We start from the raw sequence: 225,040 nt of genomic DNA, 5'->3' as shown, positions 1-225,040 counted from the left end.
AGATCACCTCGGTCGCCATCGGCAGCAGCGGCGCCGCCAGACGGCTCACGACCTCGAGCACCGTGTGCAGGGTGTCGATCGCGTCCCGGTCCTCGTCCCAGAACCGGTTGCGCGAGCGTCGCACATACCAGTTGGTGAGCGCATCGCAGAACGTGCGCAGCTCGTCGCACGCGCCGGCGATGTCGGTCGCCTCGAGCGCATCGGTGATCGCGTCCCGCGTCGCGGCGAGCTTGGCGAGGATGTACCGGTCGAGCACATTCGGCGAGTCGGTCCGCCACTGGCCGGGCTTGGACGCGTACAGCTGCAGGAAGCTCCAGGCGTTCCACATCGGCAGCAGCGCCTGTCGGACACCCTCGCGGATGCCCTGCTCGGTGACCACCAGGTTGCCGCCGCGCAGGATCGGCGACGACATCAGGAACCACCGCATGGCGTCGGAGCCGTCGCGGTCGAAGACCTCCTTGACGTCCGGGTAGTTGCCCTTGGACTTGCTCATCTTCAGGCCGTCGTCGCCCAGAACGATGCCGTGTGCGGCAACGGTTCTGAACGCAGGGCGGTCGAAGAGAGCGGTCGCGAGCACGTGCAGGTTGTAGAACCAGCCGCGGGTCTGCCCGTTGTACTCGACGATGAAGTCGCCCGGGTAGTGCGTCTCGAACCAATCCTGGTTCTCGAACGGGTAGTGGACCTGAGCGAACGGCATCGACCCCGACTCGAACCAGCAGTCCAGCACCTCGGGAACGCGACGCATCATCGACTTGCCGGTCGGGTCGTCCGGGTTGGGACGGACCAGCTCGTCGATCATCGGCCGATGCAGGTCGGACGGACGGGCACCGAAATCGGCCTCGAGCTGGTCGAGCGAGCCGTAGACGTCCACGCGCGGGTAGGCCGGGTCGTCCGAGATCCACACCGGGATCGGGCTGCCCCAGTAGCGGTTACGGCTGATGTTCCAGTCGTGGGCGCCGGCGAGCCACTTGCCGAACTGCCCGTCCTTGATGTGCTCGGGCACCCAGGTGATCTCCTGGTTGAGCTCGACCATGCGATCACGGAACTTGGTCACCGCAACGAACCACGACGGCACGGCCATGTAGATCAGCGGCTGGCCCGAACGCCAGCTGTGCGGGTACGAGTGCTCGATCGTCTCGTGCCGCAACAGCTTTCCGGCAGCCTTGAGGTCCTTGATGATGACCGGGTTGGCATCGAACACCTGCAGGCCCTCGTACGGCGGCACCATCGAGGTGAACTTGCCACCCGGATCGAGCGGTTGGACGATCTCGATGCCGTTCGCCGTCGCGCACTCCATGTCCTCCTCACCGAAAGCCGGTGCGAGGTGGACGATTCCGGTACCGGAGTCGGTGGTGACGTAGTCGGCCGACAGCACGCGGTGCGCGTTGGCGTGCCCCTTGTCGGGGCCGTGGAAGAAGTCGAACGGAGGCGTGTAGGTGAGGCCGAGGAGCTCGGCGCCCTTGTACTCGCCGAGGACCTCGGGCGACTCGCCGAGCTCACGCGCGTAGTGGCCGACACGGGCGGCGGCGAGCACATAGCGCTTGCCGTCGGCGCCGAGCACCTGCACGTAGTCGACGTCGGGGTGCACCGCGATCGCCAGGTTCGACGGCAGCGTCCACGGCGTCGTCGTCCAGATCAGGGCATTCGCACCGTCGAGCGGCGAGCCCGGGGCAGTCAGCACCATGTCGACGGTGACGGCCGGGTCCTGCCGCATCTTGTACGCGTCGTCGAGGCGAGTCTCCTGGTTCGACAGCGGCGTCTGCTCGTACCAGCTGTACGGGAGCACCCGGAAGCCCTGGTAGATCAGGCCCTTGTCGTAGAGCTCCTTGAACGCCCACATCACGGACTCCATGAAGTCCAGATCCAGGGTCTTGTAGTCGTTGTCGAAGTCGACCCAGCGCGCCTGACGGGTGACGTAGTCGCGCCACTCGTCGGTGTAGCGCAGCACCGACTGCTTGCAGTACGCGTTGAACTCCGCCAGACCCATCGAGTCGATCTGCGACTTGTCCTTGATGCCGAGCTGCTTCTCGGCCTCGAGTTCCGCGGGCAGACCGTGGCAGTCCCAGCCGAAGCGCCGGTCGACCTTCTTGCCGCGCATCGTCTGGAAACGTGGCACCAGATCCTTGACGTAGCCGGTGAGGAGGTGGCCGTAGTGAGGCAGACCGTTCGCGAAGGGCGGGCCGTCGTAGAAGACGAACTCCTCGGCACCGTCACGGTTCGCGATACTCGCCCGGAACGTGTCGTCCGCATCCCACGCTGCGAGCACCTTCTGCTCGAGCGCCGGGAAGGACACACTTCCAGTGGCGCGTTCACCGACGAGATCGACGCGCGGGTACGCGTCGTTCGTCTGGGGAGGGGTGGATTCGTTACTTGTCACCGCGCGGCTCCTCGTGCCCAACTACCGGCACGGGGACGACGACGGCGCCCTGTGCGCCGCTACCGCGGTACCACCCCGCTTGCTCGTCGCCACGTTCGCGAGACGAGCCACTCGATCAAGGCTGTGACGGGCCCACCCGTTCGGTTCTACTGAGCCGGATCCGGGTTACGCGATCAACGCGAATCCCGAATCTCGACCGTTCTTCCGAAGGCTCCCCGGTGATCGCCGGATCTCAGCCGTATGTGCGTTCAGTCTAACCCTGAGCCGAATTCCCGTCGGAATCACCGTGGTCGGACTCGACGTCACCGTTCTTCGTGTCGGCCGGCGCAACGGCCGGTCCCGCCTTCCTGCTCGCCAGCGCACTGACGAGCAGGAGGACGGCACCCGCGACACAGACTGCGATGCATCCCCAGGCCCAGAGGACGGAACCCGTCATCAAGGCGATCACCAGCAGGGTAAAACCCACTGCCGCGAGGACCAGCGTCATGACCAGCACGATTCACCCTCTACTCGAGAGCCGGCCGGGCGTCGGCTCAGTCAGTTGTTTCCCTTGGCGAACGACTGGCTGAAGCCGGACTGGTTGAAAGCGTCCTGGCCACCGTCGACCGGCACGGCCGAGCCGCGCTGCTCCAGCTCCTCGAGCTGCGACTCGAGGTACGACTTGAGCCGCACCCGGTACTCGCGCTCGAACGTCTTCAGCTGCTCGATCCGACCCTCGAGGACGGAACGCTGCTGATTGATCGTCGCCATGATCTCGGTGTGCTTCTTCTCGGCGTCGGCCTGCAGCGCATCGGCCTTCTCCTTGGCCTGCCGCAGCTGGGTCTCCGAGCGAGTCTGGGCGTCCGAGAGGAGCGACTCCGACTTCTGCTTGGCGTCCGAGACCATGGTCTCCGACTTCTGCTTGGCGTCGGAGACCATGGTCTCCGACTTGGTGCGCGCATCGGTGACGAGGCGCTCCGAGTTGGTGCGGGCGTCGCTGAGGAGCTGCTCCGCCTCGACCTTGGCGTCGCCCGTCAGGCGGTCGGCCATCTCCTGCGCGAGGCCGAGGACCTTCGCGGCCTGCATATTGGCGTCCTCCGACGGACGCGGCGCTGCCGCGGGAACCGGAGCAGGCTTGGGCTGTTCGACGACTCGAACCGGTTCCGGCGCGGGAGCCGGAGCGGGCGCCGGCGCGGCGGCCGAACGCGGAGCCTTCTTCGCCTCGGCCAACTCCTGGTCGAGCTCGCCTACGCGCTGACGGAGATCTGCATTCTCCTCGATGAGCCGGGACAGCTCCTGCTCGACCAGATCGAGGAAGGCGTCGACCTCGTCCTCGTTGTAGCCACGCTTCCCGATCGGAGGCTTGCTGAACGCGACGTTGTGCACATCAGCTGGAGTCAGCGGCATGGAAGGATCCCTTCACGCGTCAATTGGCGGTCTAGCACGCATTGAGTTCTAGGGCATTGCGCGTACTCGTTAACCATTTCGTTACCCGTCACACTGTAACTGCGGGTCATTCTGTCACACCAAACCCGTAGGTGAAGCTAGTCCCGAGACCACCTGCATGAGGATGAACAGCAGGAACAGCAGCACCATGATCGACAGGTCGAGCCGGACCCCACCGAGCGAAATCGGTGGAATGAGCCGGCGAAGAAGCTTCACCGGCGGGTCTGTGACCGTGAAGATCGCCTCGAGCACGATCACGACGAAACCCGTCGGTCTCCAGTCACGGGCGAACACCCGGATGAACTCGACGATGATCCGTCCGATGAGCAACAACCAGAAGATGAACAGGATCACGTAGATCACCGAGAACACGGCCACACCTTCACTCTGCCTGACAACGACCGGTCGATCAAAACGATCTCGCTACCCGAGTCGCGCATCACACTCGCGCGCAGTCGACGACTCGGTCACATCGGCGGATCGCCCGTTCGGACCGCGGACTACTTCTGGTTGTAGAACCCGGTCTCCGCGATGCGGCGACGCTCCTCGGCGGAAACGTCGATGTCGGCGGGTGAGAGCAGGAACACCTTGGTCGCGACCTTGTCGAACGACCCGCGGAGCGCGAAGGCGAGCCCGGCAGCGAAGTCGACGAGCCGCTTGGCATCGGCGTTGCTCATCTCGACGAGATCCATGATCACCGGCGTGCCGTCCCGGAAGCGCTCGCCGATGGTGCGGGCCTCGCCGTAGTCCCGGGGACGCAGCGTGGTGATCTTGGACAGCGGCCCGCCCTCGTCGACCACCGACCGGCGGCTCTCGTGCCGCTCCATCCGCGGGTCGACGGCGAGTGCGCCGCGGGTGGCGCCGCGCGGTGCAGCACCTCGTGGCGCGATGGGCTCGACCCGCGCCGACGAACGGGGAGCGGACTCGTAGCGGTCGAAATCACTCTCGACCTCGTCACGGCGGGACGCCGCGTAACCGGGCTCGGCGTACTCGCGGCGGCCCTGCCCGGGCTCGTCGATGTAGTCGTCCTCGAAATCCTCGAGGGGAACCATGCCGAAGTAAGCCTTGAACTTGTGCAGGCTGCTCATTGATCGACCTTCCTGGGCGCGGCGGACTGGTTCTGACGAATCCTGCGGTCGACCGCAGAGATCTTCTTGGTGTTACTGGTGTGACTGGTGATCATTTCGAGACTATCGGTCGGCGGCCGAGGAGGGCGGTTCCGACACGCACACAGGTCGACCCGTGGCGGACCGCGGCCTCGAGATCACCGGTCATCCCGGCAGACAACGTCGTCGCCTCGGGATGCGTGCGCAGAAGGTTCGCGTGGAGCGTCGAGAGTCGCGCGAATGCAGCGTCGGGGTCGACGCCCAACGGCGGCACACCCATGATTCCGCCGAGCACGAGGTTCGACGACCCCGCGACGCGATCGGCCAGTTCGCCGAGGTCCCCGGCCGGTACCCCACCACGGTCCGGATCGGCATCCAGGCTCACCTGGAGGAGAACCTCGAGCGGATCCGATCGAGCGCCCTCGTCGAGCGCACCCGCGGCCGCGCGGTCGAGCGCATCGGCGAGCCTGACGCTGTCGAGCGAGTGGACCGTGTCGGCCCAGCGCACGACCGACTTGACCTTGTTTCGCTGCAGGCGACCGATCATGTGCCAGCGCACCGACTCGTCGGCGCCCGGAGTCGACCGGAAGTCGGCCACCTTGGTGCCGGCCTCGGGTTCGCGCGACTCCCCGAACGCCCGGCAACCGAGATCGTAGAGAATCCGGACATCCGTCACCGGGTAGAACTTCGTCACCGGTAGCAGCGCCACCTCGGTGAGAGGGCGCCCGGCTTCCCGGCAGGCCGCGTCGAGTCTGGCGCGGACCGCCGTCAGCGCCGATGCGATTTCGTCGTGCCTACTCATCGGCCGTCAACTCGATCCCGTCACTCTTCCCCGGGTGGGTCCATCCAGATCACCGCTGCCAGGCGGCCCGTGGGCGCTCCCCGGCGGTGGCTGAACAATGTTGCATCCTCGATCGTGCACCGCGGATCCTCGGCGACACCCGAGACCCCGGCGGCCAGCAACTGCCGCCGCAAACCGGCTCGCAGATCGAGCCCCGGCGTGCCCTTGACCGTGCGAGTGGCGGTGCCGGGCAGGAACTTCTCGACATCGGCCTGCATCGCGGCCGGAACCTCGTACTGACGACCGCTCGCCGCGGGCCCGAGGAACGCGCCGATCCGCTCGGGCCGCGCGCCCTGCTCGATCATCGCGCCGATCACCTTGGGCACGATGCCGATCCGGGCTCCGATCCGACCGGCGTGCACGGCGGCGATGACACCGGCCTCGTCGTCGGACAGCAGGATCGGCACGCAGTCGGCGCTCAGCGTGACCAGGGCCAGACCGGGCACCGTGGTCACCAGCGCGTCGGTGGCGGGAACGGGACCGTCGACAGGACCGTCGACGACCGTGACGTTCCGGCTGTGGATCTGTTCCATCCACACCAAGCGCTCGAACGGCAGCCCGATGCCGTCGGCGAGCCGGCGGCGGTTCGTATCCACCGCAGCCGGATCGTCGCCGACGTGATCACCGAGATTGAACGACTCGTACGGCGCCGCGGACACACCACCGGCTCGGGTCGTCACGACCCGCCGGACCCGGACACCCGTCACGGAAACCCCGCTCAACGGCGCATGAAGGAAGGCACATCGACGTCGTCGTCTTCGCCTTCCTCGTTGCTGACCGGTACTGCACGGGAAGCACTGCCACCCAGCGGCGGCAGGGTCGACCCCGTGGGCGCGCCGACCGGCTCACGCGGAGCCGCCGGTGCCGCCGGTGCGGGCTCGGCGGGTGCCGCCGCGGCGCGCTCGGACTGCCCGACCTCGCCGGCCCGTCCTGCGCCGATGTTCCCGCGGCCGATGGCCGACTGGACCTCGAGCGGCCGCTTGGCCGGCGCTCCGCCGTCGAAACCCGCGGCGATCACGGTGACGCGAACCTCGTCGCCGAGCGAATCGTCGATCACCGTTCCGAAGATGATGTTCGCGTCGATGTGCGCGGCCTCCTGGACCAGCGACGCCGCCTCGTTGATCTCGAACAGACCCAGGTCCGAACCGCCGGCGATCGACAGCAGCACTCCGCGCGCGCCCTCCATCGACGCTTCCAGCAGCGGCGAGTTGATCGCGGTCTCGGCGGCCTTGATCGACCGGCCCTCCCCACGGGAGGAGCCGATGCCCATGAGCGCGCTTCCGGCGCCGGACATGACGCTCTTGACGTCGGCGAAGTCGACGTTGATCAGACCCGGCGTGGTGATCAGGTCGGTGATGCCCTGGACACCGTTGAGGAGTACCTCGTCGGCGCTGCGGAACGCGTCCATGAGGCTGACGGCGGCATCGCCCAGCTGCAGCAGCCGATCGTTGGGGATCACGATCAGGGTGTCGCAGGACTCACGCAGAGCGGAGATCCCGGACTCGGCCTGCGAACCGCGGCGCTTGCCCTCGAAGGAGAACGGCCGCGTGACGACACCGATGGTGAGGGCGCCGAGCTTGCGGGCGATGCTCGCGACGACCGGGGCACCACCGGTACCGGTGCCACCACCCTCGCCCGCGGTGACGAACACCATGTCGGCCCCCTTGAGGACCTCCTCGATCTCGTCCTTGTGATCCTCGGCGGCCTTGCGGCCGACCTCCGGGTCGGCGCCGGCGCCGAGACCACGGGTCAGTTCGCGACCCACGTCGAGCTTGACGTCGGCGTCGGACATGAGCAGCGCCTGCGCGTCGGTGTTGACCGCGATGAACTCGACTCCCTTGAGTCCCTGCTCGATCATGCGGTTGACCGCGTTGACGCCGCCGCCGCCGATACCGACGACCTTGATTACGGCGAGGTAGTTGTGCGGGGGCGTCATGGGCTCTCGCCTTCCGTGAGTGGATTTCGCGCTCGTACTAGGGGTGAGTATGGAAAACCCTCAACCTCAACCACAGGGTTAAGGTTATGTCAAGTAGTCCCTTGGGGCGAAACGCTATGCAGTGCCACAGCGATCCGCCAGCAGGCGCGCCGACACGCGCCAAGTTTTTGCGGGGCACGGAGCCCCCGATCCGCTCGTGGCGTGAGCCTCCGGATCGCCCATCACTTTACTGTGGGCAGTTCGGGACTCGACACATCGAAGATCCGACCGGGCTGTGTCAACAGTGCGGAGACCACTGCCGACTTCCTCTCGGAATCGTCGACACCGCCCCACACCACGACACGGCCGTCCACCAGAGTAACCGAGACACTCGAAATCGTCGGTGCGGCAACCTCGGACACCTGGACCCGGACCGCCTCCGGCAGCGACCCGAGCACCTCCAGCGCAGCCTGGGTGGCGTGGTCGGCCTCGGTCGGTGTCGGCGTGACGAGTCGCACCACACCGAACGGCGGCGGCTCGACGGCGTAGTCCACCCCGGTGGCGTCCATCAGATGCGTTCCGTCCGGGGAATCGAAGAACACCACCGGAATCCGTTCGCGGACGGTCACCCGCACGGTCGACGGATATTCGCGCTGCACCCGCGCTTCCGCGACCCGGGGTATCCCCGCGACACGCTTGGCCGCTGCCGCGGTGTCGACCCGCAGCAGTGGAGTCCCGTCCGCGATCCTCGCGACCGGCAGGACCTCCTCCGCGGTGAGGAACCCGTCACCGACGTACTCGACCTGACGGACCGACATCATCGGGCTGAACCACAGCGCGGCGCCGAGGCCGCCGAGCACGACCACCACGGCGGTCGCGATCAGGAAAACCTTGCGCCGCAACGACCGGGCGCGCGCCCGCTCCTCCGAACCGCGAGCGGTCTTCGCCTCCGACTCCGGTCCGTTCCCGTCGCGCCGACCGGACGACGTCGCCTGGCGCGGCGAACTCCGGCGCGTGCGATCGCCGCGCGACCGGCGCGCATCGGGCCGGCCGCTGCGGGGTCGACCCCGACGATCGGCCGTCACTGCGGCTCCGAACCCGATCCCGCCGAACGACCACCGTGGTTGGGCCGCGACCGCAGTGCATCGAGTATCGGCCCACCGAGCATCGTCACGTCGCCCGCACCCATCGTGATCAGGACGTCGCCGGGCTCGACGAGTCCGGCGACCTGACGCGGCACCTGGGACCGATCGGGCTGATAGTGAACAGGTTTCGTGAGCGCCTGCGCGACCAGCGCGCCGCTCACTCCGGGGATCGGCTCCTCGCGCGCGCCGTACACGTCGAGCACCACGACCTCGTCCGCCAGGTCGAGCGCCTCGCCGAACTCCTGCGCGAACGTCACTGTCCGCGAGTACAGATGCGGCTGGAACACCACGACGACACGGCCCTGCCGGCCGTCGTTGTCGACGAGTTCCCGCGCGGCGCCGAGCACCGCCCGGACCTCGGTCGGATGATGCGCGTAGTCGTCGAACACCCGGACCCCGCGCTCGCGGCCGGTGAGCTGGAACCGGCGGTGGACCCCACCGAACCCGGCCAGCCCCTCGAGCAGTTCGTCCACCGACGCGCCGGCGTCCACGCCCGCGAGCAACGCGGCAAGCGCGTTGAGCGCCATGTGCTTTCCGGGCACGCCCAACCGCAACGTGCGCGGCTCGACCTCGCCGGCGAAGCGGATGTGCGCCACTCCCCCGACGTCACGCGCCTCCCAGGACAGCAACTCCACACCCACCGGAACCGGACCGGCGGACGCGGCGGCCTCCGCCGTGCCGTAGCCGACGACCCGTACCGCGCTGCCGGACTCCACCGTTCGCCGCGCGAGCGCAGCCGACCCCGGATCGTCGAGGCACGCCACGAGCAGGCCGTCCGGAGCGATCCGCGCGACGAAGTCGTCGAAGACCTGGACGTACGCCTCACTGCTACCGAAGAAGTCGAGATGGTCCGCCTCGATGTTGGTGACCACCACGACGTCCGGGTCGTACTGGAGCAGCGAGCCGTCGCTCTCGTCGGCCTCCGCGACGAAGACCTCACCCGAGCCGTGATGGGCGTTGGTACCGGCCTCGTTCAGTTCGCCGCCGACCGCGAAGGACGGGTCGAATCCACAGTGCTGCAACGCGACCACGAGCATCGAGGTCGTCGAGGTCTTGCCGTGCGTGCCCGACACCAGGAGCGTGCGATGCCCGCGCATCAGCGACGCCAGGACCGCGGGGCGCAGGATCACCGGAATGCCGCGCTTCGCGGCCTCGACGAGCTCCGGATTGTCCTTCGGGATCGCGGCGTGCGTGGTGACGACGGCCGTCGGGCCACCCGGCAGCAGATCGAGGGCGCTCGCATCGTGGCCGATGCGGACGACAGCGCCGCGAGCACGCAGCGCGAGCACGCCGCGGCTCTCCTTGGCGTCCGAGCCGGACACCTGCCCACCCCGGGAGAGCAGGATCCGCGCGATGCCGGACATTCCGGCACCTCCGATGCCGACCATGTGTACCCGCTCGAGACCCGCGGGTAGCTGCTCGTTCATCGGTTTCCCCTTGCTACATCGACAACGATCTGTGCGACGGTCGCCGCCGCACTGCGGTGGCCGGCACCGGCCGCGCTGCGGCCCATCTCCTCGAGCCGTGCGCGGTCGGCGAGCAACGGCACCACGGTCTCCGACACGTAGTGCGGCGTCAACTCCGCATCCGGAACGATCATCCCACCTCCGGCAGCGACGACGGGCCGGGCATTGAGTTCCTGCTCGCCGTTTCCATGTGGCAACGGCACGTACACGGCGGGGAGGCCGACGGCCGAGACCTCGGCGACGGTCATGGCGCCCGAACGACAGATCACCGCGTCGGCGGCGGAGTACGCCAGGTCCATGCGCGTCAGGTACGGCACCGCCACGTACGGCGCCTCCGGATGCGACTCGACTTCCACGGAGTTCTTGGGGCCGTAGGCGTGCAACACGGAGATACCGGCCGCCGCGAGCTGCGGGGCGGCACCGGCGACGGCCTCGTTGAGCGACCGGGCGCCCTGCGATCCGCCGAACACCAACAGCACCGGACCGTCCGCCGGCAGACCGAAGTGCTCACGCGCCTGCGCGCGCAGGGCCGCCCGATCGAGTCCGGTGATGGACGAGCGAACCGGGATTCCGACGATCTCGGCATCCGCGGTGCCGCGCGCGGCCACCCCGGAACCGGCGACCGCGGCCAGGACGCGACGGGCACGACGGGCACCGATCTTGTTCGCGATACCCGCACTGGCGTTGGCCTCGTGGATCACGATCGGGATCTTCCGGCGGCGGCGCAGCAGACCCGAACCGGCAGCAAGATACGCGGGCAGCGCGACATAGCCGCCGAAGCCCACGACGACGTCCGCGTCGGTACGGTCGAGCACCGCGCGCGTGGCGGCCACCGACCGCCGAATCCGGCCGGGTAGCCGGAACAAATCCATCGTGGGCTTGCGGGGCAACGGAACCGGCGGGATCAGCTCGAGCGGATACCCCCGATCGGGGACCAGGGTGGTCTCGAGGCCTCGCTCGGTCCCGAGCGCCGTCACCACGGCGGACGGATCGAGCGCACGGATCGCGTCCGCGACAGCCATTGCCGGCTCGATGTGCCCGGCCGTCCCGCCGCCGGCCACCACCACGGACAGGCCTGTCTTGTCGCCGCTCACCTACGCGTTCCTCGCTCTCCTGGACGGGGATCGCGCGAAGTGCCCGCGCGGTCCCGATCCCTCATGGGGCCGTGGCCCCGCTTCTCGTTGTTCCGTCGACCGTCGTCGGTCGGCCGGCGTCGGGGTTGGTCGTGCCGAAGAGCACGGGTGTCCTTGGCGCCCGGGCGTTCTCCGCGGGCGGGCTGCACCTTCCGGTTCTCCGTGCGGCGCACGACGGCCGCCCCGCGCGGGCGCGGCGGGATGTACGCCGCCGGCTTGGGCAGCCGCAGCAGTCGAGACATCCGTCCGTCCTGCCCGCTGTGCAGCGCGGCGACCGCCTCCGGCTCGTGTCTCGCCGCGTTCGCGACCAGACCGAACATCAACAGTGTCGTCGCCGTCGAGGTGCCACCCGCCGACACCAGCGGCAACTGCAGACCGGTGACCGGCAGGATGCCGACGACGTAACCGATGTTGATGAACGCCTGACCGGTGATCCACGCGGTCGCGGTCGCGCTCAGCAACTGCAGGAACGGGTCCGCCGAGCGCCGCGCGATGCGCAGACCGGTGTACACGAACAGCGCGAACAACCCGATCACCGCGCCCGCCCCGATGAATCCCAGTTCCTCGCCGATGATCGCGAAGATGAAGTCGTTGTGGGCGTTGGGCAGATAACTCCACTTGGCCCGGCTCTGGCCGAGCCCCTCACCGAACAGGCCACCGTCCGCGAGCGCATACTTCGCCTGCCGCGCCTGGTAACCCGCGCCCTGAGCGTCGTCACCCGGGTTCAGGAACGACTGGACGCGCGCGGACCGGTATCCCGCAGTCAGCGCGAGGGTTACGGCCGCCGCACCGCCCGCCAGGAGCACGGTGAGGAAGATCTTCAGCGGAAGGCCCGAGAACCAGAGCAGCGCCAGCAGGATGATCGCGAGCGAGATGGTGGTTCCGAGGTCGGGCTGCAGCACGATCAGGACGAAGACCAGCAGCGCCGCGGGCACCAGCGGGATCAACATCTCCTTGAGCGATGCACCCTCCCGCCGCCGCGTGGCGAGCAGGTGCGCGCCCCACACCGCGAACGCGATCTTCGCGAGTTCGGAGGGCTGCAACGAGATCGGACCGATCACGAACCAACCGCGGGTTCCCTGCGACTTCGTACCGATGCCGGGAATCAACACCAGCACCAGCATCGCGACCGTCACACCGAACGCCGGCAGCGACCACGTACGCATCACCCGGATCGGGATCAGCAGCGCGATGTAGAAGATCACCAGACCCAGCGTCGCGAAGATCAGCTGTGAGACGAACTTTCCGTACGCGGACCCGTCCCGCGCCACCGACTCGACACTCGACGACGACAGCACCATCACCAGCCCGAGCACCGTCAACAGGACCGCGATGGTGACGACGAGATGAAACGACGTCAGCGGACGAGCCAGCCACGCCCCGATCCGGGTGCGCGGCGCGCGCTCGGGGGCTCCTGTCATCCGCTGGTCCCGGACTCCGGCTCGATGTCGGCCAACGCCGTGACCGCTGCGGCGAAGCTGCGCCCGCGGTGTCCGTACGAGTCGAACATGTCGAGCGACGCGGCAGCAGGTGCCAGCAGCACGGTGTCGCCGGGAGCAGCCAGGGCCGTGGCGGCGCGCACGGCCTCCGCCATCACGGTGTCCGCGTCGGCCGCGGGAAGATCGAGGTGGAGCACGTCCGCTCCGGCGATCGGTTCGACCACGGACCCATCGTCTCCCGCGCGCACGTGAACGACCGGGACCTCGGGGGCGTGTCGCGCGAGCGCCTCGGCGATCTGATCGGCGTCACGGCCGATGAGCACCGCACCGGCCAGTCGGTCCGCGACGTCGGCGACCAGGTCGTCGATGCGAGCCCCCTTGAGCAGGCCGCCGGCGATCCACACCACCGAGTCGTGCGCGACGATCGACGACCGCGCCGCATGCGGATTGGTCGCCTTGGAATCGTCGATGAACGTGATGTCGGTGAGCCGACGGACGACCTCCGCCCGGTGCGGTCCCACCCGATGAGCCCGCAGCCCCGCATCCACCGCTGCCGGGGAGACGCCGATCGCGCGGGCCAGCGCGGCCGCCGCCAGCGCGTCGCACAGTCCGGCCGGCCCCGGCGGGCTGATCTCGTCGGCCGCGACGAGGGGAACCGAATCCGCGAACGCCCGGTCGATCAGCATCCCGCCGCGAACGCCCAACTCCCCGACGTCGGGCGCATCGAGCCGGAAGCCGACGGTGTGCCCGTCACGCGGCCGCTCGACCAGCGTGGCGGCGACCGCGTCGTCGAGGCCGACGACGGCGACGCCACCGGTGAGGGCCTGCGCCTTGGCGTCCGCGTAGCCCTCCATGCCGCCGTGCCAGTCGAGATGATCCTCGGCGATGTTGAGTACGACGCCGGCTGTCGGGCGCACGGACGGCGCCCAGTGCAGCTGGAACGACGACAGCTCGACGGCGAGGACGTCGACGCGGGGCTCCTGCGCACGCAGTGCGTCGAGCACCGGCAGGCCGATGTTGCCGCACGCCGCCGACGACATGTCCGCGGCCTCGAGGATCGAGTGCAGCATCGACGTCGTCGTGGTCTTGCCGTTGGTGCCGGTCACGACCAGCCACTGTCGCGGCGGACCGTACACCCCGGCCCGGTCGACATGCCACGTGAACTCGATGTCGCCCCAGATCGGGATGCCGGCGGCCGTGGCCGCCGCGAGAACCGGCGCGTCCGGCCGGAACCCCGGACTGGTGACGACGAGGACGAACTCGGCGACGCGCGCCGGGTCGGCGACCAGGTCGTCGAGCGGCACCGTCTCGGCACCGAGCTCGGCGCAACGGGCGAGGGCGTCCACGTTGGTGTCGGTCACCGTCACCCGGGCACCGAGGTCGTGCAGCGGAGCTATCACCGCGCGGCCGGAGATGCCGGCGCCGGTCACGAGGACGCTCGCGCCGCGCAGTCGGTCCAGATCTCCCGCGTCGACTCCCGCGCCGTGTCCGGTCCCGTCGAGCTGCATCCGTCAGTCCCCGATCGCCGCGAGATATTCGCTGTAGAACAGTGCGAGGCCGATCGCGGACGCGATCGCGGCCAGCAACCAGAATCTGATGATCACCTGGGTCTCGGCCCAGCCGCCCAGTTCGAAGTGGTGGTGGAACGGCGCCATCCGGAACACCCGCCGTCGGCTCGATCGGAACACCGCCACCTGGATGACCACCGACGCCGCCTCGGCCACGAACAGGGCGCCGATGACGACCATGAGCAGCTCGGTGCGGGTGGTGATGGACAGGCCGGCCAGCATGCCGCCCAGCGCGAGCGAACCGGTGTCGCCCATGAAGATCTTCGCCGGCGCCGCGTTCCACCACAGGAAGCCGATGCATGCCGCGGCTCCGGCGGCACACAGCAACGCCAGGTCCAGCGGATCACGGACGTCGTAGCAGCCCTTCGACGGACCGAGGCTGCCCGGCCCGTCGACGCAGGCGTTCCGGTACTGCCAGAACGTGATGATCACGTACGCGCCGAGCACGAGGCTCATCGAACCGGCCGCCAGACCGTCGAGGCCGTCGGTGAGGTTCACCGCGTTCGACCACGCGCTCACCAGCAGGTAGCAGAACAGGATGAAGACGATCGATCCCATGCTGACAGTGGCGATGTCGCGCACGTACGACAGGTGCACGCTGCCCGGGGTCAGACCGCTGCCGCCGCGGAACTGCAGCGCCAGGATGCCGAACACGACCGCCGCCACCAACTGGCCGACGAGCTTGGCCGTCTTGTTCAGACCGAGGTTGCGCTGCTTGCGGATCTTGATGAAGTCGTCGAGGAACCCGACGCCACCGAGCGCGGTGGTCAGACCGAGCACCAACAGGCCCGACGCGGTCGGCCCCTCAGCGTCGTAGCCGATGCCGATGAGATGCGAGCCCCAGTAGCCGGCCCAGATTCCCGCGAGGATCGCGACGCCGCCCATCGTGGGGGTACCACGCTTGGCCTGATGGCTCGCCGGGCCTTCGACCCGGATCTCCTGCCCGAAGCCCTGCCGCGAGAAGACCTTGATCAGGACCGGCGTCAGCAGGATGGACACCGCGAGGGCGATGCCCGCGGCGAAGAGGATCTGCCTCACTGCGGCGCCTCCGAATCGGTGATCTGCGCGGCGTCGGTGGTCGGCGCGTCGAGAACCGCGTCCGCGACCTCCCACAGTCCGATCGACTGCGAAGCCTTCACCAGTACGAGATCACCGGCCTCCAGTTCCTGCTCCAGCAGCGCGATCGCACTCGCACCGTCGGGCACGTGGACCGCCTCGTCACCCCAAGAACCTTCCATCACCGCTCCCTGGTACATCGCGCGGACGGGCCGACCGGCTCCGACGAGGATCAGCTTGGTCACGTCCAGGCGCACCGCGAACCGTCCGATCGCGTCGTGCTCGACCACTGATTCTGGTCCGAGTTCCGCCATTTCGCCGAGGACTGCCCAACTCCGGCGTGCCGGACCACGACCGGACCGGGCCATCGACACGAGCGCCTTGATCGCCGCACGCATCGAATCCGGGTTCGCGTTGTACGAGTCGTTGACGACGGTGACGCCGTCGGCCCGATCGCGGACCTCCATCCGACGCGCCGAGACCGGCCCGGCGGAACCGAGCGCCGCCGCGACCTGGTCGAGCGTCGCCCCGCACTCGAGCGCGACGGCGGCCGCCGCGAGCGCGTTGCCGACCTGGTGTTCGCCGTGCACCGCGAGCGTGACCGGGATGCTGCCGGCCGGGGCGGTCAGGGTGAAACTGGCGCGCGCCTGATCGTCGAGGCGGACGTCGGTCGCGCGGACATCGGCGGTGCCGGACTGGCCCACCAGCACGACGCGTGCCCGGGTCCGCTGCGCCATCGCCGCGACCAGCGGATCGTCGGCGTTGAGCACCGCGACACCCCCCTCGGCGGCGGTCGGCAGCGACGCCGGCAGCTCGCCCTTGGTGTCGGCGATCGCCTCGCGGGAACCGAACTCGCCGAGGTGCGCCGTGCCCACATTGAGGACCACACCGATGCGCGGCGGGGCGGACTTCGCGAGCGCCGCGATGTGCCCGCGTCCGCGGGCGGACATCTCCAGGACCAGGAAACGGGTGTCGGCGTCGGCCCGCAGCGCCGTCCAGGGATGCCCGAGCTCGTTGTTGAACGAACCGGGCGGGGCCACGACGGACCCGAGCGGCGAGAGAACTGCCGCCAGCAGGTCCTTCGTGGAGGTCTTGCCGGACGAACCGGTCACCCCGACGACGGTCAGGTCCGAGTCGGCGGTGAGCCGGTCGATGCTCGCGCGCGCCAGCTTCGCGAGCGCCTCGAGCACCGCCGCGCCGGAGCCGTCGGTGTCGTGTTCGAGGGCCAACGCGCCGTTGTCCGACGCGCCGAGCGGCTCGACCACGATCGCCGGGACACCGACCGGGCGGGCCGCGAGCACGGCCGCCGCGCCCGCCGCCACCGCAGCGGCCGCGTGGTCGTGCCCGTCGGTCGTCGCGCCCGGCAGCGCCAGGAACAGCCCACCCGGTGTGACCTTGCGGGAATCGAACTCCACCGTTCCCGAAACGGTGGCCGACGGATCGTCGACATCGTGGAGCGTCCCGCCGACCGCCTGTGCGATCTGGGCGAGCGTCATCGGGATCATGCGTTTCCTCCGTGTGCGGGGTCTTCGGAGGCGATCCGATCGATCGCCTCTCCCAGAACCTCGCGGTCGTCGAATGGGTACTTCACCCCGTGGATCTCCTGGCCGATCTCGTGGCCCTTGCCGGCCACGAGGACCACGTCGCCGGAGCGGGCCCAGCGGACCGCGGCGGCGATGGCCTCACCGCGGTCTCCGATCTCGAGCACCTCACCCCGCTCGGCCGCCGGAACCGACAGCGCGCCCTCCGTCAGCGCGGCCCGGATGGTGGCCGGATCCTCGGTGCGCGGATTGTCGTCGGTGATCACCAACAGGTCCGCGCCGCGGGCCCCGGCCTCGCCCATCAAGGCCCGCTTGCCGGTGTCGCGGTCGCCGCCGGCGCCGACGACGACCGCGATCCGGCCGTCGGTCTGCCCCCGCAATGTCGCGATCACGGCCTCGACCGCAGCGGGCTTGTGGGCGTAGTCGACGACGGCCAGGAAGTCCTGCCCGCGCTCGACCCGCTGCACACGGCCGGGCACGTCGACCCCGCCGATTCCGGCGATCGCCGCGTCGACGTCCGCGCCCGCCGCCGCGCAGACCGCCACGGCTAGCACCGCGTTCGCGACGTTGTACTGCCCGGGCAGACGCAGCGACACCGAGTGCGTCGTCCCGTCCGGCCCGGTGAGCGTGAAGACCTGGCTACCCGACGGCACCGCCTCGGCCTGCCCCGCGGTCCAGTCACCTGGTCCGCTGGTGGCGACCGTGGCGACGGCGCCGGGAAGGTTCGGGTGCGCGCGGCGGGCGATGTCCGCCATCCGCGCCCCCCACTCGTCGTCGGTGCAGATCACCGCGCGCTCCGCACGGACCGTCGAATCCGCCGCGAAGAGGCGGCTCTTCGCCGTGAAGTAGTCGTCGAAGTCGCGGTGGAAGTCGAGATGGTCCTGGGACAGGTTGGTGAACGCACCGATCGAGAACCGAACGCCGTCGACCCGGCCGAGAGCCAGCGCATGACTCGACACCTCCATCACCACGGTGTCGATCCCCCGCTCGAGCATCGCCGCGAACAGGGCGTGCAACTGCGGCGCCTCCGGCGTGGTGAGCGCGCTCGGCACCCGGTCCCCCGCGACACGGGTCTCGATCGTGCCGACCAACCCGATGCTGCGACCGGCCGCCGCGAGGCCCGACTCGATCAGATATGCCGTCGTCGTCTTGCCCGAGGTTCCGGTGATCCCGACGACCTGCATCTGCTCCGACGGATGGCCGTAGATCGTGGCCGAGACCTCGCCGAGCACCCGCCGTGGTTCGGGGTGCACCAGCACCGGCAACGCGGGGACGTCGGTGGACTCATGGAACTGTCGGGCAACGAGCGTGAGACCGGCGTCGTCGGTGAACACCGCCACCGCGCCGGCCTCGACGGCCGACCCCACGAACTCGGCGCCGTGAGCACGCGCCCCCGGGAGCGCGGCGAACAGATCGCCCGCCAGCACCGACTGCGCCCGCAACTCGACGCCGGTGACCGTGGTCGGCACAGCCGCGTCCCGGTCCACTCGATCGGATCCGAGCCATTCGATCCGGGCACCGACCTTGTCGGCCAGGTCTTCCAGGTCGGTCCGGGGCGGGTTCGTCGGGCGAAGACCGCTCCCCGGCGCCGCACCCGGCATGGATGGCTGCGGACTCGGATGCACAGGCAGTGGGTCCTCTCGGAATCGAATTTCGGTTCGGGGTTCGTTCGGTCGTGTCCATCCTTGCGGACGGAGACCGACGTGTCAGATTACCGGCGGCGGCGCCACGGGCACGACCCACCATGTTCGGTACACACCGGTTACGTGGGAATCGTCACCCCGACGGGCGGGACGCGGCCCGGACGGTGTCAATCGGCCTGCAACACCAGCCGCCGACCCGGGTCCGGTGACAGCGGAACGCTGTCCCGCTGCAGGAGCCACGACGCGATGTTGTGGAACAGCGGCGCGGCCGACTGTCCCCCGCCGCCGTCGATACCGCGGACGGGCGCGTCGAGCATGATCCCGATGACATAACGCGGATCATCCGAGGGCGCGATGCCCGCGAAGGTGATCCAGTAGTTGGAGTTCGAGTAGCACCCGCAGGCAGGGTCGACCTGCTGCGCGGTACCGGTCTTGCCACTGATCTGGTAGCCGTCGACGCCCGCCTGCGGCCCGGTGCCCTGCTGGTAGCCCATCGGGTCCTTCTGGGTGACCGACCGGAACATGTCACGAGTGGTACGCGCAGTCTGCTCACTTACCACCCGCACCGGTTCGGGGCGTTCGGTCTCGATCCGGGAGCCGTCCGGCGCGAGGGTCGACTTGACGATCCGTGGAGCGATCCGCTCGCCGTCGTTGGCGATCGCCTGGTACATGCCGGTCATCTGCAGAAGCGTCATCGACAGCCCCTGGCCGATCGGCAGGTTGGCGAACGTACCGCCGGACCAGTCGTCGAGGTCCGGGACGTTGCCGGCGCTCTCGCCCGGCAAGCCGACGTCGGTGCGCTGGCCGAGTCCGAACTTGTGCAGCATCTCGGCGTAGCGCTCCTCCCCGACCCGCTCGGCGAGCATCAGCGTGCCCACGTTCGACGACTTACCGAAGACGCCGGTCGAGGTGTAGGGCGCGACGCCGTGCGCCCACGCGTCCTTGACCGAGACACCGGCCATCTGGATCGAACCGGGGACCTGGAGCACTTCCTCGGGGGTGGTCAGCCCGTACTCGATCGCCGCGGCCGCGGTCACGATCTTGTTGACCGATCCCGGCTCGAACGGCGAACTCACGGGCAGGTTGCCCATCTGGGCGGTGCGCGGGTTGTTCCCGACGCCGATGGCCGGGTTGAACGTGCCGTCGTTGGTCATCGCGAGGACTTCGGACGTCTTCGCGTCGAGCACCACCACGGATGCGTTCTTCGCACCCGACAGGTCCTTGGCCTGCTGCGTCTGCTGCTGCACGTAGTACTGCAGGTCGGAGTCGATGGTGAGTTCCACGTTGGATCCGTCCACCGCGGGCTGCAGATCTCGTCGACTGCCGGGGATGACCGCACCGTCGGACCCGCGGTCGTGCGTCTCGGAACCGTCGTTGCCGGCAAGCGTCGAATCCATCGACTCCTCGAGCCCGAGCAGTCCGTGTCCGTCCCACCCGGTTGCACCGACGATGTTCGCCGCTAGCGAACCACCCGGGTACTCGCGAATGTCCTGCCGCTCGAGTCCCACTTCCTCGAACTCGTCGGCGATGTCCGCCGCCACCGCGGGATCGACACTGCGGGCCAGGTAGACGAACGTCTCGTTGCTGCGCAGCTTGTCGAGCAGTTCGCTCTCCGAGACCGTGTCGCCGAGCCGCTCGTGAATCCCCTTCGCGATCTCCTTCAGCCGGGTGTCCGGATCGGGAGCGGTCTCGCCGGTCTCGTCCTTGGCACGCTCCTCCTCCATCCGCTTGCGCTCACGCACCGGCTGGAACGTCAGCGCCTTGGCATCGAGGGTGTAGGCCAGCTTGTTGCCGTTCCGGTCGAGGATCGCACCCCGAACCGCCGGGAGGGTGACGGTCGTCGTGCGCTGATTCGCGGCCTCCGCCGACAACCGGGGCGCGTCGATCCCCTGGACCCACAGCAACTGCACCGCCACGACCCCGAGTGCAATGAGCATCGTCGCGCGGCCGTACTTGAGACGGAACCCGAAGGAATCGGTGCGCCTCGCGGCGGGCTTACGCCCCCGCGATCTCCGCGGCGGTGCGGGCCGACGCGGACGTGAGGCGGGAGTGCGTCCACCCACCGACGTCACTGCCGAGCACCCGCCGGGGGTTGAGTGATCACCGTCACAGGCGTCAATTGTTCACCGCGAGCCTGGATCCGGCCGTCGTTGACGGGCGGCGGCGTGGCGGCGGGAGGCGCGGTCGTGGGGGCAGGCGGCGTCGCCCGAGGCGCCGCCGGCTCGGCCACGGGCGGCGGCGTCCGGTCCAGCGGAGCGACCGGCTTACCCTCGGCGGGCTTCGGAGTGCCGATCACCTCGACACTGCCGTCGGTGGACACGACCAGTCGCGCTGGATCCTTCACCGGGATCAGCCCCTGCTCGGCAGCCTTCTCCGCGAGCACCGGCGCCGAGTTGCCCGCCGCGACGTCACGCTGGAGCGCCGCCGTCCGCTCGCGCAGGCCCTGGTTGTGAGCGCGCGCGTCCGCGAGCTGGTACGAATCCTCGGCGGACCGTGTCGTCAACAGCAGAGTCGTCGCGAGACCGAGACACAGCAGGCCGATGATGGTGGCCACGAACGGGATCCGGGCCACGATCGCGCGCGGCGACGACGGAGTCGACGCCGTCGAGGTCGGCCGGGCACCGCCCACGACGGATGCCCGCTGCTGCCGGCGCTCGTATGCCTTCTGCGCCGCACTGGACCGCCGGACACGCGCGGACCCGATACCGGTGGACGTCATCCGAACCGTCATGTCAGTCACGCTCCAGCCCTCCTGGCGATTCGTTCCGCTGCCCGCAGACGCACGGGCGCTGCTCTCGGGTTGTCTTCGATCTCCTGTTCGGACGCACGTTCCGCTCCTCGCGTGAGGATCCGGAACTCCGGCCCCATACCCGGCAGTTCCACCGGGAGGCCTTCAGGCGTCTTCGACTTCGACAGTGGCGTCAGCTCCTGCTTGACCACTCGGTCCTCGAGCGACTGGTACGACATGAACACGACCCGACCGCCGACCGCCAACGCGTCGAGGGCAGCGGGGATCGCGGCTCGCAGCGAATCGAGCTCGCCGTTGACCTCTACCCGAAGTGCCTGGAAGGTGCGCTTCGCGGGATGGCCACCCGTGCGGCGCGTAGCTGCCGGGATGGCGTCGTAGATGAGCTCGACCAGCGCGGCGCTGGTGGTGAACGGCTGCTTCTGACGACGGCGTACCACCTCGGAGGCGATCCGCCCCGCGAAGCGCTCCTCGCCGTACGTGCTCAGGATGCGCGCCAGCTCGCCGTGACTGTAGGTATTGAGCACCTCGGCCGCGGTGATCCCCGTCGTGGGGTTCATCCGCATGTCCAACGGCGCGTCGACCGAGTAGGCGAATCCGCGCTCGGCCTCGTCCAACTGCATCGACGAGACACCCAGATCGAACAGGATGCCGTGCACCGTGCCGATCGGGTCCAGGCCGGCCTCCTCGAGCGCGTGGACGATGCCGTCGTAGCGCGTGTGCACGAAGGTGGTGCGGCCCGCATAGGGGGCCAGGCGCTCGGACGCGATACGGAGCGCCTCGGGGTCACGATCGAGCCCGATGAGATGCAGGCCGGGATAGGTCCGCAGGAAATGCTCGGAGTGCCCACCCAGACCGAGTGTCGCGTCGATCATGACCGCGCCCTCGCCGAGGGGGTTGTGGGCTGTGAGTGCCGGCCCGAGAAGGTCGTCCGCGCGGTGCAGCAGCACCGGGACATGACCGAACTCGCCGGGGACGGACCGGGTGTCGTCCTCGCCGTCGACCATGGTTCCTCCGGCTCCTGCTCGATGCTGTGGGGCTTGCACGTGGTTGGGGGTCCGAAGAGGTGGTTCGGCGGGCTGTCGTCGACTGATGCGCTGCAACGAAACTCGCGAACGTCACTCTCCGGGAGAGCGAATGCCTCGAGGTCCCTGTCCGATCGAGGAACCTGGCGCTGGGGAAGTGCGTCAGGGTCCCGGCGGTGAACCTGGCGCTGGGGAAGTGCGTCAGGGTCACACTCGGGCAGAGGCCTCGCGGCACTCGCCTGTGGCGTCGGTGGGCTAGAAGATCCCCTCGAGCGCCTCGTCTCTGGCTTGTGAGTAGCTTTCCTCGTGCTCCGCGACGTAGGACTCCCATGCCTGGGCGTCCCAAATCTCGAGGAAGTCGACCGATCCGATCACCACGCAGTCCTTCGACAACCCCGCATAGCGACGATGGTCGGAAGACAACGTGATCCGTCCCTGGGCATCGGGATGCTGCTCGTCGGTTCCCGATGCAAGCGCACGCACGAATGCGCGAGCCTGCGGATTGCTTCGGGAAGCCGCTGACGCACGACGCGCAAGCGCGGTGAACTCCTCACGGGGGTACACCGCAAGGCTGTGGTCCTGCCCTTTAGTGACCATCAACCCTCCCGCCAACGCGTCCCGGAACTTCGCAGGCAACGTGAGTCGCCCCTTGTCGTCGAGCTTCGGCGTATAGGTACCGAGAAACATCTCGACACCTCCCGCCGGGGCCCTGTGGCGAACGTGTGGTCGATACCGGCCGGTATCGCCCTGCATTCTGGCGGGTCACTCACGCGATCCGCTGCGCACCACATTACCCCACTTTCCTCCACTTTCAATCCGATCGGGGGGCCGATTTGACATCTGCGCGCGAATAACCGCAGATCACCGGGCATGGCTCGAAGTGGGGCGTTTCCGCCCACGTGATCGCAAACACGAGAGCCTCCCCGGCCCCGACGGAGGGCCCGCACTCGGCCGGCCGAGAAAACCCCAGTTCAACGCTCCGCCTCCCTGCGATAGCAGAACCTCGGATCGAACCCACCGGCGGCAGGAGCAGGCAGTGGGGACATGTGGGGGCAACGTGTGGGGAACTGTGGGTGAGGCGGGAGGGATCGGCCACGGACCCACACGGACCGACACGGCCACCGCGGACGCGCCGACCGCACGAAAAACGGCGATGGCGCGACCTTTGCGGTCGCGCCATCGCCGTTTCGAGAGCCTGGGCGTTTCTGACGCCGGAAGCTACTCCTGTTCGAATCTCCTGCGGAAGCGATCCTCCATCCGGGACGAGAATCCGCCGCCGGACTTCTTGCCTCCATGAGGCTTACGCGGATGCGATCCTCGCGCACCCGGCCCTTCACCGGACGGGTCGTCCCCGTCGGGTACCGCTGCCAGATGCCCCTTCCCTCCACCGAACAGGAAGAGCACACCGGCACCGAACATAACGACGAACCCGATCACACTGACGATCGGGAATCCGCCCAACCACAACACATCCAGAGCCACGCCCGCGATGAGCAGGACGAGACCCAACGCAAAGAGGGCCACCGCCTGCAATCGACGTTTTCCAGCGGGGGCACGCATTCGCCCGCCCCTCACCGTGGACGCGAACTTGGGATCCTCGGCGTAGAGAGCGCTCTCGATCTGATCGAGCATGCGCTGCTCGTGCTCGGAGAGTGGCACGGTACCTCCCCCGGCACTAAGAGTTGGCACCTCGCCGCGGTGCGGAGAGGTGGGTAACGGACTAGCGGTTACCTGAATTCAATAATACGAGGAGAGTCCTCCTCTGACCACCTACTCCGTCGACGAGTTCCCACCGAATCGGCGACAATCCGGTATGCCCCACCAGAAGGGCCCGTGAACGTGTCCGGAATCACCGCATCCACGCTACGCCGAGAGCCCGGAAACAGCGCCCCGATTCGTCGCCCCGAGGCGATCCTCGACCGCAGTGAGGAACCTCCCCACCTCGAAATAGAACGCATCCGCATCCACATCCGTCACGGTTCGCGTCACACCGGCTTCGATCGAGGCCCGGAGCGCGGAATGCTGGGCGAAGTAGTCGGCCCACTCCACGAAATCCGGTGCCGCCCGCGCCATGAGGACCCAAGCGCTCCGGGACCGAGGCCGCCTCGCCCGACCGGAGTTCGCCGCCCCTTCCACCCCGGCGAGGACCGCAGCAGCACCACGGAGTGCCCCGAGGTACGCACAACGGAATCGTTCCGCAGCCTGGACCGCACCCGCCGCCTCCGACAGCAGACCGTCCGCGCGACGCAACAACGCGACCGCAGACATCGGAGCCGACACCGGCCCCGCCGGCCCGACCGGTGAACCCGACACGGCAGGACGCCCGGACGATCCACAACCGGTCGTCGCGATCCTCGACCGCCCGGACATCGACCGCCGCTTCGGCACCGCCTCGCGCTCGACCACCTCTTCGGCATCCGCAGCTCCGACAGCACCGACAGCACCGACACCCCGCGCAACTTCAGGCACGACCTTCGACATGACTTCGAGCACCTCCCAACGCTCCGAAGTTCGGGACCGCCGATCCGGTGATGTTCGCTTCCCTCGAACATCACCGGATCGGCCATATCGAACATGCGTTCGACCTATTCAATATAACTGGCCCCACCGACATGTCGTCAAGAGAGAAGGGTGAGCCCGCGCATGGATGCGAGCACCGGCGAGAGCCCCGACACGAATCCGGAGTCCGCTCCGGTCGTCGTGGACCTGTCGGTATCCGACATGCGTGCCCGGCTTCCCGAGGCGCTGTCGATCTATGTGGCGGCCATGGGATACCCCCGCGGAACCGAGTACCACCGCGCACCCATGTGGACCGAGCACATGCAGCGAGCCGGATGGCGCGCGGTCGGCGCGGTACAGGCCGATCCCGAACTCCCCGACCGCCCGGCACCGTTGGTCGCGATCGCCTACGGCTATCGCGGCGCCCCCGATCAGTGGTGGCAGCAGCAGGTGCGGCACGGGATGCAGGCGACCGGGTGGAGCCGGGAGCAGATCTCGTACGTTCTCGGTAGCTACTTCGAGCTGACCGAACTGCACGTCCATCCGGACGCGCAGGGACACCGCCTGGGCGAGCGACTGCTCCGACGCCTGCTCGCCGACCGCCCGGAGCGTGGCGTACTGCTCTCCACCCCGGAGGTGGACGACGAGGACAACCGGGCCTGGCGCCTGTACCGGCGCACCGGGTTCCGCGACGTCGTCCGCCACTTCACCTTCGCGGGCGATCGCCGACCGTTCGCTGTTCTCGGACGGGGGTTGCCGCTGTGATACCGGAGTTCACGAGAGCCGCTGACGCTCGACTCGACGCGGTGGTGGTCGGTTCGGGCCACAATGCCCTGGTCTCGGCCTGCTATCTGGCCCGATCGGGATGGTCGGTGGAGGTTCTCGAACGGGACACCGTCGTCGGTGGCGCCGTCTCGACGGTCGAGCGGTTCCCGGGACACAAGGTGGATCGCGGGTCGTCGGCGCACATCATGATCCGGCACACCGGGATCATCGAAGAGCTCGACCTCGCCGCGCACGGACTGCGCTACATCGACTGCGACCCGTGGGCGTTCGCCCCGGCGCCGGCGGGATCGGACCGACCGGGAATCGTCTTCCACCGCAGCCTCGATCGGACATGCCGATCCATCGAGGAATCGTGCGGTGCGGCCGATGCGGACGCCTACCGACGTTTCGTCCGGACGTGGGGGCCGCGGACCGAGCGCGTGATGCGGGCCTTCGCGGCGCCGCCCACCGGAGGACACCTGCTGCGGTCGTTCTGGGGCCTCGACACGTCCGGGGGCGGCAGCGAGATCTCCCGCGAGTTCCTGACGTCGGGCGATGCGCTGCTCGACGAGTACTTCGACAGCGAACCGCTCAAGGCGGCACTCGCGTGGTTCGGTGCGCAGTCGGGTCCGCCGATGTCGGAGCCGGGAACCGCGCCGATGGTCGGGTTCGCGGCGCTGATGCACACGCTGCCACCCGGTCGAGCGGTCGGCGGCAGCGGCGCGCTGACGGCGGCGCTCGCCGCGCGGCTCGCCTCGGACGGTGGAACGGTCACGCTCGGTGACGGCGTGACCGAACTACGCAAGGACTCCGACGGCTGGACCGTGGTGACGGAGTCCGGACGTCGGATCCGTGCCCGCCGAGTCGTCGCCGGCTGCCACGTGCTGACCACTCTCGATCTGCTCGAACGCGGCGGCTACGACCGCGCCACACTCGACCGCTGGCGTCGCCGGATCCGGGTGGGGCCCGGCATCGGCATGGTGCTGCGTCTAGGGACCGACGCGCTGCCGTCGTACCCGAGCGCGCCCTCCGATGCGACGGACGCGACCGCGACATCGGGCCTGCAACTCCTCGTCTCCGACCGGGCCCAGCTGCGGACGGCGCACGGAGCCGCCCTCGCCGGCGAGTTGCCCCCCGAACCGGCGGTGCTCGCGATGAGCTTCAGCGGCATCGACCCGACGATCGCCCCCGCCGGCGAGCACCAGGTGACACTGTGGTCGCAGTGGCATCCTTACGCGTTGTCCGGCGGCCGCAACTGGGCGGATCTCGGCGAGAGCGAGGCCGATCGCATCGTCGCGAGTGTCGACGCCCTCGCACCCGGCTTCGCCGACAGCGTGCGTCACCGACACATCCAGACACCTGCGGACATCGAACGCGAGATGGGTCTGATCGGCGGCAACGTGATGCATGTGGAGATGTCACTGGACCAGATGTTCATGTGGCGTCCGATCCCCGAGCTGTCCGCGCACCGGGTACCGGACGCGGAGAACCTGTACCTCACCGGAGCGTCGACCCATCCCGGCGGTGGCGTGTCCGGCTCGAGCGGACGCAGCGCGGCGCGGGTCGCCCTGTCCGACGCGCGCGGTGGTCGACTGCGACAGGCGCTCCGCAAGCCCTTCCGATGAGCCCCCCGAACACAGTCATGCTGCGCGCCTCGGTGGCGCTCGCCGTCGCCGCGGTCGCCGCGCAGATCGTCTATCCGCTGGTGGACGGCCGATCCCGGGACGTGGTGACGGTCGCCGTGGTCGCGCTGCTGGCCGCCGCTTCGATCGTGCACGCCGTGGCCGTGCGCGGCGGACGGTGGGCCGCCGGGATGGTCCTGGCGACGGCCGGGGTCGGTCTGCTGTCCGAGGTGGTCGGAACCGCGACAGGCATCCCGTACGGCTGCTACGAGTACGCCACCGGACGGCTCGGCTGGGCCGTCGCCGACGTGCCGCTGGTGGTCCCGTTCGCGTGGACGGCGGGCTTCTACCCGGTGTGGTGCGTCGCGTCGCGACTGACCCGCGCGCGGCTCCCCCGCATCGTCCTCGCGACGATCGGCGTCGTCGGCTGGGACCTGTATCTGGACCCGCAGATGGTCGCCGACGGCCAGTGGCGCTGGTGCGTCACCGATGCCGGGCTGCCCGGTGTCGAACACATTCCGCTCACCAACTACGCGGGCTGGGTCGTCGTCGCCCTCGCGATGGCGGTTCTCGTCACCCTCCTGGACGTGCTCGACCGTCGTCCCCGAACGACGCCGCTCCGGCACGACGCGGTGCCCACCGCACTGTTCCTGTGGACGTGGCTGGGCTCGGCGCTGGCCCACGCGGTGTTCCTCGACGCACCCGAACTGCGGTACTCGGCCGTCTACGGCGCGGTCGCGATGGGCGTACTGGGGGTGCCACTGCTCGTGGTTCTGGCGCGCACACGCCGGAACGAGCTGGACAACACCCCTACCGCCTGACACGAATACCCGTGCCTGGCACGATGAGCCCTGTGCAGCCGTCCACGCCATCGCCATCACGTACCCGGTTCCGTCGCCTGTTCTCGACCGCGGCACTCGCACTGATCACGGTGCCGCTGCTGGCGGGGTGCCTGCGTGTGCAGGTGTCGATGGGCGTGTCGGCCGACGACAAGGTCTCGGGGCAGATCGTGGCAGCCACCGTCCCCAAGGACCAGAACGACAAGGGTCCACAGCTGACCCCGCCCCCGTCGCTCGCCAACCGGATCCGGGTGCAGGAGTACCAGAAGGACGGGTACGTCGGAACCGAGGCGTTCTTCAGCGGACTGTCGTTCGGCGACGTCCAGGATCTCGGTGGCATGTCGGGGCAGACCGACGGGGCCCTGCAGTTGTCGCTGCAGCGGGCCGGCGATCTGGTGAACCTCAGCGGTCGGATCGATCTCGAGAACGTTCCGGCCCAGGGCACCGACGTACAGTTCACGATCGCCTTCCCGGCCCGGGTCGCCACGACCAACGGCACTCGCGAGGGCGATTCGACCATCACGTGGAAGCTCCCGGCCGGCGAGGTCAGCACGCTGCGCGCCGAGGTTCGCTACGCCGATCCCAAGACCCGCAGTTTCGCCGGATGGGCGGGTATGGCGGCCGGCGTCACGATCGCCGTCGCGGCGATCGTCGGTGTGATGGCGTGGGCCACCCGCAACCGCAGAACACCGTCCGGGCCTCGCCGCGAGGAGCCTCTCGAGACGTCGACACGGTGAGCCTTCGATAGTGGCTCCACCGTTCGAACCGCTCGCCGTCGCGACCCGCGCGGGTACCGGGCTCGCGCTCGCGGCGGCCGCCGTCACGGCCGCGAACGTCGCCGGGTTGCCCCGACTGCACGCCGAACCGGTGACCGAACCCGTGACGGTCCTGGTGCCGGCCCGGAACGAGGCACACCGGATCGCCGGTCTCCTCGAGGATCTACGCGGCCAGACCCTCCTCGGCACGCTGCGCGTGATCGTCCTCGACGACGACTCCACCGATGCGACGGCACTGGTCGCCGAACGCGCCTTCGACGGCGACAGCCGCTTCGCGCTGATCCGAACCACGCAGGCCCCGCCACCCGGATGGTTGGGCAAGACCGCTGCCTGCCGGACCGCCGCCGAGCACGCGGCCCGACTGGTCGATCCGCGACGGCCGGGTGTGCTGGTCTTCCTCGACGCCGACGTGCGACTGGCCCCCGATGCCCTCGCGGCCGCCGTGACGGAGTTACGCCGCACCGGCGCCGACCTCGTCTCCCCGTGGCCCCGTCAGGAGGCCGTCACGGCCACCGAACGCATCATCCAGCCGCTGCTGTGCTGGTCGTGGTTCTCGATGGTGCCGGTGCGCGTCGCCAACGACAGCCGCCGCCCGTCGACGGCGGTGGCCTGCGGGCAGTTCCTCGTGTTCGACGCCGCGGCCTACTTCCGGATGGGCGGGCATGCCGTCGTCGCCGACAGCCTCACCGAGGATCTCGACATCGCCCGGGCGCTGCGCCGGCGGGGCGGACGGACCGTGGTCGTGGCCGCGCAGGACAAGGCGACGTGCCGGATGTATGTCGGCCCCGCCGCGCTGCGTGCCGGATACACCCGCTGGTTGTGGACGGCGTACGGCTCGGCCGCCGGATCGACGGCGGTTGCCGCCGCGGCCGCACTGACCTATCTGGTGCCGCCGGCCGCGATGCTGTTCGGGCGCGGCAACACCCGCCGGTGGGGCGCTGTGGGCTACGCCGCAGCCGCCGCCTCGAGACTTGCTGCGCGCACGGTCGAGACCGGACGACGACCCCGGGTGGGCGACCTCCTGGACGCGGCCGCCCACCCGGTGTCGATCGTCGGCCTGATCGGCCTCACCGTCGCCTCCCACCGGGACCGCCGACGTGGCGGACTGCGGTGGAAGGGCCGGGCGATCGGCTAGCCCCGTACCGTGGCAGCACTCGGCGTTCGCTAGCCGTTCGCGATCACCGCGGCGACCTCCCTCGCGAGGGCGCGTTCGCCGTCTGCATTCGGATGCACCGGCACCGGCTGCGCGGAGTAGACCAGCGGCTCGATCCACCGCTCCCCCACCGGCTTACAGCCGTCGCGCCCTTCCGATACCCGGGCCATGTCGACGAACGACGTACCCGTCTCGGCGGCCGCTCGCGCGATCGCGTCGTTGAGCGTCGCCTGGAGATCACGCAGATACGGGACGTCGCCCTGCGCGATCGGGAACTGCGGAAAGCAGCCTCCGGTCGCCGGCAGCAACCACGGGTACCCGACAACGACGACATGGGCTCGCGGGGCGCGGGCATGTACGTCCTCGAGCGCTTTGACGAGCGCCGGGTAGGTCTGGCTGGTGATCGGTTCGAACAGGCCCGCGCCGTATCGCGACTTGCACGGGTCGAAGGCGCCGGGACTGACCGCCCAGGCACCGATACAGGTCGCCATGGCGCCGGCAAAGGTGTCGTTGTTGTTTCCGCCGATCATGACGGTCACGAGCTCGGTCGACGGGGACAGCGCGTCGAGTTGGGCCCGGGTCCCCGGATACTGTGGTTGGTAGAAGTCCCCGGTCTTGGCGCCGCCGCAGCTGACGTCGGTGAGCCGATAACCCGATTCGGCTGCCACGATGTGTGCGAAGTTCTGTTCGGACTGCCAGCACTGCGGCAGCTGTCCGGACGCGATCGGAGCGACGCCCGATCCCGCACTGAAACTGTCGCCGAGATTCACATACTCGGTACCGCCGGGCAGCGCGGCGGCCGGCGACGCCAGGGCGACGGCGTGAGCCGCCATCCCTGACGCGGCCGCCAGCACGGCCGCCATCGCCTTCCATCGTCTGCCCGTGATTCTTGTTGCCATAATGTGTCTCCCCCAACTCGGATGCGATCGGCCGGAAGAACCGATCGGGTGGACTCGCGCGCACCGGCTGCCGCCCCAGATGATGGCCGCATACGGCATACAAACGTTCTGATCGCAACGCCTGGCAAGGAACTGGTGGAGCTGGACCGGACGGCTACTCCATCGTCTCGATCCGCAGAGTGACGGGGCAATCCCCGGACGACCGGCCGACCTGAAGGTCGTACGCCCCGGGTTGGTAGGCCCACGAGCGGCTTTCCTCGTCCCAGATCTCGAACGCCCGGCGGGGCAGGGTGATCGTCGCGGTGACGGCGTCGCCGGGCGATGCCTCGACGGTCGCGAAGCCCGCGAGCGCCCGGGCCGGCCGGTCTGCGTGCGCCTCGACCGGCGCGAGATAGACCTGCACGACCTCGCGTCCGCGCCGGGATCCGGTGTTGCGGACGGTCACGGTGACGGTGTCCGCGTCCCGCTCGACGCCCTCGTACGCCCAGGTCGTGTAGCCGAGGCCGTGCCCGAAGGGATACGCGGGGTCGACGTCGGACCGATCCCACGCGTGGTAACCGATGAACAGGCCCTCGGCGTAGGCGAGCTTGCCGTCGACAGGGGTGACGTCGGTGACCGGGCAGTCGGCGAGCGTGGCGGGCCAGGTGGTCGGCAGCCGGCCGCCGGGCTCGGCCACACCGGCCAGCACGTCGGCCAGTGCGGCGCCGGCCTCCTGCCCGGGGAACCAGCTCAGCAGCACCGCCGCGACCTCGTCGCGCCACGGCATCTCCACCGGCGAACCGGCATTGACGACGACGACGGTTCTCGGGTTGGCCGCGGCCACACGGGCCACCAACTCGTCTTGACGACCCGGCAGTTTCAGCGTGGTGCGGTCGAAGCCTTCCGACTCCACCTTGTCGGTGGTGGCGACGACGACGACGGCCACTTCCGCCTCGGTGGCGGCGGCCACGGCCTCGGCCATGAGCTCCTCGGGGTCACGCTGCGGCTCGAGGTGTCCGAGACTGAAGCTGACGATGGCGATGGGAGAACCCTCCATCTTCATCGGGGTGTACCGCAGGACCACCTTGACCGTCCGGCCCGCCTCGAGCTCCACGACGCCGCGGTCCTTCGGCGAGCCGAAGAGCATCTCGAACGGGTCGAAGCTCTCCAGCGCCTGGTCGCCCTCGAACAGCGTCTCGCCGTCGACGGTCAGGGTGAACTGGCCGATGCCCTTGGTGCCGAAGCGGTGTGGGCCGGACTGCTCGGGCGTGAAGGCGCCGATGATCTCGATAGTCTGCAGCGCCTCGTAGTCGATGCCCTCGGGGAGGTCGCCCATCCACATGATGTTGCCGTTCGCCAGCGGGAGCTCGCGCTGCAGCGAGCCGTCGGCGGCGTAGCAGCGGGCGCGCAGCTCGAATCCGTGGTCGGCGACGCCCATCTCGTCGCTCAGCGCCGTGCCGACGCTGTAGCTCAGCTTGCCGTCGGGCAGCGCAGCGGTCAGCCCGGCGAGGGGGGAGACGACAGCCTCGGGGAAGACCATGGCGGATCCTCCGCCGAGCACGCGGGCGTCCCGCGCGGCCAGGCCGATCAGCGCGACGGTGGTCTCGGCAGGGTCGATCGGCAGCACCGGGGCGGCGTCGACCTCGGCGTTGCGGGCAAGCACGAAGGAGCGCCGGGCGACCTCGCGCGCGATCTCGCGGCCGTCGACCGCGGCGGGGAACTCGGCGACCGCGGCCGGGGCGCCCTCGAGCAGCCCGACACGCGCCGCGAGCAACAGGACGTGACGCACGGCCTCGTCGACGACGGACTCGTCGACCTCCCCGTCCCGGACCGCTTTGACGAGGAGCTCGCCGTAGACGGACACCGGGCCGGGCATCGCGACGTCCAGGCCGCCGAGGATCGCGCCCACCGTCGAGCGGGTGCCCATCCAGTCGGAGACCACGATCCCGTCGAAGCCCCACTCGTCGCGGAGGACGCCCCTGAGTAGTTCGGTGTGTTCGCTCATCGTGGTGCCGTTGACGCCGTTGTAGGCGGACATGATCGCCCACGGTCGGGCATCCTCGACGATCGCCTCGAACGGCGCGAGGTAGAGCTCGCGGAGGGCCTCCGGGGAGACGATGTTGTCGACACTCATCCGGTCGGTCTCGGCGTCGTTGGCCACGAAGTGCTTGACGGTGGCTCCGACGCCGCCGGACTGCACGCCGCGGACGAAGCCGGAGCCGATCGCGCCGGTGAGCAGCGGATCCTCGGAATACGCCTCGAAGTGCCGGCCACCGACGGGGGTGCGGTGCATGTTCACGGTGGGAGCGAGCAGCAGGTGCACGCCCTTGCGGCGCGCCTCCTGCGCGAGCAGCGTCCCCGCCCGGGCGATCAGCTCGGGATCCCAGGTCGCGGCCATCGCGGTCGGCGAGGGCAGCAGGACGGACGGGTCCTCCGGACCCCAGCTGGCCCCGCGCACGCCGACAGGGCCGTCGGACATCACGACGGAGCCGAGACCGATCTCGGGGAGCGGCGGCAGGGTCCAGATGTCCTGCCCCTGAAGCAGTCGCGCCTTCGCGTCCAGATCCAGCTTGGCGAGCGCCGATTCGACGGCCTCGCGTACGGCTTCGTTCTCCATCGTGAATTCCTTTGTCATCGAACGGTTTCAGCAACCAGCGAACCGCGTCCACCAGAATGAAACCGGTTGGCGAACAAGTCGATTCGCCGATCCCGGCGAGGATGCGGCCGACTGGGCAGCTGGGTGGCGCCACAGCGGTTCGATACTGACACGATCACCTAATGAGTGATAGGCGTTGATATGAAAACGTTATATTTAGCATCGACGGGGGCCGTGGTGCCGATGAGCAACCGCGCGAGAGGTTCGCGTCAGCGTCGGCCGGTGCCGTCCTCGGAACGATCACCCAGGGCGAGCAGCGCGACGAAGTTACGGAAGGCAGCGGGCATGTCGACATCCTCAGGAGCCAGGAGCCACTGGATCTGCATGCCGTCCAAGACCGCGATCAACAACGGCGACGCCTGTTCCGGCGTGAGACCACCGGGCAGTCGATCGCCGAACTCCCGCCGCAGCAACTCGGCGAAAACCTCACGCGCACCGGCATAACGCTCAGTGAAGAACTCCCGTGCCGGATGCTGGCCGATCGCACTCTCCGCCGCCAACGCGGTGAAGGTCTGGACGACACCGGGACGTTCGGCGTTGAACTCGACAACCTGCTCGAGGTGCGACAGGCGCGCATCCGTGGCCCCTGCGAGGAACGCAGCGACATCCCACCGGTCGCGAGCCTCGAGCACGCCGACCAGGAGGTGTTCCTTACTGGGGAAGTAATGCAGAAGACCGGGCTGGGTCAGCCCGACGCGTTCCGCCACGGCAGCGAGCGTCGTTGCCCGATAGCCACGCTCGGCGATCACCGTCATCGCCGCGTCGAGGATGGCCTCACGCCGCGCTTCCGCCCTGGCCGCCCGCCCGCCCCGCTGTCGCTCCGTCACGGTACGAGCCTAACGACGGCGGCGTTCGACTCACTGGGCGGCCGCGAATGACGGCAGGATTGTAACGATACCGTCACAAAGCCTAATTCCCGCTAGGCGCGATGCCTACCCTCTCGACCTATGACACGTCGCTTGCGGAAAAGTCTCGTCGTCCTCGTCACCGCGATCACGGCAGTGGTCGCCGCCGGCACCACCGCACAAGCGGGTGGGATTCCCACGTCGGCCGCCGGGCCCACGAAGGCCGTCGAATCCACGTACTCCGACCGCGGGCCGTGGGAGCTGACCACGCAGAAGGGCTTCGGCTGCTGCGACTCCACCGGCGCCGCGTTCGATGTCTGGTACCCCACCGACCTCGGCGCGAACGGGGAGCGCCACCCGATCATCACCTGGGGCAACGGCACCTTCGCCCACCCGCACCAGTACGACTATCTGCTCTCGCACCTGGCGTCCTGGGGCTTCGTGGTGATCGCGGCCGACAACACCAACACGGGCTCCGGCCGGGAGATGCTGGAGGCGGTGGACTTCCTCCGGCGCCAGGACGGTGATCCGTCCAGCGTCTTCCATCAGAAGCTGGACACCGACGCCGTCGGCGCGATGGGGCACTCCCAGGGCGCGGTCGGCACCCTCAACGCGACCGCGCACTCCGGCGGCACCGTCAGGACCGCGGTCCCCATCGAGCTCCCCGGCCAGTACATGTGCACGCTCGGGTTACCGAAACCGGAGGGGATGACGACTTGCACGGACCCCCGGGAGCTCACCACCGGCTCGGTCTTCTACGTCAACGGCTCCGACAGCCCGATCTCGGCGTCCACCCAGCCGCTGCCGTGGCAGATGATCGGCATCCAGTCCGCACAGGCCTACTACGAGGCGACTCCGGAATCGTTGACCAAGGTGCGGGCAACCCTGAACGGCCCCAACCACAACGACATTCAGGGCCAGCCGGGCTGCACCCCGGACAACCTTGGCTGCGTGAACGGCGTGACCGGCTTCCTCGGCTACCTCACGGCCTGGGTCATGGACCGACTGCAGGGTGACACCCGGGCGCACAGCGCCTTCGTCTCGGGAACCGGCGAACTGTTCGGCGACCCCGACTGGAGCAATCAGACGAGCAACATCACCGGATGAACCGACGAGTGAGTGCCGGGCGACTCCGCGGCCGGCACTCACCCAATGGGCGGACGCGTCGAGCCCGTCACACCGACGTCGAGGCAGACATACCCAGGTTCGCCAGCACCTCACCGGTGGCCCGCGCGAAGTTGAGCGTGATGAAGTGCAGGCACGGCGCGCCCTCGGCGATCAACCGCTCGCTCATCTCGGTCGCGACCTCGATACCGATCTCACGCACCGCGGCACGGTTCTCCTCCGGACCGTCACCCGCAGCCCGGGTGAGCCGCTCCTCCAGCGCGGCCGGCAGCTTCGAACCGGACAGCTCCAGGCTGCGACGGGCCGAGCGCAGCGACGTGATCGGCATGATCTCGGGGATGATCGGCTTCTCGCCCTGCTCGGGGTCGTACGCCACGACGCGGTCGCGCAGTCGCAGATAATCGTCGACGTCGAAGAACATCTGGGTGATCGAGTACTCGGCGCCGGCCCGCAGCTTGGACACGAGGTACTTCGTGTCGTATTCGAGGTCGGGCGCCCGGTAGTGGCCTTCCGGGAACGAGGCCACACCCACATGGAAGTCGCCCATGTCGCGGACCAGACGGACCAGTTCCTCGGCGTACTCGACGCCGTCGGGATGCTTGACCCACTCACCTAGCGGATCACCGGGCGGGTCGCCCCGGAGCACGAGGATGTTGCTGATACCGCGATCGGCGTAGGCGCCGCACATCGCACGCAGTTCGTCGATGCTGTGCCCCACCGCGGTCAAGTGCGCCACGGGGAGCAGCGTGGTGTCCTCCGCGAGCCGGCCGGTGACCCGGACGGTGCGATCGCGTGTCGAGCCGCCCGCGCCGTACGTCATGGACACGAACGCCGGTCCGAGTCGCTCGAACTCGCGGACCGCGCGCCACAGACGCGCCTCGGCGTCCGCGTCACGCGGGGGCGAGAACTCGACTGAGAAGGGGATCCGACCACTCTTGGAAGCTTCCGACGAGCTGATCCGGTCCACGATCGATGGGGTCTGGGTCTCCCAACCCGCGCTGTTGCGCCCCCGAACGGCATCGAATGTCACCGATCCAGCATAGGTTGGCCTCCCTGTTTCACCCGCATCGAGTGGGGTCCGTACCGGCAGCCTCGGCATCCGAGCGACCACTATGGTGGTGTCGAGGCTTTGCGCCACGGTCGCCGCCGCGCGCCGGTCCGTACTCAACTTGGAGGCTGTCCTGTCCGCTGGAGCCGGCGAGTCCACTCGCCCTTCCCGGTCCACCCCACCGCTCACCGATCTCGTCGAGGGTGCGCTCCGCGATTTCTTCGCGTCGCGGGCCGACACGATCCGTTCGGTCGGCGGCGGCTACGAGAACGCTGTCGCGACCCTCGAGAGCTTCGTGCTGCGCGGCGGCAAGCGGGTGCGTCCGGTCTTCGCGTGGACGGGCTGGCTCGCAGCCGGTGGCGACCCCGAGGGCGCGCAGGCGGACGCGGTACTGCGGAGTGCGTCGGCGCTGGAACTGGTGCAGGCGTGCGCACTGGTCCACGACGACATCATCGACGCGTCCACCACGCGTCGGGGGTTCCCCACCGTGCACGTCGAGTTTGCCGATCAGCACAGCGCGCAGCAGTGGAGCGGCGGCAGCGCGGAATTCGGCCGGGCCGTCGCGATCCTGTTGGGCGATCTGGCACTGGCCTGGGCCGACGACATGGTCCGCGAGGCCGGGCTCGCGCCGGAGACCCTCGCCCGCATCTCCCCCGTGTGGTCGGCGATGCGGACCGAGGTCCTGGGTGGTCAGTTCCTCGACATCAGCGGCGAGGTGCGCGCGGACGAATCGATCGAGGCCGCGCTGCGCGTCAACCGCTTCAAGACGGCCGCGTACACGATCGAACGCCCGCTACACCTGGGTGCGGCACTGGCGGGGGCCGACGACGCCCTGGTCGAGGCTTACCGCCGGTTCGGCACCGACATCGGCATCGCGTTCCAGCTCCGCGACGATCTGCTCGGGGTCTTCGGCGATCCCGAGGTCACCGGCAAGCCCTCCGGCGACGACCTGCGCGCGGGCAAGCGCACCGTGTTGTTCGCGGAGGCCCTGCAGCGCGCCGACGCCACCGATCCGGCGGCCGCGGCGCTGCTGCGTGAGTCGATCGGCACCGACCTGTCCGATACGCAGGTCGCGCGGCTGCGCACCGTGATCACCGACCTGGGCGCCGTCGACGACGCCGAACGTCGCATCTCCGAACTCACCGCCGACGCACTCGCGGCGCTCGACGGCAGCACGGCCACCGACGAGGGCAAGCGGCGACTGCGGGAGATGGCGATCGCCGTCACCCGCCGGGACGCCTGATCGCCGTGGGTGTGCGCACCGTTCCGGGCGCCACCGACCGGGTCGTGGTGGTCGGCGCCGGGCTGGCCGGGCTGGCCGCCGCGCTGCATCTGCGGGGGCGCGGCCGGGACGTGACGCTGCTCGAGCGTGACGACCGTCCGGGCGGGCGCGTCGGAACGTACCGGGGCCCCGGGTACGTGATCGACAGCGGCGCCACCGTGCTGACGATGCCCGAACTGGTGCGCGACGCGCTCGCCGCCGTCGGCGCGGACTTCGACACGACGACGCCGCCGCTGCGGTTGCATCGGTTGGCTCCCGCGTACCACGCGCGTTTCGCGGACGGCTCGACGATCGACGTGCACTCCGACCCCGAGCGGATGGTCGCCGAGGTCGCCCGGGTCTGCGGACCGGACGAGGCACGCCGCTATCTGGATCTGCGCCGGTGGCTGGCCCGGGTGTTCGACGCCGAGTTCGACACGTTCATCGACGCCAACTTCGACTCACCGCTGGATCTGTTCTCCACCCGGAAGTCGGCGACCGATCTGGCGCGCCTGCTCGCAGCAGGCGGCTTCGGCCGGCTCGGCGGTCAGGTTGCCCGGCGGGTCACTGATCCACGGCTGCAGCGGATCTTCACGTTCCAGGCCCTGTACGCGGGTGTGGCGCCGGCGAAGGCGCTCGCGGTGTACGGCGCGATCGCGCACATGGACACTTCGCTCGGGGTGTCGTTCCCCGAGGGCGGGATGTGCACCATCGCCGAGTCGATGGCCGACGCCTTCACCTCGGCCGGCGGCACCCTGCACCTGGGCACCGAGGTGACCCGCATCGAGCGGTCCGGTGACCGGGTGCGCACCGTGCACACCGCCGACGGTCGTTCGTTTCCGTGCGATGCGCTCGTCCTCACCCCCGACCTGCCGATCGTGGACGACCTGCTGGCGACCCGACGCGTCCGTCGTCAGCGGATCTCGCCGTCGGCCGTCGTGCTGCACGGCACGGTCCCCCGCGTCACCAGCACGCGGTGGGGTGCGCCACACCACCACACGATCGACTTCGGCGCGGAGTGGGCGCGCACGTTCGCCGAGATCGCGGCGCGGCCCGGACGCGGCCGCCTGATGAGCGATCCGTCCCTGCTGATCACCCGCCCCGCGGTGACCGATCCCGGGCTGATCCTCAACCGTGACGGCGTCGAACACGAACCACTGTCGGTGCTGGCGCCGTGCCCGAACCTCGACAGCGCCCCGCTCGACTGGTCGGCATTGACCGACGCGTACGCGAGCGAGCTCCTGCAGACCCTGGAACAGCGCGGATACCACGACATCGGCACCGACTATGCCGTTGATCACATCGATACGCCTGCCACGTGGGCCCGTCAGGGGATGGCGGCCGGGAGCCCGTTCGCTCCGGCCCACATCTTCCGGCAGACCGGGCCGTTCCGGCGCCGCAACCTGGTCAGACGGCCGGCGAACGTCGTTCTGGCGGGATCCGGAACGACACCCGGCGTCGGCGTCCCGACGGTTTTGATCTCGGGCAAACTCGCCGCCGAGCGCGTGTGCGGACGGCCGAAGCCGGTGCTTGCCCGATAATTGCCGCCGACGCACTAAACTGACTACCCGTCCCATGCTGTCCGACCGTCACGACGCGGCCGGATATCACTGAACGATCCTTCCGGGGAGGAACCTGCACCGATGTCGGCCTCTTCCGGAATCCACGACGCTGCCGTTACCGAGCGGTCCTGGCTGCGTTCGAGCGCCGATTATCTGCGCACCCCCGAGGGACATTCGACGGTTCTCGGTTTCGTCGGCGCCCTGATGATCACGTTCGGCGGCTTCGGCGCCGGCAGCGTCCGTCGGCACGATCCGCTGCTCGAGGATATGAGCCTGTCGTGGCTGCGCTTCGGTCACGGCTACGTCCTGTCGACGATCGTCATCTGGGGCGGCGTCCTGGCGATGATCACCGCGTGGGTGCGCCTCGGCCGAGCCACGATCAAGGGCAGTGTCGGCCTCCGAGCGCTGACGTGGACGGTCCCGGTGTGGACCGCGCCGATGCTGCTCGCGGTCCCGATGTTCAGCCGGGACGCGTACTCCTACCTGGCGCAGGGAGCCCTTCTGCGGGACGGCTTCGATCCGTACGCGGTGGGACCCGTCGTCAACCCGGGCATCCTGCTCGACAACGTCAGCAACGTGTGGACCACCACCACCGCACCGTACGGTCCGATCTCACTACTGCTCGGCCAGGGCATCACGACCATCACCGGTGACAACGTCGTCGCGGGCACGATGATGCTGCGTCTGACGATGCTTCCGGGTCTGGCGCTGATGGTGTGGGCGCTGCCCCGGCTGGCCCGTCAGCTCGGCGGCAACCCGGCGATCGCGCTGTGGCTCGCTGTCCTCAACCCGCTGGTGCTGATCCATCTCATCGGTGGCGTCCACAACGAGCTTCTGATGGTCGGCCTGATGGTCGCCGGCATCACTCTCGCGCTGGATCGCAAGCATGTCGCGGCTGTCGCGATCATCGCACTCGGCGTCGCGGTGAAGGCCATGGCAGGGATCGCGCTGCCGTTCATCGTGTGGATCTGGATGATCCACGAGCGCGACAAGGCGCTGGCCGAGGGCCGTGAACCCGCGACACCCCTGGCGGCCTTCTTCAAGACCGCGGGCACCGGGTTCGCGGTGTTCGTCGCGATCTTCACCGCGGCCTCGGCGGCCGCCGGTGTCGGGATCGGGTGGCTCACCGCGCTGTCCGGCTCCGCGAAGATCATCAACTGGCTGTCGCTGCCGACGTTCCTGGCGCACATCGTCACGGTGAGCAGCGAGCTGCACGCCGGTCAACCGGCCCTCGAGATCACCCGCATGATCTGTGCGGTCGCGCTCGTCGCAATCCTCGTCGCGGTGTGGTGGCGGTTCCGCAAGACCGAGCGCGACGCAGTCATGGGCATCCTCGTCGCCCTCGTCGCGATCGTCGTCCTCTCCCCCGCCGCACTGCCCTGGTACTACTCGTGGCCGCTCTCGATCGCCGCCGGCTTTGCAATGTCGACCCGAACGCTGCAGATCCTCGTCGGTCTGTCGACGTGGCTCATGCTGGTGTTCCAGCCGGACGGGTCGATCGGGCTCTACACGTTCTTCCACGTCGCGCTGGCCACCTTCGCCGCTGTCGTGGCTGCGGTGTCCCTCAGGACCGTCGACCCGCTGCGTCTGCGGTCGGTGTCCGACAAACCCCGTGCCGCGGCCGCGGCGGCCGCGGTGGCGGTCGACGAGATGACCGACGCCGCCGAGCAGCGCTCGTCGGTGACCCGACCAGCAGTGTGACCCGACCAGCGCTGTGATCCGAGCAACCCCCACGGACGACCTCGCCGCGGCGTACCGGCACTGCCGTCGGCTCGCCGCCGAGCACGGCCGCACCTACTACCTCGCGACCCGCCTGCTGCCGCCGGAGCGACGGCCCGCCGTCCACGCCCTGTACGGGTTCGCGCGCACGGTCGACGACGTCGTCGACGTCGACTGCGCCGGCCGGCCACCGGCCGAGCGCGCGGCAGCGGTCGACCTCGTCGAGTCTCGTCTCGACGATGCACTCGCCGGACGCCCCGTGGACGATCCCCGCACCGGTGCGGTCGTCACGGCCCTCGCCGACACGATCCGCCGCTACGACATCCCGGTCGCCCACTTCCGCTCGTTCCTCGACTCGATGCGGATGGACATCCCGGGCACGCCGACGTACCGCGCGAACTATCCCGACATGGACGCGCTGCGGCAGTACATGCACGGATCGGCCGCGGTGATCGGCCTGCAGATGCTGCCCGTCCTGGGCACCACGACATCCCTCGCGGAGGCCTCGCCCCGGGCGGTGGCGCTGGGCGAGGCCTTCCAGATGACCAATTTCATCCGCGACGTCGGCGAGGACCTCGACCGTGGGCGGGTGTACCTACCCGCCGACACCTGGACCACGTTCGGGGTGGACGAGGAACTGTTGCATCGCTGTCGGCGCACCGGGACGGTCGACCCGTGGCTGCGGCGGGCGCTGGCCCACTTCACTGCCCTGACGCGAGCGCTCTACCGGCAGGCGGAGCCGGGACTGGACATGCTCGAGCCCCGTGTCCGTCCGGGGATGCGCGCCGCCTTCGTGCTGTACTCCGAGATCCTCGACGAGGTGGAGGACAGCGGGTTCCGAGTCCTCGACCGGCGCGCGACGGTTCCTCGGCACCGACGGCTGGCGGTTGCGTTGCCGCTGCTCGCGCGAACGCTGACCGTGCGGGACCGCTGACGACACAGCGCACCGGGTCCGGGCCGCGGACCTACCCGCGACCCGACCCGGCCGGAAACTCAGAACGCCATCGACTGTGCGCGGCGGACGACCTCACGCGCCAGGTCACCGTGCATCGCATCGATGGGCGTACCGGGCAGCGAATCGTCCTCGGCGAACAGCCACCGCATGATTTCCTCGTCCTCGTAACCGCCGTCCTTGAGCACGCGGATCAGTCCCGGCAGCAGACGGACGGGCTGTCCGTCGTCGCCGAAGAACGCCTCCGGAACGCCGAGGACGCTGTCACGGCGAACCGCGATCAGCTCGTGGTCGCGCAGCAACTGGTGCACGTGGGTGACGACGAGACCCATCTGCTTCGACACGTCTGCCAACTGCAGCAGAGAGATCGATCGGTCCAACACGTCATCGCAGTAAGGGATAGCACTCACTCCCGTAACGTTATCGGGTCCGCACCGCGGCTTCGACCACGGTCCCTTCGTCGGGACGGGGACGGTGACGCGGGCTGACTACGATCGAACTGAATCTGTGGAAGGAACGAGGGGGCGCGAGCTTGAATCCCGGAGGTCGACGACTGATCGGTGTGGTGCTCGATCGGCGCTACCGCATCGATGCACCCATCGCGCGCGGCGGCATGTCCACCGTGTACCGCGGCATGGACCTGCGTTTGGACCGACCGGTCGCGATCAAGGTGATGGACCCACAGTTCGCCGCCGATCCGCAGTTCCTCGCGCGCTTCGAGTTCGAGGCCCGCGCGGTAGCCCGGCTCAACCATCCCGGGCTGGTCGGCGTCCACGACCAGGGCAGCGACGGCGAGCACGCCTTCCTGGTCATGGAGCTCGTCGAGGGCGGCACGCTGCGCGAGCTGTTGCGCGAACGCGGCCCGATGCCCCCGCACGCCGCCGCTGCCGTCGCCCGACCTGTTCTCGAGGCCCTCGCCGTCGCGCACCGCGCAGGCCTGGTCCACCGGGACATCAAGCCCGAGAACGTGCTCATCTCGCACTCGGGGGACGTCAAGATCGCCGACTTCGGTCTGGTGCGGGCGATCGCCGCGTCGAACACGACGTCGCGCAGCGTCATCCTCGGAACCGCCGCCTACCTGTCCCCCGAGCAGGTCACCACCGGCACCGCGGACGCCCGCAGCGACGTCTACGCGGCCGGGGTGCTGATGTTCGAGATGCTGACGGGTACGACGCCGTTCACGGGCGACACGTCGCTGTCGATCGCCTACCAGCGCATCGACAACGACGTTCCCGAACCCGGCAGTGTCATCGACGGCGTTCCGGCGGAATTCGACGACCTCGTGGTCCGCGCCACCGAGCGCGATCCCGAGGAACGTTTCGCCGACGCCGGTGCGATGGCGGCCGAGTTGCGCTCGGTGTGCACACAGCTGCAGTTGCCGTCGTACCGGGTTCCGGCTCCGCGTCGGACGGCACAGCAGTCCGGCTTCCCCACCGCCGCCACCACGCGCACCCCGCACGATGCCGCGGGGCCGCCCGCACCGGCACCCGCGCCGTCCGAGAATGCGACGACCGTGATGTCCGCGCCGACGGAGGGTCCGCAGTCGGGCATCCAGCACACCAAGGTCGTCACCACCGCGACGCCGCGGCTGCCGGAGAGCCCGCCCGAGAGCGAACCACCGGCCGAACACGGCTTCGGGGACATCGACGCGCAACGGCGCCGGTCCCGCCGCACGGTACTGGTGTGGCTGCTGGTGATCCTGCTGGTCGCCGCCGGGCTGGGGTTCGGCGGCTGGTGGCTGGGCTCGGGTCGCTACGCCGCGATACCGGCGATCGACGGCCTCGACACCGCGGGCGCCACAACCGCGATCGAGGCCGCGGGGCTCTCCACGCAGACGCGGGGCGAGTACTCGAACACCGTCGCGGTCGATGCCCTGGTCGGCACCGATCCGGCCGCGGGCGCCAAGGTGCCGCGCGGGTCCGACGTGACGCTGTTGGTGTCGCTGGGCCGTCCCACGGTTCCCGAGGTCAGCGGTCGCGGCGATGTCGCCGCGGTCGAGACGTCACTGCGTGAGCGCACGTTCGCCCCCGTCGACGGCGGCGAGGCGTTCAGCGCGCGCGTTCCGGTCGGTGGCATCGCCGCGCTCGAACCGGCCCCCGGCACGATGCTCGACGTCGGCTCCCAGGTCCGGATGATCCGGAGCAAGGGCGCGCCGCCGGTGGACGTCCCGAACGTCTCCGGGATGTCGGAGGACGCCGCCCGCCAGGCCCTGGACTCGGTGGGCATCACTGTCCGCGACGTGCAGCAGGTGTTCGACGCGAATGTCGACGCCGGAGACGCGATCGGCACCGACCCCGCGGTGGGCACGAGCGTCAAGGCTGGGTCGAGCGTCACGCTGCGCGTCTCCAACGCGGTGAAGGTGCCGTCGATGCTCGGACGCACCGTCGGTTCCGCGAAGTCGGAACTGGCCCGCCTGGGCCTGCAGTACGAGGTCCGTCAGGTGGCCGGGTCGGACCGCTCGCTGGTGATCTCGCAGAACCCGGGTTCGGGTGACCGGGTGGCCCCCGGCGGCACCGTCACGCTGATCTCCTTCCCCTGACCCGTCCCCCTGTATCCCCCGAGAACGGCTGAAGGGTCCCCTCGTGCGCTGCGGGCGCAGTTCAAGGAAGGGACCCTTCAGGACGGGCGGTGGGTGTCAGCCGCGGAGCATCTCCGCCACGAGGAACGCCAGCTCCAACGACTGCTGGGTGTTCAGGCGCGGGTCGCACGCGGTCTCGTAGCGTCCGGACAGGTCCAGGTCGGAGATGTCCTGGGCGCCGCCGAGGCACTCGGTGACGTTCTCACCGGTGAGTTCGACGTGGATGCCGCCCGGATGGGTGCCGAGACCGTTGTGCACCTCGAAGAAGCCCTGCACCTCGTCGACGATCCGGTCGAAGTGGCGGGTCTTGTAGCCGGTGGATGCCTCGTGGGTGTTGCCGTGCATCGGATCGCACTGCCAGATCACCTGGTGACCGGTGGCCTGCACCTTCTCGATGATCGCCGGCAGCAGGTCGCGTACCTTGCCGTTGCCCATCCGCGAGATCAGCGTCAGCCGGCCGGGCTTGTTCGTCGGGTCCAGCCGCTCGACGTATTCGACCGCCATCTCGGGGGTCGTGCTCGGGCCGATCTTGAGGCCGATCGGGTTCGCGAGCAGTTCGGCGAACGCGATGTGCGCGCCGTCGAGTTGGCGGGTCCGGTCGCCGATCCACAGGAAGTGCGCCGACAGGTCGTACAGCTTCGGGTGATCGTCGTCGTTGTCGAGGCGCAACATCGCGCGCTCGTAGTCGAGGACGAGCGCCTCGTGGCTGGCGAAGATCTGTGCGTGGTGCAGGCTGGGGTCGGTGACACCGCACGCGTTCATGAACTGCAGGCCGCGGTCGATCTCGGCGGCGAGGGCCTCGTAGCGGGCACCGGCCGGCGACGACGTCACGAACTCGCGGTTCCAGTCGTGGACCTTGTGCAGATCGGCCATCCCGGCGCCGGTGAGCGCACGCACGAGGTTCATCGCCGCGCTGGCGTTCGCGTACGCACGGACCAGACGGGACGGGTCGTGGACCCGGACCGACTCGTCGGCGACGATCGAGTTGACCATGTCTCCGCGGTACGACGGCAGGCCCAGCGCGTCGGTGTTCGACGAGCGCGGCTTGGCGTACTGCCCGGCGATGCGCGCGACCTTGACGACGGGCAGGCTCGCACCGTAGGTGAGCACGACGGCCATCTGCAGCAGCGTGCGGATGTTGCCCTTGATGTGCGGTTCGGTGTTGTCCGCGAAGGTCTCCGCGCAGTCACCGCCCTGCAGCAGGAAGGCCTCACCGCGTGCCACCTCTGCGAGCTTCGCCGACAGCGCCTCGACCTCGCTGGCCACCGTGATCGGCGGCACGCTCTCGAGGACGGTGCGCATGGCCGACGCCTGGTCGGCGGGCCACTGCGGCTGCTGCGCGGCCGGCTTGGCGAGCGCGGCGTCGAGCTGCTCACGCATACCCGCGGGCAGCGGCGGAAGTTCGGGCAAGCGGTCGATCGGAACGTCGACAGTCCAGTTCACCACTACAGGATATTCGCCCCGTCGACCCCGGGTAACCGAAGGCCCCCATTCGACAAGATCAACCTGTGACCCGATCACCGCCGGGAGGCGGTGATCCTCGTCACCGAACCGAGCGGAAAGCCTCGATCGCATCGAACTTCGCGAGGTTGTGCCGGGCGTCCGCGAGCGCGTCGTGCGCATCGTCGGGAACCGGTGGCAGCGGCGGGCAGCCGTTCATCTCCCAGTGCTGACGCAGCTCACGCGTGTAGCGCGGCATGTTCGACGGCAGCTCGGTCATCGCACCCCACAGCTGGCAGAGCGCGACGTGGTCGTATGCCGCGACCCACGCCCACAGTTCGGGTTCGATGCCCGGCCGCGGCACGAGGAACTTCATCAGATCGTCACGGATGCGCGAACGGCTCTTCCACAGCGGCGACGACGGCGGCGGCAGCTTGGGCAGCACGTTCCGGCGCACCCATTTGCCGGCACGCTCGGGATCGAACTCGGTGGACACCGCGTAGAACTCGCGGCCGTCCTCGCAAACCACACCGATCGAGACGAGCTCGATTGTGCGACCATCCTCGATGAACTCACAGTCGTAGAAGTAGCGCACCGGGGGAGCTTATGCCCCCCGCGCCGGGGCACTCGACACCACGCCCCCCGTTCGTAGAAGGATGGCTTGGTGCACACCCCCACCCCCGACTCCGCCGACCGGTCCCCCGCTGCCGCCGCGGACTCGCCATCGGCGACGTCCCGACGGCGCTCGCCGGTCGTCGTCCTCTCGCGCGTCGCAATCGTGCTCGCGTGCGCGGTCGGCGCGGTGTACCACCTGTTCGGGATCCCCGGGCTGCGTGACGTCGGCTTCTACTACCGGATCGACCTCGACGTCTACCGGCTCGGCGGGTCGGTGTTCGCCGCCGGTGGCCCGCTGTACGGCTCGATGCCCCCGACCCAGTCGGGAATCGGACTGCCGTTCACGTATCCGCCGCTCGCGGCCGTGGTGTTCAGTCCGATGTCGGCGATCTCACTCGAGGCGGCGGGCGTGGTGCTCACGGCGCTGTCGCTGGTGGCCCTGTTCGCGACGCTGGTGCTCACCCTCGCGTCCATCGGGATCTCGCCTCGCTCGACTCTGGTGTGGACGGCACTGGCCGCCGCTGCAGCGGCCCTGACGTTGGAGCCGGTCTACTCGACGCTCGACTACGGCCAGGTGAACATCCTGCTGATGGTGTTCGTCGCGGCCGACTGTCTGTTGAAGAAGACGCCGTGGCCGCGGGGCATGCTCATCGGGTTCGTCGCGGCCGTCAAGCTGACGCCCGCCGTCTTCGTCCTGTTCTTCCTGCTCCGCAAGGACTTCCGGGCGGCGGTGACGACCGGGCTGAGTTTCGTCGGGTTCGGCGCGATCGGCTTCGTCGTGGCGCGGGCCGACTCGTGGCAGTACTGGACCGACACGCTGCTCGATTCGGGCCGGATCGGCGGACCCGCCTACCCCGCGAATCAGAGCATCACCGGTGTCCTCGCCCGGCTCGGTCTCGACCCGTCCGTCCGCAGCGTGCTGTGGCTGCTGCTGAGCGCTGCCGCACTCGTGCTCGCAGGGGTCGCGATGTGGCGGGCCTTCGCTGCGGGCGCGGCGGCGCTGGCGTTGTTCGTCAACGCGCTGCTGGGACTGCTGGTCTCGCCCGTCTCGTGGTCACACCACTGGGTCTGGGTGGCCCCGCTGCTGCTGCTCGTCGGCGTCGAGGCGTACCGGCGGCGCAGCCTGGTCCTCGGCGCCGGCGTGGTCGCCAGCGGGGCGATATTCGTGATCGCCCCGCACTGGCGCCTCGGTCACGGACGTTGGGAGGGAACCGGCTGGCCCGTGTGGGATCAGTTCCTCGCCTCGTCCTACGTGTGGTGGGCGATCGCCGTCATCGCGGCCGTCGCCGTCCACCTCGGGCGTCGTCGCGTCGGCGAGGCCGGCTCGGTGGCGGGCACCACGCATCTGACCACCGTCCCCTGACGCTCCCCTCGAGGATTCCGCGGCGGTATCGCGCCACCAGCAGAGCACGTACACCGTCAGCGAACCGACCAGCGTCACCACGACCCACATGGTCAGTGCGATGTCGACCCACGAGCCGATCGGCGGGTTGCCCGGCAGGATGCCGCGCAGCGGAATGACCGCGAACAGCATCGCGGCCATCCAGCTGAGCATGTCGGTGTGCACCCGTCGGCGGCGTCGCGCGGTCTGCACGGCGACGAAGGCGGCCAGTGCCGCGAGCACGGCCATCATCAGCAGCAGAATCGCCGAGTACACGAGGGTGCCCACGCCCCTGGCGAGATGGACCGTCGTGCTCGAGGCGAACTCCTCGTCGACGCCCACCGCGTCCGACCGGACCGTCCAGCCTTCGACATTGTCGTCGAGGTAGACGCTGCTGCGGTGGATCTCGACGCCGTCGCCCGTGCCGGTGTATGCGGCGACCACCATAGGGGCGACGTCGAACCGGTCGAGCGGCCACCGCCCGGCCTGTCCTTGCACCATCAGCTGAGCATCGAACGTGGTCGGCACCGCGCCGGCCGGGAACACCAGCTCGGTGCGCGACGTGCTGGGCGCGAGATGCAGGCTGATCGGTACGGCGAGCGTCTCCCCGTCCGGTCCGGAGAAATCGGAACCCGGCCCGATGGTGACTTCCACGTCGAGTCGGCCCGAGGCGGGGTGCAGCGACGTCGGGGTGACGATCACGGCCACCTCGTCGTGGTCGGTGTGGATCGCCACGACCTCGTCGCGGTCGTCGGTGCTCGACGCGTACACGGCGAGGGAACCGAGGTAGAACACGGCCATCACGGAGACGACGAGCCCCCAGAACAACCGGGGCCGGTTTCGCCGGAACGATGCGAGGGGCACGAGTGGGAAGATACCGCGATCGGAAACCCGGACGGATTTATCGGGCGAGCGCGTCGGCCACCGAATCGACCGGCGGAGAGGACACTTTCGGCTCCCGGCCGGTCAGGACATCGCGCGCCGCCTTCGGATAGGCGAGCATCTCCCGGACCGTGTTCTTCACCAGCGTCGACCGTCGCCCGCCGGCCCGACCCGCGCGGACACCGTCGACATCGATCCCGGCGGCACGCCCCAACGCGACGGTGCGCGGGAGGTGGAAACGCTGGGTGACGACGAGAGCACGCCGGATGCCGAACGTGCGGGCGGCGCGGACGCAGGTGTCGTAGGTGTCCAGTCCGTACGGGTCCTCGACGATCCTCGCGGGGTCGACCCCGGCCGCGACGAGATATCCGGTCATGGCCGCGACCTCGTCACCGGACTTCCCGTGGGCGTCGCCGGAGACCAGCACGACGGACGCGCTGCCGTCCGCGAGCAACCGCGCCGTCGCGTCCAGCCTGCCCCGGAGGAACTTCATCGGCCGACCGGCTCGCACCCGCGCGCCCAGCACGATCACGACCGGCGCGTACGGCGCATCGGACGGATCGTGCATTCGTCCGGCCGCGGCCGCGCCGATCCACACGAACGGCAGGCCCACCACCGCGACCGCACCCGCCCCTGCGAGACAGGCGCCGCGCAACACGGCTCGAGGAATCAGGGTTGTGGAGTTTCGAGGTTCGGGCACACCCGGCGGCGACTATCCGGCGCGGGTGTCGGGCACACGTGCGGCGTCGGCCGCCGATTCGGCCGGGTGCGCTCCCGGGGCCGGGTTCTTCAGCGTCGCGGCGTAGATGTCGACGTACTCCTGACCCGACAGGCGCATCAACTTGTACATGACCTCGTCGGTGACGGCCCGCTCGACGAAGCGGTTGCCGCCCATGCCCTCGAAGCGCGAGAAGTCGATCGGCTCCCCGATGCGGACGGTGACCTTCGCCGGCTTCCACATGCGCGAGCCGATCGGGTTGACCTTCGCGGTGTCGATCATCGCGACCGGGATGACCTTGACCCCGGACTCGAGCGCGAGGCGGGCCATGCCGGTCTTGCCCTTGTAGAGGCGACCGTCGGGCGAGCGGGTGCCCTCGGGGTAGATGCCGAGGAGCTTGCCGTCCCCGAGGACGCGCAGGCCCGCGTTGAGCGCGTCCTGCGCGGCGGAGGCACCGGTTCGATCGATCGGGACCTGGCCGACGGCGGAGAAGAACCACCGCTGGAAGCGGCCCTTGAGCCCGGTGCCGGTGAAGTACTCGCTCTTCGCGAGGAAGGTGATGCGGCGGTTGACTCGTAGCGGAAGGAAGAACGAGTCGAGCACCGCCTGGTGGTTGCTGGCGAGGATTGCCGGGCCGTCGGTCGGAATATTCTCGGCGCCTTCGAGTTTCGGCCGCCCGAGGAGCAACAGCACCGGACCCAACAACACGTACTTAAACAGCCAGTACCACATGGCGTCCTTCCGTCCGAGCTCGATTCCCCCAGGTCTACCCAGGCCTCCACCTAGGGAATGACTGTACTCAGCAGTCCGGACCGCTGCCACACGCCGCCGCGCGGGCCAGATCCGCCGCACCGATCATCGCGGCCGCCTCGCCGAGCAGGGTGTGCCGGATCCGCGCCAACGGCCGGTGGCCCGCACCGGTTGTCAGGCGCGCATAGTGCTCGCGGGCGTCGTCCAGGAAGAGCGGCGCCGACATGCCGACGCCGCCGCAGATCACGATGAGGTCGGGGTCGAAGACGTCCGAGACCGTCGCCAGCCCCACGCCGAGCCAGCGGGCAAAGTCCGCGAACACCGCGAGCGCCAGCGGATCTCCGTCCGAGGCCGCTGCCGCGATCCGTCGTCCGGTCAGCGACCCGGGATCGACCGCGACGGCGCGGGCCAGGACGGTCGACGCCGACGGGTCGGCCGCGAGCAGTTCGAGTGCGGTGTCCACCAGCGCGGTGCCACTGCAGTAGCGCTCCCAGCATCCCCGTTTCCCGCACGCGCACGGGCGGCCCTCGGGAACGACCTGCATGTGCCCGAGTTCGGGGGCCACGCCGAAGCTGCCCCGGTACAGCCTGCCGTCGATCAGCAGGGCGGCGCCGATGCCGGTGCCGATCGCCACGATGACGACATTGCGCCCGCCGGCGGCGGCACCGAACCGGCATTCCGCCCACGCGGCCGCGTTCGCGTCGTGCTCGAGGACGACGGGCAGACCGAGGCGCTGACCCAGCGTGCGGGCCACCGGCGCATCGACCCACGGCAGGTGCGGCGCGAATCGGACCGTGGTGCGGTCGGAATCGACGAAACCGGCGACGGCGAGACCCACCGCCGCGATGCGGTGCCGATCGGCCAGTTCGCGGACGGCCCGCTCGATCCCCCGCTCGAGTGCATCCGCAGCGTGCGGCGTCGGCGCCTGCGCCGTATCGAGCACGTCACCGCTCGCATCGACGACCGCGGCCCGGATGCTGGTACCCCCGACGTCCACGCCGACGGTGAGAAGTTCGGTGCTCTCCACCCCGCCGATTGTGCCGACCGCGCCCGGCGGTGCGTGCGGCGGGTACCGCGTGTCTAGTGCTTGATCGTGACGTCGATCGGCACGAACTTGTGCGACGTGAACGGCCCAGACGGCGCAGTGGCAGTCGGCGCATCGGCGGTACCGGTGGCGGCACGGTCGTGATCGTCGAGGACCTCACGCAGCACGGCGAGCAGCACGGCGCCCTGACCTGCCAGCAGCGTGACGAGGTCGTGCTGTTCACCGCGCACCAGCGCGGCCAGCGCGCACAGCGGGCACCACGAGCAACTGCTGCAGGCGGGCTGGGCGCCGGTGCCCGCGCCGGCCGTGTCGGCGACTGCAGCGGCGGCATCGGCTGCGCCCTCCCCGGAGCGGGCCGCCGCGGCCTTCTGCAGGATCGGCTCGAGCCGGTCGAGAACAGCCTCGGCGAGCGCCTTGAGTTCGGCGGCCAGTTCGGCGTGGTCGCCGGTCACCGGGGCCACACTGCGGGATCGGGGACGAACCGCACGACCAGGTCGGATCCGTCGAAGTCGGCGTCGCGCACGACGCAGCGGCGCAGCACCGACGCCAGGCGCACGCGACGACGTCTGCCGTCGGCTCCCACCAGCAAGTCGTCCTCCACTCGTCCCAGCGTCAACGTCCCGGGATCGACGAGCGGCAAGTGCATGCGCATCGCGTACACCGATTCGACGTCGCCCGAACCCGATTCGAGGGCGACGCGCACCGGCGCACAGTCTGCCCCGAGCACCTCGGACGGATCTGCCACGTCCGTGTAGACCGTGCGTGCCACACCACCGAGGGCATCCCACCCTATCGGCTCGTTCGCGAGGTGGTCGGCAGACAGCACCGTCACCTCACCCGTCGTGGCCGTCAACTCGGCCAGGATCTTCCGCTCCGCGGTGCGGCGGGTGTCGCACCAACTCGCGAGCTCCTCCGGCATGTCGCCCGAATCCATCTGGGGCAGAGTCTTGTTCACGACAATCGCATCGACGCGGAGCCCGGCGAGCGCCAGCGCGGACAGGACCCGGCGGGTCTCCGCGAGCGCGACTCGCTCGGCGCAGGTCACCACCCGCACCGACGTCCGGTCGCGGTCCTGCAGCAGGTCCCCCACCGCGGCAGTCGCGTCGAGCACCCGATCGAGCATCGCGACGACGAAGGCCAGCCGGGCATCGGTCGAGGTCGCGGCGGCGATACGCCGGTGCTGCGGCCACACGCGCTCCACGTATCCGGAGACGGATCCGGGAATTGCCAACGTGCGCAGCGCGTCCGCGGTCGGCGGGCAGTCCACGACGATGACGTCCCAGCGCGCCTGTTCGGCCAGTCGCACCACTTCGTTGAGCCCGAGGGCCTCCTCGACGCCGGGCAGCCCCGTCAATTCCTCTGGTGCCAGATCGGCGAACTGGGCGCCGTGATCGTGGACACCACCCAGGGCCAGCAGCGCGACGAGTCCGCGGTAGCGCTCCTCGAGCAGTGCCTGCGTGTCGATCTCGCGAGCGTGGAGGCCCGGTCCGACGCGCGACTCCTCGCTCCGCCCGACCGGGCGGTCGAGCACATCCGACAGCGAGTGCGCCTGGTCGAGGGACAGCAGCAGGACCCGACGTCCCGCCTCGGCGAGCGCGACCGCCGTCGCCGCCGCCACCGTCGTCCTGCCGACACCGCCCTTGCCGACGAACAGTCGGACCTGGGTGACCCGGGTGGAACCGGCGGCGCTCAGCCCTCCACCCGCTTCTTCAGTTCCTTGAGCGCGGTGTCGGTGATGACCTTCTCCGCCTTGCGCTTGAACAGACCGATCATCGGGATCGTCAGATCCACCGTCAGTTCGTAGGTGACACTGGTGCCGCCGCCGGGTTCGCGTTCGAGCGTGTAGGACCCGAACTGCGCCTTCTGGATCTCGCCGGACACCAGCTCCCAGCTCACCGACATCCCGTCGGGCGCCCAGCGGTACCGGAGCACGTAGGTGTCCTTGACCATCCCGGCGTCCAGCACGAATCGGACCTGTTCGGCGCGGCCGTCGGGCCCCGTCGAGAGCACCTCGACCGACTTCGCGGCCTCCACCCATGCCGGGTAGTCGTCGAAGTCGGCGATCACACCCATCACCCGCTCGGCGGGTGCGTCGACGGTGATCGACCTCTTGGTCTTCTCGGCCATGCCTCGGACGCTTCCTTTCAGAACGGCGCGACGTGCGCGTCACCGCACGTCCATCTCACACGATTTCCGACAGGACTCACAATCTCACTACTGCGGGGGTTCACCCGCGGCGCGTCCCGCCTCGAGCTGTTGCTTGAGCTCGAACGTCATCACCTTGCCCGCGAGCCGTCGGGCGTGGTTCATTCCGGCCAGGTCGAGGGACGCCAGCGCCTGCGGGCTCACGCCGGTCGGCTCCGCATGCAGGAAGTAGTGGACGACGGTGCCGTCCATGACCTGCTCGAGCCACACCTCCATCGTGCCGGTCAGCGGACCCGCCACCGTCCAGCGAATCCCCTTCTCCGCCCGATTCTCACGGACGTCGAGAACGAGGTCGGGCCACCACGCACGCCAGCGCGCGGGCACGGATACGCGGGCAGCCACCTTCTCCGGGGCTGCGGCGACAAAAGTCTGGTCGGCGACCTGAATGCTGCTCACTCCCACAGCTTCACACACCGCCCTCACGCCCCGTGATCTGGACTACACCTGGGTGGGAGAAGATCCACCAAGCCGCAGGTAGGTAGCCTTGCCGCGTGCTGTCCTCGGTCGGTCTATCGTGAGGACCAGCAAACCCTACTCGTCAGTATCTGCAGTGTCGGAGGTTGTCGTGCCCGAGTTCAGCGTTCCTGCCACGTTCACAATCCCGGAGGACGCATCCGCGGTCGACTCCGTCTTCGAGTACTCGACGACCAAGCCCGGACACGTCGTCTACCGGCGACAGGTCGGCGGGTCCTGGGTGGACGTCACCGCCCGCGAGTTCGCCGATCAGGTGACCGCCGTCGCGAAGGGACTGATCGCCCGCGGCGTCCAGCCCGGCGACCGCGTCGCGCTGATGTCCGCGACCCGCTACGAGTGGTCCCTGTTCGACTACGCGATCTGGAGCGCGGGCGGCGTCACGGTGCCGATCTACGAGACCTCCTCCGCCGACCAGGTCAAGTGGATCCTCGAGGACTCCGGCGCGATCGGCCTCATCGTCGAGACCGCCAAGCACTCCACGGCCATCGCGGAGGTTGCCGCCGCCGCACCCGATCTGCGGGCCGTGCTCCAGATCGAGCCGTCCGGTACCGACGAGGGCGCGGTTGCGGTCCTGACGGCGCAGGGCGCCGACATCCCGGACGACGAGGTACGGGCCCGCGCCAAGGCCCTGAAGGCCAGCGATCCGGCGACCCTCATCTACACCTCCGGCACCACCGGACGCCCCAAGGGCTGCCAGCTCACCCACTCGAACCTCATCGCCGAGTCCAAGGGCATCATCGATTCGAGTCTCGGCAAGCTGCTGACGACGCCGGGCGTGAGCACCCTGATGTTCCTGCCGCTCGCGCACGTCCTCGCGCGCGCAGTCAGCATCGCGGCCTTCGACGCCGGCGCCTCCCTCGGCCACACCAGTGACATCCCGAACCTGGTACCGACGTTCGCCACCTTCAAGCCCGATTTCATCCTGTCCGTCCCGCGCGTGTTCGAGAAGGTCTACAACACCGCCCGCCAGAAGGCGCACTCGGAGGGCAAGGGCAAGATCTTCGACCTGGCGGCCACCACCGCGGTCGAGTGGAGCGAGGCCAAGGACAACGGCGGCCCGGGCCTGATCCTCAACATCAAGCACGCCGTGTTCGACAAGCTGGTCTACGCCAAGCTGCGGGCGGCGCTCGGCGGCAAGTGCCAGCTCGCGATCTCCGGAGGCGCTCCCCTGGGCGCGCGCCTCGGCCACTTCTTCCGCGGCATCGGCGTCACGATCTACGAGGGCTACGGCCTCACCGAGACCACCGCCGCGTTCGCCGTCAACACGATCGGCAACCAGAAGGTCGGTACGGTCGGAAAGCCGTTGGCCGGCAACTCGGTTCGCATCGCCGAGGACGGCGAGATCCTGCTGTCCGGCCCGGTGGTGTTCTCCGGCTACTGGCGCAACGAGGCCGCGACGAAGGACGCCATCGAGGACGGCTGGTTCCACACCGGCGACCTGGGCACCGTCGACTCCGCCGGCTACATCACCATCACCGGCCGCAAGAAGGAGATCATCGTCACCGCCGGCGGCAAGAACGTCGCCCCCGCGCAGCTCGAGGATCACCTGCGGGCCCACCCGCTGATCAGCCAGGCGATCGTCGTCGGCGACCAGAAGCCGTTCATCGGCGCGCTGATCACCATCGACGCCGAGGCGCTGCCCGGATGGAACGAGCGCAACGGGAAGACCGCAGGAACCACGGTCGCCGAACTGCTGAGCGATCCCGATCTGACCGCCGAGATCGACGAGGCCATCGCGGAGGCCAACAAGCTCGTCTCGCATGCCGAGGCCATCAAGAAGTACCGCATCCTGCCGGTCGACTTCACCGAGGAGACCGGTGAGCTCACCCCCACCCTGAAGCTCAAGCGCAACGTCGTCCACGAGAGCTTCGCCGACGACATCGAGCGGATCTACAGCAAGTAGTTCCACCGCGACCTGGTCCGGCGCCCACCCTCCTCTTCGGACGGTGGGCGCCCGACTTTTCCGTGCGCGGCTCTTGCCCGCGTCAGCCCAGCAGGCGACGCAGCTTGCCCCCCAGCACATCCCAGCGCCAGTTCGCCTTCACCCATTCACGCCCGGCCGCGCCCATCGCGGCGGCCCGGTCCCGATCCTCGAGCACCGAGATCACCGACTGCGCGACGTCGTCCACGGACGTGCCGTCGACGACGAGCCCGGTCTCGTGCTCGACGACCGTCTCCGGCGCACCACCGGAACGGCCGGCGATCACCGGCACGCCGGTGGCCGACGCCTCGAGGTAGACGATGCCGAGTCCCTCCACGTCCAGCCCGGCACCGCGGGTCCGGCACGGCATCGCGAAGACGTCCGCGATGGTGTGGTGCGCCGCCAGCTCCGCGGCCGGGACGCCGCCGGTGAACACGACGTGCTCGGCGACGCCGCACTCGTGGGCGAGCGCCCGCAACCGCTCGGCGTCGGGCCCCCCGCCGACGATCACCAGGACCGCGCCGTCGATGCGCCGCCGGATCGCGGGCAGCGCGCGGATCAGCTGGTCCTGCCCCTTGCGCGGAACCAACCGCGACAGGCACAGGACCGTCGGCCGATCCCCCAGCCCGTAGCGTGCGCGCAGTTCCGCGCGCGCCGCCGGGTCGGGACGGAACAGGTCGGTGTCGACGCCCGACGGCAGGTGCTCGAGCGCGGCGTGCGACCCGAATGCCGCCGCGAACCTGCCCCGCGTGTACTTGCTGACATAGGTGACGGCGTCGGTGTGGTCCCCGATCCGGCGCAGGGCCTGTCGCGCGCCGGGCAGCATGGACCAGCCCACCTCGTGGCCGTGGGTGGACGCGATCACCCGCTGCGCACCGGCGCGGCGGACCGTCGGCGCCAGCAGGGCCAGCGGGGCCGCCGCCCCGAACCACACACTGGTGCACTCGTACTTCTCGACGAGCTTGGCCGCACGCCGCGCCACGAACGGCGTGGGCACCATCAGCGTCGTCGGGTGCCGCACCACCGCGTAGGGTTGCTCGGCGTCGAAACGAATGTGGCTGTCCCCGCGCCATCTCGGGGCGTAGACGACCAGTTCGTCCGCGGGAAGCTGGGCCGCAAAGGCATGCAGGTACGACTGGATTCCACCAGGTCGCGGAGGAAAGTCATTCGTCACCAACAGGGTTCGACGCATGCGTCCACCGTAGGTGCCGGCGACCCGGCACCGGGCGTCAGGGTCGGGACAGCTGCCCCTTGATCCAGCCGGCCCACGAATCGACCAACCCGTCCGTCCCGGTGCCCAGGATGCCGCGGATCCGGCTGTCGAGATCGGTCGCGGTGACCGGCCCCCGGGCCAGCTGCCGGTACAGCTCGTCCAGACGCGGCTCGCCGTACTCGGCGGCGATGAAAGCCGCGAGGGACCAGGACGATTCGTAGGCCGCGCGGGCGGTGTCACCGCCGGCCCGGAAGTCCTCGTTCGCCGGCAGCGCCGTCGGCGGACCGGTCCGCGCCACCTCCGCCGCCAGGGTGGGCGCGAGGTCCCCGAATCGCGCCTCGATCCCGTGGTAGCCGACGTAGTCCGCGTAGCCCTCGAGCATCCACATGGGGGATCCGTCCTCGGTTGCCGGACGGGCCGCGACATGGGTGAGTTCGTGCCGCAGGACCGAGACCCGGGTCAGGTCGGTGAGGCGTCCCGCCGCCTCCGGACTGAACACGATCCGCTGCCCCGACGCCGTCCCCGAACGATGATCCACGGCATCGGACACCGCGACCGCGGCGATGTCGGCTCCGCTGTGGTCCGAGCCCACCAGCGAGGAGAACTCCTCCTGCGAGCCGGCCACCATGACGACGGCCCTTCGCGACCAGTCCTCGCCCCACACGTCGGTCACGTGGGCGACGGCGTCCCCGAGGTCCGCCGCGATCAAATCGATCATCGCCGACTGCTCGGGGTGACCGAGCACGATCGACGGGCGCCCCTCTTCACCGGCCACCGTCCGTGTCGTGACGGGTCCGAAATCCCAAGGACCGCGCCACGTTTCACGATTCGATCCAGGCAGTGGCGAATCGTCCACCAGCTTCCAATCGTCACCATGCCGAGCCAACAGAAGCGAGACCGGCTTGCGGGTGGACTGGGCATCCGCGCCGGCGATCCCGTAGCGCAGGTACACCGCCGGGGCCCACACGTCGGAGGCACCGAGCGCGTCCGCCAACCCGGACGGGACCGGCGTCTCCGGTTCGAGCCCGATGTCGTAGGCGAACTCGGAGAAGGGAACCTGCGCAGCATTGTCGGCCCGCCGGACCTCCGAGTCGAGAAAACCCGGTATCGCCTGCGGATCGAACAACGCCGGCAGCGCCGCCGTGTCTCCTGTCCGCACCGCACGCGCCCACTCGTCCAGCACTGCCTGTGCACCCGTTCGGCGACCGTCGTCGTACGGGTTCCCGACCGGCGCTGCGGGGCCCGGCGCCTCCGGTTCGTCACCGCCCCGGTCGAACGTCGTCAGGGAGAGGACCAGCGCCACCGCGATACCCAGCCCGGCCAGACCTACCCACTCCCACCGACGCACACGCCGCCGCGGCGCGGGACTCGGTGAGTGATCATCATCGGGCACGTCCGAGAGTCTAGGAGCCGCGGACACGGATGGACCCGATACCCCTGGGTATCGGGTCCATCCGGTGTCGGTGTATCGAGCGTTGGGGCGGCGTTCTCAGTAGCGGCGAGCGCCGTAGAAGGGCATCGACGCCATGGAGTCGACCTTCACCGGCGTGCCGTACGTCGAGGCGTGCAGCACGTTGCCGTCACCGGCGTACAGGCCGACGTGCGAGGCGTCGCTGTAGAACAACACCACGTCGCCGGGCTGCAGCTGACTCTTGTCGACCGGCGTACCGCCATCGGCCTGCGCCTGACTCGAGCGCGGCAGAACCTTGCCGATCTGCTTGTACGCCCACACCACGAGCCCGGAGCAGTCGTACGCGTCAGGACCGGTCGCGCCCCAGCTGTAGGGCTTCCCCACCTGGGTCAGTCCGGCCTGCAACGCGGCCGATCCGGTACCCGAGCCGAGGTTCGCCAGGATGCTCCCGGCGTCGACGCCGGCCGGGAACGGCGAGCCTGCCAGCTGTGCACGCTCGGCACCGGTGAGCTGGTCGAATGCCTTGGTGACCGAGTCGATCTGCTTCTGCAGCTCGCTCTGCTTGTTCTGGAGCTCGTCGCTGACCTGCTTGGCCTGCTCGGTCGCGGCGCGCGCCGCATCGGCCGAAGCCTGCGAGGCCTCCGCCGCGGCGGTCGCGTCGGCGGTCGCCTGCTTGAATCCGGAGACGGCCTTCGAGGTCTCGTTCGAGATCGCGTCGAGCGCCGACATCTGATCGAGCAGCTGCTGCGGCGAGTCGCTCACCATCAGCGCGAACAACCGGTTGGTGCGGGCGCCCTGGTAGCTGGCGGCGGCGAGCTTGCCGACCGTGGGACGGAACTGGTCGATCCGGGACTCGGCGGCGGCAAGCAGGTCACGATCTCCGGCCAGGCGCGCCTCCGCGTCCCGCTGGGCCGCCTGCTTGCCGTCGAGGTCGATCTGCGCGTTGTGCAGCGCCTCGGTGGTCTGTTCGGATTCGCGCGACAGGTCCGCGAGCCGCTCCAGCGCCTCGGTCGGGTTGCTCACCAACGGATCCGCGCCGGCCGAACCGGCGGGCAGTCCCACGAGGGTCAGGGAGAGCACTCCCGTCGCCAGAGCGGCACACATCGAACGCTTCATCTTCTGCGAGGACTTCTGGGAGGGCACAGCGGCGCGACTCTCCGTTTCTGGATTCGTCTCCACCAGACGGCGGTGGGGCCTGCAAGGGGGTCCGTAAGGTCTCGAACAGGTTACGGAATGGCATATGTCCGTGTCTACCCGGGAGTAGGACAATTCGTACATCGTCGCGAAAGCCACAAAAGGCCCGGGACGGACACGTGTCGAAAGACGTGCAGGGCGGGTCCGACCGGAGTCGGACCCGCCCTGCACACGTCGAACGTCTAGCGCGTCACGCGTAGCGGCGTGCGCCGTCGAACGGCATCGACGACACGGGCGCCAGCTTGACCGGCTGACCCGCGGTCGAGGCGTGGATGACATTGCCGTCGCCCGCGTAGATGCCCGAGTGGCTTCCGCCGTAGAACGAGATCACGTCGCCGACCCGCAGGTCGGACTGGGCCACGGCGAAACCGGCGGCGGCCTGGTCGTAGCTGGTGCGCGGGAGGTTCAGACCGGCCTGCTTGTAGGCCCACTGGACCAGACCCGAGCAGTCGAACGCGTCCGGGCCGGCAGCGCCGTACACGTACGGGGCACCGAGCTTGGCCCTGGCGGCCTCGACGGCCTTCTCACCTGCGGTGACGATGGGGGCGAGCGGGGCCGGGACCGCAGCCGCGCTGCCGGTCGCGACGCCGGGCACGATGCCCTCGGGAATGCTCGGGGTGATGCTCGCGATCGCGGCGTCGACCTGCTGCTGCGTCACACCGGGGACCTCGACGGTGCCGACACCCGGGATGTTGATCGGATCGGCAAGGGCGGGGGCGGCGGAAACCGTGACGGCTCCGACGGCAAGTGCGCCGGCAACGGCGGCGCGACGCGCGGAACGCGTGAAAGTAGATGACGCCACGAGAAAGGGGACTCCGTTTCTTCCGTTCGTCCGCCGACCGAGTTAGCTGACGGGTTCGGGCTGGGAAGATCAGCCCTACCCGACGACACCGCAGCGCGGCTTCGACGGGATTCACCCCAGAAGAACTTGGGTTCCCGGCTCGTCCCCTCCGGAGAGGTTCCGATTAGGCGGTCCCAGCGATGCCGTCCCGGGTGGGGCGGCAAGACTCCGCTAGGTCTCGAGAAGATTACGAAAGCGCATCCCTCGTGTCGACTTGGACGCGCGGAAATCGCTCCGTTTTCCCGATTTGCCGGGTTTGAACCCGCTTCGATCGACACATGATCACGACGAGATAACGAGCGGTCCCTTTCCCTCGCACCCGCGACCGGCACCCCGCGCCCCGCCGGGGACCGACCACACCCCGACAGGAGCCCGTGTATCCGGCGTCACCACTGGTCAACGCCGATCGACACCGCGCCGGGCCGAGGGACGCAGCGCCCCCGCCGACAACGGCACACGACCCACACGCGGCCACCGAAACCGCAGTCCCGCAACGAAGATCACGCGCCACACATTCGACGAGCCCGCCGGGCCAGTGTGATCCTCGTCTCTCCAGGCCGAATCGCCACCCGATCCACCGACTTCCGGTGCGTGCCCCCGCGTGCCGCGGGCACTGTCGGTGCCGGTCTCTAGTGTCCCGAGGCGTGAGTGCGCCGCGATCCGCCCGTTCGACCGACGGAACCCAACTGACGTTCGACGAGCTGGACACACCGCTGCACGAGATCACCTTCGTCGTCGTCGACCTCGAAACCACCGGCGGCAGCGCCGATACCGATGCCATCACCGAGATCGGCGCCGTGAAGGTGCGTGGCGGCGAGATCGTCGGTGAGCTCGGAACTCTCATCGACCCGGGACGCGCGATCCCGCCGTACATCGTCGAGATCACCGGAATCACGACCGCGATGGTGCGCGGTGCACCCCGCATCGACGCCGTCCTGCCCGCGTTCCTCGAGTTCGCCCGCGGTGCCGTGCTGGTCGCCCACAACGCGGGATTCGACGTCGGGTTCCTCAAGGCCGCCGCGGCCCGCCAGGACATCCCCTGGCCCAAGTTCCAGGTGTTGTGCACCGTGAAGCTCGCCCGCCGTGTCCTGAGCCGCGACGAGGCGCCGTCGGTGAAGCTCTCGGCGCTCGCGACCCTGTTCGGGGCCGAGACCACCCCGACGCACCGCGCACTCGACGACGCCAAGGCCACGGTCGACGTCCTGCACGCCCTCATCGGCCGGGTCGGCAATCAGGGTGTGCACAGCCTCCCCGAGCTTCTCGACTACCTGCCGCGGGTGTCGTCCGAACAGCGCGCCAAGCGCACACTCGCGAGCCACCTCCCCCGCACCCCCGGGGTCTACCTGTTCCGCGGCCCGTCCGACGAGGTCCTCTACGTCGGCACCGCGACCGATCTCCGCAGCCGGGTCCGTACCTACTTCACCGGGTCGGAGACGCGGGGGCGGATGAAGGAGATGGTCGCGCTCGCCACACGGATCGATCACGTCGAATGCGCGCATCCACTCGAGGCCGGGGTACGCGAGCTCCGACTGCTCAGCGCCCACGTGCCCCCGTACAACCGCCGATCCAAGTTCCCGATGCGCGGCTGGTGGGTCACCCTCACCGACGAGGCCTTCCCGCGCCTCTCGGTGGTCCGTACAGCGACGATCGACGCGCTGGGGCCGTTCCGGTCCCGCACCGACGCCGCCGACGCCGCACAGACCGTCGCCGAGTTCTGCGGCCTGCGGACGTGCACCACGCGCATCCGCCGGGGCCAGCCGCACGGACCCAAGTGCCCTCCCCGCGATCTCGGCGGCTGTCCCGCGATCTCCGACGACGAGGACGGCTACGCCGTCGCGCCCGAGCTGGCGCGGGCATTGTTCCGCGGCACCGACGACGCGCCACTGCACCGAATGCGCGACCGGATCGAGGAGTTGGCGGCCGCCGAGCTGTTCGAGAGCGCCGCACGACTGCGTGACCGCACCGCGGCGCTCGGGCTGGCCCTTCGGCGCATGCAACGGCTCGGGTCGCTGACCGCCGTCGACGAGCTGATCGCGGCCCGGCGGGCGGCCGACGGCGGGTGGGAGTTCGCGATGGTCCGCTCCGGGCGCCTGGCCGCCGCCGGCGTCGCACTGCGCGGGGTTCCACCGATGCCGGTGGTCGAGGCGCTGGTGGCGTCGGCGGAGACCGTCCTGCCCGATGCGACTCCGCTCCGCGGCGCCTCGCCCGAGGAAGTGGGGCTCGTCGCACGATGGCTGTACGCCGACGGCACCCGCATCGTCCGAACCAGTGCGGGATACGGCGAACCGGCCCACGGAGCGGGTTCGTGGGAGGACTGGTGCACGCTGGCGCGGGGCGCGGCACCGCCTACTGTGTTGGACGAACGACAGCACCGTGCCGCACCAGAGCACTGAAGGAGCACCATGATCAACGCCATCGTCATGATCCACGCCGAGGCCGACCGGATCCCCGAGACCGCGCAGGCGGTGGCCGATCTCGCCGGAGTGTCCGAGGTCTATTCGTGCGCGGGCGACATCGACCTGATCGCGATCGTCAAGGTCCGCGACCACGCACAGATCGCCGAGGTCGTGACCGAGCGGATCAACAAGGTGCCCGGCGTGCTCAAGACCGCGACGCACATCGCTTTCCAGTCGTACTCGAGCGCCGACGTCGAGGCGGCCTTCTCGCTCGGCGAGTAGACCGCTGGGTCCCGGGGCGTGGGAGCCCCGGGACCATCGAACGTGTCCGCCTCAGCGTTTGGCGGCCAACCCCACGGTCAAGGCGGCCCAACGCTCCAGCAGGGCCGCTGCCGCACCGGAATCGATCGCCCGAGCGGCCTTCTCCATGCCCGCCGCCAGCGACTCCTCGAGGCTGCCGGACAGCCCGTCGTACGCGGCGATCGCGCCCGCCGCGTTCAGCAGCACCGCGTCCCGCACGGCGCCCTCGTCGCCGGCGAAGATTCCCCGCGCCACCCGCGCATTGTCGACCGCATCGCCACCGCGCAGCGCGTCGAGCGGAACGCGGGCGATCCCGAGGTCCGTCGGATCCAGCTTCTGGGTCCGCACGGTACCGCCGGACACGACGTACACCTCCGACGTCGTCGAGGTGGTGATCTCGTCGAGTCCGTCGTCACCGCGCACGACCAGCGCCGAGTTCCCGCGTTCCGCGAGCACCCCGGCGACGACCGGGATGAGGTCCTGGAACGCGCACCCGATCAGACCGGCCCGCGGACGCGCCGGGTTGGTGAGCGGTCCGAGCACGTTGAAGACGGTGGGAATTCCGATCTCCTTGCGCGGGGCCCCCGCGAATCGCAGCGCCGGGTGGAACACCGGGGCGAAGCAGAAGCCGATCCCGACTTCCTCCACACACCGCGCGACGTCCTGGGCACCGAGATTGATGTGCACGCCCAGCGCCTCGAGAACGTCGGCGCCGCCGCTCTTCGACGACGCGGCCCGGTTGCCGTGCTTGACCACCCGCACGCCGGCGGCGGCGACGACGACCGCCGCCATCGTCGAGATATTGACCGTGTGCGACCGGTCGCCGCCCGTGCCGACGACATCGACGACGTCCGGCGACACCGGCACCGTCTTCGCGTGGCCCAGCATCGCGTCGGCGAGTCCGCGCAGCTCCGCGGGGGTCGCCCCCTTCATCTTCAGCGCGACGCCGAAGGCCGCGATCTGCGCCGAGGTCGCGGCGTCGGACATGATCTCGTCCATCGCCCACGCGGTGTCGTCGGCGGTGAGGTCACGACCGTCGGTGAGGGCTCCCAGGACCGCGGGCCAGCTCCGGTCAGTCGCGCCTGCCACTCGTTCCGTGCCTTGCGCTACTGCCTGCCGCACCATCACGACCCTTTCTGCCGGGCGCCCACCAACTGCCGGGTGGGCATGTCGCCCCGCAGCTTAGTGCGCGTGCCGCGGGTCACGACGCGGACGGCGGTTGCAGGCCCTCCCAACCGAGCGCCGTGCCACCCCAGCGCTGCGCCAGGCCCGCCATCCGGGATCGCTCCTGCGAACAATGCAGGGCATCGAGGATCTGGACCCGTTCGAGGACCACGGACACCGTTCCGTCGTCGGCCGACTCCGGATCGCCCGCCAGTTCGTAGCCGTCCTGGGCCGCCACGGCGACCGCGTCCCGGACCTCGGCGACGGGGAGCCGCAGGTGATGCCGGAGCACCGCCTCGGCCTCGGGGATCCAGGCGGGATCGCCGCCGGCGCCGCGTTCGAGAACCGTCGACGACGCCTCCGCGTCGTCGAATCCCGACACGACCACGACGAGATCCGGACGAGTTCGATCGAGAGGGGCCGGCTCGCTCCGAGACAGAAGACCGTTGATCCAACGTGCGACGCCGCGCCTGAGTTCCATGCGCTTACCTTGCCATGTTCGCCGGGACCCGCTGACGCGACCGGATAACATGCTCTGACGTGGGCCGACGCGCCGACATAGGACCCGGCTACCCGTCTGTTACGACAAGGCGTCATACTTCTCAGCGTGACGAGCGCAGTAGGGACTTCAGGATCGGCAATCACCCAGCGCGTGCACTCGCTGAACCGGCCAAACATGGTCAGCGTCGGCACCATCGTGTGGTTGTCAAGCGAGCTCATGTTTTTCGCAGGGCTCTTCGCTATGTACTTCGTTGCGCGGGCGCAGGCGGGCGACAACTGGCCGCCGGAACCCGTGCATCTCAACCTGGCACTGGCAGTGCCGGTCACCCTCGTACTGATCGCCTCCTCCTTCACCTGCCAGATGGGCGTTTTCGCCGCGGAGAAGGGTGATGTCTTCGGACTTCGGCGGTGGTACCTGGTGACTCTCGCTATGGGCACGTTCTTCGTGCTCGGCCAGGGCTTCGAGTACATCACGCTCGTCAAGGAAGGGGTGACGATTTCGAGCAGCGTGTACGGCTCGGTGTTCTTCATGACCACCGGCTTCCACGGTCTGCACGTCATCGGCGGCCTCATCGCCTTCGTCTTCTTGATCGTCCGCACCAAGGTCAGCAAGTTCACGCCTGCACAGGCAACTGCGGCGATCGTCGTCTCGTATTACTGGCACTTCGTCGACATTGTGTGGATCGGCCTGTTCGCCACGATTTATTTCATCCGTTAGCCAGCTGGACGCCCAGGCAGCCCCCTGACGCTTCAGTCGTCCCGACATACCAAAGGGATACAGATGAGTTCATCCCCCCCTCCCGCAATCGAGGGTGACATGCCCCACCGTCCCGCAGCAGCCTCTGCGGCCAAGACGCGACGTCAGCGCAAGATGCGCCGTCGCGTCACCGGCGCGCTGATCCTCATGCTGGGCCTGGTCAGCGCTGGTTTCCTCGCTTCCGCCTTGACGCCTGCACCGCAGGTCGCCACCGCGAGCGACGACTCCGCCGCCCTGATCCGCGAAGGCAAGCAGCTCTACGACACCTCCTGCATCACGTGCCACGGCGCGAACCTGCAGGGTGTGCAGGACCGCGGCCCCAGCCTGATCGGTGTCGGTGAGGCAGCCGTGTACTTCCAGGTGTCGTCCGGTCGTATGCCCGCCGCACGCAACGAGGCCCAGGCTTCCCGCAAGCCGGCCAAGTTCGACGCGCGCCAGACCGACGCCATCGGCGCCTACGTCCAGTCGCAGGGTGGCGGCCCCACCCTCGTCCGCGACGAGAACGGCGAGATCGCACAGTCGTCGCTGCGTGGCGGCGATGTCGCGCGCGGTAGCGAGCTGTTCCGCCTCAACTGCGCGTCGTGCCACAACTTCACCGGGCGCGGCGGTGCGCTGTCCTCCGGTAAGTACGCCCCCGTTCTGGATCCGGCCAGCGAGCAGCAGATCTATGCCGCCATGGTCACGGGCCCCCAGAACATGCCCAAGTTCTCCGACCGCCAGCTGACGCTGGAGGAGAAGAAGGACATCATCGCCTACGTCAAGCAGTCGAGCGAGAACAAGAACCCGGGTGGTTACGGTCTCGGCGGCATCGGACCGGGGTCCGAGGGCCTCGCTATGTGGGTCATCGGCATCGTCGCTGTCGTCGGTGCAGCACTGTGGATCGGAGCAAGGTCATGAGCGACGCCGGCAGCGGCGATACGCCGAAGAAGTACACGGACGACGAACTCGACCGGATGAGCCGGGACGAACTCGTCGAACTCGGTACCAATCTCGACGGCGTCGATGTCGCGTTCCGTAGGGATCGCTGGGCGGTCGAGGGCACCAAGGCCGAGAAGCGCGCCGAGCGCTCGGTGGCCTTCTGGTTCATCCTGGCGGGCCTGTCCGCTATCGCCTTCATCGGCATCTTCCTGTTCTGGCCCTGGGAGTACGCGGGCCCGGGCGAGGACACCTACTGGGCGTACAACCTCTACACGCCGCTGATCGGCTTCACCATGGGTCTCGCGATCCTCGGTGTCGGCGTCGGCGCGGTGAAGTTCACCAAGAAGTTCGTCCCCGAAGAGGTCTCGATCCAGGACCGCCACGACGGCGGTTCGGCCGAGGTCGACAAGAAGACCCTCGTCGCTCAGCTGAGCGACACCCTCGACACGTCGACGATCGGCCGCCGCAAGGTCATCAAGCGCAGCCTGATCTTCGGTGGTGGCGCGCTCGGCATCATGTCGGTGATGCCCCTCGGTGGCCTGATCAAGAACCCGTGGGCCAAGGGCGACAACTCCCCGCTGTGGGTGTCCGGATGGACCCCGCGCTACAAGGGCGAGACCATCTACCTGCGTCGCGACACCGGTCGTCCGCACGACATCGTGCTGGTGCGCCCCGAGGATCTCGACGCCGGCTCCATGGAGACGGTGTTCCCGTTCCGTGAGTCCGAGCGTGGCAACGACGAGGAGCTGTTCAAGGCTCTGCGCGGCATCCGCAATGCGGTCATGCTCATCCGTCTGCGCACCGAGGACACCCAGAAGGTCGTCAAGCGCAAGGACCAGGAGAGCTTCAATTACGGCGATTACTTCGCGTACTCGAAGATCTGCACCCACCTCGGCTGCCCCACCTCGCTGTACGAGCAGCAGACCAACCGAATCCTGTGCCCCTGCCATCAGTCGCAGTTCGACGCGCTGCAGTACGGCAAGCCGATCTTCGGTCCCGCCGCTCGTGCTCTTCCGCAGCTGCCTATTACAGTGAACGAAGAGGGCTACCTCGTCGCCAACGGTGACTTCATCGAAGCCCTCGGCCCGGCATTTTGGGAGCGTCGACCGTGACCACTACAACCCCATCCAGAGTTGCCGCCCAAGCAGAGGCAGTCGACTCCCGGTACCACATCGCGGCCGGAATGAAGCGACAGATCAACAAGGTCTTCCCGACCCATTGGTCTTTCATGCTCGGCGAGATCGCGCTGTACAGCTTCATCATCCTGCTGATCTCCGGCGTCTACCTGACCCTGTTCTTCGATCCGTCGTTGGCCGAGGTCACCTACAACGGTGCATACGAGCCGCTCCGCGGCGTCGAGATGTCCCGCGCCTACGCGACCACGCTCGACATCTCGTTCGAGGTCCGCGGCGGTCTGTTCGTCCGTCAGATCCACCACTGGGCCGCACTGATGTTCGCGGCGTCGATCATCGTGCACCTGCTGCGCATCTTCTTCACCGGCGCGTTCCGTCGCCCGCGTGAGGCGAACTGGGTCATCGGCTCGCTGCTGCTGATCCTGGCGATGTTCGAGGGCTTCTTCGGCTACTCGCTGCCCGACGACCTGCTGTCCGGCACGGGCCTGCGCGCCGCGCTGTCCGGCATCACGCTCAGCGTCCCGGTCGCCGGCACCTGGCTGCACTGGCTGATCTTCGGTGGCGACTTCCCCGGCACCCTGATCATCCCGCGCCTGTACGTCGCACACGTGCTGCTGCTGCCCGGCATCATCCTCGCCCTCATCGCCGCGCACCTCGCGCTGGTGTGGTACCAGAAGCACACGCAGTTCCCCGGCCCCGGCCGCACCGAGCAGAACGTCGTCGGCGTTCGCATCCTCCCGGTGTTCGCTCTCAAGGGCGGCGCGTTCTTCGCGTTCACGTTCGGCATCCTCGCGCTGATGGGTGGTCTGCTGCAGATCAACCCGATCTGGAACATCGGCCCGTACAACCCGTCGCAGGTGTCGGCTGGTTCGCAGCCCGACTTCTACATGATGTGGACCGACGGCATGGCTCGTCTGTGGCCTGCGTGGGAGATCTACCTGTTCGATCGCTACACGATTCCCGCGGTGTTCGCTGTCGCGCTGATCATGGGCATCGTGTTCGCACTGCTGATCGCCTACCCGTGGATCGAGAAGAAGTTCACGAAGGACGACGCTCACCACAACCTGCTGCAGCGTCCGCGCGACGTTCCGGTCCGTACCGGTATCGGTGCGATGGCCATCGCGTTCTACCTGGTGCTGACGATCTCGTGCATCAACGACATCATCGCCTACCACCTGGACATCTCGCTCAACGCGATGACCTGGATCGGTCGTATCGGCATGGTGGTCCTGCCTCCGATCGCCTACTACGTCACCTACCGGTTCTGCCTGGGTCTGCAGCGCAGCGACCGCGCGGTGCTCGAGCACGGCATCGAGACGGGCATCATCAAGCGCCTGCCGCATGGTGAGTACGTCGAGATCCACCAGCCGCTCGGCCCGGTCGACGATCACGGCCACCCGATCCCGCTGGAGTACCAGGGTGCCGCGATCCCGAAGAAGATGAACAAGCTCGGATCGGCCGGCAAGCCCGGTTCCGGTAGCTGGGTCTCCCCGGACCCGGTCGAGCAGAGCCAGGCTCTCGAGGCCGCCGAGCATGCCGGCGAGCACGAGCAGCTGAAGGTGCTCACGGAGTACCAGGACCGCGCCCGTGGAATCGGGTCCGGAAACGGCTCCGGCGACGGCGAAGCGCACTAGTTCGCCGAGACTGACGAGGAAGGCCCCGAACCGATATCGGTTCGGGGCCTTCCTCGTTGGCGTCCGGACACTCGGTCGGGTCGGCCGCCTGGCTGGACTGCCAGGTCGAGGAAGCCGGAAAGTGCCCGAAGCTGCCCGGCGGACCTCTACTGTCCTGGACAACGACGAGGTTCCGGGGGTCCGATGGTGGCGAGTTATGTCTACGAACGGTATGCCCCGGTGCGTGCCGAGGTCACCGAGTTCGACCTGCCAGTGCAGGGCGCGATTCCGGAATGGCTCGACGGCCGCTATCTGCGCAACGGCCCCAACCCGATCGCGGACGTGCGTCCGGACGAATACAACTGGTTCACCGGCGACGGCATGGTGCACGGAATCCGGATGAGCGGTGGACGCGCGCTGTGGTACCGCAACAGGTGGGTCGACTCGGAGGTCACGTCGAAGGCGCTGCACCGATCCGCTCCCCCGGAGCACGGCCGCTCACCGCTGCACGGACCGTCCGCGAACACCAACGTCATCGGCTTCGCGGGCCGCACGCTCGCGCTGGTCGAAGCCGGCGTCGCATGCGCCGAACTCTCCTACGATCTGGACACGGTCGACGTGTGCGATTTCGACGGCACGGTGCGTGGCGGCTACACCGCGCATCCGATCGAGGAACCGGAAACCGGCGAGCTCCACGCAGTCTCGTACCATTTCGGCCGAGGCGACACCGTTCTCTACACCGTCGTCGGACTGGACGGCCGACTTCGCAGGAAGGTCCCGATCCGGGTCGGCGGCAGCCCAATGATGCACGCATTCTCGCTGACCCGCGACTACGTGGTGATCTACGATCTGCCGGTCACGTTCGACGTCCGCAGCGCCGTCACCGCGAACGTCGCGCGACCGCTCCGTCCCTTCGCTGCGCTCGCGCTCAGTGCCACGATCGGACGCGTCCGCGTGCCGCGTCCCGTCCTGAACCGTCTGCCTCCGACCCGCGCCGGGAGCTTTCCGTACCGCTGGGACCGCCGCTATCCGCCCCGCGTCGGGCTGGTCCCCCGCCACGGTGATCCGACACCGCTGTGACTGGAGGTCGAGCCGTGCTACGTCTTTCATCCGGTCAACGCCACCAGTGACGACGGGAAGGTGGTCGTGGATCTCGTCGTGCACGAGCGGGTGTTCGACGCCGACCGCACCGGACCGTCCGAGGGGCGTCCGCGACTGGAGCGCTGGCATCTCGAGCCGCGGGTCAGCAACCGGGTCCGCCGGACCCGGCTCGGCGACGAGCACGTGGAGTTTCCGCGGTTCGACGAGCGCTTCACCACCTCGCTCCATCACGATTGCTGGCTCGTCGTCGGCTCCGACGACCTGTCCGGCGAACACCGGCTCATCAGGTCGGATCGTGCCCATGGTGTCCAGGCCATGCGCGACTTCGGTCCGCGATCCGCGGTGGGAGAGTTCGTGTTCCACCCGGAGGCTCCGGACGCCCCGGAGGGCCACGGCGTGGTCATGGGACTGGTATCGGATCTCGGGTCGAAGTCGACGGAGCTGCGGATCCTGGACGCGCGGACGCTCGAGGATCAGGCGTCGATCGCGCTGCCGCAACGGGTACCCGCCGGCTTCCACGGGAACTGGATACCGGACACCGCATCGGCCCTCTGATGGCCGCGCCACGCCACAGGTGGGAGTCAGGCTCGGTCGACAGCGGTGCACAGCTCCCCGATCGCGCAGATCACTCGGTCGCTGTGCGGGTCCATCCAGACGGGAGCGCCGTCGCAGAGACGGGGCACCAGCAGGTGGCGACCACGCGAGGGCCACTGCACGAACTCGTAGCCGGCCAACTCCGTCTGGGTTGTGTCCGCAACCCACACCGCAGCTTCGGCGAACGGGGCTTCGACCGACAGTCCGTTGCACACGCTGAATCCGCTCACGCCGCCGGTTCCGCTCCACCCGATCGTGACGGCGTACTCGGCGCCGATGGACAGTTCCCACATCAGTCCGTCGGGCTGAACGTCACGCCCATGACGCAGGCAACGCAGGTCCCGAGTGACCGCGACGACTGCATCCACCCACGAACCGGGCAGGTCGAACCTCTCACCCGGACTGTCGAAGTAGTCGGGTACGTCGTCGATGATCGCGAAGCGCCACAGGAGACGGTCATCGCGTTCGGCCTCGGAGATCCGCATGACGAGCATCCTCCCGGATGCGGTCCGACTCTGTCCGGCCCGACCGCTTTCCGCTGTCGCGGACAGTGCAGCCGGGCGACCTGCTCGCGGAAATGGCTGAAGGCGCCGAACCCCTTTCGGGTTCGGCGCCTTCAGCGTCGTTCTGAGGTGAGAGCTAGTGCTTCTCCGGTCCGAGGTGGTACTCGAAGACCAGGCCGGCCGAAGCGGTGATCACGAGGACCACGGCGACGACGATCATCCAGGCCTGGAAGAACGCCAGCGAGATCGCGGCGATCGCAGCGGCACCGGCCAGCAGGATGGGCCAGAAGCTACCGGGGCTGAAGAAGCCCAGATCGCCGGAGCCGTCGGAGATCTCCGCCTCCTCGTAGTCCTCGGGGCGGGTGTCCAGACGACGGGCCACGAACCGGAAGTATGTGCCGACGATCAGGCTCAGTCCGGCCGAGAGAACGATTGCGGTGAGGCCGGCCCACTCGATTCCGGTCCGCGACATCGCGGTGAAGACACCGTAGACGATCGCGACGAGAATGAAGAACACCGTCAGGATCTCGAAGAGCTTGGCTTCGATCTTCATATCAGTTCTTGTCCTTGGTCAGAGATTCTCGGGATTCGCGGGTCAGTTGCCGCTGGTCGATGCTTCGCGCACCGTGCGGTCGGTGTTGAACGGCGAGGTGGAGGTCGCGGTGGGCGACTCGCCGATCGATGCCAGCGCCTCGGCAGTGGTCAGGCCCTTGCCGCCTTCCTCGACGGACTTGCGAGCCTCGATGTACTGCTCGAACTTCTCCGGCGTCACAGCGCGGACCTCGAAGTTCATCATCGCGTGGAAGGTGCCGCACATCTCGGCGCAGCGGCCCACGAACGCGCCTTCCTTCTCGATCTCGCTGATCTGGAAGACGTTGTCCGAGTGGTTCTCCTTCGGGTTCGGGTTCACGTCACGCTTGAACAGGAACTCCGGAACCCAGAACGAGTGGATGACATCCGACGATGCGAGCACGAACTCGATGCGCTTGCCGGTCGGCAGCACGAGGATCGGAACCTCGTTGCTGGTGCCGACGGTCTCGATCTTGTCGTAGTTCAGGTAGGACAGATCCTGGGTGTTCTTACCGTGGATCGGGCCGGTCTTCTCCCGACCGTGCTCGTCGAGGCCCTCGGGCTTCGACGCAGCCAGCGCAGCAGCGGTGGCGGCCTCGTCGGTGCCCTCGTACTTCGCCGTGCCGTCACCGAGATCGATCGTGCGGTAGCCGAACTTCCAGTTCCACTGGTACGCCGTCACATCGACGACGACGTTCGGATTGTCCTTCTTCTCCGTGACGTAGTTCTGCACGACCACGGTGAAGTAGAAGAGCACAGCGATGATCACGAACGGAACTGCCGTGTAGAACAGCTCCAGCGGCACGTTGTATGCCGTCTGCCGGGGGAACTCGGGCGAGTCCTTCTTCTTACGGTGGAAGATAACCACCCAGAAGGTGAGACCCCACACGATGACACCCATGACGAGGGCGGCGATAACCGACCACGTCCAGAGTTCGCGCATACGTTCGGCCTGCGGGGTAACTCCCGATGGCCACCCGAAGCGAAGCACCGAATTGTCGATTGAACAACCCGACAGCAGCATGGCAGCTATGCCCAAAGATGCTGCCAGCCCGGCTCGCCGAAGGATCCGACCTTGCGCCACGTTCACGCCTTCCTGATCGCCGCAATTCCACTAGGGCACACCCGAAGGGAAGGCCCAATTACTACGCAGCGTAGACCAAAGGCGTCGATCCTCCACTGTCGGGTCGGCACCCGTGTTGCAGTCAGGACCAATGACCCTCCACCGTACGCGCGCGACCTGGGATTCAGCTGAGTCCCGAGAACCCGAGGACGGTGCGGGCACGATCCGGGAACGGAAACTGCGGCATACTTCCCTGAGGAATTCGGACCATCTCCGGAAGGCCGACTCCCTACCGACAATCGACTCTGAATCGAGGTACTGGACGCCGTGTGCGGACTGCTCGGACTACTCACCACCGACGGCACCAGCGACGACGCCGTCGCGCGCGTCGATGCGGCCATGCACTGTCTGCGTCATCGCGGGCCCGACGAACACGGCACCTGGCACGACGACGATCTGATCTTCGGCTTCAACCGGCTGTCGATCATCGACATCGAGCACTCGCACCAGCCGCTGCGCTGGGGTCCCCCGGAGAACCCAGAGCGTTATGCCCTGACCTTCAACGGTGAGATCTACAACTACCTGGAGATCCGCGCCGAGCTCGCGAAGGATCACGACGCCCGGTTCCGCACCGAGGGCGACAGCGAGGCCATCGTCGCCGCGTTCCACTACTGGGGCGCGGACGCGGTCCGCCGTCTGCGTGGCATGTTCGCGTTCGCGGTGTGGGACACCGAGGCCCGTGAACTGTTCGTGGCACGCGACCCGTTCGGCATCAAGCCGCTGTTCATCGCCACCGGAACGGGCGGCACCGCGTTCGGCAGTGAGAAGAAGAGCCTGCTCGAACTGGCGGACGTCATCGGCATCGACACCGACCTGGATCCGCGTGCGATCGAGCACTACACGGTCCTGCAGTACGTGCCGGAACCGGAGACGCTGCACGCGCAGATCCGCCGGCTCGAGTCCGGCTGCTACGCGCGCCTGACGCCGGGCAAGGCTCCCGAGGTGACCCGCTACTTCACACCGAAGTTCCCGGCCGTGCCGTTCGCCTCCGGCAGCGAACAGGCCCGCTACCGCGAGATCGCGGAGGCCCTCGAGGACTCGGTCGCCAAGCACATGCGCGCCGACGTCACCGTGGGATCGTTCCTCTCGGGCGGCATCGACTCCACCGCCATCGCGGCGCTCGCCATGCGGCACAACCCGAACCTGATCACCTTCACCACCGGGTTCGAGCGTGAGGGCTACTCCGAGGTCGACGTCGCCGCGGAGTCCGCGGCGGCGATCGGCGCCCGGCACGTCGTCAAGGTGGTCTCCCCCGCCGAGTTCGTGGCCGCGATCCCCGAGATCATCTGGTACCTGGACGATCCGGTCGCCGACCCGGCACTGGTGCCGCTGTGGTTCGTCGCGAAGGAAGCCCGCAAGCACGTCAAGGTGGTCCTCTCGGGCGAGGGCGCGGACGAGCTGTTCGGCGGCTACACGATCTACCGCGAGCCGCTGTCGCTCAGGCCGTTCGAGTACCTGCCGGCTCGGCTGCGCCGGGCCGCCGGCCGGCTCTCGGATCGGATCCCCGAGGGCACCCGCGGCAAGAGCCTGCTGCACCGCGGCTCGATGACGCTCGAGGATCGCTACTACGGCAATGCGCGCAGCTTCAGCGACGCCCAGCTGCGGGCGGTGCTGCGCGACTTCCGCCCCGAGTGGACCCACCAGGACGTGACCGCGCCGATCTACGCGCAGTCCCGGGACTGGGATCCGGTGGCGCGCATGCAGCACCTGGACCTGTTCACGTGGATGCGCGGCGACATCCTGGTCAAGGCCGACAAGGTGACGATGGCGAACTCGCTCGAGCTGCGCGTGCCGTTCCTCGACCCCGAGGTGTTCGACGTCGCGTCGCGCGTGCCGCTGGATCAGAAGATCACGAAGACGACGACGAAGTACGCACTGCGGCAGGCACTCGAGGGCATCGTGCCGCCGCACGTGCTGCACCGCGCGAAGTTGGGCTTCCCGGTGCCGCTGCGGCACTGGCTCGCCGGCACGGAGCTGTTCGACTGGGCACACCTGCAGATCGCCGAGTCGCAGACCGACCACATCTTCGACAAGGCCGCCGTCACCCGCATGCTCAACGAGCACCGCGAGGGCGCGTCCGATCACAGCCGACGGCTGTGGACGGTCCTGTGCTTCATGGTGTGGCACGGCATCTTCGTCGAGAAGCGCATCGTGCCGCAGATCCAGGAACCGGCATACCCGGTCAACCTGTAGCGGCCCACCGCCGAAACGCCACCGCCCGGGTCCTCGTCGAGGACCCGGGCGGTGGCGTGTGAACGTGCTTACGGGAGCAGCGCGGAGATCTCGTCGGCCGCGTCCTTGCCGTACGCCTCGGTGAGACGCTTGATCGCGTCGTCGCGCTGGAACGTCCATTCCTGCGTGCCGACGGTCTCGAGGACGTGGACGGCGACCAGGGAACCCAACTGAGCCGAGCGTTCCAGGCTCAGGCCCGCGCTGTGGGCGAGCAGGAAGCCGGCGCGGAACGCGTCGCCGACACCGGTGGGGTCGACCTTGCCGCGCTCGGGCACGACGCCGACGCGGACCCAGTTGCCCTCGCCGTCGACGATCTCGACACCCTTCGCGCCGAGGGTGGTGACCCGCAGCCCGACCTGGGCGCGGATCTCTTCCTCCGACAGCCCGGTCTTCTGCTGCAGCAGACCCCACTCGTACTCGTTGGTGAACAGGTACTTGGCGCCGGCGATGAGCTTCTTCGCGTCGTCGCCGGACAGGCGAGCGAGCTGCTGCGACGGGTCCGCCGCGAACGGGATGCCGAGGAGGCGGCACTCGTCGGTGTGGCGGACCATGGCCTCGGGATCGTTGGCCCCGATCAGCACCAGGTCCAGGCCGCCGGCGGACTTCGAGAGGGCGGCGAGTTCGATGTCGCGGGCCTCGCTCATCGCGCCGGGATAGAACGACGCGATCTGCGCCATGTCCTCGTCGGTGGTGCACACGAAGCGGGCCGTGTACGCCGTCTCGGACACGCGCACGCCGCCGCAGTCGACGCCGTTGGACTCGAGCCACGCGCGGTACTCGGCGAAGTCGGCACCGGCCGCGCCGACCAGCAGCGGCGAGCCCCCGAGCACGCCCATCGCGTAGGCGATGTTGCCGCCGACGCCGCCCCGACGGATCACGAGATCGTCGACGAGGAAGCTCAGCGAGATGTGCGCGAGCTGATCGGCAAGCAGCTGCTCGGCGAAGCGGCCCGGGAACCGCATCAGATGGTCGGTGGCGATGGAACCGGTAACCGCAATAGTCACGCGCGGATCCCTTTCAGCTCGGATGGTCTGGTCGGAAACGCAGTCTGACGCGGAGCCCGCCGGTGAGGCAGACTCCGCGTCAGAGTGCGTTGATAAAGTTGTACGGGACTCAGTTGAAGGAGTCGCCGCAGGCGCAGGACCCCGTGGCATTGGGGTTGTCGATCGTGAAGCCCTGCTTCTCGATGGTGTCGACGAAGTCGATCGAGGCGCCCTCGACATACGGCGCGCTCATCCGGTCGACAGCAAGGTTGACGCCGCCGAAATCGACGATCAGGTCACCGTCGAGGTTCCGATCGTCGAAGAACAGCTGGTAGCGCAGTCCCGCACAGCCACCCGGCTGCACCGCGATGCGCAGCGCGAGGTCGTCGCGCCCCTCCTGATCGAGCAGTGCCTTCGCCTTGGCGGACGCAGCCTCGGTCATCTTGACGCCGTGGGTGGCGGTCTCGTTCTGCACAGTCATGGGCTCTCCCTGTCGCTCGTGCCAAACCCGTGATCGCTTCAACGGTACTCTGCGGACCTCTATTCCTCATGTATCGGCCCGATATGGGTGAACCCCGACGCACCCCGCCAACCGTCTGCAACGCACGACGTCAATGCCGCGAGCCGGGACGCGGCCTCGCTCATTGCGCGCTCGACGGATCCCGCGAACTCGGTGACCGAGAACGCCGCGACGATCCCGGCCGCCCGGGCGGTGTCCCGGTCCACGGCGACCTGGCCGGCGATCACGACGGTCGGCACACCCGCCCGGGTCGCGGCGGCGGCGAGCGCGGTGACGAGCTTGCCGCGCAGCGACTGGTGGTCGAACTTGCCCTCTCCGGTGAGCACCAGATCCGCGGACTCCAGCTGCCGCGCCTGTCCGGTGCATTGTGCGACGATCGCGGCGCCCGGTTCACGACGAGCACCGAGTGCGAGCAGCGCGGCGCCCAGGCCTCCGGCCGCACCCGCGCCCGGCAGGTCCGCGATCGGGCCGGCGCCGGCAGCGTCCAGCTCCGTCGCCCACTCCGAGTTGCGCTGCTCGAGCTCCTCGACGGCGGCGGGGTCGGCGCCCTTCTGCGGACCGAAGATCCGTGCGGCCCCGTGCTCGCCGAGCAGCGGGTTCTCGACGTCGGTGGCGGCGACCAGCTCGATCGCCGCGAGCCGTCGGCGCGCCGGGTCCAGACCACCCAGCGCGGCGATCATTCCGCGCCCACCGTCGGTGCAGCAGGACCCGCCGAGACCGACGACGATCCGTGCGGCGCCGGCGTCGATCGCGGCGTCGATCAGCTGCCCCACCCCACGGCTGTGCGCATCGAGAGCGCTGCGCGAGGTCGGTGGCCCGTCGAGCAACCCGAGCCCGACGGCCTGCGCCGATTCGACGTACGCGGTGTCGTCGGCGAGCACCCAGCGCGCGTCGGCCGGCCGGCCGAGCGGTCCCTCCACCCGAACGGACCTGATTCCCCCGACGGTGGCAGAAATCACGTCGACGAATCCCGGGCCGCCGTCGGACTGCGGTGCGAGCACGACGACATCGTCGGGTCGCGCGGTCTCCCACCCGGAGGCCATCGCCTCGGCCGCCTGTACAGCAGTGAGGGTTTCACCGAACGAGTCGGGGGCGATGAGCACACGCATCAGCGGAGTGTATGGCGCTGCCCCGACCTCGGCATTTCGGGGCGGGTCCTGGTGGTTCCACGGTGGTCGGTTTCGCCAGCACGGCAGTTATCCCATAGCCTGGATGCGTGAAGCTGCTACGCCGAGGCGACTCTGACAATTCCGACAAACGCGATGGTGCGGCCGCCGGAGAGATCACCGAGTCGACCGCGACGACCGCGGAGACGATCGAGACCGCCGGGGCCGCGACCCCCGGCAAGGGCCGTCCGACGCCCAAGCGCCGCGAGGCCGAGGCCAAACGTCGTGGCCCCGTCGCACCCGCTCCGCTCACCGCCAAGGAGGCCCGGGCCCGCCGCAAGGCCACCCGTGGTTCCAAGGAGGAGCGCAAGGCGGCCGCCGCGGAGCGCCGTGCCGACTCCGCCGATCGTCGTGCCCGCATGCTCGCCGGCGAGGACAAGTACCTGCTGCCGCGCGACAAGGGTCCGGTCCGCGCGTACGCCCGCGACATCGTCGACAGCCGGCGCAATCTGGTCGGCATGTTCATGCCGCTCGCACTGGTGCTGATCATGGCGATGTTCCTGAGCCCGGTCATCCAGAACTTCGTCACACTCGCGATGCTCGTGATGATGCTGTTCATGGCCGGCGAGGGCTACTTCCTCGGCCGCATGATCAACAACAAGGTGCGCGAGCGCTTCCCCGACAGCACCGACGGCGGGTTCAAGCTGGGCTGGTACGCGTTCGTGCGCGCCTCGCAGATCCGCAAGATGCGCGCCCCGAAGCCGCGGGTCGGCCCCGGCGACGCCGTCTGACCCACACACCGACTCGGGCCGGTCCTCGCACTGCGGGGACCGGCCCGAGTCGATTGGTAGCGTCTATGCCCGTGCCCTCCCCCGATTCGCCCCGCCCCCGCCGCACACTCGTCCTCGGCGGCGCCCGGTCGGGCAAGTCGGCACATGCAGAGGGCCTGCTCGACGACGTCGAGGCCGGCGCGCCGGTGCGGTACGTCGCGACCGCCCGCCGGTACCCGGACGACCACGACTGGGAGTCCCGGATCGACCAGCACCGCAGCCGCCGACCGGCGTCGTGGGCGACGGTCGAGACCGGCCGCGACGGCGACCTCATCGATGTCCTCACCGATCCGGACGCGCATCCCCCGACGCTCGTCGACGACCTGGGCACCTGGCTCACCGGTGAGCTCGACGACGCGAACGCGTGGGACGCCCCCCGCGGCACCGTCGAGCCGAACATCGACGCACTGGTCCGCGCGGTCGACGCGTATCCGGGCCGGTTGCTGCTCGTGAGTCCCGAGGTGGGCCTGGGCGTGATCCCCGAGACTCGCTCGGGAAGGCTGTTCCGCGACGAAATCGGCGCCCTCAATTCCCGGTTGGCCGCAGTGTGCGACGACGTGATCCTCGTCGTCGCGGGCATCGCCCTGACGCTCAAATGATCGGCGCTCAAATGAAAGGCCTAGCGTGACAAGCGAATCCGTGAGTCCATCCGCCCCCGACTTCGAACCTCCCGTCCCGCCGGACGCAGAGATCCGGGATCAGGCCCAGGCTCGCCAGTTGCTGCTGACCAAGCCGACCGGATCCCTCGGACGGCTCGAGGAACTGTCCGTGTGGGCGGCCGCCTGCCAGGGTGTCTGCCCACCGCACATCTTCGCCGATCCCCGCGTCGTCGTCTTCGCCGGCGACCACGGCATCGCCCGCGGCGGCGTATCGGCGTATCCGCCGGAGGTCACCGCGCAGATGGTCGCCAACTTCCGCGACGGCGGCGCCGCCGTCAACATCCTCGCCTCGATCGCCGGTGCCGCGGTGCGCGTGGTGGACCTGGCAGTGGACGCGGACACGGATCCGTCGGTGTCGGCCTACAAGATCCGCCGCTCGTCGGGATCGATCGACCGCGAGGACGCGTTGACGCACGAGGAGACGCTGCGCGCGATCGCCGCGGGCCGCGCCATCGCGGACGAGGAGGTGGATTCGGGTGCCGATCTGCTGATCGCGGGCGAGATGGGCATCGGGAACACCACGCCCGCGACGGTCCTCATCGCCGCCCTCACCGACACCGAACCGGTCGCTGCCGTCGGACGCGGCACCGGCATCGACGACGCGGGATGGATGCGCAAGACGGCCGCCGTGCGCGACGCCCTGCGTCGGGCCCGGCCCTACGTGCGGGACGCGGTGGGCCTGCTGCGCACCGTGTCGGGCGCCGACCTGGCCGCGATGGCCGGGTTCCTCGCACAGGCCGCGGTCCGCCGGACCCCGGTGATCGTCGACGGTCTGGTCGTGACGTCGTCGGCGCTGGTCGCGGAGGAACTCGCCCCCGGCGCCCGCGAGTGGTGGGTGGCCGGCCACCGGTCCACCGAACCCGCCCACACGATCGCGCTGCGACACCTGGGACTCGACCCGATCCTCGGCCTGAACATGCGTCTCGGTGAGGGTTCGGGTGCCGTCGCGGCGCTGCCGATCCTGCAGGGCGCGGTGGCGACACTCGCCCACATGGCAACTTTCGACCAGGCCGGCGTGAGCAACAACACCGAACCCGAATCCGAACCGACGGAATCGAACTGATCGTGCGCGCCGCGGTGACCGGCCTCTCGCTGGCGCTGTCGTGGCTGACGGTGCTGCCGGTCCGCGGCCCGCACGACATCGGTCGCCCGGAAGGTCGGCGCGCGATCGCGGCGGCGCCCGCGGTCGGTGCCCTGCTCGGCGCCGCGGTCGCCGGCGCGCTGTGGGTGCTGTCGGAGGCCGGACTCGATCCCACACTCGCCGGACTGCTGACGGTCGGTGCACTGGCGCTGGCCACCCGCGGCATGCACGTCGACGGACTGGCCGACACCGCGGACGGCCTCGGGTGCTACGGAGCGCCGGAGCGCGCCCGTGAGGTGATGCGCAGCGGTGGCGCCGGTCCGTTCGGCGTCGCGGCGCTGATCGTGACCATCGGCGTGCAGGCTCTGTCGTTCGGCGCGCTGGGCGCGGCCCAGCAGTGGGCGGGCGTGATCGTGGCCGTCACCGCGGGCCGGGTCGCGGTCGTGATCGCCTGCCGGCGCGGAGTTCCCGCCTCCAGCCCACGCGGCTTCGGCGCGCTGGTCGCCGACTCCCAGGGCCGGTGGGCTGTCGGACTGTGGACCGTCGTTCTCGCGGCCGCGGCCGTGTGGGCGGTCCCCGACCGGTCGTGGCAGGGACCTGTGGTGATCGTCGCAGTTCTCGCCGTCGCCGCCTTCCTGATCCGGCACTGCGCGCGTCGGTTCGACGGCATCAACGGCGACGTCCTCGGTGCCACACTGGAATTCGCGGTCGCCGCCACCGCGGTCGGGTTCCTGCTCGGAGGCTGACCCCGACAAGCGAATCGGGCCCTCCCGCAGCAGCGGAAGGGCCCGATCGTCGACTGAAGAAACTCAGCGCAGCTTGGTCATCCAGCCGTGGGTGTCGGCGAACGTGCCGCGCTGGATACCGGTGAGCGTGTCGCGCAGGGCCATCGTGACCTTGCCCGGCTCGCCGTCGGCGATCGTGAACTCGCCCTCGGCGGACTTCACCCGGCCGACCGGCGTGATGACGGCGGCGGTACCGCACGCGAACACCTCGGTGATCTCACCGGACGCGGTCTTCTCACGCCATTCGTCGGTGCTGATCCGGCGCTCCTCCACCGCGAAGCCGGCGTCGGTGGCGAGGCTCAGCAGCGAGTTGCGGGTGATGCCGGGCAGCAGCGAACCGGACAGCGACGGCGTCACCAGGCGCGCGTCGGGACCCGAGCCGAAGACGAAGAACAGGTTCATCCCGCCCATCTCCTCGACGTACTTGCGCTCGATCGCGTCGAGCCACACCACCTGGTCGCAGCCCTCGTCGGAGGCCTGCGCCTGCGCCAACAGCGACGCCGCGTAGTTGCCGGCGAACTTGGCGGCACCCGTGCCGCCCGGTGCAGCGCGGACGTACTCACGCGAGAGCCACACGCTCACGGGCTTGACGCCCCGCGGGAAGTACGCACCGGCCGGGGAGGCGATCAGCAGGTAGCGGTACTCCTTGGCGGGGCGGACACCCAGTCCGGCCTCGGTGGAGAACATGAAGGGGCGCAGGTACAGCGAGTCCTCGCCGCCGGCCGCGGGAACCCAATCGCTGTCGACGTCGAGCAGTGCGTCGATCGATCCGACGAACAGGTCGTCCGGCAGCTCCGGCATCGCGAGGCGGCGCGCCGACTGACGCAGCCGCTCGGCATTGGCCGTCAGACGGAACGATGCGATACCGCCGTCCGGCTGGCGATACGCCTTGAGTCCCTCGAAGATCGCCTGCCCGTAGTGCAGCACCATGCCGGCCGGATCGAGCTCGATCGGGGCGTACGGCAGCACCTCGGCGTCGTGCCAGCCCCGGCCCTCGGTGTACATGATCGACACCATGTGATCGGTGAAGTACCGACCGAACCCGGGCGCTTCCAGAATCTCGCGCCGCGCCTCTTCGGTCGCGGGAGAGGGATGCTGGATGCGCGCGAATTCGAGGCCGTCTGTCATAAGCCGTGATCCTATCTAACGGAGTTGCGCCGCTTTTTCCCTGGTATCGAGCGTTACTTGGTGTGGACCGGCACGAACGGCGGCGTGACGACCTCGCAGCGCAGACTACGCCCGCGCACATCGACGCTGACCTCGTCGCCCGCCTTCAGCGCAGTCGCGGTGTCCAGCAACGCAAGTGCGATCCCCACCTTGAGGGTCGGGGAGAACGTCCCCGACGTGGTCTCACCGATCGGAGCGCCGCCGAGGGAGACGGTCTGTCCCTGCCGCAGCACACCGCGGTCGAGGGCCTTGATTCCCCACAACCGCCGGACGGGCCCGGCCTCCTTCTCCGTGACGAGCGCCTCACGGCCCCAGAACTGCGGCTTGGACCACCCGATGGCCCACCCGCAACGCGCCTGCAACGGCGAGATGTCCAGCGAGAGCTCGTGTCCGTGCAGCGGGTAGCCGGCCTCGGTGCGCAGCGTGTCACGAGCGCCCAGGCCCGCGACCTCGCCGCCCTCGGCGCGGACCGCGTCGAGCAGAGCCCGGAACAGGGCCTCGCTGTCGTCCCAGCGCGGCAGCACCTCGAAGCCGCGCTCACCGGTGTAACCGCTGCGGCACACCCGCACCGGGACACCGTTCCACTCCATGTCCGTAAAGCCCATGTACTCGATGTCCGCGATCTCGATGTCACCGCGCAGTCCCAGCGCGGCGAGGACGTCGCCGGACTTGGGGCCCTGGACCGCGAGCACGCCGTAGTCGCGGTGCTGGTCGGTGACCGTGACGCCGGCGGGCGCGGCGGCCGCCAGGCGGGCGACGACCTCGGCGGTGTTCGCCGCGTTCGGCACCAGGAACACCTCGTCGTCGGCCACGTAGTACGCAATCAGATCGTCGACGACGCCGCCGGTCTCGGTGCAGCACAACGTGTACTGGGCCTGGCCGGGGCCCACCTTCGCGAGATCCGCGGTGAGCGTCCCGTTGACGAAGTCGGCAGCACCCGCACCCTTCACCAACGCCTTGCCGAGGTGGCTGACGTCGAACAGGCCCACCGACTCGCGGACCGCGGTGTGCTCGGCGACGGTGCCGGCGTAGGAGACGGGCATCTGCCACCCACCGAACGGCGCGAACGTGGCACCGAGGTCGACGTGGACGGAATGGATGGGGCCCTGCAGCAGGCTCGCGTCGCTCATGAGGGACAACGCTAGCCGACGCCGTCGGCGAACTAACATCGGAATTCGGCCGTCGACTTCCCACGCGACACACCGGCCTGTCGCACCCAGACAGTCGCAACCCGACAGTCGCAACCAACCAATCTGGAGATGCCGTGCCCGCAACTTCCTCCCCCACCCGTTCCCTCGGACCCGACGTCGCACTCGCCGGTTCCCTCGGCAAGCGCGTCGATGTACTCGTGATCGGTCTCACCACCGGATCCGACGGCCCCGAGGCGCTCCTGGGCAGCGGGGTGGACGAGGACGTGCTGGCGGCGCTGCTCGACGACCTGCAGGCCGTCGGCGCCACCGGCAAGGCCGAGGAACTCACCCGCGTCCCGGCTCCCGCCGGACTGTCGGTGTCGAGCGTCCTGGCCGTCGGCCTCGGCGCCGCCGACAAGATCGACGCCGAGCAGGTCCGCAAGTCCGCCGGCGTCGCCGCCCGTTCCCTGTCCGGGGTTGCCACCGCCGCGACGACGCTGTCCTCGGTCGACCTCGGCGCGGCCGCCGAGGGCTTCTTCCTGGGCGCATACACGTTCGCCGAGTTCAAGTCGAGCAAGTCGGCGCCGGGGCCGGATGCCCAGCCGGTCGGCCGCGTCGAACTGCTCGTCGAGTCGCCGCGCGCGAAGGAGCCCAAGGCTGTCCTCGCCCGGTCGGTCGCGATCGCGAAGGCCGTCGCGACGGCCCGCGAGTTCGTCAACACTCCGCCCAGCCACCTGTTCCCGGCCGAGTTCGCCGACCGCGCCAAGGCACTCGGCACCGGCGCCGGGCTGACGGTCAAGGTCCTCGACGAGAAGGCGCTCGCCAAGGCCGGCTTCGGCGGCATCGTCGGCGTCGGCAAGGGTTCGTCCCGTCAGCCCCGCCTGGTGCAGATGACGTATTCGGGCAGCAAGCGCCGCGGGGTCAAGAAGGTCGCGCTCGTCGGCAAGGGCATCACCTTCGACACCGGCGGCATCTCCATCAAGCCGGCCGCCGGCATGGAGAACATGACCTCCGACATGGGCGGCGCCGCTGCCGTCATCGCGACCGTCGTGCTCGCCGCCGAGCTGAGGCTGCCCGTCGACGTCACCGCATGGGTGCCGATGGCCGAGAACATGCCGTCGGCCACCGCGCAGCGCCCCGGCGACGTCCTGACGCAGTACGGCGGCACCACAGTCGAGGTGATCAACACCGATGCCGAGGGTCGCCTGGTCCTGGCCGACGCCATCGCCCGCGCCTGCGAGGACGCGCCCGACTACCTGATCGACACCGCGACGCTGACCGGCGCACAGATGGTGGCGCTGGGCAACCGCACGCCCGGCGTGATGGGCACCGACGAGTTCCGCGACCGCGTCGCGGCGATCTCGCAGGAGATCGGCGAGAACGCGTGGCCGATGCCGATGCCCGCCGAGCTGCGCGGCGACCTCAACTCCCGGGTCGCGGACCTGGCGAACGTCACCCCGCACCGCTGGGGCGGCATGCTCGCGGCCGGCCTGTTCCTGAAGGAGTTCGTCGCCGACGGCGTGCAGTGGGCGCACATCGACGTCGCCGGTCCGGCGTTCAACACCGGAGGCCCGTTCGGCTACACCGGCAAGGGCGGCACCGGGGTCCCGGTCCGCACGATGATCTCGGTGCTCGAGGACATCGCCGCCAACGGATAGTTTCCCCACTTGCTCGTTGCACGTCCGACGGGCCCGTCCAGACCTGGGCGGGCCCGTCGGGCGTGCGCCGCGTTCACAGCTCGGGGTCGCCCCGCAGCAGCTCGCGTTCGCGCTCCCGCTTGCGCTCGATCCGGCGCCGCGCGTCGAAGTCGCGCATCCGCTGCGGGTAGCCCGTCTTGCGGACGTCGTACACCGGGATGTGCAGGTCCTCGCCGAGCCTCCGGGCGCCACGTTCACCGCCGACCTTGCGGCGGGTCCATTCGCCGTCCGCCGCGACGAGCACCACCGTCACCTCCGTCACCGTGGTCTGGGGTTCGACGTACGCCTCGACCCCGTGGTGCGAGTGCGCCCAGTCCGCGAGGTGCCGTGCGTCGGACTCCGCGTCGGACGTCGGACGCGACGACCGCCCGCGCGTGAATCGGCCGAACAACCCCACGTGAACTCTCCTCCCTGCCCGCCACGGACCGGTCCGCGACGATCTGTCCGATTTTGCCAGCAGACGCGCTCGACGACGAGGAATTTCACATGACCGCCCCTCGGAGGACACGGTCTGGGCATCAATGAAAGGATGGGCGCAGCGCGCCGCACGACGGGTCCGAAGCGCAGCACACCACCGGAGTGAGGCGCCTCGGAAACGTCGTACACCGCCGCAGGAACCGTGCATCTCGAGCACAATGGTTTTCGACCACAAGTCGACAAAACTCAACAACCCGAACACAACCGTCGAGGAGTCAAAAGAAATGGCCTTCTCCGTCCAGATGCCAGCCCTTGGTGAATCCGTCACCGAGGGAACTGTCACGCGGTGGCTCAAGCAGGAAGGAGACACGGTCGAAGTAGACGAGCCTTTGCTCGAAGTCTCCACCGACAAGGTCGACACCGAGATCCCGTCCCCCGTCGCCGGCGTTCTGACCAAGATCGTCGCTCAGGAGGATGACACCGTCGAGATCGGTGGCGAGTTGGCCGTGATCGGTGACGCCGGTGAGGCTCCCGCGCCCGCCGCCGAGGCCGCTCCCGCTCCCGCCGCCGCCGAACCGGCCGCTGCTCCCGCGCCCGCCGCCGAGGCCGCTCCCGCACCTGCCGCAGCCCCCGCCGCTGCGCCTGCTGCCGGTGCCGCGTCCGGCACGGCCGTCACCATGCCGGAACTGGGCGAGTCCGTCACCGAGGGCACCGTCACCCGTTGGCTCAAGGCTGTCGGTGACGAGGTCGCCGTGGACGAGCCCCTGCTCGAGGTCTCCACCGACAAGGTCGACACGGAGATCCCGTCGCCCGTCGCCGGCATCCTCCTCGAGATCAGTGCGCAGGAAGACGACACCGTCGACGTGGGCGGTCAGCTCGCGGTCATCGGTTCGGGTGCGCCGGCCGCCGCAGCACCGGCCGCTCCGGCTCCGGCCCCCGCGCCGGCAGCTCCCGCTCCGGCCCCCGCCGCAGCACCGGCTCCGGCCCCCGCCGCTCCGGCAGCACCTGCTGCTCCCGCAGCACCGGCCGCTCCCGCTGCTCCCGCTGCCGCTCCGGCCGCCGCTGCGCCCTCGGGTGACGCGCCGTACGTGACGCCGCTGGTTCGCAAGCTCGCCGCCGACAACAACGTCGACCTGGCGAAGGTCACCGGCACCGGTGTCGGCGGACGCATCCGCAAGCAGGACGTCCTCGCCGCCGCCGAGGCCGCGAAGGCCCCTGCCGCGGCACCGGCTCCCGCAGCCGCTGCCGCCCCGGCCCCCGCCGCCACCGCCGGCGTGCGTCCGGAGCTCGCTCACCTGCGTGGCACCACGCAGAAGGTCAACCGGATCCGTCAGATCACGGCCGTCAAGACTCGCGAGTCGCTGCAGACCACGGCGCAGCTCACGCAGACCTTCGAGGTCGACGTCACCCGGATCGCCGCGCTGCGCGCCCAGGCCAAGGCCGACTTCGCCGAGCGCGAGGGCGTCAACCTGACGTTCCTGCCGTTCTTCGCGAAGGCCGTCGTCGAAGCGCTCAAGGTTCACCCGAACGTGAACGCGAGCTACAACGAGAGCGCCAAGGAAATCACCTACCACGCGGCCGAGCACCTCGGCATCGCCGTGGACACCGAGCAGGGTCTGCTCTCCCCGGTGATCCACAACGCCGGTGACCTGTCGCTGGCCGGTCTGGCCCGCGCGATCGCGGACATCGCCAAGCGTGCCCGCAGCGGTGGCCTCAAGCCGGACGAGCTCTCCGGTGGCACCTTCACCATCACCAACATCGGCAGCCAGGGCGCCCTGTTCGACACCCCGATCCTGGTTCCGCCGCAGGCGGCGATGCTGGGCACCGGCGCGATCGTCAAGCGTCCGGTCGTGGTCCAGGACGAGAACGGCAACGAGTCCATCGGCGTCCGCTCGATGTGCTACCTGCCGCTCACCTACGATCACCGTCTGGTCGACGGTGCGGATGCGGGTCGCTTCCTGACCACCATCAAGCAGCGTCTCGAAGAGGCGTCGTTCGAGGCCGATCTGGGCCTGTAAGGTCCACCGGATCTCGATCACGACACCAGTCGTCGCCAGGGGCACCATTTCCGCGAGGAGTGGTGCCCCTCGGCGTTTCGGTCACCGCCTGTGACCGGCCGTCACCGCTCGAGGAGAAATGCCATGCGAATCGTCGTCGCCGGCTCGTCCGGAATGATCGGGCAGGCCCTGGTCGCGTCACTGCGGACCGGCGGCCACGACGTGACGAGGCTGGTGCGCCGTCGTCCCTCGAGGGCCGACGAGTTCGAGTGGGACCCGCAACACGGCGTCGTCGATGCCGAGGTCCTGCGAGGCGCCGACGCGGTCGTGAACCTGTGCGGGGCGGGCATCGGCGACAAACGCTGGTCGGGCGCCTACAAGCAGGCCATCCGGGACAGCCGGCTCACCGCGACGGACGTCCTGGCCCGTGCCGTCGCCGACGCGGCGGTGCCCGTTCTCGTCAACGGCAGTGCGATCGGCTACTACGGCGATACCGGCGACCGGGTCGTCGACGAGAGCGCGCCGTCGGGCAGCGGATTCCTGGCGGCGGTGTGCCGGGACTGGGAGGCCGCGACGGCGCCCGCCCGCGCGGCCGGCGTGCGGACCATGTCGCTGCGCACCGCGACGGTGCTCGCGCCCACCGGCGGCATGCTCGGGAAGCTGCGTCCGCTGTATTCGTTCGGCCTGGGCGGCCGACTCGGCAGCGGCCGTCAATACATGTCGTGGATCTCTCTCGCCGACGAGATCGCGGCCATCGAGTTCGTAATCGCCCGCGACGACCTCCACGGTCCCGTGAACCTGTGCGCGCCGGAACCGGTGACCAACAAGCGCTTCAATTCGGCTCTGGGCGGGGCCCTGCACCGTCCCGCACCGTGGGTGGTGCCGGGGTTCGCCGTCTCCGCGCTGATCGGCGAGTTCGCACAGGAGGCGGTGCTGTCCGGGCAGCGCGCAATTCCGACGGCCCTCGACGGCGCCGGATTCACGTTCCGGCACAGCACGATCGACGAGGCACTCGCCTACGCCTGCGCCCGCTGAGCACGGACCGAGCGGCACCGTGCGCCCGTACCCGGACCGCCGGGTCGGCGCCGGCGGATGCCAGGCGTAACGTCTGGGTCCATGAGCAGTGCCACCGCATCGGCCCGATTCAGCACACAGCCGATGGCCGTCGAACATCTCGGACGCATCGACTACATGACGGCGTGGGATCGCCAGCGCGATCTCGCCACGACCCGCGCCGACGACGTCGGTCCCGACACCCTGTTGCTGCTCGAGCATCCGGCCGTCTACACCGCCGGCCGTCGCACCGCCCCCGAGGACCGTCCCGTCGACGGGACGCCCGTGATCGACGTCGACCGTGGCGGCAAGATCACGTGGCACGGCCCCGGCCAGTTGGTGGGATACCCGATCGTCAAACTCGCCGAGCCGGTCGATGTCGTCAGCTATGTGCGACGGATCGAGCAGGCCCTCATCACCGTGTGTACCGATCTGGGGATCACGTGCGGACGCGTCGAGGGGCGGTCCGGCGTGTGGCTGCCGGCCTCCCTGGTCGACGGCAACTGGCTGCCCGAGCGCAAGGTCGCCGCGATCGGCGTCCGGGTGCAGCGCGGGGTGACGATGCACGGCTTCGCACTGAACTGCAATTCCGTCCTGGACGGCTTCGACAACATCGTGCCGTGCGGCATCAAGGACGCCGGTGTCACGACGCTGACGCGCGAGTTGGGTCGCGACGTGACGATCGACGACGTCACCCCGGCGGTCACGGTGGCGGTCATGGCGGCGCTCGCCGGCGAGCTTCCGGTGACGGTTCACGACATCGAGCGTGTGACCTTCGACACTGCACTTCAGACGCCCGAGTTCACCACGGTCAGGTTCGGCTGAGCACCCCCGCCCAGCCCCGGACGACGGATCGGTCAGGCGTACCATCGTGCACGTGACTGTCGCCCCAGAAGGACGGAAGCTTCTCCGCATCGAGATCCGAAACGCGGAAACGCCGATCGAACGCAAGCCCAACTGGATCCGAACCCGCGCCAAGATGGGTCCGGAGTACACCGAGCTCAAGGGCTTGGTGAAAAACGAAGGCCTGCACACGGTCTGCGAGGAAGCCGGCTGCCCCAACATCTACGAGTGCTGGGAGGACCGGGAGGCAACGTTCCTCATCGGTGGCGAACAGTGCACGCGCCGTTGCGATTTCTGCCAGATCGATACCGGTAAGCCCACCGCGCTCGACCGTGACGAGCCGCGTCGTGTCGCCGAGAGCGTCCGCTCGATGGGCTTGCGCTACTCCACGATCACCGGCGTCGCCCGCGACGATCTGCCCGACGGTGGTGCGTGGTTGTACGCGGAGACGGTCCGCCAGATCCACGCCCTCAACCCGGGCACCGGCGTCGAGAATCTCGTCCCCGACTTCAACGGCAAGCCGGACCTGCTGGCCGAGGTGTTCGAGTCCCGTCCGGAGGTGCTCGCGCACAACCTGGAGACGGTGCCGCGGATCTTCAAGCGGATCCGGCCGGCGTTCCGGTACGAGCGCTCGCTGGGTGTCCTCACCGCGGCCCGCGACTTCGGACTGGTCACCAAGTCCAACCTGATCCTCGGCATGGGCGAGACCCCGGAGGAAGTGCATCAGGCGATGGTCGACCTGCACGAGGCCGGCTGCGACATCCTCACCATCACTCAGTACCTGCGGCCGTCGCCGCGGCACCACCCCGTGGAGCGGTGGGTCAAGCCGGAGGAGTTCGTCGAGCACTCCAAGGCAGCCGAGGAGATCGGCTTCGCCGGCGTCATGGCCGGGCCGCTGGTCCGCTCGTCATACCGCGCCGGTCGCCTGTACGCGCAGGCGATGGCACATCACGGCCGCGCTCTCCCCGAGGGGCAGGCCCATCTCGCCGAGGCCGGTAGCGCCTCGCAGGAGGCCAGCTCGGTCCTCGAGCGCCTCGCCACCCGCGCCTGACGTGCTCGGTCCCCTCACCGCGCGCGTAGTCGGGCGCGGTGAGGGTCGTATCCTGTGAGGTATGGCGAACGGCAGTAAGTCCGGAAAAGCGGGCAAACCAAGCAAGGAAGCGAAGGCTGCGGCGAAGGCGGCCCGCAAGCAGGCGTCCAAGGAACGCCGGACTCAGCTCTGGCAGGCGTTCCAGATGCAGCGCAAGGAAGACAAGCTGCTGCTGCCGCTGCTGATCGGCACGCTGGTGCTCAGCGCCGTCGTGTTCTTCCTGATCGGCCTCATCTTCGGGATCGAGTGGTTCCTGCTGCCGATCGGCATCCTCATCGGCGTCCTGCTCGGCTTCATCATCTTCGGCAAGCGTGTCCAGAAGACCGTCTACGGCAAGGCCGAGGGTCAGGCCGGCGCGGCCGCGTGGGCACTCGAGAACATGCAGGGTTCGTGGCGCGTGACGAATGCGGTCACCGGCACCACCCAGCTCGACGCGGTGCACCGTGTGATCGGCCGACCCGGCGTGATCCTGGTCGCCGAGGGTTCGCCGCAGCGCGTCAAGGGTCTGCTCGCGCAGGAGAAGAAGAAGACCGCGCGACTGGTCGGCGACACCCCGATCTACGACTTCATCGTCGGCAACGAGGAGGGCCAGGTCCCGCTGTCGCAGCTGGCCAAGCACCTGGGCAAGCTGCCGCGCAACATCGACACCAAGCGGATGGACACCATCGAGTCCCGCCTGGCTGCCCTCGGTAGCCGCAGCGGCTCCGCGCTCCCCAAGGGCCCGCTGCCGCCCGGCGCGAAGATGAAGGGCATGCAGCGCACGATCCGTCGTCGCTGACGCACCGCTCCCCCATGTGACCGAATGTCACATCGGTTCAGTCGGACTGAACCGATGTGACATTCGGCGTTTCACGGGTGGGGCGACTCGCTCAGCGGGTGCGGACGAGCGCGGTGCCGGTGGCGCGGTCGTGCATGCCGCGTCCGTCGACGTCGGTGATGACGGCGGGCGCGATGAACACAATGAGCGCCTGCCGGGCCAGGGCCCGCAGGAAACCGACGCGCACCGGGCCGTCGACGCGGGCCACCTGCAGGCCCATCATGTACTGGCCCGGGGTGAACGAGAACAGCGAGACGCACACGAGGCCGACGGCGAACCACAGCATCAGCGTGTAGGTGCCGACGAGGGAGTTCTCGAGGGGCGCCTCGCCGATCAGCAGCATCACGACGCCGGCCGAGGTGAACCAGTCGATCGCCAGCGCGGCGATGCGGCGGCCGGTCGAGGTCAGGGCGCCCGGTCCGTCGGCCGGCAGGCCCAGCAGTTCGCCGCGGTAGGCCTGCGCCTGCGTCTGATCCTTGGGCAGAGCCGCGGAAGGTCCGGAGAGCCAGGAGCCGGTCATACGTGACATGCCGTCCAGGATAGGCGTCGACGTGCGCATACCGGCGGGCCGTCGCCCCATCGGTGCCGCTCGTCACACCCGTGACCGGTGTATCTGGTCACATTCACCGCGCGTACGTCGAGCGAACTCCGACGTGTAACACCCGCGAAACATAGGCTTGATTAACGGGCAACACCGGCTCTCTACCGTCTTGCCTCGACGAAACCGCCGAAACCCAACCGGCAGGTAACCGACTGAAGGAGCACCAACGTGGCTTTCACCACAGCCGAAGAGGTCATCAAGTACATCGCCGACCAAGAAGTCGAGTACGTGGACATCCGATTCAGCGACCTGCCCGGCGTTCAGCAGCACTTCTCCATCCCCGCGTCCGCGTTCAACCAGGACGTGTTCGAGGACGGCCTCGCGTTCGACGGCTCCTCGGTCCGCGGCTTCCAGTCGATCCACGAGTCCGACATGATGCTGCTCCCCGACGTGTCGACCGCGCGGATCGATCCGTTCCGCAAGGCACGCACGCTGAACATGGACTTCTTCGTCCACGACCCGTTCACCCGCGAGGCCTACAGCCGCGACCCGCGCAACGTCGCCCGTAAGGCCGAGGAGTACCTGGTCAGCACCGGCATCGCCGACACCGCCTTCTTCGGCGCCGAGGCCGAGTTCTACATCTTCGACTCGGTCCGCTACGACTCGGCCATGAACGGCGCATTCTACGAGGTGGACTCGATCTCGGGTGCATGGAACACCGGCGCCGAGGTCAACGCCGACGGCAGCCCCAACCTCGGCTACAAGGTCCGCGCCAAGGGTGGCTACTTCCCCGTCGCCCCGTACGACCACTACGTCGACCTGCGTGACGCGATCTCGACCAACCTGACCAACGCCGGCTTCGAGCTCGAGCGCGGTCACCACGAGGTGGGCACCGGTGGTCAGCAGGAGATCAACTACAAGTTCAACACGCTGCTCGCGGCGGCCGACGACCTGCAGCTGTTCAAGTACATCGTGAAGAACACCTGCTGGCAGTACGGCAAGTCGGCCACCTTCATGCCGAAGCCGCTGTTCGGCGACAACGGCTCGGGCATGCACGTGCACCAGTCGCTGTGGAAGGACGGCAAGCCGCTGTTCCACGACGAGGCCGGTTACGCGGGCCTGTCGGACCTGGCTCGCTGGTACATCGGCGGCATCCTGCACCACGCGCCGTCGCTGCTCGCGTTCACGAACCCGACGATCAACTCCTACCACCGCCTGGTGCCGGGCTACGAGGCCCCCATCAACCTGGTGTACAGCCAGCGCAACCGTTCCGCGGCCGTGCGTATCCCGATCACGGGCAACAACCCGAAGGCCAAGCGCCTCGAGTTCCGCGCACCGGACTCGTCGGGCAACCCGTACCTGAACTTCGCGGCGCAGATGATGGCCGGCCTGGACGGCATCAAGAACAAGATCGAGCCGATGGCTCCGGTCGACAAGGATCTCTACGAGCTCCCGCCGGAGGAGGCCCGCAACATCCCGCAGGCCCCCACCAGCCTGAACGCGGTCATCGATCGCCTCGAGCAGGATCACGACTACCTGACCGAGGGTGGCGTCTTCACCACCGACCTGATCGAGACCTGGATCTCGCTCAAGCGCGAGCAGGAGATCGCCCCGGTCAACCTGCGTCCGCACCCGTACGAGTTCTCGCTGTACTACGACTGCTGAGTCAGATAGTGCGCTGACCTGCTGCACTACGTGACGCCACCCGCGTCCGTCCCCCAGCAGTTCCCGAGTCGACCCGCTCCGCGATCACAGATCCGATCGCCGAGCGGGTCGACTCGTCTGTATCCGGCCACGGATGCGGCAGCGAACTCCGGTACGTTCCCGAGCGGCCTAGCCTGATTGAAGTGCCACATGCACGACTGGCGCCGCGAGCCGAGGTGCATGCCAAAAGGGCTCGACGCACCAGAGACAGGTTCGATCACGCTTTCCACGCGGACGGAGACCGACCGATGGATGCCGACAACGTTGTTCTCGTTCCCGGCGCCGGCGGCGTGGGCCGCGTCATCGTCGACCGACTGCGCGCGCTCGATGTACCGGTTCGTGTGATGGTCCGCCGCGTCGATGATCGCGCCGACGAGTTGCGCGCGATGGGTGTGGAGGTTGTCGTCGGCGATCTGACCAGGCCCGAGACCGTTGCGACCGCGCTCGAGGGCGATGTCTACGAACTGACGGGTCCACGCACTCTCGACATGGTCGGCGTGGCCGAGGAGTTCTCACGGGCGCTCGGGCGCTCGGTGCGCTATGTGGACGTACCGCCGGACCGGTGGCTGGCCGATGTGCTCCCGAAGGCGGGACTGCCACGACACACCGAGCAACACATCGCAACCATGGCCCGGCTGCACCGGGAGAATCGCTACGACCGCGCGACCGACGACGCCTGGCGCCTGACCGGCGTGCCGGCACAGACTGTCGAGGCGTTCGTGGCCGCACGCCGGGACTTCTATCTGCTCGGCCCGGATGGGACGAGCCCGTCACTCCGATCGGAGTGACGGGCTCGTAGCTCGTTCGTCAGAGCACGAGGCTCTGATCAGTAGCGGCTCGCGCCGGAGAAGGGCATGGAGTCGACGGGCGAGACCTTGACGACGTCACCCTCGGTGGGCGCGTGGACGACCTTGCCGTTGCCGATGTAGATGCCGACGTGATCCGAGCCGTAGAAGCCGATGACGTCACCGGGCTGCAGGTTCGACTTGGAGACGGGGGTGCCGCCCGAGACCTGGTCGTAGCTGGTACGCGGGACGGACTTGCCGGCCTGCTTGTAGGACCACTGGACGAGGCCGGAGCAGTCGAACGAGTTCGGGCCGGTCGCGCCCCACACGTAGGGTGAGCCGATCTTGGACTGGGCTGCGTTCGCGGCGGCCTGGCCGGTGGAGCCGGCGACCGGGGTGACCTCGACCGAGCTGCTGCCCCAGCTGGGCGCCGTGAACGGCTGCGCCATGGCGGGAGCGGCGGGGATCATGATCGCGCCGGCGGCGACGGCGCCGAGCAGCAGGCCGCGGGTGGTACGGGTCAAGCGGGTGTTCTTCAGGGCCATTCGAGGGTCCTCCGAGTCTTGCTGTGGTCCGACACTTGGTCTGGCATCGGTGTTCGGGCACAACCCAGAGTTCCGTCGTTACCGGATCGATACACCGGTAGATCTACCCGCATGGGTACCTGTTTCGTCCCCCGGCTACCTACGCGCCTCAGAAAACCCACTCTGACCAGCGCATATACCTCGGACTACGTGTGTTGCCGGTCACTCTCGGAGCCGTGACGGCGCTGTGACGGGGGTCATCACAGCGCCGTTACGTAGTCGCCGGGCGCGAATCGGTCGGTCAGGAGGCGGATCCACCGAGCGCCGGCAGGCACCGGTAGGTCGCCATGACGGCCTTGTGGTCGGTGGGCCACGGCAGCGGGGAGTCGACGAATCGGTCCTGCGTGCTCTCGATCACCCGCTCGTTGCGGACGATCGACTCCCGCGGTCCGACGATGCCGGCCGACGTCAGGCGCAGGCGGGAGTTCCGGCTGGCGAAGATGTAGTCGATGCGGTCTCGCTCGTCGGCCTCGGGCGCCCACGTGAGTTCGGAGACGGGGACGTCGGGATTTCCGGCCGGCCAGGTGAACCCGGGGTGGGTCACCGGGTTCGGGTACATCCGCCGGTAGGAATCGGCATATCCGGCCTGCTCGAGCAGCCGGGTCGATTCCCACGGCAACACGACGCCGTTGTGGTCGAACAGGTCCCTGGCCTCCGCCGTCCAGTCCAGGTTCGACGGCTCGTTGAAGTCGCCGCCGATGATGACCGACCTTCCCTTCTCCCGTTCCAGCGCCGCATCCTCCAGGAACGCGGAAATCACGGCAGGACGGCCCGAGTCGATGTTGACTCGCTGGACCACGTCCGGGTCGGTGACAGGACCCGGCATCTTGCCCCAGCCGAACTGCGAGAACTCGCCCGGGCTGGGGATCCCGCCGCCGTACCCGCGCGGAAGGTACGTCGCGTACCACCGGTACTCGAGGTGCGCCGAGTACACGGCGAGCTCTGGTCCGCCCGGCACCGACACGACCGCCTTGACCATGTAGTCCAGCGCGCCCGTCTCCTCGACCGGGAACCGGGACAGGATGCCGGTGTCCGACGACGTGGCGGTGTGGAACCGGGACCCTCGCCGGCCGAGGATGTCGGCGAGCGCAGTTGTCGCGTCGCCCGATTCGGAGAGCAACACGATCGATGCCCGGGTGGACTCGATGATGTCGGCGACCCGCTCGAGACCGTTCGGGATCTTGCTCCCGCTGTGCCAGAGATTGATGGACAGGACGCGCACTTCCTGGAACGGGAACGCTCCGGCGGACGCGGCCGTGCCGATCGCCCCCGCACCGAGGGCCGCCGTTCCTGCAGCCACCGTGAACGCCTTCATTGCCTGACGCCGTGTCAGCGAAGTCATCACACCACTCTCCTCATCGTCTGCCGCTATGGCGCAGCGATGAGACCAAACGGAACTGAACGGTCCGCGAACCGGACATTACCGGCACGCGGGCGGAGGATGACCAGCCGAAAGGTAGTGGTCTACGGCGACATACGACGTCAGCCCGGTAGCTTGGCCGCCAGGATGTCGACCTTGCTGATGTGGGGGTGCCCGACGAAGAGTTCGTCGGCCCGCGCCATGAGCGCCGCGGCGACCTTGCCCGCGAGATGGGCCTGGCGGCCGGCGTCGTCGGGGAAGGCGTCGAAGATGCCGAAGGTGGCGGGCCCGAACTGGAGGGCGAACCACGCGACGGTGTCGGGTTCCTCCTGCACGAGCGCCAGGGCACTCTCGAGGAACTGTGCCGCCTCGTTTTCCTTGCCGCGTTTCGCCTCGACGCGGACCAGCAGTGCGGCGGTGACCATCGGATACCTCCAGCGGTCGTACGGAACGAACCACTCCTCACTGTTCTCGCATGCTCCGACCGCGTCAACGACGACGGGAGGCCACGCGCCGCGCGGCCTCCCGTACGTGTGGATCGATCAGTCGATCTCGGCGAACCGCGGAATCAGGTGCTCGGCCACCTGCTTCGCCTCGTCGATCAGCGGCCAGCCCGCGAGGATCAGGCCGGTCAGCCCGGTGCGCTCACGCAAGGTCCGGACGTGGCCGGTGACCTCGTCCGGCGCGCCCACGTAGTACACAGCGGACGACCCGGTCGCGAAGATGTCCAGCGGTGACCACGCGGTGATACCCGCGTACAGGCCGTCGCCGAGGTACAGGTCATCGGGTTCGGGGATCTTGCCGGCGACGATAGTGTCGACCCAGCCCTGCCGCTGGGCGTCCCGCGCGGTGAAAGTGCGCAGGTCCTGTTCGCCGCCCGTGCGCCTGCGCACCGCCTTGTCCAGGATGTCGTTGATCTGGTCGATGCCGGCCTTCTCGAACAGCGATCGGAAGCGCTCGATCGCCTCGTCTCGGCTCGGGCGGACGATGACACCGGACAGCGCGCCGAAGTCGGTGAACTCGCGACCGGCCGCGGCCGACGCCCTGCGGGCACCGTCGAACTTGTCCTCGATGAACGATGTCTCGCGCAGCATCGCGAGGTACGCATCGAGCACCTTGCCCGAGTTCTCCAGTCCCGCAGGCGAATCACCGGTGCCCCACAGCGGCACCTCGCGGTCGGCGAGCGGGTCGATGCGCAGCGGCGTGTTCGGGAAGTTCGACTCGGTGCCCTCCCGGTAGTACCGACGGAAGTCCGCCCAGTACTGCTCCCCCAACTCGTAACGCCGGTCGTGTTCGACGTTCATGTCGTACTTGGTGAGGATGTTGTCGCGACCGTTGACCGAGTTGATCATCAACCGACCGCCGCTGAACGCGTCGAAGGTGAGCGCCTTCTCGGCGAGCAGCCGGGCCGGGATCATGTTCGCGTACACCGCGACGAGGAACTTCATCCGCGAGGTGTGCGAGGCCGCCCACGTCGCCGACACGAACGGGTCGTTGGGCCACGTCGCGACGAGTGCGCCGTCGAAACCACCGTCGTCGATGGTCTTCGCGAGTTCGATCTGACGCTGCCCGTCGACCGGGAACAGCCCGCCCGGCGTCCACGGATAGTCACCGTCTGCCTGCGTGAGGTACCAGAAAGTCTTGACGCTCATCGGTTTCCAGCCTCCACGGCGATTGCGGTCGGGTCGATCGTCTCGATGCGGGCGCGCCCGGCGAGGGTTGCGGCATCGACGGTGTACAGGGCGTCGAGGTACGCGACGGCGAACGAGCCGGGACCCGACGACGTCTCCTGCGCGATCTCGGACGCGACCGCGACGTGGGCATGCGCGGCAGCGAGCCCGATCAGCGGTGTCGGTGCAACCGCCAGGTAGGCCGCCACGAGTCCGCCGAGCGAGCACCCGGTGGAGGTCACCCGCGGCAGCATGTCGCTGCCACCACCGATGCGGACACCGACCACGTTGCCGTCGACGTCACGTCCGACGAGGTGGTCCACCGGACCGGACGCCGAGACCGCGTCGGCATGGGCGAGCAGCGCGACGGCGGCGGGAACTGCGGCAGCCGGGTCGTCGGAGCTGTCGACACCCCGGGTGTCGCCACCGAGGCCGGCCAGCGCGATGATCTCGGACGCGTTGCCGCGGATGGCGGTCGGCCGATGCTTCAGCAGGTCGACGGCCAGTCCACTGCGCCACGGCAGCCCGCCGACGCCGACCGGGTCCAGCACCCAGGGCGTGCCGGCATCGTGCGCGGCCTCCGCGGCGAGCGTGAACGCCGCGGCGGTGCCGTCGTCGGGAGTGCCGAGATTGACCAGCACGCCACCGGCGATGCGCGCGAAACCGGCGGCCTCGTGCGCATTGTCGATGTGGGCGTTGCTGGCGCCGGCCGCGAGCACGACGTTGGTGAGGAAGTTCGCGGACACGATGTTGGTGAGCGAGTGGACGAGGGGCACCTGGGCGCGCAACGCGTCCAGGGCATCGGCGAGGTGGCCGCCGGTGACAGCTTCGGTCATGAAAAGTCCTTGGGGAGGGCGTGATTCGGGCGAACGCGGATCAGGACCTACGACATCGGGTCACTGATCACCGCCGGGAAGGGTCACGAGTGGCAGCGCCGGATCCGCAGTCCACTCCTCGAGAGAGCCGTCGTAGATCTTGATGTCGTCGTACCCGGCCAGCACCAGGCCGAGCGCCGACAGGCACGCGGAGATACCGCCGCCGCAGTACACGACCACCGGGTCGACGGCGCCGGCCAGCGCGCCGGCGGCGAGGGCACGCACCTCTTCCACGTCACGCATCCGGCCGGTCTCGTCGAGCAGGCTCTTCGCCGACAGGTTCCGGCTTCCGGGGATGTGGCCGCGACGCGAGTAGCGGGTCTTCTCGGCGCCGGAGAACTGACCCGGGGCGAGCGCGCAGACCAGGGCGCCGGGCGCCGTGCCGTCGCTGATCGCGGCCACGTCGCCTCGGTCCACCCACCGCGGCAGGTACTCGACGTCCGAGGCGGCGTCGACCGGCAGAAGCGCCGGGACCTCGTCGCCGGACTCCACGGGCAGGCCCGACGCACGCCACCGGGCGAGTCCGCCGTCGAGGACGCGGGCGTGGATGCCGACGCTGCGCAGCAGCCACCAGAACCGCGATGCCCACGTCATCGACCCCTGGTCGTAGACGACGACGTCGGAGTCCCACGAGATGCCCAGCTGCGCAAGCTCTTCCGCAAGCTGCCTCACCGGCGGCCGGCTGAAGTGCAACTCCTTGGCGGTGTCGGAGAAACTGGTGAGCAGGTCGATGTGCCGCGACCCCGGCACGTGGGCGTCACGCCACAGTCCGGCACCGGACTCCGGACGGTAGTCACCGTCGAATCTGGCCGGCGCGAGTTGGAGCGTCACGTCGAGAACGACGGGCCGGACCGCACCCCCGAGCTCGGAGACGAGTTCCTCCGTCTGAACCAGGGGCCACTCAGCGCTACGCAACTTCCACATCCTTCGACGACGACGTACACGAACGTAAATGACGACTTGCGTATACGCAAGTATTCAGACGTCGTCGGTGGCATAATCATCGGGTCCGGAAAGAGACACGACAGATGGGGCATCGATGACGCACGGGGACGAACTGACGGATCTTGGCCCGCTCACACCCGGCGACGCCTCCGGCCGCTCCGATCAGACGTCCAAGCAGTACCTACGCCTGCGCGCAGACATCCTCGACGGCAAGTTTCCGCAGGGCGCGGCACTGCACGAGACGCAACTCGTCGAGTCCTACGGCGCCTCCCGCACCCCCATCCGGGAGGCGCTCAACTGGCTCGCCCACGACGGGCTGCTCGAACGCGCCGCGCGCGGGTTCCGGGTCCGCTCCGGAACGCCCGAGGATGTGATCGAGATCTACGCCGCACGGGTCGCACTCGAGTCCGAGGCGGCCGGCGCCGCCGCCCTGCGACACACGGACCTCGACATGGCGAGACTGGAACGACTGCACGATTCCTGCTGCCACGCCGCCGACGACGTGCAGGTACGGAGCGGAAACTTCCGGTTCCACGAGGCACTGTGGCAGGCAGCCCACAACACGACAATCACGTCGCTGCTGATCCGCCTCACGACCCAGTTGCGGATCTACGACAGCGGCCCGCCGTCGAACTACGGCGAGCCCGACCTCCTCAACACCGAGCACAACCTCATCCTCGAGGCGATCCGAGCCCGCGACGAGCGGGCGGCCCGCGAACACATGCGGACGCACCTCGAGCGCAGCCGCGAGCAGCGGATCCGCCTGTTCGCGAACGGCTGAGAACCGCAGCGTCAGCCTGCTGACGCCGAAAACGCCGCGGAGCTGCATACGGCGGGAGTCTCCCGCCGCATGCAGCTCCGACGCTTCAGAAGGGGTGGTGCTGGGTCAGGACTGCGGCGACCGCTCGGCGGCGTCGCGTGCGGCGATGTAGCCGAACACGAGACCCTGCCCGATCGTTGCCCCCGCCCCGGGGTAGGTGTGGCCGAACGCATTGGCCGCGGTGTTGCCGATGGCATACAGGCCCTCGACCGGGCTGCCGTCCTCGCGCACGACGCGCGCCCGCTCGTCGGCCTGGACACCGCCGCACGTGCCGAGATCGCTGAGCGTCATCTTCACCGCGTAGAGCGATCCGCCCGTCAGCGGCCGCAGGTTGGGGTTCGGCTGCTGGGTCGGGTCGCCGTAGTAGCGGTCGTAGGCGCTCTGGCCCCGCCGGAACTCGCTGTCGGTTCCGGTTGCCGCGTCCTCGTTGAACTTTCGGAACGTCTCCGCGAACGCCTGCTCGGGAAGGCCGACCTTGCGGGCCAGTTCGGCCGCATCGGACGCCTGGTGGGCGATGCCGGCCTTGTACCACGACTCCGGAAGCGGCTGACGCGGGAACAGTCCGGCCGCGAAAATGTAGCTGTTGCGGTACTTCTGGTCGAACACGATCCACATCGACTCCACCGGGTCACCGGCGCGCTCGCGCTCGAGAACCTTCTGCCCGTAGGACATGTAGTCGATGGACTCGTTGATGAACCGGCGACCGGCCTGATCGACGATGAACGACCCGGGCAGCGAACGCTCGGCGAGCATCACGGTCGGCGGGCGACCGGGCAGGGCCGCCACGGCGGGGAACCACCACGCCTGATCCATCAGACCGGTGGTGGCACCGACCTCCTGCGCGAGCCGGATCGCGTCACCGGTATTGCCTTCCGCACCGAGGCTCTCGTGATCACCGAGCTGCTCGGACTGGTACTTGTGCCGCATCGCCATGTCGTGGTCGAACCCGCCGGCCGCGAGCACCACGCCCCGGCGCGCGGTGACGGTGACCTCGCGGCCGCCCTGCGCGACGACGGCGCCCGTGACCCGATCGCCCTCCGTGACCAGACGCACCAGCTCGGTCTCGGTCCAGACGGGAACGCCCGCGCGCACCACGCCTGCGAACAGACCCGCAGCCAACGCCTGTCCACCGGCCATGTACTCGCGGCGCAGCGCGAGGCCACCGACTCCCTGGGCGAGACGCTTGACGACACGCGGGATGCCCTTGGTGGGCACCCGCGCCATGAGGTTCATCCACTTGTAGTCGGCGCCGGTGGTGGGCATCGGCATAGGCGCTTCCATCAGGCCCGGGCGCAGACGCGGCCGCTCCGCCCCGAGGACCGAGGCGTCGAACGGGCGGCACTCACAGGTGCGACCGATCGCCGATCCGCCCGGCAGCTCGGGGTGGTAATCCGAGTAGCCCTCGGCCCAGAAGAACTTCATCGGCGTCGTGCGCTGCAGCAATTCGACCGTGGCAGAAGAATTCTCGACGAAGGCGGTGCCGCGTTCGGCGGGCGCTGTGCCGCCGACGACGGAACGCACGTAGGTTTCCGCCCGCTCGCGAGAATCTCCGGCGCCCGCTTCACGCAGGATCGGGTTGTCGGGCAGCCAGAAGGCACCGCCCGAGCGGGCCGTCGATCCGCCCACGTACTTCGTCTTCTCGACGATGAGCGTGGACAGCCCCAACTCGTTCGCGGTCAGGGCGGCGGCCATGCCGGTGCCGGCCCCGACGACGAGTAGGTCGACGGTGATGTCGCGTGCGGGGGTAGGGGTCGGTGCGGGACGGGTGGTCATAGTGCTCCTTCGCCTAGTTCTGGTGTGGAGGCTAGGAAGGTCCGCCGCGCACCGAAACCTGCAATCCCATCCGCTGGGATGTCGCGGCGGTCCGGGTTCCGGCGGGGACCCTCCCACGCAGCGGGACAGCTCCTGACATGTGATCTTCCCCACTCCAGAATGGGTGGGCGGAGTGTCGGCCACAGGCTCGGTCGGCCCCCCGGCCGTGGTCCACATCCGTTGCCCCGTCGCGTCGGTTCGCCGACCGCCACTCGACCGAAGGAACACCACCGTGCGATTCACCTACGCAGAGGCCATGACCGACCCCGCCTTCTACGTGCCGCTGGCGCAGGCCGCCGAACGCGTCGGCTTCGACTCCATGACAGTTGCGGACAGCATCTGCTACCCGGAAGATTCGGATTCGGTCTACCCGTATACGCCCGACGGGAACCGCGAGTTCCTCGAGAACAAGCCGTTCGTGGAGGCGATGATCCTCGCCATGGCCCTGGGCGCGGCGACGAACACGCTGCGGTTCACGACCTTCGTGCTCAAGCTCCCCATCCGCCCACCGGTGCTCGTCGCCAAGCAGGCCGCCTCGGTGGCATACATGACGAACAACCGGCTGCGGCTGGGCGTCGGGGTGAGCCCGTGGCCCGAGGACTTCCAGGTGATGGGGGTGCCGTGGGAGCGACGCGGCAAGCGCACGGACGAGGCGATCGACATCGTGCGGGGACTCACCGGCGGCGGCTACTTCGAGTACCACGGTGACATCTACGACGTGCCGTCGATCAAGCTCAATCCGGTTCCCACCCAACCCGTCCCGATCCTGATCGGAGGGCACAGCGACGCAGCGCTGCGCCGGGCCGTGGTGCGCGGCGACGGATGGACGCACGCCGGCGGCGACCCCGACGAACTCGATCGGATGCTGGGGAAGCTGCAGAAGATCCGCGCCGCCGAGGGCAAGGCGGAGACGCCGTTCGAAATCCACGTCGCCTCGGCGGACGCGTTCACCGTGGACGGAGTCCGACGACTCGAGGACAAGGGCGTCACCGACGTAATCGTGGGCTTCCGCAACTCCTACGAGGTCGCGCCCGACGCCGAGCCGCTGGATCGTAAGATCGCGAACCTGGAGCACTACGCGGAATCGGTGATCGCCAGGATGTCCTGACCACGGCGGGCATCGCGGGCCGTGGAGGCCGGCTCGCGATGCCCGTGCACGGCCACTACCGAACCCCGGCCACCCGACTAGGTAACCGGTCCACCGCCCGCAACGTCGGTGTCAACCAGGTCGCGATCTCGATGGCGTCGAAAGGCATGCTGGGCACGATGTTCCCGCAGTTCCTCGACACCCCGGTGGTCGCGGGCAACGACTTCGTCCCGAACGTCGAGCACATCCTGAGCCTGAACCCGGACGTCGTGATCCAGTGGGGCGACAAGGGTGACGACATCGTCGCGCCGCTGCGCAACGCCTGGTGAGCCCGCAGATCCTCGGCGTCTCCTCCGGTGCGTCGTTCGGTGGCGTGTTGGCGCTCATGCTCGGCATCGGCTCGACGTTCCTCGTCGGCGGCGCGTTCCTGTTCGGCCTCGTGGCCCTCGGCATGGTGCTACTGATCGGGCGCAGCCGGTCCGGCGGCGCGATCCTGATGATCGTCCTCGGCGGCGTGGTGACGAGCGCGTTCTTCTCGGCGCTGGTCTCGTTCATCACGTACATCGCCGACCCGTATTCGACGCTGCCGTCGATCGTGTTCTGGCTCATGGGGTCTCTCGCGACCGCCGACATGGCGAAGGTCGCGGTCGCGGCCGTGCCGATCCTGCTGGGCGCCGCGCTGATCCTGGCGCTGCGGTGGCGGATCAACATCCTCTCCCTCGGCGACGACGACGCCGCCTCGCTCAGGGTGAACCCGGGACAGCTGCGCGCGGTGCTGCTGATGATGGTCGCACTCATGACGGCCGGCGCCGTCGCGGTGTCCGGCGTGATCGGCTGGGTGGGCCTGGTGGTTCCGCACCTCGCCCGACTGTGGGTGGGCCCCGATCACCGGATCTCGATGCCGACGACGTTCGTTCTCGGCGCCGCCTATCTGACGATCATCGACACGCTCTCGCGCACCGTCACTTCCAGGGAGATCCCGCTCGGCATCCTGACCGCGATCATCGGTGCGCCGGTGTTCGTTCTGCTGCTTCAGAATTCGCGTAGACAGGCCTTCATCGATGCTTGAGGTTCATGGCGGCCTCGAAATGCGGGACGGCGGTTTCCACTATCCCCGCCGCGACTGGGTGTTCCGCCACGCGAACCTGCGGGTCGAGGGCGGCATCACCTCCATCCTGGGCCCCAACGGCCAAGGCAAGACGACGCTGCTGCGCTGCATCGCCGGGCTGACGCCGCTGCGCGAAGGGCACGTCGAGCGCGACAATGCGATCGGGTACGTCCCGCAGGCGAGCCTGTCGAGCTTCGCTTACTCGGTGTTCGACATGGTCATGATGGGCCGGGCGAAGAATCTCTCGGCGTTCTCGGTCCCCGGCAAGGCCGACATCGCGCGCACCCGTGAGGTGCTCGAGTGCGTCGGGATCACCGACCTCGCGCAGCGCAGCTTCGCCGAACTGTCCGGTGGCCAGCGGCAGCTCGTGCTGATTGCCCGGGCGCTGGCGTCGGACGCCACGTTCATGATCCTCGACGAGCCTGTCTCGGCGCTGGACCTGCGCAATCAGGCCCGGGTGCTGGAACTGCTGCGCGACCTCGCGGTCGACGGCATGGGAATCCTCCTCACGACGCACCATCCGGACCATGCCCTTCACCTGGGCGGCAATGCCATCGTGATGCGAGCACCCGAGGACATCCGGCTGGGCCCGGTCACCGAACTGGTCACCGACGGCATGCTCACCGAGCTGTACGGCATCGAGGTGGTCAGTGCCACCGTCGACGACCGCGGCGCCCCGCGCACCGTTCTCTACACCCGCTACGACAATTTCACGGCCGGGGAACCGGCCACACTTGGAAAGTACCTCGATGACACTCGATTCGGCTGCGCCGCAGTCCCTTTCACTCGTCCTGCATCTGGTGATGGGTTCGAACACCGGCATGTCGGGCGGCACCACCGCCGCCCGGCTGGTCCGGCCGGTCGACCTCTACGACCTCGACACCTTGGACCTCGCCGGCGTGCACGGTCTCCTGATCAACGGCAACTGCGACCAGATATTCCTCGAGCGGCGCCGCGGCGTGCTCACCGACTTCGTCACCGCCGGTGGCCGCATCGCGATCATGGGCCACCCGCTCACCGACTTCCTGCCCGGCCTCGGCCAGTGGCGCAAGCTGCAGTACTCGGGCCCCAAGGATCTGGCGATCACCGCCGGCGACCCGCACCCCGTGTGGGACGGCGTCGATCCCGCCGACGTCAGCTTCCGGCGGGGCGTCTCCGGCTTCTACGGCCGCGGCTACAGCCAGAAGCTGCCCCACGGCGCCGTGGTCACCAACCGCATCGGCCGGCACGCGCTGCCCGTCGACTACGTCTACCCACTCGGGACGGGCCAGGTGCTGGTCCACGGCGGCATCGATCTCGCTGTCTACCAGGAGGATCCGAACACCTCCGCGCGCATCTTCCCGCAGCTGCTGACGTGGCTCGGCCAGCAGGAGGCACAGGCATGACCGCCATCGAACCGTTCGCCCGCACCGACCGCGCACCCCGCTCGCGCCGCCGGCTCGCACTCGTGCACGGCGGATCCCACTTCCACCTGCAGACGCTGAAGGATCCGGCGGTGATCGCGCACCAGCCCGAGTTCCTGTATCTCGCGGGTCTGACCGACGGCGACCTCGACGCGTTCGACACCGTCATCCTTGCCGACCGTCTGCACCCCGAACTGCTTCGCAGGCACACCGCGCAGATCCTCGCGGTCGCGCAGCGTGGCGGCACGCTCGTGGTGCTGGGCGAGAACGCCGCGCACACGTGGTTGCCGGGGGTTTCGTGGACGGCGCGGCCCACCAACTTCTGGTGGTGGCTCGAGGGCGAGGATCCGTTGATCCGCACCCGTAGCCCCGAACACGAGGCGTGGGAATACCTTTCGACAAATCGGCGATCTGGCACCACCACGGCCTGCTGCACACCGACGCGGACGTCGTGCCGCTGCTGGTGTCGGAGGAGCCCGACGAGAACGGCGACCTCCACGACGCCGGGATGATGCTGTTCGAGGACACCGTCACCACGCCGGGCCGGATCATCGCGACCACACTCGACCCGACGTACCACCACGGCAACAACTTCATGCCGGGGTCCACGCGCTTCCTCTACGCGCTGCTGCGCTGGCTGGACAACACCGGGTCCTGGTCAGGAAGTGTGCATCAGCCCACCGATCCCAGTGGCAGGCCGAGTCCCGCGAGCGATCCGAGCGCCCCGGTACCGGGGCCCTCCGAGATCGGACTGTGGATCGCGACCGTGCGGTGCCGCGATGGCGGTGTAGACCCGACCTTCCGGCGGTGCGGGAAGGTCCAACTGGCCCTTGTCGTTCTGGCCGACCGCCACGATTTGCCCCGTCGAGGTCAGCGCCACCGAGTGGTAGGTGCCCGCCGAGATCGCCGTGTAGGTCACTCCCGACGGGAAGGCGAACTGCGAACTTCCGCTGGAACCCCATCCGACGACCTGTCCGCCGGAGGTCAGGTCTACACCGACATCGCGGTCGGCGGTGGACACTCGCTGCTCCTGCGATCCGACGGCAGGATCGTCGCGATCGGGCGCGGCGACAACTACCAGCAGACCATCGTCCCGGCGTTGCCGGAAGGCGTGACCGTCACCGCCGTCGCCGCCGGAATGAATCACTCGGTGGCACTGCGTTCCGACGGTCAGGTCCTCGCATTCGGCAAGAGCACGGAGGGACAGTTGCTGTTCCCGCCGGCACCGGAGGGCACCCGGTACCTGTCCGTGGCCGCGGGTGAGGACTTCTCCCTCGCGGTCCGAACCCTCGCCCCCGGCGGCGAGGACCCCGGGGAGCCCGGAACCGGTTCGCTGGGAAGTCTTTTCGGTAACTGACCCCGCGCCCGGGTGAAGGGACCCCTCGAGCGCTCACAGGCGCCGAGGGGCCCCTTCAGCCGTCACGCCGGTGTGTCAGTCGACGTCGTAGACCTCGGTGGCCGACGCCGCGAGCAACCGATCGGTCATCTCGTGCTCGAGCACGACCAGGCGCGCCTCGTCCGTACCGGCCACCCGTGACGGCCCGCGTGACCATCTCGAACGCGTCCCGAACACCCGGTCCCCCGTGCGCGGTGGCGATCTCGACCTCGCGGCGCTCGGCCGGCCCCTCGGGATCGAGCAGCGGCAGCGCCCGCTCGAGCACCTTGAAGGCGTGCGCGACGCCGCCCGGTGCGTTCGGGCCGTGGTACTTCATCAGGTCGTCGAACGAGACGGTGATCGGCGTGCCCAGCTCGGCCACCTCCAGTCGAGCCACGGCCGCCACTACTCGCCTCCGAACACGCGCTGCACCACGGCCTTTGCCCGGCGGGTGACGCGGAGGTAGTTGTCGAGGAACTCGTTCGCGTCGCCGCCCGGCCAGCCGGCGACCTGCGCGACCGCCGCGAGGATCTTGCCCGGCCCGGGGAGCTGGTCGGTCGGCTTGCCGCGCACCAGCACCAGCGCGTTGCGCGCCTTGGTCGCGGTGAGCCACGCATCGCGCAGCAGCTCGATGTCGGTCTCGCTCAACAGCTCCGCCCCGCCGATCGCATCGAGCGTCTCGAGGGTCGACGTGTTGTGCAGTGACGGGATCTCGTGGGCGTGCCGCAACTGGATCAGCTGCACCGTCCATTCGATGTCGGCGAGACCGCCGCGGCCGAGCTTGGTGTGCGTGGCCGGGTCGGCACCGCGTGGAAGTCGCTCGGAGTCGACGCGGGCCTTGATCCGACGGATCTCGCGCACCGCCTGCTCGGAGACGCCACCCTCCGGGTAGCGGGTCTTGTCGATCATGTGCAGGAATCGCAGACCCAGATCGGCGTCACCCGCGACGGCGTGGGCCCGCAGCAGCGCCTGGACCTCCCACGCCTGGGCCCACTGCGCGTAGTACGCCTCGTACGACGTCAGGGTCCGCACCAGCGGTCCGCTGCGCCCCTCCGGCCGCAGTCCGATGTCCACCTCGAGCGGCGGATCGGTGCTGGGCGCGCCGAGCAGGGTCCGGACGCGGTCACCGACGATGTTGGCCCACTTGACCGCCCGGGTCTCGTCGACTCCCTCGCGGGGCTCGCACACGAACAGCACATCGGCGTCCGAGCCGTAGCCGAGCTCTCCGCCGCCGAGCCGACCCATGCCGATCACGGCGAACTTCGCGGGCGCGGGCGCACCGGTCTCGGCCTCGCTCGACCGGATGACGGCGGCGAGAGAGGCATTGAGCACCGCCGCCCACACCGACGACAACGCCCGACACACCTGCGGGACGTCGAGCATGCCGAGGATGTCGGCGCTCGCGATCCGCGCCAGTTCGTAGCGGCGCAACGATCGCGCCGCCCCGACCGCGCGGGCGGGGTCGACGTACCGCGAGGACGACGACAGGATGCCCCGCGCGACGTCCTCGGGTCGGGGGTCGAGCAGGCGCGGACCGGAGGGACCGTCCGCGAACAGCCGGATCACGTCGGGCGCCTTGATCAGCAGGTCCGGGATGTAGGCGGACGAGCCGAGCACCGTCATCAGTCGCTGGGCCACCGACGCCTCGTCGCGCAGCAGACGCAGGAACCACGTCGCGTCCACGAGCGCGTCGGACAGGCGCCGGTAGGCCAACAGGCCCGCATCGGGATCCGGGGTGTCGCTGAGCCATTCGAGCAGAGTCGGCAACAGCAGCGCCTGGATGCGCCCCTTGCGGGAGGCTCCGCCGGTGAGTGCGGTGAGGTGACCGAGCGCGTTCTCCGGCGCCGAGTAGCCGAGGGCCGACAGCTGTCGCACCGCGGCGTCGGGGCTCAGCCGCAGGGCCTCCTTGTCGATCCGGGCGACCGACTCGAGCAGCGGCCGGTAGAACAGCTTGGCGTGCAGCCGCCGCACCCGGTGCGAGTTGCGCTTGATCTCGGCGTTCAGCACGCCGAGCGCGTCGTTGCGGCCGTCCGGCCGCATGTGCGCGGCGCGGGCGAGCCAGCGCAGCGCCTCCTCGTCCTCCGGCGGCGGGAGGGTGTGCGTGCGCTTGAGCTTCTGCAACTGCAGCCGGTGCTCGAGCAGTCGCAGGAACTCGTACGAGGCGGTCAGGTTCGCGGCGTCGTCGCGTCCGACGTAGCCGCCGGCCGCGAGCGCGGTCAGGGCGTCGACGGTGCTCTTGACCCGTAGCGACGCGTCGGCGCGGCCGTGCACGAGTTGCAGGAGCTGGACGGCGAACTCGACGTCGCGGAGGCTGCCGCGGCCCAGCTTGAGCTCCCGCTCGCGCAACTCCGGCGGCACCGATTCCTCCACCCGGCGGCGCATCGCCTGCACCTCGGGCACGAAGTCCTCACGCTCGGCCGCCGTCCACACCATGGGGCCCAGCGCGTCGGTGTACTGCCGGCCCAGGTCGAGGTCGCCGGTCATGGGCCGGGCCTTGAGCAGCGCCTGGAACTCCCACGTCTTGGCCCACCGCTTGTAGTAAGCGATGTGCGAGTCGAGCGTGCGGACCAGCTCGCCACGCTTGCCCTCCGGCCGCAGCGCCGCGTCCACCTCGAAGAAGGCCGACGATCCGATGCGCATCATCTCGCCGGCGATGCGGCTCGACACCGCGTTGGACGGCTCCGCCACGAACACGACGTCGACGTCGCTGACGTAGTTCAGTTCGCGCGCACCGCACTTGCCCATCGCGATCACCGCGATCCGGACGGGACACGGCTCGTCCGGGCACACCGCGGCCACGGCCACCGACAGCGCGGCCGTCAGTGCCGCGTCCGCCATGTCCGAGAGCTGATGTCCCACAGTCTGATACGGGACCACCGGCTCGTTCTCCACCGTCGCGGCCAGGTCGGCCGCGGCCAGGACCATCATCTGGTCGCGGTAACAATCCCGCAGGGCCGCAACCGCTTCCGGCCCGGTGACGGCAGCGCGATAGAACATCGAGGACGCGTTGGGGCCGGTCTCGGGCACCGCGCCGACACACGCCAGCAGGCGCCGGGTCAGCTCGTCCTTCGACGGCAGCGTCATGTCACCGGCGAGCAGCTTCCACGACATCGGGTGCGCGACGAGGTGATCGCCGAACGCACTGGACGCGCCGATCAGCCCCAGAAGCCTCCCGCGCAGACCCTTGTCGGTGCGCAGCGCCGCGTCGAGCTCGGCCCAACCGTCACCCAGGCTCTCCTGCAGCCGTACCAGCGTCCGCAACGCCAGGTCCGCGTTCGCGGCCCTCGACAGCGACCACAGCAACTCCACCCCGTCGAGGTTGGACCAGCCCAGCACCTTCAGCTCTTCCGGAGCGGTCGGCTCGACCAGGCCCAGCCGACCCGCACCGGGCACCGCCGAACGGGCGTACGGAGGCTTCACCGGATCCCCCCGACCCAGACGTCGTCACGATCGGAACGTGGACTGACCGGACAGGGCACGCGTGTCACCTCTTCGGGGATCGTACGGTTCGGGTGGGCCGTTCTACAGGCCCAGGTACGCCTTCAATTCGAACGGCGTCACCTGGCTGCGGTAGTCCTCCCACTCCCGGCGCTTGTTGCGGAGGAAGAAGTCGAAGACGTGCTCGCCCAGTGCCTCCGCCACGAGTTCGGACTTCTCCATCTCGAGCAGTGCCTCCTGGAGGCTCCCCGGCAGCGACTTGTAGCCCATCGCCCGTCGCTCGGCGTTGGTCAGCGACCACACGTCGTCCTCGGCCTCGGCGGGCAGTTCGTAGCCCTTCTCGATGCCCCGCAGACCGGCCGCGAGCAGCACCGCGAACGCCAGGTAGGGGTTACACGCGGAGTCGGGGCTGCGGATCTCGACGCGACGCGAGGACGCCTTGTTGGGCGTGTACATCGGGACACGGATCAGCGCGGACCGGTTCGACGGCCCCCACGTGGCCGCGGTGGGCGCCTCGCCGCCGTGCACCAGACGCTTGTAGGAGTTGACCCACTGGTTGGTGACGGCACTGATCTCGTTGGCGTGCTCGAGGATGCCGGCGATGAACGCCTTACCGGTCGCCGACAACTGCATCGGATCGTCCGGGTTGTGGAACGCGTTGGTGTCGCCCTCGAACAGGCTCATGTGCGTGTGCATCGCCGAGCCGGCCTGATCGCCGAACGGCTTGGGCATGAACGACGCCCGCACGCCCTCGTCGATCGCGACCTCCTTGACGACGTAGCGGAACGTCATCACGTTGTCGGCCATCGACAGCGCGTCGGCGTAGCGCAGGTCGATCTCCTGCTGGCCGGGTGCGGCCTCGTGGTGGCTGAACTCCACCGAGATGCCCATCGACTCGAGCGCGTCGATCGCGTGGCGCCGGAAGTTCGGCGCGCGATCGTGCACGGCCTGGTCGAAGTAGCCGCCGCTGTCGGCCGGTACCGGCGGGGTGCCGTCGATCGGCCCGTTCTCCAACAGGAAGAACTCGATCTCGGGGTGCACGTAGCACGAGAAGCCGAGGTCGCTGGCCTTGCTCAGCTGACGCCGCAGCACGTGCCGCGGGTCGGCCCAGGACGGCGTGCCGTCGGGCATCGCGATGTCGCAGAACATGCGTGCCGAGTGCTGAGCGCCGTCCTTGTGCGCCCACGGCAGGATCTGGAACGTCGACGCGTCCGGCTTGGCGACGGTGTCGGCCTCCGAGACGCGGGAGAAGCCCTCGATCGCCGAGCCGTCGAATCCGATGCCTTCCTCGAAGGCACCCTCCAGCTCCGCGGGGGCGATCGCCACCGATTTGAGGTACCCGAGCACGTCGGTGAACCACAACCGCACGAACCGAATATCGCGCTCTTCGAGGGTGCGAAGCACGAACTCCTTTTGGCGATCCATGTCCGCGAGACTAAGCAAACCGCGTTAAATCTGTGTTACATCGTGAAATCGGTCTCGTCCGGCCAGCTCAACACGTCAGGTCCGGATCGGGAGCGGTGCGATCGACGAAGTACGCGGAGACCGGATCGTCGACGCAGGCGACGCCGTCGAACACCGCGGTGTGCTGGGTCCCGCGGTACGTGATCAGCGCGCCGCCGAGCTGCTTCGCCAGATTCACCCCCGCCTGGTAGGGCGTCGCCGGGTCCTCGGTGGTCGAGACCACGACCACCGTCGGCAGGCCCTGGAGTGCCGCCGCATCGATCGTGTGCGGCGCGCCGGTGTTCGGCACCGGCCAGAACGCGCACGCATCGAGCGGGGCGTTGCCGGTGCCGCGACCGTCGTCGAGGAACGGCGCCGCCTGCCGGTACCGCGTGTCCGCCTCCCCCTCGATCGCGCGGTCGGTCACCGGCGGATCGTCGACGCAACGAACCGCGTTGAAGGCGTCCTCGAGGTTCGAGTAGCTGCCGTCGTCCAGGCGACCCTCGTACATGTCGGCGAGCAGCAGCAGCTCGTCGCCGCGCCCCGCGGAGAGTTCCTTCAGCCCGGCGCGCAACGGCCGCCACAGGCTCGGTGAGTACAGCGCCTGCTGCACGCCGGTGATCGCGTCGCCGTAGCTCAGCCCTCGTGGATCCGTCGTCGCAGCAGGGCGGTCCACCAGCGGGTCGACCAGCGCCCGGAACCGGGCGTCGGCCCGGCTGGGGTCGGATCCCAGCGGGCAGTCCGCCGACCGCGCGCAGTCGGCGGCGAAACCGTCGAACGCCTGCTGGAAGCCCGCGCCCTGCAACACCACTTCCTCGACCGGATCCTGCTCGGGGTCGAGCGCCCCGTCGAGCACCATCGCGCGCACGTTGCCGGGGAAGGTCTCGGCGTACGCCGTGCCGATCCGGGTGCCGTACGAGAAGCCGAGATAGTTCAGCTGCGGATCACCGAGCACCGAGCGGATGACGTCCATGTCGCGGACCACCTCGCGGGTCCCGACGTGCGCCAGCAGCGGCACACCGGACCGTTCGGCACAGCGCGCCGCGTAGGTGCGGTTCTTGTCCTCGGTCCGCGCGATGCCCGCCGGACTCATGTCGACATTCGACTCGCGCCGCTCGGCGTCGGTTTCCTGCGGGGTCTGGCACCGGACCTGCGGGGTGGACGCACCGACGCCCCGCGGATCGAACCCGATGACATCGAAACGTTCGGCCACGTCGGTGCCGTCCGCGACCGACGCCGTGCTCAGCCCCGACGCCCCCGGGCCACCCGGATTGACCAGCAGCGAGCCCACGCGCGCGCCCGTCGCGGCCGACCGCGAGATCGCGATCTGCGCGGTATCCCCGCCCGGGTTGTCGTAGTCGAGGGGCACGGTGACCTTCGCGCACTCGAGGGTCGGGCTCAGCTCGCCGCCGTCGGTAGCGAAGCCGTCGCACGAGCCCCACCGGATCTGCTGCGTGTAGAACGCTTCGAGGCCCGGTGGAACGGTCCCCGCTCCCGCCTCACCCGCCTCGGCCGCCACCGGGGTGCCGGAGACGGTCCCGGACGACGGTTCGGTGGTGCATCCGACGGCCAGCACGGTCACCGCCGCGATCGTGGCGACGAGCAGTGTTCGACGTCCGGTCCGCATACCTCCGATCGTGCCATGCCCCGTCGAACGCCCAGGAAACACGGCATCCGAGGCCCACTCCGGCGGCGCTGCGCGCGTGCCCACGGCACGCCCGCCGATGTGACGAACTGCACTGGAAGCGCACTTCGTGGGCCTCGGTCGCGGTGGCAGACTGAAGGCGTCATCACCCAACCCGGGGACCCGCAGAGGCGGGCCTCGAGGCCAGAAAGGGACAACGATGTCCGAGACCGCTCCGTACGGCTCAACAAGCTCGACTTCTTCCGACGCCCCCAAGCGCAAGACCCGGATCCATCACCTGCAGGCGATGAAGTCCGAGGGCACCCGCTGGGCCGAGCTGACCGCGTACGACTACTCCAGTGCTCGCCTCTTCGAGGAGGCCGGCATCCCCGTCCTGCTCGTCGGCGACTCGGCCGCCAACGTCGTGTACGGCTACGACACCACCGTTCCCGTCACGATCGACGAGATGCTCCCGCTCGTGCGCGGTGTCGTCCGCGGCGCGCCGCACGCCCTCGTCATCGCCGACCTCCCGTTCGGCACGTACGAGGCCTCACCGCAGCAGGCACTCGAGACCGCCTTCCGCTTCATGAAGGAAGGCCAGGCGCACGCCGTCAAGCTCGAGGGCGGCGAGCGGGTGGCCCCGCAGATCGCGGCGCTCACCGCGGCCGGGATCCCGGTCCAGGCGCACATCGGCTTCACCCCGCAGTCCGTCAACAGCCTCGGCGGCTTCCGTGTACAGGGTCGCGGGGACGGCGCCGAGCAGCTCATCGCCGACGCCATCGCGGTGCAGGAGGCCGGCGCCTTCTCCGTCGTGATGGAGATGGTGCCCGCCGAGCTCGCCGGTCAGGTCACCCGCAAGCTCACGATCCCGACCGTCGGCATCGGCGCAGGTCACGAGTGCGACGCCCAGGTGCTCGTGTGGCAGGACATGGCGGGCTTCACCAGCGGGAAGACCGCCAAGTTCGTCAAGCGCTTCGGCGAGGTCGGCGGCGCCCTGCGCGACGCGGCCGCGGCGTACGCGGCCGAGGTCGGTGCCGGCACGTTCCCCGGCCCCGAACACAGCTTCTGACGTCACCGCGTTTCGGTTCCGAGATCGGGGACCCCGGCCGAGAAATCGGACGGGGTCCCCGATCTTTGGCACACTCGACATTCCGGGCTCACCGTGAGCCGGCCCCGACAGAAAGCTCAGGTGCACCATGCTCGAACGCCGCGGACGTCTCGCCGCCACCGTCGCCGCGACCGCTGCAGTGGCCGCGCTGATCGGCGGGTGCAGCAGCACCGAGTCCCCGACGCCGGAACAGAGCGCGCACACCGCGGAGTCGACCTCGCCCTCGAAGACGCCGCCGGCGACCACCGGGAACTCCGGGAACTCCGGCGCGGGCGGCGGTGCCGTCGCCGGCGTGACGGCGGAGCAGGCGGCACAGCTGTGCTCGGACATCGACGAGCAGTTGCAGAGCTGGCGCACCTACACCCCGACCATCGGGAAGGGTGGACTCAACACGGTCGTCGTCACCTGGGCCACCTCCAACGGGATGAACCTGATCGAGCTCGCGGGTGACCGCGATCGGATCGACGCGATCACCACCGCGCAGTGCCCGCAGGTGCGGGACGGGGCGCTCTATGCGCTCGAACTGCCCACTCTCGCGGCCGGGTTGATCGGATTCTGATCGACATGCGCACCCTGTACCCCGAGATCGTCCCGCACGAAACCGGCTTCCTGGCTGCCGGCGACGACCAGCACGTGTACTGGGAGGTCAGCGGGAACCCGGACGGCAAACCGGTGGTGTTCCTCCACGGCGGACCCGGCGGGGGCACCGACCCGGCACACCGACGGTTCTTCGATCCCGACGCCTATCGCATCGTGCTGTTCGATCAGCGGGGCTGCGGCCGCTCCACTCCGCACGTCGCCGAGGGGGCGGACCTGACGGTGAACACCACCGACCACCTCCTCGCCGACATCGAGTTGTTGCGTGGGCATCTCGGCGTCGAGCGCTGGCAGGTGTTCGGCGGATCCTGGGGTTCGACACTCGCACTCGCCTACGCCCAGCGGTTCCCGCAGCGCGTCACCGAGCTGGTGTTGCGCGGCATCTTCCTGCTGCGGCGCAGCGAGATCGACTGGTACTACAACGGCGGGGCCGGGCACATGTTCCCGGAGCGGTGGGCGGAGTTCCTGGCGCCGGTGCCGGTCGCCGAGCGCACCGGCGATCTGGTGGAGGCCTACCACCGGCTGCTGCACGCCGACGACCCGGACACGGCGCTGCGTGCGGCCATCGCATGGTCGAGCTGGGAGGGCGCGACCAGCTCGTTGCTGCCCAAGCCCGAACGGGTCGCCGAGACGTCCGAGCCGCGGTTCGCGTTGGCGTTCGCGAGGATCGAGAACCACTACTTCCGCAACGCGGGCTTCATCGAGGAAGCACAGTTGCTCCGCGACGCCGGGGTCCTGGCATCGATACCCGGGGTGATCGTCCAGGGCCGCTACGACGTGGTGTGCCCCGCGACGAGCGCGTGGGAACTGCACCGGGCGTGGCCGGCGTCGGAACTCCACATCGTCGACGACGCCGGGCACGCGGCCGCCGAGCCCGGGATCACCCACCACCTGGTGGAGGCGACGGACCGCTTCCGCGGCTGACGGTTTCGGTCCTCGACTGGACCTGTGTGCACTGGTAGACCTGAACTGTGGCAGGACGGAAGCAGGGATCCGGCAGTACCGTCACCGACGTGATCGTCCCCGCGGCACGGGGCCACTACGAGCGGTTGGTCTCGCTCGCCGCCGACGTGCGGGACGACGCCGACGACTCCGTGCACCAGATGCGGGTTTCCGCGCGCCGCCTGCGCAGTCTGCTGGGCACCTACCGTGACGCCTTTCCCCCGGACGCGACGGTCACCGCCCGCTCCGAACTACGGTGGCTCGGATCGGTTCTCGGCAAGGCCCGCGACGCAGAGGTGCTCGCGGCCCGGTTCTGCGAACTGATCGACGCCCAGCCCGCCGATCTGGTGGTCGGCTCCGTCCACCAGCGACTGGTCGGGACACAGGAGGATCTGTACCGGGCCGCTCACGCGGACGCGGTCGACGAGTTCGCCCGGCCGCGCTACGCGGCGCTGTGCGCGCTGCTCGAGGAGGTCACCTCCGGGCGCGAGGCGGCGCCGGTGGATCTGACGCTGCGCAGCGGCCTCGACAAGGCGTACCGACAGCTCCGCAAGGCCGCGAAGAAGGTTCGCGCGCTGCGGCACGAGGACGGCGCGGATCTCGGGCCCGCCCTGCACCGGGTCCGCAAGCGCGCCAAGAAGCTGCGCTATGCCGCCGAGGCGGTCGCGGCAGCGGAGCCGTCGGCCGCGGATCTCGGGTCGGCGGCCAAGGCCCTGCAGTCGATGCTCGGCGACCACCAGGACGGCGTCCTCGCGCGAGACTGGATCATCGACGCCGTCGCGCAGGCGCGCATCGACGACGAGGACACCTTCACCTACGGACTGCTGTACGCCGCCGAGGAAGCACGTGCGGCCCGGACCACGAGCGAACTTCCACGGCTCGTCAAGGCCATCAAGAAGGCGCACCGCACGCTCGACCTCCGAACGTGACCTAGGCGGGGAACGCGAACTGGACCGAGCGCCCCGCGACGTCGGCGCCCACCAGGCGCACCTTCACCTCGTCGCCCTCGGCCGGGTCGCCCGCGCACTTCGCAATGACCGACACCGCCGGCACGAACACCTCCGCACCCCTCTTGTCCCCCGCCGCGCGCAGCACGGTCGCGTCGAACACCTCGCCGACCCGGCCGGCCAACAGGGTCGCCTCGGTGAGGTCCACGCACGCCCGGTCGATCTTGCCCGCACGGGAGTCCGACGCCCTCATCAGCGCGGGCAGGGTGGGCAACGCCTCCCGCACCCATTCGGGTACGGGCTCCCCCGCCGACACCGCGAGGCACACCTCTGTCGTGAACCGGTCCGACAGACGACGCAGCGGCGCGGTGACGTGCGCGTAGGGTCCGCCGATCCCGGAATGGGCCACCACCGCGGGAAGCTCACCGTCGAAGGCCACGTAGTCGGCGCCCCGCATCAGGGAGGTCGCCTCCGTCATCATCACCAGTGACGCCGCCGCGTTCGGATCGAGCCCGGCGAGCACCTCACCCACCCGGGTGCCGTCCGCCCAGGCGACGCCGAGCGCACTTGCGGTGCGCCGCAGCGACTCCACCGCGCGCGTCGCGGGCGGCGGCATCGTCCGCAGCAGCCCGACACCCGCGTCGAGCATCAGCCGCGCCGCGCACATCCCGGTCAACAACGACACCTCGGCATTCCAGTCGTCGGCCTCGGTGCGCGGCTCCATCTCGACCCGCCAGCCGTTGCCGTGGCGCACCACTCGCTGTTCGGGCAGTCGCAGTTCGATCGCGCCACGCTCGGTCGCCGCGACCGCCCGCAGCCTGCCGAACGCGGGCAGTGCCGCGATCGACGGATGCAGGGTCCCGGACGCGGAATGCGCCTGCACGGTGGCGTAGTCGAAGCGGGCGACCGACCGCACCAACGCACGGGTGACGGCCACCCGGACCGGCTCGGCGTGCTCGTCCAGGTCCATCCGCCACAGCACCGCGGGGCGCACGACGTCGGGCAGCAGGCTCGCCGCGTCCTCCGACAGATCCCGCGGATGCAGCGGCACCGAACCGTCGGGGAGATAGAAGGTCTGGCCGCGGTCACGCGTCTCGCGGTCCAGTGCACCACCCGGCAGCACCACCGCGGCCACATCGGCGATCGCGTAGTGCAGCACGAAGCCGTCGCCGTTGCGCTCGAGGTGCAGCGCCTGGTCGAGATCCATGGACCCCGGCGGGTCGATCGTCACGAACGCGAGATCGGTCCGGTCCTCCCGCTCCCCGGCGCGCGCGTCCACGGCGGCGGCCACCTCCGCGAGCACGGCCTCCGAGAATCCTTCCCGGAGCGCGAATTCGGCTCGCACCGCGTCGAAATCGACGCCGCGCGCGATGACCCGGGCCATCCCGACCGGCCGCGGGCTACCGTTCAGTCGTTCCACTCGGCGTCGGCGTCGTCGGCCGCCTTGTTGCGTTCGGCCGCGATCTGCAACGCGCGTTCGGCGCTCTCCCGGTCGGGATACGGTCCCATCCGGTCGAAGACGTTGCTCGCCTTGCCCTGGGTGACCGAGCCGTCGGAGGGGCTGAAATACCACTGCTGGTCGTCGTCGCTCATGTCCTCAGTGTGCCTCGGACGCGGCGTCGTCACCATCGCAACGCGAGGGAAGGGGCATAGGTCTGTGACATCGCCGCTCAGGCTGCTAATCTCTGCGCGTACCGCGCTTTCTCGTCGACGCACCGCGTCACCGAACCATCGACGCGCTGCGTCAAAGATCGGAGCCCCGCATGTCCTACATCCTCTTCGATACGCTTCTCCCCGTTCTCGGCAAGACCGGCGCCGAATACTGGGCCAAGCTGCTGATGATCAACCCGCTCAGCGGCATCCAGGCGTAGTACCCGCAGACAACGAGAAAGGCCCCCGGCAGCGCCGGGGGCCTTTCTCGTGTGTGATTCGGGCGGACGAGTTGGCGTGTAAGCCGGATCCTGTCCCCGACGCGAGCGCCGGGTGGCGACCATCCATCTGGGCACACCGTTGCCGGGTACCTCGAGCGGTTCACCCGCAGGCTCGGGCGAGCAGCCCTCGAACACCTGCGCAGCCGCACCATGTCCCGGAGGACACCGGTGCGGCCTTCAACCTTGCTCCGGGCGGGGTTTACCTAGCCGCCCCAGTCACCTGGGGCGCTGGTGCGCTCTTACCGCACCTTTTCACCCTCACCGACCGCTGTGTCACAAGGACACAGCCGCATCGGCGGTCTGTTTTCTGTGGCACTGTCCCGCGAGTCACCTCGGGTTGCCGTTAGCAACCGCCCTGCTCTGTGGAGTCCGGACTTTCCTCGGCATCGGGCCTGACATCTCGAGGATGTCGGTTCCCGTCGCCGCGGCCGCCCGGCCAACTCGTCCGCACGGTAAGCCTACTGGGTCGCCGCGCCGTGTCCGAACCGGCGGTGTCGGAGTGCCGGGCTAGGGTCCGGAACATGACCCGATACGTGTCACTGCTGCGAGGCATCAACGTCGGTGGAATCAACATCAAGATGGCCGATCTGAGCCGGGTGTTCACCGAGTTGGGCTTCGACGACGTCAAGACCGTGCTGGCCTCCGGGAACGTCCTGTTCTCCAGCGACTCGACGGACATCCCGGCGCTGAAGTCGGACATCGAGGCCGCGTTGCGCGCCGCATTCGGCTACGAGGCGTGGGTGTTCGTGCTCAGCACCGAGACATTGGCCCGAATCGTTGCGTCCTACCCGTTCGACCCCGCGCACGACGGCTGGCATCCGTACGTGATGTTCACTGCGGAGCCGACGGTCCTCGCGGGTCTTCTCGACGCACATACCGACCTCGATCCGGACATCGAGCGGATCCGGGGCGGCGACGGCGTCCTGTACTGGGAGGTCGAGCGCGGGATGACACTGAAGAGCAGTTTCGGTAAGAACACCGGCAAGCCGAAACTCAAGGCGGTCACCACCACTCGCAATCTGCGGACCCTGGTGAAGCTCCTGAAGTAACCGCGGGCCCCCGGTTCTCACGGGCAACAGCCGCCGGCCCGAGCTCGGTTCGTTCGAGCTCGGGCCGGTCACCATCCCACTGACGATCCTCGGCGCCCGTCACCGCGCTGTGGGCGGTGCGGTAGGCGCCGTGGTCGTCAGCTCCGGGCCGGCTCCAGCGACTCGTCCGCGAACGGATCGCCCTGGCGCGGCGCGTTGTACAGCGTCTCGTCCAGGATCTTCTCGCGCTTGGCGACGATGGTCGGCACCAGCGCCTGACCGGTCACGTTGAGCGCGGTGCGCCCCATGTCGACGATCGGTTCGACCGCGAGCAGCAGGCCGACACCGGCCAGCGGCAGACCGAGCGTGGACAGCGTCAGCGTGAGCATGACGGTCGCACCGGTGGTGCCGGCGGTGGCCGCCGAACCGATCACCGACACCACGATGATGAGCAGGTAGTCGGTCAGGCTCAGGTCGATACCGTAGAACTGGGCGACGAAGATCGCCGCGATCGCCGGGTACACCGCGGCGCAGCCGTCCATCTTGGTGGTCGCGCCGAGCGGCACCGCGAACGACGCGTACTCGCGCGGCACACCGAGATTGCGTTCGGTGACCCGCTCGGTGAGCGGCAGTGTGCCGATCGAGGAGCGTGAGACGAACCCGAGTTGCGTGGCCGGCCACACTCCCGTGAAGAAGTTCTTCACCGAAAGCCCGTGCACCCGAATCAGAATCGGGTAGACGACGAAGAAGACGATCGCCAGTCCGATGTACACGGCGAGGGTGAACACGCCGAGCTGACCGATCGCGTCCCAACCGTAGGTGGCGACGGCCTTGCCGATGAGGGCGGCGGTGCCGATCGGCGCGAGGCGGATGATCCACCACAGCACCTTCTGCACGATCGCCAGCAGCGCGGCGTTGAGGTTCAGGAACGGCTCGGCCTTCTCCCCCACCTTCAGGGCGGCGATGCCGATCGCGATCGCGACGACGAGCAACTGCAGGACGTTGAAGCTCAGCGACGTGGTCGCCGAGAAGCCGGAGGCGGCGTCACCGGTGACGGTGGTCCGGGCGCCGAGGCCGAGGAAGTTCTGCGGCACCAGACCGGTGAGGAACGCCCACCACGATCCGGAACTCTTCGGCTCGGAGGCCGTCGTCGCGTCGACCGTGGTGTTCGCGCCGGGCTGCATGACCAGGCCGACGGCGATACCGATCAGCACCGCGATGAACGCGGTGATTGCGAACCACAGCAGCGTCTGGACCGCGAGGCGGGCCGCGTTCGCGACGTTCCGCAGATTCGCGATGGAGCTGACGATCGCGGTGAAGATCAGCGGTATCACCGCGACGGTGAGGAGGGCGACGTAGCTGGAACCGATGGTCTTGACGGTTCCGACCAGCCAGTTCTCGTTGCCGTCGGCGGCATCGGGCATGGACCGGGCGATCAGACCGATGACGACGCCGAGGATCAGGCCGGCGACGATCTGCGGGCCGAACGAGGTTGCCCACTTGGGCAGGGCGCGCCGGGGCGCGTCGAGGGTGGGGGCCGACATGAGGGCCTTTCGGGTGGAGATGTGGAGACGGCGCACGACGACGCGCGCGACCGAAGGGGACGCACGGAGGGCTCAGAGGGAGGAGCCGTCCCGGGACTCGAGATGTCTACCGGGTGTCAGGCGTGACAGACCGCGCTCGCCTGCAGACAGTTGTCGACGTAGCGGCGACAGGTCAGCAGGGCGTTCACAACGAGGAAGGGTACGCCCATACCGGGCATCGATTCCAACCGGGCGGCACCGGCGAGCGAATCGGCGGACAATGGGACCACGATCGACGACACCGGCCGCGGAAGATCGCGGCCGCCGGAGGAGCGATTGTCATGGACGAGTCCGAGGGCTTGGCCCGGACCACGACTCAATTGGCGGCGACCGTCGTCGCCGCGATCATCCTGTCGATAGGCATCGTCGGGTTCGTTCCGGGCATCACGTCCGACGTCGGCGACATCACCTGGGCCGGCCCCGGGACCGACGCGCGACTGCTCGGCACCGTGGAGGTGTCAATCCTGCACAACCTCGCGCACATCGCGGCCGGCGCCGTCGGTCTGGCGATGTCCCGCACACTGGCCTCCGCCGAGATGTTCCTCATCGGCGCCGGATTCCTGTCGGCGATGCTCGCCGTGTACGGGTTGGTCATCGACGCCGCGACGGCGTCGAACTTCATGCCGATCGACACCGCCGGGAGCTGGCTGCACCTGCTCGCCGGCGTCGGACTGGTGTTCCTGGGCGTCGCGCTGCCGCGACACGACGACGGACCTACAGATGCGACGTATCGTTGACCAGCCGCACCGACGAGCCACCGTCCGGGTAGAACTCCGCGATGCTCAGCGACGCCAGATCCAGGTGCAGGCGGTACAGCAACGACGGACCCACGTCGAGCGCCAGTTGCAGCAGTGTCTTGATCGGCGTCACGTGCGTGACCACCAGGATGTTCGAGCCCGCATACGACGCGGTGAGTTCGTCACGCACCCGCTCGATCCGGGCCCGGACCTCGTCGAAGCTCTCGCCCTCGGGTGGGCGCACGGACGTGTCCGACAGCCACCGGCGATGCAGGTCGGGGTCCCGCTCGGCGGCCTCACCGAACGTCAGGCCCTCCCACTTGCCGAAGTCCGTCTCGGTGAGTCCCTCGTGCACCGTGACCGGCAGTCCCAACGCGCGGGCGGCCGCGTCCGCGGTCTCCCGGGCTCGCCCGAGCGGCGACGACACCACCGCGGCGATCGCGCCGCGCTCGGCGATCCGCTCCGCCGCCGACCGGGCCTGCGACCGGCCGAACGCCGTGAGTTCGGGATTGCCGCGGCCCGAATAGCGCCGTTCGACGGACAGTTCGGTCTGGCCGTGCCGCAGCAGCAGCATCCGGGTGGGGGCGCCGACCGCGCCGGTCCAACCCGGAGCGGTGGCCGCGGCCGGCTCCGCCGCGGATTCCTCGGTGGTCTCGGCGACCGCACCGGAGGTGATCGCGTCCTCCCCGTCCATCGCCTCGTTCGCGAGCCGGTCGGCGTGGGAGTTCTCGGCGCGCGGGATCCACGTGTACGTGACCCGCGCGAACGATCCCGCCAGCGTCCGCGCCTGCTCGGCGAGCGGAATCATGTCCGGGTGCTTGATCTTCCAGCGCCCGGACATCTGCTCGACGACGAGTTTGGAGTCCATCCGGACGTCCACCTCGCGGGCGCCGAGGTCGCGGGCCGCGGTCAGGCCCGCGACGAGGCCGCGGTACTCGGCGACGTTGTTGGTGGCGACACCGAGGAACTCGCGGCGCTCGGCGAGCACCCGGTTCCGATCGGCATCGAACACCACCGCGCCGTACCCGGCCGGGCCCGGGTTACCCCTCGATCCGCCGTCGGCCTCGACGACGACCCGGTCACGAGTCACAGACCGGACTCCTTGGTGCGCACCATGATTGCGCCGCATTCGGGGCAGCGGACGACGACGTCCGCAGCGGTGCCGGCGATCCGGGAGATCTCGCCGCGGTCGATCTCGATGCGGCACGCGCCGCAGCGACGGGCCTGCAGCAGGGCCGCGCCGACACCGCGCTGCTCGCGCTGCTTCTCGTAGATCGCGAGCAGGTCCTCGGGAAACTGACCGACCAGGGCGGCGCGGTCGGTGTCGCAGCGCTGCTGCGTCTTCTCGAGGTCCGCGACGGCGTCGTCGCGGCGACGCTCGGCGTCGATCAGTTCGTCCTCGACCTGCGTCAGGCGGGCACCGGCGTGGTCGTGATCGGCCTGCGACGCCTCCCGGCGCTCCATCACCTCGAGCAGTTCGTCCTCGAGCACGCTCTGTCGACGCTCCAGGCTGCTGAGCTCGTGCTGCAACTCCGACAGCTGCTTCGCGCCGACGGTGCCGCCCTCGAGCAGCTTCCGGTCCCGCACCTCGCGCTGGCGGACCGCGTCGACCTCGCCTTCGAGCTTCTTGATGTCCCGGTCGAGGTCGTCGAGGACGATCTCGACGGACACCGCCGCGTCCTTACGGGAGAGGCGCTCGGCTTCGAGTCGCTCCACTTCCTGCTGCTCGGGCAGTGTCGAGCGACGGTGCGCGAGCCGTGCCAGCTCGGTGTCCACACCCGCGAGCTCGAGAAGCTTGGACTGCACTGAGGGATCGACGTTCACGCGTGGAAGCTCCTGCTGTGTTCTTGATGTTCTTGGGGTCGGACCAGTGGTCGTTCGTCGTAGCCGACGAACTCGTACCGGCCGAGATCAGGTGTCAACCGTACCCCGACAATGCGGTGCGCCGACCACATCAGCCGACCGCTTCACCGGCACCCGTCAGTGGCACGCGACGGTCCACGGGTCGGTGCGCAGTTCCGTCACCCGCACCTCCCAGCCGTCGACGTCCGAGAACCGCTCGTCGAGCACGCCCTTCGCCTGTGCGCACCACGGTTGTTCGCTGGCCCAGTGCGCCACGTCCACGAGCGCCGGCCCGCCCCGCCGCAGATGCTCGTCGGCGGGGTGGTGACGCAGGTCCGCGGTCACATAGGCGTCGACGCCGAGGCCGGTCACGGTGTCGAGCAGCGAGTCGCCCGAGCCCCCGCAGACCGCGACAGTGCGGACGATCCGGTCCGGATCTCCGGCTGCGCGAACACCCCATTCGGTGCGCGGCAGCGCCGCCGCGACCCGTTCGGTGAACTCGCGCAGCGTCTGCGGCCGCGGCAGCTCCCCGACCCGGCCGAGGCCCCGGCTGCCGGGGAAGTCGACGGTCTCGAACACGTCGAACGCGGGCTCCTCGTACGGGTGCGCCGCCCGCAGGGCGCGCAGCACGCGTGTTCGGGCCGAGCGCGGCGCGATCACCTCGACGCGGTCCTCGCGCACCGCCTCCACCTCGCCGACGGTGCCCAGCGTCGGGTTGGCGCCGGCGAGCGGCCGGAACTGTCCGTCGCCGGTCGCCGTCCAACTGCACTCGCGGTAGTCACCGAGCTCGCCGGCGCCGGCCGCGAACAGTGCGTCGCGCACTCGGCCCGTGTCGGTCGTGGGGACCATCACCACCCACTTGTCGGTCACCGTGTCGGGGATCGGGACCAGCGGGCGCGTGTCCACGAGGCCGAGCGCGCCCGCGAGCGCGTCGGACACGCCCGGATCGGCGCGGTCGGCGTTGGTGTGCGCGCTGTACAGCGCGCATCCGCCGCGGATCAGCCGGTGCAGCAGCGCCCCCTTCGGCGTGTGCGCGCCGACGGTGTCGACGCCGCGCAGCAACAGCGGGTGGTGCACCAGCAGCAGTTGTGCACCGGTCGCCAGCGCCTCGTCCACGACCGCGGCGGTCGCGTCGACGGCGACGACCACCTTGCGGACCTCGTCGGCGGGGTCGCCGGCCACCAGGCCGACCGAGTCCCACGACTCGGCGAGGGCCGGCGGGTAGGCCGTCTCGAGGGCCGCGATCACCTCGGCCAGCGTCGGGGTCGTCGTCGGGGTTGTCATCACGGCATCTCCCTCGTCAGTTCACTCATGGCGGCGATAAGTTGCTCGGCCTGCCCGCGCGGCCGGACCGCGACGCGCAGGAAGTCCGGGCCCAGGCCCGGGAAGGTGTCGCAGCGGCGGACCGCGATCCCCCGCTCGCGCAGGTGGGCGCGCGCACGCTCGCCGTCCGGCAGACGCAGCAGCAGGAACGGCGCCGACGCCGGCAGATGGACGTCCACCCCGGCGTCGCGGAGCAGCGCGGCCATGTCGCCGCGGTCGGCGGCGATCCGGTTCGCCATCTCCCCGGCCTGCTCGACGGCGGCGGGTTCGCTGCACGCGGTGATCGCCTCGAGTTGCAGGCTGCCCACCGGCCAGTGCGCGCGCCCGTGCTGCATCCGCGCCAGCACGTCCGGGTGGCCCAGCGCGTAGCCGCACCGCAGCCCGGCCAGCGCCCACGTCTTCGTCAGGCTCCGCAGCACCAGGACGTCGGGCAGCGAGAGGCCGGCTACCGACTCGGTCTCCCCCGGGACCGAGTCCATGAACGCCTCGTCGACGACGAGGATCCGGCCGGGCCGGCGCAGCGCGAGGACGTCATCCGCCGCGTGCAGCACCGACGTCGGGTTGGTGGGGTTGCCGAGCACCACGAGATCGGCGGAGTCCGGCACGGCGGCGGGATCGAGGCGGTACGGCGCCTCCAGGGTCACGTGCGTCACCGGGACGCCGGCCTCGCGCAGTGCGAGTTCGGGCTCGGTGAACGACGGATGGATCAGCGCCGCCTCGCGCACCCCGAGCCGCGGCAGCATCGCGAACCCCTCGGCGCCGCCGGCCAGTGGCAGCACCTCCTCCGGCGTCCGGCCGTGCCGGACGGCCACCTGTTCGCGGGCGCACCGGTCGGCGTCGGCGGCCGGATACCTGCCCAGGCCCGCCAGGGCGTCGGCAAGCCTGCGCCGCAACCACTCCGGCGGCCCGTCTCCCTGCACGTTCACCGCGAAGTCGAGCAGTCCGGGGCCGGTCTCGGCGTCGCCGTGGTGCCGCAGGGCCGCGAGAGTGTCCGCCGCCGATCCCGATCCGAATTCCATAGCCGTCGAGCCTACGGCGCGTGCGGTGGCGCACCTGCCCGGGCGTCGGTGGACGTCGGCAGCACAATGGAGCCGTGACACTTTCCTCTTCCTCCCCCGGCCTCGCCTCGACACCCACGACGATCGCCCCGGTCATGCTGTTCGACCTCGACGGCACCCTCACCGACTCCGCGCTCGGCATCCACAACAGCTTCCGGCACGCCCTCGCCGCGGTCGGCGGTCCCGAGCCCACCGCGGAGATGCTGGCGACGGTAATCGGCCCGCCGCTGATGGACTCGATGCGCGGGATGGGACTCGACGCCGACACCACCGCGGCGGCGCTGGCCGCGTACTTCGAGCGGTACGACGCGATCGGCTGGTCGGAGAACGAGGTGTACGAGGGCATCGAGCCGATGCTGGCGGCCGCCCGGGGCACCGGCGCCCGCCTCGCGGTCGCGACGTCGAAGACCGAGAAGTTCGCGATCCGGATCCTCGAGCACTTCGGCCTCGCCGACTACTTCGAGGTGATCGGCGGGGCCAGCAGCGACGGGTCGCGCCGCGCGAAGGCCGACGTCGTCGAGCACGTCCTCGGCGGGCTGGGCCTGCCGGCGACCGTGGGCGGCACCGCCGACGTCGTGATGATCGGCGACCGCGAGCACGACGTGCACGGCGCGGGGCACTGGGGCATCCCGACGGTGTTCGTCGAGTGGGGCTACGGCACCGCAGACGAAGCGGCCGCCGCCCGCTGGACGGCGCCCACCGTCGCGCATCTCGAGCAGATCCTCACGCGGGCCGGGTGAGCCGGGCATGATTCACGTCACCTTCGTGTGCACCGGCAACATCTGCCGGTCCCCCATGGCGGAGCGCATCTTCGCCGAGCACGTGCGCCGCGCCGGTCTCGACGATCGGGTGCGGGTCAGCAGCGCGGGCACCCACGGCTACCACGTCGGCGACGGCGCCGACGGCCGCACCGACCGGGTGCTCGTCGATGCCGGCTACCCGACCGGGCACCGCGCCGAGCAGGTCGGGGACGACCATCTGGCCGCCGACCTGGTGGTCGCGCTCGACCGTGGACACGATCGGGCCCTCGCTCATCTCGGGGTGCCCACCGAGCGCCGCCGACTGCTCCGCAGCTTCGATCCGGATGCGGACGGCGATTCGGTGCCCGACCCGTACTACGGCGACATGACCGACTTCGAACTGGTCCGCGACCAGATCGAGGCAGCCGTTCCGGGCCTGCTGAACTGGGTGCGGGGGAGCTGACCGGCAGCCGAGCCGCTACCGTGGACACGTGCGAAGGCTGAAGTTTCTGCTGCGTCCCGGCTGGCTTGCGTTGGCGGCCGTGGTAGCCGGTTTCGCCTTCATGTGTTTCACCGTCCTGGCGCCGTGGCAGCTCGGCAAGAACACCAGGACCGAGGAACGCAACGGACTGCTCGAACAGTCCATCAACGCCGACGCGGTGTCGATCGACACCCTGCTCGGTGGTGCCGGCCCGGCCCCGGACGACGAGTGGCGCAAGGTCGTCGCGACGGGAACCTATCTTCCCGACAGCGACCTCCTGGTCCGGCTCCGCTCGGTGGAGGACGCGCCCGCGTACGAGGTGCTCACCCCGATGAGGCTGAGCGACGGCGCCACCCTGCTCGTCAACCGCGGTTACGTGCGCCCTGTGCAGGGCACCGAGGCGCCGCCCATCCCGGCGCCGCCCACCGGCGAGGTGTCCGTCGAGGGCCGCTTCCGCATGTCCGAGGGCACGGTTCCGGGCAAGGAACCGATCACCGAGGCCGGCACCGAGCAGGTGTACTACATCGACTCCGGCCAGATCGGGCAGTTCATCGGCACCGACCTGGTCAACGGCTACCTGCAACTCGACGACGCCCAGCCGGGCGGGCTCGGCACCATTCCGCTGCCGATGCTCGACGCCGGGCCGTACCTGTCGTACGGGTTGCAGTGGCTGGCGTTCGGCATCATGGCGCCGCTGGGTCTGGCCTACTTCGTCCGCGCCGAACTCCGCGAGCGCCGCAAGACCAAGGCGACCGCGGCGGCGCCGCCGGCGCCGGAACCGGCCGACGAACCAACCACCGCGACGCCACCGGTCGACGAGACTCCGGCCGGTGCGGCTCCCGAACCCACCGTCGACGAGTTCGCACTGCCCACCCGCCGCCGTGGACTGCGCAAGAAGGACGCGGCCCCCAGCGCGCCGCTGTCCGCCAGCGAGGCCAAGATGGCCGACCGCTACGGCAGACGTCGCTGACCCGGTCCACCCACCGACACGGAGAAGCCGCCGGCCCCTCGCGGGTATCGGCGGCTTCTCTTTATGACAACGCCGCCAGGCCCCCGGTATTCCGATCCCCCGGTCGATCCCGGCTTCGGCCCGGGGTCAGAGCGCGGTACCGCTGTCGCATTCGAACTCACTCACCTGCGCCTCGACGATTCGGGCGCCGAGATCCTCGCCGGATCCGTCCCCGCGAAAGGCGGTCAGAGTGTGCCGGTCCTGCCACCGTTCGAGGACGTTGATCCGGTCGGGTTCGATCGGATCGGGACTGAGGGCGAAGTCCAGGCATCCGTCGGCGGCCCGCGCCGCCGTCACGACGCTCCGGCAGGCAACCAGGTAGCCCTCGCGGTCGTCGGGGGCGACCCGCAGATATCCGGCCACGATGATCATGGTTCTGACTCCGTTCGTCTCGAGCTGTCGTGAGGACAGACTCCGGCGGACCGGAGAACTCGTCGCAGCCGGTCAGCGTCGTCGGCGCCGACCGACGACGAGGGCCAGCGCCGCGGACGTGACGGCCGCCCCCGCCTGGACGATCGTCGACAGCCGCGCCGCTCGCTCGAGGTCGGCGACGACCGGCGCCGGGCCCGATCCCAGGGTCGGCCGCATCTCCACGCCGTACGCGTACTCGGTGCGACCGCCCAACTGGATGCCCAGTGCTCCAGCCGTGGAGGCCTCCGCGACGCCCGCGTTGGGGCTCGGATGATTCGACGCGTCCCGCCGCCACGCCTGGAGGGCGCCCCGAGCCGAGCCGCCCACGACGGGTGCCAGGGCCACGGTCAGCGCGCCGGCGAGGCGGGCGGGCGCCAGATTCACGACGTCGTCCCAGCGCGCCGCAGCCCACCCGAAGCGGTTGTACTTCGCCGAGCGGTACCCGATCATCGCGTCGAGCGTGTTGGACGCGCGGTACGCCAGCAGCCCCGGCACCCCGGCCACCGCGCCCCAGAAGAGTGCGCCGACGGTCGCGTCGGAGGTGTTCTCGGCGACCGATTCGAGGCTCGCGCGGGCCAGCCCGTCTGCGTCGAGCACGCTCGGATCGCGACCGCACAGCGACGGCAGCAGCGAACGGGCCGACTCCAGGTCCCCGGCTTCGAGGTGTCTTGCCATTGTCCGGCCGGTGCCCGCGAGGGAGGTACCTCCGAGCACGGTCCACGTCGCCGCCGCGGTCACCGCCGTCTCCCCGATCCAGCCGCACTTCGCGCCCAGGCGCTGCGCGAGCACACCGCCGACAGCGGTCGCGCCCACGAGGATCGTGGTGTGCGCGGCTCCGGACAGCCGACTGTCGGCGTACGTCCGCTTCTCCAGTTCCATTGCAGCCAGACCGAATCCGGCGACCGGATGCCACCGCCGCGGGTCCGCGAACACGCGATCCGCGGCGTAGCCGAGGAGCAGGCCGACAGCCCTCGCGGTGGAGCTCGGACGACGAACAGCGGGTTCCCGACGGGAGTTGTGGAGCACGACGGTATTTCTATCAATGCCTAGGTCGACGGGCCGGCACCGGGCTGTGGGGATATGCCCGCCGGAGCACATGGGGTCGAGGATGCTGTGTCTCCCCCGGTCCACGTCGTGCTGCAGCGGTGACGGTGGCAGGCTCGAACCATGCCCGATTCCACCGCGTCGCCATCCGTCCTACTCGTCGAGGACGACGCCCCACTCACCGACCTGCTGTGCGATCTGCTCGCGGAGGAGGGTTACGCCGTGGAGGTCGCGACCGACGGTCACCGGGGGCTCCACCTGGGGCTGACCCGCCGGTTCGATCTGATCGTGCTGGACCGCGGGCTTCCCGTCCTGAGCGGTCTCGAGGTGCTGCGTGCACTGCGCCGACAGGCGGTGGACACTCCCACTCTCGTGCTCACGGCCAGGGGCGCACTCGACGACAGGGTCGAGGGTCTCGACGCGGGCGCCGAGGACTACCTGGTCAAGCCGTTCGAGGTGCCGGAGCTGCTCGCCAGGCTGCGCGCGTTGCGCAGACGCCGATTCGAGGGCGCGGAGCAACTCCCGGTGGGCCGACGCCGCCTGGACCTGGCGAGCCGGACGGTGATCGGGCACGGCACGGCTGTCGAGTTGTCTGCCAGCGAGTGCGCTCTGCTCGCCGTCCTCGCCGAAGCGCCGGGTCAGGTCTTCACCCGGTCGCAATTGTTGCTGTCGGCGTTCGACGGCGCCGACGACCCGGGCACCGTCGATACCTACGTGCACTACCTGCGACGCAAACTCGGTCGCGACGTCGTGCAGACCGTGCGCGGTGTCGGATACCGGCTCGGTGCCCGATGAGGCGTCGGCGGCGACCGACCGTCGCGACCCGCCCGGCCGCCGTCATCGGCGACGAACAGTTGCTGCGCCGCGCCGGACGTTTCGCAGCACTGCAAGCCGCGGCGGCTCTCGCACTCGTGCTGCTGGTGGTGGGCCTGGTGGCGTATCTCGTCGACGCCCGCGTCCAGTCACGGCAGATCGACACGCAACTGCAATCCGTGGTCGACACCGTCGAGGACGTCGACGATCCCCCACCCGGCACGGCACTCGCGTTGCGGGGACCCGACGGTGAGACGCAGGTCAGCGCCGGCGCACCACCGCAGATCGCGGGGCTGCTCGACGGACCCGCCGGGTTCTCCGACCTACGTGCGGGCGGACGGTACTACCGCGTACTGGTCGGCGGCAACACTCACGGCCAGGTTGCCGCGGCCCTCGACCTCGAGCCGTTCGAAGCGGGACGCCATCGACTGCTCTCGGCCCTGATCCTCGCCGAAATCGCCGGTATCGCAGCATCCGCTGTCGTGGTGATCCTGCTGTCCCGCAGATCGATTCGGCCACTGACCCTGGCGCTGTCGCTGCAGCGACGTTTCGTCGCCGATGCGTCGCACGAACTGCGTGCCCCGCTCACGGTCCTGCATACCCGCGCGCAACTACTCGCCCACCGTGTCGGACGACTCGAGCCCGAGGAGGTCTCCCGCCAGCTCGACGGGATCGTCGCCGATACCCGCGCGCTCGGTGAGCTGGTGGAGGATCTGCTCCTCTCGGCGGCCATGGAGACCGGACCCGGCACCCGGGAACCTGTCGACGTCGCCGCGCTCTGCGAGCAGGTCCGCGACAGCGTCGAGGCGCACGCGCGATCGCTGGGCGTCGACGTCGATATCGTGCGCGGCGACGCGCCCTACGTCGTGAGCGGGTCTCGCCCGGCATTGCGACGCGCGGTGTACGGACTCGTCGACAATGCCGTCACCCATGTACGCCCCGGCGGACGGGTCACGCTCCGTGTCGACGGCGACACCGACGTGGTGCGAATCGCTGTGACCGACACTGGTCCGGGAATCGAACCTCAGCAGCTGAGTCGACTGTTCACCCGCTTCGCGCACGGCCCTGAGCAACCGGCCGGAGGCCGCCGGTATGGCATCGGGCTTGCTCTCGTCCGTGAAATCGCGACCGCCCACGACGGCGAGATACTGGTCGATCCGAGGCCTGGTCGCGGGGCCACCTTCACGCTCGTCCTGCCGAGGCACGCCTAAGACGTTCCCAGAAGGCTCCAAGAATTCGCGCCTACCGTGACAACCGGAACACCGGGAACACGCGACGGAGGCGAGTCATCATGGGGCCCACAACGTTCAACGGCCTGCCCATCCACCCGTTGCTCGTGCATTTCGTGGCGGTGCTGGTACCGATCTCCGCACTGCTTCTACTGCTGTCCGTATGTTGGCCCGCAGCGAGGCGACGGATCGGGGTCTTCTCCCCCGTGGTCTCCCTGATCACCCTGGTTCTCGTGCCACTCACGACCCACGCCGGCGAGTGGCTCGAACACCGCACCGCGCCTGATCCGCTGGTGCGGATCCACGCTGAACTCGGAGACCAACTGATCTACTGGTCGGCCGGCGTATTCCTCGTCGCACTCGGATGGTGGGCGATCCATCACCCGCGATTCCACGCGTGGCGGGCCGCACGCGGCGGGTCGACGAGCAGGACGACGTCGCGGGTCGTCGCCACCGGACTTTCCGTCGTCGCGGTGGTGCTGGCAGTCGGATCGACGGTGCAGGTCTACCGGATCGGCGAGAGCGGCGCGGCCGCCGTCTGGAGCGATACGACGGCTGCCGATTCCCCGGCCGCACAGTGACGCCGGACCACTTCGGACAGCCTTGCATAGCTGGTGACACCGTGGCGTCGGCAATACGATTCGCGCTGTGACCTCGAACCAGGAGTCCCCGAATGCCGGCGAGCAGGCCGGAACCCATGCAGCGGAGCCGCACACCGCAGGGTTGTCGTCGCGCCTGAACTGGCTTCGCGCGGGGGTACTCGGCGCGAACGACGGCATCGTCTCGGTAGCGGGTCTCGTCGTCGGTGTCGCCGCGGCAACCACCGACCGCGGCCCGATCCTCACCGCCGGTCTGGCAGGGCTCGCGGCCGGCGCCGTCTCGATGGCGCTGGGCGAGTATGTCTCCGTGAGCACCCAGCGTGACACCGAGCGCGCTCTGCTGGAGAAGGAGCGCCTCGAACTGACCACCATCCCCGACGCCGAACTCGACGAACTGGCATCCCTGTACGAGGCGAAGGGTCTGTCCCCCGCCACCGCCCGTACCGTCGCCGAGGAGCTGACCGCGCACGACGCGTTCGCGGCGCACGCCGAGGCCGAGTTGGGCATCGACCCGAACGACCTCACCAACCCCTGGCAGGCTGCGTCTGCGTCCGCGATCGCGTTCACCGTCGGCGCGATTCTGCCGATGCTCGCGATCCTGCTTCCGCCGGCGAGCGCGCGCATTCCGGTCACATTCGTGGCCATGCTGGTCGCCCTTGCCATCACCGGCAGCATCAGCGCCCGACTCGGCGGCGCCGACCGGTCCCGGGCGGTGATCCGTGTGGTCAGCGGTGGCGCGCTCGCGATGGCCGTCACCTACGGGATAGGGCAGCTACTCGGCGTCGCCGGGGTCTGACGCGGGGTCCGGCGACCCCTCGCCCCTGGATCGCCCCAGCAACCAGGCCTCGAACGACGGGTTGCACAGGCAGGCCGGCGACCGCCGCGCCCGGAGCAACGCCACCGCGCCGGCCGGGTCCGCCTCGCCGGACAGCACCATCGCCCGACCCGCGATCAGACTCGACCGGTTGAGCCCCACCTGACAGTGCACGAGAACCGGACCTGTCTTGCGGCACGCGTTCACCCAGGCGGCGAGGGCGTCGACCTGATCGAAGCCCTGTTCGGCACTGTCGTACATGCGGACGTAGACCTCGGAATCGACGACGTGCGCGATCTCGTACTGCTCCCACGGGTACAGCGACACGAGGTGGGTGACGAACGTCGGCAGCAGCAGTCCGTCGCGGCAACCGCCCTGCCACAGATTCGGGGCGATCTCGCTGATGACCGGAACGTCGAAGGGCATGTGTCCGTGCGCCGTGATCCCGACCAGGCGCTGGCGCAACGGGTCGAGCCTGATGTCGATCGCTGTCGGATCGACGGAGTCGTCGTTCACGCTCGGGGTCCGTTCGGAGTGTCGGCCGGGGATTCCAGTATCGCCTGGCTCCCGACCGTCGCGCGTTCCGAACACTTCCCAGACTTCCCTGGTCGTTTCGGCGGACCCGTGGTCGGGTTCGGGCTACGATCCCCCGGACGCGCAGCCTGAGCGCGAGAGATATTTGGGGGAGGTTCCGAAGTGCCTGATCGATCAGTCATGTCCGTGCGCAAGCCGACGAATTGGGTTGCGGGAGCGGTCGCCGCAGCGGCCACAGTAGCGATTGCGGCGGGCGGGGCCGGGGTGGCATCAGCCGCTGACGCCGGCTCTTCCGGATCGCTGGGCGTAACCCCGTCGAGGATCTTGATGGACGGCGTCTACAAAGTCGGCTTCGACGTTCAGCCGGGAACGTACACGACGGCCGGCGCCTGGCCCGGCAGTCTGCTGCCCTGCTCGTGGACCCGCATCGAGGCGCTGCCTACCGGCGGCATCAACGCGATCGAACGCGGGGTTTCCTACGGACCGGTCACCGTCACGATTGCGCCGGACGACGACGGGTTCGAGACCGCCGGCTGCCGCGGGTGGAATCCAGTTCGTGAGCCCGACTCCGTCGACGCCGGATCTTCGAGTGGTTCGCTCGACTTCGGCTCACTGAGCACGGGCTCGCTCGGCTCCTGATCGGCTTCGGTTTCCGGCCATGACGAAGTCGTATCGAGACCCATCAAGACCCATCGAGACCCACGGATTCAATCCAACTTTCGCCCATGCATTTTCGATCGTGGGCCGACCGATCGAGCGCCCCGGAACGCCCCGCCCCGTGCGGGGCGTTCTGCGTTTCGCCTACGGCTGCATCGACCGTGTCGCGGGAACTGTCGAGCGATCTGACTGAAGTTGGCCGGCATCCGTGCCACGATCCGCGAATGAACGACTGCTTGTGGGCGCGGAGGGTTTCGAACCCCCGACCGCTGGTGTGTAAAACCAGAGCTCTACCACTGAGCTACACGCCCGAATTCCGGCGGTGGAATTCCGCCGGAATCGCATCAGGACTTTAGCGCGGTGAGCGCTTTCTCCCAAGCTGCCTGGTCACGGGGCTCGCCGGGGCCGTTCATCTCCGCGAAACGGATGATGCCGCCCTTGTCGATCGCGAACGTGCCGCGGTTGGCGAATCCGAGCTTGTCGTTGAACACCCCGTACGCCTCGGCAATCGCGCCGTGCGGCCAGAAGTCGGACAGCAACGGGAAGGTGTAGCCCTGTTCGGCGGCCCAGATCTTGTGGGTCGGCGACGGGCCCACCGAGATCGCGAGGATCTCGGCGTCGTCGTTCTGGAACTTCGGCAGTTCGTCCCGCACACGGCACAGTTCGCCCTGGCACACACCCGTGAACGCGAGCGGGTAGAAGACGAGCAGAACGTTCTTCTCGCCACGGAAGTCCGACAGCGTGACTTCCTGGTTGTTCTGGTCCTTGAGGGTGAAATCGGGCGCAGTGGCGCCCACTTCGAGAGGCATGCCTGGTCCTAACATCGGGTACGTCGGCGCATCCGTCACGACAAACGTACGCCGCACGGATGAACCGAATGTGGTCTCGGCGAGATCAGCGCTTGGGTGCGCGAGCCTTCGGCTGCACCAGCCGGCTACCGCTCCACATCCCGAGGTTCGCGGCCGACGTCTGGGTCAGCCCCGCCGTGGGCGCCGATTCGGCGATCTCGCTGGGCTCGACATGCCCGGACTGGCCGGTCTTGGGGGTGAGTACCCACACGAAGCCCTCGTCGGACAGCGGTCCGATCGCGTCCATCAGGGCGTCGACCAGGTCACCGTCGCCGTCGCGCCACCACAGCACCACGACGTCCATGACCTCGTCGGAGTCCTCGTCGACCATCTCTCCACCGATGGCCTCCTCCACCGCCGAACGAATGTCGTCGTCGGTGTCCTCGTCCCAGCCCAGTTCCTGAACCACCATGTCGTGGGTAATGCCAAGCTTCTGAGCGTAGTTCTGAGCGTCCGCCGCGGCGACCACGGTGGTGTCCTCCTCTGTTCGGTGGGTGGCGGGCCCGAATGGGCCCGACCGACTCCAGTGACGATCGAGCGTGTGTCGATCAATAGGTGAAAGCGAACATGGTCGAAGCCGTTCGCGCAAGCCGACGTCCCCGAAAATCTCGAGAAAGTGCGATCGGCACGCCGTCGACGACGGCTGCCAGGGCGAATTCCGACCCCCACCGTATCCCGCGACGCGCCGAAGACCGAACAGCAGGAGTGGGGGTGCCTCCGCAGACTGGATGGTGAAAGATGAGGGTTGCGCCATATTCATATGGAAACTCGGGCGGCCCTAACAAGGACCGTCCGGATGGAGCGGACGCGACACCGCGCGTCCCACCACAATGAGGAGCACACCTTGTCAGACCTGATCCAGGGGCCCGCGTCTCAACCGAACGCCGACACACCAGGCGTATCCGGAGCGGCCTCGTCACCCGCCGCGAACGCGCAACCCGGCACAGACGGCCGGGTCCGCGTCATCCGCGAGGGCGTGGCTTCCTACCTGCCGGACATCGATCCGGACGAGACCACCGAATGGCTCGAATCGTTCGACGGTCTGCTCGACCGCTCGGGAGCCGCCCGCGCCCGCTACCTGATGCTGCGCATGCTCGAGCGCGCCGGCGAGAAGCACGTGGCGATCCCCGCACTCACCTCTACCGACTACGTCAACACCATCCCGACCGAGAACGAGCCGTGGTTCCCCGGCGACGAAGAGGTCGAGCGCCGCTACCGCGCGTGGATCCGCTGGAACGCCGCGATCATGGTGCATCGCGCGCAGCGGCCGGGCGTGGGCGTCGGTGGTCATATCTCGACGTACGCGTCGTCGGCCGCGCTCTACGAGGTCGGTTTCAACCACTTCTTCCGCGGTAAGGACCACCCGGGCGGCGGCGACCACATCTTCGTGCAGGGCCACGCCTCGCCGGGCATCTACGCCCGCGCGTTCCTCGAGGGCCGGATCCCGGCCGAGCAGCTCGACGGCTTCCGCCAGGAGGCCAGCCACGCGCAGTCCGGCGGCGGCCTGCCGTCGTACCCGCACCCGCGCCTGCTGCCCGATTTCTGGGAGTTCCCGACGGTGTCGATGGGCCTCGGCCCGATGAACGCCATCTACCAGGCCCGCTTCAACCACTACCTGCACGACCGCGGCATCAAGGACACCGCGGATCAGCACGTGTGGGCGTTCCTCGGCGACGGCGAGATGGACGAGCCGGAGTCGCGCGGTCTGGCGCACGTCGCGGCCACCGAGGGCCTCGACAACCTGACCTTCGTCGTGAACTGCAACCTGCAGCGCCTCGACGGACCGGTCCGCGGCAACGGCAAGATCATCCAGGAGCTCGAGTCGTTCTTCCGCGGCGCCGGCTGGAACGTCATCAAGGTCGTCTGGGGCCGCGAGTGGGACGCGCTGCTGCACGCCGACAAGGACGGCGCGCTCGTCAACCTGATGAACGAGACGCCCGACGGCGACTACCAGACGTACAAGGCCAACGACGGCGCGTTCGTCCGCGAGCACTTCTTCGGGCGGGACCCGCGCACCAAGGCCCTGGTCGACAATCTCTCGGATCAGGAGATTTGGAACCTCAAGCGCGGCGGCCACGACTACCGCAAGATCTACGCGGCGTATGCGGCGGCGATGGCGCACAAGGGTCAGCCGACGGTGATCCTGGCGCACACCATCAAGGGCTACACCCTCGGCAAGCACTTCGAGGGCCGCAATGCCACGCACCAGATGAAGAAGCTGACGCTCGACGATCTCAAGCGGTTCCGCGACATCCAGCGCATCCCGATCTCCGACGAGGAGCTCGAGAAGGATCCGTACCTGCCCCCGTACTACCACCCCGGTACGGACTCCCCCGAGATCCAGTACATGCTGCAGCGGCGCAAGGCGCTCGGCGGCTTCCTGCCGTCCCGCCGCACCGACTCCACACCGCTCGCGCAGCCCGCGGACAAGACGTACGACGTCGTCCGCAAGGGCTCGGGCAAGCAGGAGGTCGCGACGACGATGGCCGTCGTCCGCATCCTCAAGGAACTGTTGCGGGACAAGGAGATCGGCAAGCGGATCGTGCCGATCATCCCGGACGAGGCGCGCACGTTCGGCATGGACTCGTGGTTCCCGTCGCTGAAGATCTACAACCGCAACGGACAGCTGTACACGTCCGTCGATGCGGAACTGATGCTCGCCTACAAGGAGAGCGAGATCGGCCAGATCCTGCACGAGGGCATCAACGAGGCCGGCTCGACGGCGTCGTTCACCGCGGTGGGCACGTCGTACGCCACCCACGGCGAGCCGATGATCCCGGTGTACATCTTCTACTCGATGTTCGGCTTCCAGCGGACCGGCGACGGCCTGTGGGCGGCGGCGGACCAGATGGCCCGCGGCTTCGTCCTCGGCGCCACCGCCGGCCGCACCACGCTCACCGGTGAGGGTCTGCAGCACGCCGACGGTCACTCGCTGCTGCTGGCGTCGACCAACCCGGCCGCGGTGTCGTACGACCCGTCGTTCTCGTACGAGATCGCGCACATCGTCAAGGACGGTCTGCGCCGCATGTACGGCGGCACGACGTCGGCGGACGGAACGCTCGAGCCGGGCTTCGGTGGAGAGAACATCTTCTACTACCTCACCGTCTACAACGAGCCGTACCAGCAGCCCGCCGAGCCGGAGAACCTCGATGTCGAGGGCCTGCTCAAGGGCATCTACCTGTTCAAGCCGGCCGAGAGCTCGGGCGTCCCGGAGGGGCGCTCCGCAGGCTCCGCACCGCGCGCGCAGATCCTGGTCTCGGGCGTCACGATGCCGGACGGTCTGCGCGCACAGCAGCTGCTCGCGGACGAGTGGGGCGTCGCCGCCGACGTGTGGTCGGTGACCTCGTGGGGCGAGCTGCGCCGCGACGGCATCGAGTGCGAGCGCGAGGCGCTGCGCAACCCAGGTGTCGACGCACCGGAGCCGTACGTCACGAAGGCGCTGTCCCAGGCGCAGGGTCCGTTCGTGGCGGCCTCGGACTGGATGCGTGCGGTCCCGGACCAGATCCGTCAGTGGGTCCCCGGCTCGTACACCACGCTCGGCACCGACGGGTTCGGTTTCTCCGACACCCGCCCGGCGGCGCGACGGTTCTTCAACGTCGACGCCGAGTCGATCACCGTCGCGGTGCTCTCGGCGCTGGCGAAGTCCGGTGAGATCGACCGCTCGAAGGCGGCCGAGGCGGCCGCCCGCTACCGGATCGACGACGTGCTCGCCGCTCCGAAGCAGACGTCGGATCCCGGCGTCGCCTGAAGCGGCCCGATCGGCACGCTGATCGACAACTGATCACGCCCGCCGCTTGCACGAGTGTCCCGGAGACGCCGTGCAGGCGGCGGGCGTAAGTTCCTCTCATGGCCGAGGATCTGCCCGAGACGTCGAACAGCTCGTCGGAGCCGCCCGCGCTGCGCGAGGCGCCGACCCCGAACTCGCCGCGACGCGTCCGCTATCAACCTCCGGCCCCCAGGTCGGACGGCAGGCCCACTCGCGATTCACTTCCGGACGCACTGCTGCGCCGGGTCAAGCAGTTCTCCGGACGGCTGTCCACCGAGGCCATCGCCTCGATGCAGGACCAGCTGCCGTTCTTCGCCGACCTCGACGCCGAACAGCGCGCGAGCGTCCAGATGATCGTCCAGAAGTCGGTGGTCAACTTCCTCGAGTGGCTCACCGACTCCGACAGCGACATCCGATTCACCATCGACGCGTACCAGGTGATTCCGCAGGACCTCGCCCGACGACTGACCCTCCGCCAGACGGTCGACATGGTGCGGGTCGCAATGGAGTTCTTCGAGCAGCGTCTCCCGGCTCTGGCCCGAAACGACCGGCAGCTGGTGGCGCTCACCGAGGCGATCCTGCGCTACGGGCGCGAGCTCGGTTTCGCGGCCGCCTCCGTCTACGCCAGTGCCGCGGAGTCCCGCGGTGCATGGGACACCCGGCTGGAGGCCCTGGTGGTCGACGCGGTTGTCCGCGGCGACACCGGTTCCGACCTGCAGTCCCGGGCGGCAACCCTGAACTGGGACGCCACCGCGCCCGCGACGGTCATCGTCGGCACGCCTCCCCCGGAACAGGGCGTGTCGGTGATCGGCCCGGTGCACAGCGCAGCGCAGCGCCACGATCGCGGGGCCCTCGCCGTGATCCAGGGCGATCGGCTCGTCCTCGTCGTCAGCGGTGAGCTGCACGGCACCAAGGCGGCGCGGGAGTTCATGACCGATCTCATGGACAAGTTCTCCGCCGGCCCCGTCGTGATCGGACCCACCACCCCCAGTCTGGGGGCCGCACACTTCAGTGCGGTCGAGGCGCTGGCCGGCATGGAAGCCGTCGCGGGTTGGCGGGGCGCTCCGCGGCCCGTCTTCGCCGCCGACCTTCTACCCGAACGCGCCCTTCTCGGAGACACCGCGGCCGTCGTTGCCCTAAACGAACGTTTGATCCAGCCGTTGTCGGCCGCCGGCTCGGCACTGTCCGACACGCTCGACGCCTACCTGGATTCCGGTGGGGCCGTAGAGGCTTGTGCCCGTCAGCTGTTTGTTCATCCAAATACTGTCCGCTACCGCCTGAAGCGAATTGCCGAAGTCACCCGCCGGGATCCGACCAACTCGAGGGACGCATATGTGCTCCGCGTCGCAACCACGGTGGGCCGACTAGCTCAAACACGTCACGAAACGTCGACTTCTGACACATCAGTCACAAAATTCACATTTAGGAATGTCGGGACGTAACACGGAGGCGCCCGAATTCGATAACGGCGGCCGACGTGCTTTTTTGTGGGAAACCTACAAAACACGTGTCCAGGTTTCATCCCCGACAACATCTCGCAGACCTGCACCCGCAGTGTTCCCTTGAAAGCGTGATTTCGTTGCTAGCCCCGGGTCAGGGCTCTCAGACCCCCGGCATGCTCAGCCCATGGCTGGAGCTGCCGGGTGCACACGATCGCGTGGCTCTGTGGTCCAAGGCCTCCGGCCTCGATCTCGTACGCCTGGGCACTACCGCCTCGGCCGAGGAGATCACGGACACCGCAGTGACCCAGCCGCTGGTCGTGGCTGCCGCGCTCCTCGCCTACGAGGAGCTCGAACGTCGCGGCCAGATCCCCTCCGACACCATCGCCGCCGGTCACTCCGTCGGCGAACTCGCTGCGGCCGCGGTCGCCGGCGTGCTCTCCTCCGACGACGCGGTGATGCTCGCCGCGATCCGGGGTGGCGAGATGGCGAAGGCGTGTGCGTTGGAGCCCACCGGAATGTCGGCGGTGCTCGGCGGGGACGAGGACGCCGTCCTGTCCCGGCTCGAGGAACTCGATCTCACGCCGGCCAACCGCAACGCGGCGGGCCAGATCGTGGCGGCCGGGCGACTCGACGCACTCGAGCAGCTCGCCGCGAACCCGCCCGAGAAGGCCCGCGTACGGGCACTTCCGGTGGCGGGTGCGTTCCACACCCGGTTCATGGCGCCTGCTCAGGACGCCGTGGCCGAGGCCGCGTCGCGGATCACACCCAACGATCCGTCCCGCACTCTGCTCTCCAACTCGGACGGCGCGCCGGCGACCTCCGGTGCCGATGCCCTGACTAAGCTGGCCGCGCAGGTGACCCGACCTGTGCGCTGGGACCTGTGTACCGCGAGCCTGCGGGCCGCGCAGGTCTCGGCGATCGCGGAACTCCCCCCGGCGGGCACCCTGATCGGAATCGCCAAGCGCGAAATGCGCGGCACCCCGACCGCGGCGCTCAAGGAACCCGGGGATCTCTCCGCACTGACCGAGTTCACCGAAGTCGGTTAGCTTGCTGCGCGCTCACGATGCGCGCACCGGGTCGGCCCCGGCCGCCCCGGACCCACAGAAGACGACACATCGAATGAAGAAGGGAGCCACGTAGTGGCCGCCAACCAGGAAGACATCATCGCCAACCTCGCCGAGATCATCGAAGAGGTCACCGGAATCGAGCCGTCCGAGGTCACGATCGAGAAGTCGTTCGTCGACGACCTCGACATCGACTCGCTGTCCATGGTCGAGATCGCGGTCCAGACCGAGGACAAGTACGGCGTGAAGATCCCGGACGAGGATCTCGCGAGCCTGCGCACCGTCGGCGATGTCGTCGCCTACATCCAGAAGGTCGAGGCCGAGGGCGGCGAGACCGCGGAGACCGTCAAGGCCAAGCTCGAGGCCGCCAAGAACGACGACGAGTGAGCCGAACGTGACTTCCGCTTCTACCCGAGGGAGATTCCCCAACATCGTCGTCACCAGCCTTGCGGCTACGACGTCGGTCGCCGGAGATGTGGATGGCACGTGGAAGGGCCTGCTGGCCGGTGAGAGCGGCATCGACGTGCTCGATGGCTCATTCGTGGAGGAATTCGATCTACCAGTGCGTTTCGGTGGCCAGTTGAAGGTCCCGTTCGACGACGCACTGTCCCGGGTCGAGATCCGCCGGATGAGCTTCGTCGAACGTCTCGCTCTCGTTCTGGGTCGTCAGGTCTGGCAGAACGCCGGCAGCCCCGAGGTCGACAAGGATCGCCTCGGGGTTGTCATCGGCACCGGACTCGGCGGCGGCGAGGCGCTCGTCGACGCCGTCGACAAGCTGCGCGCAGGCGGGTACCGCAAGGTGTCCCCGTTCGCGGTTCAGATGGTGATGCCGAACGGTCCGTCGGCCACCGTCGGACTGGAACTCGGCGCGCGCGCCGGTGTCATCACGCCGGTCTCGGCGTGTTCGTCCGGCTCGGAGGCCATCGCGCATGCGTTCCGCATGATCGCGATGGGCGACGCGGACATCGTCGTCGCGGGCGGAGTCGAGGGCAACATCGGCTCCGTGCCGATCGCGAGCTTCGCAATGATGCGCGCGCTCAGCACTCGCAACGACGACCCGAAGGCGGCTTCGCGCCCCTTCGACAAGGACCGGGACGGTTTCGTCTTCGGCGAAGCGGGCGCAATGATGGTCCTCGAGACGGAGGAGCATGCGAAGGCACGCGGGGCGACGATTCACGCCCGCCTGCTGGGCGCCGGCATCACCTCGGACGGATTCCACATCGTGGCGCCCGATCCGGAAGGCACGGGTGCGGCTCGCGCCATGACCCGGGCCATCGAGACCGCCGGTCTCACCAAGTCCGACATCAAGCACATCAACGCACACGCCACCGCGACCCCGATCGGCGACATCGCCGAGGCACTGGCCATCCAGGCCGCGGTCGGCACGCATGCTGCGGTGTATGCGCCCAAGTCGGCACTGGGCCACTCGATCGGCGCCGTCGGCGCCCTCGAGGCCGTGCTCACGGTCCTGAGTGTGCGTGAGGGCGTCATTCCCCCCACGCTCAATCTCGACAACCAGGATCCAGAGATCGATCTCGACGTCGTGAAGGGTGAACCCCGGTACGGCGACATCGATTTCGCGATCAACAACTCGTTCGGTTTCGGTGGGCACAACGTCGCGCTCGCCTTCGGCCGGGCTTGATCCCAGCCGAACTTCGCTGGACAGCCAGGTGGGGGCCCCGCACCCCGGGGTCCCCACCCCCGAACCCTCGCCCCATATGGGCTCGCTCAAGGAGGACTCGATGACCGTCATGGCCCCCGCGACGAACACCGAAGCATCAACCGATCCGCGCGATCCGCTCGCGCGTCTCGCCAAGTTGTTCGATGCCGGTACCGTCGTGCCCCTACATCCCCGCGACAAGTCCGGAGTACTCGCCGCATCCGGTGAGATCGACGGCGTTCGCACCATCGCCTACTGCTCCGACGCCACCGTCATGGGCGGCGCCATGGGCATCGAAGGCTGCAAGCACATCGTTGCCGCCATCGACACCGCCATCGCCGAGAAGGCGCCCGTCATCGGACTGTGGCATTCGGGCGGCGCACGCCTCGCCGAAGGCGTCGAGGCGCTGCACGCCGTCGGACTGGTCTTCGAGGCCATGGTCCGTGCGTCCGGCCTCGTCCCGCAGATCTCTGTCGTCCTCGGCTTCGCGGCCGGCGGCGCCGCCTACGGCCCCGCACTCACCGACATCGTGATCATGGCCCCCGAGGGCCGCGTGTTCGTCACCGGACCCGACGTCGTCAAGAGCGTGACCGGCGAGCAGGTCGACATGGCCTCGCTCGGCGGCCCCGATACGCACACCAAGAAGTCCGGCGTCGCGCACATCGCCGCACACGACGAGGACGACGCCTACCATCGCGCCCGCCGCCTGGTGTCGATGTTCTGCGAGCAGGGCGAGTTCGATCTCGCTGCCGCCGAGCACGGCGACACCGACCTGCGGGCGCTGATGCCCGAGTCGGCCAAGCGCGCGTACGACGTTCGCCCGATCGTGCACGAGCTTCTCGACAACGTCGAGGGCGAGTCGAGTTTCGAAGAGCTGCAGGGCAATTGGGCGCGCAACATCGTCACCGGCCTGGGACGCCTCGGCGGCCGCACGGTGGGTGTGATCGCCAACAACCCACTCCGCCTGGGCGGCTGCCTCAACTCGGAGAGCGCGGAGAAGTCCGCCCGCTTCGTCCGCCTGTGCAACGCCTTCGGCATCCCGCTGGTCGTGGTCGTCGACGTCCCCGGCTACCTGCCCGGTGTCAGCCAGGAATGGGAAGGCGTCGTGCGCCGCGGCGCGAAGCTGCTGCACGCCTTCGCCGAGGCCACGGTTCCCCGCGTCACGCTGGTCACCCGGAAGATCTACGGCGGCGCCTACATCGCGATGAACTCGCGCGCGCTGGGCGCCACCGCGGTGTACGCGTGGCCCGAGTCCGAGGTTGCGGTCATGGGCGCCAAGGCTGCCGTCGGCATCCTGCACAAGCGCGCCCTGGCCGCCGCGCCGGAGGAGGAGCGCGAGGCGCTGCACGATCGCCTCGCCGCCGAGCACGAGGCCATCGCCGGCGGTGTCGGCCGCGCCATCTCCATCGGTGTGGTGGACGAGACGATCGATCCGGCCAAGACGCGCAGCGTCATCACCGCGGCCCTCGCCGCGGCACCGGCCGGCCGTGGACAGCACAAGAACATCCCGCTGTGACACGACGACACTGAGTGATGGGGCCCCGCACCGCGGGGCCCCATCACTTTCGGGTCCCGACGGCCCACTCCACTGCCGGGCCGAGACTCACCACCCTCGTCGACGCCGTCCGGTTTGCCGGATCTCGTTGCACCACAGAGAAATCGGCCACACCCGGAAAAGGACACGACCGAACCGACTCAGCCGACGTCGCGGCGCAGCCAGGTCACCTCGGCGCCCTCGCCACCGCTGCGGTAGGGCTCGAGCACCTCGTCCCACGGCGTGCCGAGGGCGTGCTCCACGGCGGCGGCGAAACCGTCGGCGCCCTTCGCGAGCAGCGCCCGCAGTCGCATCTCGCCGACGACGACGTCCCCGTTCGCGCTCGTCGAACCGCGCCACAGCCCGAGGCCCGGCACGTGGCTGAATCGTTCGCCGTCCACGCCGTCACTCGGGTTCTCCGTCACCTCGAAGTACAGCAGGGGCCAGGCCCGCAGGCCCGCCGCGAGCCTGGACCCGGTACCGACAGGGCCGGACCAGTCGCAGGTTGCCCGTAGTGTGCCGCCGACCGCGGGCTGAGCCGTCCAGCGAAGGTTGGCGCGGGCATCGAGAATCGAGGTGAGGGCCCACTCGACGTGTGGACAGACGGCGGCGGGCGACGAGTGGACGTAGATCACTCCGGTCGTCGCATCCGCGAACTGGTTCAACGAGCGCACTGCAACACCTCCAGCTTCGACGAGGGACGTCTTCCCCAACGACCTCGATCAAGTGGAGCCGGCTGTGTCGCAATCGCGACTTCACAGAGCGACACAACGTCGACCAGTGTGCCCTGTGATGCCACTGTTACGCCAGTGATAGCAGTAAATTGATCTACCGGCGGGCGCGCAACTCGGCGACGACGCCGTCACTCAATGCCGGCCACAGCGACTTCGCCCAGTCCCCGAAAGCCCTATCCGTCAGCACGACGCACGCGGCGTCGACGGCCGGGTCCACCCAGAGGAAGGTCCCGGACTGGCCGAAGTGCCCGTAGGTGGCCGGGGAGTTGCCCGAGCCGGTCCAGTGCGGGCTCTTGCCGTCCCGGATCTCGAAGCCGAGCCCCCAGTCGTTGGGCCGCTGCGGGCCGTAGCCGGGCAGCAGGCCGGCAAGTCCGGGGAACTGCACGCTGGTGGCCTCGGTGTGGGTCTGCGCCGAGATCAGGGAGGGGCGCAGCAGTTCGGCGGCGAACCGCGCGAGGTCGGCCGTGCTCGCCTGTCCCCCGTGCCCGGCGGAACCGACGAGGGCGGAGTTCACCATCCCCAACGGCGCGAACACCGCCTCGGCCACGTAGTCGGCGAACCCGATCCCGGTCTCGGTCTCGACGAAGTCCGCCAGCACCTCGAACCCGGCGCTGGAGTAGATGCGCTTGGCGCCCGGCTCCGCCTGCACCTTGTGTTCGCCGAATGCCAGACCCGACGTGTGCGCGAGCAGGTGTCGCACCGTGGCGCCGGGTGGGCCGGCGGGCTGGTCGAGTTCGATCGCCCCTTCTTCGACGGCCACGAGAGCGGCATACGCGCACAACAGCTTCGTCACGGACGCGAGTGGATACACCCGCTCCTGGTCACCGAAATGCGCAACGCCTCGGCCACCGTCGACGACGGCAGCCGAGGCGTTGTCCACCGGCCATTGCCCGATCCGATCGAGAGTCTGCACCCGATCAGACTACGAGGGGCGTCCGATCAGAGGTTCACCAGTCCGCTTCGGTGTAGCGGACCACACCGCGAATGTTCTTACCGTCGAGCATGTCCTGGTAACCCTCGTTGAGCTGCTCGAGCGAGTACGTGTTGGTGACCATGTCCTCGAGATTGAGCAGGCCCGCCCGGTACAGGTTCAGCAGGTTCGGGATGTCCACGCGGGCGTTGCAGCCACCGTAGATGTTGCCCTGCAGATCCTTCTGCAGCATCGCGAACAGGAACGCGTTGAGCTTGACGTCCATGTCGGCCATGTGACCCATCGCAGTGACGACGCAGCGACCGTTCTTGGCGGTGAGCGTGAGGGCCGGGTCGACGTACTCGCCCTTCATCTCCCCGACCGTAATGATCGTCTTCTGGCACATGCGACCCCAGGTGATCTCCATGATCGGCACGATCGCCTCCTCCATCGAGGCGAAGGCATGCGTGGCGCCGAACTTGAGGGCCTGCTCGCGCTTGAACGGCACCGGGTCGATCGCGAACACGTGGCGTGCACCCGACGCGACGGCACCCTGCAGGGCGCTCATACCGACGCCGCCGACACCGATGATGGCGACCGAGTCACCCGGCTTGACGTCGGCGACGTGCGTCGCCGAACCCCATCCGGTCGGGACACCGCAGCCCACGAGGGCGGCGAGCTCGAACGGGATGTCCTTCTCGATCTTGACGACCGACGTCTGGTGCACCGTCATGTAGGGCGAGAACGTGCCGAGCAGGCTCATCGGGATCACATTCTCGCCACGAGCCTGGATGCGGTAGGTGCCGTCGGCGATGGCCTGGCCGCTGAGCAGCCCCATGCCGAGGTCGCACAGGTTCGAATGGCCCGACGAACACGACGGGCAGCGTCCACAGGCCGGGATGAACGAGAGCACGACGTGGTCGCCGACCTCGAGATCCGTGACGCCCTCGCCGACCTTGGTGATCACACCCGCGCCCTCGTGGCCGCCCATGGCCGGGTAGGACGCCATCGGCGTCGCACCGGTGACGATGTGGTGGTCGGAGTGGCACATGCCGGCGGCTTCCATGCGGATCTGAACCTCGCCGGCGACCGGGTCACCGAGTTCGATCTCCTCGATCGACCACTTCTCGTTGATGCCCCACAGCAACGCGCCCTTGGTCTTCATTTGCAACCGCCCTTCCATACCTAACAACCGATTGCTGTGACGATAGCCACAAATCTTCCAAATTGGAACACGTTCTAGGCGGTGAGTAGGAAACCGGCCCACTGAGTGGGAGAACTTCCCAGGTCACCGCCCATTCACGGCGCCGGACGCCCGCCGGGCCCACCCGGACCGACTGGACGCTCGACCTGATCTGTCGGTATCCCGTGAGACGTTTCCGTTGTCGAGTTGGCTTCAGGGGAGGAACTCAGCAGTTCGTGTCCGACATCGTCTCAGTCTTCGTCCTTGCGCTCGTCGTGACATCGATGGGCCTGACCGTCAAGCAACTGGCACGCAGCCGAGCTCGTCGCGCGACGTACCTACGGACCGTCCGCGCGATCCGGTGGTGGATGGTGCCCGCCGCAGCCATGCAACTCACCGTTGTCGCGGGAACCTTCTGGGTGTTGTCCGAGGCCGTGCCGATCCTGAGGTTCGGATGGTGGTCGGCGCTCGGCGGTAGCGGCAACATCGCGCTGGGGCAGACCGACAACAGCGGATTCGTATGGTCGGCACTGTCCCTCGCGATACCCGCTGCGCTCGTCCTACTGGTGCCCTTCCTCGCCCACGAGGAGGAGCGCACCTTCCGAGCCGGCGCCGAGGAGTGGACGATGGCCACCCGCGTCCGAACCCAGGTCACGTTCGGGCTGATCCACCTGGCGATGGGAATCCCCGTCGCAGCCGGCATCGCCCTGATCGTCAGCGGGTTCTACTTCGAACGCCTGTATCTGGTGGCGGTGCGCGGGAACCGAGAGCGGATCGCGGAGCTGCGCAACGTGCCCCCACCGGCCGTGATCGACTGTCCCCCGCTTCCCGTCGGCGCCCCCTATGATCCGCACCACTGGGATCGGGTGCAGGCCGAGCGGGCGGCAGTGCGAGCCGAGAACACGCGCCTGCGCCTCGCCTGGGAGGACGGGGAGGACGAGGCAAGCCGACGCGCCCGCTCCCTCAGGGCCGAGCTTCGAGCCCCGGCACTCGCGACGGCGGCCGCGGCCCATGCGGTCTCGAACTGGATCGTCTGCGCCCTGCTGTTCGTGTTCATGCTGACGACGTAGCGACACGACAGCGGACGGCCAGGGCCGCGTCGAGTCGGACATGCCGTTCACGTCACCGTCACCGGATGTATTCGCCGAGTCATCGGTCCGGACATCCCGCGCGGGGATGGTGTGCACCCGACCACACGCCACCACCCTCGAACCGGAGTGTCCATCCATGCACCTCGCCCGTCGCACCGCGTTCACGGCCCTCGCCGTTGCCACCCTCGCCGCTCCGGGTGCAGCGGGCCTGGCCACTGCTGCTCCGCACACCGTCGCGCAGCGGGCCCCGATCTGCGACGGAGCGGGCGCGTTCGGTTCGCTGTCGACAGGATCGCTGTCCACCGGTTCCCTGCCGGGCACCGACTATCTGTGCGCCCAGCCCGGTGATCTGCTCGACGTGCGCATCGGCGACGTCCACGCCACGCAGCCGTCGCTCGGCTACGACGAGGTCTACTACAAGCTCGGCCGCTACACCCTCGGCAAGGATGCGATCAACAAGAAGTTCGACGACTGGTGCGAGGCCAACGGCCAAGCGAAGGCTGCGACCGCCGCGCCGACGGCCACTCTCGCCGATCCCGCGTCGTTCACGTGCGAGGTGCCGGTGGGACAGGAGACCGAGGACACGATCGCGCCGATGAAGACCGTCGTGATCGGCCCGGGTGGAGCGCTGTATCTGACCGACGGCCACCACACGTTGACGTCGTTCTACGAACTGGCCGACGGCGGCCCGAACCTGCACGTCCGCCTGCGGGTGCTCGACAACCTCAGCCAACTCTCCACCCAGTACTTCTGGGCCGAGATGAAGAAGAACAAGTGGGTGTGGGACCGCGATGTGGACGGTAGTACGGTTCCGGTGGAGCAACTTCCGGCCGGTGTCGGGCTTGCCAACTTCGCCGATGACAAGTACCGCAGCCTGATGTACTTCTCGCGGGACATCGGCTTCACCGCCGGCACCATCCCGTTCCAGGAGTTCTACTGGGGCGCCTGGGTCCGCGAGACCTCCGGCATCGACCTGACCGACTGGAACCGCAACGACCTCGCCGGCTACCTCGACACCGTCAAGCGCGCCACCCGGGCGCAGACCGCGCTTCCGGCCGACTCCGCGGTCCAGAGTGGCTTCACCGCCCGCGAACTCGGCGTCCTCCCCCAGTGGAACGACGGCAAGGCCGAATCGAAGGGCGAGTTCGCGAAGCTGTCGAAGCCGTACTCGGACGACAAGCCCGGAAAGATCGCCTACGCAATCGAATACAAGAACAGCCTCTCCCGCTGACGCCTCATCGCCGCACTGGCCGCACTGGCCGCGCGGCCGTCACATGGCCCAGACGAAGGCCGTCGTGACCGCCCCGATCGCGGCCAGTGCGAGTAGTCCCCAAGCGCGGACACCGCGCCGGAAGGACCACGCCGCTGTTCCGGTCACGCCGACCAGAGCGGACGTCGCAACGGCTCGCCCCCACATGCGCGCCTCGTCGGCACGCTCGAGACTTGTCGACGACGGCGCCTCCCCGAAGAACGACGCCTCGGATATCAGGACGACGTAGCAGAGCCAGGCCGGCACCACGAGCAGTCCGATCAGCCCCACACACCAAGCGATCGCGCGGGCCACATCGACTGCGATCGGGGTGCTCGGACGATCGCAGAAGCCGCGTGAGCCGTCGGACGAGTCCCGCACCGGTGTGCCCATTCCCCGATTGTCGGCTATGCCACCGAATCCGGGACGTCGCGTCGCGCGCCAACCCACCGTGTCGCTATGACCGAACGAGTGAAAGAACATTTCGATCTGGAGCGAGAGCACCCGAGTGAAGTCGGTCAACGCGTTGCTCCAGGACTTGCCGCCGCCCTCCTACATGTTGAGATCGCCCGTTTCTGAAATTCAGATCCATGGCGCCGCTGTCGGCGACCGACCGTGCTGCGTCTTTCGGAACAGAATCACGTTCCGGCGCTGCGGGCCGATCGGTCGATTGTTTGAAATTCCTTCTGACCTGCGGCTACTCGTCGAGAACATTCGCGATCGAGCGTGACTTTCGACGCGCATCCCGCCTAGTCTCAGTTCGCCGCCCTTCCCCCCGGGGCGGCAACCCGTGGCCCCATCCCCCCTGTGCGGGGTCACGCGGGCGGCGCCTCTCGCCTCGCGAGTGCCTACACCGCCCTACCACTGACTGATCGCCCCGCCGCCGCTGTGACCAGGCGGGGCGATCAGTCACCGGCGCGTCCCCTGCCGCCACGAGTGCGGTGTCCAGTGGGCGTGGCGGCCGTGCGGCACCCGGGTTCGGTCCAGGTTTCGCAGCGGCGACTCGCTTCACACGAACACCAGAACAGGTATACGAGTAGGTAGTACGGACGCGTTGTCGGCGGCTCCGATCGGTCAAGCTCGATCTACCCCGATCACCCGATATCACGATGAAGCGAGGCACCATGAGCGGCTGGCTCCCGACCTTGATCCGCAAGTGGCACCTGGCCGGCTCGAGACTGTTCCGGCGATCGACCACCTCGACCCCGCCTCCACATCGAAGCGAGGGACCGCTGTGCGAGTACGACAGCCTCGGCCTGTAGCTCCTCTGAGGCCGGTCCGCAGGCTGGATGCGCTTCGTGTGGGGCGGTTTCCCGTCGTGGCAGCGCTACCCGACAGAACCGCTGCCATCAGCGAAGAACAGACAACGAATGCCCCTTTCTCGACGTCGAGAAAGGGGCATTGGCGTGGGGCGGGCGGGGCTCGAACCCGCGACCAATGGATTATGAGTCCTATGCAGACCCTCCACCTGCCTCGTGGTTCCAGAATGAACCTCCTCTAACCATCACTTTTCACCACAATCAGCCATCGCCTTCCACTGTCAATCACCCGCAAGTGTGGGCAAAATGTGGGCACGCCGAGCGAAGCTCACTCTCGACGCCTCCTGACCGGAGGCATCCTCCCTGCATTGATCCACTCCTCTACCGCTTCCTCGGACAAGATGAAGGTCGCAGGAGCCATCGCTGATTGTCCCGCCTCGGCTGGAAGCACCCGTGAATGGAGAACGCAATGGCTGAGCGAAGGATGCCGCGGAGGACCCCGACGGTTTGTGACCAACTTCCCAGCTCCGTCAAACCAGACCGACTTGTCGGCTTCGTCTGCTATCCATGTGCCATGCGTAGAACACTCCTGACCGGCATCGCAGCGCTTGGGCTCCTCGTAGCTGGGTGCTCCTCCGATGAACCCGAGACTGCTGCCGCACCGACGTCGTCGACCGCTTCACCGTCGGCTACCTCCGCGTCGGCCACGACCGTCGAGCCGGTGGATGAGACGACCACGTCGAAAGCGCCCACCGGGCGAGCCCTCTACGCCGAGACATGCGCAGGGGCCAAGGAGTTCTTCGGAGGTATCCAGGAGCTGTCCAAGATGATGGGCGAACCATGGGATGCGAAGAAGGCCGCGGACGAGTTCATGGATTTGATTGAGCATCCCGAGGACTACCCGGATCTCCAAGAGCTGGCCGCAGAATCTGGCAATCCCACGGAGAACGAGGAGTGGGACCAGCTGAGCAAGTCTGATCAGGAGCAGATCCGAAAGGCCGTCTACGCGGCCTCGAAGGGTGAATGCTAGAGCCATGGCTCGCCGCGCGTCTGGTTCTCAGCATCCGTTCTGGGTGGCCTTTGGGGCGTTGTTTGTTCTCGGGTTGATCATCAAGTTCTGGTGGGTGATCGTGCTCGCCCTGATCCTGGCCGGCGCCGTGTATAGCGGGGTGAAGGGGCGGCAGCGCCACCAGGCCCGGGAGGCTGCGGCTGCCACTGAGCGCGCCAACATCGCTGCCCGTGCCGAGTACGAACACCAGCAGTATCTCGCCGGTGATGACATCGGCATCTACGGGCAGTACCAGCCTCCGAAGGTCTGATCCTGTCGTACCCCACAGGTATTGTCCTGTGACGTGGCTTCCGGGAAGTAGGCCACAACGGACGCCCCGAGTAACCCTCGGGGCGTCGGTCGTTTCACGGCCCGCCGGCAAGCTGCAGTTCCCACCGCACCCAGTCGAGCGCCTCACGCACGGCGGGGTCGTCTGGGTCGTAGCCCTCGGCGCGGATCGCGGCGGCCTCGATGGGGTCCATACGTCTTTTGACGCGCACGCCGGGCGTCTGGTTCCGAACAATGGCGCTGGTTCCGCTCCCGCGCCGACTACGAACACCAGCAGTACCTCGCCGCCAACCCGATCGGGATCTACGGGCAGTACCAGCCGCCAACTACCTAGGCCCCCAGTAGGGACTTCACCCGGTTTCGCCCCAGAAACGCATTACATCGATGTAATTTGGCGGAATGACTGTCGCCGTGTTCGTGAAGGTCTTCGATGGCATCGTCCTTGCTACAGACTCAGCGACAACCGTTGGCCTTCCAGATGGTTCCGCGCAGGTCTACAACAATGCCGACAAGATCTTCCACCTGCATCGCCACCTGCCCCTGGCAGCCATGACGTGGGGGCTCGGACAGATCGGGCCTGCAAGCATCTCGACGCTAGCCAAGGATCTTCGCCGCATGTTGATGGGTGAGGATCCGCGCTATCCCGATTGGAAGCTTGATTCAGGCAACTATACGGTCGAGAAGGTCGCATCTATGACAGCGCAGATGCTCCATGACCGCCTGTGTAGGCACTTTCAGGAACAGCCGGCCAGTCCTGTCGGCATGTTGGTCGCGGGATATTCCTCTGACAACTCACATCCAGAGGCTTGGGTCTTCTACGTCCAGGGCCTCGACACACCTCCAGCGCCAGAGTTGGTCGCGGACGCAGAGTCATCTGGCTGGCTTGCTTACGCCCAGCCGAGCGCGACAGATCGCCTCTTCAAGGGTTACGACTCCAGGCTTCTCGCCGAGCTGCTCGAAGCACTCCCGGAAGAGCATCATGCAGCCGTCATTACGACTGTGCGCAACCAGGCCCAGCAACCAGTCATGCCGGCCATGCCGTTCCCTGACGCGATCGCCTTGGCGAAGTACCTGGTCGAGGTCACCTCCGGCTACTCACACTTCCTTCTGGGCCCAGACACGGTTGGTGGCCCCGTCGAAGTTGCGGGTCTAAACAGGCATGAGGGCTTCAAGTGGATCAATCGGAAGCACTACTATTCAAATGAACTCAACCAAGGAGCGTAGTGATGATCCAGAACCATGCCTCATTCAGTAGCGGAAGTTCTCCTCGCCCTACGCCCCACCAGGACAGCCGCAGTTCCGGCGGCCAGATGTTCTCGATGCGAGACCCGAATCGCGGCACGGGATCGTCCCCGAGCGCGGGATCCTCACAGCCCAAGCCTAAAACCCGATAGCCACCCACCGAGAACGCCCCCACGAACTCGTCGCGGGGGCGTTCTCGGTTCTCCGGGTTCGATCAAGCTGCCTTCCATTCGTAGTGGAGGCGGTCGGGGTCGATGCCGGCGTGGCCGCGGCGGGTGGTGCGTTTGACGGTGACGTGGTCGAGGAGAACGGTGACGACGTCGCGGCGCCGGGCCTTCGATGTTTCCTCCCACCACTGCACGATCTGCTCGACGTCGGGTTCGGGTAGATCGTCGAGGACTTCACGTCGGCCGATGTGGAGTTCGAGGGTGGCTTTGCGGGCGCGAACGCGTTCGGTGCCGGCGCGCATGGTGGCGCGGTCGATGACACCGTCAGCGAAGTCTTCACCGAGGATCTCGAACCTCCGGTCGATCTCGGCAAGTTCACGTTCGGCATCGGTGCTGGACTGCAGTTCGTTCAGGGACTTCGCGAGGTCCCGACGGAACGAGGCATCGGACATGCGGGCGAGAACGCGCTCGACGACGTCAGCTTCGAGGTCGTCGGCCTTAATAGAGATCTTGCCGCAGCCGCCGGACCGGATCGCGCAGGCGTAGGAGTCGGGGCGGGTGCTCGAGGTGTTCGGGAACAGGGCGCTGCCGCAGACTCCGCAGCGGGCGATGCCGCCGCCGAGGAGGTGAACGCGGGATCGGTCTCCGATGAACCGGGCCCTCTCGGGTGCGTGGAGGAGCGCGACGAGTTTGGTGAAGGTCCGTTTGTCGAGGATCGGCTGTGCTTCGGCGCGGACGAGCTGATCGCCGCTCTTCCGTTTGCCGATGATCCGCGGGTTGGTGAGGGACCGCTTGATGGTGATCGGCTGCCACGTCTTGCCGGTGGCGGTGGCGATGCCGCGTTCTTCGAGGTCGGCGACGAGACCGCGGAGTGTGCCGCCGGCGAGGAGCTGTTCGGCCATCGCGCGGAGTTCTTTCGCTTCGGGTTCGACGATGGTGATGCCGTCGTCGGCCCATCCGTATGCGCGACTCACGTAACTGTCTCCCTCGATTGACTGTATCCACCGCCACTGTAGCGGAGAGTCTGCCGAGGGAGACAGGAACGAGCTAGCGGGTCAGTTGTCGTTCGAGTTCGCGTCGAGCCTGATCGACGGCAGCCGCCCCGGTCGCAGCGGCATGCTCGACGGCTGGTGCTGCGCTCGTGATCACCTGAGCGACTCCGTCAGCCGATGGCCGTGCGGCTATCGGTGCGCGGGTCACGTTCGCGCCAGCAACGATCGATGCGACCAGCCCGAGAAGCCATCCAGCTTGGTCGGAGATCGATGTCGCCTGGTCCTGGTCGATCCAGCCGAAGAACATCGCGACCGCGCACAGAACACCGATCGACGAGTAGATCGCGAGCCGGATCGCCGGCCACTTTTCGAGCACCATCACTTACCTCCCTGGTTCTGTTCGATGCGGGCCACGGTCTGCGCGATCTCCGCGACCGCGCGTTCGGTGCGGTATGTCGCGGCGTCGGTGAACTGCACGAACGTCGCCGCGTCAAGCTGCGCAGCGCTGCCCTTCACTAAGCTCGGCCGCGGCTTGCACAGTGCCTCGTACACTGCGCGCAGCATCTTCCGGTCCTCTTCGGTCATCTCGTCCTCCTCGATCGGTGCGCCGAACAGGGCGCGTAGCTGAGATTCATTGCCGCGGAACGCCCACGAGTCGATCTGCTTGCCCGCGACGTTGGCGCGTTGGGTGAACTGCAGGATGGCGACATCGAGACCTCCGTATCCCGCCCAGCCGGTGGCCTCGTCGCCCGGATAGAGCACAGATGCGTAGCCCGGCTGGTCGGTGCCGTAGCTCGACGCCATCAGCGGCGGCAGCCCAGACAGGTCCGGGGATCCGATGTGGCCCGACCAGTACCAGCGCGGCAGGTACAGCAGCGCGACCCGCACGCCGCGGCGTTCGACCGCGTCACGGAACGCCCGGATCTCGGCGACTCCACCAGACCCGGATTCGGCGTCGATCATCGCGGGGATGGATCGGTCCCCGAGGTGGTTCACGAACAGGTCAGCCTGCAACTCGATCGGGTCACCCGCGCGCAGGTAGTGGTAGCCCATCACCGGTAGCCCCGCCGCGCGGGCCGCATCACGGAACCCCGGCCACGTCTGGTCCCGGAAACCTGAACCTTCCGACACCTTCGCGATCACCGCCCGGAAGTCCTCCCGCGCAGCCTGGTCGAGGTCGAGTCCCTGCTGCCAGTTGCTGATGTCGACGCCGAACAGGGTCATCCGATCCTCCGGTGGTCGTGGGGATTCACCCGGGTAGGCGGCGCCGGCCAGCCACGGCAGCGGGTCGATCTTCGCGCCCGGGCTGTATCCACGCGGCATCACCGCCAGGTGCAGGTGCGGGCCCGTGGACTGCCCGTTGCTACCGACGTAGCCGATCAACTGCCCGGCCTCGACCCGGTCGCCGACCTTCAAGCCCGTCGCGAAGGCGTTCCACATGTGCCCGTACTCGGTCACCCCGGAGCCATCGGCGTCGGAGTGGTCGAGGACGATCCACTGCCCATACCCGTCCGCAGGTCCGATGTACAGCACCGTGCCACCCTGACAGGCGTAGAACGGTGTGCCGTCCGGTGCCGCAAAGTCCTGGCCCGCGTGGAGACTCCCCCAGCGTTGACCGAATCCTGAGGAGAGTGTGAACGCGCTCTCCGGCATGGGCCAGAATCGTTGTGCCATCAGGGTTCCTCCGGCGGATCAAGATGCTGCTGGGCCACCGCGAGTGGGTCGTCGTCAGTGTCGACTACCGGTTCGGGGGTGATCGTGATCGGATCGATGGGGTCCGGGGTGATCGAGAACCCCGAGGCCGAGACGAGTCCGTTGTCTCCGTCGTGCCCTTCGAGGGTCAGCCAGGCCAATTCTGGGTCGTAGCTGGCAGTGAATGTGATCCCGCCGAGGCCAGGGACGGTGAACTGTGTTGCGGTCATAGGTCTTTTGCCTTCCATTCGTCGATGCCAACAGACGGGATGTGGACGTAGGTGAAGATCGCGCCGCGGTGAACGTTGGCGGTCTCGAATCCCGTGCGGCGATACCCGGCGCCGCGACTCGTCTCGTCGGTCGTGTCCGTCCACGACAGGACTGAGGAGCCGTTCACATAGGCCACGAACTGCGTCTTTCCTGTGCCAGCGTCATCGGTTGCATGCAGCTCCACCACATCACCGGGTGACCAGGTTCGAGTAGTCGAGTTCTTCGTGACACCACCCGGATTAGCGTTGCTGTACGCGCGAATCTCGATGAGGCCCCATCGGATGCCGACGGCGACGTAGCGGGTCATGTCCGCGTTCGAGTGGAGCGCCACTTGCGACCTGGGGTTCTCTTCGATGTTCACGTTGGAGCGGTCGAAGCCGGTGATCTTCGCCGACACCGACTGGGTGTCGGTTGACAGCTGCGAGACGTACACGGCGCGGATGTAGTCGGTTCGGGTGGCGAGGTTGCCGTAGTTGGGCCGCTTCGATTGCGCGACACCGCTGCGGACGTCCATGCCGACGCCGTACACGGACCAGTTCGATCCGAGGGTCGACGCATCGGCGCGGTCGAAGAGGTCGACAAACGACACCTTCACGAGGCCGAACGTCTGCCCCAGGCACACCCACGGGATCCATGTCGACGACGTGTCGAGCTGGGCGGGGCTGAGCGTCTCTGAGATCGCGGACTGTCCCGACCGGTTCATGCCGAGTCGGGTCGGATGAACGCCGGACATGGCGGCGATCGAGGCGGTGTTCTTGCCGAGCAGATGGCGAGTGGTTCCGGAGCCAGTTTGGTGGACGACGACCGCATACCAGTCGCCCTTCGCGGAGATGATGTCGTTGGGCATGTCGACGCGAACGTCCTGGGCGGACGCCGAGAACGTGCCTTGCAGAGGATCGCTGGACCACAGGCGGGTCAGTTCGCCAGTCGGCCGCTTCGTGGTTGCGTCGCGCCCCATCTTGAACACATGCAGCCGGAATGCGGCGAGGCCGGTGGTGGGTCCGGCGGCGATGACGACACCAAGCGTGTTGTAGATGCGGGCACGCGTGGCGTTGATGTAGCCGATGTCGAGCCGGTTGAGCGCAGTGGTGTAGACCGGATCCATCCACGTGATCGACGCATTGTGCTTGTGCGAGTGGAAGCCCTCGCTCGCATTGCTGGTGTCGCCGTTGACGATTGTTGGCATCGGCGCCAGGTCGGCCCGCGGGAACGTGGCATCCTCAACGGGATTCAGCGTCACCCATCCAGGCACATCCGTCGGCACCGACTCTGGATCCGCCTTCGTCCCGATCTGCAGGTTCGCCTCGGCGATCGCTGTCGCGTTCGCGATGTTCGCTTCCTCGTTCGCTGCTGCGAGTGCAGCAGCCGCAGCAGCCTCATTCGCGGCGGTCATTGCCTGATCGGCGGCATCCGTTGCCTTCTGTTCGGTCCCACGGAACCGGTCAGCGAGCGGGCCCAAATTGAAGATGCCCCCGGTAAGGCCATTGAGACCGTCAAGCAGGTCGGCGATGAATCGGTTGATCCACTTGATGATCGCGTCGAAAACGGTCCGAGCGCCACCGAGGAACGTGTTAGTGAGCTGATCGAAGATCCAGTTCCCCAACGCAAGGAAGTCGGGGTTGGCGGTGTTCTGCCACGTCTCCGGGTCGACGTCCTGGAGCTGGCGGACAGTCGCTTTCGTGTACGCCTTCGTCGGCGTGTACTCCGGAACCCATGACGGATCCTCCGGTGGCTCAACAGCCGGCATCGCTACTCGACCTCCCCACGCACTTGCGGGTCGGCCTGCTCGAGCATCTTGTCCGCGATCTCCTTCTGCCGGATCTGCAGTTTCATCGCCGCCATCTGGTCCGCGTCGTAGCCAGAGATGTCGGCGACCACGATCGGCTCCTCAGCCCGTGCCGTCACGGGCTCCGGAGTATCGAGGGGAACCCACACCAGGTGTTCCTGGCCGACCTCCGCCACACTGTCGGGGTCTACCTGCGCCTTGTACCGCGGGTTCGGCGGCGTGAGCGGGTAGCCGAGGTTGTCGAAGAAGTGGATCGCCAGGATGTGCTCGGCCTCCGGCGCCATACTCATCCCCGGCAGGCCTTCCCCCATCGGGGCGTCCTTGAAGATGTCCGCGCCAGGATGACGGCCATCCCGGGCGAGCACGATTCCCGTCCGCTGATCCCGAATGATCCCGTCACGACGTGTTCTGGACACCAGCCGCCTCCATGTTCATTGGGTACAGACTCATCGTATCCACTGCCACTTCGATCACGACGAGACACCGATCGCCTGAACGATGCCCTTCACCTGTGCGATCTGCCGTGCCAGCATCGCACCCGGCTGATCTGGATCGGCGCCGTCGTCGCCGATCGCGATGTCCCAGCGTGGGTCCTTCGAGCGATCCCACGACACCTTCAGCCCGTAGACGTGGTCGATGTACAGGTTGCCGCGCTTACCGACCTCGACCGCGGTGCGGTCTCCGAGGTCGAAGTGCCGACCGACCCACCACGGTGCGCCGTCACGGACGGACACCTTGTACGACCGGTATGCCTTCGTGCGATCGAACCCAGTCCGGATCGCCTGGAGTGCACTGAGACTGAAACCGGTCCCACCTGTCGACTCCCAATACTCGCCATACCCTGGGCCGTGCGTGCCCATCCTTGCTTGCCGTAGCGGGTTCGCGACCCGATGGAACGCGAGCACGACGTCTTCGATCTGGGAGTCGAAGATGCCCAACGCGAGCCCGGCGTTGCCGAAGATCGCTCCGATGTAGCCGAGGATCGCGTTCGCGATGAGTTTCAGCCCGGCGTTCACCCAGTCCGGACTGTGACCGCCAGTGACGATCGCGCCCGCTAGCGCCTTATGAACCGATGCCTGCCACGCCCCGATCCCGGTCAGTCCTGTGCGTTGAGCGTTCCGCCACGTCACGAACGGCTGCTCCGGATGCGTCCCGAAGACCCCAGCCAGGGAGTACTCCGGCCGGTTCGGCTGACCGGTCAGCTGCGTGACGACCTCGTTGATCATGTCGTCGGCGATGTTCGTGACCAGGTGCATCAGGCCGTCGAAGATCGTGCCGGTCAGCCCGCGGTAGCCGGACTTGTCGACGACGTCGATCGTGAGCGTCGGCTTCGTCAACGTGAAGTGAGTCGGCGCCGGCTGCGGCATTCCGGGGAACCAGCGCTTCACCACGACCTGCAGACCGGCGTCTGCGAGGGCAGGGGCGATCACGTCGTGGAGGTTCCCGAACCGGGTCGAGATGACCTGCCACATCGACGTGTCGCCGAGGAACTTGCCCGGCAGCACCACGATCGGCCAGTTCGCCGGATTCAGGTTCGCCAGCCACGATGCCGGGTCGAACAGGTTTTCCGGCAGCGCCCACAGCGGACCGAAGCGGCGCAGCAGGTTCAGGAACATCAGGGTCTTGATGCCGAGGATCGACGGTCCCGCGAACACGAACATCTTCGGGTACTGCAACTCCGCCGGGAGCAGCGGATTCGAGTAGCAGATGATCTTCTTGATGTGCTCGTACTCGTGGAGGAACCTGACCTCGATCCACTCGAAGCCCTTCTCGTCACCCCTGTCCGTGATCGTCGCAGCCTTGCCGGTCCATTCCTTGCCGGCCATCTGGACGCGAATGTGGACGTCTTCCTCGTCTTCGAGTTCCTCGATCAGCCACTCACGGATCCGGTGATTCCCGAACAGCGTCAACGAGCCTTCACCTGTGTCGTTGAGCTTCTCCTCGAACGACGCCGCAACCTCCCCCACGATCGGGATCGGGTTCTCCCAGTTCTTGTCGTAGAGGGTCAGCTTCGGACGAGAGCGCTGAAGCGAGACCCGGTCGATCGTGCGTTGCCGGATCGTCGACCGGACCTCATCGCAGGTCATCAGCGGAGGCATTCACCGCTCCTTTCACGGTGGACACAAACCAGGTTGTCCACAGACACTTCGATCACAGTGCTTCACCGCCCCAGCAGCGATCCCACCGCTGCGTCGCGTACACGGACAGTTGGGTTTGGGCGTTACCTCCGACGAGGGTGACCGGGAGCTGCGCGTCGACCGTGTGGGGTGGGAGCGCGAAGTCGAAGTAGTTGCCGCGCATATTAGCGACCGCCTGAGTCTCCGGTTCCGTCTCCAACGGGATCTGCAGGGGGTGGGTCTGAACAACGAACGACCTGGCTATGGTGGGGATCTCGATCTTCTTCCGGATCCGCTGCCCCGAAACATCGTTCCCATTCGGATCCTTGTGGCCGGGCGGATAGACGCCGAGACCGTCCGGCACGAAGAGCGTCGACGCCCACGTCGGGTTCGTCGTCCACTGGTTCGAGGCGTACTCGAGCCAGCACTCCTGGTCGGCATGATTCGAGACAGCGAGCACACGCTGCGATATCCGAGCCGCACCAGTGCCGGTACCAGTGTCGAAGGTGACCGTGTCCTGCAGGGTCTTCGAGTACCAGTACGGGTCGCACGCGAGTGTGGTCAGCGCCCATACCGCGGACTTGAAGAGACCCGGGCCGCGTTTGAACAAGTCCTTCGGGGTGCGTTCGAGACGCATGGTGATCTCGCGCCAATCGTCCTCCCCCGGGCCGTGATACATACGCAGGATGAAGTCGCGGGGCTTGCCCTTCGGTGGCTTCATTACATGCCAGAGCACGGTCTCGATGTGCTTGAACTGGTCCCAGCTCTTCGCCCGCACGCCGAGGGTGAAGTCCAGGATCCGTTCCTCCACACGCGGAAAGTCGCTGGGCGTGCTGCCTTCCTGGTAGGCGTAGTTCTCCCGGGGCTGGGTGATCGGGGTGTGGTAGAAGCCGCTGTAGCCCTCGAGGAGGCTGATTCCGAAGGCGTCCATGTCGGGGCCGAAGATCGGTATCGACATCAAGTCCTGGCCGAACGTCGCTGACCGCGGATCCAGATCGCGGTTGATGATCAGCATCGGGAATCCGTTGTTGAAGTTCGGGTCACACGGAAACGTCATCTGCCCCTATCCCTTCCGGTACGTCTGAGTGACAGGGGTCATTCCATGGGCCAATGCGCGGATGACTTCGTCGCCGACCTTGCCGGGGTCCATGCCGTAGAAGTTGACGGTCTCCGCAAACATCGGCGCCTCCCCGCGCGCGGCCGCGGCGTCGTTCGCGTCGATCTGTGCCAGGCGCTGGTTCTTGACCCATCCGTCGATGTCCTGGTTGACCAGGCCGCCAAGTCCAACCGGCTCCGCGAACTGACCCGCAGTCTCCTTGGACGCGTTGATGAGGAGCTCCTCGACCCGGGGGCCGAACTCCTGGTCGTCCATCCACGCCTGGCCGGCGGCGAGGTCTGCTTCCCCGTTGCGCCACTTGTCGAACACGCGCCCGAACTCGGCTTGCTGCGAGCGCAGGTTCTTCGGGTCGTAGCCCTCGACGTAGTCGTAGGCGTCCTGAGCCTGCGCGGCACCCTGTGCGGCGGTCTTCAGCGGATCCACCGCGGGCGCCGGCGCGACGGCTGCCGCAACCAGCTCCGGTGCCGCGATCGGGGTCAGCGCGCGCGACGGATCCAGCATCCGGAGGATCGTGGCGATCTCCGGCCGCTCGAGCACCTCGACGAGACGCTCGAAGATCGGTGTCATCTCCGGCGACAGGACCCGCTCAGGCTTGATCGTGTACTTCGGCATCAGGCCGATCCCGTTCGCGATACCACCCTGGTCGTAGCCGTGACCGTGACCGATGACGTCAAGCAGGTCGGCGCCATACTTCTGCTCGCCGTAGCGGACCATCGCGTTCGTCATAGCCCACGGATCACGGCGGTTGTCCGGCAGCGACGGGTCGCGGTATGCCTGCCAGGTGTTCGGAATCATCTGCCCCAGCCCGACACCCGCAGCCTCACCGGTGCCGTTGACGTCCACGATCTGCTGCGCGATGTTCGGATCGCCACCGGACTCGGAGTCGATCTGCCGGACCCAAGCATCGATCTTCTCCGGCGTCGGCTCGTAGCCCTGGTTGCGGTAGGCGTCGATCATCATCTGGCGCCACTGCTCAGCGCCAGCCGAGACGTCCCACGCAGAGTTCCCGCCACTAGATCCGGACCGGCCGGCGAACTTACCGACCTCGGCGCTCGCCGCGGACTTGATCGCGTCGAACATCTTCCCCGGTACCTGACCGAACAGGGACGCCCCGAAGTCGGGAATTTCCTGCCCGAGCTTGCCCATCGCGGCATCGAACCCGGCAAGGACCGCCGACCGTGCCCCGGCCAGGCCTCCCCCACCGCCAGCGGAGATGAACTTGCCGTCCGAGGTAACCATCTGCGACATGGCCCAGTGGACGTGGTCCATGTGCTGCGAGTTCGTCGCGTCGCCGTAGTTCAGCGGCGTGCCGTTCTTGAGGTTCTCCCAGCCGTCCAGCGGCCAGTGGATCAGTTCCAGTGAGTCCGGATAGGTGGTGGCGATCCACCGCGCTTGCTCGGCGAGGTTGCCGAGCGGACCGCCCAGGTCGATGGCGCGTGCCGCCATGTGGTTGTCGTAGCCGGAGCCGACATCGGAGTAGCGGGTGCCCGAGGAAAGCTGCGCGTTCGGGAACGCGGTGCGGACTGCATCCCACATCGACCGCTGGATATCGGTAGTGAGCTCCGCACCGCCCTGGACGATTCCGCCGCTGGCGTAGGCGCCGGAGAGCTTCTGGACTGCGGACACGCCACCCGAGCGGGCGGCCGCGTTCATGGAGTTGACGTAGTCCGGGCCCATCGCGCGGGTCCACTCCGGCCGCATGACCGCCTCACCGCCGCCGACAGCGATGATCCGATCGTCCCGCCCGGGGGTGTAGCCGGACATGATGCCGCCGGTCGCGTAGCCGGTGATCTGCGCAACCGGTGCCGCCCAGTCCGGCAGGGAGGGGATCGCTGCTTTCACACCCATCCACGCGTCGCGGAGGCCGGTGTTCACGACCTTGTCGATGATCCAGTTGACCGGCGGCGCAACCAGACTAGGCATCCTCGCCCAGTCAGTGCCGAACCCGTCGACGACACCCTTAGCGAACTGCCCCAGCCCATCGAGGCCCTGCCGGAGCGCCGGGAAGGTGCCCTCGAGCATGCCGGTCGCAACCTGACCGACCTTGGCGCCGAGGTTGTCCCAGTTCTTCTGGCCCTCATCGGTGGTACCGAGCGTAGTTTTCGCGACCTCCGCGAGGCCTTCCATGTGCGCGGGGAACACGCCGTCCTTGAGGCCGGTGAGGACACCGGTGACGGTTTCCCCGAACCCGACATAGCGTTGTTCGGTATCGGTGAGCTGCTGGCGGTTCTTCTCGTTCTGCTCGGCGAGGATCCGGTCGAACTCTTCCGCGTTGCCGAACAACGCGATCCACTCACCGCGGTTGAGCTGCTTACCTGCCGAGGTGCCAGCACTGGAGGGAGCAGCTACCGTCGACGACCCCGACGACAACCCGCGTCCTCCGACAACACCACCGCCGGCATGGCCAGGCAGCCCGTACACAAGGGAGCGTAGAAATTCCGGTGATGGAGTCCACCCGGCGTTGATCGCCGTTAACAGCGGAAGATTCCGGTCCGTCTGCTCCTTGTTGATCACCATCTCGCCGTGAGCAACCCGCGCCGTTGGCAGACCGCTCGCATCCAGAGCGAGGATGTCATCTGAGATTCCAGTCCCCGGACCGAACAACACACCATCCGACCGCTGCCCTGCCAGACCACCCCTCGCCAGGAGTGGAATGTCGGGGGTGTCGATCGTGAAGCCCTTCCCGCCGATGATCGGGATGCTGTCCGGGACCTTCATCTCGATACGGAAGTCATTCCACTTCTGGATGACCCAGTTCAAGACGCTGGCGAACGTGTTCTTGATGCCGTCCCACATACCGGAGGCAGCCTGCGCCATCCGCTCTGGCAGCCCGGTCACGAAGTCGACGAGGCCGTTCCACTTGTCGACGATCCAGTCCTTGACCTCGCCGACCTTGTCACCGAGGCCCTGGAAGAAGTTCTTGATGCCATCGACCGCGCCGCCGATGAAATCGTGTGCCCGGCCGAGGTTCTCCTGGAACTGCTCGAGCCCTGGCTTGACGATCTCGTTGATGACCCAGCCGATGACGTTCGCGATCCCGTCGAAGACTCCAGCAACGATCGACCCCAGCAGCTCGATCGCAGGGATGAGGATCGGCAATAGGAAATTGACCAGGTCCGCAAAAATCTCGACGAGCGTGGTGACGATCGTGACGATCGGATCGATCACGGGCAGCAGTGCGATGAAGATGTTCACCAGCGGTGGGAGCAGCTTCATTGCAAGGTCGAGGATCACCGGCAGTAGAGGCAGCAGCGCCTCGATCACCTTCAGGAACGCTTCTGCGAGCGGCGGGATCAGTGGGGCGAGGGCCTCAATTGCCTTCATCAGGAGATCCGCCAGCAGGGTGGCGATCTGTCCCAACACCGGCGCCATCTGCACCAGGACCGCGCCGACGCTGGTGGCGAGCTGTGACAAAATGGGCGCCAGCTGCACGATCACGTCAGCGAGGATCGGGAACAGCTTTTCCGCGAGTTGCTGGATCACTGGTAGCAGGGGCAGCAACGCCGCCTGCAGGAACTCCCCGGCCGCGGTCACGATCTCGGTGAACACTGGCGCGAGTGCAGTGAGAGCTTGTCCAAGCGACTGTGCCAGTACCTGTGCAACGGTCGTCAGTACCGGCAGCAGCTCCGCGAAGATCGGCGACAACACCTGCAGCGCAGTTACCAACACGTCCGCAATCACCCCAGCGACCTGCGCCAAGACCGGGGCGAGCGCCTCGAAGATCGGCCGTAGCCCGTCGACAATCTGGCTGATCACGGGGGCTAGTGCCTCGAACACCGTCGTGAACGCCGGCGCCAGTGCCCCAACGACCATCCCGACGACCTCAGCGATGAGCGGCAGGATCGGTGCGAGTGCGTTGACCAGTACCGCGAAAGCCTCCCCGAGGGGTCCGATCGCGGGAGCAATGGCATCAATCGCCCCGACCAGGGCTCCGCCGACGGTCTGCAGGATCTGCGACAGCGGTTCGATCAGCGGGGTCAGGGCGGCGCCGAGGGACTGCAGCAGCTGCGCGAGGATCGGCATGATCGGTGTCAGGCCGTCGGCGAGCGCGGAGATGAACTCCGACAGCACCGGAAGCACCACGATCAGGGCGTCACCGAACGCGACACCCAACTGCCCCAACGACGGCGCGAGGGCGGCGATCGATTCACCAAGGACCTGCAGGACCGGCCCGAGGACCGGGCCCACGACGTTCCCGAACTCGATCAACCCATCCAGCAGCGCATTCAACCCGCCGCCGAGCCCGTCCATCATGGTCGAGAACACGGTGAACAACTGGGTCAGCGCCCCAGATTCGAAGGCGTCGGTGAACGCCTGCCCGACCTGGCCGAGCAAACCACCCACCGACGCGCCAACCTGATCCATCACCGGTGCCGCGGCGTTCCCGATATCGAGGAACCCGGTCGTGAGCTGCGCCAAACCGGGCTGCATCGCGGTGATCATGTCGGCGGTGCCAGCGAACAGGTTCCTCAGGCCGTCCTGCGCCTCCGCGGACGCCCAGAAGCCGGCGAATTCCTTTGCGGCGCCGTTGATCGAGGTGGCCACCCCGCCGAGACCTTCCTGCAGCGTGGGCATCGACGTCTCGACGAGATTCGTGAACACCGAGTCGAGCCCGGCGAACATGTTGTCCTGCACGATGTTCTTCAGCTCGGTGAACTGCGGCTTGAGCGCCATCATCGCCATCACGAACGCCCGCGCGTTCGGCGACAGCTTCTCGAGAGCCTTCTCGACCTTGTCCGCGGCCGAGCTCGACGACGTCAACGCTTCCTGCAGCGCCGTGTTCGCGTCGATCAGGGCCTTCTCGGAATCGGTGACGCGCTCGTTCGCGGCCTCGATGCGTTCCTTCGCCTGCACGACCTGGTCGGAGCCTTCGATGCCCTTCGCGTTCGCATCCGCGGCTTCCTCGGCGAGCTTGGCGTTCTTGCGGCCGACCTCTTCCTGCCGCAGCAGGGCCTTCTCCACATTCAGGCGCGCACGATCCCGATCGGTCCGATCGGCGTTCGGGTCCGCCTTCGTCTTCCGCAGCTCCGCCTGCGCTTCACGCAGCGCGATCGCCGCGTCCTTCTCATCGAGCGCGGCGCCCTTGAGGGAGAAGTTCAGTTCGTCGATCTGGTCCTTCGCGTCCGCCCGGGCGCGGGTCAGGTCCTCTTCTGCACGGCGCGCGTCCTTCTTTGCGTCCCGTACCCCGCGCTCGGCCTGCTCGACCTGCTTGGTTGCCGAGGCAACAGCTTTCGCCTTCGCTTCCGCGTCCTCGCTGGCGCTGTCCGATGCGTCATTGAGGGCGGAGAATGCCTTCCCGATGCCCTGCAGTCCGAGGACCGTGGTGCCGAGCCCGGCGACGCCCGCGATACCGACGCCGGCCAATCCGACCGCGAGTGCACCGACAGCTCCGGCCGCCAACCCTGCCGCGCCGCCGATCGCGGCGACCAAAGCTGCGATGCCGGCGATCTTCAGACCGGATCTCGCTACACGCCCCAGCGACATGTCCAGTCCGGCGACACCGCCACCACCGCCGGCACCACCCACACCACCAACCGTGTTGATGATGATGTTCTTCGTTTCCGGCTGTGTCAGCTGCGCAATGTGTGCACGGAACGCGGCCTCGTTCGCGACCTTCAGCTTCACCGGGGCGACAATGTCCGCGGCCTCGAGCTTCGCGTTCAGGGTGTCGACGAACGACTGGAAGTGCGTCTGTGACACCTTCAGCGAGATCGGGACTTCGGCGCTCATCGCGGCGAGAGCGGCCTGCAACTGGGTCTTATCGGCCTTCAGCGTCACATCCGCCGACAGGGACAGGGTGTTCAGCCGTGCCTGCGTCTCCGACGAGAACAGGCCCGTGTCGGCATCGAGCTTCACTCGAGCCTCGAGACCAAGCAGATTCAATCGCGTTTGGGTCTCGTGCGAGAACAGCCCAGTGTCAGTGTCGAGACGGACATTCGCTGCGAACTCGATGTCCTTGAAATGCTGCTCGGCAGCCTTGGTTGCCTTCTCCGCAGCCGCGCGCACTCGTGCCTCGAACTCGGCATCGAGGTTGCCCCAGTCCAAACTCGCTTTGACAGAGGCGGTAGCGAACGGGGCTGTCACCGGCCGAGTCCTCCCGGGTCACCAAACAGGTGCCCGGCCCGCAGCCAGCGACAAGAACTACGTGCAGCCTATCCGCCACCGGGGCGAGGGTCACGTTCTGCGTTGCTGATTGACCAGCGCGGCAGCGGCCTCCCAGTCGAATGCGGCGGCTTCGATCTCTTCCACAGTGTCCGCGATGTCGAGGCGGCGTTGCGCGACCCGTGGCGGCTCGGTGGTGAGGTCGCGTGACAGTTCCTGAGCATGGTCCTCGTTGGAGGATGCCCACTTCGCCAGGAGGGACTTGGCGACATGTGTTGCGCGCGCGGGTTCGAGGCTCACGAGATCGACTCCGCGCATGGCGAGTTCGCCATCGATCTCCGCCCAGCTTCCGAGTACACGCCACCAGATCTCCTGCACGGTCCAGCGGGGCATCCCGAACCAGCCGAGCACGAGATGGTCCGCGACATCGTGGAGGAGCTCGATCTCGATGCGGGACTGCCGGTCAAACACCTGTGCCACCAGGTACTTACGATCCTCCGGGCGCGTGAGTGTGTACAGCACCAAATAGGTTGGCGTCGGCGCCATCACAAGGTTGACGAGCTCGACGAGCGGCGGCCGGGTCACTTCCATGACCCGGCCGTCGATCGTCCACGCGGTGGGCTCACGCCCCCACGGCTTCGGCATTTGTCAGCGCCTGCGAGCAGACTTCCGGCGCTCCGCACGGTTAGACGGCGGGGCCCACCGCTCGATCAGCGCCAGGATGATCTTCTCGAGGAACGCCTGATCGAACTTGTCGGCCGGGTCCATCAGCCGGGCCTGGATGTACATCAGGGACGCGTCGTCGAAGCTGTTGCGGACGATGTCCCAGATCGCGTACGACTTGTCTGCGGACGACGCGGACTTCGACATGGCGCCGATCAGCAGACTCCACGCGGCCGTCTCGGGCTTGAAAGCGATCAGCTCGAACCCGTCGACGGTGAGAACGTCACTCTCGAGCTCGGTGCGGTCGGGGCGCTCGGGCAGATCCTCGGTCGAGAACTGCAGTTCCTCCGGAATCGGCCGATCCTCGGAGTCGACGATCTCTGGTTCGTCGAGAACGTCGTCCGGGGTCTCGATCACCTCGACCGCGGCGTCGATCTCATCCTGGGTGGGTGCTCCGTCGGCCTGGGACGGCTTGACGGTGGTCTTGCGGGTACGAGGAGGCATGGGCTGGTCCTTCGATCGTTGCGGTTGCCCGGCCCACAGCCAGCGGCGACAAGGGTGGAACGACTAACTGGGGTTGACGTGGACGTTCGAGGTGCCGAACACGTCCTTGAGCCCGTCGGTGAGGAACGGATTCGGAGGAGAACCCTTCACCGACTTCGCGAACACGAACCCGCGCTTGCCCTTCGCTGGGGTCTTCATCCCGGCCGGCAGGGGTCCGATCATCTTCGGTGTTCCGAACTTCAGGGCCTTCGCGGAGACGGGGACGATCTTCTTCCGCTTAGGCCCGTAGATGCCGGTTCCCTCGTGTACGTAGCGGGCGTAGTGCAGCGGCGAACCCACCCGGATATCGACACCGTTGGGGCGCATCGTGACGGTGTGGGAGATTGACGACCGCAACCGGCCTTCGTCGACCGGCGCCCGGGCCTTCGCGCGGTTGACGATCATCCGGCCGATGTTGTTGCCCCACTGGCCGGCCGCGGTCGAGAGCGCTTGCCGCATCCGCTCGTGGTGGATCTCGACATGGCTGGGCATCAGGACTCGCCCAGCTCCGCATTGAGGCTCGCCACAGCGTCCCACGCCTCGGCACGAGCGGATTGGAGATCAGCCTGCGCCTTAGCGACTCGCGCGACGTGTTCGTCCCACACTGCAATGAGATCGTCACGGCTGGCGTCGTCCGAGTACTCCACGCCCTTACGGTCGAGGAAGTCCCGCCACTGAGCCAGGCCGGAGCCCTTACCCGCGCGGGGAGGCTCGTCGCTGCTGGCGATCGGCAGGCCGGGTTCGGTGTCGAGTCCCTCGTTCTCCGCGGCGGACTGGCTGGCGCTGTCGAGCACGGTGAGCCGGCCGTCGGTGATGAGGCGGTCGACGAAGGGGGTGCGTTCGACCTCGAACTCGGAGCCGCGCTCCCAGTCGACAGTCGCCTGTTCTGCACGAACTCGAACTGTGGTCATGAGATGAGGATACGGTGCACTACGCCCACAGTCACTCATGGCAGATGCGGGAACCGTGGATCACCCACCACGGGCGGTACGACGGCGTCGAGCTGGGGCGGTTCTGTGTCGCATCCACACCCACCATCAGTCAGGACGGTGACAGTCATCGTTCCGCCGTGAATGCCGCCGCCAGGACCGCGCGGCTCCCAGCTACCGGGGATGACTCGCTCGCCAGAGGTGAAGGCACACATCGCGGCCCGCTGCATCGCCGCGGCGTCGTCGATCGCATCGCGCGCCGCAGAGTCCAGCTCACCCAGGGTGGGCATGCTGTTGTCGTCGGTGTTCGGGTAGCAGCGGTCGACACCGATCTCGAAGATGACCGCCCACTGCACGCTCGGGTCCGGGAACGGTAGAACATACGGCTCGGGATAGTTCACGGTCGGATACATCGACACCAGCCGCACCCATGCCACACCTTCCCCCGCCCGGCAGTCACACCCATAGGCGGGGATCATGTCTCCGGGGTGGACGGTGACGAAACAGGGTGCGCCGGCACGGGTGTGCTCGAGCTGCGCCGCGAACTCGTCACGTAGCGTGCTGGCGTGCTTGTAGATGCCGATGTCCATGTCAGCGGATCCTTGCTACTCGGGGGCTGTCCGGGGAGAACACCCGCGGACGGGACTTGATCTTGTGGGGGTTGACCGAGGCGATCCACTGATCGACGGAGGCGATACCGGTCAGGCCCTGCTCGAACAGGACCTGCGCATCAACCATCTGGATGTCGACACCCTGCCGGGACACGGAGATCGCCCGGTCGGGGATCTTGCAGCGGCCGTCAGACTTCCGTGCACGCAGGAACTCGACTGCGAGATCACCGGCAGCGAGCTGCCCGCCGAGTGGGGCCTCAATGCCCTGCAGGTAGGTGACGGTGAACGCGCCGACAGCGTTGTCCCCGGCCGTGAGGTTCTGCGACTGCGGCCACGGCATCCCGTCGACCCGGATCAGCCAGCGGGAGTTCTTGATCCGGTACGCCGATGCCGGGACCACCTCACCGTCGACGAGCACCCGCACTATCGAGTGAACCGGTCCGGGGAGCGCCACCTCTGACGGGCCGACACAGTTGCAGCCCGGCGTACACCCGCATCCGCCGACCGACCAAGTCTGGTTGATCAGGCCCGGCCACCAGTACGCATCGCTGCCACCACCAGCCGTCCCCCGATACGTCGAACCATCCCGCGGCCCGAAACAGGGCCGGACCGTCGACTCGACCAGACCGAAGATCCTCCCGGTCAGCGACCACAACACGTGCACCGCGAGCTCGCCCGCCCGCGCCTTGTCCTCCGGTGTCGCATCCGCCCACACAGGGTTCGACGACACCACATCCCAGCCCACTACGCTCACATCCACACCTCTTCTACGACGGCGGCGGGCGCCAGCACACAGCTGACGCCCGCCTCACGGTCAGGAACCTGAATCACGGGGCCAGCGGGACCGCACCGGCAGTAATCGCAGGCGGCGCCACCTGGGTCGGCTCCATGTGGAAGTGCTGGTCCGCGGCGATCGCAGTCAGCAGCTTCCCGGCCGCCGGCTGCGTAGCCGGGGACACCGGCTCGTTGAGGACGACGTTGTACGGGCCGAGACCCCACTGCGAGTTCGCCTCGGTATGCCCGGTGAGGGTGAAATTCGCGAGCGCGTTCTCGAACGAGAAGTCACCGAGCCGGCCACCCTTGATCCACGGCAGCAGCGCGTAGCCGAAAGACTTGCCGTTCGGACCGCAGGCGGTGTTCGGGACGTCAGTCCATGTCTCGACTGCAACGTTCGCGTCGACGGTCGCACCGATGCGGATACCAGACGCATTCCCGGCATGATCGAGGACGATCGGCTGGCCGGTGACCTGGTTGAAGATGTCCGGGTTCACATGTGCGAACACCATCTCGAAGTTGAAGTACTTCAGCTGATCGAGCGCCTTTTCGACGACGATCAACTTGCCGCCCGCGTTCTTCTGGTTGGTCTCTTCACCGTCCTCGTACTGCGGCGACAGCTTGATCGAGATGTGGCCTTCGGAGACGGCGGTGGACTTCGGTCCGACGAACGGTGCACCGCACGAGTCGAGGCTCGTGACGCGGACGCAGCGGGAACGGATGCTGGGCCAAATGTTGGTGGGCATGGGGACCTCCAGGGAATGGATGGTGCCCGGCCCACAGCCAGCAGCGCTTCTATGAGGATAGTCCGAGATCACAACGCCCGGCAGCAATGCTTGCACCGGTCATTGTCACAGGCATCTACGAGACGATGTCGTAGATGGTGATGTCGCCGATGGTCATGCCGTAGTTGGCGCTGCCGAACAGGTTGACGTCGGAGTGTCCGTGGTAGCCGCCGCCCCGATTCCCGATACCGCGGGGCACGATGCCCGTGGAGTCGTTCCAGTTTGTCTGCGCAACACCGTTCTTGTAGACGGAGTAGTAGGTCCCTACCCGCGTTACCTCGATGACATCGCCGGTAGTGCAGGACAGGGCCGTATCGACTCGGCGGACCCAGTTGCTGTTGACGATGGACCAGACGCCCCGGTGGGCTGTCGCTGACGTGAAGGACACGGCGAGGCCCATCGCGATGTACTGGTCGCATCCGACGAGCAGGCCACCGGACAGGCCGTTGCTGTCGCGGGTGACGGTCGCCCGTACCGCCAAGTCGTCGGTTGTGCACTGGGGCAGGTACACGCCGCTGCACTGGTTGTTCTGGTTGTTCGTTGGGGTGGGCGCGGCCCGCAGGCTGCCACCGCTGATGACCGGTACCACGGCCGTGTTGCCGTACGGCCGCCGGAACCAGTTCGATCCCGGACTACCGTCCGGCCGTTCGAAGTTGTCGTAGTAGGACGCCGCCGCCTCCCAGACGACTTTGTACTGGCCGCCGTCCCACACCAGCGCCCGCTTGAGCGGTTGGTAGCCACCGCCCCAGACGCTCGCTCGCCTCAGTGGCCGGTATGCGCCGTCGAGCCACGTGTTGATCGCCATCAGAACTCCAGATACACGACGCCGGCAGTACCGGTTGCCGGCCGATTGGATTGCAGCCCGGTCCACACGCCGGTCGTCAGACCAGCCGCGGCGACCTTGCCGTCCAGCAGATTCGAGACAGCCGACTCGAAGTCGGCGACCAACTGCGCCGTCGCGGTGCTCACCGGCTTGTCCATATCGCGGGTGTTGTCGACCTGATCCAATCCGGCCGCGGCTCGGATTGCTGCGGCGTTGGCAACCTTCATCAGGGCGCGGCCGAGCGCGGTCGAATCGAGGATGTCAGCCGCCGCGAGCTCGATCGCTCCGACCCGACCGTTGATCGAGTTCACAGGCGAGGTCGGGTACACCCACTCCACCCACGACGACAACGAGCTGGACGGCTCGGCCGACAGAACCCATACGGTGCCGCGATCTATCCGGATACACCAGTCTCCACGCTGCCCAGTCAGCGCGAGCATCGCCGCCTGTGACGCGACCGCGCCGAGATGCTCGGTGACGGCGATGGAGGGAATGTCCGCCTGCGGGATCTTCCCATCAGATCCACGCTTGACCGTCTGATCGAGCTCGGCCTGCACAGGTGGTGCGAGACTGCCCCGAGACCATCCCTCGTTGTAGGTGTATGAGCCCAACATCTCCGAGGCGAAATTGACTGCGCCGCTCACAGATGGCACGCCAGGATACGGTTCGATGGTCGACAGTTCCGCGAAGTCGATCGCTCCCCCCGCGATCTGCGGGGACTCCGCCGTACCCGCGAGATCGCCAGCCAACTTGATCTTCCCGAGCTGCGTCGACGTGGCCGGCGGGATCACACCAGCAGCATTCTGCGCATACTGCTCAGCCAATCCGGCCTGCTCCGTGGCCTTCACCTCAGCAGCATCAGCCAGCGTTGCAGACCCCGCAGCATCATCACGCGCCGACGCAGCAGCAGCCGCCGAAGCGGCAGCCTCATCGGCTGAAGTATCAGCGGCAGTCGCAGACCCAGCCGCAGCAATCTTGTGCTGGCCCGCAGCAGTCGCCGACGCAGCCGCGTCCGTCTGGCTCTGCCCCGCAGCCACAGCCGCGGTCTCAGCGCCAACGCGACCATTCACCGCAGCGGCAGCTGCAGTCTCCGCTGCCGCCCTATCCGTAGCGGCACCGGAACTCGACTGCGCCGCAGCCGCCGCCGACGCATTCGCCGCCACCGCCGATGCGTCCGCATTCGACGCCTGGGTACCTGCTACTGCCGCTGATGCTTCCGACCTCGCCGCGGCATCTACCGCGTCATCCCGCGCCTGAACAGCCGTGTCCGCGGCGCCCTGCAGATCTGCGAGCACCTGCAGGTACACCGGGGGGAGGTCGTCGCCGTCGGTCATGTGGAACACCAGCGAGTTCCCCGACACGCTGACGCTCTCGACGCCGTTGCCGGTGTAGCCGCGCGGGCCCTGGATCGCGATGCCTGCGTTCATCGCCGGCCATGCAGAGCCGTTCCACACGTAGGCGCGGCCGGTGTCGCCGACGACGTACACGGCGCCTGCCACGAGTCCGGTCGTCGGCAGCTCCGAGTAGGTAGCCACGGTGCCGTCGATCTTCAGTGCGACAACCACACCAGGCTCGGTCGGGTCATAGATGTCGGCGTACCCCTGCTCCACATATTCCTGGTAGAACAGCGACCACTTGAACCAGCGAACCTGGTTGATCGCCAGGATCGACGAGTTGATGCGGCCGACCAGCGGCACCAAGGATCCGAACACCGGTGCAGCCATCACGTCTCCCTTGAACGTCGAACTGGGATGTCGGGCAGCGTGATGCCCTGCGTGGCCGCCTGCAGCATCGCCGCGTGTCCCCAACGGGCCATGGCGGTCGAGAACTCGTACTCGATCGCGAGGTCCTTCTCGACGTCGTCCAGGCGCTGCTCGAGCGTCCGAACGTTCGTCGTGGCCACCGACCGCCAGACCGTGATGATGCCGCCGATCGCGATACCGAGTCCGTTGATCGCGGCCAGCACGATTCCGACAGTCTCGCTACTCATTTCACCCCTAAGTCCGCCCACACCCGGATCATCGCCAGATGCAGTAGTGCCGCTCCGAGCGCGATCCCGCCCGACAGCACCGGCAGCGGAGGCTCCGCGTAGACCGCGGACATCAGCACCGCGGTGCCGTAGAACCCCCACATCCCGGCAACCACGGCATGGGTGTAGCCGACGTACCGGCGACTGACCGCGGACGCTGCGAGGATCACGGCCGCGACGAGGAACATCACCGGCCACACCGGGCCCCAGCTGTTGATGGTCTCGACGATCCCGAGCTGCTCGCCCTCGCCGGTTCCGCGCTCAACCCAGAACGAGGGGCCCAGGTAGACGATGCCGGTGAGGAACGCGATCAACGCCAGCGTCAGCGATACCCGCTGCGCGCCAATCATCAGGCGTCCTTGTGGGCGTCCCACAGCGCGATGAGAGCGCCGCGTTCAGCGTCCTCGGGGAACTCAATGCCCTGCGCTGCGAGGAAAGCCTGCCATGCGGCTTCGCTCGATCCCTTGCCGGATCGGGGCGGCTCCTGCGGTTCGGTCGACGGCGGGGCGACGGGTTCCCTGTCACCGAACCCGGCGCGCTCCGCGACATCGTCGGGGACCGAGAACGCGGTCGTGTTGCCTGAAGTGACGGTTTGGACCTGGTCGGCAGAGTCGGCGGCGTCGAGGAGACGACGTGCGATCTCGGCGGACTGCTCGGTCGAGGTGGGGATGATCGTGGGCATCAGTGCGCTCCTAGGTGAGGGTGACGAGGACTGCGGCCTGAGGGCCTTCCCAGGCCGGGACGTACGTGCGTTCGGCGATCGCGTACCGGGCCCCACCCCGCACGTCGATGACGCTGCGGTAGGTGACGTCGGTGCGGCGGATCTGCATCGCGCCGGTCGCGACGAGCCACGCTGTGTCGACGTCGGCGGGCGCGGTGCCAGGGCCGGTGTTCGGGTAAACGCCGAACGACCAGCGGGTGCCGAGTGTGGTGACCTTGCGGCCGTTCTCCACGTCGATCTGGTTCTTCTCGGCCGCGAATCCCGCGATGTGCCGTGGTGCGTGGATGATGCCGACTCCGCCGTACTCCTCGGCGAGCGTCTCCTCGAGGAGCCCGATGCCCTTGACCAGTGGCACCGCAGTCGTCGTGAGGACGTCGGTCGGGGTGTCCATCAGCGGCCGCTCGTAGTCACCCGACCACAGGGCCTTCTCGACCGCGGCCCATTCACCGCCGGCGAGAGCGCGGCGCGCCTGGTCGAGGACGTCCTCCTCGGACACGCCGACCGGGCTGCAGGTGAAGCCGCGGTACACGACGAGCGGATCGAACTGGGAAACGTCGATTCCGGTGTCGAACTCGGGCGGATCGTTCGGCGGTGCACACTCGGCGCGTGACAGCTTGGCGGGACCTGTCGGGTTCACATCGAACTCGATGCCGTTGCGTAGCTTCGGGTCCGACTCGACGACGAGGTCGGCGGCGGTCGCCAGGCCGTACCGGGACGGGGTGATCGTCGGCGACGCGACGCGGATGAACGGGGCGACAGCCACCGGAGCCTCCAAAGGTTGTGCTGGTCAGTGGAAGCCGTCGAGGGCACCTGCCAGCCCTGCAGGTGCCCTCGACGGTTGACTACGGAGTGACCGGGACGATCTTGCCGTCGCCGTCCAGCTCGCGTGCGATGCCGGTGGCGCCGTTCAGTGCGAGCGGAACCCGCAGCAGGCGCGCCTTCCAGCGGCGCTTGATGACCAGCAGCTTCTCCTCGACGAACAAGCGGTGGAAGTCGTTCACCTCCAGGTTCGTCGAGTCGTAGATGCCTTCGAGGTTGATCACCTCGCCGCGGGCGCGGACGAACGTGCCGGCCGCGTAGATGAGGAGATCGACCGTGTCGGGCCACGAGGTGATCGCGGTCGCGCCACCGAAGCCGCTGGCGACACCGGTGAAGGCATCCTGCCAGTCGTAGACCCACTGCGGCTTGGCGTTGCGAGCCGCGAACCAAGAGTCGATCTGCTGGTCGCTGATCTTGTAGCCCTCGTCCGGGGTGAGGCCGGAACGCTGCGCGAGGTCCGCACGGAACACTGCCTTGAGCCACATCGGAGCCTTCACCTCGAGAGTGAGAGACTCGGGGGCCCGATTGAGGTACCGGTAGTCGACGATCTGGATGTCGAGGGCGTTGAGGACGGACGTGGACGCGGACGCCCCCAGGCTCAGGCTGATCGCGGTACCGGACTCGTCGACCATCCGCTTAATCGTGCGGGCGTTGACCTTGTGGGAGTGCGCGATCAGCGCGTGCTCGACGACCTCCGCGGTCACCTCGGGGTAGGCGTCGTTCTGGAGGATCCCGGCGACAATGCCGAGGCCCGCGGTCTCCGCACGCTTCTCAGCGAACTCGGGGCACGGAACGCGGTAGAACGGCTTCTCGGTCCCCGCGACCGTCTCGCCAGTGGGCTTGGTGAACCCGTCACCGGCGATGGCCTGCGCCTCAGTCTGCATGAACCCGGTGGCGTTGTAGATCGCCGTGTAATCCGGGCCCTCAGTGAAGCGGAGGCCGCCACGCTTGGCCTGCACCTCAGGCACATCGATCAGGCCGACGTTGGCGTCGGCGAGAATGCCACCCAGCTCGTACAGGGTCTCGGACGGTGCGCACCAGCCACCGGCCGCGACGAGAGAGCCGCCCTCAAGTCGACCCGCGTCGGCGGCGTGGTCGATGACTTCCTGGTCGCGGGTTCCGTCGGCGACGAGGTCGTCCTGGAACGGGATGCGGATCTGCGCGATACCCGCACGCTGGACGATGCCCTCGACGCCGGTCGCGAACGCACCCATGCGGGCATTCGCCGCACGCGCGAGCTCCGTGGTGCTCGCGAGACGCTGGCCGGTCGCGAAACCGGCGACGTCGGCGGCCGCAGTGATCGACAGTCGCGGCGCCGTCTGAGTGGTGACGACCTCCTTGCGGGGGAGGTCAGCGAGGCGGACCCGGCGGACGGGTCGGTTCGCGGACGCGGCAACAGCTTCCACCGGTGCAGCGGATGCGTCGGCAGCACCAACGTCCACGGCGCCGGTGTCAGCGGTCGTGTCTGCATCACTGCCGGTATCTGCCTCTCCGGTCGCACCGGTGGCATCGGCGTCACTGGTGGCGGCGTCTCCGCCCTCGCCATCAGCGGCGTCCTCGGCGCCAGTCGCCGCCTTCACACGCTCCGCGAGGGTGTCGAGACGGTCCCTGTGTTCCTGCGCGGACTGGTCGAGGCGCGCCTGCTCGATCGCGACACCGTCGATGACGTCGGCGAGGGCCTCAACAGCAGCGAGCGCGTCGTCACTGTCCGCGCCGGCACTGTGCAGGTCGTTGAACGCGGCGACAGCCTCGGTAGCGAGGGCGACGACGTCGACGTCCGGGCTGGATGCGTTCTCGGCGAGCAGCACGGCGACCGCATCCTTCGCGGCGGTTCCGTCGCTCGCACTCTGAGCGGCATCGATCAGGTTCTGGAGAGTGACACCCATCGGGGGCCTCCTGTGGTCGAACGGGCACTGAGTGCCCGGCCCACAGCCAGCGGCGATCTATCTGCACACTCTATCCCCTGCGCTGGGGGTAGAGCTCGATCTGTTGGTGTCAGCGTTCGATCTTCGTGTAGGTACTTCCCGGTTGGGCGGCCGCGGCACGCGCCTCCGCCTCCGTCGCGTACCGCTTCACGGTCCCATCGGATCGAGTGACCTGGTGGATGGTGCGCTTTGCGCCACCGCCACAGTTGCAGCCCATGGTTGCCTCCTACTCCCCTGCCGCAGCGAGGTATTCGAGTGCCTTGATTCGGTCAGGGCGATGCCCGGACCAGTGGTCGAGACCGTCCGGTAGTTCGACGGTGACGACCGGTGTCTGTGTGTAGCCGAGGCCTCGCAGAGTCTCGACCGCTGATGGATCCTCCGCGACATCGACTGCGGTGTACGGGATCCTGGCCTTGTCGAGTGCCCGCTTGGTTCCCCTGCACGGCATGCAGTCCGGCGACGTGTAGACGGTGACGGCCATCAGTTCTTGTCCTTCTTCTCGTTGTGCTTGCCTGGCCACACCTTGAACACCTTGTGGTAGTAGTTCGCGGCCAATCCCTTGATCTGCTCGGGTGTCATCTCCCCGGGCGGGATCGCCTTCGTCAGGGCTTCGACGAGCGACGTGTACGGGTGGTACTTCTCCGCCCACTTCGCGAGTCCCTCTGGGCTCTCGGTCCAGTACCGCTCGAGCTGGCGCGCACCCTTGTCCTTGATACCGGGGGTGTCTGCGGCGCGTCCGATCCTTCGAGCAGCTGCCGCCAAACGTACTGCCCGGACACGGCTGGCAGCCTGCGAGCGACGGCTCTCTCGTACCTCCGTCGCACGGAGTTCCACCGCAACATGTTTCGCGAGGTCTTGGACGTTGACGCCTGCGACAACTGGGTTTCCGTTCTCGGTTGGTGGTGTGCGCCGTGGGACACCGGCGGCGATGAGGGAACGCATCCCGGACGCAGCGAGTGCCTTCGTGCGTGGGACAGGGAATCCGGGGACGTTCACGGCGAGGACGGCGACGAGCTCGAGCTGACTAGAATTCCGCTGGACTGCCCGCCAGTCGCCGGACACTCCGGAGCGGCGAAGCTCCGCGATGCGCTCGTCGTCGACGCCGGGGAGGATGCGGCCGGACAGCCATGGCCCCCACAGTCCGTCGGAGCAGCGGACGATCGCAACGGCGGAGCCGGTGTTGTCGTAGTGCTCGGCCGCGGCCCGGGCGCCGGCACGCAATCCAGCGTGCCCCGTGCCGAGAGTGAGCTTCCCGACCGCGAGGGGCCCGTCAGTGGTCGACACTTCACCCTGGTGGAAGTAGGCGTAGTCAGTGTTCGAGGTGGGCGGGATGACGCACACGTCGGCGAAACCGATGTGGCACGAGTCGGACTGTGCGAGGTGCCCGAACACCCGGCCGTCGTCGGTGACTGTGAGCGCGGTCAGCTCGTCAGCCTCGGGCATCTCGAAGTCGGCCCGGTCGTAGACGACAGCACCGGCCACAAGCGATGCGGTGACCGCATCGAGGGGGATATCGCGGATATCGGTGTCAGCGAACCAGATCTGCAGGCGATCGAACCGAATAGCGCCGGTCTCGGTCAGCTGGGCTGCGTCGAGCCCATAGCCCGCGGTGATGTGCGGGACGTAGCACTCGTGCTGCTCGGGGACAAGACCGTACGTGCCGGCCTCCTCGAACGCGCCGAGCACTGCAGACCGCAGCGACGTAATCCCCTCGGCCTCCACGAGGTAGACGGCGCACGGCTCGTCACTGGCCGGGTTGAAAGCCGCATGCCCCCAGATCTGGCCGGTCATCGGCGCAACACCGACCTCGGAGACTGCGGCCTCAAGCGCGTCGCGCTGCTCGGGGGTCCAGGCAGCGGCATCGCCGAGGAATACCAGCGTGGTGTGGAGGACGTCGGCGGGCTCGTAGCCGTCGACGGCCAGGCGGGCCGCATCCTCCTGTGAAGGGATGAGCGCGATCATGGCGCCGGTGTGCTGCGCGGCCGCCGCGGTCAGCGTCTCCTGCGCCGGCGCTGGGGTGAACTCCTCCCCGTACACCGGCTGGATACGGGCCTGCTCGAACGCGGGCGACGAGACGAGAGTGACGCCCATCAGCTTCCACTCGGTGACCCGCATCAGGGAGTTCGTGACATCGGGCGCCATCGGCTGCTCCACGGGCTGCGGGAGATCGGTCGGCATGTCCGCCGCGGCGGCATCGAACGCCTGCCACGCTGCTTCGAGCTCGCCCGGCCCCCATTCGGTGCCGTCCGTGCGGAGCGGAACCTCTTCGACGGCGATGTCCGACAGGTCCGCCGACACCCAGCTCGCGGTGCCGCGGCCGACCTTCGCTGCCCAGTCGCGGCCGTGTTCATCTTCGAGGTCGAATGAGCCTTCCGCCCACAACATGTCGCCATCAATCCACGCCCGCGTGATCAGGCCAACGACCCGGGATCCGTCATGTCCGTCCGCGAGCTTCTCCTGCGCCGACAATGCCAGGGGTAGCGGCCGGATCGCAGGCTCGGCACCCTCGGCCAGCACCATCTCGCGGCCGTCTCCCGAGCGAGTGTTCACCGGCATGATCGGACCACGCCAACCAGCCGGCAGTCCGCTATCAGGGCTGGGCGCCGTGGATTCCTCAGGCGATGTCGGTGCAGTCATCAGTTGCTCCCTATATCGGTGGACACCTAAAACAGTATCCACCGATACCAGGCCCTAAGCGCTGACCACCTGCCAGAAGGTGACCGTCATCAGCTTTGGTGTCTAGTTTCTGGGCTGGTCTCTACGAGGCCAATGTGTAGAACTCGTCCGCGCTGTAAGTCTTGAAACCAGCAGACTCGACCTTTGATCGAAGCTCAGAAGTGAACTTCTTGATGTCGACATCGTCATCCGTCTGGACATCAACTGCAGCGAACGCGCCTCGTGAATCGGAGTAGGGCTCCGCGTCTACCCATGCGATCTTGGAATCGAGGCCGGCCTGAACCATTTCCTCGATCCGAGATGCATCCGCTTCCATCTCCGCATCCGCGGCGCGGACCTTCGCGTAGAAGCTACTGTTCCTGGGCACGGGACCAATATACCGTTCCGGCTGCCGTTACGATCCACAAATTGTCCAGGTGGGGCCCGATACGTGGATTTGTGACCGCCCGCTGCAGGGCTTCACGCGCACCGTCGATGGTGAGACCGCCACCGGATGCGTCGGCGATGACGTTCCGGCTCTGCTTGCGGCCTTCACGAACCCTGACCACGACGTTGTCAGGCTTGTCTGTGGCTGCTCTCTTCACCTCTGCTAGTCCGGTGTCCGGCAGCAGGAGCAGATCCCCGGTCTTCCAGTTCTGGTCGTAGCCTTCGATGACCTGGATCTCCGCGACGGTTCTGGCGTCGATACCGCAGGCGATTAGTCCTGCTGCGGCGCGCGCTGCATTCTCGTCGGGGTCTCCCTTCGGTGGGTGGAGCGCCTTTTCGAGAGGTGCGTCCTTCGGTGATACGAGGTCGTACTTGTCGACCAGTTCCGGGGTTGCATGTTCGACGCCTGGGTACAGCTCTTCCTTGTGCGCAGGCAGGCGCACTGTCTCGATGTTGCTGAACCCCTGGGCGAACAGATCCGAGCCTTCGGGAGCCTCCGCGGGTAGCGGCCGCAGTTCTGGGGTGGTAGTACCTACGTTCGGCGCGCGATCAGGGTCGGGGGCCTTCGTTTCGGGCTTCGTCGCCGGCGTCTCTGCGGGTTGGGCCGGTCGATTCGCCTTCGTCGTCGGGGCCCCAGGAGCGTCACTGCCAGGTGCGCGCACCTTCGAGTCGAGGTCTGGAAGGTTCGGTTCATCAGGGCCGCCGTCGATCCACGAGTCGATCGGCTTCCTGTACTTCTTCTCCCCTTCTGGGGTTCGGACCTTTCTCCGCTTGCCGAGTTCTTCAGCGGCATCCTCGGTGACCGTCGTTGTGGGAGCTAGTTCGTCGTCGACCACTTCGCCGTTTCGTTCCCGCTTCAGGCGGTCGATTGCTGTGGCGACGGCTGCTTCGTCGTCGGGGCCGAGGCGGGCGTTCATGGGGCCGACTCCGCGGCCACCCCACATACCCTGCAGTTCGACCTGCATCTCGTCCCACGACAGGATCGCCAGGGTGCAGCGGCAGTTGATGGTTTCGTGGGCGACGCCGGCCGGGTCGGCGGGATGCTGGATCGGGGTTCCGCCCACGATGAACGGTTCTGTCAGCCGGACCATCTGCCCGTCGGCGACAGAGTGCGAGAGGCGGGTTCTCTCATCGTGGGTACTCAACCACCGCTTGTACATCTTTTCGCCGGTGATCTCCTCTGAGGCTTGGGCGGAGACGAGGGCGCCGGCCTCCATTGCGGCTTGGATCTCGGTGCGGGCGATTCGGCGTGCGAGCCACTGCCATTCGAGGTTGCGTTCATCGTGCTGGTTCCACAGCTGCCGGCGCTTCCCCTTCAGGATGGGGATCTCGGCGCGCGGTGTAGTGGGATCTTTCAGCTTCCGGTCTACGGCGGAGATCTCGGCACGGATCCGTCGAGCGGGTGCGTCGATGCCGAGGATGCGGCCGATACGGTCCTGGACCTGGTCGATGTCCTCATTGTTCGCCATCGCTTCGAGGAGCTCGGGGCGGAGTTCCTCGAAGGCGCCTTCGGGCCAGATCTTCAGGCGGTCGTGGACGGTGGCCATGGCGAGTTCTTGCCAGTGGACGACGGAGATGTCGGCGGCGCGCTGGTTCGCGGCGAATGCCTCACCGAACGCCTCGTCAAGGACCGGGAACACATGTTGCTCGAGGGCGCGTTCCCACACCGCGAAGGATGCGCGGGCGGCATCGAGGTCTGGTTCCGGGGTGGGGTCGCCGGCGTCGGCGAGGAGCGCGGCAGCGGTGTCCGGTAGGGGCTGCCCAAGGACGAGAGCGCGGGCCGTATCGAGCCAGACCGTCATGGCGGAGACAAGTCCAGCGTGCAGCCGGTGCTCACCGCGGGTCATGGTGGAATGCGCCCGCATCCGTGCCGGCAGCCACGTGTCACGCCTCATTGGCTACCGCCAGAACAGCTTCGAGGTCGGCGCGCGCGTGTGGGCGGCTCTTCACGATGAGCTCGCGCACGTACCAGTCGACTGCGGTGTACAGCTTCGGCTGGTTCGGGAGGACAATCGCGAGGTGATCCCAGGCGCCGGCCAGTAGCCGGTCGCACTCGGTGTGAGTGGCGGCGATTCGTCGGTGCGTGTGGAGAAGATGAGCCGGGATGTCGGTGTACGCGCCGCGGTGGCTGCGGCCCAACGACTTTTTCCCCGCGACCTCGAGTGCGCGGAGGACAGCGACCTCGCAGGCGAACAGCTCCTGGCTGCTGGTCTGGGTGGTCACTGGCCCGGCCCGGTCTCGACGGTGACGTCTGGTGCCGCGGTCGGCTGTTCTGGTGGTGTGCGGTCACCGGTCTCCGGCGCAGTTTCCGCGTCGGGCACCGTGTCGCCGCTTCCTCCGTCGCCACTGGTGGCGTTGGTGATGTCCTCGGTCTTGTTGAGTACCGCGGAGTCGACCTCGATACCAAGCATCGGCAGCAGGAGCGGCGCCAGCGACGGAGCTCCGACGAGAAGTTTCGTCAGCAGGTTCGTGCGCTTCTCCTCCGGAGTCGGGGCGTCATCCGTGCTGAATCCGTTCTCACGGAGCATCGCCTCTTCCGACAGTGCGCCCTTCTCGAACAGATCCCGGGAGTCGACGGACTTGTCGGGTCGGAGTTCGAGTTCGCTGGCGTCGAACCACACGACGTAGTCGCCCCAGTCGTCGACTCCCCCGGCCTGCAGCATGGGATGGAGGAATCCGGTGGTGAGGGCGTGGCAGATGATCGCGACGGTCGGTGACAGGACGAGGGTGACTTCCTCGGACGAGATGAGCCAGCCTGTCCAGTGATTGGCCGTGGACATCCCCAGGAGGGTCTCGGGTGGGGAGTCCATTCCGAGGGCGACGCGGCGGATCGCGGACTCCTCCATCTCAGGGAGCTTCGCGTCGAGCGGGGTGGAGAAGCTGAGGAACTTCGCAGCCTTTTCGGGGTCGGGGACCTTCGCGACGAGAGGGACAACCGCTGCCGCGGATTCCGGATCCTGAATCGGCGTGAGCATGCTCTCAACCAACTCTTCAACGAAGGGGTCGCTGTCGGAGTCAGTGACGGTTCGAGGCGTCATGAGCGAGACCTGGTCTGACACGAGCAGCAGTCCGGCGCCGGCGAGTCGGGAGTCGATCTCGGCGGCGGTGCGTTTACCGAGTCCGCGGAGCGTGCGTGCGACAGGGAGGACCGCACGTGCAGGACAGTCAGCGAGGCCGCCGTGCTGCGGATCCGGCCGGTAGCAGCGGATCACGACCTCGTCCTCTGTGAGATTGCGGGCCTCGATGCCGTCGTTGAGCTTCCACGCCTTGCCCTGTCCCGTCAGCTCGGACACGGAGTGAGCGGCGAAGCTGAAGCGGCTTCCGTCGTCGTCGGTTTCGGACACGACGAGGAGGCTCTCGCCGTTGAAGGTGAGCTGCTGCCCTGCACGGTGGAGGGCCTGCTGGGTGCGGGCGATGTCGCCGAGAAGGTCTTGGCAGAGCTCGAACGCGAGACCCTCGGTGACGGCGACGGGCTCGGCGTTGAGGTCCTCACCGCGCTTCGCAGCGAACAGGCGGTACTGCGAGGCGCCGCGCGCGACACGGTCACCAGCGAAACGGAACTCCGGGATCTCCGATCGCAGTTCCCACGCTTCGGTCTGCCACGACGCCACCGGTGGCCGCTTCTTCGTCTTCGCTACGGACTTGCCGAACACGACCTGCGCGGCCGCGGTGACGGCCTGTGGGGGCAGGGCTTTCGACGTGGACGGGATCTCGTAGCTGGCGACCATCACGCCCGGCTTGAGCGCGGGGAGGTCGCGGATACGCCGGCGGGCGATGCTGGTCTGCTTCGCCGCCTCGCTCGCGGCCATCGATGCGGCGATCTGGTGGGCGGTGGAGTCCGGACGAGGCCGGCGACGCAGCTTCATCAGTCCATCTCCTCGGCGGTGTCGAGGATGCTCGCAGCCAATCCGACGAGGTAGGAGGCTGTGAGTGTGGCTGCGGGGATGATGAACCCGGGGTGCTCCCCGTAGAACCAGGCGAGGGTCATGACACCGCCTGCTACCCAGACGGAAAGACACCAGGCGCAGGTGATTCCGTACGCCACATCGTGGTCTGGGCCGAGACGGCGAATGATCCCGGCGCGTAGGTGGCGGGCGAGGTAGTCGGCGTTGATGAATCTGGTGATGCGTGCGGTCGCGCCGAGCGCCAGCAGGAAGATCGCGATGGTCACGGTTACAGCCCTCCGTCGATGGACAGAGATAACTGTATCCTTCGTTACTCACGATGCGTGAGAACGTGCGCTGCTGCAGCAGCACCTAGCCTGCGAGTGCGATTCTCAGCTCACACCCGTGCGACTCGCTCCCTCGCTGAAGAGGTAGTCCATTTCGAACGCAAGCTCCAAGAGCTTCTCAGTAAATCGTGCGATGTCGAGAGCATCCTCTTTCGCGATGGTGACGATCTCGTGATTCTGCTGGTTCCCAACATCCTTGATTCGATCAACCCACTTCCTCATAGGCTGCGTGATGATCCCCTCGGCCTGCAGATGCTCGAGAGCCTCGTAGAACGATGGCGCCCTGTCCTTACTGTTCCGCTCAGGCAAACCGTGGCTGACTGCAACATGGAAAAGAAGCTTGCGGCACATCATCACTGCTGCAGCGTTCGCACCAACCCCCAAGCATCTCCGCGCTTCACGCCACACCAACCTGACGTCGTCCGGGAGTCCATTCGGAACACTGAGTGGTTCCGCGAACGGGCTAACACGGTGACCGTTGGCCACATATCCACGCTTGCAGTTGACGCAGCGCATCCATTGGATTGGGAAGCCGTCATTCTCTGCGATTGCCAACACTGCCATCTGAGACTTTGGGCCACAGTCTGCACAGTCCGCGACTCGCCACCCGTCATCACCCGACTTGTCGATCGATTGCCGACCTGTGCTGACAACCCGCATGTCGTCATGAATGCCCACGACTGTGCAGCGTACCGTCGCTCCCCGACAGTGCGCATGCGTCAGACGGTTACCTCTGTCCCCACTCGCTTCCGCAGGGGCAGGTTCGGATGACTTCGTACTCGGATTCGTCGACGGGCTTGGAAGGTCCTGGCGGAGTGAAGTAGGTCGAGTAGCCGCCCGACATGCTCCAGCACTCGACGGTCTCGTAGCCCTCGTCGCGCCATTCGCGCATCGCCTGTTCGTGCGCGGCCCAGTCCTCCGCATTGGGTGTTCTCGGTTCCCGGATGCGATGGCAGTCGTAACGCCGGCGTCGTGGGATGACCCCCAGGCGGTGAACCGGTCGCCGCTCATAGTGGTTCCTGGTTGCGGATGTAGTCGTTGGGCATCATGACTTGCTGGCATACGGGGCAGCGCGACTCTTGAAGGATCGGTTGGAGGCGCTGCTGCATCTGGCGGTGGGCGTCGGCGTGGTGGTCGCAGATCGCGACGCGGGGCATGAGGTCCGTATGCATGTGGATGTCGGCGATCCATCTTGCGGGGCGTTCGCAGCCGACACCGTCCTCGGTGAGGTCGCAGGTGAGTGTGAAGTCGAGGTGCTCGAGCGGGTCCGCGGTCACAGCGTCCTCCTCGGGAACTGGAACGCTGCTGGGATCACGGCTGGCGGGCTGGGTGGCTGCGGTGGGGTGTCTGACTCGGTGAGCCATTCGATGATCGACGGGAGGCTGTTCCACTGGCCCCAGTGTGAGTACAGCTCCTTTGAGACGCCGGCGCATTCGACGACGCACTCGAAGTCGTTCTCCTGGGTGAGGGTCGAGTAGCCGTACACATGGTTGCGTTCGGTGACCATCACTTCTGCGTCGGCCGGCGCACCGAGCTTCCGCCTCACGTCGTCAGCCAGGGCACCGGTGATGGTCCGCTTCACACACTCGGTGTCGCAGCTGTACTCAGGCTTCCCGTGCGACGGTGGCTCGTCCCATTCGTGGACCGGCGGGTGATCACGACCGAACTGTTCCACCTGTTCGTGGAGTACCTCGCGGCTCTTCATTTCACTCTCCTGGTGGGCCCGTACTTCGTGCGGCGCTGCTTGTTCGGCTGCTCCGCCCACATCGGTGGGGTCTTCGATGGTCGCGGAAGATGGCGAGGCTTCTCATCGGGCCCCAGCCACGACGGCAACTTCCCACCGGGCTCAGCGTTCATGAAGGGGTTGGGCGGCATCAGCCACGGCTTGAACGGCTCGGTGTGCCCACGGATAAACGCGCACTGTTCGAGAACGGTCGAAAGCTCGTCGGCGGTCACCCAGCCGATAGCGTCGAGAGCTGCTGCCTCGTCGTACGTCTCGCCTGTTCCGAGCGCGTCTCGCCACACAAGGTAGCGAACCATCTGCAGAGGTCCACGCAACTCTCGCACTGACGGGAACTGTTCCGGGCCTCGGCCGACAGAGATCAGGTCCGTCGGCTGGGTGAGTCGACGGATCGTGTACTGGATCGCGACCTGTACCGGAGCGGGCCACGCGTCGTCGGCGCCGCGGCGCTCACCGAGCGAGAAGTCACGGCCGTAGACCATCGGCTCACCGTCAGGGAGTTGTTTAGTCACGGGCTGTCTCGATTCGGTAGTTGGTGTCGGGGTTCGCGATCCGGGCGGCGGCACGGCACGTTGCCTCGTCTGCCCAGCCGGAGGGTGATTCGGCGATGGTGGGGCCGGCGGGTGCGCGGCGGGTCCACCGCCACTCCCCTAAGCTGTCCCGGTACACGCGGATGGTGTCGACCCGGGTGGCGGTGTCCATCAGCCCTCCCCGGGCACGGGGGTGGGCAGCGTCGCGAGAATTGCTTCGAACGTCGAGATGGCCTTCTCGTGCCAGCCGGCAGGCGCCGCGGTGGTGTCGAAGCCGATCTCGAGCGCGCGGGCCGCGATGTCGATGTCCTTGCCGTCGCGGTGCTCGCACAGGGCGTAGACGAGAGCGTCCAGTGCAGTGTCGGCGTGGTTGCCCATGCGCTCAGCCCACATTGCGACGATGTGGGCGCGGGTCTCGTTGCTGCTCATGGGAGTTCTCCTCGTATCGGTGTGGGCGGATCTTCCCAGCCTGGTACGACGGTTCTCCTGGACGCGGGCGATGGTGTCGGCGTCGCTCACGGCGTCTCCTCGGGCAGGTACAGGACAGTCGCGGGGAGCTGGACGGAGCGGTTGGACACGAGCTTCGGCCCATACGCCCACGGAGTTCCGAACTCGTTCGGCACCTTCTCCAGTGGGAACGCGTTGGCCGAGTAGATGACGGATCCCTCCGGCAGCGCCTCCAACTCCGCGATGGTCTCCACCACACGCGGGCGGGAGTAGCCTCGTTCGATCAGTCGCTCTGCCAGCTCTGCGGCCCCGAGCGAGTGGTTACCGTCCACTGCTCGGATGTCCTGAGCAAGTTCGTCTTGCTGGTTCATGCCACCTCCCACGGGCCGACCAGGCGGCGGACGACATGCGCGGTGGGATGGCACTCTCCGTATCGGCCCGTGCGCCAATCGTTTGCATCATCCTCGGCGGCTTCGCGGTCAGCAGCTAGGTCGAGCTGTTCGAGGTTGTCACCGCGCACGGTCCACTCCTCGCTGTCGGCCTTGATGTAGCCGGCAGCAAGGATGCGGTCAGCGATTAATCGGTCAGTCTCGTTGACGCGGGCGGTGACTCCGCGTCGTGAAGCGATCAGGTTGGCGAGTTCGTCTCGTTGGCTCACGGCTTCTCCTTCGGGGTTGCGGTGGTGGTGGGGTTCTCTTCGCAGACGATCCAGCCGTTGCGGGTGTGCGCCCAGCGGTGCTGATCGACTGGCTGCTTCATGCGGTAGATCGGCAGGTCGCAGTGCTTGCACTCGCTCACGGCTGGTCACCTCCCTCCGCGTCGCGGAAGATCTGCCGCACACCCCAGACGTACTGGACGCCGATTCCGGCGACTATGAGGTAGAGGATCCCGGCGTACCACAGTGGCAGGCCTTGGGTGATCGTCCACGTGACGAGGATGACTGTGGCGAGCCATGCTGATCCGACGACGAGGTGGCCGATTCGGCGTGCAGTCTTCATCGCTCACCGCCCTCCGCCACACGAGCAGCAGCCGCGCCATGCAGCAGAGCGTCAGCAAGCACGCGACGACCGACTGCCGACTGCCACTCGCCAAGCGTCATGGTCTTGACCAACTCGGCCGAGGTGCGGACCAGGATCGTGCCGCCCTCATCAGTCAGGGACAATTCCCCGATCCGGCAGTCCTCCGCCTCGGGCAGCTCCACGATCGTTTTGCCGGCGTTGGTGAGTGCAGCCACCACATGCGCGGCGACCTCGGCGGCCGCATACGTCGCGGTCTGCCGATCGTCGTGATAGGTCGGCAAGATGCCTTGCAACGCAGTGATGAATCCGTCGTCGTTGGCGATGATCTGTTCCGCGGTGCTCACTCTTCCTCCAGGTAGGTGATGAAGCGCTCGACGTTGGTCACGGCGTCATGGATGTTTTCGACTGCCCGCGCCAGTTCACCGAGATGCGGCAGGGCTTCGGCAATCTCGTTCAGTTCGGACGCCACGCTTCGAAGCTGATCCGAGCTGATGGCGCTCATGCCGGGTCTCCGTCCACACGCATCCATTCGGCCAGTTCGGTTGCGGCAGCGATCAGCTTGTCGAGCCGCTCAACGTCGTCGCGCTTCCTCTCCCATGCGTCGGCTGCCGCGCCCACACGTGCACGAAGACTGAACCCGTGCAGCTCCGCTCGTGTGTCACGCACCATCGGGTGGTCTCGTGGGAGAAGCCAGCTGGCACTGGCGCGGAACCCTCTCTCGGTGTGCACGCAGAAGCCTCCGTCGCGGAAGCGGTTCCGGTTGAAGCGGTCGCCGTTCGTGAGAACGATGTCGCGCTTCCCGATGGACTTGACGGTGTCGAGAGCGACCCGCCGGCCAGGCTCTACGACGGCTACTGGAGCCCCGATTGTGAGCCAGTCTGGGAGTTCAGTGGTGTCAGTCATGCGTTGTTCTCCTTCTGGTCTCCGTCCACACGCACAAACGGGGCGAGGCGCTGCATCTCCAGCTCATTGCGGCTACTCGACACCTCGCCGCCGCCGAGCGGAAGAAACATCCGTCGACCATCGCGGTTGACCCAGCGGTACAGCCTGTTGCGGCCCCAGTACCGCACACCCTCAGGTACGTCCTGCCATGTCTCCCAGGGCTTCTCCGGTGTGCCATCCGGCCCGATGTCCGGGACAGACACAGCAGGCGGGGCGGGCACCCATGAGTCGTAGAGACCGAACTTCACGCGGATCCGGTACGCGGCTTCGTCCGGGTGCTCCATGCCGTTGTTGCGGCCGGCAGCCCAGCGCATGAACGCCCGAACGTCATCAGCCTCAGCAGCCGTGAGCACCGCCCCGCCTTCGGGGAGTAGACGCCCATCAGCCGCAAGCTGTGCCCGGTCCCGGCGCACCGCCTCCGCGATCAGCCACTCAGCGAACGGCTGCAACTCAGCCACAACTGCCAGCAGGCCATCGCGCACCAGCGGGCTGTCGACGCTCCGGTAGATGCGCTCCAGCTTGTCCGCGAGGTCATTGCGGGCAGACTCAGCCTCCAAACGGGCGGCCTGCTGCTGGCACCACAACGCCTCGACGGCGTACCCGCCGCATGCCTTCGATAAGTCGTCCGACAGCAGCACCTCCGCGGCGATGCGGTACTTCTGGCTCAGCGTGATCGTGTCGGTCATCGGGCGTTCTCCTCGGTGTCGGGGCGGTGGATCCACTCGCCAAGTCGTGGGTCGTAGAGGTGCTGCGAATGCTCAGGACATGCGGGCTCGTACTCAAGGAGGTGCTCCGTATAGCCGCCACCCGCGTCTTGCGTGTGCGCAGTGCACACGCAGCCGCCATTCGGGTCAGGCAGGGCAGTCTCGGGGTGTAGGTCGGCGAGGATCGCGTCGGCGATATCCGCGTAGTCGCCTCCATCGAGGGCTTCGAGCAGGTCCATCAGTCGCTCGCGGGTGCTGTCGCTCATCGCTGGGTCTCCTTGTCGGGGTTGGGGATGCCGCGTGCGGGCCATCCCCATGGGTCGGGGAGGTTGGTGCGGGGCTGGAAGACGTGCGGCTTGTGGTGCGCCGCCGGCGTCTCGGGTTGCCGCCAGCCGTCGCAGCCGTAGTCGTGACGCTTATCGGTGGTGCCGCAGTCGCAGACGAGCATCAGTTCTCCAGCGGGATGAACGGCGCGAGGTCGATGAAATCGAGGTCGTTGGTGGTCCAGAGGGAGCCGGGGTGGCCGTCGGTGGCGGTGTAGCGGTAGCCGGCGCCTTCGCGGATCCAGCGGCCGCCGTGGTCACGGCTGGCGAATGCGGTGCCGTCGGGGATCTCGTCTGCGGTCGCCCATTCGGTGGGCGCGTCTGCGGGACTGAGGTTTTCGTCGGGGGCTGGCATACCCGAGACGTTACAGTGTCGCGGGTACAGTTGTCACTGTATCCCCGCCTACCGGGAGACGCGTCGGCCAGCAACCCCCTGAGCAGGCCCGTTCCCGTCCCGCTTCCGCTTCGCGACGGACTGCACAGTCGCCCCAGACGCGATCGGCGGCAGCATGTCTGTTGCCACATGCACAGCGGCATCGAGCCCGCCAGGCGACCAAGTCGAGTCTGGTTCCCACAAGGACCACTCGGACTTCAGGTTCGCGAGAGACAGGTCCGGACCGAACAGGGCCCGGCCGAGAAGTACAGCCTGGGCGATCGGCTCTGCACGCAGCACCTTCGACCGGCGAGCATTCACCCCCACGACGCGGGGGCAGATCCGACGCGCATCGATCACGCCTTCACGCTGCAGGGCATCCCACGCCTGACGGATCAGAGTGCCGGCCATGTCGCCGCCATAGTTGTTTTCGAACACGATGCGGTCGGCGTCGATCTCGTAGGCGAGGAGGCATGCGGCTCGGGACCATTCGTCGCTGGACATGCGTTCGGTGCGGTTGTGGGTCCAGTAGAAGTGACCATCGGTGCCGACGATTCCGCCGACGATGCCTGCGGTGTCGCGGCCGCCGCCGGACGGGTCGACACCCACACCGACCTTCCGTGCGTCGGGTAGGGCTTGGACGGTTGCGGCGCGGAGCTGCTCGTCAGTGAGGAGTGCGCCCTCGGATGCGACGGGTGAGCCTTGGTACATGGCGTCCCAGTCGCGGGTGGTCGATGCAGCTTTTTGGGTGCGCCAGTGGTCGAGGAGGGTGTCGCGGTCCCCGTCGAGGATGAGCGGGTGCGAGAGCGGTTCGCCTGGTTGACGACCGAGGGGATCATCACGGAATCCGCGCTCTGCGTCGGGCGTGACCGCGAGGGCCGGGAGGTGGACGACCCTCCACTCTCCCCCGTCCTCGATACGCCCTTCGCGTTCGAGGAGCATCCCGGACAGGTCCTGCTGGTGCCAGCGGGTGTGAACGATGATCTGCCGTGCGCCGGGGGCGCGCCGGGATACGAACGCTGATGAGTACCACTCCCACACCGCCCGGCGGATCGTGGGCGAGTCGGCCGCGGCACGGTCGGAGTAGGGGTCGTCGATGATGCCGAGGTTCATGGACTGACCGGTGAGGCCACCTTTGACGCCGCGGGATCGGAGGCCGCCGCCGGCGGTGACGGTCCAGTCGGAGCGGGTGTTCTCGTCAGCTTTCAACCGGAGGCCGTAGCGGGCCCCGTATCCGGCGATGAGGTCGCGGCATGCGGCACCGTGGGTTTCGGCGAGGCTGGCAGCGTAGGACGCCATGAGAATGCGGTCACGGGGGCGGTGGGTGAGCCACCAGAACGGCAGCCACCGCGACACCCTCAAGCTCTTACCTACCTGAGGGGGCGTCCAGATCATGACCTTCGCGCCAGGGGTGTCGAGGACCCAACGGAGGGCTTCGTCAATGACCTCGAGGTGCGGCCGCTGCACCTGCACCGACGGCTCATGCTGCAGCGCAAGAACACCAGGCGAAAGAACCTGATGGACAGGCCGGCCGGAGCACGCGATCCCCTCAGCCAGCCTGTCCCTCAGGTGCTCCTTCTCCCGCGGTGGAAGCTTCCGCCATGAGTCATCCTCGAACAGGCTCATGGTGATTCGGCGCTCGCAGCCTTCCAGAACTCACCACGGCGGATCGCGCGGGCGGCCGCGGCACTCATCTCGCCACCGAGCGCGAGCCAGGTGATGCCGATGATGATCGACAGCCACAGCGGGTAGTCGGAAATCAGGCTGAATACGGCGTACGCCGAGCATCCCGACCAGGCTGAGACGAGCGTGGTCTGCACCTTCTGCTTACGAGTCAGCGACCGCCAGCCGTCCCAGAGCCACGTCGGCTTCATAGACCATCCCCCTCATCGGTCTCGTGTTCACCGAGCTTGTTCAGCAAGGCCTGCACCTCAGCGTCGACATCCGCCTTCGTGTGCACAGTGACGTCCGCCTTCTGCGGGGCCGCCAAACCATGCAGCTTCACGATCGAGTCGACGATGCCGCGGCCAGCGGCTAGGAGCTGCGACTTCCCCATCAACTGGCCTTCCGCATCAGCGGTGTCGAGGGCGATGATCGTTCGGCGGTACAGGTCGTCGTAGCGGGCCGACATCAACTGCCGATAGTCCTCGACGGTCTCACTCTCCACCCGGGCGAGAACCCGGGACACCGCCCGCTGCGCAGCCTGCCGACTCGAATAGCCGGCCTCCTCGGCGATCTCTTCCCACGTCAGCCCCTGGTCTTTCCGGAGCCGCATCGCTTCGAGGGCCTTCTCGCGGCGACCGAGGTCTTCAGGCCAGGTGCCGTCAGCGGTCGTGCTCATGTCATCCGCCTCCTGGTCATCCGTTGCAGTGGGCTCCGATAAGTGTATCCACCGATACTGTCGGCATGGTTGGTCGTGGTGTAGCTGATCACCACAGGGTCAGCTCCCTCGGCTCAGCGGCCGGGGTGAGGTTGAGCGCCACCTCGAGCACCCGGTCGACGTCGGCCGCGCGGGGCAACGTCGGCTCGCCGAGCGCCCGCAGATCCGCGACGACTGGGTACGGCAGACTTCGCGCGTAGGCGCGGAGCTGCTGTCGCGTCACGGTGACGAGGACGTCCCCGAACGCGCTCGACTGCATGGTGAGCGTCGACCCCTGTGCACCCCAGATGCGATAGCGGCGTGCGGGTCCGTCGCCGACTGGCCCCCACCCGTTCTTCTCGGCGACCCAGCAGTCCTCGATCGGGCCGCCACAGCTGCGGTCACCGCCGGGGAGGAGCCGGTCGACACCGGCACCCGACCGAGCGAGGGCCGGCACGATCCAGAACGCGCTGGCACAGAACAGGAACTCGCGCTGCACGGAAGTGAGCGTCATGGCAGCGCCTCCCCAGCGTCAGCGCAGCGCGCGTGCATGACCGACTGCTCCTCGTGCTGGTGGTGTTCGATCCACTGGTGCCGCACGACGATCCGCTGCCCGTCCTCGATCTCCTCGTCGCAGACGTCACACACGGGCGCGCCGTCGTCGCCGCACGCGCAGAGATCGGGGTCGCGGTCTGTGCAACCGGCGAAATCGAAGCCCTTGGCGATGTAGGACCGCTTCGCGGGGTACGTGCGCGCCATCAGCTCAACCTTCTTCCGAGGATGTTGATCTCATCCGCGAGCCAATCGGTGTACGTGTAGCCGTAGCCGGTTCCTGGCTTCTCACGGACCGCGTAGCTGGTGTGGTCGCCGCGGCGGAGGTAACCGTCGAGGTCGTGGCCGGCCTGCGCGTAGATGCGGTGCACCTCATCGCGGTCGCGCCAGTTGATCGCGACCTGCTGCCACTCCTGCCGTTTCAGCCGGCCGACGAGGTCGATGCCCCAGCCGAGGAGGTTCGACAGGCTGAGCGCGCGGGTCTGGTCGGCGATCGTGCGGAGCGGTGAGTTGGCGGGGCAGCAGCAGATGGCGTCGGCGGGGTCCGCGGCCCAGTAGGTCGGGAAGCTCCAACCGATACGCCTCGATCCGGCGATCCCCCACGTCCTGCCCAGCTGCATCGATGGCATGAATGGGTCGGAGATCAGCCCGCACCCAACCACCTCGAGCCGCGGGTGCTTCCCGGCAGCTACCTCGGCGGCCACGTTCCCAGCAAGCGCGGCGCCTCCCGAGTAGCCGAGTAGCAGCACGGGATTCGGGTCCTCGTCAATCATCCGCAGCAGCAGTTCGCGGCCAGTACGCAGCGACTCGTCGAACGCAGGACCCATCGGCAGAGGGACGGGGCCGTAGCTCGCCGACCAGGGGACCTCGCGGACACGGAAGCGGGTCGGGTCGAGGCGGCGGGTGACGGCCGAGCACATGTTGCCGTTGAGCGGTTCACCGATTCCTCTGCAGGACAGGACGGTAATCATGAGTTCTCCTCGTAAGTCAGGGTGATGTCGGCACCGTTGTCGTTGAACCGAAGCGTCATCCCGTCGCGCTCGAATGGGGTGCCGACGTCGCGGAGGCGTTCAGCGCGGCGGCGGATCGCCTCGGTGGGTGCCTCAGGGCCGGCGTGTGTGTCGCGGGTGATGCGGGTGAGGTGGACGGTGTGGCCCATCAGAGTCGGCTCCCGTCGGTGTCGTAGTAGGTGCCGCAGTCGGCGCAGCGCATGTAGTCACCGAAGCTGCGATCGTGCATGGCTTGGAGGTCGGTGCAGGGGCAGGGAATGGGTTGCCAATTCTGAATCCGGGAGTCCGGACCGGTGCCCCAGAAGTTGCATCCCCACCCACGCAGTACGCCGGAAGGTGCGTTGGCCCGGATGAACGCGAGCATGACTTCCTCGGCGTCCTCGTTCGCGGTATGCACGTACAACTCATCGGGCCAGAACTCGTTGTCCCGCATCCAGTACAGGACCGGCATGACAGTGTCCGCGGTGTATCCGAGGTCGTGGTCGAGTGACAGCTGCTCGACCTGGCAGCTGAAGAAGCGTTGGAAGTTGAGCAGTGTGATTGCGTATTCGGCGGTCTTTGCCAGCTCCCATCCGTCGGGCGCTGGGCGTTCGTCATCTACGAAGAGCTTCATCGCTCACCGTCCAGGGCTGCGCGGAGTACGTGTCCGTCTGCGATCTGCTGCTCGGTGTCCTCGTCGTAGTCGGTGGGTTGAGTCCGCCATCGCTCAGCCAGCGCCCGCACGCGTTCGATGGTTGCTCGCGCCTCCCGGAGCTCGTCGAGGTCGAGGTGCGTCATCAGGCTGCTCCTTCGCCGTGTGCGGGCTGAGGGTTGACCTTCGCTGCGATCGCGGCCCGGATCTCGGTGTAGCGGGGGTTGAGGTTGGCGGTCGGGGTGCACATGATGAGCGCTCGGTGGAAGCGGATTCCTCCCAGCTGCTCGGGGTAGGTGACGACGAGCGGGTTGAGGAGGGTTCGCTTGCTGACGAACGCCTGGCCGTCGGCGAGGTTTCGGGCGACGACGAGGGTGCGGGCGGGGCGGAGGCTGGTGATCGGCTTCTGCGGGATTTCGTTGTCTGGGCGGCGTGGCATCATTTCCTCCAGGTCTTGGCGTCGGGGCAGTTGATCCAGTGCGGTTCGTACAGGGGTCGGGTGGAGCGGCGGACGGATGCGAGTTGGGCTCCGATGAGGACGCCGGCGTAGACGACTCCGCCATGGGAGTCGAGGACGACGGTTCCGGCCTGGGCTGGTTCGGCGTCGACGGGCAGGTTCTTGCCGTTCTGGGTTTTGCCCCAGCGGATCTCGGCTCGGCAAGAGCGGCACCGGGACGGTTCGGGAAGCTGTTCGCTCATTCAGGTAGTTCCTTCGGGTCGGGGCTGAGGCTGATTTCCAGCCACAGCGCTGGCTGGCCCTTCCGGTGGATCACCGGCTCGAGCTTCGCCATGTGCTGCGGCACGTCGTCCGCAACCAGCCCGTAGTCGACGAGGCCGTCGTAGATCGGTTTCGCTGTTGCGGTGAGGTTGTCGGTGTCTCGCCGACGGTCGTCGCGGGGCCGGTAGTGGAGCGTGACTGTTGCGTGGCCGACGGTCCGGGGCAGATCCGCCGCCGCGGCGAGACAGACGACCTCGTCGCGGATGGTGCGGATCTTCTTGGCCTTCGCGAACGCCGCACCGGCGGAGACGCCGCGGTCGTTCATCGACAACGGCGGTGCCGTCCAGGGCAGCACGATCATGTAGTTCATGAGGTGTCCCGTCAGAACGGCGGTTCGTCGGAGTGGTTGCCGGACTGCGGCGCGTTGCCCCACGGGTCATCTGCGGGAGCGGTTCCGCGGTCCTGGTTGCCCGCGTAGCCGCTTCCCGTGCCGTTCCCGGACTTGGATGCCCGAGCGACCTTTGCGGTGGCGTAGCGGAGCGAGGGGCCGATCTCGTCGACCTCGAGTTCGATGACGGTGCGCTTCTCCCCTTCTCGGGTTTCGTACGACCGTTGCTTCAAACGCCCGGACACGAGGACGCGCATCCCCTTCGTGAGGGATTCAGCGACGTTCTCGGCTGCCTCGCGCCAGATCGTGCAGCGCATGAACAGTGCGTCGCCGTCCTTCCACTCGTTGGACTGGCGGTCGAATGTGCGTGGGGTGGATGCGACGGTGAAGTTCGCGACCGCGGCGCCGGCCGGGGTGAACCTGAGTTCGGGATCGGCGGTGAGGTTGCCGATGATCGTGAGTGTGGTTTCGCCTGCCATGTCTGCCTCCTACGGCTGAGAGATTGGTTTTGTGTCCCGGTCCGCGCCCGTGCGGTCGTGAGGTACGTACGGAGTCGGGGACGATTGATCTGGTTTGTGTCTGGTCTTGTTCTGGTGGTGTTGTTCTGGTGGGGGATCACCCGTGATCCCCAGACTTTGCGAAATGATCCCCAGACTTGTTCCAGATGATCCCTAGACTTTGTTGAAATGATCCCCAGACTTTTTGGGGCACTGCATTTCTGGGGATCATGTGTGATACCTAGACTGTTGTTATCCACACGGTGTTGGCGAAAGTCTGGGGATCACATGCGATCCGCAGACTCGGCAGACTCGTTCGGATCGAGCATCGGCAAATCCAGCAGATCCGAAGGCACCGTCAACCGGTACTCGTCCGCCTGATTCGCCCAGCGATTGCCCTGCTTCACGAGCACGACCAACCCGTACGAACGGAGCACCGCCATCGACCGCTTCACCGTCGGCTCCGACACACCCATCACCCGGGCGAGACGCTTCACACCCGGATGCACACGGCTGCCATCCGGATCCGCGTACGTCGCCAACATCAACGCCAGGAACTTCACGCCCGACGGGATCTCGACCCGACGAATGATCCGCTGCCAGTCGAACCGGTCGATCGGCTGCGGCCCATCGCCGAACGCCAGTTCTGCAGTCATAGCGGGAAGTCACCTCCTCTCGAACAGCTCGAATCACCACAAGGGCTTCTGCTCAGCACGTCCGCCGTTGTCGTCGAGCAGAGTCGGCCGGCCCCGCCACACCACCGGCTGCTCGACCGGCTCATCCCCCTGCGAGACAAGCCACCCGTTCACCAGGGCCTTCTCGCGGTTCGCTTCGATATGCGCATGGCAGGGCCAGCAGACCGCGAGCGCGTTGGACGGCGTGTTCGTCGACTTCCGGCGGCTCCCACCCATCCCCCGCGGCCGACGGTGATGAATCTGGTGGACCGCGTACAAGCACGAGGGACCGGCCATCACCTCACAGTTGCCGCCGGAGCGAGCCAGGATGATCTCCCGCACCGCATCGGGGAACCCGGTGTCGCGACTCATGCCACGTCCCTGGTTTCAGCCTTGCCCGTTGTAGCGGCCGCCTCGGCCTCACGAAGATGCCGGCCACGCCCAGAGATCAGATCCCCGAGCACTGTCGGCTGCCCGCCATCGGTGGTCGTGGGCGCACCGAGCATCTGATCCCGCTCCGCCGACCGATACAGCTCGATCAGACTCGCCGCGGTCGCATCCTCAGCGAGAGCCATGCCTCGCCACTCCTCCACCGACCGGCGCTCGACACCATCGTCGAGCCACTCCCGGATCGTTTGCGCCAGCTCGTGCCCCGGCTCAGGAATCACCGCACGCGCCAGAGACGGGATACGGGTCTTCGAGATCGACAGCCGATTGTCGAGATCCAGGTCGCCGATTACGTCGAACTCATACTCAATTCCGTCACGCTGGATCGGCTTCGTCCCAACCTTCTTCGGCTCCTTCTTCCCGCGGTCGTTCTCCTGAATCACGTACTCCGTCTTCGTTCGGAGGGTCGCGATCACGTGCCCCGGGTAGGTGAGGATCGCGTCGATCATTCGCTTCTCCTCCGGGCCCACCTCCTTCCATCCGGAGGTGAACTTGTTCGATCCGCTGCGGCGATCGACCTGCTCGAGCATTCCGTCGGTGCCCATCCAGTAGTGCGAGAGCGAATCGATCACCACGACACCGAACCCCACGCCGGCCGCCACACCGAGCGTCTCCACGAGCGACAGAGGCGAGTAGCGGTCAGGCGTGACAGTGTCGAACTGCCAGCCATTGATTCCGACGTACTTCGACGCGGAGCCACGCTCGGTGTCGATGACCGCGACACGGTCCGACAGCGAACTCGCGAGAGCAAGAGCGGTGTAGGTCTTCCCTGACCCGGACGGCCCACACAGGGCAATCCGAGCCTTACTGGCGGCCTTCGTGGCCGGTTCAAACTCGATCATGGATCCACTTCCTCGAAGTCAATGACTGGGTCGCCGGCGGCGATGGCGTGCGCGTTGGTGCGGGCGCGTTCGATCAGTTGGGAGTAGAAGCTGTGGGGAGCCGACTCAGGCCGGATGTCGTCCTCGACGTCATCGCCGCTCACCGCCGTTCCCCCGTCAGACGCAGGTTGTCCGGATGTGTGGCGAGTGGGCTTTGGCCGCCGGAGTAGTGGACGTACACCCAGCGTTCGTCGACGTGGGAGACGATCCCGACTTCAGTGGGTTTCCCGGTCGCGACGCTCAGGTAGACGACCCGCTTGCCGGTGTGCCGCCTGAACTGGTTGAGCGAGCACCGCTTCCACGACTCGGGTGGTGTTGATGGCAGCGGGCTCATCCGACGCTCACCACACCCCACCAAGCGACCGTCCCGATCGTCACACCGACCGATACGGCCCAGAAGAACGCGATCGTGCGATCCCAGGCGGCGGAGCGGCAGTCGCAGCGGAACTCCTCGACCGTTCCGAGGATGCGGTCATCGAGCGGCGCCGTCTCCGGGGCGAAGTCATACGTGCCGGCGTGGGTCATGACTGAGCCTCCGCCACGCGAGCGGCAGCCAGAAGCGCAGCGGCGACAGCGCGCGCCTCGCCCGCGGTCATTCGGACGTTCGCTGGGCCAAGTACTGCGCCAGGCCATGCGCCGACTATGAACTTGTCATCCACTGCGCTGAGCCTCCAGCCCGTGGTGCCACTCGGCAGCAGCTCGCCGACGGGCAGTTCGACGATCACTCGTCCGGCGCTCATGCCGTCACCTCTTCGGTCTTCACGAACACCCACGACGGGATGCGGTCGTTGCTTTCGCGGTGCAGGTGCCGTGACTTCGGCGGCATAGCGGCGCCCAGGCGGGCGTACGGATCTCGAACAGTCATCAGCTACTCCATTGGATTTGGCGATGGACACGATGGTCTGCGTCCACCGACACTTCGGTCAGGTGCAATCGCGTGGCGGTCAGGAAACCCCAGCCACCGGATACTCGCGGCCTTCCTTCTTGCACCACTCCTTCACTGCCCAGGCGTAGCCGTCCTTGACCACACCTGTCCCCAGCGCTTCCAGGTATGCCGTCTCCGCCCGGTCCCACGAGGCTTGCGCATCCGCCAGCCGCCTCTGCAGAAGCTCATCGGTGACGGCCCGTCGAATCTCGCCATCGGAGGACACCACGTGGCCGGCAGCCTTCGCGGCCCGGACCAGATCGCTGTACGCACCCAACATGTCCGCGTCATCCGCGAACATCGCGACCGCCACATCGGCGATTCGGTCGCCCAGTAGCTGATAGTCGGGCAGGTCGCCAACCTCGGTGGGGCGACTGCTCTTCTTGGTGGTGGTCTCGTTCGTCATGCTCAAACCTCTTTCTGGGATGGGGAAGCGACCGCGGCAGAACCATCTGCGGCGGGCTTCCACAAAGGGACTCAGTTGTTGCGGATGATCCGCGTGAGTTCGCGCTCGGTGATGCGGGCGACCCGCTGCATCTGCGCTGGCGACACCGGCTTGTAGACGACACCCGACAGTTCGTCGATCTGCTGGCGCAACTGCACACGCTCGAGCAGCGACAGGGCGGGACGCTTCTCCGCCAACTCAACCTCGAACTGCTCAACAGCGGTCACACCGCACCACCCGCGATCAGTCGCAACGGACGCTTGAACGGACGTTCCTCGAACGTCAGCGGCACAGAACGAAGCAGTCGCACTTTCGCGTCGTAGTGCTCAAGCAGCAGCGCACGATCCACGGCAGCCGATCGGGACAGGTAGAACTTCCGGACCGACGGCCAGATGAAGCGTTCCGTCTTGAATCGGTCGATGTACTCGCCGTCCGGATCCCATCCTGGCGGCGCCCAATCCGAGCGAAGGTGTCCAGCGAACCACGGCGCGTCATCGGGGTGCAGCGCGTCCAGCGGATACTCGACGTTGAGCTTCCACACGTAGTCGTTGCTCACGCAGCATCACCTTCAGCGAAGCCGTCGAACGCGATCTCCCAGATCCACGCCGGGTACGAGTTGACCTCACCGAACAGCTGGTGAGGAACCTTCACCGGCGTGATCCCGCGGGCCTTCGCGATCGACGACGCCTGCCGGCCAACCTTGTTCAGGAACTTCGTAGACGTGTTGGTGATGCGATTCAAGCGGGCATACCCGAGCGCCGAATACCAGTCGTGGCGCCCCTCGATCGCGTCGAGGCGGGCCTCGCTGCGATTTGCGATCTCCTTCGCCTCGGAAGCTTCCCGCTGCGCGACCTCAATCTGGTCGATCGCAGCGCGGAGGATATCGAGCTGGTTCGCCGGAGCTACTGCACGCGGATTGGCTGCCACACCTTCATGGAAGTAGCGGTCGAGCGCATCAGCCGCCTCCGCCTGGTAGGCGCGGAGATCAGCCCGCCTGTCTGTATCGACACGGTTTTCGTCGAGTGTCGCGAGCCACATGCCCGTGGTTCGCCGGTCGATGCCGACCATCTCGCGGGTCTTGCCGTCCGCGCCAACCGTGGCGATTTTCGCCACGGTTGCCCACGACTTGCCCTTGAGCTTGGTGAGCTGGGACGAGTAGTTGAGGCCAAAGAACTCGACCATCGGTCGTAGTGCCGTCAGCTTGCTCGCGGTGTCAACCTGCATTGGCATCGTGGATCCGGGGACCTGGATCTCAGCGAGTGCGTTACCGTCGTTCACGTTCTTCCTACTTTCTGAATGCTGTTGGTTGGACACGGCCGTCAGCTGGTGACTCAGCTGGCGGCCTTCTTGTTGCTCGCGAGCCGGATTCGGACCGGCGGCATCTCCGGCGAACCACCGTCGATCCACTCCTGCACTGCCGCTTCGGTGAACTGGTGCCGCCCTCCGCTCGGCCGTGGAAGGCCTTTGAGCGCGCCCGAGTTCGCCGCATTCCGGACTCGGTTCGGATGCCTACGCGTGATCGTCGCTACTTCGGAGACGTTCAGCGGGGTCTTAATCGTCGACATTCAGCCCCCTCACGCCGCGAGCTGATCGCTGACAGCGAACAGCGACTCAAACGGGACGTTGAACGTAAGGATCGCGCCGGCAATGAAAGCCGCCGACGGACTCGCTCCGTCCTTGATCCGCCGCAACGTGGCCCGGTCGCATCCGATTGCTCGCGCCGTCGTGGACTCATTCAGCGCATGGAGAGCCTGTAGCCGCTCCAGGGTCACGGTGTTGAGCTCGATACCCGCCATGGGACCTCCCTTCAAGGTGGTTAGAAACATAACCACCTTGGCGAGAATCCGCAACACGTAACTACATCGATGTGAGCCTCCGCGGCCAGATCTCCAGGTCGAACCACTTGCAGGTGTTGCAGAAATGCACCACACTGGGTCACATGGAAGCCACTCGCGCGCAAGCCTGGGTTGACGCGGTGAGCGATGGAGCATCACTCCGAGCCCTCGCCTCCGTCCTTGAGATCAACCACGTCACGGTGCGTCGACGGATCGAAGGCAAGGACGCCAGCCTGGCTGTCGACATTGCGCGGCACTACGGAGCGGACCCCATTGAAGGGCTGATTGCCTTCGGGGTGATCACAGGCGACGAGGCTAAGCGGGGGGGCGTTCAATTCGCCCTTACCGAGGCCAGCGACCTGCAGCTCGCCGAAGAGATGGTGCGGCGGATCAAAGCCGGTGTGCGCGTGTACAACGCGCCTCTCGTCGTTCCCGACGACGAACCGAAGACTGCGCCTGGACCGAGCTCCTCGCCGAAACATGCGAGCGGGGGATTCGCCGCAGGACTCGTCGCGGCCGGCAAGGCCGCTACAAGCAGCAAGCACGGGGAGGAAAAAGTGAGGACAGAAGCGGAAGACCTGATGCCGAAGTGAGCCTGCCGGACTGGAACACCGAAGGACTGCTCGACCCGGGGGCGCACGTCGCGACGCTCTCCGATATCTACGAGCGGATGGTGCTGGACGCATCCGGTCGAAGCAACCGCGAGCTGCTCTTCAGCTCTCTGAGTGCCTACCTGACACTGATCAAACGGTTCATCCCTAGTGGCACCGCTTGGATTGATGGAGGTCTAGCTATGCAACATTGCGATGAGCCGAACGACATCGACGTTGCAGTCATCCCCCGTGATCTCACTGCTCTCGACCGACTGAGTCACGACGACCAGGCTGGCCTCTACCGACTGATCACGCTCAACGATGTGATCATCGGTGATCCGGGCCCGATGCATCTGGACCGTGTTCAGCCGTTCGGTTGCGTGCTCGATGCGTTCCTCGTCGATCCCGACGATGATCACGCCTACTTCGAGAGTTGGTCGACCGTCAAGAAGCAAGGCCAGATCGTCGAAGGTGTCCGCAAAGGATTCGCGGCGGTGACCTGGTGAACCCGTTCTCCGAAGCTCGCCGCCGACACGAAAACACCGGGGGGTTTGGCGCGGCGCTCGTTCACGCATCTCTCGAAGCAGCCGAGCGGAAGTTCTTCCCGCGCCCGGAGTCGCGCTTGATCGTCGACATTGATGGCGCGCCAGTCACGCCGTACGATTCCGCCCGAATAACTATGGCAGTCATTGATGCGACCGCTATGTTCGGACGGAGTTTGATGGATCCGCAATCGCCGGTGACAAATGTTCACCCCGCGCACCGATCCAAGGTTGGATTAATTTCCGCTGGGTCATTCGGAAATTCACTGCATTTCACATTCCCGGACTGCGATACCGAATCTGATCCCGTTCTGTTCGTCGATCACGTCCAGACGCTGGCAGAAGCCGCAGCATGGTCGCTCGTCGAGTCGCTTCCGAGAGCGGTGGACGACGATGATGCGCTCGATGCGGTGCTATCCCTACCGGTGACTCAACGACGCGGCATCGAGCACCTCGTCAACGCCGTCGAATCCACTACACGCAGTCTCGGAGTCAGTGTTGCGATGGCGGATGGGGCTGGTGTCAGCTCGACCCTTTCCAAGCTTCAGGCCGATGTACTGAAGGACAGCCTGATGGAATCCCGAAGCCACGCCCGGATCATTACCGAGCACGGCATCCTAGATGGGATGCGAACACGTCGCCGAATCTTCTACCTCGAGCGTGAAGACATGCCAGTCCTACATGGTTCAATCGCCGATGAACTGATCGCAGATTTGCCGAAATACCTTTCCAAAAAGGTGGTCGCAACCCTTGAAGAGACGACAATTCAACGCGCTTCCGGCGTCATTGGGCGACCAACATATCGCCTGATTCGGATCAAACTCGAATACCCCGAAAACGAGCTATTCAGCCACATCGACATCTAGCTCGACGCAAGGAATTAAACCCACAAAAGTGAGGGCAGATGGCCAGCATCACAGCCTACGAGACAGCGAAAGGTAGACGATACCGAGTCCGATACCGGACTCCACAGGGCCGACAAACAGACAAGCGTGGGTTCGCCACAAAGAAGGCCGCCGAAGCGTTCGCAGCCACCGTGGAAGTCAAGAAACTCACAGGCCAGTACGTCTCCCACAGCGCAGGACGAGTCGTGTTCAAGGACCTCGCCGAAGACTGGGCGGCAGGCAAGGTCAACCTGAAGCCGACTTCAACGGAACGGAATCGGCAGTCCCTCGACAACCAAGTCTTACCCGCTTGGGGCGACGTCGCGGTTGGGGACATCACCCGCGCCGAGATACAACGATGGATCGCATCCATGGTCGACAAAGAGCTGTCCCCTTCCACGATCCGCAAGGCGCACAACGTACTGTCCGCAGTCCTCATGCTTGCGGTAACTGACAACAGGATCGCCTCCAATCCCGCGGAGACCGTGAGCCTTCCACGGCTCCGTAAGAAGCCCCAGCACCCGTTGACCCTGGATCAACTGATGACCTTCGCCGAGTACGCCGGATACGGCCGGCGTGCGGTGCTCGTAATGGGTCTCGTAGGCCCTCGGTGGGGCGAGATGGCGGCACTCAAGGCGAAGCGGTGGGACCCAGACCGGCGCCGGCTCCGGCTCGAGGAGTCGGTGACTGAGATTCAGGGAAAGCTCACGTGGGGCACCCCCAAGACGCACGAGGCGCGTTCACTCGCCGTCCCACCGTTCCTGGCGGACGAACTCGACGCTCTCACCAAAAGCCTCCGACCGGAGGATCTTCTGTTCCCGGCCCGTGGTGGTGGCGTGATGCGGAACAAGAATGCGCGCCGCGACTGGTTCGACCCGGCCGTGCTGAAACTGTTCCCCCCGGTCGAGGAACCCGCGGCGGGAGAGACTCCTGCCCCATCGGTGAACTTCACCCCCCACGATCTCCGGCACACGGCTGCCTCGATCGCGATAAGCCGCGGGGCGAACGTGAAGGCCGTGCAAAAGATGCTCGGGCACGCGACCGCAACGATGACCCTCGACCACTACGGGCACCTGTTCGACGACGATCTCGACGATGTTGCGGCCCGGATCGACCCGTTCAGTCAGCCGCACGGCACGGTCGTGAACCTTGCGTCCCGGCGTTCAGGCTCGTGAGCGTGTGGGCAAAATGTGGGCAGATATGCCGAAGACCCACCTTCCCCTCATCAGAAAGTGGGCCTTACCTGCAATAACTCTGGTGGGGCGGGCGGGGCTCGAACCCGCGACCAATGGATTATGAGTCCACGGCTCTAACCGACTGAGCTACCGCCCCCTGCCGCGGCGGTACGCCGCGGACAGCCGAATGTTACCGCCCGCCCTCGACAGTTCCCGTCTGCGGGGTGGCGCATGTCGCGTGCCCGACAGGGCGTGTCGGTGCCTGCCCGCAGACTGGGCGGCGACACGATCGAACGGCACGATCCCGCGACACCCGAAGGACCTCGAATTGAAGAACTGGACCACCCGACCGATCTGCGCGTTCGATCTGGAAACAACTGGCCGAGACCCGCTCTCGGCGCGAATCGTCACCGCATGCGTGGTCACCGTCGAGGGTGGGCGGCCCCGGTCACGCAACTGGATCGTCGATCCGGGTGTCGACATCCCCGAGGACGCCAGCTCCATCCACGGCATCTCGACGGCCCACGCGCGCGAGCACGGCACGGATTACGCAGTCGGGTACCGGGAGATCCGGCAGGCCCTCACCGACGCGTGGGCGGCCGGCTACGCCGTCGTCGCGTTCAACGCCTCGTACGACCTCACCGTGATGGACGCCGAGGGCCGCCGCCTCGGTCTGCCACCGATGGACGACTACGGGCTCGTCGTCGACCCGTACGTGATCGATCGGGAGGTCGACCGCTACCGCCGCGGCAAGCGCACGCTGGGCGCGCTGTGCGAGCACTACGGGATCGAGTTGGGGTCGGCGCACGAGGCGGAGTCCGACGCCCTCGCTGCCGCCGAACTGGCGCAGATCCTGCCGCAGCGGTTCCCCGAACTCGCCGCGCTCGACGACGTGATGACGAGTCAGGCAGGCTGGCATGCCGAGCGTCAGCGCGACTTCGCCGAGTACCTCCAGCGCGAGGGCCGCGACGCGTCGGACGTCGACGGGCAGTGGCCGATCCGGCTCGCGGCCTGACGCCACAGCGCCCCGAGCGCTCCCCGGTCTGCGATGATGCCGTGAACCAGCACACACCGGACCGGGGAGGCCGAGTTGGACGAGCACAATCCCACCCTGCCCGTGGCCTTCGACATCACCGCGCTGGTGGTCGCGCTCCTGTGGCTCGTGCTGGTGGTGGCGACGAGCGTCTCGGTATTGCGCGCCCGACACATCACCACGCCCGCCAAGTTCGCGTGGATCCTCGTGGTGCTGGCGCTGCCGGTCCTCGGCGCACTCGCATGGCTGCTGATGGGCAACAAACCCGGCGCCGCCGATATGCGTTCGGATTCCCCGCCCCGCTGATCGTTCGGAAACGCAGAAGGCCCCTCACCCGCTAGGGTGAGGGGCCTTCTGTTCGGCTCCCCCGGCTGGACTCGAACCAGCAACCGTTCGATTAACAGTCGAATGCTCTGCCAATTGAGCTACAGGGGATTGCCTGGGCGGCACTGCCGTTTCCCGCGGTGCCTGGAAAACTGTAGCCCATACCCCCACCCAAGTACCAAATCGCCTGAACAGAGACGGATCAGGCAGGATGTACGCAGGCAGTTCGACGGGAGGAATCCGGAAATGTTGCGGTTGTTGGTAGGCGTTGCGGCGGGTTATGTGCTGGGCACCCGAGCGGGACGAGCCCGGTACGAACAGATCAGCAAGGCCGCGAAGGCCGTGGCAACCAGCCCCGCCACCAAGAAGGTCATCGAGACGGGTCGGCAGAAGCTGTCGGATTCGCTCAGCACGCAGCCCAAGCTCGAGCCGATGAAGCCGATCGACGAGCGGACCACGATCCTGGTCCCCCACGACCAGCTGCGGAGGAACTAGCGGCACCCCGGTTCGGCACCGGCGGCGCCGACCGTCAGGCGATACCTTCGCCGCTGGTGTCGCCGATCGCCTGATCGAGCAGGCTGCGCCGGTACTGCTCGAGTGCGACCAGATCACCGAGCAGGGAATGGAACTCGTCGGAGTCGGTGGTCGGCGAGACGCGCTGCAGCTTGGACTTGAGCTCGGCGACCTGTTCGCCGACCCAGACCTCCTGCAGTCGTGCCAGCACGCCGCGGATGTAGCGAGGAATGATGTCCTCGTCGGCGGGCAGCGGCTCGACTGCGAGTTCCATCACGATCGACTGCACGACGAGGTCGCCCGCATTGCGCCCGACCGCGTCCACCCATTCACCACCGCCGAGACCGGCGGATGTACCGCCGGCCGCGGCGACCGCCTCCCGGACGGCCGCATAGGCCGGATGGGCGAACGTCTCCCCCGGCAGCGAATCGAAGACCGTGCCCGCAATGGCCGGGTACTGCAGGGCCGCCTTGAGGGCGTCGCGCTGCGGCCACAGCGCCGGGTCGTTGGGCCGCGGGCGGGACACACCGGCCGCCGGAGCCGCCGCCGACGCTCCCGGGGAGTCGTCGACGGGACGACGCTTCGTCGGTGCCCCACCTCCGCCACGCGCGATCTTGCGCGCCTCGTCCCCGACCCGACGGCGCACCGCCGGAATTTCCTCGCCGACCCAGCCCGACAGCTGCACGGCGTACTGATTGCGCAGCGTCGGTTCCTTTATCCGCGCGACCACCGGCACGGTGCGACGCAACGCCTCCACCCGCCCCTCGGCGGTGTCCAGATCATGTTCGGCGAGAAGGGATTTGACAACGAACTCGAACATCGGGGTGCGGCGCGCGACCAGATCGCGGACGGCCGCGTCACCCGACTGCTGACGCAACTCGCACGGATCCATTCCGTCCGGCGCGATCGCGACGAAGGTCTGCCCCGCCATCTTCTGGTCGCCCTCGAACGCCTTCAGCGCGGCCGCCTGGCCCGCGGCGTCGCCGTCGAAGGTGTAGATCACCTCACCGCGGAAGTAGCTGTCGTCCATGAGGAGTCGGCGCAGCATCGCGAGATGTTCGTCACCGAATGCGGTGCCGCAGGACGCAACGGCGGTCTTCACGCCGGCCAGGTGCATCGCCATCACGTCGGTGTAGCCCTCGACGACCACCGCCTGGTGGCCCTTCGCAATGTCCCGCTTGGCCAGGTCCAGACCGAACAGCACGTTCGACTTCTTGTAGAGGATCGTCTCGGGGGTGTTGACGTACTTGCCGGGCATCGTGTCGTCGTCGAACAGCTTGCGGGCGCCGAAGCCGATGACGTCGCCGGAGAGATTGCGGATGGGCCACAGCAGCCGCCGATGGAACCGGTCGATCGGTCCGCGTCGGCCCTCCTTGGACAGCCCGGCGGCCTCGAGTTCCTTCGCCTCGAAGCCCTTGCCCATCAGGTGCTTGGTCAGGGTGTCCCAGCCGTCCGGGGCGTAGCCGCAGCCGAACTGCGCGGCCGCGGCCGCGTCGAAGTTGCGTTCGGTGAGGTAGTCGCGGGCCGCCTGCGCGTCGGGCTCCTTCAGACGCGCCGCGTAGAACTCCTGCGCCGCCGCGTTGGCGGCGACGAGGCGCGCCCGGGTACCCCGGTCGCGCTGCACGGACGTGCCGCCGCCCTCGTACGAGATCTGGTAGCCGATCCGATCGGCGAGCTGCTCGACCGCCTCCACGAAACTGACGTGTTCGATCTTCTGCAGGAACGAGTAGACGTCGCCGCCCTCACCACAGCCGAAGCAGTGGAAGTGGCCGTGATTGGGCCGGACATGGAACGAGGGCGACTTCTCGTCGTGGAAGGGGCACAGCCCCTTCATCGAATCGCCGCCCGCGCGCTTGAGCGAGACGTACTCGCCGACGATGTCCTCGATCCGAGTGCGTTCGCGAACGGCCGCGATGTCTCTGTCAGGGATTCGGCCGGCCACGAAGGCAGTCTAGGCCCTCACCGCAGGCGAACACCTATCCCCAGCTCGCCTGGGCGCCCAGGCTCTGCTTGTCGATCCGTTCCAGACGACTCTCGGTGCACGACGCGATCTGGTCGACGATCACCCGCACCCGCGCGGCGTCGTCGGCGGCGGCGTGCCACGCGGGCAGGAACAACGGATCCAGACCGGACGGTGCGGTGCGCAGCAGCCACTCGGCCACCCGGTGCACCCGGTCCCGCTGCCGGTCCTGGCGGTTCTTGTGCCCGGCGTCGGACATCACATAGTGCAACGCGACGGTCTTGAGCAGGGCCACCTCGGCCGCCACGATCGAGGGCACCACGAGGTCGGCCTGATACCGCGTGAGCGGGCCGGGCCCGACCGCCTCTCGGGTGCCGCCGACGGCGGCCGACGCGAACCGGCCCACCAGCTCGCTGGTGAGGTTCTTCAGCGCCACCGAACTGGTCAGCGTCCCATCGTAGTCGCCGACGGAGGTCACCACAGGCAGCCTCGACAGGCGTTCGGCCGCCTCCGCCAGCTCGTCGACGACGAGGCCCGAGAACTGCCTGGCCCCCAATTCGGCCAGCGCACGAACCTCGATCGCGTCGCCCAGCACGCGCAGGTCGATGCGGCCGGCGATCACACCGTCCTCGACGTCGTGCACCGAGTAGGCGACGTCGTCGGCCCAGTCCATCACCTGCGCTTCCATGCACTGCCGCCCCTCGGGCGCGCCCTCGCGCACCCACGCCAGCACCGCCGCGTCGTCGTCGTACGCGCCGAATTTCGCCCCGGGCCGCGGCCGGGTCCACGGGTACTTGATGGCGGCGTCGAGCGATGCCCGGGTGAGGTTGAGCCCGACACTGCGCCCCTCCGGGTCCAGGACCTTGGGCTCGAGGCTCGTGAGGATCCGCAGGTTCTGCGCGTTGCCCTCGAAGCCGCCGCAGCTCTCCGCGACCTCGTCGAGCGCCTTCTCCCCGTTGTGCCCGTACGGCGGATGCCCGATGTCGTGGGCCAGGCCGGCCAGGTCGACGAGGTCGGGGTCGAGTCCCAGCCCGTCGGCGATGCCGCGGCCGATCTGCGCCACCTCGATCGAATGCGTCAGCCGGGTCCGCGGGGTGTCGCCGTCACGCGGACCGACCACCTGGGTCTTGTCCGCGAGACGCCGCAGTGCGGCCGAGTGCTGGACGCGGGCGCGGTCGCGCGAGAACGCCGAGCGGTGCTGCGACGACTCCGCGGCCACGATCAGTCCCGCGGTCTTGGGCGCCTCGGACACGAGTCGGTCGAGATCGTGCGAGGTGTACGGCGCCCGTGTGTCGCGGCCGATCACTGGCCCGCCGTGTACGGGAAGTCTGCCGAGAAGTGAGTGAGCTGATACCACAGCAAAGCACCTGTCTCCCTCGTGATTCCGTGCAGCTGCGATTCCCGGGTGATCACCGCGGGACCCTGCCGGGTGGGTGCGGTCCACGCCTCGAGACCCGCGTCGCGGGCCATGGTGCGGGTCCGGAGAGAATGCCACGGATCGCTCACCAGTACCGCCGACTGCATGCCCTGCTGCCCCATCTCGCGGCTGACCGCCTCGATGCTCAGCAGGGTGTCGGAGCCTTCCTCGACGGCGGTGATCCGATCCCCGGGCACTCCCTGGTCCATCAGATAGTTCCGGCCCGACGCCGCCTCGGTGTACTCGTCACCCTCCTGCTTGCCACCGACCGTGACGATGGCCGGCGCGACACCCTGTTCGTAGAGCTTGCGGGCCTGGTCCAGGCGGGCCTCGAACACCGACGACGGGGTGCCCGCGTACTGAGCGGCACCGAGTACAACGATCGCGTCGGCCGGTGTGGTGTCGGTGATCCGCGCCACCTGCCACACCCGGAAGGCCGTGCCCCCGACCAGAACGAGGCCGATCAACGCGGCGCCGAGCACAGCCCGACCGGCCCAACGAGCCACCGCGGCACCGAACGAACGGCGCGGCACGGGGCGGGGCGACAGCTCCGGGGGGTCGTAACTGGGGGCGGTACTCACTCCCCGATTCTGCCAGTCACCCGCCCGGGCCGCCGATGACGACGCGCGGCACCGGATAGATTCGTCCTATGGCACACGCACCGTCGCGTTCACCCGCTCGCCAGTACACACCGCGCCGATCGGTGGCCGCGACCGCCGTCGCCGCGCTGCTCACACTGGGCGCCCTCCTGTTCGCGCCCGCGACCGCCACGGCCGAGGCCCCGCTGCGGCTGCCGGACCACATCACCGACCTGTCCGGGGTTCTCGACTCCGGTCAGCGCTCCGACGTCCAGGACGCGCTCGACACGCTCTACGACGAGCACAAGGTCGCGCTCTGGGTGGTGTACGTCGCCGACTTCGACGGACTCTCCGAGAAGGCGTGGACGGAGCAGACCGCGAAGCTCAGCGGTCTGGGGAACAAGGACGCGCTGCTCGCGGTCGCCACGACCGACCGCGCGTACTACTTCGATGTCCCACAGGCGCTCTCGGAGGTCACCGACGCGGAGGTCACCTCGATCCGCACCGATTCGGTGGAACCGGCCCTGCGCGAGCGGGACTGGTCCGGGGCCGCGATCGCCGCGGCGGGCGGGCTCGGGGACGCGATGACCGCCTCGGGCACATCGCTGAAGGTTCTCGGCGTCGGTGTCGGCGTGGTGGCGCTGGCCGGCGGCGGCGTCTACCTCTACTCCCGCAAGAAGCGGGGCGACCGTCTCGAGGCGACCGTCGCCGCGGCCCGGCAAGTGGATCCCACCGATCCCGAAGCTCTTGCCGCGCTGCCCGTTCCAGCCCTCGATGCGCTCGCCAAGGACGCCCTCGTCGAGATGGACAACGCGATCCGCACCAGCGAGGAGGAGCTGAACCTGGCCGTCGGCGAGTTCGGCGCCGATGCCACCGCGCCGTTCACGACCGCCTTCGAGCAGGCCCGCCGGACGCTGGCGTCCGCGTTCACGATCCGCCAGCGACTCGACGACGACATTCCCGAGACGCCGCAACAGCAGCGCGAGATGCTCACCGAACTCATCACGACCTGCGGACGCGCGGACCGCGAACTCAACGCCCGGGTGGCGGAGTTCGACGCGATGCGCGACCTCCTGATCGACGCACCTTCCCGGCTGGACGCCCTCACGCAGGACGTCGTCTCACTGACCGTCCGCGTCCCGTCCGCGGAGGCGACGCTCGCGTCGCTACGGGGCGAGTTCCCGGCCTCGGTCCTGGCGACAGTCGAGAAGAATCCCGAGATGGCGCGCGAGCGGATCACGTTCGCGGAGCAGAACATCGCGGCCGGACGCGATGCCACGACGCTCCCGGCCGGAAAGCAGGGCCCGGCGGTGGTCGCGATCCGGGCGGCGGAGGGCGCGCTGAACCAGGCCCGTCAACTGCTCGACGCCGTCGCGCGGGCCGACACCGACATCCGGCACGCCATCGCGACGCTGCCGGCGGCGATGGCCGACGTGCAGGAGGGCATCGCCGCCGCGACCGCGCTCACTGCGCAGGGCGGACAGAAGCTCGCCGACGCGAAGGCCGCCGCCGAGGAGGCGCTGCGGAATGCGCAGGCCGCGAAGGACACCGATCCGCTGGGCAGCTTCACCAAGGTCGTCGACGCGGACGCGAAGCTCGACGCCGTGCTCGCCGAGGCACAGGAGGCGCGGCAGCAGGCCGACCGCGCACGGCAGCGGCTCGACCAGGATCTCACCGCGGCCGAGGCCCAGGTGAGCGCGGCATCGGACTTCATCTCCACCCGGCGCGGCGCCGTCGGGGCCGAGGCCCGCACCCGCCTGTCGGAGGCGCAGCGGCACCTGCAGGCCGCGCAGCAGCTCACCAGCTCGGATCCGTCGAAGGCACTGCAGCACGCACAGTCCGCCACCGAACTGGCGTCGCGGGCACTATGGGCGGCGCAGGCGGACGTGAACCGCTACCAGGACGACCAGCGCAACCAGCGACCGCCGAGCGGTGGCGTGTCCGGGGGCGGCGGCAATGCGGCCGGCGCGATCCTCGGCGGCATCCTGATCGACAGCATGCTCCGCGGCAGCAGGGGCGGCGGGAACTGGGGTGGCCGCGGCAGCGGCGGGTGGGGCGGACCCGGACCCGGGTCCTTCGGAGGCCCGAGCAGTTCGGGCCGTATCGGGCGCGGCGGCGGAGGCCGTTTCTGAACCCCGCCCGAATGGCCGAATGTCACATGCGCTCAGTCCAACTGAACGCATGTGACATTCGGCCGGGAAATCAGGCGCCGATCAGGCGCTGCGCGAGGTAGCCCTCGACCTGGTCGAGAGCAACGCGCTCCTGCGCCATGGTGTCGCGCTCACGGACGGTGACCGCGTGGTCCTCGAGCGTGTCGAAGTCGACGGTGATGCAGAACGGAGTACCGATCTCGTCCTGGCGACGGTAGCGGCGGCCGATGGCGCCGGCATCGTCGAACTCGACGTTCCAGTGCTGACGCAGCGTGGTCGCGAGGTCCTTCGCCTTCGGCGTGAGGTCGGCGTTGCGACTCAGCGGCAGCACCGCGGCCTTGACCGGGGCCAGGCGACGGTCCAGGCGCAGCACGGTGCGGGTGTCGACGCCGCCCTTGGCGTTGGGCGCCTCATCCTCGGTGTACGCGTCGACGAGGAACGCCATGAGCGAACGGGTCAGGCCCGCGGCCGGCTCGATGACGTACGGCGTGTAGCGCTCACCGCTGGTCTGATCGAAGTAGTTCAGATCCGTGCCCGACGCCTTGGAGTGCGTCGCCAGGTCGTAGTCGGTGCGGTTCGCGATGCCCTCGAGCTCACCCCACTCGCTGCCCTGGAAGTGGAAGCGGTACTCGATGTCGACGGTGCGCTTGGAGTAGTGCGACAGCTTCTCCTGCGCGTGCTCGTACAGGCGCAGGTTGTCCTTGTTGATACCCAGGCCGGTGTACCAGTCCATGCGGTAGTCGATCCAGTACTGGTGCCACTCCTCGTCCTCACCCGGCTTGACGAAGAACTCCATCTCCATCTGCTCGAACTCGCGGGTGCGGAAGATGAAGTTGCCGGGGGTGATCTCGTTGCGGAAGCTCTTGCCGATCTGGCCGATGCCGAACGGCGGCTTCTTGCGCGACGTGGTGAGCACGTTCGCGAAGTTCACGAAGATGCCCTGCGCGGTCTCCGGACGCAGGTAGTGCAGGCCGGTCTCGCTGTCGACCGGGCCGAGGTAGGTCTTGAGCAGGCCGGAGAAGGCCTTGGGCTCGGTCCACTGCCCCTTGGTGCCGCAGTCCGGGCACACGATCTCGGTCATCGCCACGGCGTCCGGGTCATCGAGCTTGTGCTTCTCCGCGTACGCCTCCTGCAGGTGGTCCTGGCGGTGACGCTTGTGGCAGTTGAGGCACTCGACGAGCGGATCGGTGAACACGTCGACGTGGCCGGAGGCCTCCCACACCTGGCGGGGCAGGATCACCGACGAGTCGAGGCCGACGACGTCCTCACGGCTGGTGACCATGTTGCGCCACCACTGCTTCTTGATGTTCTCCTTGAGCTCGACGCCGAGTGGACCGTAGTCCCAGGCCGACTTGGTACCGCCGTAGATCTCACCGCAGGGGTAGACGAGCCCCCGGCGCTTGGCGAGGTTGGCGACGGTATCGATCTTGGACTTGGGTGCCACTTGGGTGCTCTCCATCTGGGTAATAGATGCGTGGTTCACGTGCGGTTTTCGCCAGTCCAGCCTATCGGTACCCGCGCCGACGTCCACTCACCCGGTTGACATGCACATTCGTGCATATCAAAATGGATATGATTTGCAATAAGGTGGCATGTCCGACCCTGTCCGATCCCAGACGAGGAGCTACACCGTGAGCGTTGCCGACGCGGGCGACCTGCGAGCCGACGCACACGACCACGGGCCCTGCACCGAGACCCCGGCGGCTCCGATGCCGTCGAAGGAGACACTCATCTCGGCGGGCGAGATCCTGCGCGCTCTCGCCGCGCCGGTCCGCATCGCGATCGTGCTCCAACTGCGCGAGTCGCAGCGGTGCGTCCACGAACTGGTCGGCGCGCTGGGCGTCACCCAGCCACTGATCAGCCAGCACCTCCGCGTCCTCAAGGCGGCCGGGGTAGTACACGGCGAACGCAACGGACGTGAAGTGATGTACCGACTGGTGGACGACCACCTCGCCCACATCGTCGTCGACGCCGTGGCCCACGCAGAGGAAGAAGGATGACCGAAAACGTGACGGACGGAACCGACCGACGCCGACGTGCCGCCGTCGGCGTGCGCTCGACCAAGCAGCGCAGCGCGATCTCCGCGCTCCTCGACGAGATCACCGAGTTCCGCTCCGCCCAGGAACTGCACGACGAGCTCCGCAAGCGCGGCGAGGGCATCGGCCTCACCACCGTCTACCGGACGCTGCAGACGCTCGCCGATGCCGGCACCGTCGACGTGCTCCGCACCGACACCGGCGAATCGGTGTACCGCCGGTGCTCGAGCGGCCATCACCACCATCTCGTCTGCCGCGGTTGCGGATTCACCGTCGAGGTCGACGGACCCGCCGTCGAGCAGTGGTCGCAGACCATCGCCGACAGCAACGGCTTCACCGACGTCAGCCACACCGTCGAGATCTTCGGAACCTGTCGGGACTGCGCCCAGGCGCGGTAGCCCGGCAGGCTCGACCGCACCAATTCGAGCCGATGCCGACAGACGGTTCCCGGCGGCCACGCAGCTCGCCTGTTACGCCAGCAGCCCCTTCCGGGCATCCTCGGCCCCGGACAACACCAGCAGCAGCATCGTGGTGAGCGGCGCGTCGGCCAACCCCGTCGCCGGGAAGGTGTAGCGCAGCACGACATCGGCGAACTTGCCGCGGGTGATCACATTGATCGACCCGAACTGGAGCTGCGCGTTGCGCTCGGCCACCCGCTTGTGGAGCGCCGGCTTGACCGTCCGGTCCCACGCCAACACTCCCGTCAACGACAGCACGTCGAGCCCGTCCGCGAGTGTGACCGCACGCAGCGAGCACAGTGCGCCGCCGTACTCGAACCGCAACGAGCCGTCGTCGTCCGAGTCGACGGCGACGAAGCCGCCGAGCGCCTCGCGCACCCGGGCCTGCAGAGCCTCCGAGGAATCCATCGACGGCCTCACTGGTACTTGACGCCGCCGAAGCGGCGGTCGCGGGAGGCGTACTCGACGCACGCGGCCCACAGGTCGCGGCGGTCGAAATCGGGAAACAGCTTCTCCTGGAACACCATTTCCGCGTAGGCGGCCTGCCAGATCAGGAAGTTCGACGTCCGCTGCTCACCGGAAGGCCGCAGGAACAGGTCGACGTCGGGCATGTCCGGCTCGTCGAGGTACTTCGCGAATGTGGCCTCGGTGATCTTCTCCGGGTCGATCTCACCGGCAGCGGCCCGGCGGGCGATCTCCCGTGCCGCGTCGGCGATCTCGGCGCGGCCACCATAGTTGACGCACATCGTCAGCGTCATGACGGTGTTGTTCCTGGTGAGTTCCTCGGCGATCTCGAGTTCCTTGATCACGCTGCGCCACAGACGCGGTCGACGACCGGCCCAGCGCACGCGCACACCCATCTCGTGCATCTCGTCGCGCCGTCGGCGAATGACGTCCCTGTTGAAGCCCATCAGGAACTTGACCTCGTCCGGGCTTCGCTTCCAGTTCTCGGTGGAGAATGCGTACGCGGACAGCCACTTCACACCGATCTCGATGCATCCCTCGAGGGTGTCCATGAGGACCGCCTCGCCGCGCTCGTGGCCCGCAGTCCGCGGCAGCCCCCGATCCTGCGCCCAGCGGCCGTTGCCGTCCATCACGAGCGCCACATGATTGGGGATCAGCTCGGGCTGCAGAATCGGCGGACGGGCGCCCGAGGGGTGCGGGGAGGGAGGGCGGATCTCCCGGTCAGGCTGAGCTTGCGGTTCGCGTCGTCGAATCACGCTCCCCATCCTGCCTGACCGTGTCCGGGTCCCCGACCGCCGCATGCGGACGCGACCGTTCGATCAGGGGCAACGTGCGCAACTGCCGCTCGAGATGCCACTGCAGGTGCGCGGCGATGAGCCCGCTGGCCTGGCTGCGCATCGACGACGTCGCACTCTCGGTGTCCTGCCACTGGCCGTGCACCAGCGCGTCCATGAAGTCGAGGACACCCGGAGACGGTGTGGCCGCACCGGGCGGACGGCAGTGCACACACACTGCGCCACCGGCCGCGACGTGGAAGGCGCGGTGCGGTCCGGGAGCCGCGCACCGGGCGCACTCGTTCAATGCCGGCGCCCATCCCGCGTAGCCCATGGCACGCAGCAGAAAGGCGTCGAGAATCAGCTCGACGGGCCGGGCCTGGTCCCCGATCGCCCGCAACGCCCCGACGGTGAGGCTGTGCAGTCGCGGGGCCGGGGCCCGCTCCTCGCCGGCCAACCGTTCGGCAGTCTCGAGGATCGCGCAGGCCGTGGTGTAGCGGCCGTAGTCGTCGACGATGTCCGCACCGAACGCGTCGACCGTGTGGACCTGGGTGACGACGTCCAGGCTGCGGCCGGGGTACAGCTGCACGTCGATGTGCGCGAACGGCTCGAGCCGGCCTCCGAACTTGGACTTGGTACGACGCACCCCCTTGGCGACCGCCCGGACCAGTCCGTGCTGCCGGGTCAACAGGGTCACGATGCGATCGGCCTCGCCCAGCTTGTGCTGGCGCAACACCACCGCATAGTCCCGGTACAACCTCACGACAACCTCACCTGGCCAGTCTCCCACGCCGCACCGACGAGTCTCGACAGGCGCGGGCGGCAAAACCCCACCCCGAAAACTGGAACGCGTTACTGTTCGTTCGAACGAACAGTCGGCATGACGGGGCGGGAATGAGCACTGAACTGCAAGAACACGACGTCGAACAGCACGCTCCGGGGCTCGAGGAGCAGGCCGTGGCGCTGGCCGCCGGACGCACCTCGTCCGTCGCGGCCGTCACCGCCGCCCTCGATCGGATCGAGGCCACCCAGACCACACTCAACGCGTTCCGGATCGTGCGCCGGGCCGCCGCACTCGACGAGGCGGCCGCAGCCGACCGCCGACTCGCGGCCGGGGAGCGCCAGCCGCTGCTCGGTGTCCCGATCGCCGTCAAGGACGACGTCGACGTCACCGGCGAACCCACCGCGTTCGGATGTCCGGGCGAGTTCCCCGCCAAGACCGCCGACTCCGAGGTGGTTCGCCGACTGCGCGCCGCCGGCGCGGTGATCGTCGGCAAGACCAACAGCCCCGAACTCGGGCAGTGGCCGTTCACCGGGGGCAGCGCGTTCGGTCACACCCGCAATCCATGGGACCGCGGGCGCACACCGGGCGGATCCTCGGGCGGCAGCGCCGCGGCGGTGGCGGCGGGGCTGGTGTCCGCCGCGATCGGCTCCGACGGCGCCGGCTCCGTCCGGATCCCGGCGGCGTGGACCCACCTCGTCGGGATCAAGCCGCAGCGCGGGCGGATCTCGACATGGCCCGAGCCCGAGGCGTTCCACGGCATCACCGTCAACGGACCGCTCGCACGCACCGTCGCCGACGCGGCGCTGCTGTTCGACGTCGTCGCGGGCAACCACGACGGCGATCTGCACAAGCCACCACCGGTCACGGTCCGCGACGCCGTCGGCCGCGATCCGGGACGGTTGAAGATCGCCCTGTCGCTGCGGATCCCGTTCACCGCCACGCCCACCGCACTGCACCCCGAGATCCGGGCCGCGGTCGGCCGCACCGCGCACGCGCTGCGCCGACTCGGACACGACGTGACCGTCGACGACCCGGAGTACGGAATCCTGTTGGGCCTCAACTTCCTTCCCCGGTCGCTCGCCGGTGTGGACGCGTGGCTGGGGCAGCTCCCGGATCCGTCGTTGGTCGACCCACGCACCCGTGCCAACGCCCGCACCGGACGTCTGCTGTCCGGCCTGCCGCTGCGCGCGGCCCGAGCCGCCGAACCCCGGATGCGACGTCGGGTCGGGGAGATCTTCGACGACTACGACGTGATCCTCGCCCCCACCACCGCCACTCCCCCGCCGCGGGTGGAGGGGTTGGACGCGATCGGCGGCGTCGAGACCGACAAGGTGATCACCGCGGCGTGCCCGTACACGTGGCCGTGGAACATCCTGGGCTGGCCGAGCGTCAACGTCCCCGCCGGCCTCACCGCCGACGGGCTCCCGATCGGCGTCCAGTTGATGGGCCACGACAACACCGAACCGATGCTGGTTTCGCTTGCGGCGCAACTCGAGTCGGTCCAGCGTTGGCAGGACCACCGCCCGACCCGGTGGTGGTGACCGGTGGGCTCGACGGAGGTGCGTGACCGGATTCTCGCGGCGGCGCTGCGCATCGTCGGCACCGACGGCGTGCCCGCCGTCACGAACCGGCGGATCGCCGCCGAGGCCGGGGTCTCGCTCGGCTCGATCACCTACCACTTCCCCACGCAGTCCGACCTGCTGCGGGCGGCGCTGACAGGGTTCGTGGCCGAGGAGACCACTCGACTTCGCGACCTCGCCGAAACCTACCGCGACAAGGGGCTGAGCCTCGAGGACGCCGCGGCGCTCACCGAGCAGGTCGCGCGGGATCTGGACTTCTCGGCCGAGCGAATCGCCCCGTTCGAGATCTACATCCAGGCCGGCCGGGATCCCGAACTCCGTGAGGCGTCGGCCGAGTGCTTCGCGGCGTACGACGAGCTGACGGCGACGATCCTGACCGCGCTCGGCGTCCCACAGCCGGAGTCGCTGGCCCCCACCCTGGTGGCGACCATCGCCGGCCTGCAACTGCGTCGGCTCGCCACCGGCGATGCGGGGCAGGACATCTCGACGGCCATCCTGCAACTGGTCCGCGGGGCGTACCTCCCGGCGCCCTGACCGCGTCGGGTCACGCGCTCTCGGGGGTCAGGACCATCACCGGGATCCGCCGGGCGACCCGCTTCTCGTACTCCGCCCATCCGGGATAGAACTCCAGCGCCCGAGCCCACAACCGTTCACGCTCCGCGCCCTCCGCCTCGTGCGCCCGCACCGGCCGCGAGGCGCCGCCAGCGACCGTCATCGAGGCCCGCGGATGTGCGCGCAGGTTGTAGAACCACGCCGGGTTGTCGGGCCGCCCGTAGCTCGAGGCGATCACGACCATCCGGTTCCCGTCCCGCATACCGACCAGCGGGAGCGTCCGGCGCGCTCCACTTTTCGCGCCGACGGTCGTGAGCATCACGATCGGCCACCCCAGCACCAGGCTCGTCAGCGTGTGCCGGCCCCGAGTGATCCCGAAGACCACCCGATCGATGTGCCGCTGCCCCGGAGCGAGCACCCGGCCCGTCGTCGCCGACGCACCCTGCCTGATCAGATATCGACGCACCGGGTTCGCCTCACGATAGGTTCCCTCATTCGACATCGGACCCTCACCTCGTCTCGAGCCGGTCGAGGTCTCCATCGTCGCACGTCGACAGGGTGCCGCGCCGGAAACAGTCGTGCCGCTCCCCCGACCGGAGGAGCGGCACGACGAAAACCGGAGCGGCGGATCGCTAGAAGCCGAGACGGCCCAACTGCTTGGGGTCGCGCTGCCAGTCCTTGGCGACCTTCACATGCAGTTCCAGGAAGATCTTGGTGCCGAGCAGCTTCTCGATCTGCTTGCGGGCGGTGGTGCCGACCTCGCGCAGGCGGGCGCCGCCCTTGCCGATGACGATGCCCTTCTGACTGGGACGCTCGACGTACAGCAGCGCGTGCACGTCCAGCAGTTCGCCCTGCTTCTCGGTGCGGCCCTCACGCGGGATGACCTCTTCGATGACGACGGCCAGCGAGTGCGGCAGTTCGTCGCCCAGGCCCTCGAGTGCCGCCTCGCGGATCAGCTCCGCCATCAGGGTTTCCTCGGGCTCGTCGGTGAGCTCGCCGTCCGGGTAGAAGGCCGGCCCCTCCGGCATCGCCTTCGCCAGCACCTCGACGAGCAGCTCCACCTGCTCGCCCGACTGGGCCGACACCGGAATCACCTCGGTGTCCGGTCCGAGCACCTTCGACAGCGCCAGCAACTGCTCGGCGACGCGGTCCTTGCTGACCTTGTCGATCTTGGTGACGATGCCGATCAGCTTGGTCTTCGGCGCCATCTGCCGGACCTGGTCCAGGATCCACCGGTCACCGGGGCCGATCTTCTCGTCCGCCGGGATACACAGGCAGATGACGTCGACCTCGGAGTACGTGTCGCGCACCAGGTCGTTGAGGCGCTGCCCCAGCAGCGTGCGCGGACGGTGCAGACCCGGCGTGTCGACCAGGATCAACTGGGCGAAGTCGCGGTGCACGATGCCGCGGATCGTGTGTCGGGTGGTCTGCGGCCGCGACGACGTGATCGCGATCTTGCTGCCCACCAGCGCATTCGTCAGCGTCGACTTGCCCGTGTTGGGCCGTCCGACGAAACAGACGAAGCCGGAACGGAATTCGTTATCGGTCATGGTCACTCCTGGCTCACGTTTCCGTCTTCGTCCACATGGTCGTTCTCGGTATGTTCTTCGGTCGCCACGCGCTCGACGTGAACGGTGCTGATCCGCACGCGCCCGCGTACGTCGGCTCCGCCCTCGCCGCGCAGTCGCAGGCCCGCGGTCTCGACCTGCGAACCGGGCAGCGGCACGCGGCCGAGCTCGTAGCCGAGCAGTCCGCCGACCGTCTCGACCTCGTCGTTCTCGATCTCGATGTCGAACAGCTCGCCCAGGTCCTCGACGGGCAACCGCGCCGACACCCGGTAGGTGCCGTCACCGAGGTCCTCGATGGGCGGGGTCTCGTCGGTGTCGTACTCGTCGGCGATCTCACCGACGATCTCCTCGATCACATCCTCGATGGTGACCAGGCCCGCGATGCCGCCGTACTCGTCGACCAGCACCGCCATGTGGTTGCGGTCGCGCTGCATCTCGGCGAGGAGGCTGTCCAGCGGCTTCGAATCCGGCACGAACACGGCGGGGCGCATCACCTGCGCCACCGTGACGCTGCGGCCACCGTCGGACGAGTAGTACGTCTGCTGCACCAGGTCCTTGAGGTACACCACGCCCAGCACGTCGTCGACGTTTTCGCCGACCACGGGGATCCGCGAGTGCCCGGAGCGCACCGCAAGCGACGTGGCCTGGCCGGCACTCTTGTCCGCCTCGATCCACACCATCTCGGTCCGCGGCACCATCACCTCGCGGGCGGAGGTGTCGCCGAGTTCGAACACCGACTGGATCATCCGGCGTTCCCCGTCGGCCACCACGCCGCGTTCCTGTGCCAGATCCACCAGCTCGCGCAGTTCGATCTCCGACGCGA

238 protein-coding genes, 3 tRNA genes, 1 other RNA gene, 5 pseudogenes and 1 riboswitch (2 of these 248 only partly in view) are annotated in these 225,040 nt (G+C 68.1%); of the genes and pseudogenes, 78 read left to right on the top strand and 169 right to left on the bottom strand.

Annotated elements, in window-relative coordinates; translation table 11 throughout:
- The 22 genes from ileS to DEU38_RS06495 all read right to left on the bottom strand — a co-directional run.
- Positions 1-2,377, bottom strand: the 5' portion of a protein-coding gene (gene ileS / locus DEU38_RS06600; protein WP_114719300.1) for an isoleucine--tRNA ligase. 812 nt of this gene lie to the left of the window's left edge; 2,377 of the gene's 3,189 nt are visible here — the first part of the coding sequence; the start codon lies at positions 2,375-2,377; its stop codon lies beyond the left edge, outside the window.
- A 253-nt stretch (positions 2,378-2,630) separates the two neighbouring features.
- Positions 2,631-2,873: a hypothetical protein gene (locus tag DEU38_RS06595; RefSeq protein ID WP_114719299.1), complete on the bottom strand. Its 243-nt coding sequence runs from the start codon at positions 2,871-2,873 to the stop codon at positions 2,631-2,633.
- 41 nt (positions 2,874-2,914) lie between these two features.
- Complete coding sequence (locus tag DEU38_RS06590) at positions 2,915-3,763, bottom strand: DivIVA domain-containing protein (protein WP_114719298.1); 849 nt, start codon at positions 3,761-3,763, stop codon at positions 2,915-2,917.
- A gap of 114 nt (positions 3,764-3,877) precedes the next feature.
- On the bottom strand, positions 3,878-4,180 hold the full coding sequence (locus DEU38_RS06585; RefSeq protein WP_114719297.1) for a YggT family protein: 303 nt from the start codon (positions 4,178-4,180) through the stop codon (positions 3,878-3,880).
- Positions 4,181-4,302: 122 nt separating this feature from the next.
- On the bottom strand, positions 4,303-4,890 hold the full coding sequence (locus DEU38_RS06580) for a cell division protein SepF (protein ID WP_114719296.1): 588 nt from the start codon (positions 4,888-4,890) through the stop codon (positions 4,303-4,305).
- Positions 4,891-4,981: 91 nt separating this feature from the next.
- The gene (locus tag DEU38_RS06575) at positions 4,982-5,710 is read right to left on the bottom strand and encodes a YggS family pyridoxal phosphate-dependent enzyme (RefSeq protein WP_114719295.1); all 729 of its coding nucleotides are present in this window, start codon (positions 5,708-5,710) and stop codon (positions 4,982-4,984) included.
- A gap of 20 nt (positions 5,711-5,730) precedes the next feature.
- Entirely contained in the window at positions 5,731-6,471 is a 741-nt protein-coding gene (gene pgeF / locus DEU38_RS06570; protein ID WP_258557653.1) for a peptidoglycan editing factor PgeF, read from the bottom strand.
- Entirely contained in the window at positions 6,468-7,685 is a 1,218-nt protein-coding gene (gene ftsZ, locus DEU38_RS06565; RefSeq protein ID WP_114719294.1) for a cell division protein FtsZ, read from the bottom strand. The genes pgeF and ftsZ overlap by 4 nt, the downstream gene beginning before the upstream one ends.
- A gap of 221 nt (positions 7,686-7,906) precedes the next feature.
- Entirely contained in the window at positions 7,907-8,749 is an 843-nt protein-coding gene (locus tag DEU38_RS06560; protein WP_114719293.1) for a cell division protein FtsQ/DivIB, read from the bottom strand.
- Positions 8,746-10,236: a UDP-N-acetylmuramate--L-alanine ligase gene (murC, locus tag DEU38_RS06555; RefSeq protein WP_114719292.1), complete on the bottom strand. Its 1,491-nt coding sequence runs from the start codon at positions 10,234-10,236 to the stop codon at positions 8,746-8,748. Before murC ends, DEU38_RS06560 begins: the two co-directional genes overlap by 4 nt.
- Positions 10,233-11,369, bottom strand: a complete 1,137-nt coding sequence (gene murG / locus DEU38_RS06550) for an undecaprenyldiphospho-muramoylpentapeptide beta-N-acetylglucosaminyltransferase (RefSeq protein WP_114719291.1) — start codon at positions 11,367-11,369, stop codon at positions 10,233-10,235. Before murG ends, murC begins: the two co-directional genes overlap by 4 nt.
- Complete coding sequence (gene ftsW, locus DEU38_RS06545; RefSeq protein WP_114719290.1) at positions 11,366-12,829, bottom strand: putative lipid II flippase FtsW; 1,464 nt, start codon at positions 12,827-12,829, stop codon at positions 11,366-11,368. Before ftsW ends, murG begins: the two co-directional genes overlap by 4 nt.
- Positions 12,826-14,355 carry a UDP-N-acetylmuramoyl-L-alanine--D-glutamate ligase gene (gene murD / locus DEU38_RS06540; RefSeq protein WP_114719289.1) on the bottom strand — a complete coding sequence of 510 codons (1,530 nt, stop codon included), beginning with the start codon at positions 14,353-14,355 and terminating at the stop codon, positions 12,826-12,828. Before murD ends, ftsW begins: the two co-directional genes overlap by 4 nt.
- Before the next feature lie 3 nt (positions 14,356-14,358).
- On the bottom strand, positions 14,359-15,453 hold the full coding sequence (gene mraY, locus DEU38_RS06535; protein WP_114719288.1) for a phospho-N-acetylmuramoyl-pentapeptide-transferase: 1,095 nt from the start codon (positions 15,451-15,453) through the stop codon (positions 14,359-14,361).
- Complete coding sequence (gene murF, locus DEU38_RS06530; RefSeq protein ID WP_114719287.1) at positions 15,450-16,976, bottom strand: UDP-N-acetylmuramoyl-tripeptide--D-alanyl-D-alanine ligase; 1,527 nt, start codon at positions 16,974-16,976, stop codon at positions 15,450-15,452. Before murF ends, mraY begins: the two co-directional genes overlap by 4 nt.
- On the bottom strand, positions 16,973-18,613 hold the full coding sequence (locus DEU38_RS06525; RefSeq protein WP_114719440.1) for a UDP-N-acetylmuramoyl-L-alanyl-D-glutamate--2,6-diaminopimelate ligase: 1,641 nt from the start codon (positions 18,611-18,613) through the stop codon (positions 16,973-16,975). Before DEU38_RS06525 ends, murF begins: the two co-directional genes overlap by 4 nt.
- A gap of 209 nt (positions 18,614-18,822) precedes the next feature.
- The gene (locus DEU38_RS06520; protein ID WP_114719286.1) at positions 18,823-20,592 is read right to left on the bottom strand and encodes a penicillin-binding protein 2; all 1,770 of its coding nucleotides are present in this window, start codon (positions 20,590-20,592) and stop codon (positions 18,823-18,825) included.
- Between the two features lie 131 nt (positions 20,593-20,723).
- Complete coding sequence (locus tag DEU38_RS06515; RefSeq protein ID WP_114719285.1) at positions 20,724-21,386, bottom strand: hypothetical protein; 663 nt, start codon at positions 21,384-21,386, stop codon at positions 20,724-20,726.
- A 5-nt stretch (positions 21,387-21,391) separates the two neighbouring features.
- Entirely contained in the window at positions 21,392-22,408 is a 1,017-nt protein-coding gene (gene rsmH / locus DEU38_RS06510) for a 16S rRNA (cytosine(1402)-N(4))-methyltransferase RsmH (protein ID WP_114719284.1), read from the bottom strand.
- Positions 22,409-22,681: 273 nt separating this feature from the next.
- Positions 22,682-23,113 carry a division/cell wall cluster transcriptional repressor MraZ gene (gene mraZ / locus DEU38_RS06505; RefSeq protein WP_114719283.1) on the bottom strand — a complete coding sequence of 144 codons (432 nt, stop codon included), beginning with the start codon at positions 23,111-23,113 and terminating at the stop codon, positions 22,682-22,684.
- Positions 23,114-23,644: 531 nt separating this feature from the next.
- Positions 23,645-24,085: a DUF3040 domain-containing protein gene (locus tag DEU38_RS06500; RefSeq protein WP_114719282.1), complete on the bottom strand. Its 441-nt coding sequence runs from the start codon at positions 24,083-24,085 to the stop codon at positions 23,645-23,647.
- 204 nt (positions 24,086-24,289) lie between these two features.
- Positions 24,290-24,907 carry an SAV_6107 family HEPN domain-containing protein gene (locus DEU38_RS06495; RefSeq protein ID WP_397484356.1) on the bottom strand — a complete coding sequence of 206 codons (618 nt, stop codon included), beginning with the start codon at positions 24,905-24,907 and terminating at the stop codon, positions 24,290-24,292.
- A gap of 162 nt (positions 24,908-25,069) precedes the next feature.
- On the opposite strand from DEU38_RS06495, the gene DEU38_RS06490 reads away from it, so the two are divergent.
- Genes DEU38_RS06490 through DEU38_RS06470 form a run of 5 tightly spaced genes read left to right on the top strand, consistent with a single transcriptional unit; the run spans position 25,070 to position 30,062 of the window.
- Positions 25,070-25,690 (top strand): GNAT family N-acetyltransferase, encoded by a 621-nt coding sequence (locus DEU38_RS06490; protein ID WP_114719281.1) that lies wholly within the window; start codon positions 25,070-25,072, stop codon positions 25,688-25,690.
- Between the two features lie 41 nt (positions 25,691-25,731).
- Positions 25,732-27,315, top strand: coding sequence for an NAD(P)/FAD-dependent oxidoreductase (locus tag DEU38_RS06485; protein WP_254622549.1), 1,584 nt, complete (start codon positions 25,732-25,734; stop codon positions 27,313-27,315).
- Positions 27,312-28,133, top strand: coding sequence for a carotenoid biosynthesis protein (locus DEU38_RS06480; protein ID WP_114719279.1), 822 nt, complete (start codon positions 27,312-27,314; stop codon positions 28,131-28,133). The genes DEU38_RS06485 and DEU38_RS06480 overlap by 4 nt, the downstream gene beginning before the upstream one ends.
- A 32-nt stretch (positions 28,134-28,165) precedes the next feature.
- Complete coding sequence (locus DEU38_RS06475; RefSeq protein ID WP_181818692.1) at positions 28,166-28,888, top strand: LppM family (lipo)protein; 723 nt, start codon at positions 28,166-28,168, stop codon at positions 28,886-28,888.
- A 10-nt stretch (positions 28,889-28,898) separates the two neighbouring features.
- Positions 28,899-30,062 carry a glycosyltransferase family 2 protein gene (locus DEU38_RS06470; RefSeq protein ID WP_181818688.1) on the top strand — a complete coding sequence of 388 codons (1,164 nt, stop codon included), beginning with the start codon at positions 28,899-28,901 and terminating at the stop codon, positions 30,060-30,062.
- A gap of 29 nt (positions 30,063-30,091) precedes the next feature.
- Here the strand turns inward: DEU38_RS06470 and DEU38_RS06465 are convergent, their stop codons facing one another.
- The 3 genes from DEU38_RS06465 to DEU38_RS06455 all read right to left on the bottom strand — a co-directional run bounded on the left by DEU38_RS06465 (position 30,092) and on the right by DEU38_RS06455 (position 34,441).
- A complete protein-coding gene (locus tag DEU38_RS06465; protein WP_258557651.1) occupies positions 30,092-30,979 on the bottom strand; it encodes an SGNH/GDSL hydrolase family protein in 888 nt (295 codons plus the stop codon).
- 154 nt (positions 30,980-31,133) lie between these two features.
- A complete protein-coding gene (locus tag DEU38_RS06460; RefSeq protein ID WP_220181884.1) occupies positions 31,134-33,575 on the bottom strand; it encodes a glycoside hydrolase family 3 protein in 2,442 nt (813 codons plus the stop codon).
- 248 nt (positions 33,576-33,823) lie between these two features.
- The gene (locus DEU38_RS06455) at positions 33,824-34,441 is read right to left on the bottom strand and encodes a TetR/AcrR family transcriptional regulator (RefSeq protein ID WP_217487137.1); all 618 of its coding nucleotides are present in this window, start codon (positions 34,439-34,441) and stop codon (positions 33,824-33,826) included.
- A gap of 120 nt (positions 34,442-34,561) precedes the next feature.
- Here DEU38_RS06455 and DEU38_RS06450 point away from each other — a divergent pair, with 120 nt between their 5' ends.
- A complete protein-coding gene (locus DEU38_RS06450) occupies positions 34,562-35,566 on the top strand; it encodes a hypothetical protein (RefSeq protein WP_114719274.1) in 1,005 nt (334 codons plus the stop codon).
- Positions 35,567-35,633: 67 nt separating this feature from the next.
- Here DEU38_RS06450 and metF read toward each other — a convergent pair whose 3' ends face one another.
- Positions 35,634-36,614: a methylenetetrahydrofolate reductase [NAD(P)H] gene (gene metF, locus DEU38_RS06445; protein ID WP_114719273.1), complete on the bottom strand. Its 981-nt coding sequence runs from the start codon at positions 36,612-36,614 to the stop codon at positions 35,634-35,636.
- A 139-nt stretch (positions 36,615-36,753) separates the two neighbouring features.
- Here metF and DEU38_RS06440 point away from each other — a divergent pair, with 139 nt between their 5' ends.
- The 4 genes from DEU38_RS06440 to DEU38_RS06425 all read left to right on the top strand — a co-directional run bounded on the left by DEU38_RS06440 (position 36,754) and on the right by DEU38_RS06425 (position 42,108).
- Complete coding sequence (locus DEU38_RS06440; protein ID WP_254622551.1) at positions 36,754-37,875, top strand: polyprenyl synthetase family protein; 1,122 nt, start codon at positions 36,754-36,756, stop codon at positions 37,873-37,875.
- Positions 37,875-39,434: a phytoene desaturase family protein gene (gene crtI / locus DEU38_RS06435; protein WP_114719272.1), complete on the top strand. Its 1,560-nt coding sequence runs from the start codon at positions 37,875-37,877 to the stop codon at positions 39,432-39,434. The genes DEU38_RS06440 and crtI overlap by 1 nt, the downstream gene beginning before the upstream one ends.
- Before the next feature lie 102 nt (positions 39,435-39,536).
- Positions 39,537-41,156: an alpha-(1->6)-mannopyranosyltransferase A gene (locus tag DEU38_RS06430; RefSeq protein WP_114719271.1), complete on the top strand. Its 1,620-nt coding sequence runs from the start codon at positions 39,537-39,539 to the stop codon at positions 41,154-41,156.
- A gap of 16 nt (positions 41,157-41,172) precedes the next feature.
- Complete coding sequence (locus DEU38_RS06425) at positions 41,173-42,108, top strand: phytoene/squalene synthase family protein (protein ID WP_114719432.1); 936 nt, start codon at positions 41,173-41,175, stop codon at positions 42,106-42,108.
- A gap of 59 nt (positions 42,109-42,167) precedes the next feature.
- On the opposite strand, the gene DEU38_RS06420 is transcribed toward DEU38_RS06425, so the two are convergent.
- The gene (locus DEU38_RS06420; RefSeq protein WP_114719270.1) at positions 42,168-42,536 is read right to left on the bottom strand and encodes an Rv2175c family DNA-binding protein; all 369 of its coding nucleotides are present in this window, start codon (positions 42,534-42,536) and stop codon (positions 42,168-42,170) included.
- Between the two features lie 122 nt (positions 42,537-42,658).
- On the opposite strand from DEU38_RS06420, the gene pknB reads away from it, so the two are divergent.
- Positions 42,659-44,665, top strand: a complete 2,007-nt coding sequence (gene pknB, locus DEU38_RS06415; RefSeq protein WP_114719269.1) for a Stk1 family PASTA domain-containing Ser/Thr kinase — start codon at positions 42,659-42,661, stop codon at positions 44,663-44,665.
- A gap of 96 nt (positions 44,666-44,761) precedes the next feature.
- On the opposite strand, the gene DEU38_RS06410 is transcribed toward pknB, so the two are convergent.
- Both DEU38_RS06410 and DEU38_RS06405 read right to left on the bottom strand, forming a co-directional pair.
- Complete coding sequence (locus DEU38_RS06410) at positions 44,762-46,147, bottom strand: class II 3-deoxy-7-phosphoheptulonate synthase (protein WP_114719430.1); 1,386 nt, start codon at positions 46,145-46,147, stop codon at positions 44,762-44,764.
- A 100-nt stretch (positions 46,148-46,247) separates the two neighbouring features.
- A complete protein-coding gene (locus DEU38_RS06405; RefSeq protein WP_114719268.1) occupies positions 46,248-46,739 on the bottom strand; it encodes a polyadenylate-specific 3'-exoribonuclease AS in 492 nt (163 codons plus the stop codon).
- A 66-nt stretch (positions 46,740-46,805) separates the two neighbouring features.
- On the opposite strand from DEU38_RS06405, the gene DEU38_RS06400 reads away from it, so the two are divergent.
- Entirely contained in the window at positions 46,806-48,122 is a 1,317-nt protein-coding gene (locus tag DEU38_RS06400) for a glycosyltransferase 87 family protein (protein ID WP_114719267.1), read from the top strand.
- A gap of 42 nt (positions 48,123-48,164) precedes the next feature.
- Here DEU38_RS06400 and DEU38_RS06395 read toward each other — a convergent pair.
- From DEU38_RS06395 to DEU38_RS06360, 8 genes and pseudogenes are all read right to left on the bottom strand, one after another.
- Positions 48,165-48,941, bottom strand: a pseudogene (locus DEU38_RS06395) (DUF4436 family protein); the annotation flags it as partial.
- Between the two features lie 100 nt (positions 48,942-49,041).
- Positions 49,042-49,677: a vancomycin high temperature exclusion protein gene (locus DEU38_RS06390; RefSeq protein ID WP_397484382.1), complete on the bottom strand. Its 636-nt coding sequence runs from the start codon at positions 49,675-49,677 to the stop codon at positions 49,042-49,044.
- 57 nt (positions 49,678-49,734) lie between these two features.
- Positions 49,735-50,472, bottom strand: a complete 738-nt coding sequence (locus tag DEU38_RS06385) for a 1-acyl-sn-glycerol-3-phosphate acyltransferase (protein ID WP_114719266.1) — start codon at positions 50,470-50,472, stop codon at positions 49,735-49,737.
- A 67-nt stretch (positions 50,473-50,539) separates the two neighbouring features.
- The gene (locus tag DEU38_RS06380; RefSeq protein ID WP_114719265.1) at positions 50,540-51,526 is read right to left on the bottom strand and encodes an ROK family protein; all 987 of its coding nucleotides are present in this window, start codon (positions 51,524-51,526) and stop codon (positions 50,540-50,542) included.
- 44 nt (positions 51,527-51,570) lie between these two features.
- Entirely contained in the window at positions 51,571-51,987 is a 417-nt protein-coding gene (locus tag DEU38_RS06375) for a hypothetical protein (protein WP_181818687.1), read from the bottom strand.
- Positions 51,984-53,189 (bottom strand): ArsA family ATPase, encoded by a 1,206-nt coding sequence (locus DEU38_RS06370; RefSeq protein ID WP_114719426.1) that lies wholly within the window; start codon positions 53,187-53,189, stop codon positions 51,984-51,986. Before DEU38_RS06370 ends, DEU38_RS06375 begins: the two co-directional genes overlap by 4 nt.
- A 35-nt stretch (positions 53,190-53,224) precedes the next feature.
- On the bottom strand, positions 53,225-53,662 hold the full coding sequence (locus DEU38_RS06365; protein ID WP_114719264.1) for an SRPBCC family protein: 438 nt from the start codon (positions 53,660-53,662) through the stop codon (positions 53,225-53,227).
- Positions 53,663-53,749: 87 nt separating this feature from the next.
- A complete protein-coding gene (locus DEU38_RS06360; protein WP_114719263.1) occupies positions 53,750-54,136 on the bottom strand; it encodes a polyketide cyclase / dehydrase and lipid transport in 387 nt (128 codons plus the stop codon).
- Between the two features lie 169 nt (positions 54,137-54,305).
- Here DEU38_RS06360 and DEU38_RS06355 point away from each other — a divergent pair, with 169 nt between their 5' ends.
- Complete coding sequence (locus tag DEU38_RS06355) at positions 54,306-56,117, top strand: long-chain fatty acid--CoA ligase (RefSeq protein WP_114719424.1); 1,812 nt, start codon at positions 54,306-54,308, stop codon at positions 56,115-56,117.
- Between the two features lie 82 nt (positions 56,118-56,199).
- On the opposite strand, the gene DEU38_RS06350 is transcribed toward DEU38_RS06355, so the two are convergent.
- The 4 genes from DEU38_RS06350 to DEU38_RS06335 form a co-directional block, all read right to left on the bottom strand.
- Positions 56,200-57,327: a glycosyltransferase family 4 protein gene (locus tag DEU38_RS06350; protein ID WP_114719262.1), complete on the bottom strand. Its 1,128-nt coding sequence runs from the start codon at positions 57,325-57,327 to the stop codon at positions 56,200-56,202.
- 37 nt (positions 57,328-57,364) lie between these two features.
- The gene (locus DEU38_RS06345; RefSeq protein WP_258557649.1) at positions 57,365-58,741 is read right to left on the bottom strand and encodes a hypothetical protein; all 1,377 of its coding nucleotides are present in this window, start codon (positions 58,739-58,741) and stop codon (positions 57,365-57,367) included.
- Positions 58,742-58,837: 96 nt separating this feature from the next.
- Complete coding sequence (locus DEU38_RS06340) at positions 58,838-59,875, bottom strand: NlpC/P60 family protein (RefSeq protein ID WP_174914805.1); 1,038 nt, start codon at positions 59,873-59,875, stop codon at positions 58,838-58,840.
- Positions 59,876-60,143: 268 nt separating this feature from the next.
- Positions 60,144-60,755 (bottom strand): C40 family peptidase, encoded by a 612-nt coding sequence (locus DEU38_RS06335; RefSeq protein WP_114719260.1) that lies wholly within the window; start codon positions 60,753-60,755, stop codon positions 60,144-60,146.
- Positions 60,756-60,770: 15 nt separating this feature from the next.
- A riboswitch (cyclic di-AMP (ydaO/yuaA leader) is annotated at positions 60,771-60,935 on the bottom strand.
- Positions 60,936-61,438: 503 nt separating this feature from the next.
- On the opposite strand from DEU38_RS06335, the gene DEU38_RS06330 reads away from it, so the two are divergent.
- Both DEU38_RS06330 and DEU38_RS06325 read left to right on the top strand, forming a co-directional pair.
- Positions 61,439-63,187, top strand: coding sequence for a DEDD exonuclease domain-containing protein (locus DEU38_RS06330; RefSeq protein ID WP_114719259.1), 1,749 nt, complete (start codon positions 61,439-61,441; stop codon positions 63,185-63,187).
- Positions 63,188-63,196: 9 nt separating this feature from the next.
- Positions 63,197-63,472: an Lrp/AsnC family transcriptional regulator gene (locus DEU38_RS06325; RefSeq protein ID WP_114719258.1), complete on the top strand. Its 276-nt coding sequence runs from the start codon at positions 63,197-63,199 to the stop codon at positions 63,470-63,472.
- A 51-nt stretch (positions 63,473-63,523) separates the two neighbouring features.
- On the opposite strand, the gene trpD is transcribed toward DEU38_RS06325, so the two are convergent.
- Both trpD and DEU38_RS06315 read right to left on the bottom strand, forming a co-directional pair.
- Entirely contained in the window at positions 63,524-64,615 is a 1,092-nt protein-coding gene (trpD, locus tag DEU38_RS06320; RefSeq protein ID WP_114719257.1) for an anthranilate phosphoribosyltransferase, read from the bottom strand.
- 76 nt (positions 64,616-64,691) lie between these two features.
- Positions 64,692-65,135, bottom strand: coding sequence for a hypothetical protein (locus tag DEU38_RS06315; RefSeq protein ID WP_114719256.1), 444 nt, complete (start codon positions 65,133-65,135; stop codon positions 64,692-64,694).
- Positions 65,136-65,261: 126 nt separating this feature from the next.
- Between DEU38_RS06315 and DEU38_RS06310 the strand changes: the two genes are divergently transcribed.
- The 5 genes and pseudogenes from DEU38_RS06310 to DEU38_RS06290 all read left to right on the top strand — a co-directional run bounded on the left by DEU38_RS06310 (position 65,262) and on the right by DEU38_RS06290 (position 71,232).
- Positions 65,262-65,873, top strand: coding sequence for a heme-copper oxidase subunit III (locus DEU38_RS06310; RefSeq protein ID WP_114719255.1), 612 nt, complete (start codon positions 65,262-65,264; stop codon positions 65,871-65,873).
- A gap of 63 nt (positions 65,874-65,936) precedes the next feature.
- Positions 65,937-66,809, top strand: coding sequence for a c-type cytochrome (locus DEU38_RS06305; RefSeq protein ID WP_174911060.1), 873 nt, complete (start codon positions 65,937-65,939; stop codon positions 66,807-66,809).
- Positions 66,806-67,942 carry a ubiquinol-cytochrome c reductase iron-sulfur subunit gene (locus DEU38_RS06300; RefSeq protein WP_114719421.1) on the top strand — a complete coding sequence of 379 codons (1,137 nt, stop codon included), beginning with the start codon at positions 66,806-66,808 and terminating at the stop codon, positions 67,940-67,942. Before DEU38_RS06305 ends, DEU38_RS06300 begins: the two co-directional genes overlap by 4 nt.
- Positions 67,939-69,597 (top strand): cytochrome bc complex cytochrome b subunit, encoded by a 1,659-nt coding sequence (locus DEU38_RS06295; protein WP_114719253.1) that lies wholly within the window; start codon positions 67,939-67,941, stop codon positions 69,595-69,597. The genes DEU38_RS06300 and DEU38_RS06295 overlap by 4 nt, the downstream gene beginning before the upstream one ends.
- Positions 69,598-69,780: 183 nt before the next feature.
- Positions 69,781-71,232 (top strand): annotated as a pseudogene (locus DEU38_RS06290) (carotenoid oxygenase family protein).
- Positions 71,233-71,258: 26 nt separating this feature from the next.
- Here DEU38_RS06290 and DEU38_RS06285 read toward each other — a convergent pair.
- From DEU38_RS06285 to DEU38_RS06275, 3 genes are all read right to left on the bottom strand, one after another.
- Positions 71,259-71,756, bottom strand: coding sequence for a hypothetical protein (locus tag DEU38_RS06285; protein ID WP_114719419.1), 498 nt, complete (start codon positions 71,754-71,756; stop codon positions 71,259-71,261).
- A 154-nt stretch (positions 71,757-71,910) separates the two neighbouring features.
- Positions 71,911-72,327 carry a cytochrome c oxidase subunit 4 gene (locus DEU38_RS06280; protein ID WP_114719252.1) on the bottom strand — a complete coding sequence of 139 codons (417 nt, stop codon included), beginning with the start codon at positions 72,325-72,327 and terminating at the stop codon, positions 71,911-71,913.
- A gap of 42 nt (positions 72,328-72,369) precedes the next feature.
- Positions 72,370-73,434, bottom strand: a complete 1,065-nt coding sequence (locus DEU38_RS06275; RefSeq protein ID WP_114719251.1) for a cytochrome c oxidase subunit II — start codon at positions 73,432-73,434, stop codon at positions 72,370-72,372.
- Between the two features lie 300 nt (positions 73,435-73,734).
- Between DEU38_RS06275 and asnB the strand changes: the two genes are divergently transcribed.
- A complete protein-coding gene (gene asnB, locus DEU38_RS06270; protein WP_114719250.1) occupies positions 73,735-75,660 on the top strand; it encodes an asparagine synthase (glutamine-hydrolyzing) in 1,926 nt (641 codons plus the stop codon).
- 68 nt (positions 75,661-75,728) lie between these two features.
- On the opposite strand, the gene DEU38_RS06265 is transcribed toward asnB, so the two are convergent.
- The 3 genes from DEU38_RS06265 to DEU38_RS06255 all read right to left on the bottom strand — a co-directional run bounded on the left by DEU38_RS06265 (position 75,729) and on the right by DEU38_RS06255 (position 78,311).
- Positions 75,729-76,703, bottom strand: coding sequence for a carbohydrate kinase family protein (locus DEU38_RS06265; RefSeq protein WP_114719249.1), 975 nt, complete (start codon positions 76,701-76,703; stop codon positions 75,729-75,731).
- A gap of 109 nt (positions 76,704-76,812) precedes the next feature.
- Positions 76,813-77,163 (bottom strand): iron-sulfur cluster assembly accessory protein, encoded by a 351-nt coding sequence (locus DEU38_RS06260; protein WP_114719248.1) that lies wholly within the window; start codon positions 77,161-77,163, stop codon positions 76,813-76,815.
- Between the two features lie 59 nt (positions 77,164-77,222).
- Positions 77,223-78,311, bottom strand: coding sequence for a glycerate kinase (locus tag DEU38_RS06255; protein WP_114719247.1), 1,089 nt, complete (start codon positions 78,309-78,311; stop codon positions 77,223-77,225).
- Between the two features lie 107 nt (positions 78,312-78,418).
- On the opposite strand from DEU38_RS06255, the gene DEU38_RS06250 reads away from it, so the two are divergent.
- The 4 genes from DEU38_RS06250 (at position 78,419) to DEU38_RS06235 (ending at position 81,624) form a co-directional block, all read left to right on the top strand.
- Positions 78,419-79,099, top strand: a complete 681-nt coding sequence (locus DEU38_RS06250; RefSeq protein ID WP_114719246.1) for a DUF3043 domain-containing protein — start codon at positions 78,419-78,421, stop codon at positions 79,097-79,099.
- Positions 79,100-79,164: 65 nt separating this feature from the next.
- Positions 79,165-79,737, top strand: coding sequence for a bifunctional adenosylcobinamide kinase/adenosylcobinamide-phosphate guanylyltransferase (gene cobU, locus DEU38_RS06245; RefSeq protein WP_114719245.1), 573 nt, complete (start codon positions 79,165-79,167; stop codon positions 79,735-79,737).
- 25 nt (positions 79,738-79,762) lie between these two features.
- A complete protein-coding gene (gene cobT / locus DEU38_RS06240; RefSeq protein WP_114719244.1) occupies positions 79,763-80,860 on the top strand; it encodes a nicotinate-nucleotide--dimethylbenzimidazole phosphoribosyltransferase in 1,098 nt (365 codons plus the stop codon).
- A 2-nt stretch (positions 80,861-80,862) separates the two neighbouring features.
- Entirely contained in the window at positions 80,863-81,624 is a 762-nt protein-coding gene (locus DEU38_RS06235) for an adenosylcobinamide-GDP ribazoletransferase (RefSeq protein WP_258557648.1), read from the top strand.
- Positions 81,625-81,687: 63 nt separating this feature from the next.
- Here the strand turns inward: DEU38_RS06235 and DEU38_RS06230 are convergent, their stop codons facing one another.
- Both DEU38_RS06230 and gcvT read right to left on the bottom strand, forming a co-directional pair.
- The gene (locus DEU38_RS06230) at positions 81,688-82,791 is read right to left on the bottom strand and encodes a branched-chain amino acid aminotransferase (RefSeq protein ID WP_114719243.1); all 1,104 of its coding nucleotides are present in this window, start codon (positions 82,789-82,791) and stop codon (positions 81,688-81,690) included.
- A gap of 53 nt (positions 82,792-82,844) precedes the next feature.
- Positions 82,845-83,960: a glycine cleavage system aminomethyltransferase GcvT gene (gene gcvT / locus DEU38_RS06225; protein WP_114719242.1), complete on the bottom strand. Its 1,116-nt coding sequence runs from the start codon at positions 83,958-83,960 to the stop codon at positions 82,845-82,847.
- Positions 83,961-84,094: 134 nt separating this feature from the next.
- Between gcvT and DEU38_RS06220 the strand changes: the two genes are divergently transcribed.
- The gene (locus DEU38_RS06220; protein WP_114719241.1) at positions 84,095-85,618 is read left to right on the top strand and encodes a leucyl aminopeptidase; all 1,524 of its coding nucleotides are present in this window, start codon (positions 84,095-84,097) and stop codon (positions 85,616-85,618) included.
- 73 nt (positions 85,619-85,691) lie between these two features.
- Here the strand turns inward: DEU38_RS06220 and DEU38_RS06215 are convergent, their stop codons facing one another.
- The gene (locus DEU38_RS06215; RefSeq protein ID WP_114719240.1) at positions 85,692-86,054 is read right to left on the bottom strand and encodes an oxidoreductase; all 363 of its coding nucleotides are present in this window, start codon (positions 86,052-86,054) and stop codon (positions 85,692-85,694) included.
- Positions 86,055-86,358: 304 nt separating this feature from the next.
- Between DEU38_RS06215 and sucB the strand changes: the two genes are divergently transcribed.
- From sucB to DEU38_RS06190, 5 genes are all read left to right on the top strand, one after another.
- The gene (sucB, locus tag DEU38_RS06210) at positions 86,359-88,092 is read left to right on the top strand and encodes a 2-oxoglutarate dehydrogenase, E2 component, dihydrolipoamide succinyltransferase (protein WP_114719239.1); all 1,734 of its coding nucleotides are present in this window, start codon (positions 86,359-86,361) and stop codon (positions 88,090-88,092) included.
- A 123-nt stretch (positions 88,093-88,215) separates the two neighbouring features.
- A complete protein-coding gene (locus DEU38_RS06205) occupies positions 88,216-89,106 on the top strand; it encodes a TIGR01777 family oxidoreductase (RefSeq protein ID WP_114719238.1) in 891 nt (296 codons plus the stop codon).
- 81 nt (positions 89,107-89,187) lie between these two features.
- Complete coding sequence (gene lipB / locus DEU38_RS06200; RefSeq protein WP_114719237.1) at positions 89,188-89,949, top strand: lipoyl(octanoyl) transferase LipB; 762 nt, start codon at positions 89,188-89,190, stop codon at positions 89,947-89,949.
- Between the two features lie 52 nt (positions 89,950-90,001).
- The gene (gene lipA / locus DEU38_RS06195) at positions 90,002-91,018 is read left to right on the top strand and encodes a lipoyl synthase (protein ID WP_114719415.1); all 1,017 of its coding nucleotides are present in this window, start codon (positions 90,002-90,004) and stop codon (positions 91,016-91,018) included.
- A gap of 61 nt (positions 91,019-91,079) precedes the next feature.
- Positions 91,080-91,835, top strand: coding sequence for a DUF4191 domain-containing protein (locus tag DEU38_RS06190; protein ID WP_114719236.1), 756 nt, complete (start codon positions 91,080-91,082; stop codon positions 91,833-91,835).
- A 91-nt stretch (positions 91,836-91,926) separates the two neighbouring features.
- Here DEU38_RS06190 and DEU38_RS06185 read toward each other — a convergent pair whose 3' ends face one another.
- A complete protein-coding gene (locus DEU38_RS06185; protein ID WP_114719413.1) occupies positions 91,927-92,403 on the bottom strand; it encodes an RDD family protein in 477 nt (158 codons plus the stop codon).
- Positions 92,404-92,643: 240 nt separating this feature from the next.
- On the opposite strand from DEU38_RS06185, the gene glnA reads away from it, so the two are divergent.
- Together glnA and DEU38_RS06170 are read left to right on the top strand one after the other, a co-directional pair.
- Positions 92,644-94,080, top strand: a complete 1,437-nt coding sequence (gene glnA, locus DEU38_RS06180) for a type I glutamate--ammonia ligase (protein WP_114719235.1) — start codon at positions 92,644-92,646, stop codon at positions 94,078-94,080.
- A 287-nt stretch (positions 94,081-94,367) separates the two neighbouring features.
- Complete coding sequence (locus DEU38_RS06170) at positions 94,368-94,907, top strand: NAD(P)H-binding protein (RefSeq protein ID WP_114719234.1); 540 nt, start codon at positions 94,368-94,370, stop codon at positions 94,905-94,907.
- 38 nt (positions 94,908-94,945) lie between these two features.
- Here the strand turns inward: DEU38_RS06170 and DEU38_RS06165 are convergent, their stop codons facing one another.
- From DEU38_RS06165 to DEU38_RS06140, 6 genes are all read right to left on the bottom strand, one after another.
- Complete coding sequence (locus DEU38_RS06165) at positions 94,946-95,449, bottom strand: C40 family peptidase (RefSeq protein ID WP_114719233.1); 504 nt, start codon at positions 95,447-95,449, stop codon at positions 94,946-94,948.
- Between the two features lie 280 nt (positions 95,450-95,729).
- The gene (locus DEU38_RS06160) at positions 95,730-96,830 is read right to left on the bottom strand and encodes an endonuclease/exonuclease/phosphatase family protein (RefSeq protein WP_114719232.1); all 1,101 of its coding nucleotides are present in this window, start codon (positions 96,828-96,830) and stop codon (positions 95,730-95,732) included.
- A 140-nt stretch (positions 96,831-96,970) separates the two neighbouring features.
- Positions 96,971-97,273 carry a putative quinol monooxygenase gene (locus DEU38_RS06155; protein ID WP_114719231.1) on the bottom strand — a complete coding sequence of 101 codons (303 nt, stop codon included), beginning with the start codon at positions 97,271-97,273 and terminating at the stop codon, positions 96,971-96,973.
- Between the two features lie 117 nt (positions 97,274-97,390).
- Entirely contained in the window at positions 97,391-98,500 is a 1,110-nt protein-coding gene (locus DEU38_RS06150) for an LLM class flavin-dependent oxidoreductase (protein WP_114719230.1), read from the bottom strand.
- A complete protein-coding gene (thiM, locus tag DEU38_RS06145) occupies positions 98,497-99,354 on the bottom strand; it encodes a hydroxyethylthiazole kinase (protein WP_114719229.1) in 858 nt (285 codons plus the stop codon). The genes DEU38_RS06150 and thiM overlap by 4 nt, the downstream gene beginning before the upstream one ends.
- Positions 99,355-99,414: 60 nt before the next feature.
- On the bottom strand, positions 99,415-100,317 hold the full coding sequence (locus tag DEU38_RS06140; RefSeq protein WP_114719228.1) for a sulfurtransferase: 903 nt from the start codon (positions 100,315-100,317) through the stop codon (positions 99,415-99,417).
- 115 nt (positions 100,318-100,432) lie between these two features.
- Here DEU38_RS06140 and DEU38_RS06135 point away from each other — a divergent pair, with 115 nt between their 5' ends.
- Positions 100,433-101,119 carry a GntR family transcriptional regulator gene (locus DEU38_RS06135; protein WP_114719227.1) on the top strand — a complete coding sequence of 229 codons (687 nt, stop codon included), beginning with the start codon at positions 100,433-100,435 and terminating at the stop codon, positions 101,117-101,119.
- A gap of 105 nt (positions 101,120-101,224) precedes the next feature.
- On the opposite strand, the gene DEU38_RS06130 is transcribed toward DEU38_RS06135, so the two are convergent.
- Entirely contained in the window at positions 101,225-102,931 is a 1,707-nt protein-coding gene (locus DEU38_RS06130) for a 3-ketosteroid-delta-1-dehydrogenase (protein ID WP_114719226.1), read from the bottom strand.
- 271 nt (positions 102,932-103,202) lie between these two features.
- Here DEU38_RS06130 and DEU38_RS06125 point away from each other — a divergent pair, with 271 nt between their 5' ends.
- The 6 genes and pseudogenes from DEU38_RS06125 to DEU38_RS06100 all read left to right on the top strand — a co-directional run.
- A complete protein-coding gene (locus DEU38_RS06125; protein ID WP_114719225.1) occupies positions 103,203-104,078 on the top strand; it encodes a TIGR03619 family F420-dependent LLM class oxidoreductase in 876 nt (291 codons plus the stop codon).
- Positions 104,079-104,116: 38 nt separating this feature from the next.
- A complete protein-coding gene (locus DEU38_RS06120; protein WP_258557647.1) occupies positions 104,117-104,386 on the top strand; it encodes a hypothetical protein in 270 nt (89 codons plus the stop codon).
- Positions 104,380-105,126 (top strand): annotated as a pseudogene (locus DEU38_RS06115) (FecCD family ABC transporter permease); the annotation flags it as partial. The gene DEU38_RS06120 and the pseudogene DEU38_RS06115, both read left to right, overlap by 7 nt.
- Positions 105,119-105,628, top strand: a pseudogene (locus DEU38_RS29005) (ABC transporter ATP-binding protein); the annotation flags it as partial. The pseudogenes DEU38_RS06115 and DEU38_RS29005, both read left to right, overlap by 8 nt.
- Positions 105,629-105,968: 340 nt before the next feature.
- Complete coding sequence (locus tag DEU38_RS06105) at positions 105,969-106,550, top strand: hypothetical protein (RefSeq protein ID WP_258557646.1); 582 nt, start codon at positions 105,969-105,971, stop codon at positions 106,548-106,550.
- A pseudogene (locus DEU38_RS06100) lies at positions 106,547-107,223 on the top strand (hypothetical protein); the annotation flags it as partial. The gene DEU38_RS06105 and the pseudogene DEU38_RS06100, both read left to right, overlap by 4 nt.
- A gap of 3 nt (positions 107,224-107,226) precedes the next feature.
- Here the strand turns inward: DEU38_RS06100 and DEU38_RS29770 are convergent.
- Positions 107,227-107,448 carry a hypothetical protein gene (locus tag DEU38_RS29770; RefSeq protein WP_397484379.1) on the bottom strand — a complete coding sequence of 74 codons (222 nt, stop codon included), beginning with the start codon at positions 107,446-107,448 and terminating at the stop codon, positions 107,227-107,229.
- 3 nt (positions 107,449-107,451) lie between these two features.
- On the opposite strand from DEU38_RS29770, the gene DEU38_RS29765 reads away from it, so the two are divergent.
- A complete protein-coding gene (locus DEU38_RS29765; RefSeq protein WP_397484378.1) occupies positions 107,452-107,925 on the top strand; it encodes a hypothetical protein in 474 nt (157 codons plus the stop codon).
- 55 nt (positions 107,926-107,980) lie between these two features.
- On the opposite strand, the gene DEU38_RS06085 is transcribed toward DEU38_RS29765, so the two are convergent.
- The 4 genes from DEU38_RS06085 to DEU38_RS06070 all read right to left on the bottom strand — a co-directional run bounded on the left by DEU38_RS06085 (position 107,981) and on the right by DEU38_RS06070 (position 114,451).
- Positions 107,981-108,340: a hypothetical protein gene (locus tag DEU38_RS06085; protein ID WP_258557645.1), complete on the bottom strand. Its 360-nt coding sequence runs from the start codon at positions 108,338-108,340 to the stop codon at positions 107,981-107,983.
- 8 nt (positions 108,341-108,348) lie between these two features.
- On the bottom strand, positions 108,349-111,363 hold the full coding sequence (locus tag DEU38_RS06080) for a bifunctional [glutamine synthetase] adenylyltransferase/[glutamine synthetase]-adenylyl-L-tyrosine phosphorylase (RefSeq protein ID WP_114719222.1): 3,015 nt from the start codon (positions 111,361-111,363) through the stop codon (positions 108,349-108,351).
- A gap of 102 nt (positions 111,364-111,465) precedes the next feature.
- Positions 111,466-112,806 (bottom strand): glutamine synthetase family protein, encoded by a 1,341-nt coding sequence (locus DEU38_RS06075; protein ID WP_114719221.1) that lies wholly within the window; start codon positions 112,804-112,806, stop codon positions 111,466-111,468.
- Between the two features lie 67 nt (positions 112,807-112,873).
- Entirely contained in the window at positions 112,874-114,451 is a 1,578-nt protein-coding gene (locus DEU38_RS06070; protein ID WP_114719220.1) for an alpha/beta hydrolase, read from the bottom strand.
- Positions 114,452-114,668: 217 nt separating this feature from the next.
- Between DEU38_RS06070 and panB the strand changes: the two genes are divergently transcribed.
- The 4 genes from panB (at position 114,669) to DEU38_RS06050 (ending at position 118,024) form a co-directional block, all read left to right on the top strand.
- A complete protein-coding gene (panB, locus tag DEU38_RS06065) occupies positions 114,669-115,517 on the top strand; it encodes a 3-methyl-2-oxobutanoate hydroxymethyltransferase (protein WP_114719219.1) in 849 nt (282 codons plus the stop codon).
- 127 nt (positions 115,518-115,644) lie between these two features.
- Positions 115,645-116,115, top strand: coding sequence for a hypothetical protein (locus DEU38_RS06060; protein ID WP_114719218.1), 471 nt, complete (start codon positions 115,645-115,647; stop codon positions 116,113-116,115).
- Positions 116,116-116,120: 5 nt separating this feature from the next.
- Entirely contained in the window at positions 116,121-117,077 is a 957-nt protein-coding gene (gene pip, locus DEU38_RS06055) for a prolyl aminopeptidase (protein ID WP_114719217.1), read from the top strand.
- A gap of 47 nt (positions 117,078-117,124) precedes the next feature.
- Positions 117,125-118,024, top strand: coding sequence for a CHAD domain-containing protein (locus tag DEU38_RS06050; protein ID WP_114719216.1), 900 nt, complete (start codon positions 117,125-117,127; stop codon positions 118,022-118,024).
- A gap of 1 nt (position 118,025) precedes the next feature.
- Here the strand turns inward: DEU38_RS06050 and DEU38_RS06045 are convergent, their stop codons facing one another.
- From DEU38_RS06045 to rnpB, 3 genes are all read right to left on the bottom strand, one after another.
- Positions 118,026-119,426 (bottom strand): RNB domain-containing ribonuclease, encoded by a 1,401-nt coding sequence (locus tag DEU38_RS06045; protein WP_114719215.1) that lies wholly within the window; start codon positions 119,424-119,426, stop codon positions 118,026-118,028.
- A gap of 23 nt (positions 119,427-119,449) precedes the next feature.
- Complete coding sequence (locus DEU38_RS06040) at positions 119,450-119,635, bottom strand: hypothetical protein (RefSeq protein ID WP_114719214.1); 186 nt, start codon at positions 119,633-119,635, stop codon at positions 119,450-119,452.
- Positions 119,636-119,976: 341 nt separating this feature from the next.
- Positions 119,977-120,417: RNase P RNA component class A (gene rnpB, locus DEU38_RS06035), an RNA gene on the bottom strand.
- A gap of 77 nt (positions 120,418-120,494) precedes the next feature.
- Here rnpB and DEU38_RS06030 point away from each other — a divergent pair.
- Entirely contained in the window at positions 120,495-121,022 is a 528-nt protein-coding gene (locus DEU38_RS06030; RefSeq protein WP_114719213.1) for a DUF1697 domain-containing protein, read from the top strand.
- Positions 121,023-121,159: 137 nt separating this feature from the next.
- Here DEU38_RS06030 and DEU38_RS06025 read toward each other — a convergent pair whose 3' ends face one another.
- Positions 121,160-122,545, bottom strand: a complete 1,386-nt coding sequence (locus DEU38_RS06025; protein WP_114719409.1) for a dicarboxylate/amino acid:cation symporter — start codon at positions 122,543-122,545, stop codon at positions 121,160-121,162.
- Positions 122,546-122,661: 116 nt separating this feature from the next.
- The gene (locus tag DEU38_RS28310) at positions 122,662-122,805 is read right to left on the bottom strand and encodes a hypothetical protein (protein ID WP_174911145.1); all 144 of its coding nucleotides are present in this window, start codon (positions 122,803-122,805) and stop codon (positions 122,662-122,664) included.
- 60 nt (positions 122,806-122,865) lie between these two features.
- On the opposite strand from DEU38_RS28310, the gene DEU38_RS06020 reads away from it, so the two are divergent.
- Positions 122,866-123,321, top strand: coding sequence for a DUF4383 domain-containing protein (locus DEU38_RS06020; protein WP_114719212.1), 456 nt, complete (start codon positions 122,866-122,868; stop codon positions 123,319-123,321).
- On the opposite strand, the gene DEU38_RS06015 is transcribed toward DEU38_RS06020, so the two are convergent.
- From DEU38_RS06015 to cobC, 4 genes are all read right to left on the bottom strand, one after another.
- Positions 123,299-124,411 (bottom strand): bifunctional RNase H/acid phosphatase, encoded by a 1,113-nt coding sequence (locus DEU38_RS06015; RefSeq protein ID WP_114719211.1) that lies wholly within the window; start codon positions 124,409-124,411, stop codon positions 123,299-123,301. The two genes, DEU38_RS06020 and DEU38_RS06015, sit on opposite strands and share 23 nt — an antisense overlap.
- Positions 124,408-125,145: a zinc ribbon domain-containing protein gene (locus DEU38_RS06010; RefSeq protein WP_114719210.1), complete on the bottom strand. Its 738-nt coding sequence runs from the start codon at positions 125,143-125,145 to the stop codon at positions 124,408-124,410. Before DEU38_RS06010 ends, DEU38_RS06015 begins: the two co-directional genes overlap by 4 nt.
- Positions 125,146-125,301: 156 nt before the next feature.
- Entirely contained in the window at positions 125,302-126,447 is a 1,146-nt protein-coding gene (locus DEU38_RS06005; protein ID WP_114719209.1) for a Nif3-like dinuclear metal center hexameric protein, read from the bottom strand.
- Complete coding sequence (cobC, locus tag DEU38_RS06000) at positions 126,447-127,505, bottom strand: Rv2231c family pyridoxal phosphate-dependent protein CobC (protein ID WP_114719208.1); 1,059 nt, start codon at positions 127,503-127,505, stop codon at positions 126,447-126,449. The genes DEU38_RS06005 and cobC overlap by 1 nt, the downstream gene beginning before the upstream one ends.
- Before the next feature lie 134 nt (positions 127,506-127,639).
- Here cobC and DEU38_RS05995 point away from each other — a divergent pair, with 134 nt between their 5' ends.
- From DEU38_RS05995 to DEU38_RS05985, 3 genes are read left to right on the top strand one after another with little or no spacing between them, the layout of a single operon-like run.
- Complete coding sequence (locus DEU38_RS05995; protein WP_114719207.1) at positions 127,640-128,284, top strand: HAD hydrolase-like protein; 645 nt, start codon at positions 127,640-127,642, stop codon at positions 128,282-128,284.
- 7 nt (positions 128,285-128,291) lie between these two features.
- Entirely contained in the window at positions 128,292-128,747 is a 456-nt protein-coding gene (locus tag DEU38_RS05990) for a low molecular weight protein-tyrosine-phosphatase (RefSeq protein ID WP_114719206.1), read from the top strand.
- A gap of 28 nt (positions 128,748-128,775) precedes the next feature.
- Positions 128,776-129,735, top strand: a complete 960-nt coding sequence (locus tag DEU38_RS05985) for an SURF1 family protein (RefSeq protein WP_114719205.1) — start codon at positions 128,776-128,778, stop codon at positions 129,733-129,735.
- A gap of 126 nt (positions 129,736-129,861) precedes the next feature.
- Here DEU38_RS05985 and DEU38_RS05980 read toward each other — a convergent pair whose 3' ends face one another.
- Both DEU38_RS05980 and DEU38_RS05975 read right to left on the bottom strand, forming a co-directional pair.
- Positions 129,862-130,146: a putative quinol monooxygenase gene (locus tag DEU38_RS05980; protein WP_114719204.1), complete on the bottom strand. Its 285-nt coding sequence runs from the start codon at positions 130,144-130,146 to the stop codon at positions 129,862-129,864.
- 72 nt (positions 130,147-130,218) lie between these two features.
- Positions 130,219-131,211 carry a cobalamin biosynthesis protein gene (locus DEU38_RS05975; RefSeq protein WP_258557643.1) on the bottom strand — a complete coding sequence of 331 codons (993 nt, stop codon included), beginning with the start codon at positions 131,209-131,211 and terminating at the stop codon, positions 130,219-130,221.
- 141 nt (positions 131,212-131,352) lie between these two features.
- Between DEU38_RS05975 and DEU38_RS05970 the strand changes: the two genes are divergently transcribed.
- From DEU38_RS05970 to DEU38_RS05955, 4 genes are all read left to right on the top strand, one after another.
- Complete coding sequence (locus tag DEU38_RS05970; protein WP_114719202.1) at positions 131,353-132,024, top strand: response regulator transcription factor; 672 nt, start codon at positions 131,353-131,355, stop codon at positions 132,022-132,024.
- Positions 132,021-133,253, top strand: a complete 1,233-nt coding sequence (locus tag DEU38_RS05965) for a cell wall metabolism sensor histidine kinase WalK (protein WP_114719201.1) — start codon at positions 132,021-132,023, stop codon at positions 133,251-133,253. Before DEU38_RS05970 ends, DEU38_RS05965 begins: the two co-directional genes overlap by 4 nt.
- 80 nt (positions 133,254-133,333) lie before the next feature.
- Positions 133,334-133,852, top strand: coding sequence for a DUF2231 domain-containing protein (locus tag DEU38_RS05960; protein ID WP_114719200.1), 519 nt, complete (start codon positions 133,334-133,336; stop codon positions 133,850-133,852).
- A 67-nt stretch (positions 133,853-133,919) separates the two neighbouring features.
- On the top strand, positions 133,920-134,666 hold the full coding sequence (locus tag DEU38_RS05955) for a VIT family protein (protein ID WP_114719199.1): 747 nt from the start codon (positions 133,920-133,922) through the stop codon (positions 134,664-134,666).
- Here DEU38_RS05955 and DEU38_RS05950 read toward each other — a convergent pair.
- Positions 134,643-135,200 carry a dual specificity protein phosphatase family protein gene (locus tag DEU38_RS05950; RefSeq protein WP_114719198.1) on the bottom strand — a complete coding sequence of 186 codons (558 nt, stop codon included), beginning with the start codon at positions 135,198-135,200 and terminating at the stop codon, positions 134,643-134,645. The genes DEU38_RS05955 and DEU38_RS05950 overlap by 24 nt on opposite strands.
- Positions 135,201-135,545: 345 nt before the next feature.
- On the opposite strand from DEU38_RS05950, the gene DEU38_RS05945 reads away from it, so the two are divergent.
- Complete coding sequence (locus DEU38_RS05945; protein WP_114719197.1) at positions 135,546-135,857, top strand: hypothetical protein; 312 nt, start codon at positions 135,546-135,548, stop codon at positions 135,855-135,857.
- 257 nt (positions 135,858-136,114) lie between these two features.
- Here DEU38_RS05945 and DEU38_RS05940 read toward each other — a convergent pair.
- From DEU38_RS05940 to DEU38_RS05930, 3 genes are all read right to left on the bottom strand, one after another.
- Positions 136,115-136,186: transfer RNA gene (locus tag DEU38_RS05940), tRNA-Val, on the bottom strand.
- A 33-nt stretch (positions 136,187-136,219) separates the two neighbouring features.
- Entirely contained in the window at positions 136,220-136,684 is a 465-nt protein-coding gene (locus DEU38_RS05935; RefSeq protein WP_114719196.1) for a peroxiredoxin, read from the bottom strand.
- Positions 136,685-136,769: 85 nt separating this feature from the next.
- Positions 136,770-137,192, bottom strand: a complete 423-nt coding sequence (locus DEU38_RS05930; RefSeq protein ID WP_114719195.1) for a DUF3052 domain-containing protein — start codon at positions 137,190-137,192, stop codon at positions 136,770-136,772.
- Positions 137,193-137,567: 375 nt separating this feature from the next.
- On the opposite strand from DEU38_RS05930, the gene aceE reads away from it, so the two are divergent.
- The 6 genes from aceE (at position 137,568) to DEU38_RS05900 (ending at position 146,171) form a co-directional block, all read left to right on the top strand.
- Positions 137,568-140,471 carry a pyruvate dehydrogenase (acetyl-transferring), homodimeric type gene (aceE, locus tag DEU38_RS05925; RefSeq protein WP_114719407.1) on the top strand — a complete coding sequence of 968 codons (2,904 nt, stop codon included), beginning with the start codon at positions 137,568-137,570 and terminating at the stop codon, positions 140,469-140,471.
- Positions 140,472-140,569: 98 nt separating this feature from the next.
- The gene (locus tag DEU38_RS05920; protein WP_114719194.1) at positions 140,570-141,931 is read left to right on the top strand and encodes a CdaR family transcriptional regulator; all 1,362 of its coding nucleotides are present in this window, start codon (positions 140,570-140,572) and stop codon (positions 141,929-141,931) included.
- Positions 141,932-142,059: 128 nt separating this feature from the next.
- Positions 142,060-142,977, top strand: coding sequence for an ACP S-malonyltransferase (locus tag DEU38_RS05915; protein WP_114719193.1), 918 nt, complete (start codon positions 142,060-142,062; stop codon positions 142,975-142,977).
- A 93-nt stretch (positions 142,978-143,070) separates the two neighbouring features.
- Positions 143,071-143,382, top strand: a complete 312-nt coding sequence (acpM, locus tag DEU38_RS05910) for a meromycolate extension acyl carrier protein AcpM (protein WP_114719192.1) — start codon at positions 143,071-143,073, stop codon at positions 143,380-143,382.
- Between the two features lie 7 nt (positions 143,383-143,389).
- A complete protein-coding gene (locus DEU38_RS05905; RefSeq protein WP_114719191.1) occupies positions 143,390-144,637 on the top strand; it encodes a KasA/KasB family beta-ketoacyl-ACP synthase in 1,248 nt (415 codons plus the stop codon).
- 100 nt (positions 144,638-144,737) lie between these two features.
- Positions 144,738-146,171 carry an acyl-CoA carboxylase subunit beta gene (locus DEU38_RS05900; RefSeq protein WP_114719405.1) on the top strand — a complete coding sequence of 478 codons (1,434 nt, stop codon included), beginning with the start codon at positions 144,738-144,740 and terminating at the stop codon, positions 146,169-146,171.
- A gap of 179 nt (positions 146,172-146,350) precedes the next feature.
- On the opposite strand, the gene DEU38_RS05895 is transcribed toward DEU38_RS05900, so the two are convergent.
- From DEU38_RS05895 to DEU38_RS05885, 3 genes are all read right to left on the bottom strand, one after another.
- Positions 146,351-146,863, bottom strand: coding sequence for a DUF3145 domain-containing protein (locus DEU38_RS05895; RefSeq protein ID WP_114719190.1), 513 nt, complete (start codon positions 146,861-146,863; stop codon positions 146,351-146,353).
- Between the two features lie 154 nt (positions 146,864-147,017).
- Complete coding sequence (locus DEU38_RS05890) at positions 147,018-147,836, bottom strand: serine hydrolase (RefSeq protein ID WP_114719189.1); 819 nt, start codon at positions 147,834-147,836, stop codon at positions 147,018-147,020.
- Between the two features lie 34 nt (positions 147,837-147,870).
- On the bottom strand, positions 147,871-148,998 hold the full coding sequence (locus DEU38_RS05885; protein WP_114719188.1) for an NDMA-dependent alcohol dehydrogenase: 1,128 nt from the start codon (positions 148,996-148,998) through the stop codon (positions 147,871-147,873).
- A 254-nt stretch (positions 148,999-149,252) separates the two neighbouring features.
- Between DEU38_RS05885 and DEU38_RS05880 the strand changes: the two genes are divergently transcribed.
- Both DEU38_RS05880 and DEU38_RS05875 read left to right on the top strand, forming a co-directional pair.
- Complete coding sequence (locus DEU38_RS05880; RefSeq protein WP_114719187.1) at positions 149,253-150,086, top strand: hypothetical protein; 834 nt, start codon at positions 149,253-149,255, stop codon at positions 150,084-150,086.
- A gap of 157 nt (positions 150,087-150,243) precedes the next feature.
- On the top strand, positions 150,244-151,338 hold the full coding sequence (locus DEU38_RS05875; protein WP_114719186.1) for a ParB/Srx family N-terminal domain-containing protein: 1,095 nt from the start codon (positions 150,244-150,246) through the stop codon (positions 151,336-151,338).
- Positions 151,339-151,377: 39 nt separating this feature from the next.
- Here DEU38_RS05875 and DEU38_RS05870 read toward each other — a convergent pair whose 3' ends face one another.
- Positions 151,378-151,749, bottom strand: a complete 372-nt coding sequence (locus DEU38_RS05870; protein ID WP_147283470.1) for a hypothetical protein — start codon at positions 151,747-151,749, stop codon at positions 151,378-151,380.
- A gap of 1,440 nt (positions 151,750-153,189) precedes the next feature.
- Between DEU38_RS05870 and DEU38_RS05865 the strand changes: the two genes are divergently transcribed.
- The 3 genes from DEU38_RS05865 (at position 153,190) to DEU38_RS05855 (ending at position 155,175) form a co-directional block, all read left to right on the top strand.
- On the top strand, positions 153,190-153,645 hold the full coding sequence (locus DEU38_RS05865) for a hypothetical protein (protein WP_147283469.1): 456 nt from the start codon (positions 153,190-153,192) through the stop codon (positions 153,643-153,645).
- Positions 153,646-153,649: 4 nt separating this feature from the next.
- Positions 153,650-153,934: a hypothetical protein gene (locus DEU38_RS05860; RefSeq protein ID WP_114719183.1), complete on the top strand. Its 285-nt coding sequence runs from the start codon at positions 153,650-153,652 to the stop codon at positions 153,932-153,934.
- Positions 153,935-154,350: 416 nt separating this feature from the next.
- Positions 154,351-155,175, top strand: coding sequence for a hypothetical protein (locus tag DEU38_RS05855; protein WP_114719182.1), 825 nt, complete (start codon positions 154,351-154,353; stop codon positions 155,173-155,175).
- A gap of 232 nt (positions 155,176-155,407) precedes the next feature.
- On the opposite strand, the gene DEU38_RS05850 is transcribed toward DEU38_RS05855, so the two are convergent.
- From DEU38_RS05850 to DEU38_RS05515, 73 genes are all read right to left on the bottom strand, one after another.
- Complete coding sequence (locus DEU38_RS05850) at positions 155,408-156,334, bottom strand: recombinase family protein (protein WP_114719181.1); 927 nt, start codon at positions 156,332-156,334, stop codon at positions 155,408-155,410.
- Between the two features lie 73 nt (positions 156,335-156,407).
- On the bottom strand, positions 156,408-156,731 hold the full coding sequence (locus DEU38_RS05845; RefSeq protein ID WP_114719180.1) for a hypothetical protein: 324 nt from the start codon (positions 156,729-156,731) through the stop codon (positions 156,408-156,410).
- Positions 156,731-158,026 carry a peptidoglycan DD-metalloendopeptidase family protein gene (locus DEU38_RS28305; RefSeq protein ID WP_181818684.1) on the bottom strand — a complete coding sequence of 432 codons (1,296 nt, stop codon included), beginning with the start codon at positions 158,024-158,026 and terminating at the stop codon, positions 156,731-156,733. Before DEU38_RS28305 ends, DEU38_RS05845 begins: the two co-directional genes overlap by 1 nt.
- On the bottom strand, positions 158,026-158,274 hold the full coding sequence (locus tag DEU38_RS05835) for a hypothetical protein (RefSeq protein WP_114719179.1): 249 nt from the start codon (positions 158,272-158,274) through the stop codon (positions 158,026-158,028). Before DEU38_RS05835 ends, DEU38_RS28305 begins: the two co-directional genes overlap by 1 nt.
- Complete coding sequence (locus DEU38_RS05830; RefSeq protein WP_114719178.1) at positions 158,271-160,061, bottom strand: hypothetical protein; 1,791 nt, start codon at positions 160,059-160,061, stop codon at positions 158,271-158,273. Before DEU38_RS05830 ends, DEU38_RS05835 begins: the two co-directional genes overlap by 4 nt.
- Positions 160,062-160,063: 2 nt before the next feature.
- A complete protein-coding gene (locus tag DEU38_RS05825; protein WP_147283468.1) occupies positions 160,064-160,516 on the bottom strand; it encodes a hypothetical protein in 453 nt (150 codons plus the stop codon).
- Between the two features lie 54 nt (positions 160,517-160,570).
- On the bottom strand, positions 160,571-162,199 hold the full coding sequence (locus DEU38_RS05820) for a hypothetical protein (RefSeq protein WP_147283467.1): 1,629 nt from the start codon (positions 162,197-162,199) through the stop codon (positions 160,571-160,573).
- 52 nt (positions 162,200-162,251) lie between these two features.
- The gene (locus DEU38_RS05815; protein ID WP_114719175.1) at positions 162,252-163,274 is read right to left on the bottom strand and encodes a hypothetical protein; all 1,023 of its coding nucleotides are present in this window, start codon (positions 163,272-163,274) and stop codon (positions 162,252-162,254) included.
- 6 nt (positions 163,275-163,280) lie between these two features.
- Entirely contained in the window at positions 163,281-169,418 is a 6,138-nt protein-coding gene (locus tag DEU38_RS05810; protein WP_147283466.1) for a hypothetical protein, read from the bottom strand.
- Between the two features lie 90 nt (positions 169,419-169,508).
- On the bottom strand, positions 169,509-170,027 hold the full coding sequence (locus DEU38_RS05805) for a hypothetical protein (RefSeq protein ID WP_147283465.1): 519 nt from the start codon (positions 170,025-170,027) through the stop codon (positions 169,509-169,511).
- A gap of 57 nt (positions 170,028-170,084) precedes the next feature.
- On the bottom strand, positions 170,085-170,603 hold the full coding sequence (locus DEU38_RS05800; RefSeq protein WP_114719172.1) for a hypothetical protein: 519 nt from the start codon (positions 170,601-170,603) through the stop codon (positions 170,085-170,087).
- 63 nt (positions 170,604-170,666) lie between these two features.
- A complete protein-coding gene (locus DEU38_RS05795) occupies positions 170,667-171,134 on the bottom strand; it encodes an HK97 gp10 family phage protein (protein ID WP_114719171.1) in 468 nt (155 codons plus the stop codon).
- Complete coding sequence (locus tag DEU38_RS05790) at positions 171,134-171,553, bottom strand: hypothetical protein (protein WP_114719170.1); 420 nt, start codon at positions 171,551-171,553, stop codon at positions 171,134-171,136. Before DEU38_RS05790 ends, DEU38_RS05795 begins: the two co-directional genes overlap by 1 nt.
- 35 nt (positions 171,554-171,588) lie before the next feature.
- Complete coding sequence (locus DEU38_RS05785) at positions 171,589-172,161, bottom strand: hypothetical protein (protein ID WP_114719169.1); 573 nt, start codon at positions 172,159-172,161, stop codon at positions 171,589-171,591.
- A 1-nt stretch (position 172,162) separates the two neighbouring features.
- Positions 172,163-172,936 (bottom strand): hypothetical protein, encoded by a 774-nt coding sequence (locus tag DEU38_RS05780; RefSeq protein ID WP_147283464.1) that lies wholly within the window; start codon positions 172,934-172,936, stop codon positions 172,163-172,165.
- Positions 172,937-173,009: 73 nt separating this feature from the next.
- On the bottom strand, positions 173,010-173,702 hold the full coding sequence (locus tag DEU38_RS05775; protein ID WP_114719167.1) for a hypothetical protein: 693 nt from the start codon (positions 173,700-173,702) through the stop codon (positions 173,010-173,012).
- 115 nt (positions 173,703-173,817) lie between these two features.
- Positions 173,818-174,546: a hypothetical protein gene (locus DEU38_RS05770; RefSeq protein ID WP_114719166.1), complete on the bottom strand. Its 729-nt coding sequence runs from the start codon at positions 174,544-174,546 to the stop codon at positions 173,818-173,820.
- Positions 174,546-176,288 (bottom strand): hypothetical protein, encoded by a 1,743-nt coding sequence (locus DEU38_RS05765; RefSeq protein WP_114719165.1) that lies wholly within the window; start codon positions 176,286-176,288, stop codon positions 174,546-174,548. Before DEU38_RS05765 ends, DEU38_RS05770 begins: the two co-directional genes overlap by 1 nt.
- Complete coding sequence (locus DEU38_RS05760) at positions 176,288-176,554, bottom strand: hypothetical protein (RefSeq protein WP_114719164.1); 267 nt, start codon at positions 176,552-176,554, stop codon at positions 176,288-176,290. The genes DEU38_RS05765 and DEU38_RS05760 overlap by 1 nt, the downstream gene beginning before the upstream one ends.
- On the bottom strand, positions 176,551-176,943 hold the full coding sequence (locus DEU38_RS05755; RefSeq protein ID WP_114719163.1) for a hypothetical protein: 393 nt from the start codon (positions 176,941-176,943) through the stop codon (positions 176,551-176,553). The genes DEU38_RS05760 and DEU38_RS05755 overlap by 4 nt, the downstream gene beginning before the upstream one ends.
- Complete coding sequence (locus tag DEU38_RS05750; RefSeq protein WP_114719162.1) at positions 176,943-177,275, bottom strand: hypothetical protein; 333 nt, start codon at positions 177,273-177,275, stop codon at positions 176,943-176,945. Before DEU38_RS05750 ends, DEU38_RS05755 begins: the two co-directional genes overlap by 1 nt.
- 10 nt (positions 177,276-177,285) lie before the next feature.
- Complete coding sequence (locus tag DEU38_RS05745) at positions 177,286-178,077, bottom strand: hypothetical protein (protein WP_147283463.1); 792 nt, start codon at positions 178,075-178,077, stop codon at positions 177,286-177,288.
- A gap of 79 nt (positions 178,078-178,156) precedes the next feature.
- A complete protein-coding gene (locus DEU38_RS05740; protein WP_114719160.1) occupies positions 178,157-180,019 on the bottom strand; it encodes a major capsid protein in 1,863 nt (620 codons plus the stop codon).
- Positions 180,020-180,284: 265 nt separating this feature from the next.
- Positions 180,285-180,539 (bottom strand): glutaredoxin domain-containing protein, encoded by a 255-nt coding sequence (locus tag DEU38_RS05735; RefSeq protein ID WP_114719159.1) that lies wholly within the window; start codon positions 180,537-180,539, stop codon positions 180,285-180,287.
- Positions 180,539-182,608: a 2'-5' RNA ligase family protein gene (locus DEU38_RS05730; protein WP_147283462.1), complete on the bottom strand. Its 2,070-nt coding sequence runs from the start codon at positions 182,606-182,608 to the stop codon at positions 180,539-180,541. Before DEU38_RS05730 ends, DEU38_RS05735 begins: the two co-directional genes overlap by 1 nt.
- A gap of 208 nt (positions 182,609-182,816) precedes the next feature.
- Entirely contained in the window at positions 182,817-183,101 is a 285-nt protein-coding gene (locus DEU38_RS05725) for a hypothetical protein (protein WP_114719157.1), read from the bottom strand.
- The gene (locus DEU38_RS05720) at positions 183,085-184,962 is read right to left on the bottom strand and encodes a phage minor head protein (RefSeq protein ID WP_181818683.1); all 1,878 of its coding nucleotides are present in this window, start codon (positions 184,960-184,962) and stop codon (positions 183,085-183,087) included. The genes DEU38_RS05725 and DEU38_RS05720 overlap by 17 nt, the downstream gene beginning before the upstream one ends.
- A gap of 82 nt (positions 184,963-185,044) precedes the next feature.
- Entirely contained in the window at positions 185,045-185,383 is a 339-nt protein-coding gene (locus tag DEU38_RS05715) for a hypothetical protein (protein WP_114719155.1), read from the bottom strand.
- Entirely contained in the window at positions 185,380-187,026 is a 1,647-nt protein-coding gene (locus DEU38_RS05710) for a hypothetical protein (RefSeq protein WP_114719154.1), read from the bottom strand. The genes DEU38_RS05715 and DEU38_RS05710 overlap by 4 nt, the downstream gene beginning before the upstream one ends.
- Entirely contained in the window at positions 187,026-187,331 is a 306-nt protein-coding gene (locus DEU38_RS05705; RefSeq protein WP_220181883.1) for a DUF1360 domain-containing protein, read from the bottom strand. The genes DEU38_RS05710 and DEU38_RS05705 overlap by 1 nt, the downstream gene beginning before the upstream one ends.
- Before the next feature lie 105 nt (positions 187,332-187,436).
- Positions 187,437-188,069, bottom strand: coding sequence for a DUF4145 domain-containing protein (locus DEU38_RS28300; protein WP_181818682.1), 633 nt, complete (start codon positions 188,067-188,069; stop codon positions 187,437-187,439).
- Positions 188,070-188,398: 329 nt separating this feature from the next.
- Positions 188,399-188,668 (bottom strand): hypothetical protein, encoded by a 270-nt coding sequence (locus tag DEU38_RS28295; RefSeq protein ID WP_181818681.1) that lies wholly within the window; start codon positions 188,666-188,668, stop codon positions 188,399-188,401.
- Complete coding sequence (locus tag DEU38_RS05695; RefSeq protein ID WP_114719151.1) at positions 188,665-189,096, bottom strand: hypothetical protein; 432 nt, start codon at positions 189,094-189,096, stop codon at positions 188,665-188,667. The genes DEU38_RS28295 and DEU38_RS05695 overlap by 4 nt, the downstream gene beginning before the upstream one ends.
- Positions 189,093-189,644: a hypothetical protein gene (locus DEU38_RS05690; RefSeq protein ID WP_114719150.1), complete on the bottom strand. Its 552-nt coding sequence runs from the start codon at positions 189,642-189,644 to the stop codon at positions 189,093-189,095. The genes DEU38_RS05695 and DEU38_RS05690 overlap by 4 nt, the downstream gene beginning before the upstream one ends.
- Entirely contained in the window at positions 189,637-189,834 is a 198-nt protein-coding gene (locus DEU38_RS05685; RefSeq protein WP_114719149.1) for a hypothetical protein, read from the bottom strand. The genes DEU38_RS05690 and DEU38_RS05685 overlap by 8 nt, the downstream gene beginning before the upstream one ends.
- Positions 189,834-190,091, bottom strand: a complete 258-nt coding sequence (locus DEU38_RS05680; RefSeq protein ID WP_114719148.1) for a hypothetical protein — start codon at positions 190,089-190,091, stop codon at positions 189,834-189,836. The genes DEU38_RS05685 and DEU38_RS05680 overlap by 1 nt, the downstream gene beginning before the upstream one ends.
- 86 nt (positions 190,092-190,177) lie before the next feature.
- The gene (locus DEU38_RS05675) at positions 190,178-190,480 is read right to left on the bottom strand and encodes a hypothetical protein (RefSeq protein WP_147283461.1); all 303 of its coding nucleotides are present in this window, start codon (positions 190,478-190,480) and stop codon (positions 190,178-190,180) included.
- A complete protein-coding gene (locus DEU38_RS05670; RefSeq protein ID WP_114719146.1) occupies positions 190,477-190,767 on the bottom strand; it encodes a hypothetical protein in 291 nt (96 codons plus the stop codon). The genes DEU38_RS05675 and DEU38_RS05670 overlap by 4 nt, the downstream gene beginning before the upstream one ends.
- Positions 190,764-190,907: a hypothetical protein gene (locus DEU38_RS28290; protein WP_181818680.1), complete on the bottom strand. Its 144-nt coding sequence runs from the start codon at positions 190,905-190,907 to the stop codon at positions 190,764-190,766. Before DEU38_RS28290 ends, DEU38_RS05670 begins: the two co-directional genes overlap by 4 nt.
- Positions 190,904-191,107, bottom strand: a complete 204-nt coding sequence (locus DEU38_RS05665) for a hypothetical protein (RefSeq protein WP_114719145.1) — start codon at positions 191,105-191,107, stop codon at positions 190,904-190,906. Before DEU38_RS05665 ends, DEU38_RS28290 begins: the two co-directional genes overlap by 4 nt.
- Positions 191,104-191,472 carry a hypothetical protein gene (locus DEU38_RS05660; protein ID WP_114719144.1) on the bottom strand — a complete coding sequence of 123 codons (369 nt, stop codon included), beginning with the start codon at positions 191,470-191,472 and terminating at the stop codon, positions 191,104-191,106. Before DEU38_RS05660 ends, DEU38_RS05665 begins: the two co-directional genes overlap by 4 nt.
- The gene (locus DEU38_RS28285; RefSeq protein WP_181818679.1) at positions 191,469-191,630 is read right to left on the bottom strand and encodes a hypothetical protein; all 162 of its coding nucleotides are present in this window, start codon (positions 191,628-191,630) and stop codon (positions 191,469-191,471) included. Before DEU38_RS28285 ends, DEU38_RS05660 begins: the two co-directional genes overlap by 4 nt.
- Positions 191,627-192,031, bottom strand: coding sequence for a hypothetical protein (locus DEU38_RS05655; RefSeq protein WP_114719143.1), 405 nt, complete (start codon positions 192,029-192,031; stop codon positions 191,627-191,629). The genes DEU38_RS28285 and DEU38_RS05655 overlap by 4 nt, the downstream gene beginning before the upstream one ends.
- Positions 192,028-192,756 (bottom strand): hypothetical protein, encoded by a 729-nt coding sequence (locus DEU38_RS05650; protein WP_114719142.1) that lies wholly within the window; start codon positions 192,754-192,756, stop codon positions 192,028-192,030. The genes DEU38_RS05655 and DEU38_RS05650 overlap by 4 nt, the downstream gene beginning before the upstream one ends.
- The gene (locus DEU38_RS05645) at positions 192,753-193,040 is read right to left on the bottom strand and encodes a hypothetical protein (protein WP_114719141.1); all 288 of its coding nucleotides are present in this window, start codon (positions 193,038-193,040) and stop codon (positions 192,753-192,755) included. The genes DEU38_RS05650 and DEU38_RS05645 overlap by 4 nt, the downstream gene beginning before the upstream one ends.
- The gene (locus DEU38_RS05640; protein WP_114719140.1) at positions 193,037-193,222 is read right to left on the bottom strand and encodes a hypothetical protein; all 186 of its coding nucleotides are present in this window, start codon (positions 193,220-193,222) and stop codon (positions 193,037-193,039) included. Before DEU38_RS05640 ends, DEU38_RS05645 begins: the two co-directional genes overlap by 4 nt.
- On the bottom strand, positions 193,222-193,452 hold the full coding sequence (locus tag DEU38_RS05635) for a hypothetical protein (RefSeq protein ID WP_114719139.1): 231 nt from the start codon (positions 193,450-193,452) through the stop codon (positions 193,222-193,224). Before DEU38_RS05635 ends, DEU38_RS05640 begins: the two co-directional genes overlap by 1 nt.
- 48 nt (positions 193,453-193,500) lie before the next feature.
- Positions 193,501-194,943: a terminase large subunit domain-containing protein gene (locus DEU38_RS05630; RefSeq protein ID WP_181818678.1), complete on the bottom strand. Its 1,443-nt coding sequence runs from the start codon at positions 194,941-194,943 to the stop codon at positions 193,501-193,503.
- Positions 194,944-195,092: 149 nt separating this feature from the next.
- Positions 195,093-195,344: a hypothetical protein gene (locus tag DEU38_RS05625; RefSeq protein ID WP_114719137.1), complete on the bottom strand. Its 252-nt coding sequence runs from the start codon at positions 195,342-195,344 to the stop codon at positions 195,093-195,095.
- Positions 195,341-195,811, bottom strand: coding sequence for a hypothetical protein (locus DEU38_RS05620; protein ID WP_114719136.1), 471 nt, complete (start codon positions 195,809-195,811; stop codon positions 195,341-195,343). Before DEU38_RS05620 ends, DEU38_RS05625 begins: the two co-directional genes overlap by 4 nt.
- Positions 195,812-195,899: 88 nt before the next feature.
- Positions 195,900-196,343: a hypothetical protein gene (locus DEU38_RS05615; RefSeq protein WP_114719135.1), complete on the bottom strand. Its 444-nt coding sequence runs from the start codon at positions 196,341-196,343 to the stop codon at positions 195,900-195,902.
- Complete coding sequence (locus DEU38_RS05610; RefSeq protein ID WP_114719134.1) at positions 196,340-196,588, bottom strand: hypothetical protein; 249 nt, start codon at positions 196,586-196,588, stop codon at positions 196,340-196,342. Before DEU38_RS05610 ends, DEU38_RS05615 begins: the two co-directional genes overlap by 4 nt.
- Complete coding sequence (locus DEU38_RS05605; RefSeq protein WP_114719133.1) at positions 196,588-197,352, bottom strand: hypothetical protein; 765 nt, start codon at positions 197,350-197,352, stop codon at positions 196,588-196,590. The genes DEU38_RS05610 and DEU38_RS05605 overlap by 1 nt, the downstream gene beginning before the upstream one ends.
- Complete coding sequence (locus DEU38_RS05600) at positions 197,349-197,540, bottom strand: hypothetical protein (protein WP_114719132.1); 192 nt, start codon at positions 197,538-197,540, stop codon at positions 197,349-197,351. Before DEU38_RS05600 ends, DEU38_RS05605 begins: the two co-directional genes overlap by 4 nt.
- Positions 197,540-198,004, bottom strand: a complete 465-nt coding sequence (locus DEU38_RS28280) for a cyclic-phosphate processing receiver domain-containing protein (RefSeq protein ID WP_181818677.1) — start codon at positions 198,002-198,004, stop codon at positions 197,540-197,542. The genes DEU38_RS05600 and DEU38_RS28280 overlap by 1 nt, the downstream gene beginning before the upstream one ends.
- Positions 198,001-198,168 (bottom strand): hypothetical protein, encoded by a 168-nt coding sequence (locus DEU38_RS28275; protein ID WP_181818676.1) that lies wholly within the window; start codon positions 198,166-198,168, stop codon positions 198,001-198,003. Before DEU38_RS28275 ends, DEU38_RS28280 begins: the two co-directional genes overlap by 4 nt.
- The gene (locus DEU38_RS05590; protein ID WP_147283460.1) at positions 198,168-198,461 is read right to left on the bottom strand and encodes a hypothetical protein; all 294 of its coding nucleotides are present in this window, start codon (positions 198,459-198,461) and stop codon (positions 198,168-198,170) included. The genes DEU38_RS28275 and DEU38_RS05590 overlap by 1 nt, the downstream gene beginning before the upstream one ends.
- The gene (locus tag DEU38_RS05585; protein ID WP_114719130.1) at positions 198,461-198,721 is read right to left on the bottom strand and encodes a hypothetical protein; all 261 of its coding nucleotides are present in this window, start codon (positions 198,719-198,721) and stop codon (positions 198,461-198,463) included. Before DEU38_RS05585 ends, DEU38_RS05590 begins: the two co-directional genes overlap by 1 nt.
- Positions 198,718-199,110 carry a hypothetical protein gene (locus tag DEU38_RS05580; protein ID WP_114719129.1) on the bottom strand — a complete coding sequence of 131 codons (393 nt, stop codon included), beginning with the start codon at positions 199,108-199,110 and terminating at the stop codon, positions 198,718-198,720. Before DEU38_RS05580 ends, DEU38_RS05585 begins: the two co-directional genes overlap by 4 nt.
- Before the next feature lie 11 nt (positions 199,111-199,121).
- Complete coding sequence (locus tag DEU38_RS05575; protein WP_114719128.1) at positions 199,122-199,607, bottom strand: single-stranded DNA-binding protein; 486 nt, start codon at positions 199,605-199,607, stop codon at positions 199,122-199,124.
- Positions 199,608-199,909: 302 nt separating this feature from the next.
- Complete coding sequence (locus DEU38_RS05570) at positions 199,910-200,281, bottom strand: helix-turn-helix domain-containing protein (protein ID WP_114719127.1); 372 nt, start codon at positions 200,279-200,281, stop codon at positions 199,910-199,912.
- Positions 200,282-200,314: 33 nt separating this feature from the next.
- Complete coding sequence (locus DEU38_RS05565) at positions 200,315-200,671, bottom strand: HNH endonuclease (RefSeq protein WP_114719126.1); 357 nt, start codon at positions 200,669-200,671, stop codon at positions 200,315-200,317.
- Positions 200,668-201,588, bottom strand: a complete 921-nt coding sequence (locus DEU38_RS05560; RefSeq protein WP_114719125.1) for an ATP-binding protein — start codon at positions 201,586-201,588, stop codon at positions 200,668-200,670. The genes DEU38_RS05565 and DEU38_RS05560 overlap by 4 nt, the downstream gene beginning before the upstream one ends.
- Complete coding sequence (locus DEU38_RS28270; protein ID WP_181818675.1) at positions 201,585-201,731, bottom strand: hypothetical protein; 147 nt, start codon at positions 201,729-201,731, stop codon at positions 201,585-201,587. Before DEU38_RS28270 ends, DEU38_RS05560 begins: the two co-directional genes overlap by 4 nt.
- Entirely contained in the window at positions 201,728-201,961 is a 234-nt protein-coding gene (locus DEU38_RS05555) for a hypothetical protein (RefSeq protein WP_114719124.1), read from the bottom strand. The genes DEU38_RS28270 and DEU38_RS05555 overlap by 4 nt, the downstream gene beginning before the upstream one ends.
- A complete protein-coding gene (locus tag DEU38_RS05550) occupies positions 201,958-202,152 on the bottom strand; it encodes a hypothetical protein (protein WP_114719123.1) in 195 nt (64 codons plus the stop codon). The genes DEU38_RS05555 and DEU38_RS05550 overlap by 4 nt, the downstream gene beginning before the upstream one ends.
- 211 nt (positions 202,153-202,363) lie before the next feature.
- Positions 202,364-202,492 (bottom strand): hypothetical protein, encoded by a 129-nt coding sequence (locus DEU38_RS28990; protein WP_258557641.1) that lies wholly within the window; start codon positions 202,490-202,492, stop codon positions 202,364-202,366.
- Positions 202,493-202,571: 79 nt separating this feature from the next.
- Positions 202,572-202,958, bottom strand: coding sequence for a hypothetical protein (locus tag DEU38_RS05540; protein WP_114719121.1), 387 nt, complete (start codon positions 202,956-202,958; stop codon positions 202,572-202,574).
- 71 nt (positions 202,959-203,029) lie between these two features.
- Entirely contained in the window at positions 203,030-203,224 is a 195-nt protein-coding gene (locus DEU38_RS05535; protein ID WP_114719120.1) for a hypothetical protein, read from the bottom strand.
- The gene (locus tag DEU38_RS05530) at positions 203,221-203,553 is read right to left on the bottom strand and encodes a hypothetical protein (protein WP_114719119.1); all 333 of its coding nucleotides are present in this window, start codon (positions 203,551-203,553) and stop codon (positions 203,221-203,223) included. Before DEU38_RS05530 ends, DEU38_RS05535 begins: the two co-directional genes overlap by 4 nt.
- Entirely contained in the window at positions 203,550-204,275 is a 726-nt protein-coding gene (locus DEU38_RS05525; RefSeq protein ID WP_258557640.1) for a phage antirepressor N-terminal domain-containing protein, read from the bottom strand. Before DEU38_RS05525 ends, DEU38_RS05530 begins: the two co-directional genes overlap by 4 nt.
- A 53-nt stretch (positions 204,276-204,328) precedes the next feature.
- Positions 204,329-204,562, bottom strand: a complete 234-nt coding sequence (locus tag DEU38_RS05520; RefSeq protein ID WP_114719118.1) for a helix-turn-helix domain-containing protein — start codon at positions 204,560-204,562, stop codon at positions 204,329-204,331.
- A 9-nt stretch (positions 204,563-204,571) separates the two neighbouring features.
- The gene (locus DEU38_RS05515) at positions 204,572-204,793 is read right to left on the bottom strand and encodes a hypothetical protein (protein ID WP_147283459.1); all 222 of its coding nucleotides are present in this window, start codon (positions 204,791-204,793) and stop codon (positions 204,572-204,574) included.
- A 143-nt stretch (positions 204,794-204,936) separates the two neighbouring features.
- Between DEU38_RS05515 and DEU38_RS05510 the strand changes: the two genes are divergently transcribed.
- The 4 genes from DEU38_RS05510 to DEU38_RS05495 are packed head-to-tail and all read left to right on the top strand — an operon-like array spanning position 204,937 to position 208,026.
- Positions 204,937-205,425, top strand: a complete 489-nt coding sequence (locus tag DEU38_RS05510; RefSeq protein ID WP_147283458.1) for a hypothetical protein — start codon at positions 204,937-204,939, stop codon at positions 205,423-205,425.
- The gene (locus tag DEU38_RS05505) at positions 205,422-205,931 is read left to right on the top strand and encodes a DUF6932 family protein (RefSeq protein ID WP_114719115.1); all 510 of its coding nucleotides are present in this window, start codon (positions 205,422-205,424) and stop codon (positions 205,929-205,931) included. The genes DEU38_RS05510 and DEU38_RS05505 overlap by 4 nt, the downstream gene beginning before the upstream one ends.
- Positions 205,928-206,833, top strand: a complete 906-nt coding sequence (locus tag DEU38_RS28020; RefSeq protein ID WP_147283457.1) for a hypothetical protein — start codon at positions 205,928-205,930, stop codon at positions 206,831-206,833. The genes DEU38_RS05505 and DEU38_RS28020 overlap by 4 nt, the downstream gene beginning before the upstream one ends.
- A gap of 38 nt (positions 206,834-206,871) precedes the next feature.
- Positions 206,872-208,026: a site-specific integrase gene (locus DEU38_RS05495; RefSeq protein WP_114719113.1), complete on the top strand. Its 1,155-nt coding sequence runs from the start codon at positions 206,872-206,874 to the stop codon at positions 208,024-208,026.
- 80 nt (positions 208,027-208,106) lie between these two features.
- On the opposite strand, the gene DEU38_RS05490 is transcribed toward DEU38_RS05495, so the two are convergent.
- Positions 208,107-208,183 (bottom strand) — tRNA-Ile (locus tag DEU38_RS05490).
- Positions 208,184-208,354: 171 nt separating this feature from the next.
- Between DEU38_RS05490 and DEU38_RS05485 the strand changes: the two genes are divergently transcribed.
- Positions 208,355-209,041 carry a 3'-5' exonuclease gene (locus tag DEU38_RS05485; protein ID WP_114719112.1) on the top strand — a complete coding sequence of 229 codons (687 nt, stop codon included), beginning with the start codon at positions 208,355-208,357 and terminating at the stop codon, positions 209,039-209,041.
- Between the two features lie 75 nt (positions 209,042-209,116).
- Complete coding sequence (locus tag DEU38_RS05480) at positions 209,117-209,365, top strand: PLD nuclease N-terminal domain-containing protein (RefSeq protein WP_114719111.1); 249 nt, start codon at positions 209,117-209,119, stop codon at positions 209,363-209,365.
- 56 nt (positions 209,366-209,421) lie between these two features.
- Here the strand turns inward: DEU38_RS05480 and DEU38_RS05475 are convergent.
- Positions 209,422-209,494: transfer RNA gene (locus tag DEU38_RS05475), tRNA-Asn, on the bottom strand.
- Between the two features lie 135 nt (positions 209,495-209,629).
- On the opposite strand from DEU38_RS05475, the gene DEU38_RS05470 reads away from it, so the two are divergent.
- On the top strand, positions 209,630-209,878 hold the full coding sequence (locus DEU38_RS05470) for a hypothetical protein (protein WP_114719110.1): 249 nt from the start codon (positions 209,630-209,632) through the stop codon (positions 209,876-209,878).
- Between the two features lie 34 nt (positions 209,879-209,912).
- Here DEU38_RS05470 and dnaG read toward each other — a convergent pair whose 3' ends face one another.
- Genes dnaG through DEU38_RS05455 form a run of 3 tightly spaced genes read right to left on the bottom strand, consistent with a single transcriptional unit; the run spans position 209,913 to position 213,854 of the window.
- Positions 209,913-211,838 (bottom strand): DNA primase, encoded by a 1,926-nt coding sequence (gene dnaG, locus DEU38_RS05465; protein WP_114719109.1) that lies wholly within the window; start codon positions 211,836-211,838, stop codon positions 209,913-209,915.
- Positions 211,839-211,872: 34 nt separating this feature from the next.
- Entirely contained in the window at positions 211,873-213,162 is a 1,290-nt protein-coding gene (locus DEU38_RS05460; RefSeq protein ID WP_114719108.1) for a deoxyguanosinetriphosphate triphosphohydrolase, read from the bottom strand.
- The gene (locus DEU38_RS05455; RefSeq protein WP_114719107.1) at positions 213,159-213,854 is read right to left on the bottom strand and encodes a YdcF family protein; all 696 of its coding nucleotides are present in this window, start codon (positions 213,852-213,854) and stop codon (positions 213,159-213,161) included. Before DEU38_RS05455 ends, DEU38_RS05460 begins: the two co-directional genes overlap by 4 nt.
- 68 nt (positions 213,855-213,922) lie before the next feature.
- Here DEU38_RS05455 and DEU38_RS05450 point away from each other — a divergent pair, with 68 nt between their 5' ends.
- Complete coding sequence (locus DEU38_RS05450) at positions 213,923-215,983, top strand: TPM domain-containing protein (RefSeq protein ID WP_114719106.1); 2,061 nt, start codon at positions 213,923-213,925, stop codon at positions 215,981-215,983.
- Between the two features lie 70 nt (positions 215,984-216,053).
- On the opposite strand, the gene DEU38_RS05445 is transcribed toward DEU38_RS05450, so the two are convergent.
- Complete coding sequence (locus tag DEU38_RS05445) at positions 216,054-217,445, bottom strand: glycine--tRNA ligase (protein WP_114719401.1); 1,392 nt, start codon at positions 217,443-217,445, stop codon at positions 216,054-216,056.
- Between the two features lie 187 nt (positions 217,446-217,632).
- Between DEU38_RS05445 and DEU38_RS05440 the strand changes: the two genes are divergently transcribed.
- Both DEU38_RS05440 and DEU38_RS05435 read left to right on the top strand, forming a co-directional pair.
- Positions 217,633-218,001: a helix-turn-helix transcriptional regulator gene (locus DEU38_RS05440; RefSeq protein ID WP_397484324.1), complete on the top strand. Its 369-nt coding sequence runs from the start codon at positions 217,633-217,635 to the stop codon at positions 217,999-218,001.
- Complete coding sequence (locus DEU38_RS05435) at positions 217,998-218,435, top strand: Fur family transcriptional regulator (protein ID WP_114719105.1); 438 nt, start codon at positions 217,998-218,000, stop codon at positions 218,433-218,435. The genes DEU38_RS05440 and DEU38_RS05435 overlap by 4 nt, the downstream gene beginning before the upstream one ends.
- Before the next feature lie 72 nt (positions 218,436-218,507).
- Here DEU38_RS05435 and DEU38_RS05430 read toward each other — a convergent pair whose 3' ends face one another.
- The 3 genes from DEU38_RS05430 to recO are packed head-to-tail and all read right to left on the bottom strand — an operon-like array spanning position 218,508 to position 220,496.
- A complete protein-coding gene (locus DEU38_RS05430) occupies positions 218,508-218,903 on the bottom strand; it encodes a hypothetical protein (RefSeq protein ID WP_114719104.1) in 396 nt (131 codons plus the stop codon).
- Positions 218,904-218,911: 8 nt separating this feature from the next.
- Positions 218,912-219,724 carry an isoprenyl transferase gene (locus DEU38_RS05425; protein ID WP_114719103.1) on the bottom strand — a complete coding sequence of 271 codons (813 nt, stop codon included), beginning with the start codon at positions 219,722-219,724 and terminating at the stop codon, positions 218,912-218,914.
- The gene (recO, locus tag DEU38_RS05420; RefSeq protein ID WP_114719397.1) at positions 219,681-220,496 is read right to left on the bottom strand and encodes a DNA repair protein RecO; all 816 of its coding nucleotides are present in this window, start codon (positions 220,494-220,496) and stop codon (positions 219,681-219,683) included. The genes DEU38_RS05425 and recO overlap by 44 nt, the downstream gene beginning before the upstream one ends.
- 131 nt (positions 220,497-220,627) lie before the next feature.
- Here recO and DEU38_RS05415 point away from each other — a divergent pair, with 131 nt between their 5' ends.
- Entirely contained in the window at positions 220,628-222,058 is a 1,431-nt protein-coding gene (locus tag DEU38_RS05415; protein ID WP_114719102.1) for an amidase, read from the top strand.
- Between the two features lie 3 nt (positions 222,059-222,061).
- Complete coding sequence (locus DEU38_RS05410; RefSeq protein WP_114719101.1) at positions 222,062-222,631, top strand: TetR/AcrR family transcriptional regulator; 570 nt, start codon at positions 222,062-222,064, stop codon at positions 222,629-222,631.
- 10 nt (positions 222,632-222,641) lie between these two features.
- Here DEU38_RS05410 and DEU38_RS05405 read toward each other — a convergent pair whose 3' ends face one another.
- From DEU38_RS05405 to DEU38_RS05395, 3 genes are all read right to left on the bottom strand, one after another.
- The gene (locus DEU38_RS05405) at positions 222,642-223,151 is read right to left on the bottom strand and encodes a nitroreductase/quinone reductase family protein (protein WP_181818673.1); all 510 of its coding nucleotides are present in this window, start codon (positions 223,149-223,151) and stop codon (positions 222,642-222,644) included.
- 130 nt (positions 223,152-223,281) lie between these two features.
- Positions 223,282-224,199, bottom strand: coding sequence for a GTPase Era (era, locus tag DEU38_RS05400; RefSeq protein WP_114719099.1), 918 nt, complete (start codon positions 224,197-224,199; stop codon positions 223,282-223,284).
- Between the two features lie 2 nt (positions 224,200-224,201).
- Positions 224,202-225,040: the 3' portion of a hemolysin family protein gene (locus tag DEU38_RS05395; RefSeq protein WP_114719098.1), read on the bottom strand. 487 nt of this gene lie beyond the right edge of the window; only the last 839 of its 1,326 coding nucleotides appear in the window; the start codon falls outside the window, past its right edge — the gene reads right to left on this strand; the stop codon is at positions 224,202-224,204.

Source organism: Rhodococcus sp. AG1013 (genome assembly GCF_003350365.1).
Lineage (GTDB): Bacteria > Actinomycetota > Actinomycetes > Mycobacteriales > Mycobacteriaceae > Prescottella.
The sequence above is the reverse complement of the archived record's forward strand: the minus strand, read 5'-3'. Positions and strand labels throughout refer to the sequence as shown.

What these genes read in the sequence shown, in the direction of transcription:
- DEU38_RS05800 (WP_114719172.1), bottom strand. Translation starts at nt 170,603, where the DNA reads ATGCCTCCTCGTACCCGCAAGACCACCGTCAAGCCGTCCCAGGCCGAC.
- DEU38_RS06070 (WP_114719220.1), bottom strand. Translation starts at nt 114,451, where the DNA reads ATGCGGACCGGACGTCGAACACTGCTCGTCGCCACGATCGCGGCGGTG.
- DEU38_RS06580 (WP_114719296.1), bottom strand. Translation starts at nt 4,890, where the DNA reads ATGAGCAGCCTGCACAAGTTCAAGGCTTACTTCGGCATGGTTCCCCTC.
- DEU38_RS05540 (WP_114719121.1), bottom strand. Translation starts at nt 202,958, where the DNA reads ATGACGAACGAGACCACCACCAAGAAGAGCAGTCGCCCCACCGAGGTT.
- DEU38_RS05795 (WP_114719171.1), bottom strand. Translation starts at nt 171,134, where the DNA reads ATGCCCAGCCATGTCGAGATCCACCACGAGCGGATGCGGCAAGCGCTC.
- DEU38_RS28990 (WP_258557641.1), bottom strand. Translation starts at nt 202,492, where the DNA reads ATGACTGTTCGAGATCCGTACGCCCGCCTGGGCGCCGCTATGCCGCCG.
- DEU38_RS05435 (WP_114719105.1), top strand. Translation starts at nt 217,998, where the DNA reads ATGACCGAAAACGTGACGGACGGAACCGACCGACGCCGACGTGCCGCC.
- DEU38_RS06385 (WP_114719266.1), bottom strand. Translation starts at nt 50,472, where the DNA reads ATGTGGTACTGGCTGTTTAAGTACGTGTTGTTGGGTCCGGTGCTGTTG.
- DEU38_RS05790 (WP_114719170.1), bottom strand. Translation starts at nt 171,553, where the DNA reads ATGACCACAGTTCGAGTTCGTGCAGAACAGGCGACTGTCGACTGGGAG.
- DEU38_RS05870 (WP_147283470.1), bottom strand. Translation starts at nt 151,749, where the DNA reads ATGGGCACACCGGTGCGGGACTCGTCCGACGGCTCACGCGGCTTCTGC.
- DEU38_RS05430 (WP_114719104.1), bottom strand. Translation starts at nt 218,903, where the DNA reads ATGGATTCCTCGGAGGCTCTGCAGGCCCGGGTGCGCGAGGCGCTCGGC.
- DEU38_RS28305 (WP_181818684.1), bottom strand. Translation starts at nt 158,026, where the DNA reads ATGGCACAACGATTCTGGCCCATGCCGGAGAGCGCGTTCACACTCTCC.
- DEU38_RS05415 (WP_114719102.1), top strand. Translation starts at nt 220,628, where the DNA reads ATGAGCACTGAACTGCAAGAACACGACGTCGAACAGCACGCTCCGGGG.
- DEU38_RS06255 (WP_114719247.1), bottom strand. Translation starts at nt 78,311, where the DNA reads ATGCGTGTGCTCATCGCCCCCGACTCGTTCGGTGAAACCCTCACTGCT.
- DEU38_RS05585 (WP_114719130.1), bottom strand. Translation starts at nt 198,721, where the DNA reads ATGAGCGAACAGCTTCCCGAACCGTCCCGGTGCCGCTCTTGCCGAGCC.
- DEU38_RS06575 (WP_114719295.1), bottom strand. Translation starts at nt 5,710, where the DNA reads ATGAGTAGGCACGACGAAATCGCATCGGCGCTGACGGCGGTCCGCGCC.
- panB (WP_114719219.1), top strand. Translation starts at nt 114,669, where the DNA reads ATGTCCGAGACCGCTCCGTACGGCTCAACAAGCTCGACTTCTTCCGAC.
- DEU38_RS05960 (WP_114719200.1), top strand. Translation starts at nt 133,334, where the DNA reads ATGGGGCCCACAACGTTCAACGGCCTGCCCATCCACCCGTTGCTCGTG.
- DEU38_RS06165 (WP_114719233.1), bottom strand. Translation starts at nt 95,449, where the DNA reads ATGGCCCTGAAGAACACCCGCTTGACCCGTACCACCCGCGGCCTGCTG.
- DEU38_RS06230 (WP_114719243.1), bottom strand. Translation starts at nt 82,791, where the DNA reads ATGACAGACGGCCTCGAATTCGCGCGCATCCAGCATCCCTCTCCCGCG.
- cobC (WP_114719208.1), bottom strand. Translation starts at nt 127,505, where the DNA reads ATGGAATTCGGATCGGGATCGGCGGCGGACACTCTCGCGGCCCTGCGG.
- DEU38_RS06430 (WP_114719271.1), top strand. Translation starts at nt 39,537, where the DNA reads ATGTCGGCCTCTTCCGGAATCCACGACGCTGCCGTTACCGAGCGGTCC.
- DEU38_RS05565 (WP_114719126.1), bottom strand. Translation starts at nt 200,671, where the DNA reads ATGAGTCGCGACACCGGGTTCCCCGATGCGGTGCGGGAGATCATCCTG.
- DEU38_RS05885 (WP_114719188.1), bottom strand. Translation starts at nt 148,998, where the DNA reads ATGAAGACCAAGGGCGCGTTGCTGTGGGGCATCAACGAGAAGTGGTCG.
- trpD (WP_114719257.1), bottom strand. Translation starts at nt 64,615, where the DNA reads ATGGTGCGGCAGGCAGTAGCGCAAGGCACGGAACGAGTGGCAGGCGCG.
- DEU38_RS05760 (WP_114719164.1), bottom strand. Translation starts at nt 176,554, where the DNA reads ATGAGTAGCGAGACTGTCGGAATCGTGCTGGCCGCGATCAACGGACTC.
- DEU38_RS05710 (WP_114719154.1), bottom strand. Translation starts at nt 187,026, where the DNA reads ATGAAGCTGCGTCGCCGGCCTCGTCCGGACTCCACCGCCCACCAGATC.
- DEU38_RS05835 (WP_114719179.1), bottom strand. Translation starts at nt 158,274, where the DNA reads ATGACCGCAACACAGTTCACCGTCCCTGGCCTCGGCGGGATCACATTC.
- DEU38_RS05865 (WP_147283469.1), top strand. Translation starts at nt 153,190, where the DNA reads ATGCGTAGAACACTCCTGACCGGCATCGCAGCGCTTGGGCTCCTCGTA.
- DEU38_RS06025 (WP_114719409.1), bottom strand. Translation starts at nt 122,545, where the DNA reads ATGTCGGCCCCCACCCTCGACGCGCCCCGGCGCGCCCTGCCCAAGTGG.
- DEU38_RS05815 (WP_114719175.1), bottom strand. Translation starts at nt 163,274, where the DNA reads ATGACGTTTCCGTGTGACCCGAACTTCAACAACGGATTCCCGATGCTG.
- DEU38_RS05560 (WP_114719125.1), bottom strand. Translation starts at nt 201,588, where the DNA reads ATGATCGAGTTTGAACCGGCCACGAAGGCCGCCAGTAAGGCTCGGATT.
- DEU38_RS05980 (WP_114719204.1), bottom strand. Translation starts at nt 130,146, where the DNA reads ATGATCATCGTGGCCGGATATCTGCGGGTCGCCCCCGACGACCGCGAG.
- DEU38_RS05645 (WP_114719141.1), bottom strand. Translation starts at nt 193,040, where the DNA reads ATGAGCGACAGCACCCGCGAGCGACTGATGGACCTGCTCGAAGCCCTC.
- DEU38_RS06515 (WP_114719285.1), bottom strand. Translation starts at nt 21,386, where the DNA reads ATGACGGTTCGGATGACGTCCACCGGTATCGGGTCCGCGCGTGTCCGG.
- DEU38_RS05845 (WP_114719180.1), bottom strand. Translation starts at nt 156,731, where the DNA reads ATGGTGCTCGAAAAGTGGCCGGCGATCCGGCTCGCGATCTACTCGTCG.
- DEU38_RS05805 (WP_147283465.1), bottom strand. Translation starts at nt 170,027, where the DNA reads ATGGAAGTGACCCGGCCGCCGCTCGTCGAGCTCGTCAACCTTGTGATG.
- DEU38_RS05405 (WP_181818673.1), bottom strand. Translation starts at nt 223,151, where the DNA reads ATGTCGAATGAGGGAACCTATCGTGAGGCGAACCCGGTGCGTCGATAT.
- rsmH (WP_114719284.1), bottom strand. Translation starts at nt 22,408, where the DNA reads ATGGTCGACGGCGAGGACGACACCCGGTCCGTCCCCGGCGAGTTCGGT.
- DEU38_RS05550 (WP_114719123.1), bottom strand. Translation starts at nt 202,152, where the DNA reads ATGACCCACGCCGGCACGTATGACTTCGCCCCGGAGACGGCGCCGCTC.
- DEU38_RS28280 (WP_181818677.1), bottom strand. Translation starts at nt 198,004, where the DNA reads ATGAAGCTCTTCGTAGATGACGAACGCCCAGCGCCCGACGGATGGGAG.
- DEU38_RS05675 (WP_147283461.1), bottom strand. Translation starts at nt 190,480, where the DNA reads ATGAACCAGCAAGACGAACTTGCTCAGGACATCCGAGCAGTGGACGGT.
- DEU38_RS05965 (WP_114719201.1), top strand. Translation starts at nt 132,021, where the DNA reads ATGAGGCGTCGGCGGCGACCGACCGTCGCGACCCGCCCGGCCGCCGTC.
- DEU38_RS06160 (WP_114719232.1), bottom strand. Translation starts at nt 96,830, where the DNA reads ATGACTTCGCTGACACGGCGTCAGGCAATGAAGGCGTTCACGGTGGCT.
- DEU38_RS05650 (WP_114719142.1), bottom strand. Translation starts at nt 192,756, where the DNA reads ATGACCGACACGATCACGCTGAGCCAGAAGTACCGCATCGCCGCGGAG.
- DEU38_RS06105 (WP_258557646.1), top strand. Translation starts at nt 105,969, where the DNA reads ATGGGTTCGAACACCGGCATGTCGGGCGGCACCACCGCCGCCCGGCTG.
- DEU38_RS05510 (WP_147283458.1), top strand. Translation starts at nt 204,937, where the DNA reads ATGGAAGCCACTCGCGCGCAAGCCTGGGTTGACGCGGTGAGCGATGGA.
- DEU38_RS06365 (WP_114719264.1), bottom strand. Translation starts at nt 53,662, where the DNA reads ATGGCCGAGAAGACCAAGAGGTCGATCACCGTCGACGCACCCGCCGAG.
- DEU38_RS05935 (WP_114719196.1), bottom strand. Translation starts at nt 136,684, where the DNA reads ATGCCTCTCGAAGTGGGCGCCACTGCGCCCGATTTCACCCTCAAGGAC.
- DEU38_RS06285 (WP_114719419.1), bottom strand. Translation starts at nt 71,756, where the DNA reads ATGCGGATCTCCGAGGCCGAACGCGATGACCGTCTCCTGTGGCGCTTC.
- DEU38_RS05620 (WP_114719136.1), bottom strand. Translation starts at nt 195,811, where the DNA reads ATGAGCACGACCGCTGACGGCACCTGGCCTGAAGACCTCGGTCGCCGC.
- DEU38_RS06465 (WP_258557651.1), bottom strand. Translation starts at nt 30,979, where the DNA reads ATGGCAACAAGAATCACGGGCAGACGATGGAAGGCGATGGCGGCCGTG.
- DEU38_RS06280 (WP_114719252.1), bottom strand. Translation starts at nt 72,327, where the DNA reads ATGAAGATCGAAGCCAAGCTCTTCGAGATCCTGACGGTGTTCTTCATT.
- DEU38_RS06450 (WP_114719274.1), top strand. Translation starts at nt 34,562, where the DNA reads ATGACACGTCGCTTGCGGAAAAGTCTCGTCGTCCTCGTCACCGCGATC.
- DEU38_RS06260 (WP_114719248.1), bottom strand. Translation starts at nt 77,163, where the DNA reads ATGACTGTGCAGAACGAGACCGCCACCCACGGCGTCAAGATGACCGAG.
- DEU38_RS05425 (WP_114719103.1), bottom strand. Translation starts at nt 219,724, where the DNA reads ATGGGGAGCGTGATTCGACGACGCGAACCGCAAGCTCAGCCTGACCGG.
- DEU38_RS06075 (WP_114719221.1), bottom strand. Translation starts at nt 112,806, where the DNA reads ATGGATCGCCAAAAGGAGTTCGTGCTTCGCACCCTCGAAGAGCGCGAT.
- DEU38_RS05590 (WP_147283460.1), bottom strand. Translation starts at nt 198,461, where the DNA reads ATGCCACGCCGCCCAGACAACGAAATCCCGCAGAAGCCGATCACCAGC.
- DEU38_RS05770 (WP_114719166.1), bottom strand. Translation starts at nt 174,546, where the DNA reads ATGGCGATCAACACGTGGCTCGACGGCGCATACCGGCCACTGAGGCGA.
- DEU38_RS06315 (WP_114719256.1), bottom strand. Translation starts at nt 65,135, where the DNA reads ATGGAACTCAGGCGCGGCGTCGCACGTTGGATCAACGGTCTTCTGTCT.
- DEU38_RS05520 (WP_114719118.1), bottom strand. Translation starts at nt 204,562, where the DNA reads ATGTCGACGATTAAGACCCCGCTGAACGTCTCCGAAGTAGCGACGATC.
- DEU38_RS05900 (WP_114719405.1), top strand. Translation starts at nt 144,738, where the DNA reads ATGACCGTCATGGCCCCCGCGACGAACACCGAAGCATCAACCGATCCG.
- DEU38_RS06340 (WP_174914805.1), bottom strand. Translation starts at nt 59,875, where the DNA reads ATGAAGCGTTCGATGTGTGCCGCTCTGGCGACGGGAGTGCTCTCCCTG.
- DEU38_RS05555 (WP_114719124.1), bottom strand. Translation starts at nt 201,961, where the DNA reads ATGAGCCCGCTGCCATCAACACCACCCGAGTCGTGGAAGCGGTGCTCG.
- DEU38_RS06190 (WP_114719236.1), top strand. Translation starts at nt 91,080, where the DNA reads ATGGCGAACGGCAGTAAGTCCGGAAAAGCGGGCAAACCAAGCAAGGAA.
- DEU38_RS05860 (WP_114719183.1), top strand. Translation starts at nt 153,650, where the DNA reads ATGGCTCGCCGCGCGTCTGGTTCTCAGCATCCGTTCTGGGTGGCCTTT.
- DEU38_RS05695 (WP_114719151.1), bottom strand. Translation starts at nt 189,096, where the DNA reads ATGAAGAGCCGCGAGGTACTCCACGAACAGGTGGAACAGTTCGGTCGT.
- DEU38_RS05495 (WP_114719113.1), top strand. Translation starts at nt 206,872, where the DNA reads ATGGCCAGCATCACAGCCTACGAGACAGCGAAAGGTAGACGATACCGA.
- DEU38_RS05990 (WP_114719206.1), top strand. Translation starts at nt 128,292, where the DNA reads ATGATTCACGTCACCTTCGTGTGCACCGGCAACATCTGCCGGTCCCCC.
- DEU38_RS28275 (WP_181818676.1), bottom strand. Translation starts at nt 198,168, where the DNA reads ATGACGCACCTCGACCTCGACGAGCTCCGGGAGGCGCGAGCAACCATC.
- DEU38_RS06300 (WP_114719421.1), top strand. Translation starts at nt 66,806, where the DNA reads ATGAGCGACGCCGGCAGCGGCGATACGCCGAAGAAGTACACGGACGAC.
- DEU38_RS05820 (WP_147283467.1), bottom strand. Translation starts at nt 162,199, where the DNA reads ATGCCTCCGCTGATGACCTGCGATGAGGTCCGGTCGACGATCCGGCAA.
- DEU38_RS05785 (WP_114719169.1), bottom strand. Translation starts at nt 172,161, where the DNA reads ATGGACATCGGCATCTACAAGCACGCCAGCACGCTACGTGACGAGTTC.
- gcvT (WP_114719242.1), bottom strand. Translation starts at nt 83,960, where the DNA reads ATGAGCGACGCGAGCCTGCTGCAGGGCCCCATCCATTCCGTCCACGTC.
- ftsW (WP_114719290.1), bottom strand. Translation starts at nt 12,829, where the DNA reads ATGACAGGAGCCCCCGAGCGCGCGCCGCGCACCCGGATCGGGGCGTGG.
- DEU38_RS06480 (WP_114719279.1), top strand. Translation starts at nt 27,312, where the DNA reads ATGAGCCCCCCGAACACAGTCATGCTGCGCGCCTCGGTGGCGCTCGCC.
- DEU38_RS05575 (WP_114719128.1), bottom strand. Translation starts at nt 199,607, where the DNA reads ATGGCAGGCGAAACCACACTCACGATCATCGGCAACCTCACCGCCGAT.
- DEU38_RS06490 (WP_114719281.1), top strand. Translation starts at nt 25,070, where the DNA reads ATGGATGCGAGCACCGGCGAGAGCCCCGACACGAATCCGGAGTCCGCT.
- DEU38_RS05470 (WP_114719110.1), top strand. Translation starts at nt 209,630, where the DNA reads ATGTTGCGGTTGTTGGTAGGCGTTGCGGCGGGTTATGTGCTGGGCACC.
- DEU38_RS05995 (WP_114719207.1), top strand. Translation starts at nt 127,640, where the DNA reads ATGCTGTTCGACCTCGACGGCACCCTCACCGACTCCGCGCTCGGCATC.
- mraZ (WP_114719283.1), bottom strand. Translation starts at nt 23,113, where the DNA reads ATGTTTCTCGGTACCTATACGCCGAAGCTCGACGACAAGGGGCGACTC.
- DEU38_RS05570 (WP_114719127.1), bottom strand. Translation starts at nt 200,281, where the DNA reads ATGACTGCAGAACTGGCGTTCGGCGATGGGCCGCAGCCGATCGACCGG.
- murF (WP_114719287.1), bottom strand. Translation starts at nt 16,976, where the DNA reads ATGATCCCGATGACGCTCGCCCAGATCGCACAGGCGGTCGGCGGGACG.
- DEU38_RS06060 (WP_114719218.1), top strand. Translation starts at nt 115,645, where the DNA reads ATGCTCGAACGCCGCGGACGTCTCGCCGCCACCGTCGCCGCGACCGCT.
- DEU38_RS05775 (WP_114719167.1), bottom strand. Translation starts at nt 173,702, where the DNA reads ATGCCCACCAACATTTGGCCCAGCATCCGTTCCCGCTGCGTCCGCGTC.
- DEU38_RS05735 (WP_114719159.1), bottom strand. Translation starts at nt 180,539, where the DNA reads ATGGCCGTCACCGTCTACACGTCGCCGGACTGCATGCCGTGCAGGGGA.
- DEU38_RS05830 (WP_114719178.1), bottom strand. Translation starts at nt 160,061, where the DNA reads ATGCCGGCTGTTGAGCCACCGGAGGATCCGTCATGGGTTCCGGAGTAC.
- DEU38_RS05680 (WP_114719148.1), bottom strand. Translation starts at nt 190,091, where the DNA reads ATGAGCAGCAACGAGACCCGCGCCCACATCGTCGCAATGTGGGCTGAG.
- DEU38_RS05615 (WP_114719135.1), bottom strand. Translation starts at nt 196,343, where the DNA reads ATGACGCTCACTTCCGTGCAGCGCGAGTTCCTGTTCTGTGCCAGCGCG.
- murD (WP_114719289.1), bottom strand. Translation starts at nt 14,355, where the DNA reads ATGCAGCTCGACGGGACCGGACACGGCGCGGGAGTCGACGCGGGAGAT.
- DEU38_RS05580 (WP_114719129.1), bottom strand. Translation starts at nt 199,110, where the DNA reads ATGAACTACATGATCGTGCTGCCCTGGACGGCACCGCCGTTGTCGATG.
- DEU38_RS06030 (WP_114719213.1), top strand. Translation starts at nt 120,495, where the DNA reads ATGACCCGATACGTGTCACTGCTGCGAGGCATCAACGTCGGTGGAATC.
- DEU38_RS05750 (WP_114719162.1), bottom strand. Translation starts at nt 177,275, where the DNA reads ATGCCCACGATCATCCCCACCTCGACCGAGCAGTCCGCCGAGATCGCA.
- DEU38_RS06020 (WP_114719212.1), top strand. Translation starts at nt 122,866, where the DNA reads ATGGACGAGTCCGAGGGCTTGGCCCGGACCACGACTCAATTGGCGGCG.
- DEU38_RS05720 (WP_181818683.1), bottom strand. Translation starts at nt 184,962, where the DNA reads ATGACGGTCTGGCTCGATACGGCCCGCGCTCTCGTCCTTGGGCAGCCC.
- DEU38_RS05515 (WP_147283459.1), bottom strand. Translation starts at nt 204,793, where the DNA reads ATGGCGGGTATCGAGCTCAACACCGTGACCCTGGAGCGGCTACAGGCT.
- thiM (WP_114719229.1), bottom strand. Translation starts at nt 99,354, where the DNA reads ATGACCGAAGCTGTCACCGGCGGCCACCTCGCCGATGCCCTGGACGCG.
- DEU38_RS05635 (WP_114719139.1), bottom strand. Translation starts at nt 193,452, where the DNA reads ATGCCAGCCCCCGACGAAAACCTCAGTCCCGCAGACGCGCCCACCGAA.
- DEU38_RS06350 (WP_114719262.1), bottom strand. Translation starts at nt 57,327, where the DNA reads ATGCGTCGAACCCTGTTGGTGACGAATGACTTTCCTCCGCGACCTGGT.
- DEU38_RS05855 (WP_114719182.1), top strand. Translation starts at nt 154,351, where the DNA reads ATGACTGTCGCCGTGTTCGTGAAGGTCTTCGATGGCATCGTCCTTGCT.
- DEU38_RS06120 (WP_258557647.1), top strand. Translation starts at nt 104,117, where the DNA reads ATGCCCGTGCACGGCCACTACCGAACCCCGGCCACCCGACTAGGTAAC.
- DEU38_RS06005 (WP_114719209.1), bottom strand. Translation starts at nt 126,447, where the DNA reads ATGACAACCCCGACGACGACCCCGACGCTGGCCGAGGTGATCGCGGCC.
- DEU38_RS06460 (WP_220181884.1), bottom strand. Translation starts at nt 33,575, where the DNA reads ATGGAGAACGAAGCCGTACGCGAGGCCGTCGAATCGGCGCTCGCCAAG.
- DEU38_RS05755 (WP_114719163.1), bottom strand. Translation starts at nt 176,943, where the DNA reads ATGATTGGCGCGCAGCGGGTATCGCTGACGCTGGCGTTGATCGCGTTC.
- DEU38_RS06590 (WP_114719298.1), bottom strand. Translation starts at nt 3,763, where the DNA reads ATGCCGCTGACTCCAGCTGATGTGCACAACGTCGCGTTCAGCAAGCCT.
- DEU38_RS05765 (WP_114719165.1), bottom strand. Translation starts at nt 176,288, where the DNA reads ATGGCTGCACCGGTGTTCGGATCCTTGGTGCCGCTGGTCGGCCGCATC.
- lipB (WP_114719237.1), top strand. Translation starts at nt 89,188, where the DNA reads ATGAGCAGTGCCACCGCATCGGCCCGATTCAGCACACAGCCGATGGCC.
- DEU38_RS06305 (WP_174911060.1), top strand. Translation starts at nt 65,937, where the DNA reads ATGAGTTCATCCCCCCCTCCCGCAATCGAGGGTGACATGCCCCACCGT.
- DEU38_RS05610 (WP_114719134.1), bottom strand. Translation starts at nt 196,588, where the DNA reads ATGGCGCGCACGTACCCCGCGAAGCGGTCCTACATCGCCAAGGGCTTC.
- DEU38_RS06205 (WP_114719238.1), top strand. Translation starts at nt 88,216, where the DNA reads ATGCGAATCGTCGTCGCCGGCTCGTCCGGAATGATCGGGCAGGCCCTG.
- pip (WP_114719217.1), top strand. Translation starts at nt 116,121, where the DNA reads ATGCGCACCCTGTACCCCGAGATCGTCCCGCACGAAACCGGCTTCCTG.
- DEU38_RS06495 (WP_397484356.1), bottom strand. Translation starts at nt 24,907, where the DNA reads ATGTCGAAGGTCGTGCCTGAAGTTGCGCGGGGTGTCGGTGCTGTCGGT.
- era (WP_114719099.1), bottom strand. Translation starts at nt 224,199, where the DNA reads ATGACCGATAACGAATTCCGTTCCGGCTTCGTCTGTTTCGTCGGACGG.
- sucB (WP_114719239.1), top strand. Translation starts at nt 86,359, where the DNA reads ATGGCCTTCTCCGTCCAGATGCCAGCCCTTGGTGAATCCGTCACCGAG.
- DEU38_RS05665 (WP_114719145.1), bottom strand. Translation starts at nt 191,107, where the DNA reads ATGAAGACTGCACGCCGAATCGGCCACCTCGTCGTCGGATCAGCATGG.
- DEU38_RS06325 (WP_114719258.1), top strand. Translation starts at nt 63,197, where the DNA reads ATGATCAACGCCATCGTCATGATCCACGCCGAGGCCGACCGGATCCCC.
- murC (WP_114719292.1), bottom strand. Translation starts at nt 10,236, where the DNA reads ATGAACGAGCAGCTACCCGCGGGTCTCGAGCGGGTACACATGGTCGGC.
- DEU38_RS06140 (WP_114719228.1), bottom strand. Translation starts at nt 100,317, where the DNA reads ATGTGGAAGTTGCGTAGCGCTGAGTGGCCCCTGGTTCAGACGGAGGAA.
- DEU38_RS06040 (WP_114719214.1), bottom strand. Translation starts at nt 119,635, where the DNA reads ATGAGCGACGACGACCAGCAGTGGTATTTCAGCCCCTCCGACGGCTCG.
- DEU38_RS05970 (WP_114719202.1), top strand. Translation starts at nt 131,353, where the DNA reads ATGCCCGATTCCACCGCGTCGCCATCCGTCCTACTCGTCGAGGACGAC.
- DEU38_RS06130 (WP_114719226.1), bottom strand. Translation starts at nt 102,931, where the DNA reads ATGACCACCCGTCCCGCACCGACCCCTACCCCCGCACGCGACATCACC.
- DEU38_RS05640 (WP_114719140.1), bottom strand. Translation starts at nt 193,222, where the DNA reads ATGCTCGTCTGCGACTGCGGCACCACCGATAAGCGTCACGACTACGGC.
- DEU38_RS05740 (WP_114719160.1), bottom strand. Translation starts at nt 180,019, where the DNA reads ATGGGTGTCACTCTCCAGAACCTGATCGATGCCGCTCAGAGTGCGAGC.
- DEU38_RS05450 (WP_114719106.1), top strand. Translation starts at nt 213,923, where the DNA reads ATGGCACACGCACCGTCGCGTTCACCCGCTCGCCAGTACACACCGCGC.
- DEU38_RS06045 (WP_114719215.1), bottom strand. Translation starts at nt 119,426, where the DNA reads ATGGCCCGGGTCATCGCGCGCGGCGTCGATTTCGACGCGGTGCGAGCC.
- cobU (WP_114719245.1), top strand. Translation starts at nt 79,165, where the DNA reads ATGCCCGTGCCCTCCCCCGATTCGCCCCGCCCCCGCCGCACACTCGTC.
- DEU38_RS06135 (WP_114719227.1), top strand. Translation starts at nt 100,433, where the DNA reads ATGACGCACGGGGACGAACTGACGGATCTTGGCCCGCTCACACCCGGC.
- DEU38_RS06170 (WP_114719234.1), top strand. Translation starts at nt 94,368, where the DNA reads ATGGATGCCGACAACGTTGTTCTCGTTCCCGGCGCCGGCGGCGTGGGC.
- DEU38_RS06525 (WP_114719440.1), bottom strand. Translation starts at nt 18,613, where the DNA reads ATGCCGGGTGCGGCGCCGGGGAGCGGTCTTCGCCCGACGAACCCGCCC.
- DEU38_RS05945 (WP_114719197.1), top strand. Translation starts at nt 135,546, where the DNA reads ATGGACGGCGTCTACAAAGTCGGCTTCGACGTTCAGCCGGGAACGTAC.
- DEU38_RS06150 (WP_114719230.1), bottom strand. Translation starts at nt 98,500, where the DNA reads ATGAGCGTCAAGACTTTCTGGTACCTCACGCAGGCAGACGGTGACTAT.
- DEU38_RS05920 (WP_114719194.1), top strand. Translation starts at nt 140,570, where the DNA reads ATGGCCGAGGATCTGCCCGAGACGTCGAACAGCTCGTCGGAGCCGCCC.
- DEU38_RS05600 (WP_114719132.1), bottom strand. Translation starts at nt 197,540, where the DNA reads ATGGGCCACACCGTCCACCTCACCCGCATCACCCGCGACACACACGCC.
- DEU38_RS05685 (WP_114719149.1), bottom strand. Translation starts at nt 189,834, where the DNA reads ATGGACACCGCCACCCGGGTCGACACCATCCGCGTGTACCGGGACAGC.
- DEU38_RS28285 (WP_181818679.1), bottom strand. Translation starts at nt 191,630, where the DNA reads ATGAGCGCCATCAGCTCGGATCAGCTTCGAAGCGTGGCGTCCGAACTG.
- DEU38_RS05605 (WP_114719133.1), bottom strand. Translation starts at nt 197,352, where the DNA reads ATGATTACCGTCCTGTCCTGCAGAGGAATCGGTGAACCGCTCAACGGC.
- ftsZ (WP_114719294.1), bottom strand. Translation starts at nt 7,685, where the DNA reads ATGACGCCCCCGCACAACTACCTCGCCGTAATCAAGGTCGTCGGTATC.
- DEU38_RS06185 (WP_114719413.1), bottom strand. Translation starts at nt 92,403, where the DNA reads ATGTCACGTATGACCGGCTCCTGGCTCTCCGGACCTTCCGCGGCTCTG.
- DEU38_RS06155 (WP_114719231.1), bottom strand. Translation starts at nt 97,273, where the DNA reads ATGGTCACCGCCGCACTGCTGGTCCGCGTCGAGGCGAAACGCGGCAAG.
- DEU38_RS06520 (WP_114719286.1), bottom strand. Translation starts at nt 20,592, where the DNA reads ATGCTCATTGCACTCGGGGTCGTGGCGGTGCAGTTGCTGTGGGTCCAG.
- DEU38_RS05625 (WP_114719137.1), bottom strand. Translation starts at nt 195,344, where the DNA reads ATGAAGCCGACGTGGCTCTGGGACGGCTGGCGGTCGCTGACTCGTAAG.
- DEU38_RS05655 (WP_114719143.1), bottom strand. Translation starts at nt 192,031, where the DNA reads ATGACTGACACCACTGAACTCCCAGACTGGCTCACAATCGGGGCTCCA.
- DEU38_RS05875 (WP_114719186.1), top strand. Translation starts at nt 150,244, where the DNA reads ATGCACCTCGCCCGTCGCACCGCGTTCACGGCCCTCGCCGTTGCCACC.